At 27.5% G+C, this 230686-nt stretch carries 232 protein-coding genes, 4 tRNA genes and 1 other RNA gene (2 of these 237 only partly in view); 147 read left to right on the top strand and 90 right to left on the bottom strand.

The features are described from left to right. Positions 1-1277 carry the 5' portion of a Na/Pi cotransporter family protein gene (locus tag APAC_RS07580; RefSeq protein ID WP_130233538.1) on the bottom strand. The gene continues 505 nt to the left of window position 1, outside the view, so the window shows 1277 of its 1782 coding nt (coding positions 1-1277); it begins with the start codon at positions 1275-1277; the stop codon falls past the left edge of the window. Between the two features lie 71 nt (positions 1278-1348). Here APAC_RS07580 and APAC_RS07575 point away from each other — a divergent pair, with 71 nt between their 5' ends. The 9 genes from APAC_RS07575 (at position 1349) to APAC_RS07535 (ending at position 8535) form a co-directional block, all read left to right on the top strand. Further along, positions 1349-2008, top strand: coding sequence for a response regulator transcription factor (locus APAC_RS07575; RefSeq protein ID WP_130233537.1), 660 nt, complete (start codon positions 1349-1351; stop codon positions 2006-2008). Further along, positions 1998-2852, top strand: a complete 855-nt coding sequence (locus APAC_RS07570) for a sensor histidine kinase (protein ID WP_130233536.1) — start codon at positions 1998-2000, stop codon at positions 2850-2852. Before APAC_RS07575 ends, APAC_RS07570 begins: the two co-directional genes overlap by 11 nt. A gap of 179 nt (positions 2853-3031) precedes the next feature. Beyond that, positions 3032-4054 (top strand): TonB-dependent receptor plug domain-containing protein, encoded by a 1023-nt coding sequence (locus APAC_RS07565; protein ID WP_130233535.1) that lies wholly within the window; start codon positions 3032-3034, stop codon positions 4052-4054. A gap of 9 nt (positions 4055-4063) precedes the next feature. Continuing rightward, positions 4064-4906 (top strand): TonB-dependent receptor domain-containing protein, encoded by an 843-nt coding sequence (locus APAC_RS07560; protein WP_130233534.1) that lies wholly within the window; start codon positions 4064-4066, stop codon positions 4904-4906. Between the two features lie 9 nt (positions 4907-4915). Continuing rightward, a complete protein-coding gene (locus APAC_RS07555; protein WP_130233533.1) occupies positions 4916-6355 on the top strand; it encodes a 4Fe-4S binding protein in 1440 nt (479 codons plus the stop codon). A 54-nt stretch (positions 6356-6409) separates the two neighbouring features. Further along, positions 6410-6835 (top strand): TonB-system energizer ExbB, encoded by a 426-nt coding sequence (exbB, locus tag APAC_RS07550; protein WP_130233532.1) that lies wholly within the window; start codon positions 6410-6412, stop codon positions 6833-6835. After that, positions 6816-7193, top strand: coding sequence for a TonB system transport protein ExbD (exbD, locus tag APAC_RS07545; RefSeq protein ID WP_130233531.1), 378 nt, complete (start codon positions 6816-6818; stop codon positions 7191-7193). Before exbB ends, exbD begins: the two co-directional genes overlap by 20 nt. Continuing rightward, positions 7190-7891, top strand: coding sequence for an energy transducer TonB (locus tag APAC_RS07540; RefSeq protein ID WP_130233530.1), 702 nt, complete (start codon positions 7190-7192; stop codon positions 7889-7891). Before exbD ends, APAC_RS07540 begins: the two co-directional genes overlap by 4 nt. Before the next feature lie 26 nt (positions 7892-7917). Then, complete coding sequence (locus APAC_RS07535) at positions 7918-8535, top strand: SanA/YdcF family protein (RefSeq protein WP_130233529.1); 618 nt, start codon at positions 7918-7920, stop codon at positions 8533-8535. Positions 8536-8541: 6 nt separating this feature from the next. Here APAC_RS07535 and APAC_RS13540 read toward each other — a convergent pair whose 3' ends face one another. Together APAC_RS13540 and aat are read right to left on the bottom strand one after the other, a co-directional pair. Further along, on the bottom strand, positions 8542-9498 hold the full coding sequence (locus tag APAC_RS13540) for a methyl-accepting chemotaxis protein (RefSeq protein ID WP_420196403.1): 957 nt from the start codon (positions 9496-9498) through the stop codon (positions 8542-8544). A gap of 654 nt (positions 9499-10152) precedes the next feature. Further along, positions 10153-10824 carry a leucyl/phenylalanyl-tRNA--protein transferase gene (aat, locus tag APAC_RS07525; protein ID WP_130233527.1) on the bottom strand — a complete coding sequence of 224 codons (672 nt, stop codon included), beginning with the start codon at positions 10822-10824 and terminating at the stop codon, positions 10153-10155. 64 nt (positions 10825-10888) lie between these two features. Here aat and APAC_RS07520 point away from each other — a divergent pair, with 64 nt between their 5' ends. Next, positions 10889-11569: a pseudouridine synthase gene (locus APAC_RS07520; protein ID WP_130233526.1), complete on the top strand. Its 681-nt coding sequence runs from the start codon at positions 10889-10891 to the stop codon at positions 11567-11569. On the opposite strand, the gene APAC_RS13255 is transcribed toward APAC_RS07520, so the two are convergent. Together APAC_RS13255 and APAC_RS07515 are read right to left on the bottom strand one after the other, a co-directional pair. After that, the gene (locus APAC_RS13255) at positions 11566-11733 is read right to left on the bottom strand and encodes a hypothetical protein (protein ID WP_170170135.1); all 168 of its coding nucleotides are present in this window, start codon (positions 11731-11733) and stop codon (positions 11566-11568) included. The two genes, APAC_RS07520 and APAC_RS13255, sit on opposite strands and share 4 nt — an antisense overlap. An 8-nt stretch (positions 11734-11741) precedes the next feature. Then, complete coding sequence (locus APAC_RS07515) at positions 11742-12356, bottom strand: HAD family hydrolase (protein ID WP_228255897.1); 615 nt, start codon at positions 12354-12356, stop codon at positions 11742-11744. A gap of 318 nt (positions 12357-12674) precedes the next feature. On the opposite strand from APAC_RS07515, the gene APAC_RS07510 reads away from it, so the two are divergent. From APAC_RS07510 to APAC_RS07480, 7 genes are read left to right on the top strand one after another with little or no spacing between them, the layout of a single operon-like run. Continuing rightward, complete coding sequence (locus tag APAC_RS07510; protein ID WP_130233524.1) at positions 12675-13178, top strand: hypothetical protein; 504 nt, start codon at positions 12675-12677, stop codon at positions 13176-13178. After that, positions 13178-13888, top strand: coding sequence for a sulfite exporter TauE/SafE family protein (locus APAC_RS07505; protein ID WP_130233523.1), 711 nt, complete (start codon positions 13178-13180; stop codon positions 13886-13888). Before APAC_RS07510 ends, APAC_RS07505 begins: the two co-directional genes overlap by 1 nt. A 33-nt stretch (positions 13889-13921) precedes the next feature. Then, positions 13922-14107, top strand: coding sequence for a hypothetical protein (locus tag APAC_RS07500; protein WP_130233522.1), 186 nt, complete (start codon positions 13922-13924; stop codon positions 14105-14107). Between the two features lie 23 nt (positions 14108-14130). Next, the gene (locus APAC_RS07495; protein WP_130233521.1) at positions 14131-15948 is read left to right on the top strand and encodes a TonB-dependent receptor plug domain-containing protein; all 1818 of its coding nucleotides are present in this window, start codon (positions 14131-14133) and stop codon (positions 15946-15948) included. Further along, positions 15949-16782, top strand: coding sequence for an ABC transporter substrate-binding protein (locus APAC_RS07490; RefSeq protein WP_130233520.1), 834 nt, complete (start codon positions 15949-15951; stop codon positions 16780-16782). Continuing rightward, entirely contained in the window at positions 16757-17455 is a 699-nt protein-coding gene (locus APAC_RS07485; RefSeq protein WP_130233519.1) for an ATP-binding cassette domain-containing protein, read from the top strand. Before APAC_RS07490 ends, APAC_RS07485 begins: the two co-directional genes overlap by 26 nt. Then, entirely contained in the window at positions 17452-18411 is a 960-nt protein-coding gene (locus tag APAC_RS07480; protein ID WP_130233518.1) for a FecCD family ABC transporter permease, read from the top strand. The genes APAC_RS07485 and APAC_RS07480 overlap by 4 nt, the downstream gene beginning before the upstream one ends. Here the strand turns inward: APAC_RS07480 and APAC_RS07475 are convergent. Beyond that, a complete protein-coding gene (locus tag APAC_RS07475; RefSeq protein ID WP_130233517.1) occupies positions 18408-19052 on the bottom strand; it encodes a metallophosphoesterase family protein in 645 nt (214 codons plus the stop codon). The two genes, APAC_RS07480 and APAC_RS07475, sit on opposite strands and share 4 nt — an antisense overlap. Positions 19053-19128: 76 nt before the next feature. Next, positions 19129-19335: a malate dehydrogenase gene (locus tag APAC_RS07470; protein WP_130233516.1), complete on the bottom strand. Its 207-nt coding sequence runs from the start codon at positions 19333-19335 to the stop codon at positions 19129-19131. A gap of 54 nt (positions 19336-19389) precedes the next feature. Here APAC_RS07470 and APAC_RS07465 point away from each other — a divergent pair, with 54 nt between their 5' ends. The 3 genes from APAC_RS07465 (at position 19390) to APAC_RS07455 (ending at position 24120) form a co-directional block, all read left to right on the top strand. After that, positions 19390-20367 (top strand): SLAC1 anion channel family protein, encoded by a 978-nt coding sequence (locus tag APAC_RS07465; RefSeq protein WP_130233515.1) that lies wholly within the window; start codon positions 19390-19392, stop codon positions 20365-20367. Positions 20368-20437: 70 nt separating this feature from the next. Beyond that, entirely contained in the window at positions 20438-21457 is a 1020-nt protein-coding gene (locus APAC_RS07460) for an aldo/keto reductase (protein ID WP_130233514.1), read from the top strand. Positions 21458-21561: 104 nt separating this feature from the next. Next, positions 21562-24120, top strand: coding sequence for a methyl-accepting chemotaxis protein (locus APAC_RS07455; protein ID WP_130233513.1), 2559 nt, complete (start codon positions 21562-21564; stop codon positions 24118-24120). Between the two features lie 30 nt (positions 24121-24150). Here APAC_RS07455 and APAC_RS07450 read toward each other — a convergent pair whose 3' ends face one another. Further along, a complete protein-coding gene (locus APAC_RS07450; protein ID WP_130233512.1) occupies positions 24151-24543 on the bottom strand; it encodes a hypothetical protein in 393 nt (130 codons plus the stop codon). 120 nt (positions 24544-24663) lie between these two features. Here APAC_RS07450 and APAC_RS07445 point away from each other — a divergent pair, with 120 nt between their 5' ends. The 7 genes from APAC_RS07445 to APAC_RS07415 all read left to right on the top strand — a co-directional run bounded on the left by APAC_RS07445 (position 24664) and on the right by APAC_RS07415 (position 30621). After that, positions 24664-24855, top strand: coding sequence for a YwbE family protein (locus APAC_RS07445; protein ID WP_130233511.1), 192 nt, complete (start codon positions 24664-24666; stop codon positions 24853-24855). Between the two features lie 30 nt (positions 24856-24885). Continuing rightward, positions 24886-25248: a YbgC/FadM family acyl-CoA thioesterase gene (locus APAC_RS07440; RefSeq protein WP_130233510.1), complete on the top strand. Its 363-nt coding sequence runs from the start codon at positions 24886-24888 to the stop codon at positions 25246-25248. 9 nt (positions 25249-25257) lie between these two features. Continuing rightward, positions 25258-25746, top strand: coding sequence for a phospholipase D-like domain-containing protein (locus APAC_RS07435; RefSeq protein WP_130233509.1), 489 nt, complete (start codon positions 25258-25260; stop codon positions 25744-25746). Positions 25747-25813: 67 nt separating this feature from the next. After that, entirely contained in the window at positions 25814-26818 is a 1005-nt protein-coding gene (locus APAC_RS07430; protein WP_130233508.1) for a GGDEF domain-containing protein, read from the top strand. Between the two features lie 67 nt (positions 26819-26885). Next, on the top strand, positions 26886-28118 hold the full coding sequence (locus tag APAC_RS07425) for a M48 family metallopeptidase (protein ID WP_130233507.1): 1233 nt from the start codon (positions 26886-26888) through the stop codon (positions 28116-28118). A gap of 4 nt (positions 28119-28122) precedes the next feature. Continuing rightward, positions 28123-29547, top strand: coding sequence for a DNA recombination protein RmuC (locus tag APAC_RS07420; RefSeq protein WP_130233506.1), 1425 nt, complete (start codon positions 28123-28125; stop codon positions 29545-29547). Positions 29548-29556: 9 nt separating this feature from the next. After that, complete coding sequence (locus APAC_RS07415; RefSeq protein WP_130233505.1) at positions 29557-30621, top strand: SO_0444 family Cu/Zn efflux transporter; 1065 nt, start codon at positions 29557-29559, stop codon at positions 30619-30621. Here APAC_RS07415 and APAC_RS07410 read toward each other — a convergent pair. The 3 genes from APAC_RS07410 to APAC_RS07400 all read right to left on the bottom strand — a co-directional run bounded on the left by APAC_RS07410 (position 30596) and on the right by APAC_RS07400 (position 32988). Next, a complete protein-coding gene (locus APAC_RS07410; RefSeq protein WP_130233504.1) occupies positions 30596-31501 on the bottom strand; it encodes a DMT family transporter in 906 nt (301 codons plus the stop codon). The two genes, APAC_RS07415 and APAC_RS07410, sit on opposite strands and share 26 nt — an antisense overlap. Then, positions 31502-32722, bottom strand: a complete 1221-nt coding sequence (locus tag APAC_RS07405) for a molybdopterin molybdotransferase MoeA (RefSeq protein ID WP_130233503.1) — start codon at positions 32720-32722, stop codon at positions 31502-31504. A gap of 68 nt (positions 32723-32790) precedes the next feature. After that, positions 32791-32988 carry a hypothetical protein gene (locus tag APAC_RS07400; protein ID WP_130233502.1) on the bottom strand — a complete coding sequence of 66 codons (198 nt, stop codon included), beginning with the start codon at positions 32986-32988 and terminating at the stop codon, positions 32791-32793. A 144-nt stretch (positions 32989-33132) separates the two neighbouring features. Between APAC_RS07400 and APAC_RS07395 the strand changes: the two genes are divergently transcribed. The 4 genes from APAC_RS07395 to APAC_RS07380 all read left to right on the top strand — a co-directional run bounded on the left by APAC_RS07395 (position 33133) and on the right by APAC_RS07380 (position 36436). Further along, positions 33133-33552 carry a GNAT family N-acetyltransferase gene (locus APAC_RS07395; protein ID WP_130233501.1) on the top strand — a complete coding sequence of 140 codons (420 nt, stop codon included), beginning with the start codon at positions 33133-33135 and terminating at the stop codon, positions 33550-33552. Positions 33553-33615: 63 nt separating this feature from the next. Further along, positions 33616-34380 carry a PP-loop family protein gene (locus tag APAC_RS07390; protein WP_130233500.1) on the top strand — a complete coding sequence of 255 codons (765 nt, stop codon included), beginning with the start codon at positions 33616-33618 and terminating at the stop codon, positions 34378-34380. A gap of 2 nt (positions 34381-34382) precedes the next feature. After that, on the top strand, positions 34383-34892 hold the full coding sequence (locus APAC_RS07385) for a 2-thiouracil desulfurase family protein (protein WP_130233499.1): 510 nt from the start codon (positions 34383-34385) through the stop codon (positions 34890-34892). Positions 34893-35071: 179 nt separating this feature from the next. Beyond that, entirely contained in the window at positions 35072-36436 is a 1365-nt protein-coding gene (locus tag APAC_RS07380) for an IS4 family transposase (protein ID WP_130232179.1), read from the top strand. Positions 36437-36451: 15 nt separating this feature from the next. Here APAC_RS07380 and trxC read toward each other — a convergent pair whose 3' ends face one another. The 3 genes from trxC to APAC_RS07365 are packed head-to-tail and all read right to left on the bottom strand — an operon-like array spanning position 36452 to position 37610. Next, complete coding sequence (trxC, locus tag APAC_RS07375) at positions 36452-36883, bottom strand: thioredoxin TrxC (RefSeq protein WP_130233498.1); 432 nt, start codon at positions 36881-36883, stop codon at positions 36452-36454. 3 nt (positions 36884-36886) lie between these two features. Further along, positions 36887-37126, bottom strand: coding sequence for a hypothetical protein (locus APAC_RS07370; protein ID WP_130233497.1), 240 nt, complete (start codon positions 37124-37126; stop codon positions 36887-36889). After that, on the bottom strand, positions 37116-37610 hold the full coding sequence (locus APAC_RS07365; RefSeq protein WP_130233496.1) for a putative metalloprotease CJM1_0395 family protein: 495 nt from the start codon (positions 37608-37610) through the stop codon (positions 37116-37118). Before APAC_RS07365 ends, APAC_RS07370 begins: the two co-directional genes overlap by 11 nt. Positions 37611-37703: 93 nt before the next feature. On the opposite strand from APAC_RS07365, the gene APAC_RS07360 reads away from it, so the two are divergent. From APAC_RS07360 to APAC_RS07350, 3 genes are read left to right on the top strand one after another with little or no spacing between them, the layout of a single operon-like run. Continuing rightward, positions 37704-38816 (top strand): GGDEF domain-containing protein, encoded by a 1113-nt coding sequence (locus APAC_RS07360; protein WP_130233495.1) that lies wholly within the window; start codon positions 37704-37706, stop codon positions 38814-38816. Next, positions 38816-39373, top strand: coding sequence for a CDP-alcohol phosphatidyltransferase family protein (locus APAC_RS07355; protein WP_130234609.1), 558 nt, complete (start codon positions 38816-38818; stop codon positions 39371-39373). Before APAC_RS07360 ends, APAC_RS07355 begins: the two co-directional genes overlap by 1 nt. Position 39374: 1 nt before the next feature. After that, a complete protein-coding gene (locus tag APAC_RS07350; protein ID WP_130233494.1) occupies positions 39375-40295 on the top strand; it encodes a Ppx/GppA phosphatase family protein in 921 nt (306 codons plus the stop codon). On the opposite strand, the gene APAC_RS07345 is transcribed toward APAC_RS07350, so the two are convergent. Beyond that, positions 40292-41086, bottom strand: a complete 795-nt coding sequence (locus APAC_RS07345; RefSeq protein ID WP_130233493.1) for a hypothetical protein — start codon at positions 41084-41086, stop codon at positions 40292-40294. The two genes, APAC_RS07350 and APAC_RS07345, sit on opposite strands and share 4 nt — an antisense overlap. Positions 41087-41236: 150 nt before the next feature. Here APAC_RS07345 and APAC_RS07340 point away from each other — a divergent pair, with 150 nt between their 5' ends. From APAC_RS07340 to APAC_RS07245, 20 genes are all read left to right on the top strand, one after another. Continuing rightward, on the top strand, positions 41237-42934 hold the full coding sequence (locus tag APAC_RS07340) for an acetolactate synthase large subunit (RefSeq protein ID WP_130233492.1): 1698 nt from the start codon (positions 41237-41239) through the stop codon (positions 42932-42934). Next, the gene (gene ilvN, locus APAC_RS07335) at positions 42934-43431 is read left to right on the top strand and encodes an acetolactate synthase small subunit (protein ID WP_130233491.1); all 498 of its coding nucleotides are present in this window, start codon (positions 42934-42936) and stop codon (positions 43429-43431) included. The genes APAC_RS07340 and ilvN overlap by 1 nt, the downstream gene beginning before the upstream one ends. A 38-nt stretch (positions 43432-43469) precedes the next feature. After that, positions 43470-44417: a UDP-3-O-(3-hydroxymyristoyl)glucosamine N-acyltransferase gene (lpxD, locus tag APAC_RS07330; RefSeq protein ID WP_130233490.1), complete on the top strand. Its 948-nt coding sequence runs from the start codon at positions 43470-43472 to the stop codon at positions 44415-44417. Between the two features lie 10 nt (positions 44418-44427). Continuing rightward, positions 44428-46665 carry a DNA translocase FtsK gene (locus tag APAC_RS07325; RefSeq protein WP_371868580.1) on the top strand — a complete coding sequence of 746 codons (2238 nt, stop codon included), beginning with the start codon at positions 44428-44430 and terminating at the stop codon, positions 46663-46665. A 128-nt stretch (positions 46666-46793) separates the two neighbouring features. After that, the gene (hpf, locus tag APAC_RS07320) at positions 46794-47336 is read left to right on the top strand and encodes a ribosome hibernation-promoting factor, HPF/YfiA family (protein ID WP_130233488.1); all 543 of its coding nucleotides are present in this window, start codon (positions 46794-46796) and stop codon (positions 47334-47336) included. A 91-nt stretch (positions 47337-47427) separates the two neighbouring features. Then, positions 47428-48858: a ribosome biogenesis GTPase Der gene (der, locus tag APAC_RS07315; RefSeq protein ID WP_130233487.1), complete on the top strand. Its 1431-nt coding sequence runs from the start codon at positions 47428-47430 to the stop codon at positions 48856-48858. A gap of 20 nt (positions 48859-48878) precedes the next feature. After that, on the top strand, positions 48879-50456 hold the full coding sequence (locus APAC_RS07310; RefSeq protein ID WP_130233486.1) for a SulP family inorganic anion transporter: 1578 nt from the start codon (positions 48879-48881) through the stop codon (positions 50454-50456). Then, positions 50449-51075, top strand: coding sequence for a uroporphyrinogen-III synthase (locus tag APAC_RS07305; protein ID WP_130233485.1), 627 nt, complete (start codon positions 50449-50451; stop codon positions 51073-51075). Before APAC_RS07310 ends, APAC_RS07305 begins: the two co-directional genes overlap by 8 nt. A 255-nt stretch (positions 51076-51330) precedes the next feature. Next, positions 51331-52596, top strand: a complete 1266-nt coding sequence (purD, locus tag APAC_RS07300) for a phosphoribosylamine--glycine ligase (protein WP_130233484.1) — start codon at positions 51331-51333, stop codon at positions 52594-52596. 12 nt (positions 52597-52608) lie between these two features. Then, positions 52609-53049, top strand: a complete 441-nt coding sequence (locus APAC_RS07295) for an RDD family protein (protein ID WP_130233483.1) — start codon at positions 52609-52611, stop codon at positions 53047-53049. Then, the gene (locus APAC_RS07290; protein ID WP_130233482.1) at positions 53042-55135 is read left to right on the top strand and encodes an LPS-assembly protein LptD; all 2094 of its coding nucleotides are present in this window, start codon (positions 53042-53044) and stop codon (positions 55133-55135) included. Before APAC_RS07295 ends, APAC_RS07290 begins: the two co-directional genes overlap by 8 nt. Continuing rightward, positions 55135-55803 carry a phosphoribosyltransferase gene (locus APAC_RS07285; protein WP_130233481.1) on the top strand — a complete coding sequence of 223 codons (669 nt, stop codon included), beginning with the start codon at positions 55135-55137 and terminating at the stop codon, positions 55801-55803. Before APAC_RS07290 ends, APAC_RS07285 begins: the two co-directional genes overlap by 1 nt. Further along, positions 55787-57961 carry a polyribonucleotide nucleotidyltransferase gene (locus APAC_RS07280; RefSeq protein WP_130233480.1) on the top strand — a complete coding sequence of 725 codons (2175 nt, stop codon included), beginning with the start codon at positions 55787-55789 and terminating at the stop codon, positions 57959-57961. The genes APAC_RS07285 and APAC_RS07280 overlap by 17 nt, the downstream gene beginning before the upstream one ends. A 268-nt stretch (positions 57962-58229) precedes the next feature. Beyond that, positions 58230-58598 (top strand): response regulator, encoded by a 369-nt coding sequence (locus APAC_RS07275; RefSeq protein WP_130233479.1) that lies wholly within the window; start codon positions 58230-58232, stop codon positions 58596-58598. Between the two features lie 9 nt (positions 58599-58607). Beyond that, complete coding sequence (locus tag APAC_RS07270) at positions 58608-60701, top strand: chemotaxis protein CheA (RefSeq protein ID WP_130233478.1); 2094 nt, start codon at positions 58608-58610, stop codon at positions 60699-60701. Positions 60702-60706: 5 nt separating this feature from the next. Then, the gene (locus APAC_RS07265) at positions 60707-61549 is read left to right on the top strand and encodes a CheR family methyltransferase (RefSeq protein WP_130233477.1); all 843 of its coding nucleotides are present in this window, start codon (positions 60707-60709) and stop codon (positions 61547-61549) included. Next, a complete protein-coding gene (locus APAC_RS07260) occupies positions 61546-62220 on the top strand; it encodes a chemotaxis protein CheD (protein ID WP_130233476.1) in 675 nt (224 codons plus the stop codon). The genes APAC_RS07265 and APAC_RS07260 overlap by 4 nt, the downstream gene beginning before the upstream one ends. Before the next feature lie 26 nt (positions 62221-62246). After that, positions 62247-63326, top strand: a complete 1080-nt coding sequence (locus APAC_RS07255; RefSeq protein WP_130233475.1) for a protein-glutamate methylesterase/protein-glutamine glutaminase — start codon at positions 62247-62249, stop codon at positions 63324-63326. A gap of 90 nt (positions 63327-63416) precedes the next feature. Next, positions 63417-64469, top strand: coding sequence for a tyrosine-type recombinase/integrase (locus APAC_RS07250; RefSeq protein WP_130233474.1), 1053 nt, complete (start codon positions 63417-63419; stop codon positions 64467-64469). Positions 64470-64542: 73 nt separating this feature from the next. Then, positions 64543-64902 carry a sirohydrochlorin chelatase gene (locus tag APAC_RS07245; RefSeq protein ID WP_130233473.1) on the top strand — a complete coding sequence of 120 codons (360 nt, stop codon included), beginning with the start codon at positions 64543-64545 and terminating at the stop codon, positions 64900-64902. Between the two features lie 3 nt (positions 64903-64905). On the opposite strand, the gene APAC_RS07240 is transcribed toward APAC_RS07245, so the two are convergent. Genes APAC_RS07240 through hemW form a run of 5 tightly spaced genes read right to left on the bottom strand, consistent with a single transcriptional unit; the run spans position 64906 to position 69695 of the window. After that, the gene (locus APAC_RS07240; protein WP_130233472.1) at positions 64906-65175 is read right to left on the bottom strand and encodes a hypothetical protein; all 270 of its coding nucleotides are present in this window, start codon (positions 65173-65175) and stop codon (positions 64906-64908) included. A gap of 15 nt (positions 65176-65190) precedes the next feature. Next, positions 65191-65727, bottom strand: a complete 537-nt coding sequence (locus APAC_RS07235) for a V-type ATP synthase subunit I domain-containing protein (protein WP_130233471.1) — start codon at positions 65725-65727, stop codon at positions 65191-65193. A 53-nt stretch (positions 65728-65780) separates the two neighbouring features. Beyond that, positions 65781-67748, bottom strand: a complete 1968-nt coding sequence (locus APAC_RS07230) for a M3 family metallopeptidase (RefSeq protein ID WP_130233470.1) — start codon at positions 67746-67748, stop codon at positions 65781-65783. Positions 67749-67761: 13 nt separating this feature from the next. Beyond that, positions 67762-68586: a peptide chain release factor N(5)-glutamine methyltransferase gene (gene prmC / locus APAC_RS07225; RefSeq protein ID WP_130233469.1), complete on the bottom strand. Its 825-nt coding sequence runs from the start codon at positions 68584-68586 to the stop codon at positions 67762-67764. A 44-nt stretch (positions 68587-68630) separates the two neighbouring features. Continuing rightward, positions 68631-69695 carry a radical SAM family heme chaperone HemW gene (gene hemW, locus APAC_RS07220; RefSeq protein WP_130233468.1) on the bottom strand — a complete coding sequence of 355 codons (1065 nt, stop codon included), beginning with the start codon at positions 69693-69695 and terminating at the stop codon, positions 68631-68633. 55 nt (positions 69696-69750) lie between these two features. Between hemW and APAC_RS07215 the strand changes: the two genes are divergently transcribed. Genes APAC_RS07215 through folP form a run of 5 tightly spaced genes read left to right on the top strand, consistent with a single transcriptional unit; the run spans position 69751 to position 73478 of the window. Beyond that, positions 69751-70251 (top strand): RNA pyrophosphohydrolase, encoded by a 501-nt coding sequence (locus APAC_RS07215; RefSeq protein WP_130233467.1) that lies wholly within the window; start codon positions 69751-69753, stop codon positions 70249-70251. A 17-nt stretch (positions 70252-70268) separates the two neighbouring features. Beyond that, a complete protein-coding gene (locus APAC_RS07210; protein WP_130233466.1) occupies positions 70269-71480 on the top strand; it encodes an aspartate kinase in 1212 nt (403 codons plus the stop codon). Positions 71481-71482: 2 nt separating this feature from the next. Then, positions 71483-72034, top strand: coding sequence for a HobA family DNA replication regulator (locus APAC_RS07205; RefSeq protein ID WP_130233465.1), 552 nt, complete (start codon positions 71483-71485; stop codon positions 72032-72034). Position 72035: 1 nt separating this feature from the next. Continuing rightward, positions 72036-72659, top strand: coding sequence for a DNA polymerase III subunit delta' (locus APAC_RS07200; RefSeq protein WP_188353734.1), 624 nt, complete (start codon positions 72036-72038; stop codon positions 72657-72659). 18 nt (positions 72660-72677) lie between these two features. Further along, entirely contained in the window at positions 72678-73478 is an 801-nt protein-coding gene (gene folP, locus APAC_RS07195; protein WP_228255896.1) for a dihydropteroate synthase, read from the top strand. Positions 73479-73496: 18 nt separating this feature from the next. Here folP and APAC_RS07190 read toward each other — a convergent pair whose 3' ends face one another. Beyond that, the gene (locus APAC_RS07190; protein WP_130233463.1) at positions 73497-74327 is read right to left on the bottom strand and encodes a prephenate dehydrogenase; all 831 of its coding nucleotides are present in this window, start codon (positions 74325-74327) and stop codon (positions 73497-73499) included. Positions 74328-74428: 101 nt separating this feature from the next. Here APAC_RS07190 and bamA point away from each other — a divergent pair, with 101 nt between their 5' ends. The 6 genes from bamA to APAC_RS07160 are packed head-to-tail and all read left to right on the top strand — an operon-like array spanning position 74429 to position 82305. Further along, positions 74429-76699, top strand: a complete 2271-nt coding sequence (gene bamA, locus APAC_RS07185) for an outer membrane protein assembly factor BamA (RefSeq protein ID WP_130233462.1) — start codon at positions 74429-74431, stop codon at positions 76697-76699. Then, the gene (locus tag APAC_RS07180; protein ID WP_130233461.1) at positions 76699-77787 is read left to right on the top strand and encodes a dehypoxanthine futalosine cyclase; all 1089 of its coding nucleotides are present in this window, start codon (positions 76699-76701) and stop codon (positions 77785-77787) included. The genes bamA and APAC_RS07180 overlap by 1 nt, the downstream gene beginning before the upstream one ends. Positions 77788-77804: 17 nt before the next feature. Further along, complete coding sequence (locus tag APAC_RS07175) at positions 77805-79097, top strand: M16 family metallopeptidase (protein ID WP_130233460.1); 1293 nt, start codon at positions 77805-77807, stop codon at positions 79095-79097. Positions 79098-79099: 2 nt separating this feature from the next. Then, complete coding sequence (gltX, locus tag APAC_RS07170; RefSeq protein ID WP_130233459.1) at positions 79100-80365, top strand: glutamate--tRNA ligase; 1266 nt, start codon at positions 79100-79102, stop codon at positions 80363-80365. Beyond that, the gene (locus APAC_RS07165; protein WP_130233458.1) at positions 80362-80634 is read left to right on the top strand and encodes a YggT family protein; all 273 of its coding nucleotides are present in this window, start codon (positions 80362-80364) and stop codon (positions 80632-80634) included. Before gltX ends, APAC_RS07165 begins: the two co-directional genes overlap by 4 nt. Before the next feature lie 9 nt (positions 80635-80643). Then, positions 80644-82305, top strand: a complete 1662-nt coding sequence (locus tag APAC_RS07160; protein WP_130233457.1) for a lytic transglycosylase domain-containing protein — start codon at positions 80644-80646, stop codon at positions 82303-82305. On the opposite strand, the gene APAC_RS07155 is transcribed toward APAC_RS07160, so the two are convergent. After that, positions 82277-82753 carry a hypothetical protein gene (locus APAC_RS07155; RefSeq protein ID WP_130233456.1) on the bottom strand — a complete coding sequence of 159 codons (477 nt, stop codon included), beginning with the start codon at positions 82751-82753 and terminating at the stop codon, positions 82277-82279. The genes APAC_RS07160 and APAC_RS07155 overlap by 29 nt on opposite strands. A gap of 75 nt (positions 82754-82828) precedes the next feature. Here APAC_RS07155 and mobB point away from each other — a divergent pair, with 75 nt between their 5' ends. The 5 genes from mobB to APAC_RS07130 are packed head-to-tail and all read left to right on the top strand — an operon-like array spanning position 82829 to position 87328. Next, positions 82829-83326 (top strand): molybdopterin-guanine dinucleotide biosynthesis protein B, encoded by a 498-nt coding sequence (gene mobB, locus APAC_RS07150; RefSeq protein ID WP_130233455.1) that lies wholly within the window; start codon positions 82829-82831, stop codon positions 83324-83326. A 1-nt stretch (position 83327) separates the two neighbouring features. Next, positions 83328-84170, top strand: coding sequence for a class 1 fructose-bisphosphatase (locus APAC_RS07145; protein WP_130233454.1), 843 nt, complete (start codon positions 83328-83330; stop codon positions 84168-84170). Then, the gene (locus tag APAC_RS07140) at positions 84163-84363 is read left to right on the top strand and encodes a hypothetical protein (protein ID WP_130233453.1); all 201 of its coding nucleotides are present in this window, start codon (positions 84163-84165) and stop codon (positions 84361-84363) included. Before APAC_RS07145 ends, APAC_RS07140 begins: the two co-directional genes overlap by 8 nt. Positions 84364-84383: 20 nt before the next feature. Further along, a complete protein-coding gene (gene metG, locus APAC_RS07135; protein ID WP_130233452.1) occupies positions 84384-86336 on the top strand; it encodes a methionine--tRNA ligase in 1953 nt (650 codons plus the stop codon). Beyond that, the gene (locus APAC_RS07130; RefSeq protein ID WP_130233451.1) at positions 86336-87328 is read left to right on the top strand and encodes a peptidoglycan synthetase; all 993 of its coding nucleotides are present in this window, start codon (positions 86336-86338) and stop codon (positions 87326-87328) included. Before metG ends, APAC_RS07130 begins: the two co-directional genes overlap by 1 nt. A 1-nt stretch (position 87329) precedes the next feature. Here the strand turns inward: APAC_RS07130 and APAC_RS07125 are convergent, their stop codons facing one another. Beyond that, a complete protein-coding gene (locus APAC_RS07125) occupies positions 87330-87986 on the bottom strand; it encodes a S24 family peptidase (protein WP_130233450.1) in 657 nt (218 codons plus the stop codon). A 328-nt stretch (positions 87987-88314) separates the two neighbouring features. Between APAC_RS07125 and APAC_RS07120 the strand changes: the two genes are divergently transcribed. The 5 genes from APAC_RS07120 to APAC_RS07100 all read left to right on the top strand — a co-directional run bounded on the left by APAC_RS07120 (position 88315) and on the right by APAC_RS07100 (position 93898). After that, positions 88315-88557 (top strand): OadG family protein, encoded by a 243-nt coding sequence (locus tag APAC_RS07120; protein ID WP_130233449.1) that lies wholly within the window; start codon positions 88315-88317, stop codon positions 88555-88557. A gap of 5 nt (positions 88558-88562) precedes the next feature. Further along, on the top strand, positions 88563-90356 hold the full coding sequence (locus APAC_RS07115) for a biotin/lipoyl-containing protein (RefSeq protein WP_130233448.1): 1794 nt from the start codon (positions 88563-88565) through the stop codon (positions 90354-90356). A gap of 15 nt (positions 90357-90371) precedes the next feature. Continuing rightward, entirely contained in the window at positions 90372-91694 is a 1323-nt protein-coding gene (locus tag APAC_RS07110) for a sodium ion-translocating decarboxylase subunit beta (protein WP_130233447.1), read from the top strand. Positions 91695-91738: 44 nt separating this feature from the next. After that, positions 91739-93319, top strand: coding sequence for a phosphoenolpyruvate carboxykinase (ATP) (pckA, locus tag APAC_RS07105; protein ID WP_130233446.1), 1581 nt, complete (start codon positions 91739-91741; stop codon positions 93317-93319). A gap of 84 nt (positions 93320-93403) precedes the next feature. Further along, on the top strand, positions 93404-93898 hold the full coding sequence (locus tag APAC_RS07100; protein WP_130233445.1) for a hypothetical protein: 495 nt from the start codon (positions 93404-93406) through the stop codon (positions 93896-93898). A 26-nt stretch (positions 93899-93924) separates the two neighbouring features. Here APAC_RS07100 and APAC_RS07095 read toward each other — a convergent pair whose 3' ends face one another. Next, positions 93925-94956: a bifunctional 3,4-dihydroxy-2-butanone 4-phosphate synthase/GTP cyclohydrolase II gene (locus APAC_RS07095; RefSeq protein ID WP_130233444.1), complete on the bottom strand. Its 1032-nt coding sequence runs from the start codon at positions 94954-94956 to the stop codon at positions 93925-93927. 148 nt (positions 94957-95104) lie between these two features. On the opposite strand from APAC_RS07095, the gene APAC_RS07090 reads away from it, so the two are divergent. The 3 genes from APAC_RS07090 (at position 95105) to APAC_RS07080 (ending at position 95389) form a co-directional block, all read left to right on the top strand. Then, positions 95105-95181: transfer RNA gene (locus APAC_RS07090), tRNA-Met, on the top strand. A gap of 15 nt (positions 95182-95196) precedes the next feature. After that, positions 95197-95273, top strand: a tRNA-Met gene (locus APAC_RS07085). Positions 95274-95312: 39 nt separating this feature from the next. Beyond that, positions 95313-95389, top strand: a tRNA-Thr gene (locus tag APAC_RS07080). 109 nt (positions 95390-95498) lie between these two features. Here the strand turns inward: APAC_RS07080 and APAC_RS07075 are convergent. The 8 genes from APAC_RS07075 to ribA form a co-directional block, all read right to left on the bottom strand. Further along, positions 95499-95702, bottom strand: a complete 204-nt coding sequence (locus tag APAC_RS07075) for a hypothetical protein (RefSeq protein ID WP_130233443.1) — start codon at positions 95700-95702, stop codon at positions 95499-95501. 13 nt (positions 95703-95715) lie between these two features. Beyond that, positions 95716-96066, bottom strand: a complete 351-nt coding sequence (locus APAC_RS07070) for a hypothetical protein (RefSeq protein ID WP_130233442.1) — start codon at positions 96064-96066, stop codon at positions 95716-95718. Between the two features lie 10 nt (positions 96067-96076). Further along, entirely contained in the window at positions 96077-98092 is a 2016-nt protein-coding gene (glyS, locus tag APAC_RS07065) for a glycine--tRNA ligase subunit beta (protein ID WP_130233441.1), read from the bottom strand. After that, complete coding sequence (locus APAC_RS13250) at positions 98085-98240, bottom strand: hypothetical protein (RefSeq protein WP_170170134.1); 156 nt, start codon at positions 98238-98240, stop codon at positions 98085-98087. The genes glyS and APAC_RS13250 overlap by 8 nt, the downstream gene beginning before the upstream one ends. 70 nt (positions 98241-98310) lie before the next feature. Then, complete coding sequence (locus APAC_RS07060; RefSeq protein WP_130233440.1) at positions 98311-98679, bottom strand: hypothetical protein; 369 nt, start codon at positions 98677-98679, stop codon at positions 98311-98313. 9 nt (positions 98680-98688) lie between these two features. Beyond that, the gene (locus APAC_RS07055; RefSeq protein WP_130233439.1) at positions 98689-98907 is read right to left on the bottom strand and encodes a PP0621 family protein; all 219 of its coding nucleotides are present in this window, start codon (positions 98905-98907) and stop codon (positions 98689-98691) included. Next, positions 98907-99491 carry a 16S rRNA (guanine(527)-N(7))-methyltransferase RsmG gene (gene rsmG / locus APAC_RS07050; protein WP_130233438.1) on the bottom strand — a complete coding sequence of 195 codons (585 nt, stop codon included), beginning with the start codon at positions 99489-99491 and terminating at the stop codon, positions 98907-98909. Before rsmG ends, APAC_RS07055 begins: the two co-directional genes overlap by 1 nt. Continuing rightward, the gene (gene ribA / locus APAC_RS07045) at positions 99491-100066 is read right to left on the bottom strand and encodes a GTP cyclohydrolase II (RefSeq protein WP_130233437.1); all 576 of its coding nucleotides are present in this window, start codon (positions 100064-100066) and stop codon (positions 99491-99493) included. The genes rsmG and ribA overlap by 1 nt, the downstream gene beginning before the upstream one ends. 59 nt (positions 100067-100125) lie before the next feature. Between ribA and hemB the strand changes: the two genes are divergently transcribed. The 8 genes from hemB to APAC_RS07005 all read left to right on the top strand — a co-directional run bounded on the left by hemB (position 100126) and on the right by APAC_RS07005 (position 108456). Next, positions 100126-101097: a porphobilinogen synthase gene (gene hemB / locus APAC_RS07040; protein WP_130233436.1), complete on the top strand. Its 972-nt coding sequence runs from the start codon at positions 100126-100128 to the stop codon at positions 101095-101097. A gap of 71 nt (positions 101098-101168) precedes the next feature. Beyond that, positions 101169-102098 (top strand): ornithine carbamoyltransferase, encoded by a 930-nt coding sequence (argF, locus tag APAC_RS07035; RefSeq protein ID WP_130233435.1) that lies wholly within the window; start codon positions 101169-101171, stop codon positions 102096-102098. After that, the gene (hemN, locus tag APAC_RS07030) at positions 102099-103466 is read left to right on the top strand and encodes an oxygen-independent coproporphyrinogen III oxidase (RefSeq protein WP_130233434.1); all 1368 of its coding nucleotides are present in this window, start codon (positions 102099-102101) and stop codon (positions 103464-103466) included. A 114-nt stretch (positions 103467-103580) separates the two neighbouring features. Beyond that, positions 103581-103985, top strand: coding sequence for a methylaspartate mutase subunit S (gene glmS / locus APAC_RS07025; RefSeq protein WP_130233433.1), 405 nt, complete (start codon positions 103581-103583; stop codon positions 103983-103985). Next, entirely contained in the window at positions 103986-105353 is a 1368-nt protein-coding gene (locus tag APAC_RS07020) for a methylaspartate mutase (RefSeq protein WP_130233432.1), read from the top strand. Next, complete coding sequence (locus tag APAC_RS07015) at positions 105347-106534, top strand: glutamate mutase L (protein ID WP_130233431.1); 1188 nt, start codon at positions 105347-105349, stop codon at positions 106532-106534. The genes APAC_RS07020 and APAC_RS07015 overlap by 7 nt, the downstream gene beginning before the upstream one ends. 9 nt (positions 106535-106543) lie before the next feature. Next, positions 106544-108115: an AMP-binding protein gene (locus APAC_RS07010; protein ID WP_130233430.1), complete on the top strand. Its 1572-nt coding sequence runs from the start codon at positions 106544-106546 to the stop codon at positions 108113-108115. Positions 108116-108177: 62 nt separating this feature from the next. Further along, positions 108178-108456: a c-type cytochrome gene (locus APAC_RS07005; RefSeq protein ID WP_130233429.1), complete on the top strand. Its 279-nt coding sequence runs from the start codon at positions 108178-108180 to the stop codon at positions 108454-108456. A gap of 25 nt (positions 108457-108481) precedes the next feature. Here APAC_RS07005 and APAC_RS07000 read toward each other — a convergent pair whose 3' ends face one another. Next, positions 108482-109324 (bottom strand): GGDEF domain-containing protein, encoded by an 843-nt coding sequence (locus APAC_RS07000; RefSeq protein WP_130233428.1) that lies wholly within the window; start codon positions 109322-109324, stop codon positions 108482-108484. Between the two features lie 160 nt (positions 109325-109484). Here APAC_RS07000 and APAC_RS06995 point away from each other — a divergent pair, with 160 nt between their 5' ends. From APAC_RS06995 to APAC_RS06975, 6 genes are all read left to right on the top strand, one after another. Continuing rightward, positions 109485-110645 carry a TsoY family (seleno)protein gene (locus APAC_RS06995; protein WP_130233427.1) on the top strand — a complete coding sequence of 387 codons (1161 nt, stop codon included), beginning with the start codon at positions 109485-109487 and terminating at the stop codon, positions 110643-110645. A 59-nt stretch (positions 110646-110704) separates the two neighbouring features. Then, complete coding sequence (locus tag APAC_RS06990; protein ID WP_130233426.1) at positions 110705-111970, top strand: C40 family peptidase; 1266 nt, start codon at positions 110705-110707, stop codon at positions 111968-111970. Then, a complete protein-coding gene (locus tag APAC_RS06985) occupies positions 111967-112407 on the top strand; it encodes a hypothetical protein (RefSeq protein WP_130233425.1) in 441 nt (146 codons plus the stop codon). The genes APAC_RS06990 and APAC_RS06985 overlap by 4 nt, the downstream gene beginning before the upstream one ends. Before the next feature lie 44 nt (positions 112408-112451). Further along, positions 112452-112595 (top strand): hypothetical protein, encoded by a 144-nt coding sequence (locus APAC_RS13245; protein ID WP_170170133.1) that lies wholly within the window; start codon positions 112452-112454, stop codon positions 112593-112595. A 207-nt stretch (positions 112596-112802) separates the two neighbouring features. After that, complete coding sequence (locus tag APAC_RS06980) at positions 112803-114221, top strand: SDR family oxidoreductase (RefSeq protein WP_130233424.1); 1419 nt, start codon at positions 112803-112805, stop codon at positions 114219-114221. Positions 114222-114301: 80 nt separating this feature from the next. Beyond that, the gene (locus APAC_RS06975) at positions 114302-115516 is read left to right on the top strand and encodes a response regulator (RefSeq protein WP_130233423.1); all 1215 of its coding nucleotides are present in this window, start codon (positions 114302-114304) and stop codon (positions 115514-115516) included. Positions 115517-115518: 2 nt separating this feature from the next. Here the strand turns inward: APAC_RS06975 and APAC_RS06970 are convergent, their stop codons facing one another. The 3 genes from APAC_RS06970 to rsmH are packed head-to-tail and all read right to left on the bottom strand — an operon-like array spanning position 115519 to position 119753. Further along, a complete protein-coding gene (locus tag APAC_RS06970) occupies positions 115519-118602 on the bottom strand; it encodes an efflux RND transporter permease subunit (protein WP_130233422.1) in 3084 nt (1027 codons plus the stop codon). A 1-nt stretch (position 118603) separates the two neighbouring features. After that, on the bottom strand, positions 118604-118858 hold the full coding sequence (locus APAC_RS06965; protein WP_130233421.1) for a hypothetical protein: 255 nt from the start codon (positions 118856-118858) through the stop codon (positions 118604-118606). Then, positions 118851-119753, bottom strand: coding sequence for a 16S rRNA (cytosine(1402)-N(4))-methyltransferase RsmH (gene rsmH, locus APAC_RS06960; protein ID WP_130233420.1), 903 nt, complete (start codon positions 119751-119753; stop codon positions 118851-118853). The genes APAC_RS06965 and rsmH overlap by 8 nt, the downstream gene beginning before the upstream one ends. A 60-nt stretch (positions 119754-119813) precedes the next feature. On the opposite strand from rsmH, the gene APAC_RS06955 reads away from it, so the two are divergent. The 3 genes from APAC_RS06955 (at position 119814) to APAC_RS06945 (ending at position 121094) form a co-directional block, all read left to right on the top strand. After that, a complete protein-coding gene (locus APAC_RS06955; protein WP_130233419.1) occupies positions 119814-120392 on the top strand; it encodes a class II aldolase and adducin N-terminal domain-containing protein in 579 nt (192 codons plus the stop codon). Between the two features lie 120 nt (positions 120393-120512). Then, the gene (locus APAC_RS06950; RefSeq protein WP_130233418.1) at positions 120513-120788 is read left to right on the top strand and encodes an HU family DNA-binding protein; all 276 of its coding nucleotides are present in this window, start codon (positions 120513-120515) and stop codon (positions 120786-120788) included. A gap of 222 nt (positions 120789-121010) precedes the next feature. Continuing rightward, a tRNA-Leu gene (locus APAC_RS06945) sits at positions 121011-121094 on the top strand. A gap of 46 nt (positions 121095-121140) precedes the next feature. On the opposite strand, the gene APAC_RS06940 is transcribed toward APAC_RS06945, so the two are convergent. Next, on the bottom strand, positions 121141-121335 hold the full coding sequence (locus APAC_RS06940) for a helix-turn-helix domain-containing protein (RefSeq protein WP_130233417.1): 195 nt from the start codon (positions 121333-121335) through the stop codon (positions 121141-121143). 165 nt (positions 121336-121500) lie between these two features. Here APAC_RS06940 and APAC_RS06935 point away from each other — a divergent pair, with 165 nt between their 5' ends. From APAC_RS06935 to APAC_RS06910, 6 genes are all read left to right on the top strand, one after another. Then, positions 121501-122160: a hypothetical protein gene (locus tag APAC_RS06935; protein ID WP_130233416.1), complete on the top strand. Its 660-nt coding sequence runs from the start codon at positions 121501-121503 to the stop codon at positions 122158-122160. Next, the gene (locus tag APAC_RS06930) at positions 122157-122609 is read left to right on the top strand and encodes a hypothetical protein (RefSeq protein ID WP_130233415.1); all 453 of its coding nucleotides are present in this window, start codon (positions 122157-122159) and stop codon (positions 122607-122609) included. The genes APAC_RS06935 and APAC_RS06930 overlap by 4 nt, the downstream gene beginning before the upstream one ends. A gap of 16 nt (positions 122610-122625) precedes the next feature. Continuing rightward, the gene (locus APAC_RS06925; protein WP_130233414.1) at positions 122626-123099 is read left to right on the top strand and encodes a hypothetical protein; all 474 of its coding nucleotides are present in this window, start codon (positions 122626-122628) and stop codon (positions 123097-123099) included. Between the two features lie 5 nt (positions 123100-123104). Continuing rightward, positions 123105-123905, top strand: a complete 801-nt coding sequence (locus APAC_RS06920; RefSeq protein WP_130233413.1) for a hypothetical protein — start codon at positions 123105-123107, stop codon at positions 123903-123905. A 533-nt stretch (positions 123906-124438) separates the two neighbouring features. Beyond that, positions 124439-125359, top strand: coding sequence for a hypothetical protein (locus APAC_RS06915; protein WP_228255895.1), 921 nt, complete (start codon positions 124439-124441; stop codon positions 125357-125359). Positions 125360-125362: 3 nt separating this feature from the next. Further along, entirely contained in the window at positions 125363-125611 is a 249-nt protein-coding gene (locus APAC_RS06910) for a hypothetical protein (RefSeq protein ID WP_130233412.1), read from the top strand. An 800-nt stretch (positions 125612-126411) separates the two neighbouring features. Here APAC_RS06910 and APAC_RS06905 read toward each other — a convergent pair. From APAC_RS06905 to APAC_RS06845, 14 genes are all read right to left on the bottom strand, one after another. After that, positions 126412-127422 carry a virulence RhuM family protein gene (locus tag APAC_RS06905; RefSeq protein ID WP_130233411.1) on the bottom strand — a complete coding sequence of 337 codons (1011 nt, stop codon included), beginning with the start codon at positions 127420-127422 and terminating at the stop codon, positions 126412-126414. A 32-nt stretch (positions 127423-127454) separates the two neighbouring features. Beyond that, positions 127455-128825: an RNA-binding domain-containing protein gene (locus APAC_RS06900; protein ID WP_130233410.1), complete on the bottom strand. Its 1371-nt coding sequence runs from the start codon at positions 128823-128825 to the stop codon at positions 127455-127457. A gap of 1 nt (position 128826) precedes the next feature. Then, positions 128827-128994, bottom strand: a complete 168-nt coding sequence (locus tag APAC_RS13240; RefSeq protein WP_170170132.1) for a hypothetical protein — start codon at positions 128992-128994, stop codon at positions 128827-128829. A 117-nt stretch (positions 128995-129111) separates the two neighbouring features. Next, positions 129112-130104 carry a DUF3800 domain-containing protein gene (locus tag APAC_RS06895; RefSeq protein ID WP_130233409.1) on the bottom strand — a complete coding sequence of 331 codons (993 nt, stop codon included), beginning with the start codon at positions 130102-130104 and terminating at the stop codon, positions 129112-129114. A gap of 16 nt (positions 130105-130120) precedes the next feature. Next, complete coding sequence (locus APAC_RS06890; RefSeq protein WP_130233408.1) at positions 130121-131923, bottom strand: ATP-binding protein; 1803 nt, start codon at positions 131921-131923, stop codon at positions 130121-130123. A gap of 15 nt (positions 131924-131938) precedes the next feature. After that, positions 131939-133195, bottom strand: coding sequence for a hypothetical protein (locus tag APAC_RS06885; protein ID WP_130233407.1), 1257 nt, complete (start codon positions 133193-133195; stop codon positions 131939-131941). 5 nt (positions 133196-133200) lie between these two features. After that, positions 133201-136059, bottom strand: coding sequence for a type I restriction endonuclease subunit R (locus APAC_RS06880; protein ID WP_130233406.1), 2859 nt, complete (start codon positions 136057-136059; stop codon positions 133201-133203). Between the two features lie 13 nt (positions 136060-136072). Beyond that, positions 136073-137458, bottom strand: a complete 1386-nt coding sequence (locus tag APAC_RS06875; protein WP_130233405.1) for an FRG domain-containing protein — start codon at positions 137456-137458, stop codon at positions 136073-136075. Further along, positions 137455-138651, bottom strand: a complete 1197-nt coding sequence (locus tag APAC_RS06870; RefSeq protein WP_130233404.1) for a restriction endonuclease subunit S — start codon at positions 138649-138651, stop codon at positions 137455-137457. The genes APAC_RS06875 and APAC_RS06870 overlap by 4 nt, the downstream gene beginning before the upstream one ends. A 12-nt stretch (positions 138652-138663) precedes the next feature. Continuing rightward, a complete protein-coding gene (locus APAC_RS06865; protein WP_130233403.1) occupies positions 138664-140250 on the bottom strand; it encodes a type I restriction-modification system subunit M in 1587 nt (528 codons plus the stop codon). Positions 140251-140426: 176 nt separating this feature from the next. After that, positions 140427-140642: a hypothetical protein gene (locus APAC_RS06860; protein ID WP_128985720.1), complete on the bottom strand. Its 216-nt coding sequence runs from the start codon at positions 140640-140642 to the stop codon at positions 140427-140429. Between the two features lie 20 nt (positions 140643-140662). Then, a complete protein-coding gene (locus APAC_RS06855) occupies positions 140663-142201 on the bottom strand; it encodes a Fic family protein (RefSeq protein WP_130233402.1) in 1539 nt (512 codons plus the stop codon). A gap of 118 nt (positions 142202-142319) precedes the next feature. Next, positions 142320-143612 (bottom strand): tyrosine-type recombinase/integrase, encoded by a 1293-nt coding sequence (locus APAC_RS06850; RefSeq protein ID WP_130233401.1) that lies wholly within the window; start codon positions 143610-143612, stop codon positions 142320-142322. Beyond that, positions 143596-144168, bottom strand: a complete 573-nt coding sequence (locus APAC_RS06845; RefSeq protein ID WP_130233400.1) for an HNH endonuclease — start codon at positions 144166-144168, stop codon at positions 143596-143598. The genes APAC_RS06850 and APAC_RS06845 overlap by 17 nt, the downstream gene beginning before the upstream one ends. A gap of 377 nt (positions 144169-144545) precedes the next feature. Between APAC_RS06845 and APAC_RS06840 the strand changes: the two genes are divergently transcribed. Continuing rightward, positions 144546-146927 carry an AAA domain-containing protein gene (locus tag APAC_RS06840; RefSeq protein ID WP_130233399.1) on the top strand — a complete coding sequence of 794 codons (2382 nt, stop codon included), beginning with the start codon at positions 144546-144548 and terminating at the stop codon, positions 146925-146927. 434 nt (positions 146928-147361) lie between these two features. Here APAC_RS06840 and APAC_RS06835 read toward each other — a convergent pair whose 3' ends face one another. After that, complete coding sequence (locus tag APAC_RS06835) at positions 147362-149557, bottom strand: TonB-dependent receptor domain-containing protein (protein WP_130233398.1); 2196 nt, start codon at positions 149555-149557, stop codon at positions 147362-147364. An 81-nt stretch (positions 149558-149638) separates the two neighbouring features. Next, on the bottom strand, positions 149639-149770 hold the full coding sequence (hemP, locus tag APAC_RS06830; RefSeq protein ID WP_130233397.1) for a hemin uptake protein HemP: 132 nt from the start codon (positions 149768-149770) through the stop codon (positions 149639-149641). Positions 149771-150042: 272 nt separating this feature from the next. Between hemP and APAC_RS06825 the strand changes: the two genes are divergently transcribed. Further along, a complete protein-coding gene (locus tag APAC_RS06825; RefSeq protein WP_130233396.1) occupies positions 150043-150495 on the top strand; it encodes a Fur family transcriptional regulator in 453 nt (150 codons plus the stop codon). A gap of 12 nt (positions 150496-150507) precedes the next feature. Here APAC_RS06825 and APAC_RS06820 read toward each other — a convergent pair whose 3' ends face one another. Next, a complete protein-coding gene (locus APAC_RS06820) occupies positions 150508-151638 on the bottom strand; it encodes a PepSY-associated TM helix domain-containing protein (protein WP_130233395.1) in 1131 nt (376 codons plus the stop codon). 119 nt (positions 151639-151757) lie between these two features. On the opposite strand from APAC_RS06820, the gene APAC_RS06815 reads away from it, so the two are divergent. Further along, a complete protein-coding gene (locus APAC_RS06815) occupies positions 151758-152294 on the top strand; it encodes an ankyrin repeat domain-containing protein (protein ID WP_228255894.1) in 537 nt (178 codons plus the stop codon). A gap of 19 nt (positions 152295-152313) precedes the next feature. On the opposite strand, the gene APAC_RS06810 is transcribed toward APAC_RS06815, so the two are convergent. The 4 genes from APAC_RS06810 to APAC_RS06795 are packed head-to-tail and all read right to left on the bottom strand — an operon-like array spanning position 152314 to position 156683. After that, positions 152314-153525, bottom strand: a complete 1212-nt coding sequence (locus APAC_RS06810; RefSeq protein WP_130233394.1) for an ABC transporter permease — start codon at positions 153523-153525, stop codon at positions 152314-152316. Continuing rightward, the gene (locus APAC_RS06805; RefSeq protein ID WP_130233393.1) at positions 153525-154229 is read right to left on the bottom strand and encodes an ABC transporter ATP-binding protein; all 705 of its coding nucleotides are present in this window, start codon (positions 154227-154229) and stop codon (positions 153525-153527) included. The genes APAC_RS06810 and APAC_RS06805 overlap by 1 nt, the downstream gene beginning before the upstream one ends. Continuing rightward, positions 154222-155490, bottom strand: a complete 1269-nt coding sequence (locus APAC_RS06800; RefSeq protein ID WP_130233392.1) for an efflux RND transporter periplasmic adaptor subunit — start codon at positions 155488-155490, stop codon at positions 154222-154224. The genes APAC_RS06805 and APAC_RS06800 overlap by 8 nt, the downstream gene beginning before the upstream one ends. Next, the gene (locus APAC_RS06795) at positions 155490-156683 is read right to left on the bottom strand and encodes a TolC family protein (protein ID WP_130233391.1); all 1194 of its coding nucleotides are present in this window, start codon (positions 156681-156683) and stop codon (positions 155490-155492) included. Before APAC_RS06795 ends, APAC_RS06800 begins: the two co-directional genes overlap by 1 nt. 114 nt (positions 156684-156797) lie before the next feature. On the opposite strand from APAC_RS06795, the gene APAC_RS06790 reads away from it, so the two are divergent. From APAC_RS06790 to APAC_RS06760, 7 genes are all read left to right on the top strand, one after another. After that, positions 156798-157544, top strand: coding sequence for an energy transducer TonB (locus APAC_RS06790; RefSeq protein WP_130233390.1), 747 nt, complete (start codon positions 156798-156800; stop codon positions 157542-157544). 4 nt (positions 157545-157548) lie between these two features. Beyond that, complete coding sequence (locus APAC_RS06785) at positions 157549-158058, top strand: MotA/TolQ/ExbB proton channel family protein (RefSeq protein ID WP_188353736.1); 510 nt, start codon at positions 157549-157551, stop codon at positions 158056-158058. Beyond that, positions 158055-158441, top strand: a complete 387-nt coding sequence (locus APAC_RS06780) for an ExbD/TolR family protein (RefSeq protein WP_130233389.1) — start codon at positions 158055-158057, stop codon at positions 158439-158441. Before APAC_RS06785 ends, APAC_RS06780 begins: the two co-directional genes overlap by 4 nt. Before the next feature lie 94 nt (positions 158442-158535). Then, positions 158536-158787, top strand: a complete 252-nt coding sequence (locus tag APAC_RS06775; RefSeq protein WP_130233388.1) for a hypothetical protein — start codon at positions 158536-158538, stop codon at positions 158785-158787. A gap of 93 nt (positions 158788-158880) precedes the next feature. Continuing rightward, complete coding sequence (locus tag APAC_RS06770; protein WP_130232576.1) at positions 158881-160056, top strand: transposase; 1176 nt, start codon at positions 158881-158883, stop codon at positions 160054-160056. Between the two features lie 103 nt (positions 160057-160159). After that, on the top strand, positions 160160-163135 hold the full coding sequence (locus APAC_RS06765) for a PAS domain S-box protein (RefSeq protein ID WP_130233387.1): 2976 nt from the start codon (positions 160160-160162) through the stop codon (positions 163133-163135). A 63-nt stretch (positions 163136-163198) separates the two neighbouring features. After that, complete coding sequence (locus tag APAC_RS06760) at positions 163199-164473, top strand: DEAD/DEAH box helicase (RefSeq protein WP_337584621.1); 1275 nt, start codon at positions 163199-163201, stop codon at positions 164471-164473. Between the two features lie 30 nt (positions 164474-164503). Here APAC_RS06760 and APAC_RS06755 read toward each other — a convergent pair whose 3' ends face one another. Then, a complete protein-coding gene (locus APAC_RS06755; protein ID WP_130233385.1) occupies positions 164504-165418 on the bottom strand; it encodes an AraC family transcriptional regulator in 915 nt (304 codons plus the stop codon). A 200-nt stretch (positions 165419-165618) separates the two neighbouring features. Here APAC_RS06755 and APAC_RS06750 point away from each other — a divergent pair, with 200 nt between their 5' ends. The 4 genes from APAC_RS06750 to APAC_RS06735 all read left to right on the top strand — a co-directional run bounded on the left by APAC_RS06750 (position 165619) and on the right by APAC_RS06735 (position 168603). Further along, positions 165619-166116, top strand: a complete 498-nt coding sequence (locus APAC_RS06750) for a (R)-mandelonitrile lyase (protein WP_130233384.1) — start codon at positions 165619-165621, stop codon at positions 166114-166116. Positions 166117-166127: 11 nt separating this feature from the next. Then, positions 166128-167639, top strand: coding sequence for an MFS transporter (locus APAC_RS06745; RefSeq protein ID WP_188353793.1), 1512 nt, complete (start codon positions 166128-166130; stop codon positions 167637-167639). Positions 167640-167709: 70 nt separating this feature from the next. Further along, positions 167710-168054 carry a cyclophilin-like fold protein gene (locus tag APAC_RS06740; RefSeq protein ID WP_130233382.1) on the top strand — a complete coding sequence of 115 codons (345 nt, stop codon included), beginning with the start codon at positions 167710-167712 and terminating at the stop codon, positions 168052-168054. A 285-nt stretch (positions 168055-168339) separates the two neighbouring features. Beyond that, complete coding sequence (locus APAC_RS06735; protein WP_130233381.1) at positions 168340-168603, top strand: protein kinase family protein; 264 nt, start codon at positions 168340-168342, stop codon at positions 168601-168603. Here the strand turns inward: APAC_RS06735 and APAC_RS06730 are convergent. Next, positions 168587-169951, bottom strand: coding sequence for an IS4 family transposase (locus tag APAC_RS06730; RefSeq protein WP_130232179.1), 1365 nt, complete (start codon positions 169949-169951; stop codon positions 168587-168589). The two genes, APAC_RS06735 and APAC_RS06730, sit on opposite strands and share 17 nt — an antisense overlap. 184 nt (positions 169952-170135) lie before the next feature. Here APAC_RS06730 and APAC_RS06725 point away from each other — a divergent pair, with 184 nt between their 5' ends. The 4 genes from APAC_RS06725 (at position 170136) to APAC_RS06710 (ending at position 172390) form a co-directional block, all read left to right on the top strand. Continuing rightward, complete coding sequence (locus APAC_RS06725; RefSeq protein ID WP_266095884.1) at positions 170136-171032, top strand: protein kinase family protein; 897 nt, start codon at positions 170136-170138, stop codon at positions 171030-171032. A 104-nt stretch (positions 171033-171136) separates the two neighbouring features. Continuing rightward, complete coding sequence (locus APAC_RS06720) at positions 171137-171766, top strand: PIN domain-containing protein (RefSeq protein WP_196781799.1); 630 nt, start codon at positions 171137-171139, stop codon at positions 171764-171766. A 125-nt stretch (positions 171767-171891) separates the two neighbouring features. After that, entirely contained in the window at positions 171892-172128 is a 237-nt protein-coding gene (locus APAC_RS06715) for a CopG family transcriptional regulator (RefSeq protein ID WP_130233379.1), read from the top strand. Continuing rightward, entirely contained in the window at positions 172121-172390 is a 270-nt protein-coding gene (locus tag APAC_RS06710; RefSeq protein ID WP_130233378.1) for a type II toxin-antitoxin system RelE family toxin, read from the top strand. Before APAC_RS06715 ends, APAC_RS06710 begins: the two co-directional genes overlap by 8 nt. A 155-nt stretch (positions 172391-172545) precedes the next feature. Here the strand turns inward: APAC_RS06710 and APAC_RS06705 are convergent, their stop codons facing one another. Together APAC_RS06705 and APAC_RS06700 are read right to left on the bottom strand one after the other, a co-directional pair. Further along, positions 172546-172986 carry a MarR family winged helix-turn-helix transcriptional regulator gene (locus tag APAC_RS06705; RefSeq protein WP_130233377.1) on the bottom strand — a complete coding sequence of 147 codons (441 nt, stop codon included), beginning with the start codon at positions 172984-172986 and terminating at the stop codon, positions 172546-172548. A 3-nt stretch (positions 172987-172989) separates the two neighbouring features. Further along, positions 172990-173979: an LLM class flavin-dependent oxidoreductase gene (locus APAC_RS06700; RefSeq protein WP_130233376.1), complete on the bottom strand. Its 990-nt coding sequence runs from the start codon at positions 173977-173979 to the stop codon at positions 172990-172992. Positions 173980-174137: 158 nt separating this feature from the next. On the opposite strand from APAC_RS06700, the gene APAC_RS06695 reads away from it, so the two are divergent. Together APAC_RS06695 and APAC_RS06690 are read left to right on the top strand one after the other, a co-directional pair. Beyond that, the gene (locus tag APAC_RS06695) at positions 174138-174884 is read left to right on the top strand and encodes an SDR family oxidoreductase (protein ID WP_130233375.1); all 747 of its coding nucleotides are present in this window, start codon (positions 174138-174140) and stop codon (positions 174882-174884) included. A 121-nt stretch (positions 174885-175005) separates the two neighbouring features. Continuing rightward, positions 175006-175869 carry an AraC family transcriptional regulator gene (locus tag APAC_RS06690; RefSeq protein WP_130233374.1) on the top strand — a complete coding sequence of 288 codons (864 nt, stop codon included), beginning with the start codon at positions 175006-175008 and terminating at the stop codon, positions 175867-175869. An 18-nt stretch (positions 175870-175887) separates the two neighbouring features. On the opposite strand, the gene APAC_RS06685 is transcribed toward APAC_RS06690, so the two are convergent. After that, complete coding sequence (locus APAC_RS06685) at positions 175888-177027, bottom strand: iron-containing alcohol dehydrogenase (RefSeq protein WP_130233373.1); 1140 nt, start codon at positions 177025-177027, stop codon at positions 175888-175890. Between the two features lie 203 nt (positions 177028-177230). Between APAC_RS06685 and APAC_RS06680 the strand changes: the two genes are divergently transcribed. From APAC_RS06680 to APAC_RS06650, 7 genes are all read left to right on the top strand, one after another. After that, positions 177231-178274, top strand: a complete 1044-nt coding sequence (locus APAC_RS06680; RefSeq protein ID WP_130233372.1) for an NAD(P)-dependent alcohol dehydrogenase — start codon at positions 177231-177233, stop codon at positions 178272-178274. A gap of 16 nt (positions 178275-178290) precedes the next feature. Further along, positions 178291-179010 (top strand): SDR family NAD(P)-dependent oxidoreductase, encoded by a 720-nt coding sequence (locus tag APAC_RS06675; RefSeq protein ID WP_130233371.1) that lies wholly within the window; start codon positions 178291-178293, stop codon positions 179008-179010. A gap of 23 nt (positions 179011-179033) precedes the next feature. Continuing rightward, positions 179034-180092, top strand: a complete 1059-nt coding sequence (locus APAC_RS06670; protein ID WP_130233370.1) for an MBL fold metallo-hydrolase — start codon at positions 179034-179036, stop codon at positions 180090-180092. A 109-nt stretch (positions 180093-180201) separates the two neighbouring features. Then, entirely contained in the window at positions 180202-180654 is a 453-nt protein-coding gene (locus tag APAC_RS06665) for a (2Fe-2S)-binding protein (protein ID WP_130233369.1), read from the top strand. Between the two features lie 3 nt (positions 180655-180657). Beyond that, positions 180658-182799 (top strand): xanthine dehydrogenase family protein molybdopterin-binding subunit, encoded by a 2142-nt coding sequence (locus APAC_RS06660; RefSeq protein WP_130233368.1) that lies wholly within the window; start codon positions 180658-180660, stop codon positions 182797-182799. Positions 182800-182802: 3 nt separating this feature from the next. Beyond that, positions 182803-183585, top strand: a complete 783-nt coding sequence (locus APAC_RS06655) for an XdhC family protein (RefSeq protein ID WP_130233367.1) — start codon at positions 182803-182805, stop codon at positions 183583-183585. Continuing rightward, positions 183585-184169 carry a nucleotidyltransferase family protein gene (locus APAC_RS06650; RefSeq protein WP_130233366.1) on the top strand — a complete coding sequence of 195 codons (585 nt, stop codon included), beginning with the start codon at positions 183585-183587 and terminating at the stop codon, positions 184167-184169. The genes APAC_RS06655 and APAC_RS06650 overlap by 1 nt, the downstream gene beginning before the upstream one ends. Here the strand turns inward: APAC_RS06650 and hemH are convergent. The 4 genes from hemH to APAC_RS06630 all read right to left on the bottom strand — a co-directional run bounded on the left by hemH (position 184164) and on the right by APAC_RS06630 (position 187336). Continuing rightward, entirely contained in the window at positions 184164-185102 is a 939-nt protein-coding gene (gene hemH, locus APAC_RS06645) for a ferrochelatase (RefSeq protein WP_130233365.1), read from the bottom strand. The two genes, APAC_RS06650 and hemH, sit on opposite strands and share 6 nt — an antisense overlap. Continuing rightward, positions 185099-185551: an SRPBCC family protein gene (locus APAC_RS06640; RefSeq protein WP_130233364.1), complete on the bottom strand. Its 453-nt coding sequence runs from the start codon at positions 185549-185551 to the stop codon at positions 185099-185101. The genes hemH and APAC_RS06640 overlap by 4 nt, the downstream gene beginning before the upstream one ends. A gap of 79 nt (positions 185552-185630) precedes the next feature. Then, a complete protein-coding gene (locus tag APAC_RS06635) occupies positions 185631-186341 on the bottom strand; it encodes a LytR/AlgR family response regulator transcription factor (protein ID WP_130233363.1) in 711 nt (236 codons plus the stop codon). Continuing rightward, positions 186341-187336 (bottom strand): sensor histidine kinase, encoded by a 996-nt coding sequence (locus APAC_RS06630; RefSeq protein WP_130233362.1) that lies wholly within the window; start codon positions 187334-187336, stop codon positions 186341-186343. Before APAC_RS06630 ends, APAC_RS06635 begins: the two co-directional genes overlap by 1 nt. A 150-nt stretch (positions 187337-187486) precedes the next feature. Between APAC_RS06630 and APAC_RS06625 the strand changes: the two genes are divergently transcribed. Continuing rightward, complete coding sequence (locus APAC_RS06625) at positions 187487-187882, top strand: rhodanese-like domain-containing protein (RefSeq protein WP_130233361.1); 396 nt, start codon at positions 187487-187489, stop codon at positions 187880-187882. A 5-nt stretch (positions 187883-187887) separates the two neighbouring features. Here the strand turns inward: APAC_RS06625 and APAC_RS06620 are convergent, their stop codons facing one another. From APAC_RS06620 to APAC_RS06600, 5 genes are all read right to left on the bottom strand, one after another. Beyond that, on the bottom strand, positions 187888-189306 hold the full coding sequence (locus tag APAC_RS06620) for a phytoene desaturase family protein (protein ID WP_130233360.1): 1419 nt from the start codon (positions 189304-189306) through the stop codon (positions 187888-187890). A gap of 2 nt (positions 189307-189308) precedes the next feature. Next, on the bottom strand, positions 189309-190658 hold the full coding sequence (locus APAC_RS06615; RefSeq protein WP_130233359.1) for a cryptochrome/photolyase family protein: 1350 nt from the start codon (positions 190656-190658) through the stop codon (positions 189309-189311). 1 nt (position 190659) lies between these two features. Further along, positions 190660-191616, bottom strand: a complete 957-nt coding sequence (locus APAC_RS06610; protein WP_130233358.1) for a YbgA family protein — start codon at positions 191614-191616, stop codon at positions 190660-190662. A gap of 75 nt (positions 191617-191691) precedes the next feature. After that, complete coding sequence (locus APAC_RS06605) at positions 191692-192207, bottom strand: 3'-5' exonuclease (RefSeq protein ID WP_130233357.1); 516 nt, start codon at positions 192205-192207, stop codon at positions 191692-191694. Continuing rightward, entirely contained in the window at positions 192204-192530 is a 327-nt protein-coding gene (locus tag APAC_RS06600; protein ID WP_130233356.1) for a DUF309 domain-containing protein, read from the bottom strand. The genes APAC_RS06605 and APAC_RS06600 overlap by 4 nt, the downstream gene beginning before the upstream one ends. A gap of 103 nt (positions 192531-192633) precedes the next feature. Here APAC_RS06600 and APAC_RS06595 point away from each other — a divergent pair, with 103 nt between their 5' ends. Further along, complete coding sequence (locus APAC_RS06595; RefSeq protein ID WP_170170131.1) at positions 192634-193461, top strand: flagellin N-terminal helical domain-containing protein; 828 nt, start codon at positions 192634-192636, stop codon at positions 193459-193461. 26 nt (positions 193462-193487) lie between these two features. Here the strand turns inward: APAC_RS06595 and APAC_RS06590 are convergent, their stop codons facing one another. Genes APAC_RS06590 through APAC_RS06575 form a run of 4 tightly spaced genes read right to left on the bottom strand, consistent with a single transcriptional unit; the run spans position 193488 to position 195847 of the window. After that, positions 193488-193820 carry a hypothetical protein gene (locus APAC_RS06590; protein ID WP_130233354.1) on the bottom strand — a complete coding sequence of 111 codons (333 nt, stop codon included), beginning with the start codon at positions 193818-193820 and terminating at the stop codon, positions 193488-193490. Continuing rightward, positions 193814-195001 carry a sensor histidine kinase gene (locus tag APAC_RS06585; RefSeq protein WP_130233353.1) on the bottom strand — a complete coding sequence of 396 codons (1188 nt, stop codon included), beginning with the start codon at positions 194999-195001 and terminating at the stop codon, positions 193814-193816. Before APAC_RS06585 ends, APAC_RS06590 begins: the two co-directional genes overlap by 7 nt. After that, complete coding sequence (locus APAC_RS06580) at positions 194958-195629, bottom strand: response regulator transcription factor (RefSeq protein ID WP_130233352.1); 672 nt, start codon at positions 195627-195629, stop codon at positions 194958-194960. The genes APAC_RS06585 and APAC_RS06580 overlap by 44 nt, the downstream gene beginning before the upstream one ends. Further along, entirely contained in the window at positions 195629-195847 is a 219-nt protein-coding gene (locus APAC_RS06575) for a DUF1104 domain-containing protein (protein WP_130233351.1), read from the bottom strand. Before APAC_RS06575 ends, APAC_RS06580 begins: the two co-directional genes overlap by 1 nt. 157 nt (positions 195848-196004) lie before the next feature. Here APAC_RS06575 and APAC_RS13355 point away from each other — a divergent pair, with 157 nt between their 5' ends. The 5 genes from APAC_RS13355 to APAC_RS06550 all read left to right on the top strand — a co-directional run bounded on the left by APAC_RS13355 (position 196005) and on the right by APAC_RS06550 (position 200829). Then, the gene (locus tag APAC_RS13355; protein WP_228255966.1) at positions 196005-196772 is read left to right on the top strand and encodes a hypothetical protein; all 768 of its coding nucleotides are present in this window, start codon (positions 196005-196007) and stop codon (positions 196770-196772) included. A gap of 49 nt (positions 196773-196821) precedes the next feature. Further along, positions 196822-197121 carry a hypothetical protein gene (locus APAC_RS06565; protein ID WP_130233350.1) on the top strand — a complete coding sequence of 100 codons (300 nt, stop codon included), beginning with the start codon at positions 196822-196824 and terminating at the stop codon, positions 197119-197121. Positions 197122-197278: 157 nt separating this feature from the next. After that, the gene (locus tag APAC_RS06560) at positions 197279-197929 is read left to right on the top strand and encodes a winged helix-turn-helix domain-containing protein (RefSeq protein WP_170170130.1); all 651 of its coding nucleotides are present in this window, start codon (positions 197279-197281) and stop codon (positions 197927-197929) included. Positions 197930-198007: 78 nt separating this feature from the next. Beyond that, entirely contained in the window at positions 198008-199777 is a 1770-nt protein-coding gene (locus tag APAC_RS06555; RefSeq protein WP_130233348.1) for an ABC transporter ATP-binding protein, read from the top strand. Between the two features lie 11 nt (positions 199778-199788). Further along, positions 199789-200829 (top strand): AI-2E family transporter, encoded by a 1041-nt coding sequence (locus tag APAC_RS06550; RefSeq protein ID WP_130233347.1) that lies wholly within the window; start codon positions 199789-199791, stop codon positions 200827-200829. A 12-nt stretch (positions 200830-200841) separates the two neighbouring features. Here APAC_RS06550 and APAC_RS06545 read toward each other — a convergent pair whose 3' ends face one another. The 3 genes from APAC_RS06545 to rnpB form a co-directional block, all read right to left on the bottom strand. Next, positions 200842-203076 (bottom strand): methyl-accepting chemotaxis protein, encoded by a 2235-nt coding sequence (locus tag APAC_RS06545; RefSeq protein WP_130233346.1) that lies wholly within the window; start codon positions 203074-203076, stop codon positions 200842-200844. 11 nt (positions 203077-203087) lie between these two features. Further along, positions 203088-203474: a PAS domain-containing protein gene (locus APAC_RS06540; protein WP_130233345.1), complete on the bottom strand. Its 387-nt coding sequence runs from the start codon at positions 203472-203474 to the stop codon at positions 203088-203090. A gap of 151 nt (positions 203475-203625) precedes the next feature. Continuing rightward, positions 203626-203950: RNase P RNA component class A (gene rnpB / locus APAC_RS06535), an RNA gene on the bottom strand. Between the two features lie 134 nt (positions 203951-204084). Here rnpB and APAC_RS06530 point away from each other — a divergent pair. From APAC_RS06530 to APAC_RS06515, 4 genes are all read left to right on the top strand, one after another. Beyond that, entirely contained in the window at positions 204085-204966 is an 882-nt protein-coding gene (locus APAC_RS06530; protein ID WP_130233344.1) for a type 2 periplasmic-binding domain-containing protein, read from the top strand. Beyond that, entirely contained in the window at positions 204963-205418 is a 456-nt protein-coding gene (locus tag APAC_RS06525) for a hypothetical protein (RefSeq protein ID WP_130233343.1), read from the top strand. Before APAC_RS06530 ends, APAC_RS06525 begins: the two co-directional genes overlap by 4 nt. 174 nt (positions 205419-205592) lie before the next feature. Beyond that, positions 205593-206957: an IS4 family transposase gene (locus tag APAC_RS06520; protein ID WP_130232179.1), complete on the top strand. Its 1365-nt coding sequence runs from the start codon at positions 205593-205595 to the stop codon at positions 206955-206957. Beyond that, positions 206945-207493, top strand: a complete 549-nt coding sequence (locus APAC_RS06515; RefSeq protein ID WP_130233342.1) for a GGDEF domain-containing protein — start codon at positions 206945-206947, stop codon at positions 207491-207493. The genes APAC_RS06520 and APAC_RS06515 overlap by 13 nt, the downstream gene beginning before the upstream one ends. 28 nt (positions 207494-207521) lie before the next feature. Here the strand turns inward: APAC_RS06515 and APAC_RS06510 are convergent, their stop codons facing one another. Next, positions 207522-208403 (bottom strand): IS3 family transposase, encoded by an 882-nt coding sequence (locus APAC_RS06510; RefSeq protein WP_233750439.1) that lies wholly within the window; start codon positions 208401-208403, stop codon positions 207522-207524. Further along, positions 208400-208696, bottom strand: a complete 297-nt coding sequence (locus APAC_RS06505; protein ID WP_044416656.1) for a transposase — start codon at positions 208694-208696, stop codon at positions 208400-208402. Before APAC_RS06505 ends, APAC_RS06510 begins: the two co-directional genes overlap by 4 nt. A gap of 34 nt (positions 208697-208730) precedes the next feature. On the opposite strand from APAC_RS06505, the gene APAC_RS06500 reads away from it, so the two are divergent. Further along, a complete protein-coding gene (locus APAC_RS06500) occupies positions 208731-209804 on the top strand; it encodes a putative bifunctional diguanylate cyclase/phosphodiesterase (RefSeq protein ID WP_337584623.1) in 1074 nt (357 codons plus the stop codon). On the opposite strand, the gene lolA is transcribed toward APAC_RS06500, so the two are convergent. After that, on the bottom strand, positions 209783-210310 hold the full coding sequence (gene lolA / locus APAC_RS06495) for a LolA-like outer membrane lipoprotein chaperone (protein ID WP_130233340.1): 528 nt from the start codon (positions 210308-210310) through the stop codon (positions 209783-209785). The two genes, APAC_RS06500 and lolA, sit on opposite strands and share 22 nt — an antisense overlap. 57 nt (positions 210311-210367) lie before the next feature. On the opposite strand from lolA, the gene secA reads away from it, so the two are divergent. Further along, on the top strand, positions 210368-212986 hold the full coding sequence (gene secA / locus APAC_RS06490; protein WP_130233339.1) for a preprotein translocase subunit SecA: 2619 nt from the start codon (positions 210368-210370) through the stop codon (positions 212984-212986). 1 nt (position 212987) lies between these two features. Beyond that, the gene (locus tag APAC_RS06485; RefSeq protein WP_130233338.1) at positions 212988-214193 is read left to right on the top strand and encodes an ABC transporter permease; all 1206 of its coding nucleotides are present in this window, start codon (positions 212988-212990) and stop codon (positions 214191-214193) included. Between the two features lie 10 nt (positions 214194-214203). On the opposite strand, the gene APAC_RS06480 is transcribed toward APAC_RS06485, so the two are convergent. Then, a complete protein-coding gene (locus tag APAC_RS06480; protein WP_228255965.1) occupies positions 214204-217146 on the bottom strand; it encodes a YhdP family protein in 2943 nt (980 codons plus the stop codon). Between APAC_RS06480 and mltG the strand changes: the two genes are divergently transcribed. The 3 genes from mltG (at position 217058) to APAC_RS06465 (ending at position 220895) form a co-directional block, all read left to right on the top strand. Continuing rightward, on the top strand, positions 217058-218188 hold the full coding sequence (mltG, locus tag APAC_RS06475; protein WP_130233336.1) for an endolytic transglycosylase MltG: 1131 nt from the start codon (positions 217058-217060) through the stop codon (positions 218186-218188). The genes APAC_RS06480 and mltG overlap by 89 nt on opposite strands. Positions 218189-218308: 120 nt before the next feature. Further along, the gene (locus APAC_RS06470) at positions 218309-220501 is read left to right on the top strand and encodes an NADP-dependent isocitrate dehydrogenase (RefSeq protein WP_130233335.1); all 2193 of its coding nucleotides are present in this window, start codon (positions 218309-218311) and stop codon (positions 220499-220501) included. 115 nt (positions 220502-220616) lie between these two features. After that, positions 220617-220895 carry a heavy-metal-associated domain-containing protein gene (locus tag APAC_RS06465; RefSeq protein ID WP_130233334.1) on the top strand — a complete coding sequence of 93 codons (279 nt, stop codon included), beginning with the start codon at positions 220617-220619 and terminating at the stop codon, positions 220893-220895. Between the two features lie 11 nt (positions 220896-220906). Here APAC_RS06465 and APAC_RS06460 read toward each other — a convergent pair whose 3' ends face one another. Genes APAC_RS06460 through APAC_RS06450 form a run of 3 tightly spaced genes read right to left on the bottom strand, consistent with a single transcriptional unit; the run spans position 220907 to position 222981 of the window. Then, positions 220907-221479 (bottom strand): hypothetical protein, encoded by a 573-nt coding sequence (locus APAC_RS06460; protein ID WP_130233333.1) that lies wholly within the window; start codon positions 221477-221479, stop codon positions 220907-220909. A 10-nt stretch (positions 221480-221489) separates the two neighbouring features. Further along, positions 221490-222662 (bottom strand): FAD-dependent oxidoreductase, encoded by a 1173-nt coding sequence (locus APAC_RS06455; protein ID WP_130233332.1) that lies wholly within the window; start codon positions 222660-222662, stop codon positions 221490-221492. After that, positions 222655-222981, bottom strand: a complete 327-nt coding sequence (locus APAC_RS06450) for a hypothetical protein (protein ID WP_130233331.1) — start codon at positions 222979-222981, stop codon at positions 222655-222657. Before APAC_RS06450 ends, APAC_RS06455 begins: the two co-directional genes overlap by 8 nt. A gap of 132 nt (positions 222982-223113) precedes the next feature. Between APAC_RS06450 and APAC_RS06445 the strand changes: the two genes are divergently transcribed. Beyond that, positions 223114-223983 carry a DnaJ C-terminal domain-containing protein gene (locus APAC_RS06445; protein ID WP_130233330.1) on the top strand — a complete coding sequence of 290 codons (870 nt, stop codon included), beginning with the start codon at positions 223114-223116 and terminating at the stop codon, positions 223981-223983. A gap of 11 nt (positions 223984-223994) precedes the next feature. Beyond that, positions 223995-224390 carry a heat shock protein transcriptional repressor HspR gene (locus tag APAC_RS06440; RefSeq protein WP_130233329.1) on the top strand — a complete coding sequence of 132 codons (396 nt, stop codon included), beginning with the start codon at positions 223995-223997 and terminating at the stop codon, positions 224388-224390. Between the two features lie 7 nt (positions 224391-224397). Here the strand turns inward: APAC_RS06440 and ftsZ are convergent, their stop codons facing one another. The 4 genes from ftsZ to APAC_RS06420 form a co-directional block, all read right to left on the bottom strand. Further along, entirely contained in the window at positions 224398-225561 is a 1164-nt protein-coding gene (ftsZ, locus tag APAC_RS06435; protein ID WP_130233328.1) for a cell division protein FtsZ, read from the bottom strand. Continuing rightward, positions 225561-226958: a cell division protein FtsA gene (gene ftsA, locus APAC_RS06430; RefSeq protein ID WP_130233327.1), complete on the bottom strand. Its 1398-nt coding sequence runs from the start codon at positions 226956-226958 to the stop codon at positions 225561-225563. Before ftsA ends, ftsZ begins: the two co-directional genes overlap by 1 nt. Beyond that, complete coding sequence (locus tag APAC_RS06425) at positions 226959-228422, bottom strand: peptidylprolyl isomerase (RefSeq protein ID WP_130233326.1); 1464 nt, start codon at positions 228420-228422, stop codon at positions 226959-226961. Between the two features lie 73 nt (positions 228423-228495). Next, positions 228496-230686 carry the 3' portion of an AAA family ATPase gene (locus APAC_RS06420; RefSeq protein ID WP_130233325.1) on the bottom strand. The gene runs 113 nt beyond the window's last position, so the window shows 2191 of its 2304 coding nt (coding positions 114-2304); its start codon lies beyond the right edge, outside the window; the stop codon is at positions 228496-228498.

The following is a 230686-nucleotide window of genomic DNA, read 5'->3' as shown; positions in this document are numbered from 1 at the left end:
TCACTATATAACTCTTTTAAATTATTTTTATAAATTTCATCTAAATTTGTATCTATTTTCGAAGGTTTATTTTTTAAAATTTTATCAATATCTTCTCTTTTTACTAAATCTTTTGTATGTATACTAAGAGCATGTAGCAATGCTTTTTGAGCTTTATCATAAAGATTAATAACCTCTTTTTGTATAGAGATCATAGCATTATAAGGTAGTTTTAAATTTGCCATATCCAAATATAATGGTCTTGACTCTTTTCTCATTTTATCATCATTTATAATTTTTTCAGATAGTTTTACAATTAAGGCTATAAATGGAAATAAAACTACTATTCCTAGAAGATTAAAGATAGTATGAAATAGTGCTAATTTCATACTGTAATTTTCATCATCAATACCTATAAATAGAGAAATAATATCAACTAAATCTTTTAATTGATAAATTAAAACAAGGGCTAGAAGACCTGTTATCCCATTAAATATAAAGTGTACAAAAGCTAATCTCTTACCATTTTGGTTTGATGTTAATGCTCCCATCACAGCAGTTACAGTAGTACCAATGTTTGCTCCTATTGCTAAAGCTAAAGCATCAAGATATAAAATATTACCGCCTGCAAGAGCTGTAATAACAATAGCCATAGCAGCACTACTTGATTGAATAACAATAGTCATAATCATACCAATAATTATAAATAACATTAATCCAATAAAACCATCAACACTATAAGCAGCTAAATCAATAGAATCTTTTAATGTATCAAATCCTTCTTTCATATACGAAATACCAAGGAATATAAAACCTAACCCTAAAAACACATTTCCTATTCCTAAATATGTACTGTTTTTTGAAAATCTAAAAATTACACCAAATATAATTAAAGGCATTGCATATAGTGAAATTTTAATATTTAATCCAAATGAAGAGACAATCCATGCAGTTGTTGTACTTCCTAAGTTTGACCCAAAAACAACAGCAACAGCTTGAGTTAAAGATATTAATCCAACAGATAAAAATGATATGATAATTACAGATATTAAAGATGAACTTTGAACAATGGATGTTGAAATAAAACCAGTTAATAATGATTTATATTTATTACTTGTAAATCTTTCAAGCACTTCTTCTAAAGTTCCACCTGAAAATTGTTTAAAGCCATCTTCCATAAAATGCATACCAATCAAAAATATTGCAATACCTGAAAGTATTATTTTTATATTCTCTTGTGAGATTACAAAAAAGCCTAAAATCAAAAGCAAAAGTATAATAAACAGTTTTTTAGCCATAAAGAATTCCAATTAACATTTTTTTAACTATTAAATATTATAATAAATTAACTAATAAATGGGATTAAAGCTTGTATAAAATATTACTTTTAGAAGATGATGAACTTTTTGCTTCAACTATTGAAGACTTTTTAGATGATGAAGGTTTTAATGTTGATGTTGCAAATGATGGTGAAGAGTGTTTAACTTTAAACTACACTAACAATTATGACTTATATATTTTTGATATAAATGTACCAAAAATAAATGGTTTAGACTTGTTAAAACAACTTAGAGATTCTAGTGATGAGACGCCAACAATTTTTTTAACTTCATATAAGGATAAAGATACATTACATGATGCATTTTTAAAAGGGTGTGATGATTATTTAAAAAAACCTGTTGATTTAGATGAATTATTACTTAGAATAAAAGCTTTACTAAAGAGAAATAAAAAACAGTTTGATTGTATATCTCTCCCAAATAATCTAACATTTGAACCCAATTCAAAAAGAGTTTTAAATAATGGTATTGATTTAAATTTGCCAGTTAAGGTATTAGAACTAATTGAATTATTTATTGAAAATAGGGGAGAAATAGTAACTAAAGATATGATTATTTCAAAACTTTGGGCTACTCAAGAAGAGTATAGTGAAGGTTCTATTAGAGTTTATATTAATCATATAAAGAAAATCTTAGGTAAAGATTGTCTTTTGAATATAAAAGGAATAGGATATAAAGTTGAATTCTAAAAAAAGAGAGTTCTTAATCTCTATTTCTATTATTTTTACCTTTACACTAATTATTATTCTATACATAAATTATGTATTTATAGCAAGATTTGGATTAAATCAAGAAAATTTTATCTATGTAATTATGCCACTAGTAATTTTAGGTTTAGGAATATTTCTAAGTTTTACAAACTCTATTTTAAGACCCTTATTCAAAAGTGATGAAAAACTTCAACAAAGTCTAAAAGAAACAATACATGAATTAAATATACCAGTATCAACTATAAAAATGAATACTCAAATGCTTCAAAAAGCCCTTAGTGATGAAAAGAGTTTAAAAAGATTAAAAAGAATCGAACAGGCTAGTTCAAATTTACTAAAATTATATGAAAGTATGGAATATTCAATAAAAAAAGAGATAGATAAAATTGAAAACCAAGAGTTTTATTTAGATGAAGTTGTAAATAATTCGATTAATAAATTCGATGATATTAAAAAAGATACGCTTATTAAAACTAGTATTCCACACATACTTTTAAAATCTGATTTAAATGGTTTTGAAAAAACTATAGATAATCTTATTTCTAATGCAATTAAATATAATAAAAAAGAAGATCCTTTAATAATAATTAATTATAAAAATAATACATTGTCAATTTTTAATAAAGGTATAAATATTGATACAAAAAATCTTTTCATCGTTTTTGATAAATATTTTCAAGAAGACTCTTCTAAAGATGGTTTTGGTTTAGGACTTTCTATGGTAAAAGAGTATTGTGATAAAAATAAAATTCTAATTACAATTGATACTTTAGAAGATGGAAATCAATTTAACCTTAATATAAAATCTATAATCCATAAATAAATTAACAGTTAATTAACAAAATACTAATAGAATACTCATTCATAAAATATAAGTTCTCTATCCTAAAAGTTTGGCGACTAAAAAATAGAGAACTGGCGAATCAACACCATGTAAATTTTACAAGAAGTTTCCTTTTTTTAATATAAACATGGTGTATATATTTATCACATGGAGAGGAAATGACTATTCTAAAAAAATCACTTACCGTTGCATCTTTATTATTTGCTGTAAATAGTTTACAAGCTGTTGAGCTTGAAGCTATAAATGTTACAACAACTTCTTTAGGACAAGAAACTAATATTGATGATGTCCAAGCAAGTATAGAAGTATTTGATGATACTTTTATTAAAAAAACAAATGCTCAAACTGTTCCCCAATTATTAGATAATGCTTTAGGAGTTGATGTAAAAAATGCAGGAAGTACTTCAAGTATAAGTTTAAGAGGGTTTAATAGTTCTCATACTTTATTATTAATTGATGGTATGAGAAGAACTGGGAAATATGGTTCTTTTGATTTAACCTCAGTACAACTTTCAGACATTGAAAGAATTGAAATTGTAAGAGGTCCTATGTCTGCTTTATATGGAGCTGATGGTATAGCGGGGGTTATAAATATTATCACTAAGAAAAATTCTGTAAAAGATAGTTTAAAAGCTTCACTTATAACAGGAATGGCACAAAATCATGAAAGAAATAGTTATATTGCAAAAATATATGGGAATAAAAAAACAGATAATATTTCACATAACTATGGTATTGAAATTAGAAAAAAAGAAGACTTTAGAGAAAATAAAACAGAAATTGCAACTGATTTAAAAAATGAATCTAGAATTTTTTTAAGTTATGGCAATAGTATAAAATTGAATGAAAGTAATACTTTAAATACAAGATTAGAATATTCAAAACAAAATGATGATGGTAAAAATTACGCTAATGTAACAACTTATGAAAAAGAGAATAGATACCAACTAACTACTCAATACAATTATATTGGTGAAGAGTTTATTTTTGATTCTAATTTAGCTTATGGATATAGCGACACAGATGTAAATAGAGGAAGTGGTAGTGAAACTACTGATTATAAACAATTAGAACTTAATAATTATTTTAGACATTATACAAGTGATAATAGTACTAATATTATTGGTGCTGGCTATAAAAATGACAAAATTGATGTTTCAATGTATACAAAAAAAGCATAAAGAGATAATATAAATTTACTTTTTCAAAATGAGTATAATTTTACTGAAAATTTAGTTTCAAATGTTGGTGTTAGATATGATAACTTTAGTGATTTTGGTGATACACTAAATCCAAAAGTCTCTTTAATGTATAAATTATCTGATTTTAAATTTAGAACAAGTTATGGTACGTCATTTAAAGCTCCAAGTTTTACTAATATGTATAGCCATTTCACAAGATCTGCAGGACCTATTACTTATGATATTTCTGGAAATGAAAATTTAGAACCTGAAGAATCAAAAACTTATGAATTTGCAGTTGGTTATGTTAAAAATAATTTTGATTTAGAGATAATTTATCATAATTCTAAATTAAAAAATCTTATAAACTCATATACTGTAACTTATAATCCAATTACTAGAATAAATTATACTTCTTATGAAAATATTGATAGAGCAAGTATAGAAGGTATTGAATTGTCATCTAAATATAATCTAAATAAATCATTAAATATTGGTTTTGGATGGGAACATTTAAATACAAAAGACAAAACATCAGGTGATAGATTAACGGGAAGTGCAAAAGATACTATAAAACTAAATTTAATGTATTCTCATAATAAATTAGATACATATTTCAATATTAAAAGATACCAAAAATATTATGGGACAGATGAAAATAGAATAAATGTAAACAGTAATTACACGGTAGCTGATTTCAAGTTAAACTATAACTTTACAAATAATCTTGATCTATTCTTTGGAATAGATAATATCTTTAATAAACTAATACCATATAATATGACTTCAAGAGGAACACCAAATGATCCTGGTCAAAGATATTATTATACTGGTATTGAATATACGTTTTAGTGGTGCAAGATGAAAAACATAATTAATAAAAAAGGAAAAGATTTATTCTCTTTTTCTTTATTTAGATTTTTATTTAAAAATGAAATATTCTTACAAATGTTAAGATTACTGATAACATTTACATTTTTTTATGCAATATTTTTAGGATTCATTTATCCAGTAAAAGAAGAAAATGCATTTACTACAGCACTATTTTGGAGTCTTTTTTGGTCTTTTTTTATGGTTTTATCATTATCAACTTTAGGAAGGGTGTTTTGTGGTATTTGTCCACATGGATTTATTGGTAAATACATAACAAAAATTGGATTAAATAAAAAGATACCAAAAAAATTAGCTAATCCATTTATAGGTCTTAGCATTATACTTGGTGGATATTGGTTATTGATTTTTTTATTTCCAGGCATATATAGAAGCCCATTTAATACGTCACTATTTTTTTTAATATTAACTATTTTATCAATAGTTTTTTTCTTTATTTATAAAGATATGGCCTATTGTAAATATATTTGTCCTTTAGGTACAGTTACAAAAGTATTTTCAAAAATTAGTTTTATGAAATTAGAGACATATAAAGAAGGATGCTCTACTTGTAAGACATTTGATTGTGCAAAAGCATGTACTTATGATTTAAAACCATTTACTTTTAACAAAAAGAATTCTATGGAAGATTGTACTTTGTGTATGGATTGTGCTACTTCTTGTGAAAATGTAGCTTTTACAATAAATAAACCATCATCAAGTTTATTTAGTAAATTTAAAATTCAAAAAGTAGAAGTGTGGACTTTATTGATTCTAACAGCAATATTAGCATTTTCAATGACAATAAAACATGCTTTAAATAGGACAGCAATTGCAGATGAATTTATTTGGAATAAAATATCTACATATATAAAAAATATTACAGATATAACTTTTATTAGTATTGATGGATTTACAATCCTTTTTTTTAGTATATTCACTGTTATTGGATTGAACATTTTAGGAATGTTTGTTAGTTCAAAGATTTTAAAAATTGATTATGAAAAAACTTTTTATACTCTAAGTTATGCATTAATTCCTCTATTTATAATTGGTGGATTAGCACATATTCTTGAGTTCTTCTTTGTACATTATGCTTCAAATATTTTTAATGGATTCAATGAAGCTTTTCATGTTGGTTTAGACCCTATGGAGCCATTAGCAAAAAGAGGTGAGAGTTGGTTATTAATATTTAAAGTATTCCCTCATATTGCTTATATCTGGGCTTTTGTTTTAATGTTTTATAGATTAAAACTATTAACTGAGAAAATTAATTTACGATTATTAGCTTTTCCTTTTGCAAGTATTGTAATAATTTCATACATGAGTCTTAATTTTTATGTGGGTTATGTTTTTAAAACATATGGTGTGCAAAAAAGTGGACATAATAATGCTTCAATGCAACACAAAAACATTCATAAAATAAATTAACTCAAAATTAACACTCTTTTTATAGAATACTTAACTTTTAAAAGGGGTGTTAGTATGGATATTGAAGTTTTAAAGCATTTAGTTGACTATGGTGTTATTGCACTTTTAGTATTTATGAGTTTTTTATCATTTTGGTTCTTTATTGAAAGAATCATTTTTTACAAAAGAATGGATATAAACTCTTATAAAAATAAAAAAGCCTTAGATATTGCACTTACAAAACATCTTACAATCATAGGTACTATTGCTTCAAACTCACCATATATTGGTTTACTTGGTACTGTTATTGCTATTATGCTAACTTTTATGACAATGAGTAATGGAGATATTGAAGCTGCAAAAATTATGAGTTCCCTTGCCCTTGCACTTAAAGCAACAGCAGTTGGATTGGTAGTTGCAATTATGTCTCAAATTTTTTACAATATTTTAGGAAGATATGCTGAAGTAAAAGAGAGTGAATATGAAGCTAAAGAAGTATGATTCAATAAACGTAATTCCTTTTATTGATGTATTATTAGTTCTTTTAGCAATAGTTTTAATGACTACTACATTTATATCAAAAGGTATTATTCCTGTATCTTTACCTGAAGGTAAAAATGCTGAAAATATAAAACTAAACAAAGAAGTAATTATAACTATAAAAGAAGAGGGCAATTTACTTTGTAACAATAATATCCAAGGATTATATAACATTGAAAATCATGTTTTACAGTTTCCAAAAGATACTCCAATTCATATAAATAGTGACAAAAATGCAAAGTTTGAGCTTTTTGTTAGTGTCTTAGATATGTTAAAAAAGAACGAATACTCAAATATTTCTATTGTGACTAAAAAATGAAACGATATTTTGGCTCTTTTTTCTTAACTTTATTTATATACTTAAGTGCTGCTACAACACTATTTTATGTTTATAGTAACAGTGAATTTAATAAAGAAAAGATTGAAGAACCAGTTAAAAAGATATCCCTTAATCATGTTGAAATAAAACCTATTATTAAAAAAGAACTTCCAAAAAAAGAAGAAATAAAAAAAGTTCAAGAAAAAATTATAAAAAAAGAAGTAGTAAAAAAACAGATTAAACCAAAAGTAAAACCTAAGCCAAAAGCTAAGAAAGTAGTAAAAAAAACTATAAAAAAAGAGATTAGGAAACAAGAGGTTCAAAAGCCTGTTAAAAAAGTAGTTAAAGAAGAAACTATAACTACTCCTAAGCCAGTAATATCAAAAAAAGCTATTAATACTGTACCAAAAGTTAATGCAAAGCAAGAGTTTTTAAATAAACATTTATCACAAATAAGAAACCTTATAAATGAAAATATAAAATATCCAAAGCGAGCAAGAAAATTAAAAATTCAAGGTTTAGTAACAGTTAAATTTAAAATTTTAAAAGATGGAAAACTTGGAGAAATACAAATCATTGATGGAAATAAATTTTTAAGGAAGTCTACTATTGAAGCCATAAAAAGAGCAGCAAATAATTTCCCAAAAACTACTACTGATATAGAAATTAAAATACCTATTGCATATAAACTTATATAAAATATACAATTTGTTATAATCAGTTCATGATTAAAATTTTCAAAACCTTTCTTATCTTTTTCATAACAAATAGTTTATTTGCCAATGAAAACTATAAAATTTATTCAGATATAAATAAAATACCTTCTAAAAAAGCTGCTTTAGTATTAGGAACTGCAAAATATATAAAAAAAGGAAAGCAAAACTATTTTTATAAATATAGAATTGATGCAGCTTTTGAATTATGGAAATCAAATAAAATAAAAGCTATTGTTGTATCAGGTGATAAAAGTAAATATTATGATGAAGTTACAACTATGTACAAAGATTTAATTAAAAAAGGTGTACCTTCTAGATATATTACAAAAGATTTTCATGGACACAGAACTTTTGACTCAATTGTAAGGGCAAGGGAAATTTTTGATTTGGATGATTATATAATTGTAAGTCAAAAATTTCATTTAGAAAGAGCTTTATATATTGCTAAAGGAAAAGGACAAAAGGCCATAGGGTATGCGGCTAAAAGTTTAAAAGGTACGAAATCTTTAGAAAAAATGGAAGATAGAGAAAAACTTGCTATGATTAAAGCCTATTTGGATTTAAATATCTTAGATACTAAACCCAAAGTATTAGGCGATAAAATTAAAGTTATTTATAAAAAGTAGGGACTTTTAACAGTTCTCTTGCTTTGTAATTTGAAGTGATGAAAAGACTTCATTAATACATTTATCAATATTCATTGTCTCTTTTAACATATTTTCACTATTACCACTTGCATTATCATTAATAATACATTGAACACCACCATGAACTTTTAAATGAGCTTCTTTTAATCTTTCCCAATTACTTGTTTTTGTGAATGATTCACCATTAGACTCTTGTTCAATAATCCATTTACCAAGATTACACTCTTTTTCATTTTTTACAGTCCAAGTTTTCTTAGAATCTAAGTCTTTAAAATTAGTATCTTTAAAATTTATATGATCTAACTTTAATCTGTTTAAAGTTAACATCATTTCAACATCGCAAATCTGCTTTTCAGAACCATTTATATAACTTGTATTTTCAACAATATGAACAAGTTTCATAGCTAATTCATTAATGTGCTTACTTTGTTGACTAATTTGACTAGCTGCAGATGCATTTTGTTGTGTTGCTTGATCCAATTGCGTAACGGCATCATTAATTTGCTCAATTGCACTTCGTTGTTCTTTCGAAGCATTAGAAACTTCCTCAATAATATTCATTTGGCTTGAAATATTTTTATTTAACTGAGCATAACCATTAATCATATCTTGAGCAATATTTTTTCCTTCATTTGCTCTTTGTTTAGCTTTTTGAACAATATCATTTATCTCTTTAGCAGCATCAGCACTTCTTGTTGCTAAATTCCTTACTTCTTGTGCAACAACTGCGAAACCTTTACCTGCTTCACCAGCAGTTGCTGCTTCAACTGCAGCATTTAATGATAAAATATTAGTTTGGAATGCTATTTGATCAATTATTGTTGTAGCTTCTTCAATCAAAGAAACTTCATCATTAATACTATTCATAGAACCAACTGTATTTTTAGCTAACTCTTCACCTTTTTGAGCAGACAAATTAACTTCTTGCGAAAGCTGGGCCATCTTTTGAGTGTTTTCTGTGTTATTTACAATAGTACTTGTAACTTCTTCTAAAGCAGCAGCTGTTTCTTCTAAATTTGCAGCTTGTTGATTTGAAGCACTTGCTAAATTATTTGAAGCATTTGTTAAATCTTCAACTTCTTTATGTAATTCATCAGATGTAACATCCAATAAAGCTAAAATCTCAGATACTGTTTCACCCAAAGCTCTAACACCTAAAACTATAGATCCCATTTTACCGCTTAATTCATTTGTGTCAATTGGGTGACTAAAATTTGAGTTTCCATACTGGATTAAAGCTTGTATCCCTCTATCTGCTAATTCAGCATTTTTTATAAGAGCTGAATTTAATGTATTCTTTATTTGATTAATTTTTTCATTTTGACTATCTGACTTAACTGTTATTCCATAAAAACCTTTTTCAAATTTTTTTAATACATCATTAATTTCATTAATTATAATATCTTCATTGTTTTGTTTTGCTTCTAACTCTTCAATTTTTCTTTTTAATAAAACAATCTCTTCATCTTTCTTCTTACTTGAAAAAAACATTCTAACTCTCCTAATAAATACTGTAAATATTAGTTATTTTATAATTTTAAAGTAGCACAGATATAGCATTAAGTAATAACAAATTACTTTTAATAAACTATATAGTTAGTTTGTTATTAAATAGTCAAAATAGTTATTTCTTGTTATTTCATAAGCTCCTAAACTTGCTAGATGGTCATTGTAAACTTGGCAATCAATAAGTTCTATATTATTATCTTCACACCATTTACAAAGATAATAAAAGGCAACTTTTGAAGCATCACTTACTTTTGCAAACATACTTTCACCACAAAATATTTTATCATGAACTAAAATACCATATAATCCACCAACTAATTCTCCATCTAGATAACACTCAATACTGTGAGCATATCCCAAATGATGGAGATTTGTATAAGCTATAATAAAGTTATCATCTATCCATGTTTCATCTTCATGCTTTCTTTTTATTTGTCCACACTGTTTTATAACATCTGAAAATCTAGTATTTGATTTGATTTCAAAGCCTTTATTTTTGATAGATTTTTTTAAACTTTTAGATACTTTCATTTCATTTGGTTTTAAAACCATTCTTTTATTTGGACTAAACCAATGTATATGGTTATAATCATCAATAAACCAAGGGAAAATCCCATTTTCATAGGCATTTATAAGTCTTTGAGGATGAAAATCCCCTCCAATGGCAACTAAATCATCATCCATCATACTAAGTGTTGGAAAGTTATAGTTATCTAAATCTAGTAGATATATTTTGTGTTCTTCATCAAGTAATTCCATAAATGAAAAATACCCAAATTTAACTAAAAAAATGTTAGTATCACAAAAAATTTAAAGAGAATATATGCTAAAAAGAGTTGATGCACTTTTGTCACAATTAGGTTATTGTACAAGAAAAGATAGTAGAAGATTTTTAAGAAAAAATTCTTTAACAATTGGTGATGAAGAGATTAGAAATCCTGCACTAAAAGTAAAACATGCTGATTTAAAACTAAATGGTGAAGATTTAGACCCTTTAAAAATAGTAGTACTTATGAATAAACCACCTAGAACAATTTGCTCACATGATGATGCAGGAGCATTAATCTATGGCCTTTTACCTCAAAGATGGCAATATAGAAATCCAAAAGTTTCTACTGTAGGTAGATTAGATGCAGATACAACAGGTGCAATTATTCTAACAGATGATGGGGCATTAAATCATAAATTAACAAGCCCAAGAAGTAATATTCCAAAAGTTTATGAAGCAGTTTTAGCTCAAGAATTAAATGGAAATGAAAAAGAGATTTTTGCAAGTGGAACACTTATATTAAAAGGTGAAGATAAACCTTGCCTTCCTGCTGTTCTTGAAGTTATAGATGATACAAAAGTAAGACTAGAAATAGTTGAAGGAAAATATCATCAAGTAAAAAGAATGTTCGCAGCAGTTGGAAATAAAGTTATAAAGCTACATAGAGTAAGTTTTGGTGAGTTTGATGTTAAAGACTTAGAAGAGGGTGAGTATAAGTTTATTAACTTAGACTAACACTCCTCTTTTTTTTGAATAGTCCAATCTTTATATTTTGCATCATTTTTAATTTCATCAATTTGCTTCTGAGTTAAATCCATATATTTCATCATTTTCCCATCAAAAATTACACAAGAAAAAGTCTCTTCTTTTTTAAATATATTTTTTATTTTGTCAAACATTTATAGACCTATTTAAATTTATCAAAAATTCTTTTTTCTAACTCTTCTACTGTTTCTATAGCATTTTCTTCATGGTTAGAAAAACCCCAGTTTACAAGTACAGAATCAACTCCAGCATTAGTTGCAGCCATTATATCTTTGTGTGAGTCACCTATTAATTGTGCTTTTTCTTTTTTAATACTGTGTGTATCTAAAATTTTATTTACCATTTCAGGATGTGGCTTGGGATTTTTAACACTGTTGTAACCTAAGATTGTAGAAAAATATTCTCCTAAACCAACATGATTTAACATTTTGTGAGCATAATCAGAGTTTGCATTTGTAGCAACAGCTAAAGTAAAGTTATCACTTTTTAAATCATCAACCAATTTTGCAATTCCATCATAAACTACTAAATCTGTTAAACAGTGTTTATTGTAATACTCTTCAAAAAGTTTTGTTTGCTTTTGAGTAAACTCTTTTGTTCCATAAAAAAATTCTGCCGCATTTATATTTGGGTCATTTACTTTTTCTAAAATAAAATTCTTTTCTAGTCTTTCAAAACCTAAATTTTCTCTAACATAATTAATTGTATTTGTAATTGCATAGCCACTATCTATTAAAGTGCCGTCCATATCGAACATAATTAGACGCATTAAATTAATTCCTCATTTATTATTTAATGATGATTATATGATTAAATTGATAAAAATACATTAAATTTTACAAAATAAGACAAAAAGTGTCTCAATTTAAGAAAAGTTTAAAATATCAGTTATTATAATACTCCCATAGGATATCTACTTTTACATTCTCCTACTACTAAATACGAATTAGATACCTATGATGATTACTTTTTATGAAATAGAATTAAAAAATAGCTTCACTTTTAAGTGGGGCTTTTTTTATTTGTAATGAAAAATTTATAATCAAGAGAATATAATAACACTCTTGGAGTTTATATGAAAAAAATCTTACCTTTATTAACAGTTTTAACAATAATCATTATAATTATTATAATATTTTTATCAATGTCTAATCAAAAACAAATGGTCGTATTAAAAGAAGGAAATATAGAACAAAAACCTTTAGAAATAATACTTGGTAAATATCAAGATAGTGACTGTGGTATGATAATTGATAATATGACTTACGTATCTCAAGTAATTGCCCCAGATGGTAAAACTTGGTTTTTCCATGATCATGGAGGATTAGTAAATTGGATACAAAATAAATCTTTTAAAGATAGTGCAAAAATTTGGGTTATGACTAAAGATACTAAAAAATATATCGATGGAAGAACTGCTTGGTATAGTAGAAATGATATCACACCTATGGGATATGGTTTTGGAGCTTATGAAAATAAACAAGATGGTTTTATATCTTATGATGAAATGTCAATTAAAATGCTAAGAGGTGAAAACCTAAATAATCCATATATTAAAAAAGAGTTATTAGGTAAATAATGGAAACTATTAGTATTATCTCAATTATTACAATTGCATTTTTAGGTTCATTTGGACATTGTATTGGTATGTGTGGTGGAATAGTAGTTGCTTATTCAAGTACTAAAATAAAATCTCAATGGTCTAAACAAACTCAAGCAATAGCTCATCTTTTATACTCTTTTGGAAGAGTTACAACATATACAGTACTAGGAGCTCTTTTTGGGCTTGTTGGTGGAGTTGTTAGTTTTGATAATATGACAAGTGGTATTTTTCTAATTACTACTGGGGTATTGATGGTACTTGTTGGACTATCATTAACAGGAAAAATAAAATTTCTTACAAAAATAGAACACTCATGTTCTAAATCACCACTTTATCAAAATACATTTAAGGCACTTTTAGGTTCTCAATCACTTATGAGTTTTTATCTATTAGGTATGTTAAATGGTCTTTTACCTTGTGGTTTTGTATATGTTTTTGCAATAACAGCTGCAAGTACAGGTAGTATGTTTTGGGGTGCAGTTGTTATGTTTATATTTGGACTTAGTACAATACCAGCACTATTTTCAGTTGGATTTTTTGTTGGTTTATTTAAACAAACAAATTTAAGGGATTTATTTATTAAATTAGCCTCTATCCTTGTAATTTTATTTGGATTTTATATCGCTTATTTAGGTTATGAATATTTAGTTGATCCAACAAAAACAATATTAAACTGTCATATATAATTAAAATTAAATTTTAGAAAAGGAGGGTTAATTATGATTAGTAAATGTAAAAAATACTTCACATTTTTTGGTATTTTAGCTGCAACTGCAGATACAAAAATGCATTCATTTTTTAGTATGATTGAATCAATTATAACTAAAAATATACCAAAAATTACTAGACTTTTATTATCAAAAGTATTGAAACCAATCAAACTATATTCAACAAATAATATATAAATAAAATAGGAAAATAAATAAAAATGAATAAAAAATTATCTACAAGCTTAGTTGCAAGCTTTCTATTAGCAACAAACCTACTATCAAATGAGTTAGATCAAATTACAGTTACAAGTGCTACAAAATCAGAACAATCAATCAAAGATGTTACATCAAATGTAGAAGTTATTACAAAAGAAGATATTGAAGAGAGACACTTTGTTACTATTGCAGATGCATTAAACACACTTGCTGGTGTGTCATTTGTAAGTAATGGAAGTTTAGGAAATACAACTTCAGTATTTTTAAGAGGTATGGACACTCAAAGAATTTTAGTTTTAATTGATGGAGTTAGATATCAAGACCCTTCAAATACTTCAGGTGTAGCATTTTCTGATTTAATGATTAATGATATTGAAAAAATTGAAGTTATCAAAGGTGCACAATCAGGTATTTGGGGTGCTGATGCAGCAGCTGGTGTAATTAACATTATTACAAAAGATGCAAAAATAGGAACAAATATTTCTACAAATCTAGAAATAGGTAGTTTTATGACTAAAAAATATGGTTTGTCTGTATCAAATAAAACTAAACTATATGATGTGAAAGTTAGTGCAAATAGAGTTATAACTGATGGTTTTAGTGCACAAGCTGTATATGGAAAAGATTTAGGACAATATGAAGATGATGGTTATAGAAATACAACTATAAATGCAAAAGCTGGATTAAATATAAGTGATAATGATAGATTAACATTAAACGTAAATCACATAAACTCTTTTGTAGAATATGACAGTTTTTCAGCACCAGATTCTATTCAAAGAACAGATAATGAATCTGTTTTATACTCAGTTTCTTATAACAAAAATATAAGCAATCACTCAATTAAATTAAATCATGATATATCAGACTTTCAAAAAGAGAACTTAGATGCTACATTTGGTGTTAAAATATATAATGGAAAAACATATGTTACAGAATTAGTAGATAATATTTCGTATGCAAAAAATAGTAATTTGATAATTGGAGCTTCATATGAAGAGTATAAAGCAGATTATATAACAACAACTTCTACAACAAATGAAGAATCAAATAGCAATAAAGCTGTTTATTTAACAAACATAAACAATTTTGATAAATTCATTTTTACACAATCATTAAGAAGAGATGATTATTCTAATTTTGGTTCAAAAGTAACTGGTAAAATTGGAGCAAAATATTTTATTACAAATGATTTATCTGTAAATGGAAACTATGGTACAGCTTATAATGCACCAAATATTATTCAAATGTTGAACCCTTGGGGAGCTTCAAATCTTGATCTTAAACCAGAACAAACAAAAAGTTATGATTTAACATTAGAATATAAATCAATTTCACTTACTTATTTTAATAATGATGTTAAAGATTTAATTTCTTGGGATAGTACAATTAGTGGATATAATAATACTCCTGGAACTTCTAAAATAAAAGGTTATGAAGCAAAATACAGCAAGGATATTTTAAAAGACACTTTACTATCACTAAACTATACACATTTAAGTGCTAAAAATGCATCTGGACAAGATTTAGGAAGAAGACCAAAAAATCAAATTGGATTAAACTTAGATTATTATGGAATTAACAAACTTCATTTTAACACAAATGCAACCTATATTGGTACTAGGTATGATTTTAATAATAAAGGTGGAAGACAAACAGGTAAGTACACAGTATGGAATGCAGTTATAAACTATGATATAAACAAAGATTACAAAGTTTATTTTAAACTAGACAATATATTTAATAAAGATTACCAAACTATTGATGGATATGCAACAGCTCCAAGAAGTGCATATATAGGATTAAAGGCAACATTCTAGATGAAAAAACTAATACTATTATCAATATTTACAATATCACTATTTGCTTCACAAAGAATTGTAAATCTAGCACCATCAGTAAATGAAATAGTATTTGCCTTAGGCAAGGGTGAAAATGTGGTAGCTAATACTATGTTTTGTGATTACCCACAAGAGTCTAAAACTAAAGAGAAAATAGGGGGGTATTCCTCTATCTCTTTAGAAAAGATTCTCAAAAACAAACCCTCTATTGTAATAGCTCAAAACTATGATGAGAAGCTAAATTCAAATCTTAAAAAACTAGGAATTGAAACGAGAGTTTATAAAACTACAACACTAAATAATATCAAAGATACAATTTTAGATTTAGGTGAGTATTTTAATAAACAAAATAAGGCAAATAAGCTTATAGATAATATAAATAGTGAACTAAAAAGTCTTGATGGGATTATTGAAAATAAAAAGATTTTAATAGTAATTAGTCCAAAAAAAGATTTAAAAAATCAAATCTATGTTACAGGAAATTTTTTATATTTTGAAGACATAATAAAAGCTTCAAACAATAAAAATGCCTACCAATCAAACTCAACAATGCAACCTGTAGTAAATGCAGAAAAAATAATAAGTATGAATCCTGATATAATAATACTATTAGGAGCTTTTTTTGAAAATAAACCAAAAGAGTTAGAAGTTGTAAAAAATGCTTGGAGAAACCTTCCAATAAATGCAGCTAAACAAAACAATATATATGCAATAGACAAAGAGTATGCAGGAATCCCTTCCCATAGAGTTGTCTATTTCATAAAAGATTTTAGAAAGATATTAGAAGATGTTAGAAATAAAAGATTACAATAGTTCAATTTTACATGAAATTTCATTTTCATTAAAAGAGAATGAAAATCTTATCATACTTGGACAAAATGGAGCCGGGAAGTCAACCTTAGCAAAAGTACTTTCTAATCTAATTGAAAATGATAAGGTAAAATTATTTGATAATAATATCTCAATATTAAGTGATTCTAAAAGAGCCTCTTTTATAAACTACATTCCACCAAAACTAACAATATTTGATGAGTATATAACACTTAGAGAGTTTTTGGAATTATCTTTTATTTCAAGTGTTGATAATAAAAAACTTGATGAGATAATAAAACTGTTAAATCTAAAAAAATTAGAACATAAATATTGTAAATCTTTTAGTTCTGGAGAAAAACAATTATTGCTTCTAGCAAGTGCCATTTTACATAATGCAAAAATTACAATCTTTGATGAATTAACTGCAAATCTTGATATTAGTAGATTAAAAGAGGTTTTTGATATTTTTAACTCAAATTTACTTCAACAAAAAATCATTATAACACATAATCTTGATTTAGCTTATGCTTTAAAATTTAAAATACTCTTCTTAAACGATGGAATAATAGAGTTTTTTGGAAATCATGAAGAATTCTTTGAAAATAAAAATCTTAGTAAATTTTATAATGATTCAATACAAAAAATTAATAATCATTTGGTAGTAAATTTATGAAAAAATTTTTATATATAGTAACTCTTTTTTTTGTAATTATTGCACCATTTTTAGGTGAGATAAATTTAGCACTAAGTGATATATTTGATTCAGAATCTATGAGTTTTACTATATTTTGGGATTTAAGAGTTCCTAGAGTTTTATTAGCCTTTTTTGTGGGAGGAGTTTTAGCTCTTAGTGGTTTAGTTTTTCAAATCATATTCAAAAATGAACTAATAACACCATATACCCTTGGAATAGCAAGTGGAACGACTCTTTTTACAGCACTTGGAATAGTGTTTTTCCCATTTATGTATTTAACAATTTCATCTGTTTTTGGCTCTATTATTACTGTATTAATACTTTATTTTATTTCAAAAAAAATAAATAAAGACTCAATTGCAGTCTCTACAAACTCCATACTTCTTACAGGTATTGCCTTATCTTACTTTTATGCATCAGCTTTAATGCTTGTTTTTTATATGAGTAATTTACAGGAGAACTATTCTATTGTTAGATTTACCCTTGGAAGCTTAGATACAGTAGGTTTTTTTAATAGTTTTATAATGCTTATTGTTAGTGCAATATTTTACTTAGTAATTATGAAACATAAAGAAAATATAAAACTTATGTTAATTTGTAATGATACAGCTTTTTTAAAAGGTTTAAATGTAAATAGAGTTAATTTGATTTTATTAATAATTACTTCACTTTGTGTTGGAGTTAGTATTAGTTTTGTAGGACCAATTGGCTTTATTGGTTTAGTTATTCCACATATTATAAAATTAATTTATAAAAAAAGTGCTCATAATCTATTTTGGCCAGTATTTTATTATGGTGGAGTATTTTTAGTGATTTCAGATTTAATTTCAAGAAATTTAAACACTGATTCAACACTTCCTATTGGTGTTGTAACAGCATTTATTGGAGCTCCATTTTTTGTATATTTACTTATAAAAAGAACCAAAAAACCTTAGAGATTACTTTTAAAACCATTTAATAATATCTTTTCTTTAGCACTTTCATAATCATAATCAACGCTAATTTGCTCAACACTATATTTATCTTCTTCAACACTTAGTATTGAGTAACTAGCTTTTTTACTTATACCAACTGAACCTGGACAGATAACAATTTGACCAGAACTTAAAGTTTGTGTTTTAGGAATAGTTGAGTTCCCACAAAAGATAAATGTAGCCTCAATATTATCAGTTAATTCAATAATCTTTTTATCATCATTATTTTCTAATAAATATTGAGAATCATCAAAATAAGTTCCATGAATCATATAATAAATTCCACCAATAATCTTTTCAAAAGGTAAATCTTGAATCCAATACAAAACCTCTTCGCCTAAATCATTATAAACAAATTTTAGTAACACATCATTTTCTAATTGCTCCAAAGAAGCCTCTAAAATTTTTCTATCTTCATTTCCCATAATGTTTACAAATTGACTTTGTCTTATTAAATTATATGTCTCTTTAGGTGCTATTGGACCATATAAACTATCTCCAAGGTTTAGTGTTACATCAACACCTCTTTGTTTTGAATCTTCTAATACAGCTTTTAGTGCGTAAACATTTGATTTGATATCTGATATTATTGCTATTTTCATTTTTTTCCTAAAAATTGATAATATTTATTATAAGTAATATTTATTTAATATTAATAAGTTATAATTATAAAAATATTTAAAAAAGTGGATTTAACTTTGCCTTTAATTTCTTCGGCAAGTGTGCATAAACCATATTTGATTTTTTGATAAATTTATCTTTTTCATAGATTTCTATATCTAAACTCATTGAAGATGTTTTAAAAGTAATTAGTTTTATTGTTTCACCTCTATCTTCAAAAGATAAATTCATACTCTTTAAATCAATAATTGCTTTTTTTGCCATGTAAAATCCAATTTTTTAATTTATTATATAAAAATTTACATTATAGGAAAAAAAATGCAAGAACAAGAAAGCATAAAATCAATCCCTTCAAATAGATTACAATTTTTCCCAATCATGATGTTTGCTACAATCATGGGATTAGCAGGACTTACTTTGGTTTATGAAAGATTAAATGAAATCTTCTTTTTCCCTTCAATTATTGCAACACTTATGCTTAGTGGAACAACAATAGCTTACTTTTTAGTAGTATATTTTTATGTTTTAAAAATTATTAAACATAAAGATGAAGTTAAAAAAGAGTTAAAGCATCCAGTTAGAATAAACTTCTTTGCAGCAAGTTCAATAGCAACACTTCTTATGTCAATTATTTTTAGACACTATATAGTTGAATTATCTCAAATATTTTTCATAATCGGTGCTGTTTTACATATTTTCTTTACATTTTATACAATTAAATTTTGGATAAATAATAACTTAGAAATGCAACATTCAAATCCAGCTTGGTTTATTCCTATTGTTGGTAATTTAATTGTTCCAATTGCTGGAAAAGGTTTTATTGATGATTCAATTTTATATTTTTATTTTTCAATTGGAATTTTCTTTTGGATAATTCTTTTTGCAATTATTTTAAATAGAATTATATTTCATAATCAATTTGCACCAAAGTTTATGCCAACACTATTTATCTTAATTGCACCACCTGCTGTTGGTTTTTTATCATATATTAAATTAACTGGAAACTTAGATTTCTTTGCACAGATTTTATTTAATTTAGGGATATTCTTTACAGTTTTAGTATTTATTATGTATAAAAACTTTATAAAAATAAAATTCTTTATCTCTTGGTGGGCTTTTACATTCCCAATGGCAGCAGTTACATTAAGTTCTATTTTAATGTATGATTTAACAAATTTTTGGGTTTATGCAGTTTTATCTTATATTTTAGCAACTATTACAACTTTAGTAGTTCTATTAGTAGCTAAAGAGACAATAGTTCATATGAGAAAAAAAGAAATTTGTATAATGGAATAATCTTTAATTGTAATTACCTTTTATACTAGTTATAATAATTTTTTATTAAATATGAAAGGATTATATAATTATGGATTTTAGATATATAGGGAAAAGTGGATTAAGAGTTAGTTCTATTTGTATGGGAACTATGACTTTTGGTTCTACTACTTCAAAAGATGAAGCATTTAAAATTATGGATAAAGCTTATGAAAGAGGAATTAACTTTTATGATACAGCTGAGCTTTATCCAGTACCTCCAAAAGCTAATACTGCAGGAATTACTGAAGAGTGGGTAGGCCAGTGGCTAAAAACAAAATCAAGAGACTCTATTATTTTAGCTACTAAAGTAGCAGGGGCTGCTTCAGGTTGGTTTGTACCACCAATTAGACATGGACTTACTGTTATTGATTCATTTCATATAAAAAGAGCGGTTGAGGGAAGTTTAAAAAAACTTGATACAGATTATATAGACCTTTATCAAATGCACTGGCCAGATACTATTGTACCAATTGAAGAGTCATTAAAAGCCTTTGATGAACTTGTAAAAGAGGGAAAAGTAAGATACATAGGTACTTCAAATGATACGGCTTATGGACTAACAAAAGCAAATGAAGTATCAAAATACAACAACTTAGCAAGATTTGAATCTATTCAAAATAATTTTTCTCTTTTAAATCCAAGGTTTCATGATGAATTAGCAAATGTTTGTGAAAGAGAAAATATTTCACTCCTTCCTTACTCTCCAATAGCAGGTGGAGTTTTAAGTGGAAAATACAATAGTGGATTTTATCCTGAAGGTGCAAGATTTACAAGTTATATTCAAAATAAAAGTCCAAGAGTTCAAGCTATGGCTAATAGATTTGTAAATGATAAGACAAAGGAAGCTACAAATAGATATATACAATTAGCAAAAGAGTATGGAATTTCTCCTGTGACACTAGCAGTTGCTTATTCTAAGCATTTTAATTTTGTTGCATCTACAATAATTGGGGCAAGGGAATTATCTCAACTTGATGAATCATTAGCTGCCTTTGATTTTAAAATTGATGATGAATTAATGTCTAAAATAAAAAATATACAAGAAGAAATTTTATATCCAATGGGATGATTTTTCTATAAAAGTTATTACATAAGAAAAACTTATATAATAACTTTTAATAAATTTATAATTTTTATGCCAACATATACTTATAGAGTACCTAGGAGAAGTATATGAATAATATGAGCATTGCGAAAAAATTTTCATTAATAACGATTATTATAACGTTATTAATGTTAGTGATTGGTTACTTATTATTAAACAATAATAAAAATCAATTAATAGAAGAGTTGTACCAAGATGTAAAAACTGACCTAAATCAAACTACTTCAGATCAAATAATTGGTAAACTAAATGTTGGTATATCAAACGCTGTTTCAATTGCTAATGACCATATGGTTCAAAAAGCATTAGCTCAAAATGACAGAGATATGGCAATTTATGCATTAGAAAATCTTTCTAAAGCTATGAAAGAATCAACTCCATTTCAAAATATATCTGTGCACATTCACACAAAAGACAATAAATCATTTGTCAGATCATGGAAAACAGATAAATTTGGTGATGATTTAAGTTCATTTAGACATAGTGTAGTAAAAGTTAATTCAACAAAAAAAGCTGTTAACACATTTGAGGTTGGTAAAGCTGGTTTATCTATTAGATCAGTAGTTCCTATTTTTAATGATGGAGTTCATGTAGGTTCATTAGAGTTTATGCAAGGAATTAATTCTGTTGCAAAAGCCTTTAACAAAAATGGAAATGGTTTTTTATTGCTAATGGATGATAATGTTTCAGTTGCACAATTTGATGAAAAATTAAAACTGAAAAACTATATAATTTCTCAAAAGTTTATTGATGAGAATTTTTTAGAAGATTCTAAAAAATTAGATTTTAATTCACTAAAACAAAATGGTTTTACACTTAGTAATAAATATTTTTATACATATATTGATATTAAAGATTTCAACGATAATATTCTAGGTATTGCTTTAGTTGGAACGCCAATAAAAGTTATTAATAATGCTATTGAACACACATCTGCTATTATTTGGACAGCATTAATTATTCTTGTAGTTGCACTTTTTTTAAGTACCTTTACAACTTTAGTTTCTATGAAGAAAACAGTTTTAGCTCCTATATTTGATCTAAAAAATTCTATTAATAATATGACTAAAGGTTCTTTAGATAACAATGAAAACTCAAACGATAAAGCACATAGAATAAAAATTAAAAGTAATGACGAAATAGGAGATTTAGTAAAAAGCTTTAATTCTTACTTAGATTATATTGATCAAGGAATCGAAAAAGATAGAAAAGTAATTAGTGAAGCTAAAAATGTTATTCAAAAAACAAAAAAAGGTTTACTAAATGATAGAATTACGGGTCATGCCAATTCTCCTGAAGTTGAATCTTTAGTTATTGAAATAAATGGAATGATTGATTCGCTACAAGATATATTAACTCAATTAAGTACAGTACTAGTATCTATGGCAAATGCTAAATATGACAAAGAGGTACCTATTGTTCCTGGATTAGGTGGGACAGTAGCTTCTTTATTCTCAGGAGTTAATGTAACTAGATCTTCAATTAATGAAATTATTTGTTTAATTGATCAATCAAATAAAGAGTTAACAAGTAGTGCAACTGAATTATCAACTGCATCAAGAAATTTAAGCGATTCATCTAATCTTCAAGCAGCATCATTAGAAGAGACAGCTGCAGCCGTTGAGCAAATCGCAGCAACAGTTAAACAAAGCAGTGAAACAGCCGCTAAAATGGCACAGTATGCACATAATGTAACAAAATCAAATGATGCAGGTAAAGATTTAGCTTATAAAACTTCTAATTCTATGGATGAGTTAAATGATGAAGTAAGTACTATTGCTGATGCAATTACAATAATTGATCAAATTGCATTCCAAACAAATATTTTATCACTTAATGCAGCTGTTGAAGCTGCAACTGCTGGTGAAGCAGGTAAAGGTTTTGCTGTTGTTGCGCAAGAAGTAAGGAATCTAGCTTCAAGAAGTGCAGAAGCTGCAAATGAAATAAAAGCTATTGTTGAAAGCGCTACAAAAAAAGCACATGAAGGTAAAAATATTACTTCAAAAATGATTGAGGGATATAATGATTTACATGATAATATTGTTTCAACTATAAAACTAATTGATGATGTATCAAATGCAGCAAAAGAGCAAGAAGTTGCAATGGATCAAATTACAGATACAATAAATTCACTAGATAAATCAACACAACAAAATGCATCTTTGGCTACAACTATTAGTGATATGGCAGATAAAAATTCTCAATTGGCAATCCATTTACAAAATATTATTAATCAAACAACTTATGATCCTAGTGCAGAAAAAAGGGTTTGTGATACAACTATGATTATTGATATTAATAGATTAAAATCAGACCATATTAATTTTAAAAATACTAATTTTGTTCAATGTAAACCAGGAAATGAATTTACTGTTACAAATCATCATCAGTGTAATTTAGGAAAATGGATTGATTCAAATGAAGATAAACCTTTTGCTCAAACACAAGAATGGAAAGACTTAAAAGCTGCCCATGAAATTGTTCATAAAGGTGTTCAAAATACAGTTAATCTTTACTCTAAAGAAGCAAACAATGAAGTAATATTTGAAGAAACAGATTATATTGAGAAAAATATCAATATAGTATTTGAAAAACTAGATAAAATTAGAGAGATTAATTGTTCTTAAAATAGATAATAAGAAGTTTAAAACTTCTTATTATGAAACTCCAAAATTAATAAATGCGCCTTCAATACTAGGAATATTTTTATATCTAGTATTTGTTAATCTAACACTTTTTGTTTTTAAATCACATATAGCAATTCTAAAACTAGCACCCATTACAGGTTCAACAACACAAATAATTTGATTATCAATTTCTCTTGTGGCATAAATAGTACCTTGTAAAGAATTAAAAAAATATTTTGGATAACTTAATGGAGTTATTTCTACTATATCAATAGCTTCTTGATTTTCTAAAGTCTTGACAATATCCATTGCATCTTCATAACTATCAAATTGTATACACCAATCATCAAAATTTTTATTAAAATGTTCTAAATCTTCATCAAGGAATCCCCCAGCTAATGATTGTAAAGCAAATATTGACACTAATACACCTTAAAAATTTAAATATCTAATCTTAATACTAACATATTTAAATTTAAATCTTTTGTGTTAAAGATTTTTTAGATAAACTGTAAAATTAAATTTTAAGAAAAAGAAGAAAAATTGGATTCAAAAAAAAGAATAAATATAAAACAAGGGCTAAAAGTAAATATAGTCCTAAAAGCAGATCAAAGAACAAATAAATTAACTCAAGGTATTGTAAAAAATATTTTAACTAACTCTCCATTTCATCCTCATGGTATTAAAGTAAGATTAGAAGATGGACAAGTTGGAAGAGTTCAAGAAATATTATGATTTAGTTATTATTAAAAAAGGGGTTTATAGGTGAAAATAAGAATTTATTATGAAGATACAGATGTTGGAGGAGTTGTATATTATGCAAACTACCTAAAATTTTGTGAGAGAGCTAGAAGTGAGCTTTTCTTTCAAAAGGGTTTATCACCCCACAAGGAAAATGAATTTTTTGTAGTTAAAAGTGTTAAAGCAGACTATATTAAATCTGCTATTTTTGGTGACTTATTGGATGTATCAACAAAAATAATTCAAAAAAAATCAGCTTCGATTGTAATGTTACAAGAAGTTAAAAGAGATGGTGAACTATTATTTACGGGTGAGTTTAGACTTGCATATTTAAAAGAGTTTAAACCCTCAAAAATACCAAGTGAACTTTTTACAATATTTGAATAAGGATAAAAAATGAAAAAAATTCTTTTAATTTTACCATTACTTTTAATTTCTCTATACTCTAAAAACTTAACATCTACAATCAATAGTGAGATATATTTATTGCCATCACAAGCTAATATTGCAAAAGATGAGATTTTAGATTTAATTAAAAATTCAAATGATGAAATTATTATTGCTATTTATAATTTCTCATATAAAAAACTGCAAAAAGAGTTAATAAAAGCCGCAAAAAGAGGTGTAAATGTAACTATTATTTTAGATGAAGAGAAAAATTCTAAAAATAAAAAGTTTTCTAAAACACTTAAAAATAATAGTATAATAGTAAAAATCCCAAAAGAAAAAATGCATCTTAAATTAGCTTTATTTGACCAAAAATACGCAATTTTAGGTTCAGCAAATTGGACAAAAGAATCATTCTCTGAAAATATAGAGTTTATATTAAAAACAGATGAGAAAAAAATAATATTTAAAATTAGGAATGAGCTTTTAAAGCTATAAAAAGTTAAGAAACTTAAATAATAAATTAAAATATTTTAAGCTAAGATTCCGCAATGGAGTTAGGAAATTGAAGTATATAATTGTATGTATAAATGATAATGTTGAAATATTAGATTCACTATATAATAAAATTTCAAGAATCGTTGATAGTGACTATATAATAGAAAGCTATATAAATGCACAACAAGCATTAGTTGCTTGTTTAAACAATATAATTATAGGGAATGAAATATTAATTACTATAAATGGTAACAATACTTCTGATTTATCTTGTGAAAAACTTATTTTAGAACTTTATAAAAAATCACCGAATACAAAGAATATTTTTTTTAAAGAGTCTATTACTTTAGAATCTATTGAAGAAGTCATAAATAATGCATCAATCTATAAAATAATACCTAATCAACTAAAAAAAATAGATTTTGAATTGATTATTCTTGAGGCCATTAAATTAAATGCTCAAGAAAGAAGATTAAAAGAGTATCAAGATGTTCTTGAAGCTGCTGTTGATAAAAGAACAAAAGAATTAAATAATATAAATGTAAAACTAAATATTCTAGCTACAACTGATTCATTATGTGGTATTAAAAATAGAAGAAGTTTTTTTGAATCATGTGGTCCAATTATATCTTATAACAGAAGAGAAAGAAAACCTTTAGCAGTTCTTATGATGGATATTGATAGATTTAAATATATTAATGACACTTATGGCCATGCAGCAGGTGATGATATTTTAAGAATTATGGCTCAAAAAACAGAAAAAAATCTAAGAAAAAGTGATATTTTTGGGCGATTAGGAGGAGAAGAGTTTGGTGTAGTTTTACCAAATACTTCAGAACAAGGTGCCCTAAAAGCTGCTGAAAATATCAGACAAGAGATAGAAAACCTTGAGTATGTAAGCTCTAAAAATCAATCAATTAAATTTACTATTAGTATAGGTGTAGCAACACTTAACTCACAAGATATAAATCTTGATACACTTTTACATCGTGCAGATATAGCTTTATACAACGCAAAACACAGCGGTAGAAATAAAGTAGTTTTATTTGAAGAAGATTTTATCAACAGATAATTTTTATTACTGATGAAGTATCTTTTTAGTATCATATTACTTATTTATACTTCAAAGGAATAGAATTTTGTTAGAATTTTTTGTAATTGCATATTGTATTTATATTGCTATAAATATTTATACATCATTTATGCAAATTGGATATGTAAAAGAAGCAAAAGCATTAAAACCAATTATTTTAGACTCAAAGAAATATATTGAGGCAGCTAATTATTCAGTAGAAAAAGAGAAAATGGCTATTGCTTCTACATTTTATGATTTTGTACTGTTTATCTTATGGATTGGATTTGGTTTATCATTTTTAGATTCACTTTTAAATTTTGATTCATATTTAGTAAAAGCCATTGTTTTTATAGATTTATTCATAATTATTAATTGGTTTTTAGGTTTACCATTTGAGTTATACTCAACATTTGTTTTAAACAAAAAGTATGGATTCTCAAATATGACTCCAAAACTATTTATTCAAGATACTTTAAAAACTGGTGTTTTATTTTTAGTATTTGGTTCATTAGTAATTGCTGGTATTTCTTATATTATTAACTCTTTCCCAAATTGGTGGATATGGGGATTTGTATTTATTTTTGGGATTATTATTCTTATAAATATGCTTTATCCAGTTATTAGAGATAAGATGTTTGATAAGTTTGAAAAGCTAAAAGATAAAGAGTTAGAAGATAAAATTGAAAAACTTTTAGATGAAGTTGGTTTTAAAAGTTCAGGTATTTTTAGTGTTGATGCTAGTAAAAGAGACAATAGATTAAATGCTTATTTTGGAGGTCTTGGAAGTACCAAAAGAGTAGTTTTATTTGATACTTTAGTTGAAAAACTAACTCATAATGAACTTTTAGCTGTATTAGGACATGAACTAGGACACTTTAAAAATGGAGATATTTTAAAAAATATTGGTATCATGGGTGTTGTTATGTTTGTATTCTTTGCAATTTTTGGGAACTTACCCGAAGAGTTGTTTTTAGGGTTATCAATAAATTCTGAACCATATGCAATAATTGCTGTATTTATGATTTTTTCACCTATATTCTCATTTTTCTTAATGCCTTTAATCTCATTAATTTCAAGACACAATGAGTATGCAGCAGATGAATTTGGTTCAAATTTACAGTCAAAAGAAGATTTAGTAAACGCATTATTAAAACTTGCAAATGAGAATAAATCATTTCCCTTATCTCATCCTTTATATATTTTCTTTTACTATTCTCATCCTCCTTTAGTTGAGAGATTCAAAGAATTAGGGTTTGATGTATCAAACAATAGTGATAGTTTGATTAATAAAGAGTAGCTATATGCTAATAGATTCTGTAATTGAAGTGAGTTACTTAACTTTGTTACTTGCTTCTATTTCTATTTTTGCTGGAATATTGATTGTTTTTCAATTTTCCAGACAAAAATATGAAACTCAATTAAAAAACTTACAAGATGAAGCTATGCTAAAATTGAAGTCTTTAAATGAAAAAATTGAATTAAATAATAGCTCTTATAATAGTCAAATAAATATACTAACAAGTACTTCTAGAAGACTAGAAGAAGAAAAAAAACTAATCAAAGAAAATTTAGAAGATAAATTAAAACTTTTAGAAAAACATCATTTAGAAACACAAGAAAATATTAAAAATTCATATGAATATAAACTCGTATCTTTATCAAAAGAGTTCAAACTAAAAGAGAATAATTTAAATGAAAAAATACAGCTTTTAGAAGAATCAAAAGTTCAAATGAAATTAGAGTTTGAAAATTTAGCAAATAAACTATTTGAAGAGAATCAAAAAAAATCAAATGTTAATTTAACTCAGGTTTTAGCTTCATTTAAAGATCAATTAGAGTCATTTGGAAAAAGAGTAAATGATATTTACAATGATGAAACAAAACAAAGAACTTCTCTTCTTACAGAGATAAAAAACCTAAAAGAATTAAACAATAAAATATCAGAAGATGCTATTAATTTAACAAAAGCCTTAAAAGGTGAAAATAAAACCCAAGGTGATTGGGGAGAGATGATTTTATCATCTATTTTAGAACAAACTGGTCTAAAAGAGGGTAGAGAATATTCTATTCAAGGCTCTTTTAGTGATAATAATGGTAAAAGACTTAGACCTGATGTTATAGTACACTTACCAAATAAAAAAGATATTATCATTGATTCAAAAGTATCATTAAACTCATATTTAGCTTATAATAAAACAGAAGATAAAAACAAAAAAGAGCTTGCAGCAAAAGAGCTAGTAAAATCAATAACTGCTCATATAAAAGGTTTAAGCAATAAAAAATATGAAGATTTAGAAGGTATTGAGACTTTAGATTTTGTTTTAATGTTTATTCCAATAGAAGGTGCATTTATTTTAGCAACTTCACAAGATGATAATCTATTTAAAATGGCATTTGAAAATAATATTATGTTAGTTTCACCTTCAACACTTTATGTTACATTAAGAACAATAGAAAATATTTGGAGAAATGAACACCAAAGTGAAAATGCTCAATTAATTTCTAAAAAAGCAGCTGATTTATATGATAAATTTACAGGGTTTGTAAGTGATTTAGAAGATGTAGGAACAAATATCGCAAGAGCAAATAAATCATATGATAATGCAATGAATAAGTTATCAACAGGAAAAGGTAATCTACTAAGACGTTCACAGGAGTTTTTAGACTTAGGAGTTAAGCCTAAGAAAGTATTAAATAGTACAAAACTATTACAAAGTGATGAATAGGAGTTAAATATGGAATATATGACAGCTATAGCTAATAATCTTTTAGTATTGCTTGATGCAATGGCCATATATATTCTAATTGGCCTTTTAATAGCTGGTATTTTAAAACAGCTTATTCCTGATGATTTTATTATAAAGCATTTAGGGAAAGGTTCAATTTCATTAGTTATAAAATCAACTATTTTAGGTATTCCACTACCTGTTTGCTCATGTTCAGTTATACCATTAGCTCAAGGTTTACGAAAAGAGGGTGCTTCAAAAGGTTCTGTTCAAAGTTTTTTAATCTCAAGTCCTATTACAGGAGTTGATTCTATTTTAGCTACATTCTCATTTTTTGGCTTAGTTTTTACACTATTTAGATTAATTTCATCAATAATTATAGCAATATTGGTTGGAGTTATTCAAAATTTTATTGAAAAAGAGGATAATACAAAACTAAAGAATATTGAAAGTTCTTGCTCAACTGGATGTTGTAGTTCAGGTTGTAGTAATGAAAAACCTAAAAAAAGCTTCTCAATCAAATCTGCATTCTCATATGCCTATGTTACTTTATTTAAAGATATGGTTAAACCTCTATTTATAGGACTTATTTTCGGTGCTTTATTTACAACTTTAGCCCCTAAAGAGTATACATCTTTGCTTTTTGAAAACCAAATACTAACATATTTTGTAATTATTCTTTTTGCCATGCCTTTATATATTTGTGCCACAGCTTCACTGCCAATTGCAGCAGCTTTAATAATTGAAGGCATGAGTCCAGGTGCAGCTTTTATTTTCTTAACAGCAGGACCTGCTACAAGTATGATTACAATGAGTGTAGTTTATAAAACACTAGGGAAAACATCGTTAGTGATTTATTTATCTACTATATTATTTCTTTCGCTAGTTTTTGGATATTTATTTGATACAATGTTTAGCGAAATAAACATAATTAATTTTGATTTAGAAAGTGAACATAGTTCTATTATATCTCAAATAGCAAGTTTAATTATGCTTTTAATGTTAGCTTACTATCTAATCAAACCTTGGCTTACTAGAAAATCTAAAGCTAAAGACTCTTGTTCTTCTTCTTAAATAACCTAAAAATACTTAGGTTATTTAAAATATAAATTGCAGTTATTGTACAAATCGTTCCTAAAACCACATTAAAAGTTATCTCTTCTCCTAAAAACAGTGCACTTAAAATCAAAGCACTAGAAGGAACTAAAAATATAAAACTACTAACTTCATTTGCTCCAAGTTTTTGAATACCTACAAAATATACTGAAGTTGCAAAAGTTGTTGATAAAATAGTAATTACAAACATATTTAAATAAAAGTATAAATCAAAACTAGCAATTTTTGCTTCCAAAGAAGAATCTATATAAAAAATATAGATAAATATTGTTGATATTACATATACATAAAAAGTAACTACCAATGGATTTACTTTTGTTACTTTTGAACTAAGTATTGTTAAAACTGGCCAAAGTAGTGATGCTATAATAAAATAGATATTATCTTTAGAAAAAATCTCACTTGGATTAAATGCCCAAACATTAAGCATAGTTAAAACTCCAAATCCACCAAGAATTAATGCAAATGAGTGTTTTAAACTAATAGTCTTTTTATTTAATAGTGCAATAATTATAAAGGTATTTATTGGAATTAAAGTAGTTACAAGTGCTCCTCCAAAGCCAGCATTTCCATGTTCTACTCCTAGAAAAAAGAAAATAGAATAAAGTACTAAAACGATAGAAGATAATATAATAAAAAATAGTGTTCTAAAATCAATTTTATATGATAGTTTCATAAAATATAAAATAGGAATCATACTTAAAAGTGAGATTCCCATTCTAAAAAAAACTAATTCATATTCATTTATATAAGATGATAATACTTTTACATTTACCCATGAAGCACCCCAGAACACCATGGAAAATACCATTAAAACATAAAATAGATTTTTATTCATCTATTTTATATTGTTTAATAGTAAGATATCTACTAAATCTCCAGCTTTGATATTTTCACTATCTTCACTTTGAATTAAAAGAGCAGGGCTTTCAAGCATATTTGTTAAAATAGCACTTGTTCCTTTTTTCTTTCCTTCAAAATTAATATGATAATTTCCATTTTTATACTCAACATTACACGCTGTAAAAATAGTTTTCTTCATAAATTTTGGGAAATCTTGGTCAATAGTAGCTTTTACTATTGGAAGTGATTCATTTGTCCCTCTAAATTTGTAAATAAGAGGTAAAACATAAAGTATCGCACATACAGTTGAAGAGTATGCAAATCCTGGAAGTGCAATTATGATTTTTCCATTTTTAACAGCAGCTAATAAATGCATACCAGGTTTTATAGTAACCCCATGAAATAGTACATCAGCTTTTAATCTATCTTTAATAACATCTTGTACAAAATCATAATCTCCAACACTAACTCCACCAGTTGTAATTACAATATCTGCTTTACTAAGTGCTGTTTCAAACATATCAGTAATTGAATCAATATCATCTTTTACAATACCTAATTGAATTGTATTTGCTCCATTGCTTTTGCATAAAGCTTCAAGTGTTAAGTGATTCGAACTTCTAATTTGTGAAGCATTTGTTTGAGTTTCACCTAAATCTAAAACTTCACTTCCAGTACTAGCAATTGCAACTGTTGGATTTATAATTACTTCAATTTGAGAAATATTAAGTGATGCTAAAACTCCAACTTCAGCAAAACTAATTACAGTTCCAGCTTTTATTAAAACTTCATCTTTTGCATAATTTTCACCAATTGCTCTAACAGCAAAACCTTTTGGTACTTCTTTTATTATTTTGATTTTATTATCAATTACTTCTACATTTTCAATAGGAACTAATGTATCACTACCTTTAGGCATAAGAGAACCTGTAAATGTTTTAATACATACGCCATTTGATACTTCTGATTCTACTACTGTTCCTGCTGGATTTTTATCTATTATTTCTATAAATTCATTTTTTATATCATCATGTTTTATTGCATATCCATCCATTCCAGATGTCGGAATTTCTGGGCTATTATGATCTGCAATAACATCTTTTGCTACTACTCTTCCTAGTGCATTTGTTATAAAAAGTTTTTCTGTTGTATTTTTTGATAACTCTATATTATTTATTAATTCTAAAGATTTTTCGTAACTTATAAAATTTCTCATATCTACCTTTCTGTTTAAAAGTATGACATGTTATCAAAAGTTAAAAAAAGAATAGTTAAATTTAGTTATTATAATTTATTATTTTTGTACTTTTGTATCATTATTTGTTCAAAAAGCATCGAACCGAATCCCTTAGGAATATCTTTATTTTCAGATTCAACTACTTTAATAATATTTTTAATCTGATCTTCAGTCATATTTATAGCTAAAGGGATAATAGTTTCAATTATTTTTTCTTTAAACTCTTTTTGTTCTTCAACTGTCATAAAATTTAAATCCCTGTTATTTTTTATTGAAATTATATACTAAATAGTTAAAACTTTAGTAAAATTTATATTATTTCTAATTTTTTTGTTTAATTATGTGAAAATTTTGTTATCATTATTTATTAAAAATAAAAGGATTATTTTTTGGAAATAAAAATAGCATCAGAAGAAGAGATAAAATATTGTTATAATCTTTTACATCAAATTCGAACTGATATGTCTGAAAATGATTTTTTAACTACAATATCTGAACAATTAAAAAATGGATACAAAGTTGCATACGTAATAAATAATAATCAAATAATTTGTGTTGTTGGTTTTACAATCTCTAAAAATCTTTCTAGAGGAAAACACATACAAATTGAAGATTTTGTAACAACAAAAAATAAAGAAGCAGAAACAGCTGCAAAAGCACTATTAGATTTTATTAAAATATTTGCAAAACAACAAGAGTGTAAATCTATTCATATCGATTCAAATGTAGATAGACATTCAGCTCATAAATTTTACTTATCACAAGACTTTCAAATAGAATCTCACCATTTTAGTTTTAAATTAAATTAGTAATCAATTTAGTTTTGAGAACTTTTTTGTTATAATCCGCAAAAAATTAATAGGAACAATATTTTGGTTGAACTTAGTAAAAAAATATCAAAACTTGTTGGAAAGACAAATGCACACTACTCACTTATAAAAGAAGGAGATAGAGTATTAGTTGGATTTTCAGGAGGAAAAGATTCATTAACACTACTACACTCTTTAAATCATTTAAAAAGAGTCGCTCCATTTAACTTTGAATTTAAAGCCGTAACTGTAACGTATGGAATGGGTGAACAAATAGAATTTTTAGCAAATCACTGTAAAGAGCATGGAATTGAACATGAAATAGTAGACACTCAAATTTTTGACTTAGCAGGAGAAAAAATTAGAAAGAACTCTTCATTTTGTTCATTTTTCTCAAGAATGAGAAGAGGGTATTTATATACTGCTGCTTTAGAGCAAGGCTACAATAAACTTGCGCTTGGGCATCACTTAGATGATGCTATGGAATCATTTTTTATGAACTTCTTTTATAATGGAACAATGAGATCAATGCCTCCAATTTATAAAGCAGAAAATGGTCTTGAAGTAATTCGACCTTTAATTTTTTGTAGAGAAAGACAGTTAAGAGCATTTGCTGATACAAACGAAATTAGAGTGATTGGGGATGAAGCTTGTCCAGGTTTAAGATTTGATATTAAAATGCCCCATGCAAGACAATCTACAAAAGAGTTATTAGCAAAACTAGAAGAAGAAAACCCAAGAATATTTGTTTCTATGAAATCGGCATTTTCAAACATGCAACCATCAACTTTTTTTAACAAAGATTTTTTAGATAGGATAGAAGATTAAATATGAAAATATTAGTCTCTTCTTGTTTATTAGGTGAAGATGTTAGGTATGATGGGGCTAACTCATCAGTTGCATATGACCCAAAATTTAGCTTTAGTATAAAAGAGTTATTTATGGATATTTTATGTGAGAATGAAATATACTCTTTTTGTCCAGAAGTTGCTGGAGGATTAAGTGTTCCTAGAGATCCAGCTGAAATAACTAGTCATGAAAAACCATTTAAAATACAAAAAGAAAATGGAGAAGATGTAACTATAAACTTTTTATTAGGTGCTAAAAAAGCTTTAGATATTTGCCAAGAAGAAAATATAAAAGTTGCTCTTTTAAAATCAAACTCACCCTCTTGTGGAAATATTCAAACTTATGATGGAACTTTTAGTGGAAAACTAATTGAATCTTCAGGAATGACTGCAAGACTTTTAAATGAAAATGGAATTACTGTGTTTAATGAAAATCAATTAAAAGAGTTAAATAAATTTATAAAAACTAATAACTTAACTTTCGCACGTTAAATTGATTAAAATTGTAGCTAAATCTCCCTAAAACATTACTCCTTTAGTTAATAATCTTATCCTTGTTGACATAAAAATAATTTAGTTGTTTTTCTATGATATTTTTCTATTTTGAACTCTCAATAAAGCCCTTAAATAGGCACTTTTAGCTATAATATCTATTATATTAAAGGGTAAGAATGCAGATAGAATCCAAGATCATCGGTATTATAAACGATAAGTTAAAAAATCCAATCTATGAAACATTACGTTTGTTAAATATGAAAACTATTTTAACCAAGAGCAATTTTTCTAAAAAAGAGGGAGTTGCTGTTCATATGGTTGTATTACATTTTGTATATATGCTGGTTATGAATAAAAAAATATCAACCTTTATGGATCAAAGTAATGATAGTTTCAAAAAAGATGTATATTATCGATTACTTTCCAATACTTCTTATAATTGGAGAAAACTATTATCTCTTAGTTCTTTAAAGATCTTATCACTACTTCATAAAGTGCAAGATTCAAAGCTAGTAAGAGTTCTTATACTTGATGATACTGTTGAAGATAAAGTTGGTAAAAATATAGAGGGAAGTTGTGACAACCTTTGGAGCAATAAAGCAAAGAGAAAAATCAGAGGTGTAAATGTTGTATCACTAAACTATAGTGATGGTTATTCAAATTTTATGTTGGACTTTGCAATTGCTATGAACAGTTATGCAAGGGTAAAGATAGAAGAGTTTACAAATATTATTGATCATCGAACCAATGCACATAAGCGAAGATTGGAAAGCTTAAAAGGGAAATCACAAATTGCTATAGAGATGATTAAAAGAGCAGTAGCTAGTGGTATATATGCAGATTATCTGCTTGTAGATAGCTGGTATTCTAAACCTGTATTTATAGAAACTATGAATGAACTTGGATTGCAAGTCATTTCAAGAATGGTAAACAATGACAGGATATGGAATTTTACAGGAGAGAAAAAGACCCTTGATGGCATCTATAACAAATTTAAAAAGCTTAAATCTATCAAGATGGGTCAATATGGCAAAAAGATAAAGTTTGAGTATTTTTCAACCATAGTTGAACATAAAAAAGCTGGTAAATTAAAAATTGTTTTTATAAAAACAAAAGAGAATTTAATACCAATCGTATCAACCAATCTTATACTTAGTGATGAAGAGATTATAGATATTTATAAAAGACGATGGGATATAGAACAAGGGTATAAAGAACTTCGTGAACACTTTGGATTCGGAAAAGAAGAGAATCGAATCTATGAAGCTTTGATAGCCAGAATTACACTATCTTTTTTTACATACAATGTTGTTAGCTATATAAATCGTATCAGCAATGAACCTAAAACAATTGGTGGATTGTTTAAAGATTTAGAATGTGAACTTCATACTCTAGCAATAGCTATGCAAGCATTTTTAGCTATTTTAGATGAGATTGCAAAAATTGAAGAAGTTGTCAATAGAAATGAGGATTTTACAGCTATCATTGATCTATTAAGAGATGTGACTGGAAAATTGCTTGGTTTTAGGTGCGAAAGTTAAGCTAATAAATAGTTTTTATAAATTTTCGTTTATTAAATTTGATAATCTTAATGGATCTAAAGCTCCACTAACTCTTTTTACTTCAACTCCATTTTTATAAATTATTAGTGTAGGAATTGAACGTATTCCAAATTTAGCTCCTAAATTTTGCTCTGCTTCGGTGTTCACTTTTGTAAAAAGTGCTTTTAATGGGTATTTTTGAGAAACTTCATTATAAATTGGAGCAAACATTTTACACGGTCCACACCAAGGTGCCCAAAAATCTACAATTACAGGAATATCAGAGTTTACAATTACATGGTCAAAATTTGATTCATCTAATTCTATTGGCGTTGTATCTAACAAGGAGTTTTTACAGCTACCACAATTTGCTTTAGAATAACTATCTTTTTTTGGAATAGAATTTACTTTTTTACAATGGGGACAAACAATATTTAATTTTGACATTTATTAAGCCTTTAAATTTAAAAATGTATCTGAAACTGCATTTTGAGTTTGAATACCTTTTGCATTTGCTTCATATGAAATTACTTCAGGAATTTGACCAACGATAGAATCAATCAATTCTTGTGAAACTTCTTGTAGTTCACTGCTTCCAACAGCAGCCCCAACACTTGCAATATTTTGTGCATTTTGGTTAACTTGCATTTGTGCAGCAACCATAGCATTTAGGTTATTATCAATAGTCATAACTAAATCCTTCTCTTAAACTATCTATTAGCATTTTATTTAAATTTGCAGTTTGTGCTATTTGAGCATCTGCTGAACTTAGACTACCTGGTGCATTCGCTGCTTTTTTTAACTCTTCTAGTTTTGTACTAGCAGCTTCTTTATCCTGTGGTATTGAAGTATCAAATCTAACACTTCCTCCCATAGCATAAAGTTTACCATCTGGACCTAATTGATAATTATAGTTCATAGCACTTGTGGTAGTTGTACTTGATGCATGAACTTGCTCATGAGTTTTAACTTCTTGATCTCTATTTTGAAATCTATCTAAAACTCTTTGATAGTCATTTTCATCATAATTTCCATCACTAAGTAATACACTATCATTTCTTTCAAAAGTAGACTTTGATAATTCATCTTTATCTATTTGTGCAAGTTGCGATTGCTTTTGTGCTAATTCTTGATATATATTTGATATATTTTGATAACTATCATATATTTCCATTATTAACTCTCATTTTCAATTATTTAAATATTATAACATATTTTAAATTATTATAAAAGATAGATTTTTATCTTTTTTTGTTAAAATAACACAATGAAAAATAGGATATTTAAATCAACAACTTTTAAATTAATAGTTCTTGTTATTGTTGTTGTTTTATCACTAATAAGCTCTACATTATTATTTAACAATCAAATAGATAAATTAAAAAATCAAATAGATAAATTATATTTTGGAAATTTTGTTCCAATTGTAAAACTAAGAATAATATCTGATAACTATCAAAAAATTATTACATGCCGAACATTAAAATATTTTTGTGACTTTAAATCAGAACAAGATATTATTACACAAGAATGGGATTACTATTTTAATACATATAAAACTGATGATGAAAGAATTGTTGTTGAAGCAATAAATGAACAAATAATCGATGCTTTCAAATCAAATAAGCTTCATAAATTTAAAAATGTAAGAAAAAGAATAGAATTTTTAGTTGATTATGAAACAAAAGTTGCTTTTAAGCAAAGAAAAGTGTTTATAGAAGAGTATAAACAAATGAAAAACTCTTTATTTTATAGTAATGTTTTAATTTTAGTTTTAGCATTTGTATTAATTGCATATATTATTATTCAAGTAATTAAAAAAGATAATCAATTAAGAATTTTAAATAAAAAATATAAAATTGATTCTATTACAGATGGATTAACTAAACTTTATAACAGAAAATATTTTGACAATATCTTTGATAATATGCCTTTCATTGCAAATGCAAATAATTGGCAATGTGCATTTATAATGATTGATATTGATTTCTTCAAACAATATAATGATACTTATGGTCATGATAAAGGTGATGAAACACTTATCAAAGTTGCTAATATTTTAAAAAGCTATTTTGATAGACAATATGAATTCGTATTTAGACTTGGTGGTGAAGAGTTTGGAGTAGTATTATTTGATATAAATGATAAAATTGTAGAAGATTGCTTAAAAGATATAAATAAAAAAGTAACTGATGCTAAAATTGAGCATAAAAATAGTAAAATACTAGACATTGTTTCAATCTCTATTGGTGCAGTTATCTATGAGCCAAATACTTACATTTCAGCTAATAAACTATATAAGAAAGCTGATGAGTGTTTATATGCATCAAAACAAAATGGAAGAAACCAATACAATTTAATTAAAGGAACCTTTAAATGATCAGTTTTTTGTTTAACAAAAACAGCCACTTTAACTTAGCAAATATTGCAACATTTTTTAATATTGCTGCAGGTATTTTTGCAATATATTTTTTAACTCACAATGATTTTTTTGCAGCAGCACTTTTTGCATGGTTAGCAGGAGCATTTGATATTGTTGATGGTAAAATCGCTAGAAAGTATAACCTTTCAACTCAATTTGGAATTCAATTAGATTCATATGCTGACTTTTTGTCATTTGTAATTGTTCCTACAATGTTTATATATTTTGCAGTAATTGATGGACAAGAATTAACTCTATCAACACCATTAATTATATTTGCATTTATCTACTATGTAATATCAGGTCTTAGAAGATTAATTCAATTTAATATTAACTCAAACGAGGGTGAAGTAGAAAAATATTTTGTAGGAGTTCCTACACCACTTGGAGCTATTTTATTATGGCTTGTTTATTTAATATTTTTAACTGGAATTATCTCTGAAACTTTTGTATTAATTGCAATGATTGTAATTGGATACTTACTAAATTCAAAAATAAAAATCAAACACTTATAATATGACAGAAAAAGTTGTAAGTATAGATTTAGGCTCTAATTCTTTTAGAGTTTTAAAATATGATTGTGTAAATCATAGAATATTAGCTGAACACAATGAAGTTGTTGGAATGGCCGATGGATTAATAGATACAGGACTTATATCAAAAGAGGCTCAAAATAGAGTAATAACTGCTATAAAAAAATCAGTTGAAAAAATAGTTTATGAACCAAGTGAAGCAGTAGCAGTTACAACCGCAGCCATGAGAAAAGCTACTAATTCAGCTGAAGTTTTAAAACATTTTAAAAGCCAGACAGGGGTAACATTTAATATTATTGATGGTGTAGAAGAAGCAAGACTTACACTACTTGCAGTTAAATATGCGCTAAAAAGAGAAAAAATTGATTCATCAAAATTTATTTTACTTGATATTGGTGGGGGTTCAACTGAAATTATTCTAAATGATGAGGAGAAACACATTTCAAATAGTTTTGATTTTGGAATAGTTACATTAACTCAAAAATATTTAAAAAGTCATGATTTAAAAGCTGATTTAAAAAAGAAAAAAGAGGATATTAAATCATATATAAACTCTTTAAATATCAATACAGATGAATTTACATTTGTGGCAACAGCAGGAACTCCCACAACAATTGCTGCTATTAAACTAGGACAAGATTTTTTTTCATATGACAAAGAAGTAATCAATGGAACAACTGTTGATTTAAATGATTTAGAAAATTGTTTAAAAATATTTAAAAATTCAAATGAAGAAGAGATTATGAAACTTGTTGGTCGAGGTAGAGTAGAGTTTATTGAAGTTGGTATATTGATTTATCAAATGATTTTTGAAGCTTTAAATAAAAAAGAGTCAATTGTACTTGATGATGGACTAAGAGAAGGGGTTGCAATAAATTATTGCTTAGAAAACTGTAAGAATTAAGAAAGTAATCTTACAGTTTGATCTTGAACTATATTTGATTGAGAAGCTGCTAAATAACCAGCATTTGAGCTAACATTTGTTTTGGAAAAATCACTTGATTCTTTTCCAAAATCTCTTAATTTATTAGCTACATTATTATTGTATAGTTCTCTTTGCTCACTTATAGTCTCTTTTGCACTTGTTTCTAGCGCATTTCCTAATTCTGTGAATTGTTCATAAGTATTTTGTAATTGATTATATGAACTTTGTATTTTTGTTACGGAAGCATTCAAATTTTCACTTTTGTTTAAATCATAATTATTTACAGATTCAAAAATGTCATTTGCTATTTGAGCAGTATTTGCTTTTTCTATAGTAAAATTTCCTTTTGACGTATTAACTTCAAAAGTAGGATTTTCATCAAATTCATTAGTTACTAACAAATTTTGATTCTTAAATTTTGTTTCATATGCAATTTGATTAAAATTTCTTAACTCTTGATTTACTTCAGCTTTTATGTCATTTTTGTCTTGATAATTTTCTACATTTGATAATTTATCTTGAATATTATTCAAGAATTCTTTTTGTTTATCAATTGCATTTTGAGAGATTTTTGTTATGGCTAAGCCATCATTTAAGGATTGAACATCAATAGAAAGCTCATCTCTTTGCTTATTATATTCATTAATAGTTAAATTTAATTCACTATTATCTTTCTTTTCTATTTGATTAGATTGACCAACCCTATCCAATTGTAAAGAAGATGAATTATTCAAAGTATTAATATTGTTATTTATACTATTAACATCCATGATACTCTCCTTTTTAGTAAATTATTTAAATTATAATTAACTTAAACTAAATCTATCCTAAAATCCCTAAATTAGCAATACTGCGTTAATATTATATTAATTATATTTTTAGTAAAATATCTGCTTATTTTATATTAACGGAGTTTTATTATGAGAATAACTGGCGCACAAATGGTTGTAGAATCATTACATCAAGAAGGGGTTGAAGTAGTATTTGGATACCCTGGAGGCGCTATTATGAACGTCTATGATGAAATATATAAACAAAACTATTTTCAACACATTCTAAATAGACACGAACAAGCTTCAATTGTTGCAGCAGAAGGTTATGCAAGATCAACAGGAAAGACAGGAGTTGCAATTGTAACTTCTGGACCTGGATTTACAAATGCAGTTACAGGATTAGCAGATGCATATATGGATTCAATTCCTTTAGTTGTAATTTCTGGTCAAGTACCAACTACAATTATAGGAACTGATGGTTTCCAAGAAATTGATGCAGTTGGTATTTCAAGACCTTGTACAAAGCATAACTATTTAGTTAATAAAATTGAAGATTTACCAAGAATTATTAAAGAGGCGTTTCATATAGCAAGTACAGGAAGACCAGGTCCTGTTCACGTAGATATCCCAAAAGATATCACAGCAGAGTTGGCAGATTTCGAATATCCAAAAGAGATTAATCTACCAACTTATAAACCAACAATTAACTACAATAAAAGACAGCTAAAAAAAGCAATGCAAGCGATTTCTAAAGCTAAAAAACCTCTTTTATATATTGGTGGTGGAGCAATTTTATCTAACTGTGGTTATGAAATTAGAGAATTAGCTAAAAAGTTAAATATTCCTGCAGTTGAAACACTGATGGCTAGAGGTGTAATGGGACATGAAAATCCATTATTATTTGGTATGCTAGGAATGCATGGAGAGTTTGCTGCTAATATGGCAGCTTATGAAACTGATTTATTAATCTCACTTGGTGCTAGATTTGATGATAGGGTAACAGGAAGACTTGATGAGTTTGCTTCAAAAGCAAAAGTAATTCATGTTGATATTGACCCAACTTCAATTGGTAAATTAGTATCTCCAGATTATCCAATTGTTGGAGATTTAAAAGTTACTGTTGAAGCTATGTTAGCTTCAGTTGGAGATTATGAATTTAATGATTATACAAACTGGGTTGAATTATTAACTGATTATAGAGAAAAAGAACCATTAAGATATATTGATTCAAATGAAGTTATTAAACCACAATGGCCAATTGAAAGAGTTGGACAAATTTTAGGAAATAGAGCAGTTATATCAACAGACGTTGGTCAACACCAAATGTGGACTGCACAATTTTATCCATTTAACTATCCAAGACAATGGATTACAAGTGGTGGTTTAGGAACTATGGGATTTGGACTTCCAGCAGCTATGGGAGTTGCAAGAGCACTTAAAGATACAAATAAAGTTTCAATTAACTTTACAGGGGATGGTTCAATTTTAATGAATATCCAAGAGTTAATGACATGTGTTGAATATGAATTACCAGTAATTAATATCATTTTAAATAACAACTATCTTGGAATGGTTAGACAATGGCAAACAATGTTCTATGATAACAGATTATCTGAAACTGATTTAACAGCGCAACCAGATTTTAAAATGTTAGTTGAAGCATTTGGTGGTTTAGGTTATAGAGTTACAACAAAAGAAGAATTCGATGCAGCTTTAAAAGATGCAGTTGAGAAGAAAAAACCTGCAATGATTGAAGTAATTGTTGCAAGAAATGAAGAGGTATTACCAATGGTACCAAATGGTCATGCATTAAATGAAATGACACTTATTGAAGGAGGTAACTAATGAATAATTTTAATCACTATTATGATTCAGAAACAACAAGACAGGTTATCTCTGTAATTGTATTAAATGAGCACAATGTTTTATCTAGAATTGTTGGATTATTTTCAGCACGTGGATATAACATTGATTCATTAACAGTAGCTCCAGTTGAAGGTACACAGTATTCAAGAATGACTATTGTTACAACTGGGGATAAAAGAGTAATTGACCAAATTGTAAAACAATTAAATAAATTAATTCCTGTTTTAAAAGTAAATGAGCATAGAAATGTAATTGAAAAAGACACTGTATTAATGAAATTTTCAATTGATAATAATTTATCAGACATTGATGTAATAGCAAGAGCATATCATGGTTCTATTCAAAATGTTACTGATGATTCTATTATCGTTTCAGCTACTGATTCTAGTGCTAGAATCATGAACTTTATTAAAGTTATGCAAAAATTCAATCCACTTGAAGTTGTAAGAAGTGGTATTGTAGCAATGGAAAGATAAGAAAATTCTCTTATCTTCTCCTTATTAAAGGATGAATAATGACTCTTAAAGAGATCGCAAAATCAATTAATATTGAACTTGATAGTGATATTGAAATCACTGGACTAAACACGCTAACAGATTCAAACGAAAACGAACTAACATTTTTAGAAAATAAAAAATACTTAAAAGATTTAGAAAACACAAAAGCAGCTGCTATTTTAGTTTCAAAAGATAATGAATCTAAAGTTCCAAGTGGAACTATCGCAATTGTTTGTGATGAACCATATTTAAATTTAGCAAAAATTTCTAAATTATTTGCTCCAAATGTTATTGAACTTGATGGTGAAAAACCATTAATTGGTAATGGAACAAAAGTTATGCCAAATGTTTATATTGGAAAAGGTAGTGTTATTGGGCAAGATTGTACTATTATGTCTGGTGCTTATATTGGGGATAATGTAACTATTGGAAATAATACTATTATCTATCCAAATGTAACAATTTACAGAGATTGTAAAGTTGGAAGTGATTGTATCATTCACGCTGGAACTGTTATTGGAAGTGATGGATTTGGATTTGCAAACACTAAAGATGGTAAATATATAAAAATTTATCAAAATGGTAATGTAACTATTGGTGATGATGTAGAGATTGGTGCAAATAGTGCAATTGATAGAGCAGTATTTAAATCAACTATAATTGAAAGTGGTGTTAGAATTGATAACTTAGTTCATATTGGTCATAACTGTATTTTAAGAACTGGTTGTATTTTAACTGGACAAGTTGGATTATCGGGTTCTACAATTTTAAATCAATATGTAATTATGGGTGGTCAAAGTGCTACAGCAGGGCATCTTGAAATTGCTCCATTCACTACAATTGCAGCACGTGGTGGAGTTACTAAATCAATTGAAGAACCTAAAAAACAATGGGCAGGTTTTCCTTTATTTGAGCATAGACAATGGCTTAAATTACAAGGAAGAATTGCAAAACTTCTAAAATAAGGAATTTAAAATAGCTAAAAAAATTTTATCACTAATTTTACTATTTATTATAGTTTATTTTGAATTTTCTACTTTTGAAAGTAGTAAAGATATAGTTGGAAATGTAGGAAATTCTTTCTCTGCCTTTTCACATAAATATTTTGGATACTTATCATATGTATATTTATTACTGTTTTTATACCCTTTATATATATACAACTTTAAGAAAAATATTGAAATTAAAGATTTATTAGTAAATATTTGTATTGTATTATTAGTACTTTTTGTTTCTTTAATTTTACAAGCATTACTTATTTCAAACCCTTATGATGCAGGAGAAATAGGTTTAATATTAGTTGATAGTTTAGCCCCTATAATTGGTACAGCTGGACTATATATCTTTGTATTAATCGGTTTTATTATTTCTGGAATTGTTTTATATGAAAACTCTGATTTTGATGTGTCAAATATGAAAACAAATTTAAAAAATAAAATTAAATTAAAAAATAGTATTGATATTAAAAAACTAGAAAATAAACCAACAAACAAAAGAAGAGAAAAGAGAAGCGATCTAGTAGATAAAGAAACTGAAACTACTGATTCAATAATGCAAAGTATTAATGAAAAACTTGATACTTCTATAAAAACAGAACAAGCATCATTACTTGACGATACTAATGAATATAATATTGAACCAGTTAAAGAAAATATAAAAACTGAAACAATTAATGAAATAAAAGAAGAAGTTGTAGAAATTATAGAAGAAAAAATACCTGACTCTCATAGTGTAATTGTTGATGAACTTGAAGAGAATAGAAAGCTTCTTGAGGATATTGAATTAGGTAAAACTGAAAAGCCAAAAAATTTCGAACTTCCACCTAGTTCTTTTTTTCAACCAGCACCAAAAGAGAAAAAATCAAAAGTTTCTGAAAACTTTATTGACCAAAAAATTGCTGATTTATTAGATAAACTATCAATGTTTAAAATTGAAGGTGATGTTGTTAGAACATATACTGGACCTGTTGTTACAACTTTTGAGTTTAAACCAGCACCTAATGTTAAAGTATCTAAAATATTAAATCTTCAAGATGATTTAGCAATGGCACTTAAAGCTCAAACTATTAGAATTCAAGCACCAATTCCAGGTAAGGATGTAGTGGGTATTGAAGTTCCAAATGATGACACTCAAACTATTTATTTAAGAGAGATGTTAGATAGTGAACTTTTCCAAAACTCTAAATCACCTTTAACAATGATTTTAGGAAAAGATATTGTAGGTAAACCTTTTGTAACTGATTTAAAGAAGCTTCCACACTTGCTTATAGCTGGAACAACAGGTTCAGGAAAATCAGTTGGTATTAACTCAATGATTTTATCGCTACTATATAAAAATTCACCTGATAATTTAAGACTTGTGATGATTGACCCCAAAATGCTTGAGTTTTCTATGTATAATGATATTCCTCATTTACTAACTCCTGTTATTACAAAAGCAGGTGATGCTATTAATGCTTTATCAAATATGGTTTCAGAAATGGAGCGAAGATATACTTTAATGTCTCAAACAAAAACGAAAAATATTGAGAACTATAATGAAAAAGCAAAAAGAGAAGGGTATGATAAATTCCCTTATATTGTAGTAGTTATTGATGAGTTAGCTGATTTAATGATGACAAGTGGTAAAGATGTTGAATACTCTATTGCAAGACTTGCACAAATGGCAAGAGCTTCAGGGATTCACTTAATTGTTGCAACACAAAGACCATCTGTTGATGTTGTAACAGGACTTATTAAAGCAAACTTACCAAGTAGGCTTTCATATAAAGTAGGGCAAAAAGTTGACTCTAAAATTATTTTAGATTCAATGGGTGCAGAATCACTTCTAGGACGTGGAGATATGCTATTTACACCTCCTGGAATGTCAGGACTTGTTAGAATTCACGCACCTTGGTCAACAGAAGAAGAAATAGAAAAAGTAGTTGATTTCTTAAAAGCTCAAAGGGATGTTGAATATGATATGAACTTTATAAAAGACTCAAATTCAACAAGCTCTTCTTCTACTTCAAGTGATGCTGAACTTGGAGATTTAGATGAACTATATAATGATGCTAGAGAAGTTGTTTTAACTGATAAAAAAACTTCTATTTCATATATTCAAAGAAAACTAAGAATTGGATATAACAGAGCTGCAACTATTGTAGAGCAGTTAGAACAAACTGGTGTTTTATCTGAAGCAAATGCTAAAGGTAATAGAGAGATTTTAATTTAGAATATAACTATAATTTTAAAACTTTTGGTTATTTACTAGTTTTTATATGGGTTATTTTTACACACTTAATAATTAATTTAATATTAGATGTGATACAATATTTTAAATATATATAGAAGGAGTTGGTCATGAATACAAGTATTGTAGGAAGACATATAGATTTAACAGATGCAATTAAAGAGTATATTAACAGTTCAATTGAGGCTTTTAAAAAATATAATCTAGATATTATTTCTGTAAACTCAATTATTTCTCAAGATGAAAAACATGGGAAAAAAGCATTCTCTTTTGAGTTCACATTAAATGTTGCTCATTTAGATACAATTGTAGTAAAACAAAAAGATAAAGATTTATATTCAGCGATTGATATTGCAGTTGATAGAGTTTGTAAAGTTTTAAGAAGACACCATGATAAAATTTCAGGACACAAAGCTACAAAACTTACTGAAGTTGTTGCAGCTGAAGTTGAAGATCAAATAGCTTTAGAATTAGAAAAATTTGAGGAAGAGATTACTCCTGTAAGATTAAGCTCTTATAAACCAATTGATATTGAAGAAGCATTAGAAGAATTAAAAGCTTCAGATGCAGTATTTAAAGTTTTCTATGATAAAGATGATAATATGAGAGTTTTATATAAAAGCTCTATAGAAGGTAAATTTGGATTATACTAATTCATAATTTTTGCTTCTTAAAAAGGTATTAGCTATAATATGGCTAATACCTTTTTTAATTTATACTTACTTTATAGGATTTTAAACACAAATGAATAACTCACTTAAAAAAATTGCACTTGTTGGTCAACCAAATGTTGGTAAATCATCACTATTTAATAGAATTGCGCAAAAGAGAATTGCTATTGTTTCAGATTTGGCTGGAACTACGAGAGATATAAAAAAACATGAAGTTCAAATTATTGATAGACCTGCACTTATGTTAGATACAGGTGGAATTGATGAAACTAATGATGAAATATTTTCTCATGTAAAAAGAAAAGCTATTGAAACAGCAAAAGAGGCTGATATAATACTTTTTATGGTTGATGGTAAAAAAATGCCAGATGAAAAAGATAAAGAACTATTTTATGAGCTTCAAAGATTAGGAAAAGAGTTAGCATTAGTTGTAAATAAAATCGATAATGATAAAGAGAAAGAGAGACTTTGGGAATTTTTTGAGTTTGGTGTAGGGGATGAAAACCTATTTGGTATTTCTGTTTCCCACAATAGAGGAACTAAAACTCTATTTGACTGGATTTATGAACATCTTCCACCTAATATAGAGATTGAAAACTTAGAAAACTCAGAAGTCCTTGATAATGAAGATCTTGATATTTTAGATGATGAAGATGAAGTAAAAGAAGATTTTGTAGATGATACAAACATCAAAGTTGCAATTATCGGAAAAGTAAATGTTGGAAAATCTTCAATATTAAATGCTATTGTAGGGCAAGAGCGTTCAGTAGTTTCTCCAATTGCTGGAACTACTATTGACCCGGTTGATGAATCATTTGAATATGCTGATAAAAATATTACTTTTGTTGACACAGCGGGCTTAAGAAGAAAAGGTAAAATTGAAGGTATTGAAAAATATGCTTTAATGAGAACTAAAGAGATGCTAGAAAAAGCAAATTTAGCTTTAGTAGTACTTGATGCTTCAAAAGAGTTATCTGACCAAGATGAAAAAATTGCTGGATTAGTTGATCAATATGGACTTGGAACAATTATTGTTTTAAATAAATGGGATGAGAACATGGAAACATTTGAAAAAATGGAAAAAGCTGTTAGAGGAAGATTTAAATTCTTATATTATGCTCCTATAATTGCTGTTTCTGCAAAAACAGGAAGAAGTATTGAAAGACTTAAAAATAAACTAATAGAAATTTTTGAAAACTACTCACAGAGAATACCAACTTCTCAATTAAATAAAACAGTTGAAGAAGCTGTAATTAGACATGCTCTTCCAAGTCCAAATGGAGCATACTTAAGAATCTATTACGCTACACAATTTAGTAATAGACCTCCAAAAATTGCTTTAATTATGAACAAACCTAGTCTTTTACACTTTTCATATAAAAGATACTTAATTAATTTCTTTAGAAGTAAATTTAACTTTGAAGGAACTCCAATTCACATTATTGCAAGGGGAAGAAAAGATAATGTTGTAGATGAAGAGGAATATATAGACTTACTAAATTAAAACTTTCTTAGGAGGCACACTTGAGTAGTGCAAGTATAAAAAATGATATTTTCGCTGGAATTACAGCTGCTGTTGTTGCACTACCTTTAGCACTTGCTTTTGGTGTTGCAAGTGGAGCTGGAGCTATTGCAGGTTTATATGGTGCTATTATTTTAGGTTTTTTTGCTGCACTATTTGGTGGAACTTCTACTCAAATTTCCGGACCAACTGGTCCTATGACGGTTATAACTGCAACTGCAGTTGCAGCATTCCCAAATGACTTTTCTACTGTAATGACTGTTATATTTTTATCAGGTTTAATTCAAATATCATTTGCTTTGGTAAAAATAGGGAAATGGATACAATATATTCCATATCCAGTAATTTCAGGTTTTATGAGTGGAGTTGGAGTTATTATTATAATCTTACAAATAAACCCATTTTTAGGTGTAGAGTCCCAACCTTCAATAGTTTTAACTCTAATTAATTTTTTAGAAACAATAAAACAGATAAATTATGAAGCATTAGTTGTAGCATCAATTACTTTAGCAATTATGTTTTTAACTCCTAAAAAAGTCTCAAAAGTTGTACCATCAGCATTAATTGCTTTAATATTTGTTACATATTTTTCATATTATATGAATTATGATATTTCAAAAATTGGTGAAATTCCTATGGGATTACCTGAATTTATTTTGCCATTGTCTATTGATTTTATTAATTTAAGCCAGATCATAACTTTAGCAATAACACTAGCTCTTTTAGGTTCTATTGATTCACTTTTAACATCTATAGTTGCTGATAATATGACAAAAACTAAGCATAAACCAAATCAAGAATTAATAGGTCAAGGTATTGGAAATGCAGTTTGTTCATTCTTTGGTGCAATTCCAGGAGCAGGGGCTACAATGAGAACTGTAATAAATATAAATAGTGGTGGTACTACAAAACTTTCAGGAATGGTTCACTCAATTACACTATTAATTATTGTTTTATTTTTAGCTCCTCTTGCCTCAGAAATTCCACTTGCAGTACTAGCTGGAATCTTAATAAAAGTAGGCTTTGATATTTTAGATTATAAATTTATTAAGATAGTAAATAAAGTAAATAAAAGAGACCTTTTAGTTATGGTAACTGTATTTTTACTAACTATTTTTGTTGATTTAATTATGGCTGTTGGTGTTGGTATAACAATTGCTTCAATTTTAGCAGTATATAAAGTTTCAAAAGGAACTCAAATTAAAACAGTTAGGTCAAAAACCTCTTTTGATATTGATTTAGAAAATAAAGATACACAAATTATAAAAATTACTGGAGAGCTATTCTTTGGTACAGCTTCAGTTTTAGATGATAAAATTGATAAAATAAATAACGCAAAAACTATTATAATAGATTGTAAAAATGCTCAGTCGTTAGATTTATCTGCTATATTTACAATAGAAAATATTATTGAAAAATTAAAAGAAAAAGACTTAAGTGTTATACTTATTTTAAAATACAGACATAAAAGAGCTATTTTAGATATCGATTCAAATGGATTATTTAAAAAAACTAAAATATTTCATACAATTGATGATGCAACAAATTATATACAAAAAAGAGAATTAGACTATGCATAAGATATACCTTCTATCAAGTCAAAAATTTAAAGATGTTGAAAATTTAGAGGTTTTTAATATCCAATATATTAAGCCTAATATTAATATAGAAGATTATGATGCATTAGTATTTACTTCAAAAAATGCTATTTATTCTTTAAATCATTTTAATATAAATTGGCAAGATATTCCTTCTTATGTTATTGCTCCTAAAACAGCACAAGTCGTAAAACAATTAGGTGGTAATTTAGCTTTTACTGGTACAAATGGTCATGGTAATGAATTTGCAAATGAATTAATTCCCTATTTGCAAAATAAAAAAGTTTTATATGTAAAAGCTGAAAAAACTGTTTCAAATTTAGTTGAGATTTTAAAAAATAATTCAATTAATTTAGATAAAGCTATAGCCTATAAAACAGTATGTAATAGTTCTAAAACAAATTTAGAAAAAAATTCCATATTTATATTTACTTCTCCCTCTAGTATAGAATGCTTTTTTAATCAATACACATGGGATAAAAGTTACAAAGCTATAACTATTGGGAAAACAACAGCTGAATACTTGCCAAAAGATATTGATTATTTAATTAGTCCTCAAACTTCAATGCAAGAGTGCATTAAACTAGCTAAGTCTTTATAGTTTTAAACTCAAATTTAATCATAATTAGATAAAATATAAACAATCTAAGTGGTTCGGGATTTCCATTGTTGTGGGTCCGAATAATTAATTTTTGTGGGTAATTGTCGTCAAATGGTGTGCAGCGATTCATTATGTTTTCGCTCCTAATATTTGCACGTGCCTGCTATTGGTGGCTTATGTGGGCCGTTTTGATGGTTAACGGCCACTTGGATTAAATTAATTATTATACTAATAAAACTTATATAAGGAATTATCGTGAACATATTGATACTAGGAAGTGGGGGTAGAGAATACTCTATTGGATTAGCAATATATAAAGAAAATGCTCATAACTTATTTTTCATGCCAGGAAATGGTGCAACTAATAAACTTGGAACTAATATAAATATTAAAGATTATAATGAGTTAGCAGTTTGGGCAAAAGATAATTCTATTGATTTAACAATTGTAGGACCAGAAGCTCCTTTAGTAGATGGTGTTGTTGATATATTTAAAGAAAATGATTTAACAATTTTTGGACCAAGTGCAGCTGCAGCGCAGTTAGAGGGTTCTAAAGTATATATGAAAAATATACTTAAAAAATATAACATACCAACAGCAGCGTTTATAGAAACTACAAATGAAAAAGAGGCTCATGACTTTATTGATACTATGAGTGAACCAATTGTTGTTAAAGCGGATGGTTTATGTGCAGGTAAAGGTGTAATTATTGCTCAAAGTAAAGATGAAGCAAAACAAGCAGCATCTGATATGTTAAGTGGTTCATCTTTTGGTGATGCAGGAACTTCAATCGTAGTTGAAGAGTATTTAGATGGATACGAATTATCAATTTTCGCTATTTGTGATGGAGAAAACTACAAAGTTTTACCTGCTGCGCAAGATCATAAAAGAATAGGTGATGGAGATACAGGACCAAATACTGGTGGTATGGGTGCGTATGCTCCAACTCCACTTGTAAATGATGATATTTACCGAAAAGTTGAAGATAGAGTTATCAAACCAACACTAGAAGGTATGAAAAAAGAGGGTGCACCTTTTGAAGGTGTGTTATTTATTGGAGTAATGGTAGTAAAAGGTGAGCCTATTATCTTAGAATACAACGTAAGATTTGGAGATCCTGAGTGTGAAATTTTAATGCCTTTATTAGAAACTCCTGTTTCTGAATTATTCTATAAAGGTGCTACAAAACAACTTGATAAGTTAGACATTAAAATTAAAAATGAATTTGGTGTTGGTGTTGTAATGGCAAGTGAAAACTATCCTTACTCTTCTTCAAAACCTGCTGAAATTATTGTTGATGAAATTGTTGATAAAGAACTTGCAGCCAATTCTCATATCTCATATGCTGGGGTTGAACTTGAGGATGGAAAACTAATGGCAACTGGTGGAAGAGTTTTAGTTTGTGTTGGATTTGGTAAATCTATAAAAGAGGCTAGAGATAGAGCTTATGAACTATGTGGACAAGTTCATTTTGCTGGTAAGAAATGTAGATCAGATATTGCTTATCAAGCATTAAAATAACAAAGACTTTATATGCAAGAAAACAATAGTAGTGATTTACAATTAGCAAGTTTAAGATCAAGAGCAATGGCTTTTGTGATTGATGATTTAATTGTTACAGTTATTATTTTAGTTATTTTTTGGGAAAATATTGTTGCTGCAAGTAATGATATGAATATGATGATGCAATTAGTAAAAGTTGATTTGGTGATGCCTTTAATCTCTTTAAAAGTAATTTATCATACTTTCTTTGTTTGGTACTATGGAGCAACTATTGGTAAACTTGTTGCAAAAATTAGAATTATTGATGCTAATCATTGGGGTAGAGTATCTATATTTTCATCTTTTTTAAGAGCCGTTGGAAGAATTATTTCTGAAATGTTCTTTTATGTTGGATTTGCTATAGGATTCTTTAATGAAGGTAGAAAAACATTCCATGATATTACTGGAAGAACATTGGTTGTAAATGCATAAAAAAATATTACTTTCACTAGCCCTTGCTTCAACTTTAGCTTTTTGTAAAGAATTAAAGAATGAACAATTTGAATTAATTGCAGAGAATATCAATACTCAAAATAATACTTTAACAGCAAAAGGTAATGTTATTGTTTATTCTTCAACTTACTATTTAAGTGCTGATAAAATAATTTATGATAAGCAGAGTGAAAGTTTTGAATTATTTAATAATGTAGTAATTATTAAAGATAATAATATACAAACACAAAGTGATTATGCATATTTAAATCTAAAAGATGAATCATATAAACAATCACCAATTTTAATTCATCAATCTGATAATAATTTATGGTTAAGTTCAAAAGCTTCTAATAAAATCAATAATGATATAAACCTAGACAATACTACAATTTCATCTTGTAATTGTATCAACCCTGCATGGAGTTTAAAAGTATCTTCTGCAACTTATGATACAAAAAGCAAATGGATACATGCATATAATCCAAGATTATATCTAGGTAGTGTTCCTATCTTGTATAGTCCTTATTTTGGTTTTCCAACAGATACTACTAGAAGAACAGGACTTTTAATTCCAACTTTAGGTTATTCAAATAATGAAGGTTTATACTACTCTCAACCAATTTATTTTGCACCTGCTGATAATTATGATATTGAATTTATTCCTCAATACAGATCACAAAGAGGGTATGGGGCATATACATACTTAAGATATGTAGATTCACCTTATTCAATTTTAAAAATGAAAACGGGTGGTTTTATTGAGAATAGTAGTTATAAAAATGATTATGAACTTGAAAATAAAAAACACTATGGTTGGAATGCTGAATATGAAAGAACTAAATTATTTTCTAATGAAGATACTCAAGATGGATTTTATGCATCTATAAATTATATGAATGATATTGAGTATAGAACTCTTGAAAATGATGATGATGAAATTTCAACGGATAAAAAAGTAGAATCAAAAATAAACTATTTTTATAATACTCCAAAATATTATGGTGGAGCATATGCAAGGTACTATATAGATACATCTAAAGATAATAATGATGATACATTACAGGAATTACCACAATTACAATTTCATAAATATAATGACTCAATTCTTTTAAATAATTTACAATATTCAGTTGATACAAAATTCTATAACTACACTAGAAAAAGTGGAATAACTGCAAATATCTATGAATTAAGTTTACCAATATCATATACACACTATTTATTAGATGACTATTTATATATTACACTTCAAAATAAAACAACTTTAAGTAGATATAATTATGGTAATACAAATAGTAGTTATGAAAATGGTACTTTAATTCAAAATGAGTCTTCTATTTCTTTAGGAAGTGATTTAATTAAACCATACGAAGACTATTTGCATACAATAAATTTAAATGCAAATTATTCAGACCCTAGAAACTTAAAAGAAGATGGGGATTTATATAAAATAACTAATGATAATACAGAGCTTGAGAGTTTTCCTATTACTCAAGGTGATAAAAACATAAAACTATCTATAAATCAATCTTTATACAAAAAAGATAGTTTAAAACAATTTATTAATCATAAAATATCTCAATCAATTCTTTATGAAAATAATAATCCAAAATTCCAAGATCTTGAAAACTATATTAAAATCAATCATGATTTTGGAGATATTTCAAACAAAACAGTTTATAATATTGAAGATAAACAATTTATAGAAAATGATTCTCAAATTAATTTAAAGTATAAAGACTTAACCCTAAATGCAGGCTACTATAAATCTAAAGAAAGTCCAAATTCAGATAAAGAGGACTTAGAATCATATAACTTTGGAGTTAATTATAATATCTCAAGAGATTATAAAATTGGTTATTATGAAAACTACAATTTACTTGAAAAAGTTAGAAATAAGCAGGGTGTTAGTTTTAATATAAATGATAATTGTTGGAATTTAGATTTAAAATATGAAAGAGAGGTTGTTCCATCAACTGCTCAGAACTCTACTTCAATTGATCAAGAAGTTGTTTTTATTAACTTAGAATTAAAACCTCTTGGTGGGTTAAAACAAAAATATAAAATAAATGAGAATAAATAGTGAGTCCAGATAAAATTTATTTTAAAAATAGAGAAGTTGCTGCATTTAGATTATTAGATATACTTCCAATTGATAGTATGAAACTAGAAGATTGGACTGTAATTGCAAGTTCTTATGGTGGTTATGAGATTGCAAAAATTATTGCAGATGAATTAAATTCTAAGTATGATATCATGTTTTCAGCAAAAATCACTGCTCCAAATAATGATGAATGTGAAATTGCTGTTGTAACAGAACATGAAGAAGTATTGATTCATGAAGAATTAATCAAATCATTTGATATTAGTTTAGATAAAATATATGATAAATCTAATAAAGTTTATGAAGAGATATTACAAAATGAAGTTAATAGATTTAGACATGGAAATAAAATTGAAAAATTTGAAAATAAAAATGTTTTAATTGTAGATGAAGGTATAAATACTGGCCTTACAATGATGGCTTGTATAAAAACTGCTATTAATCTTAAAGCAAAATCTATTTCAGTAGCAACACCAATACTTCCAACAGCAAGTATCCCAACAATTGAATCAATTGCAGATGATTTATATTTTATAAAAAATTTAGATCATTTTATTTCAATTGATTTTTATTACGACTCACTTAAAGAAGTAAGTTTTGAAGATTTAGAAAATTTAAAAAAGGAAAATAATGTCAACAGTTTGTGAATTTGAGTTAAATAATAAACAAGAAATATATGAGTTTGGTAAAGTAGCCAAACAAGCTAATGGATCAGTATTAGCAAAATTAGGAAATGCAGTAGTTTTAGCTACAGTTGTTAGTGAATTTGATAATCCAGTAGAAGAGGATTTTACACCCTTAACTGTTCAATATATAGAAAAAACATACGCAGCAGCTAAATTGCCAGGTGGATTTATAAAAAGAGAAGGGAAACCTAGTGATTTTGAAACATTAACTTCAAGAGTAATAGATAGAAGTTTAAGACCACTATTTCCAAAAGGATATGTTTATCCAACAACAATTACTGTTATGGTTTTAAGTGCTGATAAAGATGTTGACTTACAAACTTTGGCCCTAAACGCTGCAAATGCTGCACTATATACTTCAAATTTACCAATTAAAAAATCTGTATGTGGTGTTAGAGTTGGGAAAATTGATGGAGAGTATATAATTAATCCAAGTGAAGAACAATTAGAAGGATCTTCATTAGATTTATATGTAGCAGGTTCTAAAGATGAATTATTAATGATTGAAATGAAAACTATTTCAAGTAGTGAATTAGTTGAAGTTGATATTGAAGCATTCACAAAAATCCATAATGCTAATGAAATGAATGAAGATAGTTTAGTTGAAGCAATTTCTGTTGCACAAGAAGCTTTAAAAGAAGCAAATGAGACATATGAAAAAGGTTTTGCAGAAGCTTCAAAAAAGATGGCTAATGTAGAATTAGTTCAATTTACTATTGAAGAATCTGTTATAAACTATGTTAGAGATAATTTTAGTGAAGAAATTAAAAATGCAATTAAAAAACTTGCAAAAAGTGAAAGAGCAACAGAACTTAAAGATGTAGCAAAAGTAATTGCTGCAAATGATTATTGTTCTTCAAATGAAATTGAATTCTCGACAATTTATGAAGCTGTTTCTATTGTAAAAAGAGAATTAGTTAGAGCTATGATTGTAAATGAAAAAGTTAGAGCAGATGGAAGAGGTTTAAAAGATGTAAGACCTATTTCAATAGAAACTAACATTTTACCTTCAACTCACTCTTCTTGTCTATTTACAAGAGGTGAAACTCAAGCTTTAGTAATTGGTACAATTGCTGGTCCAAAAGATGGTCAAATGTATGAAACATTAACTGAAAAATCGACTTCTGTTGAGAACTTTATGGTTCATTATAATTTCCCAGGATTTTCTGTAGGTGAAGCAAAACCAATGTTTGGAGTTGGTAGAAGAGAATTAGGTCATGGTAACTTAGCTAAAAAAGCACTTGAAGCTACTATTGATGATGATTATACTGAAACAGTAAGATTAGTATCTGAAATCTTAGAATCAAATGGTTCTTCTTCTATGGCAACTGTTTGTGGTGGTTCTTTAGCTCTTAAAGCTGCTGGTGTGCCTGTTTCAAATCTAGTTGCTGGTGTTGCTATGGGTATGGTTGTTGAAGGTGATAACTACTCAGTTTTAACAGATATTATGGGATTAGAAGACCATGATGGAGATATGGATTTTAAAGTAGCTGGTACTAAAAATGGTATTACTGCTCTTCAAATGGACATTAAACTTGGTGGTATAGAGTTATCAGTATTAAAAGAAGCTTTACTTCAAGCAAAAGAGGGAAGAGATCATATTTTAGGCTTAATGGAAGAAGCTGCAAGTGAAATAGTTCCAAGTGAAGCTTTACCATTAGTTGAACAATTTGCTATTGATCCAGGAAAAGTAATGGTTGTTATTGGAAAAGCAGGAGCAACAATAAAAGAAATAATTGAAAAATTCTCAGTATCAATTGACCTAGATAGAAATAGTGGAAATGTAAAAGTAAGTGGAGAAAATAAACAAAATGTTTTAGATGCTTGTGAACATATTAAAACTATTTCAAATAATGCAACTTCAAGAAAAGAATCAAAAGAAATAAATTTTGAAAAACTTTATGAATTAGAAGAAGAATTAACAGGAAAAGTTGAAAGAATTGTTGATTTTGGTGCATTTATCTCGCTACCAAAAGGTGGAGAGGGATTACTACATATTTCTAAAATCTCAAAACAAAGAGTAAATAATGTAGCTGATGTTTTATCAGTTGGTCAAGAGATTCAAATAAAAGTTCTTAAAGTAAAAAAAGATAGAATAGAACTATCAGCGGCAAACTAATTTTATAACTCCTTTTGGAGTTGTAAATCTAAAATATCAATAAACTATTTAAGTATTATCTTTCTTTCTAAATAAATTAAAACAACTTTATGTTATCATATATTGTCAAGATTAATAGCAATAAAATAGCTATAATTCAAAACTTTAAATAAAATTAATAATTTTACTGATTTTATAATGTATTTACCATATCTTCTAATATTAAATTAATATATGTTACGTTAGTATGGTTAAAATAATTTTTTAACAAAACTTAAGGGGTTCTAAAATGGCTAAGCTTTTAATCGTAGATGATTCTACAATGCTAAGAGATATGCTTAACTATGCACTAAATGAAGGAGGTTACTCAGATGTAACTGAAGCTATTGATGGTGTTGATGGTTTGGCTAAAGCAAAAGCTAATGATTTTGATTTAATTATCACAGATGTTAACATGCCAAATATGGATGGTTTAACACTTATTGGAGAACTTAGAAAAGTGCCTCAATATTCTAAAAAACCTATTTTAGTATTAACAACTGAAAGAAGTGATGAAATGAAAGCTAAAGGAAAAGCAGCAGGAGCTACTGGATGGATTGTAAAACCATTTGTTCCAGATCAGTTATTAAAAGCTGTAAATATTGTTTTAAGCAGATAAGGAGTTATCATGTCATTTGATATTTCTAAATATAGAGAAATGTTTCTTGAAGAAGCTGAAGAGCTTTTTGAATCAGCAGATAATGTACTATTAGAAGCTGAAAACAATGGGACACTAACTGATGAAGAAATGGGTCAATTGTTTAGAGATGTTCATACCCTAAAAGGTAGTGGAGCATCTGTTGAATTGGCTTTATTCGCGGAATTTACCCATGATGTAGAAAACTTAATGGATAAATTAAGAAACCACCAAATTGAATTCATTCCAGAAATGGTAGAAACATTGATTGATGGTTTAGATGTAATGAAAGAGATTCTTAATCTAGAAGTTGCTGAAGAGCTTACTAGAGAAACTTTTGAAGAAATGACAAGTGACTTATTAAAAGATATTAGAGCTTATTCTAGTGGAGAAACTCCTTTAAAAAAAGAAGAAGTACCTGTTGTTAAAGACTCTGCAGTTACAAAAGAAGCAGTAGAAGAGGTTGAAGAAGAGATTAATGACAATTTTGGGTTCTTTGATGATGATTTAGAAGAACAAAAAGAATCAACTACTAAAGCGTATGGAATATTTGCAGATGATGATTTAGAAGATGAACAAAAACCTTATGGTTTTTATGATGATGATTTAGAAGAAATTTCTAAAAATACTGAAGATGTAAAAAATATTGAGCATACAGAAGATGAAAACTTTGGATTCTTTGATGATATGCCTTCTATTTCACCTGAGTCAGTTATGGAAATTGAAGATAAACCAGCTAAAGAAGAATCAATAAAACAGACTGCTAAAGTAAAAGAAGAAGCTTCTAGTCAAGAAGTTAAAAAACCTGTAGCAAATTCTGAGAAAAGGGCAGCAAGGCCAACAAAAGAAGATAGTGTTAAAAAAGCATCTGCGAGTAACAATATTAGAGTTAATCTTGATAAAATTGATTTATTAATGAACAATGTAGGTGACTTAGTAATTACAAATGCAATGTTAACTCAATTTAGTTCAACTATTGAAGAAACAAAAACTAGAAACTCAGTTTTAGAGAGACTTGAATTACTTGAAAGACATATTAGAGATATGCAAGATTCAATTATGAGTATTAGAATGGTACCAATGGAATCTATTTATTCTAAATTCCCTAAAGTTGTAAGAGATATTTCTAAAAAACTTGGTAAAAAAGTAGAATTTAAACACTATGGAGATGGTGTTGAAATTGATAAAGCTATGATTGAAGGATTAACAGATCCTTTAATGCATATTATTAGAAACTCTTTAGACCATGGTTTAGAAACACCTGCTGAAAGAGAACAAACAGGAAAACCAGAAGTTGGTTCGATCTCTATATCTGCAGAACAAGCAAATGGTCAAATGATTATTACAATTGATGATGATGGAAAAGGTATTGATGCAGAGAAAGTTGCATTAAAAGCACTAGACCAAGGACAAATTGATGAAAATCAATATAACACTATGAGTCTTAATGAAAAAGCTGAACTAATCTTTGGAGCAGGGGTTTCAACTGCAGATCAGATTACTGATATTTCTGGACGTGGTGTAGGAATGGATGTTGTTAAAACAAATATTCATAAATTAGGTGGTGCTATTAAACTTGATACTAAATTAGGTGAGGGTACTACAATTACAATTATGTTACCTCTTACACTTGCTATTTTAGATGGTTTAGATATTAGAGTTGGTACTCACAAATATATTTTACCTTTAAGTTCAATTGTAGAGTCACTTCAACCAACCTCTGATATGATTAAAAAAATTGGAGATGGAACTCAAGACTTACTAATGCTAAGAGAAGAGTTTATTCCTGTTGTTAGATTACACCAACTATTTGGATTAGAAAAAAGTTTTGAAAAACTTGAAGATGGTATGTTAATTGTAGTTAAATCAGGTAATACAAAAGTTGCATTATCTATTGATGAATTCCTAAATCAACACCAAGTTGTTGTAAAACCACTTGATAAAAACTTTAGAAGTGTTGAAGGAATAGGTGCTGCAACGGTAAGAGGAGATGGTAGTATTGGATTAATTTTAGATGTAGTTGGAATTATCAATGCTCAAATAAAAATTGAAAAAGATATGAATGAACACAGAAAAGTATCTTAAAACATATGAAAAATGTAAAAGAAATTCATGATAAAATAAAAAAACTTCTTTATTCTCACACAGGTATTACCTTAACTGAGAATAAAGACATTATGATTTCAAATAGAATTGAAAAACTAAAAAGAAATTGTAAATACTCAGGGGAAATCGAAGAGCTTCTAAAACTTATCGAAAATGGCCAATATGTAACTGAATTCATAAACTCATTTACCACAAATAAAACTCATTTCTTTAGGGAAGATTTCCATTTTATAGATTTAAGAGATAGAGTTTTACCTGAATTTGCAAAAAATAATCAAACAATCAATATGTATTGTTCAGCATCTTCAACAGGAGAAGAACCTTACTCAATGGCAATGACAGTTGAAAAAGTAAGAGAAGATCTTAATTCAAGATTTAATGCCACTATTATTGCTACAGACATTGATACTAATGTTTTACAATATGCAGCAAATGGCATCTATAGATATTCAAAATCTTCAAAAGAGTTCCCAGAGTGGATAAAACCACAAAAATATTTTAAAAGAAGAATAGAAAAAAATTTAGCTGGTGAAGATATTTTAATAAAAGCTAATGATAACTTAAAAAGGATGATTTCTTTTCAAGTAATGAACTTAAATAATCCTTCTTATCCTTTTCAAAAGAATCAATTTGATGTAATATTTTGTAGAAATGTTTTAATCTATTTTTCAACAGAAGATCAAAATGCAATATTAAAAAAGCTATTTAAACATTTGAAAATTGGTGGTACATTATATTTAGGACACTCTGAGAACCCTCAAGATTTAATCAACTATGTAAAAAGAATTGGTCAAAATATCTTTATTAAAGAAAAGGAAATCGTTTGATAGTTATTGGTCATAAAGATGGAAGTATTGAGAAAGCATCTGCAGTTAGATTTACTCAAAAAACAAAGGGACTAAATACTCATACTGTAATAGGCGGTGAATTTGCAGTTGGAAGTGATTTAGAACATGTTGCATTTAAAACACTTTTAGGTTCTTGTGTTGCTATTATGTTTTATGATAAGGTTAAACATATTAAAGGAATGAATCATTTCTTATTACCAACAACTAACAATAACAATGATGATATGAAATATGGCTTATATTCAGTTGAAGCTATGCTAAATGAGATGTATAAACTTGGATGTAATAAATCAGATATAGTTGCAAAGATATCTGGAGGTGCAGACATTATGCGACTAAATATAGGTTCTTCTATTGGTCAAAGAAATGTAGAGTTTGCAAAAGATTTTTGTAAGGCAGAAGGCTTTAAACTAGTTAGTGAACATACACGTGGTGAACATGGTAGACTAATTTTACTTGCAAATGATTTTGAAACATTTATAAAAGTAACGCAAAAAACTGAAACAGATAATAAAATTCTTAATGAAGAAAAAGATCTTCAAAAAGAGATTACAAAAGCACCAGTTATCAAAGAATACGTTGGAGGTGTTGATTTATTTGGTGTTGATGATAAGAAAAGTGAACCTGAAATGGAAATCGAACTTTTCTAAAATTTTAAGAAATAGGGTGGTTAGACTTGTATACAGTTCTAGTTATTGATGATTCTCCTTCTATGAGAAGAATCATTAAAGATATGATTGATTCTATTGATGAATTTGAAGTAGTTACTACAGCATATGATGCCTATGATGCTAGAGAAAAAATCAAAGAGTATGAACCAGATTTAGTTACAATTGATATTAATATGCCCAAAATGAATGGTGTAGTATTTTTAAGAAATCTTATGAGATTACATCCTATGCCTGCAGTTGTTATATCAGGTGAAAGTGTTAGAGGAAATGACATTTTTGATGATGGTGCAGTTGGATTTATTCCAAAACCAGAATCGGGTGAGCCAATGCCAGTATTTGCAGAGAGGATTAAAGACACTTTATTAAATTTAACATTTTTATTAAAAAGATATACATTAAAAAAACCTCAAGCAAAAAATAAACCTAAAAACACAACTAAAAATCTTAAAATTGAGTATAAAATTCATCCTGATGAAGTAATTCCATTGAAAAAAGCTCTTATGCCTGGAATGAAACTAATAGCAATTGGTTCATCAACAGGTGGAGTTGAATCTTTATTAAAAGTATTTAGAAAATTACCTTCTAATTTACCTCCAATATTAATTACTCAACACATTCCTTATGGTTTTTCAAATTCATTTGCACATAGATTAAACGATAATTCAGATGTAATAGTCGCAGAAGCAAAAGATGGAATGATTTTAGAAAAAGGTCATGCATATTTAGCTCCTGGGAACATGCATTTAACAATAGAAAAAAGTGGAAATGAGTATAAAACAAAACTATTAGACACATCAAAAGTAAGCCAGCATAAACCTAGTGTTGATGTTCTATTTAGGTCTGTAAATAATAGTGTTGGAAGTGCAGCTATGGCTGTGATGATGACAGGAATGGGTGATGATGGAACAATTGCTATGAAAGAACTACATGACAATGGAGCATATACTATAGCACAAAATGAAGAGAGTTGTGTTGTATTTGGAATGCCTATGAAAGCTATTAAAGCAGGTGCAGTTAAAGATATTGTACATTTAGATGATATTGCGCAATATATAATTGAGTTTTCATCAGGGAAAAGGAGATAATTCCTTTTTTCTATAGCTTCTTAAGTCTTTATATAATATAATTTGGAAATTATAGTTTCCAAAAGTAAAATAAATTTAAAAGGCTTTTTATTGAAATATCCACTAGACTTTGAATCTACATTTAACAAAACTTATCTATTTTGGCTTTCAAGATTTATTAGAAATAAAATAACATCACTATCTAATAGACAAGTAAATGATAAAGAACGATTAGCACAAATTTTACAAGAGTTAGTTAAAGGTTATGACTCTATTGAGGATTTAAAATCAGTTGTAAAAGAAGTTCGAAATATTGGAATAAATAGTATTCATGTTTATTTTATACCCTTATCAAAACTATACACTTTTATGACTAATTATGGAGCTTCTTCGATGAAAGAAATCGATGAAGAACTTCTAAGTGACTTTTTAGCAACCGAAACAAGTACATTATCTGACGCAACTAAAAAAAATTATAGAATTGCATTAATTACTTTTTTTGGTTATATTGATAAACAAAATGAAGAAAAAAATGCTTACGTTTATAGGTATGGCATTGAATTAAAAAACTGGGGTGGATTAGCAGGTAAAAGCGGTACTAAACTACCCTCTTTTATGCATAAAGATGAAGTACAAAGGTTTATTGAAGGTATAAATAATTATCCATTTAGCGCAAAAATTGCCGCTAGAAATAGACTAATAATCAAAACTATACTTTATACAGGTATCAGGGTTAGTGAAGCTATAAATATTGATTTAAAAGATTTTAACAAAGATGATGATGCATATATTATCCAAGTTAGCGGGAAAGGAAATAAACCAAGGGTTGTAATGATAAAAGAGTCCATTATCAAAAATGATTTATCATCTTGGTTAGATGTTAAATGTTGTGACAATAATCTACTTTTTTGTAATCAAAAAGGTAAACCTTTAAGTCAGGCATATATAAGTAGTATTGTAGAAAAAATTCTTTTAAGTGTAGGTATTAGAAAAGAAAAAAATGGTGCACATATGTTACGGCATACTTTTGCTACCCTACTTTATCAAAAAAATAAAGACTTGATACTAGTTCAAGAATCTTTAGGTCATGCAGATATAAATACTTCTCGTATTTATACCCACTTTGATAAAGATAAATTAAAAAAGACTACTGATATTTTTTAGTATCAATTGACAAAAAATAGATATCTATTTATAATTTATTCTGATAAAATAAATTAAAATAAAAGGAATAAGTATGGAAGCCTTAATTATTGTTGCACATGGAAGTAAACTTGAGTCATCAAACCAAGAAATTATAAATATAGCTAATAAGATTAAAGAGCAAGCAAATGATAACTTATTAGTTGAATATGCATTTTTAGAACTAACTGAGCCCTCTATTTTTCACTCTTTAACAAAAGCTGTTGGAAAAAAATGTACTCATATTAAGATATTTCCATATTTTCTAGCTGCAGGTAAACATGTAAAGATAGATATACCTACAGAAGTTAAAAAATTCCAAAAATTAAACCCTGAAATTAAGTTTACTTTATTACCACATATAGGAATGTGTAAAGGTATTGAAGAGATGATTATAGAAAACTCTTTAACATAAAACTCACCAAAGAGAGTCAGTTTCTTGCTCTATAGTGTTAATCTCTAAATATATATTACTATTATAATCTTTGTATAAATTATATTCCCCTAAAGAAATACTATTTTCAATCTCTCTTTTATTAAAGTATATATCTTCTGCATACTCACAAAGACTTGATAAATAGTACTCTACAAGGGACGGTGCCATAGACTCTATAGCTAATTCTAAATTTATAAATTTATCTACACCAAAAGAGTTATACAAAGATTCTTTATTAATTAAAGTAATCATTAAATAAAATCTTTTCTATCTATTAAACCCATTTAACAATGAAGCCATTCTGTTTAAGTCTATTTTATTATCCTTACTCTCATCATCTTTCTTTTCTGTAATTTCCTCTACTTTTTCATATAAAGAACTTTTTACATCATCAATTTTATTCTCATTAGATTCCTCAACAATTGAATCTAATAAACTCTCTTCTTCTTTTATCTCTAAAACATTAGATTCATCTTGTTTTTTAAATTCACTTGTAGAACTTCCATCAACTTTTTTATTTAATAATGACTCTATTTTTCCTAACATAGAATTAATATTTGAATTATCCTCTTCTTTATGAGATTCAAATTCATTTAAGTTTTTCTCTAAATTCTCTTTAGTTGATGTTAATTCCTCAACATGTACTTCTAAGTCATGTTTTGCAGACTTTAATTCAGAAACTTCATTCTCTAAATTTTTTATTTTATTTTCTAAACTACTATTATCTTCTTGAAGTTCTTCATAAGCTTTAATTAATGTATTTAAAGCTTCATTTAATTTTGTAATTGTTTCTGCATTTGTCATGATTATTAAATCCTCGTTGTTATAATAAATTAAGTTTTGTATTATTACAAAATTTAGCTAATAATTCCATCAATTTTTAATAAAGAATCAACACTTGGTTCTCTTTGGGCAAAATCAAAAAATAATTTGTCCATATCCACTGAACCACCTTTGCTTAAAATACAATCTCTATATTTGATACCTAACTCCTTATTAAAGATATTTCCAGAATCAATAAACATATAAAATGCATCTGCACTTAATACTTCAGCCCACTTGTATGAATAGTACCCAGCAGCGTATCCACCGGCAAAGATATGAGAAAAACCATTTTGAAATTTATTATAAGAAGGTGGTTTCATAGCTGAAAATTCATCTCTAACTGTATCAAGTAAATCTTGTATTTCATTTTCTGTTTTGTATAATTTTTGATGTAGTTTAAAATCAAACAGTGCAAATTCAACTTGTCTAACCGTTCCCATTGAAGATTGGAAATTTTTTGCTTTGATTATTTTATCAATCGCTTCATCATCTAATACTTCTCCTGTCTCATAATGCTTAGCAAACATTTTTAATACTTCTTTATCATAAGAGAAATACTCTAAAAACTGAGAAGGGAATTCAACAGTATCCCAAGCAACACCAGAAATACCACTTACAAATGGCTCTTCAACCTTACTTAACAAGTGATGTAAAGCATGACCCATTTCATGGAATAGTGTAACTACATCACTATGTCTTAATAAAGAAGGAGTTGTTTCACTTGATTGAGGAAAATTACCAACAATAAACGCTGTAGGAAATTTAATATCTCCATCACTGTTTTTATAATGAGAGTGCCAATTATTCATCCATGCACCCCCTCTTTTTTCTTTTCTTGCTTCTAAATCAATATAAATTCTTGCAATAACTTTTCCATCTTCACTTAAATCATATACTTTAACTTTATCGTCCCAAGAAGGAGTATCTGATTTTATGAATTTGATATTAAACATTTGCTCTAAAAAGTCAAAGAAACCATTTAATACTGACTGTTGTTCAAAATATGGTCTAAAATACTCTTCATCAAAGTCATATTGAGCTTTTTTTAATTTTTCTGAGTAATATGATGCATCATAAGAGTTAAAGTCCTCTATTCCATCTTTTAAAGCTAACTGTTTTAATTCTTCTAATTCTTCTTTTGCTTTTGGTAATGCTTTATGTCCAAGTTCACTTAAAAAAGAAACAACCTCTTCCTCTTTTGAAGCCATTTTAGTTGCAAGGGAATATTGTGAATAGTTATCAAAACCTAGTAATTTAACTTTTTCATCTTTTAAAGCTAATATTTCTTCAATAATTTTTCCATTCTCAGGTGCTCTTGTACAATATGCTTTATAAATCTCTTCTCTTTTAGCTCTGTTAGTCCCATAAGTAATATATGCTAAATATGATGGCATTTGTAAAGTGAACTTATATTTTGTTTTGCCATCTTCTTCAAATGAAGCTAATTCTAAATCTGATTTTGGGATCTCTTTTACATCTTCAAAATCTTCACAAATCATTTCAAAAGCATTTGTTGCATTTAAAAGATTTAATGAGAACTTATGAGACAGTTCACTAAGTCTTAAACTAATTTCTTCAAGTCTTTTTTTATCATTATTTTCTAAGTGACAACCTGATAGTTTAAAGTCTCTAATTTCATTTTTTAGAACTTTTTTTTGTATATTGTTTAAAGTACTTTTTTCATTAGACTGTATATCTTTTAAAGCTAAATAAATATTTTCATTTTGAGAAATCTCAGTTTCATATTTTGATAAAACTGGAAGACATTCTTCGTACACTTTTGTCGTTATTTCTGAGTTTTTTACTGAGTCAATATGAAAAATTGGTGTAACAAATTCTCCGATACTCTCCCCTATTTCTTGAAACGGTAAAACAAAATTTGCGTATGTTTTGTTTTCAATACTTAACAACTCTTCTATTTTTTTTCTATTATCGTTTAATAACTCTTCTAATAAATTTTTCGATTCTTCTAAATTTTCTAAATTAAATTCTGTAAACATTTATATTCCTTTTCTAATATTTAAATTTTAGTGTAAAACCTCTATCAAAGTTTTCATAATCTTTATAAAAACTATACATCTCAACATCAAAGTTTTTAAAATACTCTTCTAAAGGCTTTTTTTGATCATAACCCATCTCACAAAGCAAATAAGGTATTTTTTTCTTATTTGTACTATCAATTATCTTTTTTAGTAATTCATCCCCTACTTTTCCACCAAAAAGTGCATTTGTAGGTTCATACTTTACATTTTCAGGCAGTTTATAATCATCTGCAATATAAGGAGGATTAGAGATAACCATATCAAAATCATCTTCACTAACATTTTTAAATGTATCACTAAGCCTAAACTCAATTGCTTCATCAACTTCAAATTTCTTTGCATTATCACTAGCTAATTCAATTGCCTTCTCATTTATATCAACTGCAATTACTTTTAAATTTGGAAGCATAGTAGCTAACATTACAGATATTATTCCACTACCTATTCCTATTTCTAATATTTTTGGATTTTTAATATCTTTTAATATTTCATAGGCATTTTCAACCAAAATTTCAGTTTCTGGTCTAGGAATTAAAACACCATCTCTTACGATAAATGTCTCACCATAAAATGTTGCCTTATTAATAATGTATTCAAGTGGATAGTTTGTGGCTCTTTTTTTAACTAACTTTTCAAGCTCTTTTTCCATGGTAAACTCTTGAGTATAGTTCAAGTGTAACCATATTGTATTTTTATTTAGTAAATGTAACATTAATATCTCAACTTCTTTAGCTGGAATATGTGTTACATTTTTTAAATCTTTTGTATATTTTCTAACAGTATCTTTTATTGTCATTAATTTTTTAGTCCTTTAAAAAATGCATTATATTATTTATATGATTAACTTAATATATATAAAGCTAATTCATCTGAAAGTAAGAAGTTTTTATTATAAACCCTTTCGTTATTTAAATATAGTTTATCATGTTCTATTAAATCATTTACTTTTATCATTTCATCTTCAGTAAATATTGATTTTTCAACTCCATTTGAACACCTAAACCCAAGTAAGATTTTTTCTGTTTTAATATCATCATTACTTAACTCTTCATACTCATAATTTGTAGGGTTTGAAATATACTCTTCTATACTTTTATTGGGATAATATCTTCTACTATTCATACAACCAACAGCTCCTGCTCCAATTCCTAGATAATTCTTATATTCCCAATAGCCATAGTTATGTTTTGATTCATATTTTTTATCTCTTGCAAAATTTGAGATTTCATATTGTTTAAAACAATTTTTATCAATATAATCAAATATTTCATAAGATAAATCTTCATCATCAATTTTCACACTACTTCTATCAAAGAACTTAGTACCTTCTTCAATAGTAAGTGAATATGCACTTAAATGTGTAATAGGCAATGAAAAAGCCATATCTAAATCAGATTTTATAGATTGAATACTATCTCCTTGAACTCCATAAATTATATCACAATTAATACCATTAAAACCTATACTATTAGCTCTTTGTATAGCATTTATTGCACTATTTACATTATGTGCTCGTCCTAAAAATTTAAGTTTATCGTTATTAAAACTTTGAACTCCGAAGCTTACTCTATTTACTCCATATTTATTCATGTTTTCTAACCAGACTTGACTAGCAGAGTTTGGATTGGCTTCAGTTGTAATTTCAGCACCTTCAACTAAATAAGGTTTTATTATTTCAAAAACCTCTTCATACTCATAATGTTTTATTGTTGAAGGTGTTCCTCCACCAATAAAGACCGTTTCAATACTATTATGTTTTATGTCATATTTATTTAAATCAAATTTTAATTGCTTTTTTAAAGCTTTCATATACTCACTTTTTAAATGAAACCTATCAGTATATGAATTAAATGCGCAGTAAAAACATTTACTATCACAAAATGGAATATGTATATATAAAAGCAATTTTTAATCCTAGTTTTTGTATAATATTTGGCTAATTATAAGGGAAAATATATTTATGACTGATAAAAATGACACAACGACTGAAAATAAAACAAAAAAAAATTATAGACCTAATGTAGCAGCAATTGTACTATCAGCAAAATACCCTCATACTTGCGAAATATTTATAGCTTCAAGAACTGATGTTGAAAATGCTTGGCAATTTCCTCAAGGTGGAATTGATGAAGGGGAATCAGCAAAAGAGGCACTATTTAGAGAGCTTGAAGAGGAAATAGGAACAAGAGATGTAGAAATCATTGCAGAGTATCCAAAATGGGTTTCCTATGAATTCCCAGCAGCAATTGCTAAAAAAATGCATCCATACGATGGTCAAATACAAAAATACTATTTAGTAAAACTAAAAAAAGGTGCAAAAATAAATATTGAAACTGAAATTCCAGAATTCAGTGAATATAAGTTTGTACCAACAAAAAATATTTATGACTATATAACTTTCTTTAAAAGAACAGTTTATAAACAAGTTTTAAAATATTTTAAATCAGAAGGTTATATTTAAAAAGGATTAGAGTTTAAATGTTAAAAGTACTTAAATTTGGTGGAACAAGTGTAGGAACACTTGAAAGAATACAAAATGTTGCCAATATTATTAAAAATATAAAAGATGAAGGTCATGATGTAATTGCAGTAGTTTCAGCTATGAGTGGTGAAACTAATAAATTAATAGAGTATGCAGAAAACTTTTCAAAAAAGCCAAAAGCAGATGAAATAGATATGTTATTAAGTTCAGGAGAGAGAGTTACTTCTGCACTTTTATCAATTGCCTTAAATGAGCAAGGATACAAAGCAACTTCTATGAGTGGTAGACAAGCAGGTATTGTTACAGATAATGCACACACGAAAGCTAGAATTGAATCTATTGATACAACTGGTATGAAAGAAGCAATTGCACAAGGTAATATTATCATTGTTGCAGGTTTCCAAGGAGTTGCACAAAATACTAATAGAGTTTCAACGCTAGGTAGAGGCGGTAGTGATTTAACAGCTGTTGCAATTGCTGGGGCTATCCAAGCTGACGTTTGTGAAATCTACACTGATGTAGATGGTATATATACAACAGATCCTAGAATTGAACCAAAAGCTAAAAAGCTAGATAAAATTTCATATGACGAAATGTTAGAATTAGCAAGTTTAGGTGCAAAAGTACTACAAAATAGATCTGTAGAAATGGCGAAAAAATTAAATGTAAATTTAGTATCAAGAAGCAGCTTTACGCCAGAAGTTGAAGGTACATTAATAACAAAGGAAGAAAACATTATGGAACAACCAGTTGTAAGTGGTATTGCTTTAGATAGAAATCAAGTAAGAGTTGGAATGTATGGTGTAAATGATAGACCTGGCATTGCTTCAGCAATTTTTACTGCCCTTGCAGATGCAAATATAAATGTTGATATGATAGTACAAACTGTTGGTGTAGATGGAAAAACTGACTTAGACTTTACAATTCCTACAACTGATTGGGAAATCTGTAAAACAGTTATGGAAAAGTTTAAAGATGAGACTGAGAATATTGATTACAATGATAAAATTTGTAAGGTTTCAATTGTTGGTGTTGGTATGAAATCTCATACAGGTGTTGCTTCAAAAGCATTTACAGCACTTGCAAATGAAAATATCAATATAAGAATAATTTCAACAAGTGAAATTAAAATTTCAATGATTATAGAAGAGAAATATGCAGAATTAGCTGTTAGATCACTACATGATGCATACGAACTGGATAAGTAAAAGTGCAAGAGTTTTTAAACTGGACTGTTGATACAATCAGGGATGATAGACTTCTATCTCCTTGGCTGGAAGAAAAAAAATATGAATGGACTCCTTTAGTATCAAAAAACATATATAATCTTTTAGAAAAAGGTTGCTCTATAATTGTTATTACAGATAAAGATAGAGAATGGTTTTTAGAGTATATTTTAACAAATATTAACTCTACAAAATTAAATAGACCATTTTTACCATTTTATGATTTTAAATCATTTTCTAAAAATATAGATTTAATTAAATCTGATGAAGATATATCATGTATTAAAGATATGCTAAAGATTTCTTTCCCAAATGGATACTGTTTTTGGTACATTGGTAAAAGTCAAGATATTAGAGCAACAATTCCAAAAGTTTCTAAAAACTCTTTTTTATGGTTATTTGATGAAGATAAACAAGATGCTTTTAATCTAAAAAGCAGTGATGAAGCCTTAGATATGAAACTTCTTCAAATGTTTAGACTATATAATAAAACTATAAGTGCATCACTTTTTGCTGAAATTAATGTAGAAAATTAATATGTTAACTTTTATAGATGATTCTTGTATTTTAATTGTTAATGATATAACAGAGACTTTAAATAAGCTATCACCTTTATATCCAACTCATTATACAAGAGTAATTAAAAATGAAGAGAAAGATGAATTTCAAATTGCCCAAGCAAATTTAACTATAAAAGAGGCATATATAGCTTCAAATGAAAAAAAATATATCTTTTTATGTGGAACTACATTTAGAAGAGAAGCACAAAACTCTTTATTAAAAATATTAGAAGAACCACCTAAAAATGTTGTTTTTATAATAGTTACAAATTCAAAATCATCAATTTTACCTACAATTTATTCAAGAATCCCCTATAAATATTTAAAAACTTCTATTTCTAAAGAGCCTTGTAAATTAGATATTGCAAAACTTGATCTAAAAGATATGTACTCTTTTTTAAAAGATAATCAAAGAGTTTCTAAAAATGAAGCAAAAGAATTAGTTGAATCAATTTTATTGAAAGCAAAACTTCAAAACCTAGAATTATCACAAAACCAATTAGAAATATTCTCAAAATCTATAAAACTAATTGATTTAAACTCAAAACCAATTAATGTTTTAACTACCCTACTTTTAACTTTAGCAAATAAACAAAATTAATAAATAAGGTATTATATAATGAATACATACAATAATAAAATCATGGGTGTATTAAATGCCAATGAAGATTCATTTTTTTCACAAAGTAGATTTGATAATTCTCAAGCCTCTAAGAAAATAGAACAAATGATTGAAGATGGTGCTGATATTATTGATATTGGAGCTGTTTCAAGTAGACCTGGAAGTATTGCCATTAGTGAAGATGCTGAACTAGAAAGAATTAAAGATATTGTTAATACAATTTATACAAATAAGTATTATAAAAAAGTAGATTTTTCAATTGACTCTTATGCTCCAAAAGTTATTGATTATGTTTTAAATAAAGGCTTTAAAATTGTAAATGATATTACAGGTTTACAAAATGATGAAGTTTGTAAGATTGCAGCAAAATATAATGCTCAAGTTGTAATTATGCATATGCAAAATGACCCTACAAATATGCAAAATAATCCAAATTATGAAAATGTAGTTTTAGAAATAGATGAATACTTTAAAAATCAAATTTCAAAGGCAAAAAGTTTTGGAATAAATGATATTGTTTTAGATGTTGGTATTGGTTTTGGTAAAAATTTAGAACATAACTTAACACTATTAAATAAATTATCGCACTTCAAACACTTTGGATATGAACTTTTAATTGGGGCTAGTAGAAAATCAATGATAGATAAAATTGTTCCAAGTTCAATTGAGCAAAGACTTCCTGGAACATTAGCAATTCATTTAAAATCAATACAAAATGGTGCTAGTATAATTAGATGCCATGACGTAAAAGAACACTATCAAGCAATAAAAGTTTTTGAAGCAATTGAAAATATATAAAAAAAGATGAGATACTAATTAAAGTATCTCATGTAAACTTGTTGCTTTATGCATCCACTCTTTTAATTTTTCATAATCTTCGTCTTCAACCATTTTTTTAACATCACTCATTTGCTTATTAAAAAGCTCAATTGAATCTAAAAGATTATCTCTATTTTGTCTAAAAATATCAGTCCACATATCAGGACTAGATTTTGCAATTCTACTCATATCTCTAAATCCACCAGCAGCAAGTGCTATAATAGATTTTGGATCTTCATGTCCCATTACAGTATTTGCTAATGAGTATGAAATAGCATGAGGTAAATGAGACATATAACAAGCATGAACATCATGGTCATGGGCATTCATCATTACAAGTCTCATTCCAATTTCTTGGAAAAGAGTTATTACCCTATTTTTATGTAAATCATCATTTGCTTCTAAATCACATAAAACTATTGTTTTACCTTCATATAGATTATCCATTGCAGCTTTTGGACCAAACTTTTCATTTCCACACATTGGATGAGCTGCTACAAAATTTGTTCTAATAGTATGGGGAATATTTTTTATAATAAACTCTTTTGTTGAACCTAAATCCATTATTGTAGTATCATCTTTTATATCTAATAAATTTGGAAAAAAAGCAATAATATTATCAACTGGCATTGCTAATACAATTAAATCACATTTTTCTTTTATAGTATCAATAGTAGCAATCTCATCAACTAAATTTAATTCTAAAATCTCTTTTTTAGTCTTTTCACTTCTTGCATATCCATAAATTTTAGTTGCTAATGCATATTTTTTTAAGGCTTTAGCTAATGACCCACCCATTAAACCTAAACCTATAATTCCTACGTTCAAATCATAATCCTTTAATAAATTAAATATCTATTATATCTTAATTATCATATAAAGTTAATTTAGTTATATTATCAACCTATTAATATATATTAAGGATAGTTGTGAAAAATAAAGTAATACTATTTTCCCTTGCTTGTGCAACAGTATTAAGTGCTCAAACAATTAAATCGATTGATTTTGTTAATCTTAATAAAATCTCACCAAAAATCATTAATGAAACTTTAGATTTAAAAGTTGGTGATCAATTAGACTTTCAAAAACTAAATAATGCTATAAAGACCTTTTATAGCTATGGCTATTTTACTGATATTCTTGCAGAAGAAGAGAATGGAAATTTAAGAATTTTATTTGAAGAGAAACCTTCCATTGCAAAAGTTGATATCAAAGGATATAAAACAAGAGCTGAAGATATTGATGCTTTAAAAACAATGATAAACCTTAAAAAAGGTGCTATGTATACTAATAAAAGAGTTGAAGATGCTAAGAAAACTCTTTTAGATATGTTAGAAAATGAAGGATTTATCAATTCAGTTGTTGAAATAGAAGTTGAAGAGCTAAACAAACACTCAGTATCATTAACTTTTAATGTAAATAAAGGTGATGAGATAATAATTAAAAAAGCTAACTATTATGGCGCAGACAAACTAGACCAAGATGATTTTGATCACGTAACAGCAAACAAAGAAAAAGAGTTTGCCTCATGGTGGTTTGGGCAAAATGATGGAGAAGTAAAAGCTGATCAGTTAAAATATGATGCAAGAAGAATAAATGAACTTTATTTTGAAAAGGGATATTTAGATGCTAAAGTAAAAGAACCTTATTTAGATATTGACTTTGCATCAAATCAAGCAAAACTTGACTTTTTCATTGAAGAAGGGACTAAATACACAACTAATGACATAAAAATATATGTGGATGAATCAATTGTAAAAGCTGATGATTTATACCCTGAATTAAAACTTATCGTTGGTAATACTTTTAATATTAAAAAACTAAGACAAGACCAAGATTATATTAAAACACAAGTAGCTAATAAAGGTTACGCTTTTGCTGATGTAAGATTTGATATTAAAAAAGAAAAAGACGATTCTAAAGTTGATGTTATATTTAATGTAATTCCAGGAAAACAAGTTTATATAAATGATGTAAAAATTTCTGGCAATAGTAGAACTTTAGATAGAGTAATTAGAAGAAATGTATACTTAGCCCCAGGTGATTTATATAATTTAACAGATTTTAAAGATTCAAAAAACAAATTAAAAAGATCTGGTTTCTTTGAAGATGTAATTATTGAAGAAAAAAGAGTTAGTGAAGATAAAGTAGATATCTTAGTTAAAGTAACTGAGGCAGCTACTGGTTCACTTATGCTTGGTGGAGGATATGGATCTTATGATAAACTAATGGTTAATGCTGCAATTTCAGATAAGAATGTATTTGGTTCAGGAATAGGTGCATCATTAAGTACAGAACTATCAGCCCACCAAAGTGATTTTTCATTACAATTAACTAATCCAGCTATATTTGATAGTAAATATAATGCTACAATAGATATTCACAGTAATGAAAGTGAAATTGATAGAGACAACTATGAATCAACTAAAACTGTAAAAGGTTTTACAGTTGGAGTTGGAAGAGAAATAGTTAGAAACTTATATGCAGGAGCTAAGTATAGACTTGACTTTATAAAAGAGGATTATACTTGGGATAGTGATTTTGCTAAACCAGCAATTGATGGGGATGGAAATCCATTAACATATTTAGAAGATGCTGACTATACAACTAGCTCAATAACTCCTTATATTAACTTTGATAATACGGATGATTTTTATATTCCAAGAGAAGGTTTTAAAATTGGTACTTCTTTAGAGTATGCAGGAATTGGTGGTGATTCAAAATATGTAAAATCTAGTTCATACTTAAAATATTTCTACTCAATTGAAGATTTAACAGAATTAGATTGGATTTTTAGATTTAAAACACAAGTAAAAGTTTTAGTTGATAATGGACAAATTAATCAAGGGGATTCTTTATACTTAGGTGGTACTAGAAGTTTAAGAGGATTTAAATCTTATGCATTTGGACCAAATAATGAAGATGGTGAAGTTGAAGAGCCATACAAATATATGTTTGCAAACTCAGTTGAAATGAGTTTCCCACTTATTCCAACAGCTAACATGAGATGGGCAATATTTGCTGATTATGGTTCTATTGGAGTTGATGACTTTTCTAAAGACTCAAGAGTTAGTACAGGTGCATTACTAGAATGGATTTCACCATTTGGACCATTACAACTTATTTTTGCAAGACCTTTAAATGATAAACCAGGTGATGAAACTTCATCATTTGAATTCTCACTAGGAGCAGCATTCTAATGGTAAAAAAAATAGAAAATAAAATAGATAAAGATATTATAAATAGAAGAATTACAAATGAAGAAGCATTAGATTTAATAAAAAATGCTTCTTTATTAGAGTTAGGGGAATTAGCAAGTGCAAAAAAAGCACAACTACACCCTGAAAAAATTACATCATTTATCGTTGATAGAAATATCAACTACACAAATGTATGTTGGGTTGATTGTAAATTCTGTGCTTTTTATAGACACGGTAGAGATGAAGATTCATATGTTTTAAAATTTGAAGAGATTGATAAAAAGATTGATGAATTACTTGAAATTGGTGGAACACAAATCCTATTCCAAGGTGGAGTTCATCCAAAATTAAAAATTGATTACTATGAAGAGTTAGTAGATCATATTCATACAAAATATCCACAAATTACAATTCATGGTTTTTCAGCTATTGAAATAGAGTTTATTGCAAGAGTTTCAAAAATCTCTAAACTTGAAGTTTTAAAAAGACTACAAGCTAAAGGATTAAGTTCTATTCCAGGAGCAGGAGCTGAAATTTTATCTGATAGAGTAAGAGATATTATTGCTCCAAAGAAAATGGATACAAGTGAATGGCTAGAAGTTCACAGACTTGCACACTCAATTGGTATGAAAACAACTGCAACTATGATGTTTGGTACAGTTGAAACTGATGAAGAGATAATTGAGCATTGGGAACACTTAAGAAAACTACAAGATGAAACAGGCGGTTTTAGAGCATTTATTATGTGGTCTTTCCAAGGTCAAAATACAAAACTTATGGAAGAACATCCCCAAATAAAACCACAATCTTCAAATAGATACTTAAGACTACTTGCCGTTTCAAGACTATATTTAGATAACTTTAAAAATATGCAAAGTTCGTGGGTAACTCAAGGCTCATATGTAGGTCAATTAGCACTTAAATTTGGTGCAAATGATTTAGGAAGTACTATGATGGAAGAAAATGTAGTAAAAGCAGCAGGTGCTGCTAATAGAATGAATCAAGATGAGATGATTAGACTTATCAAAGATGTTGGAGAGAACCCAGCAAAAAGAAATACAGCTTACGAGATTTTAGAAAAATTCTAAGAGGAGTTAAAGCTATCATGAAAATAAAATTACAAATTTTATTAATATTAGCAATTATACAAGGAAGTTTAATGGGTGCACAAATCAAGTACATAAAAATAGATAATATTGAAGTTCCAGTTATTTTTGAGGAACAAAAAAGTTTACCAATATTAAATTTACAAATGGTTTTTCAAAACTCTGGCTATATCCAAGATGGCAAAAAAAGTGGTTTAGCAAATATATCTTCAAAAGTTTTAAACGAAGGAACAAAAGAGTTAGGTTCAGTTAAGTTTGCACAAAAACTTGAAGAAAATGCTATATCTTTAAGCGCGTCAAATGGTTTTGAAACATTTGTAATAGAGTTATCAAATTTAAAAGATGTATCTAATAAAGCTATAAAACTTTTAAATGACTTATTAAAATCACCAAATTATTCTAAAGATACATTAGAGAAAATTAAAACAATCCAAACAGGTGCATTAAAAAGAAAAGAGAATGATTACGACTATGTTTCAAAAAACCTTCTAAAATCAATGTTATTTAAAGACACTCCTTTAGAAAACTCTAGTTCTGGAACTATTGAATCAATTTCAAAAATAAAAATAGATGATGTTAAAAAGTTTCTTGATAAAACTTTAGTTTTAAACAATCTAATTTTAGTTGCAGGTGGAGATTATACATTTGAAGAGTTTGAAGAATTAGTAACACCTATATTAAAAACTTTAAAAACTGGTGAAAAAGCAAAATTAAAACTAATAGATATCAACTCTAAGAAAGAAGAAAAAACATTAATTAAAGATACTCAACAAGCATACATATACTTTGGTAGTTCTTTTAATGTAGATCCTAAAGATGAAAACAATTATAAAGCAAAGGTAGCCTCATTTATTTTAGGTGGTTCTGGTTTTGGTTCAAGACTAATGGAAGAAATTAGAGTAAAAAGAGGTTTAGCTTATAGTGCATATGGTTATATAACTATAAATAAATCTCACTCTTATTTCAATGGATACTTACAAACAAAAAATGAAAATGCACAAGAAGCTCAAAAAATAGTAAATGATTTAGTAAATGATTTTGTAGAAAATGGTGTTACACAAGAAGAATTAATAGCAGCTAAAAACTTTTTAAGTGGAAGTGAACCATTAAGAAATGAAACTCTTTCTCAAAGACTGCATAGAGCATATATGCTTTATTATAAAGGTTTAGGTTTAGATTATTCAGCAAAAGAATTAGAAAAAATCCAAAATTTATCATTAGAAGATTTAAACTCTTATATTAAATCACATAATGAAATAAAAAATTTAACATTTGCAATAGTAAGGAAATAGATTTGTTAAGATTTGCACCAAGTCAAACAGAAGATTTAAGTATAAATAAACTAAGAGTTGCTATTTATAACTACATATTATCAAAACAATTAAATGAAGATTTAGTAATTAGAATAGATGATTATAAAAAAGAAAAAGTTATTGAAGGTATGGATAAAAAGATTTTAGAACTAATAAATCTTTTTTCAATTGAGTATAAAGGTGTAGTTTATCAAAGTGAATCACTAAAATATCATCAAAAACTTGCCATGCAACTTATGGGACAGAAAAAGGCTTTCTCATGTTTTTGTAGTGATGAAAAACTTCAAGAATTAAAAGAAAAAGCTGAAAATAAAGGTAAAGTATTTAGTTATGATGATTTTTGTGAAAAATTATCTGATGAAACAGTATTAAATACAAATGCTCCATTTACTGTAAGAATGTCTAAACCAAAAGAAGATATAAAGTTTACGGACGCATTAAATGGTGAAATTTCTTATAAACCTTATGAAGTAGATGCTTTTCATATATTAACTCATGATAAAACACCAACTTATAACTATTCATGTGCTGCTGATGATATGATAATGAATATCTCTACTATTTTAAGAGATGAAGAGCATCTATTAAATACTGCTAGACAGATTCATATTAGAAACTCACTAGGATATGACAAAGAGATAAACTATATACATTTACCATCATTAAATACTAATCTTACAGTTCAAGAGTTAATTGATGATGGATTTTTACCAAGTGCTATTGCAAACTATTTAGTATTACTTGCAAATAATACACCAAAAGAAATTTTTACACTAGAAGAAGCTATTGAATGGTTTAAAATAGAAAACCTTTCAAAAGAGTCAGTAGATTTTGATATTGAGAAGCTAAAAGAGATAAATAGAAAACATTTAGAAACAATTGAAGATATGAGATTATCTAAAATTTTAGGTTTTGCTGATAGTGATATTGGGAAACTTGCAAAATTGTATTTAAATGAGTGTTCTACTATTAAAGAGATCAAAAATAAGATAGATACAATTTTTAGTGAGAAAACTCCTTTAAATGGTTTTGAAGATGAATATAATAAAATAAAAGAGGCATTTAAAGATGCTCCTTTTTTTAATGATTACAATGATTTAGAAAAATATTTAAGTGAAAAAACAAAGCTACAAGAAGATAAACTTTTAAAACCTTTAGCTTATATTTTAACAGGAAATGAAGATACTTTAAGACTTAATGAAGTTTATTCTTTAATTAAAAATTATATAGGAGAAATTGTAAAATGATAGATGCACTACTCTCTTCAATTTTAACAGTTGTATTGGGAATTATATTTTTATATAAATGGGTGATTATAATATCAGCTATTTTAACTTGGGTTAGACCTGATCCTTATAATCCAATAGTGCAAATGCTTTATAGATTAACAGAGCCTGCTTATGCTTTTGTTAGAAGATATATCCCAACAACATTTGGTGGTATGGATTTAGCACCAATTATTTTAATTTTTGCATTAATATTTTTAGAAACATTCTTAAAAAACTTATTTTACTAGCAATTAATTATGAAAAAAACACTTATTGCACTTTCTAGTGCAGTTATATTTACTTTATCTTCAGCAAATACTGAAATAAAAAGTGAAATTTTACAAGATAATTTTCAAGTCACTTTAGAGTGGCTTGAACAAAAACCCAAAAGCTACTCAAGAGACTTCTTTATTATTCAATATTTAAATCAAAATGATATTTCATTAGAAGAAGCGAAAAAAGCTTATGACTTGGCTCATAAGAAAACTCGATATATAAAGGATGCCTATAAAAAGTATAATAAAATCAAAGCTTCAAATTTAGAGTGTTATCAAGCAAGTATAAATGAATTATTAAAAATGAATAATGAAAAATGTATTGCTTTAGGTCTAAGTTTAAAAGAAGCAACTCAAATTCCAAAAGCTAAACTTGCAAAATTTATAGAAAAGATAGAAAACTACCCTACTTTAAAAAAAGATTTAAATATCATATATAATAAAGATATTGGAAGTGAATCTTTAAATTATGGATATGACAATTTTTTCAAGTTTTTCTTTAAACTTGGGACTTCTTATCGATATAAAAATTTTGATAATAATTATTCTGAAGAGTTTATAAATAAACTAGCAACTCAAAAACAGTTTGAGATGCTAGTAAGATATACAATATACAAAAAAAATAGATTACAAAATCTACAGAAATCTTTACTAAATACAAAAAATAATAAAGATTTAACGCCAAATGTATTGTTTTTACTTGGAATTAATGCTGTAAATCATAATAATGATGAAAAAGCTTATTACTTTTTTGAGAATGCATTTAAAAAGTCTTATTTACGAAGTGACAAAGACAAAGCTCTTTTTTGGCTATATCTAGTAACTGATAATAAAACTTTTTTACATGAGCTATCAAAAAGCTTCCATATTAATTTATATTCTGCTTACGCAAAAGAACTACTTGAAGTACCTTTAGAGAATATTTATTATGATATTGAAATTCCAAATACTCCTACAAAATATGACATTTATGATCAATTTTTATGGATGAAAGTTTTAGATGATACAAAAAAGAATTTAGATGAAAATAAATTAAAAAAATATGAAACTATTTTTACAAATGAAAACACTAAACCTCACTTAGCCTTTGTATTAACAAGATTTCATAAATATAGAAATCATTATTTTATAACTCCATTTAAAGATATTGTAAAAGATTATTCTACATATAAGAAAGTATTGTTATATTCAATTGCCAAGCAAGAGAGTTTATTTATTCCTTCATCAATCTCATTTTCAACAGCACAAGGTGTTATGCAAATAATGCCATTTTTATCAGAAACTATTGCAAATAAATTAAATGAAAATTATAATATTTATGATCAATTTAATCCAGAAGTTAATATCAAATATGGGAGTTATCATTTAGAAACATTAATGAAACAATTCAACAACAACCCTTTATTTATAGCATATGCTTATAATGGGGGAGCTGGATATACTAAAAGTCAATTTAAACAAGGTTTATTCAAAAGAATTGATAAAAAATATGAACCTTTTTTAAGTATGGAAATGATTTCATATCCAGAGACTAAAGAGTATGGGAAAAAAGTATTAACTAATTATTATGTTTATAATAACTATTTAAACCCTAAAAATAAAGTAAGGCTATCAACTATTTTTCAAACTTTAGTTGCGCCTTAGAAGTGTTATTTTTAATTATAAGATTTAACTCATACTGTTCTTTAATAATTTCATCAAATGTAACTAAATACTTGCTAGCCCATTTATTTTTAATAAACAACTCTTTATAAATACTATCTTCTGATAGTTTTTGTAAAGCTTGGCTTTTCTTATCATTTAAAAATAATTCATATCCATTTGTTTCAATACCATTGCTTTCTTGATTTGTAAAATAAGTAGTAACTAAAAATGTCTCATTTTTTAAATCTTTATATTTTTCTAAACCGTTTAAATAAGTTGCCCAAATTAAAACTTTTGGTTGATTATCTATCTTTATATCAGTTTTTTTTGTAAATTGAATTATTTGGGTATTTATAGTAGAGTTCTTAAAATATTCTGATGCACTATTTTTACTACTACAAGAAGTAAAAAAAATTGTTAAAAATATTGGTACTAAAATTTTATACATATCTTCTCCAAGCTTTGATTAGATGGCATTTTACATTAAATTTACTTTAACAATCATTTAGATAAAATCCCCTTTATGAAATCAAAAAGATTAGTAGTAGCTTTCTCAGGACCTTCAAATAGTGGAAAAACTTCTACTATTGTTAATGTCTCAAACATCTTAAAAGATAGAGGTTTTAATGTTTGTATCATAAAACATGACCCTAGAGATAAAGCAGTATTTGATACAGTAGGTAAAGACTCACATAAGTTTTCACAAACTGGAGCAAATGTGGCAATAGTAAGTCCTACAAGGACTACACTATTTAAAAGACAAAGCTCTACTATAGATGAAATAATTGATTTATTTAAAGATTTTGACTATTTATTAGTTGAAGGATTAAAAACTTTAGATTTACCAAGAATTTCTATATTTAGGAATCAACTTGATCAAAGCTATTTTGATGTTACAGATGCTATTGCAACTGATAAAACAATAGATAGTAATTTAATTCCTAACTCTATTGAGAAACTTGATTTAAATAACCCAGAAGAGATAATCAACTGGATAGATAAAAATGGGAAAAGAGTATAACATGCAAGAAATTATAAAAGCTATCGAAGAAGCATCAATAAAAATCAAACACCTAATTGAAACTGGTGATACAGGCAAAAGTGAACAAGAAAACTCAACTGGTGACACACAACTCAAACTTGATATTGCAAGTGATGAAATTATCGAAGATATTTTCAAAACTATACCAAGTATTAAAGCAATTGTTAGTGAAGAACAAGAGTCAATTGTACCTTTAAATGAAGATGGAGAGTACTTAATCGCTTATGATCCATTAGATGGTTCTTCTCTAGTTGATGTAAACTTATCTGTTGGTTCTATTTATGGAATTTATAAAAATGAGTTTAATGCTCAAAATATTATAGCTTCTGTTTATGTTGTATTTGGTCCAAGAGTTGAAATGGTTGTAACAACAGATGATGTTAAAATGTATAGACTTTTAAATGGTAAATTTGAGTTTATACAAAACTTAGAGCTTCAAGAAAAAGGTAAATTAAATGCACCTGGTTCAACACAAAACTGTTGGGCACCTTTCCATAAACAACTAATTGATGATATTTTCAATGATGGTTATAGATTAAGATACTCAGGTGGTATGGTTCCAGATTTACACCAAATTTTATTAAAAGGTGGAGGATTATTTTCTTATCCAGGAACTACTGATAGACCAAAAGGAAAATTAAGACAGTTATTTGAAGTATTCCCTTTTGCACTTACTTATGAAAAAGCAAATGGTGGCGCAGTTGATGGATTTAAAAGAGCACTAGAAGTTGAAACTACTCATATACATGATACAACACCTTGTTTCTTTGGTTCAAAAACAGAAATTAATAGAGTATTAGAAGTTTACGCTAAAAATGTCTAACGAAATTGTTATTGATGAATGGCAAATAAAACTTGATAAAGTTTTAGATGAATTAAAAAAATGTCAAGAATCAAATAATCTAAATTCATGCACACCTTGTGATAAGTTTTTTGAGTGTGAATTAAGAAAAAAATATGTATTAGCTGCTTATGAATCTATGAACAAAGGTTCTGGCGGTGGATTTGAATTTTAATTAAATAAAAGAGGTAAAGAATGCAAGAATCTTGTAAAAATGTTTATATTACTACTCCAATTTACTATGTAAATGATGTGGCTCATATTGGTCATGCATATACTACAATTATTGCAGATATGCTAGCTAGATACTCTAGACTAACTGGTCAAAATACTTATTTCCTTACAGGAACTGATGAGCATGGACAAAAAATCGCTCAAAGTGCAGAACAAAGAGGAAAAACTGCAAAAGAGTATGCAGATGAAGTATCTGGAAAATTTAGAGCCTTATGGGATGATTTTAATATAACTTATGACAAGTTTATTAGAACAACTGATGAAGAACACAAAATTGGTGTTCAACAAGCTTTTGAAAGGATGCATGCAAAGGGTGATATTTATAAGGGTGAATATGAAGGTTATTACTGTGTACCTTGTGAGACATTCTTTACTGAAAAACAACTTGTAGATGAACAATTTTGTCCAGAGTGTGGAAGACCAACTCAAATTGTAAAAGAAGAGAGCTATTTCTTTAAATTATCAGCTTATGAAGATAAGCTAATTAAATGGTATGAAGAGAATCCAGACTGTATTTTACCAAGAAGTAAGAAAAATGAAATTGTTAACTTTGTAAAAGGTGGATTGAAAGATTTATCAATTTCAAGAACTTCATTTGATTGGGGTGTAAAATTACCAGAATCAATGAATGAACCAAAACATGTTATGTATGTATGGTTAGATGCACTAATGAACTATATCACTGCACTTGGATATGGTGGTAAAGAAGAGAATATGGATTTCTGGCCAGCAAATGTTCAATTAGTAGGAAAAGACATCTTAAGATTCCATGCTATTTATTGGCCAGCATTCTTAATGTCTTTAGATTTACCATTGCCAAAACATATTGCAGCACATGGTTGGTGGACAAGAGATGGTGAAAAAATGTCTAAATCAAAAGGAAATGTTGTAAATCCTAAAGAAGTAGCTGATGCTTACGGATTAGATGCATTTAGATACTTTATGTTAAGAGAAGTACCTTTTGGTCAAGATGGTGATTTTTCACAAAAAGCATTAATGGATAGAATTAACTCTGATTTAGGAAATGATTTAGGAAATTTATTGAATAGAATTTCTGGTATGAGTGGAAAATATTTTGACTTTAAAATTGATTCTAAAGATGTTATTAAATTCCATCAAAAAGAGTTAGATGAAGTTAATACAATTTTAGATGGATTAGAGCCATTACTTTATAATATGCAAATTAATAGATATCTAGAAGAGATTTGGAAGATATTAACTATTGCAAATAAAGCAATTGGTGATTATGAACCATGGGCTAAAATGAAAGACGGGAAAGTTGATGAAGCTATGGCTTTAGTTGCACTTATTACGAATATTATGGCTAAAGTTGCCTTACTTTTAGATTCAGTTATGCCAGAAAAGATTGCTAAAATTTCTCAATCTTTAGGAATAAAAATTGATACAGATACTTACAACTCATTAATCAATAATAAAGAACTATTAACTACAACTACTATTACAAAAGTAGACCAACTATTTCCTAGAATTGAAGAACTACTTTTAGCTCAACCTGATGTTGCAGATGAAACAAAAGCAGAATGTGAGAAAAAAGTAGAAACAAAAGAAGAAGTAGTTGAAGAAGATAACTTAATCACTATTGATAAATTCTTTGAAACAACTTTAAAAATTGGAACAATAGTTGAGGCCGAAGAAGTACCTAAATCTAAAAAACTTTTAAAGCTACAAGTTGATTTAGGAGAAGGAAGAAATAGACAAATTTTAGCAGGAATCAAAGAGTTCTATAGTGCTGAAGAATTAGTTGGAACTCAAGCTTGTGTTGTTGCAAACCTTAAGCCTGCAAAACTAATGGGAATGCTTAGTGAAGGCATGTTAATGGCTGCTAAAGATGAAAATGGTTTATCTTTGATTAGACCAGAAACTCCTAAAAAATCTGGAACTAAAATAAGCTAGTGCAAATCTCATCTATTGTTGATATTATAAATGGAGAGCTTTTAAACTCTCCATTTATCTCATTTATTTATGCTTTTAAAACTAATGTAAAAAAAGTCAAAGAAGGTGACTTATTTATTGCTAAAAATCATGAAGATATAAAAACTGCTGTTAAAAATGGTGCATTTGCAATATTAATAGATAAAGATTATCCTGTAATAGATGAAGAAATAGCTTGGATAAAAGTTGAAAATATAGAAACTGCTATTATAAAACTAATTAGATATAAACTAGCAATATCTAATCTTGAAGCATATCATTGTGATAAAGCAACATATGATTTACTAAAAATCTATGCTCCAAATTCAAAAAAAAATATAGTTTTAATACCTAATGACTTAAATAAATTTTTTAAAATATTAAATGACATTACCCATGATGATATACTAATCTATCATCATAAAGAGGTTTTAGATAAAATTTATCCCAATAATAAGAACTTAAATGGATTAGAAGAGTATAAAGTTGAAAACCTTATAGAACATTCATTATTTGAAACATCATTTTCATATAATGAACAATTTTATTCTAAATTGAAAATACCAAGTATTTATATAAAACAACTAATTACTGTATTGAATTATTTAAACTACGAATTAGATATGAGTAAATTAAAACAATTCTATAACTTCAAACCTCTTTTTCTGGATAAAAATTTAAATTTAGTTGACTTTGGAAAGAGTGATAAATTTGTATTATGTCAAAATAGTGATTCTTTAGTAAAAAAAGAGTTTCAATTTTTAGAAAAAAAATATAAATATGCAAAAATACTTTTTATAACATCTCATAAGTTAGACTTTATAAAAAAGAACCAGTTAGTACTTAAAAATATAGAAGATTTAAAATCAACTTTAAAAAAAGTTGACTTTAATGCTGTTTATTTAATAGGTTTTGAATATAAAGATATACATGATAGTCTTACAAAACAGGAAAAAGAGTTAACTCTTTTTTAATTTAATAAACCATTCCAAATGAACTTACAACTTTCCCTAAAATAGATAAATCATTTTTACTTAAAATTTGAGATGGATAATCCTTATTATCAGATATGATATCAAGATTTCCATCAACTCTCCTTTGAATTCTTTTTACAAAAAGACCATGAGTAGTTGTAAAAGCATATATACCATCTCTAGCAACATCACTTTTTGTTTTATCAATAAAAATTATATTATCACTATTTAATGTTGGTTCCATTGAATCACCTACTACATTGATTGCATCAATATTTTTTAGATTCTCTTTTCCTCCAAGTGCTTTTATAAAATATGGAGGAACTTCTAAAGATTCATAAGCATCTTCATTTTCATAAGCACCACCACCAGCACTTACATTTACTTCAGGATAGTATTTAATCCAATATTTATCTGTAGTATCTACGAGTGATCCTGGATTTTGATTATATAGTAACCAATTAATAGAAATCTTCTTTTTTGCACAAAAATCTAAAATATTTGAATATGGAATCTTACCTCTATTTTTCATAGTTGCAAAATTTGCTTGTGATAAGTCTAAAGAACTTGCAACATCTTTATCAAAAACCTTACCATTTTTTCCATCTGCACTTAATATATCTTTTAACTTTTCAATAATTTCATCAACAATTAACATAAAAGTCCTTTTACATATGATTTACATAATTATATTACAAAATGACATATTTTTCAAGAGTAAGTTAAAAAAAGTATAAAATTTGATATATTTTTAACATAAGGATTCAAAATGGCAAAAAAAATTATTAAAACTAAAAACAATGTAATGATTTTTTTTCAGAAGATTGATTCATTAATATATGAATTTGGTAATAAAGTTTTATAAAATAAAAATATTAATTTTAAATTTTAAAATTTAATAAAAAATAGCATTAGTATAACAATTAATAAAGCAAGTTTAATATATCATAGCACTAATATTTTAGGTGGTAACCACGGAGAGTATTATGGAAATAAACTTAATTACAGAAGCACTAAAGTTTATGATGCTAGGAATGGGAGTTGTATTCTCTTTTTTAGTAATATTAATTTTTGTGTTAAAAGCGCAAGGCGCATTATTAACGAAGTATTTTCCTGAAAAGGAAAAAGAAACTACTAGGAAGCCGCAGAATTCTTCTGCATCTAATCAAACTGCTAAAGTAGCTGCAATTGTAGCTGCTGTACAACATCATAAAAATCTTAAAGGTTAATTGTTATGGCTAAAAAGTATATCGATGTCATGGATACTACTTTTAGGGATGGATTTCAATCTGTCTTTGGAGGTAGAGTTTTAATGGACGACTTCTTTCCAGCTGTTGAAGCTGCGAAAGATGCTGGGATAACACACTTTGAATTTGGTGGAGGAGCAAGATTCCAATCTTTATTCTTCTACTTACAAGAAAACGCATTTGAAATGATGGACAAATTCAGAGAAATTGTTGGTCCAGATGCAAACTTACAAACACTAGCAAGAGGTATCAACACAGTTATGCTTGATACTGGTTCTAGAGAATTAATTGACTTACATGCTAAAATGTTCGCAAAACATGGAACAACTACAATTAGAAACTTTGATGCTTTAAATGATGTTCAAAATCTTGAATATTCTGCTGAATGTATCAAAAAGTATGGTTTAAATCATGAAGTTGTTGTAACACTTATGGATTTACCTCCTGGATGTGTTGGAGCTCATGATGTAGCATTTTATGAAAAAACATTAAGACAAATTCTAGATAGTGGTATTCCACATGATTCAATTTGTTTCAAAGATGCATCAGGAACATCTTCACCTCAAAAAGTATATGAAACTATCCAAATGGCTAGAAAACTAGTTGGAGAAGATACTCATATTAGATTACATACACATGAAACTGCGGGAGTTTCTGTTGCTTGTTATCTAGCTGCTTTAGAAGCAGGTGCTGATGGTATTGACTTAGCTGCAAGTCCAGTTTCTGGAGGAACTAGCCAACCTGATATTTTAACTATGATGCATGCTGTTAAAGGTAAAAACTATGATTTAGGTGGTTTAGATATTGAGAAAATCTTAAAATATCAAGAAGTATTAAATGATTGTTTAAAAGACTACTTTATGCCACCTGAAGCTACACAAGTTTCACCATTAATTCCTTTCTCACCAATGCCAGGTGGAGCATTAACTGCTAATACTCAAATGATGAGAGACAATGGTACACTAGACAAATTTCCAGAAGTTATTAAAGCTATGAGAGAAGTTGTTGAAAAAGGTGGTTATGGTACATCAGTTACTCCTGTTTCACAATTCTACTGGCAACAAGCATACGCAAATGTAATGTTTGGACCATGGAAACAAATTGCTCCAGGTTATGGAAAAATGGTTCTAGGATACTTTGGTAAAACTCCAGTTGAGCCAGATCCTGAAGTTGTAGCATTAGCAGCTGAGAAATTAAAATTAGAACCAACAAAAGAGAATCCTTTAGATATTGCAGATAGAGATGATAAGAAAAAAATCTCTGTATGGAAAGAGAGATTAGAGCACGAAGGTATTGAAACAACTGAAGAGAATATCTTTATTGCTGCAGCTTGTGATGAAAAAGGAATTGCATTCTTAAAAGGTGAATCACCATTAAATGTAAGAAAAGGTAATAACAATAATACTCAAGGAGAAAATACTAATATGGCAAATGCAAATGGAAACTACACAGTTGTAGTAGATGGACAAAAATTCAATGTAACAGTAGCTGAAGGAAATGCAGATATTCAAGTAACTCCAGTGGCTTCAAATGATTCAACTCCTACACCAGCAGCTCCAAGTGGAGATGCTTCTGAAATTCCTGCAGCTGTAAATGGTAATGTATGGAAAATTTTAGTAAAAGAAGGTGATAAAGTTGAAGAAGGTCAACAAATTATGATCTTAGAAGCTATGAAAATGGAAATTGATATAACATCTCCAAGTGCTGGTACGATAACAAAAATATTAGTGGAACAAAACCAAGCAGTTGATGAAGGTCAACCTTTAGCAGTAATTGCTTAATTTATGGATTTAAAAATGAAGAAAAGTTTATTTTTAGTTTTATTTACTCTTTTTACAGTCTTTTCTGTGAATTCTTTTGCAGCATCAACACCAGTTGAAGTTACAGAAGAAAAAAAAGAGTATGAATCAAAATCATTAGGACAACTATTTGATTCTTTTTATAGTACTACTGGTTTAAAAGCAATTTTAGAACCACATGAGGGCTTAAAGGGTCCTCACGGTGAAGAATTAACGCCTTTTGCTCAAAGCTTCGGTAGAATTATTATGTTTGGAATTTGTTTTATGCTATTTTATTTAGCTATTGCTAAAGGTTTTGAACCATTACTACTTATTCCTATAGGGTTTGGTGGTATTTTAGCAAATATTCCAGTTGCAGAGATTGCTGGTGAAAATGGAATGTTAGGTATTATTTATAATATGGGTATTTCTAATGGTTTCTTCCCTTTAATGATCTTTATGGGTGTTGGAGCTATGACGGACTTTGGTCCATTATTATCTAATCCTAAAACTGCATTACTTGGTGGAGCAGCTCAATTTGGTATTTTTGGATCATTAGTAGGTGCAATAGTATTATCTCAATACGTTCCAGGAATTGAGTTCTCATTAGAACAAGCTGCTGCAATTTCTATTATTGGTGGAGCTGATGGACCAACTTCAATATTTATTGCCACTGCACTTGCACCTGAATTACTTGGAGCTATTGCTGTTGCTGCTTATTCATATATGGCACTAGTACCAGTTATTCAACCTCCAATTATGAGAGCTTTAACAACTATGGAAGAAAGAAAAATTAAAATGAAAGTTGCTAGAAAAGTAACTAAATTAGAAAAAATTACTTTCCCTATACTTGTTGTTGTTTTAGCAATGTTAATTTTACCTGATGCTGCCCCACTAATTGGTGCTTTCTGTTTTGGTAACTTTGCAAAAGAGTCAGGAGTTGTAGATAGACTTTCTGATACAATGCAAAATGCTTTAATTAATATTGTAACTATTTTCTTAGGATTAGGTGTTGGTTCAAAACTAGCAGCAGAACAGTTCTTAGTTGGTGAAACATTAGGTATTATGGCAATTGGTCTATTAGCATTTGCAGCAGGTACTGCGACAGGTGTATTAATGGCAAAACTTATGAATTTATTTATGTCGAAAGAAAACAAAATCAATCCTTTAATTGGAGCAGCAGGAGTATCAGCTGTACCAATGGCAGCGAGAGTTGTAAGTAAAGAAGGACAAAGATATGACTCATCAAATATTTTATTAATGCATGCTATGGGTCCAAATGTTGCGGGAGTTATTGGATCTGCAGTTGCTGCTGGAGTTCTTATATCTATTTTTAAGTAGATTTGTATATAATTACAAAAAAATTTAAGTAGGAAAGTTAAATTATGTCTGAAATCAAAGACACGTTAGGTTTAGAAAACGTAGGTGAAATTAGGAGAAATGCAGATGTTGACATATTAATTCAACATGCTGTTGAAAATGAAGGGGCGAAAGTCTCTTCAACTGGTGCTTTAATGATTGATACGGGAATTTTTACAGGAAGAAGTCCTAAGGATAAATTTTTTGTAAACCAAGATCCTTCAAATAAATATATTGCATGGGGTGATATAAATCAAAAAGTATCAAAAAATGTTTATGAAGATTTATTAAAAAACTCTAAAAAACAATTAAGCAACAAAGATATATATGTTACTGATGTTTACTGTGGAGCTTCATTAGATTCTAGAAAATCAGTTAGATTTATCACTGAAGTTGCTTGGCAAGCACACTTTATTCAAAATATGTTTATTGTTCCTCAAACTCAAGAGGAATTAGACAATTTTGAACCAGAATTTACAATTTATAACTCTTGTAAAACAGTAGATATGGCTTATGCAAGTCATGGTTTACATTCTGAAGTTTATGTAATTTTTAATGTTGAAGAAAACACAGCAATCATTGGTGGTACTTGGTATGCTGGTGAAATGAAAAAAGGTGTATTCTCAATGATGAATTACTGGTTACCATTAGAAGGTAAACTTCCTATGCACTGTTCAGCTAATATCGGTAAAGATGGGGATACTGCACTATTCTTCGGACTTTCTGGAACTGGTAAAACGACATTATCAACTGATCCAAATAGAGCATTAATTGGTGATGATGAGCATGGATGGGATGATGAAGGTATTTTCAACTTTGAAGGTGGATGTTACGCAAAAGTAATTAACCTTGATGGAGAAAGTGAACCAGAAATTTTCAATGCTATTAAAAAAGGTGCAATTTTAGAAAATGTTGTTTATGATGAAAATGGTGTTGTTGATTATACTGATGGTTCTAAAACAGAAAATACAAGAGTTTCATATCCATTAGATCATATTCCAAATCATACTCCTGATATGAAAGGTGGTCACCCTAACAATATTATCTTCTTATGTGCAGATGCATTTGGTGTATTACCTCCTGTTGCAAAATTAGATAAACAACAAGCTATGTACTACTTCCTAAGTGGATATACAGCAAAAGTAGCTGGAACTGAAAGAGGTATTACTGAACCAGTTGCTACATTCTCATCTTGTTTTGGTGAAGCATTTCTACCTCTTAACCCAACGGTATATGCTGAGTTATTAGGTCAAAAAATTGACAAACACAACGTAAATGTTTATTTAGTAAATACAGGATGGACAGGAGGTCCATATGGTATTGGTTCAAGAATGAGTATTAAAAATACAAGAGCTTGTATCAATGGAATTTTAGATGGTTCAATTGAATCTTCAGAATTTGAAACATTGCCAATATTTAATTTACAAATACCAAAAACATTAAATGGTGTTGATACTAATGTTCTAAACCCTAGAAATACATGGGCAGATAAAGCTGCATATGATGAAACTAGAGAAAAACTTGCAGCAATGTATATTGATAACTTTAAAAAATACTTAACTTTAGAAAGTGAGTATGATTTTACAGCTGCAGGGCCACAAATTTAAGATATAATATTCCTATAAAAATTTAACATAAAGGGAGTGATTTAATCGCTCCCTTTTTTTTGAATATATAAATAGGAGAACTACATGAAAATCTCTAACTTTTTAGAAGATATTAAAAATAATCAAGAAGAAGTTGTTTATTATTGTTGTAAACATTTATTATCAAAAAAATTTGATGTAGAAAATGATTCTATTGAAGACTCAGAATTAAAAGAACTTTTTATTAATTATGATAATTTTACAAAATCATTAAATGATAGTACAGGAATTATTTATAGAAAATATAAATCAGAGCTAAATGATATATATAAAATTATTTGTGAGATTTTAAATGAAGACCCTGATAATGAATATTTATTTAACTATAGGTTAGCTAGAGTTAAAAATCAAGAACCAAAACAATTTTTAGATATTGAAGATAAAGATACTCAAGAAACTGTAGTTCAGAAATTTGAAGATAAAATTAATACTATATTAGAATCTAAATATTATAAAAAAAATGAGGATAAATTATTTAATGAAATGATTATTCCTCAAAAAACACTAGATCTAATTAAATCAGCTATTGGTTTATCATAATTCTAAATAAATAGAGCGTTAATATTTTAACACTCTATTTGTATTTCCTCAACAATCTCTAATCCGAAGCCATTTAAACCAACAAAAGAGTGCTTCCCTCCACTTGTCATAAGTTTTATTTTCTTTATATCAAGTGAGTTTAGTATTTGAGCCCCTACTCCATAATCTTTTTGACTATCTTTCATTTTTTCATCGCCACTTAAAAATATTAAAATCCCACCTTTTGATTGTAAGAAATTAATAGTTTTTAACATTGAATGTAATTTATTATCATTTAAAAATAGGTCAATATCTGGAATAACTGAATGAAATTTAACATGAGTAATTTCTTCAAATTCTTTAAAAACAATTGCAGTGTGAATATTTCCCAAATGGTCTTTAAACTCTTTCTTTTTAACATCACTATTAAAAAACTTAGTATCAACAGAGCTAATCTCTTCCACAAGTTTTTCATGGGACAATCTATATTCTACTAAATCAGAAATATAAATTTGTTTCATATTATGTTTTTCAGCAAAGATATCTAAATCATCACGTCTTGCCATTGTTCCATCTTCTTTCATAATTTCACAAATAACAGCTTCACCATTTAATCCTGCTAATTTACATAAATCGACACTTCCCTCGGTATGTCCAGTCCTAACTAGTACTCCACCATCTTTAGCAATTAAAGGAAATATATGTCCTGGTTTTACTAATTCACACTCTTTTGAAATAGGATTAGCTAAGATTTTAATTGTATCATCTCTTTCCCCTGCACTAATACCAGTTGCTGCATTAGCAGCATCAACAGAAACTGTAAATGCAGTTTCATATGAAGATGTATTAGAGCTAACCATAGGATTCAATTCTAATCTATTTGCAGTCTCTTTTGTAACTGATACACAAATTAGACCTTTAGCATGGGTTGCCATAAAATTCACTTTTTCAGGAGTACTTAAAGGTGCAGCATAAACTAAATCACCTTCATTCTCTCTATCCTCATCATCAAGCATGATAACCATGTTACCTTTTTGAATCTCTTCTATTGCTTCTTTTACTCTTTGTATTGCATTCATTTATACTTCTTTATCATATTTATTTATATATTTTAAATTATATCGAAATTTCTAAAATTTAATATAAAAAGCCCTTGACATAGTAAACTTTTTTCACTATAATTCCACCACTTAAAAGATAGAATATATTTTAAGTCACTTTTTTAGTCGCGGAATAGAGCAGCCAGGTAGCTCGTCGGGCTCATAACCCGAAGGTCGATAGTTCAAATCTATCTTCCGCAACCAATTATTAGTCAAGAAGTCAAGGTAGCTCAGCTGGCTAGAGCGCTGGTCTCATAAGCCGGAGGTCGAGAGTTCAAGTCTCTCTCTTGACACCACTTTATTTATTCATTGAATAAATACTTATATTTTTGGATGCTGATGTAGCTCAGTTGGCTAGAGCAGCTGATTTGTAATCAGCAGGTCGGGGGTTCGACTCCCTTCATCAGCTCCACGAATTTTTCTAAATTTTTATTAAAAAAAATCAAACAATTATTATATAATAGCTATAACTTTTAAAAATGCGCGAATATTAAATTATTGTGTTATAGCTATTTAAATTATTATTTTGTAGCCTCATTTATTTTATCTTTTGTATCATCATAAACTTCTGAGCTTTTTTCTTTAGTAGCATCCCATGCATCAGCACTTTTATTTGATATCACTTCCCATGCAGATGCAGCATCTTTTTTCACACCTTCCCATGTAGCACATCCTGTAAATAAAAAAACTAAAAAAACTGTTAAAAATAAATTTCTAAATTTCATAGGAATAAACCTTCTAATTTTTTACATTTGGGTTTTCAAAGAAAATATAACTAGTAGAGTAATCTGAAAACTCAAAATATACTTTTTTTTCATTTGAATCAGCTTGAAAGTTAAGATTTTCATCTAAAATACCATAACCATATCTATATGGTCTACTAAAGTTTCCTTCAGTTGCATTTGCAGTTGAAAGCTTGTCAATTTTTATAAATCTCTTAACTAGCTTATCCCCTGCATAAACCTCTAAAACACCATTAACACCTGTCCAGTTTTGGATATATCTATTAATTTTATTCTGTTTTTCTTCACAACCTGTAATTAAAAACGTTAATACAACCAATGATGAAATTAATAGTGTTTTTTTCATAAGAATCCTTTTATATTGTAATTTCTTTAATATCAGCAATTTTTCTAAATGCTTGATATACTAAACCAATAAGATTTTTTCTATTTGTTTTTATAGCTTCGTCTTCATGATTTACATATACATTATCAAAGAAATCATCAAGTTGTACTTTCATACTAAATAATGCATCTAATTCAACTTCATAATCATCATAAGACTTAGAAGTTACTTCACTATATTTTGCAAACAATGCTTTTTCTTGTTCATCTTCAAATAATGATTCATCAATTGATAATTGTGAATTAGTATCAAGATCTTTGATAATATTTGCAACTCTTTTAAATGTTGCAGTGTACTCTTTAAAATTATCACTCAATACAATTGGATTAAGTGCACAAAGTTTTTGTGATATTTCATAAACATTTGTTTCACCACTTCCTAAAACTGCTTTAAGAACTGTTGGATTAACATCAAAGATTTTAAATAATCTTTCATTGAAAAACTCTACTAAAACTTTTTTATCTAAACCTGGATAATTAGAGATTAATGCATCAATGATTTTTTCTAAATCAATTGGAAGTTTATGCTCCATTGCAATTTTTACAATACCAGCTGCTGCTCTTCTTAATCCAAATGGATCTTTAGAACCAGTTGGAATCTTACCAACACTAAATAATCCCATTAAACTATCTAATTTGAAAGATAATGCAACAATTGAAGAGAACTTATTTGAAGGAAGTTCTGAATCTTCACCATCTGGTAAATACTGCTCTTTTAGTGCAGTATAAACTAATTCATCTTCACCTGCAAGTTTTGCATAGTAATACCCCATTAAACCTTGTAGTTCAGTGAACTCAAATACCATTTCAGACATTAAATCAGATTTTGCCATCATTACAGCTTTTTGTAATAGCTCTTTTTGCTCAACTCCAAATTCATCTGCAAGATAATTAGCTATTTTAGCTTCTCTCTGCGATTTTTCATACATTGAACCTAAACCTTCAACAAATGTTAATTTTTTAAGTCCTTCATTTGATAAGCCATTTTTGATATCATTTTTCCAAAAGAACATACCATCAGCAAGTCTTGGTCGTAGAACCTTTTCATTACCTTGAATAATGTATCCAAAGTCATCAGTTTTAGAGTTTGATACAACAATAAAATTATTTGTTAATTTTCCATCTTTATAAACAGCAAAATATCTTTGGTGTTCTTTCATAGAAGTTACAATAACCTCTTCAGGTAACTCTAAGAACTCTTCATCAAATTTACCAATTAAAGCCGTTGGATACTCAGTAATTGCTACAACTTCTTCTAGTAACTCTGCATCAATTTCAATAGATACATTTTCTCTTTGTTCGATCGTTTTCATTTGATCTAAGATGATTTTTCTTCTTTCATCTGGATATAATATTACACCATTTTTATCAAGTTTACAGAAATAATCACCTGCAAAAGAGTAAGTAAATGGTTCATAAGAAACCATTCTATGTGCAAATGAGAAGTTTGAAGATTTAACACCAAATAATTCACCCTCAACTATTTGCTCACCTAAGATAATAGATAAGTTTCTAATTGGTCTAATAAAACTATCTGTTCTACTTCCCCATCTCATAGATTTACCAAAATTAAGTGATGAGATAAATTCATTAACCATATCATTTAATAAATCTTTTGCATCTGTTCCTACTACTTCTTGCTTGAAGTAAAGAACTTCACCTTTACCTTGATCAATTCTTTCTAATTCATCAACACTTACACCACATTTTTTAGCAAAACCAAGTGCAGCTCCAGTTGGTTCACCATCTTTGTAAGCTATTTTAACAGGAGCCCCAAATTGTTCAACAACTGAATCTTCTTGCTTTACTTGGAACTCTCTGTGCCATAATACTAATCTTCTTGGTGTATAGAAAAATTCAAAATCACATAGTAATCTATTTTTTTCTAAAATATCTGCCCATTTTTTTTCAATATTTGGTAACTCTTTTAAAAATGGAATTGCTGGTAATTCTTCAACACCAATCTCAATTAATAATGGTTTATTCATCTACTGTATCCTTGCTTGAATTCTTTTTTTCGTTATCTTGAAGTTTATCTTTGTATTTGTCTATTTGTTGTCTATTAAAGTTGATAATAAATAATGCAACCATTATAACAAACATTACTAAGATTATAATATCTAATATTTCTTTCACAATTTTCCTATTAGTGTGTTATTAAAGGCAATTATCCTATCTAAAAATTACTTACTTTTAAGTAAAAAGCCTAAAGCAAATCCTTGTAAATTGCTCCATCAATTTCATTTAAAGCTACAGATTCTATCTCATCTGAGTTTTCTATTATTGCTAAAACTCTAGTATCAAACATATAGTTATCTGCTATTTTTTGAATTTTAATAGCAAGATTTTCTTTACAAATAATATATTTTGCATTTAAGCTGTTAGCATATACTGCCTCTTTTATATTTGAAACTATAACCGCACTTGATAATTCATTTTCAAAACAATATTTTAAAATCTCTTCTTGAAAATAAAAAATAATTGTACTATTAGAGTTTGTGTGCTTTATATCATCAATAATTGATATTTTGGATATATTTTCAAAGGGAATTAACTTATCACCTATTAATATCATTTTAAATTCCTATTTATTTAGTAAACACTCTTTAGAGCAATAGTATTTACCATTACTTAAAATTGATTCTTTACTTGAAACATATGTTTTACAAGTTGGACATTCAACCAATTCATCTTCTATCTCATGTTTTTTGTTACCTGTAATTTCACTTTCTCTACTTTTTTTGAAAAAGAAGATATAAACCAAAATTAGCACAACAACAATTGCTAAAACTTTTAATACCATTACATACCTTTTATATATAGATAATTTCTATCTTTTCTATTAACTATCTTGTAGTTATTCACTTTTGCTTCATTTAATTCAGTATCTAGCATACTTCCTTTATAAAAAAGGTACGAACTATTCTCTTTTTTGATATTTTGTGTAATATCAAGTAATAAAGAGGTATTAGTAACTGCTCTTGAAGTAATTAAATCAACTTCAACATCTTTTACTTTTTCCACTCTATCACAAATGATAGTTAAATTTTCAAGTTTTAAACTAGCTTTCACAAAATTTAAAAAAGAAACCCTTTTTATTCGTGGTTCTATTAAATATGACTTTACATCTCTAAGAGCAATTGCAAGTATCAAGCCAGGATACCCAGCACCTGTTCCAATATCTGCAAAAGAGTCATAATTATCAATAAAAGATAAAGGATAAAGTGAGTCTAAAATATTTTCATAAATATCTTCACTGCTTAATCTTCCACTTAAATTGTGAATTTTCCCCCACTGTTGAAGAAGTTCTACAAAAACATTACAATCTTCATAAAACTTATCTTCAAATTTTAAACCATTTAATTCAAGTAAACTTTTTAAATTCATTAAAGTAAATGCCCCATTTGATCTTTTTTTGTTGCTAAATAATCTTTGTTATGAATATTAGCTTCAATAATAGCTGGCATTCTTTCAACTATATTTACACCTAAACTTTCTACATATTTGATTTTTTCAGGATTATTTGTAATTAATTTTATTTTTTTAACACCTAAATCTTCAAATATACACCCTACAACTGAATAATCTCTTTCATCTTGAGCAAAACCAAGTTCTACGTTTGCTTCAATTGTATTTCTACCCTTATCTTGTAATGCATACGCATTAACTTTATTGAAAAGACCTATGTTTCTTCCCTCTTGTTTATGATAAACAACCATTCCACCATTTTGTGCTATAAAATCTAGTGCTAAGTTTAATTGCGCTTGACAATCACATTTTAGGCTTCCTAATGCATCTCCAGTTAAACATTCTGAGTGAATTCTTACATAAGGTGCTTCAATTTTTTCAAAATTTTCACTCATTATTGCTAAATGTTCTTGGTCATTATATTTGTACGCTTTTATAAAAAATTGACCATGTTTAGTAGGTAACTTAGCAATATTTGATTTCTCAATATTCATTTGTATTTAAACCTTAAATTGTTAGAATTCTGCGATTATAACCAAAAGAGGTAAATATTATGTTTAAACGAAATAGAAGATTAAGAATAAATAAAACATTAAGAAACTTAGTACAAGAGACTACATTAACTAGCAATGATTTTATATATCCATTATTTGTAAAAGAAGGTGTTGGAATAAAAACTGAAGTTTCATCAATGCCTGGTGTTTTTCAAATGAGTATTGATGAAATAGTAAAAGAGTGTGAATATCTATGTAGTATTGATTTAAAATCTATTATTCTTTTTGCAATTCCTGATGTTAAAGATTCAGTTGGAAGTGAATGTTTATGTGATGAGAGTATTATAGCAAGAACAATAAAAGCAATTAAAGCAAAATTTCCTGATATGTTTGTAGTAACAGACCTATGTTTTTGTGAATATACAGATCATGGACATTGTGGAATATTAGATCCTAAAACTGAGACTGTGGATAATGATAAAACATTAGAAATTTCTGCTCAACAAGCAATAGTACATGCAAAAGCAGGTGCTGATATGATTGCTCCAAGTGGAATGATGGATGGAATTATTGAAACATTAAGAACAGCATTAGACAAAAATGGCTATGAAAATCTACCAATTATGGCATACTCAACAAAATTTGCAAGTGCATATTATGGACCTTTTAGAGATGTTGCTGAATCAACACCATCTTTTGGAGATAGAAGAAGCTATCAAATGAATCCAGCTAATAGATTAGAAGCTATTGAAGAATCACTTGAAGATGAGAGACAAGGTGCTGATATTTTAATGGTTAAACCTGCATTATCATTTTTAGATGTAATTAGAGATATTAGAAATAATACAAATTTACCTTTATGTGCATACAATGTTAGTGGTGAATACGCTATGTTAAAACATGCAGGAGCAGCTGGACTAATTGATTATGAAAAAGTAATGATGGAAACTTTAATGAGCTTTAAAAGAGCTGGTGCAGATATAATAATTACCTATCATGCAAAAGAAGCTTGTGAACTTTTAAGAAAATAGGTTATTTTAAGTTATTTCAAAGCTTAATTAACTAGAATATTTGTTTTTTATAAATTTACAGAGGAAATAAAATGAGACATTTCTTAACATTAGCAGACTATTCTAAAGAAGAGATTTTAGAAATTTTAGAATTAGCTAAACAAATCAAACAAGAGACTAAGCAAAAAAACTTCAAAGACTACATGCCTAATCAAACATTAGGAATGATTTTTGAAAAAAGTTCAACAAGAACTAGAGTTTCTTTTGAAACTGGTATCTATCAGCTTGGTGGAATTGGTTTATTTTTATCATCTAATGATATTCAACTAGGACGAGGTGAACCAATGAGTGACACGTCTAGAGTAATATCTAGAATGGTAGACATGGTAATGATAAGAACTTTCGAACAATCAAAATTAGAAGAGTTCGCAAAATACTCAAAAGTTCCTGTAATAAATGGTTTAACAAATGAATATCATCCTGTTCAATTAATGGCTGATTATATGACTATCCAAGAAGCAGGACTAGATAAAGATTTAGTTGCTGCTTATGTAGGTGATGGTAATAATATGGCACATTCATGGCTGAATATGGCAGCTAAATTAGGGTTTGAGCTTAGAATTGCAACTCCAAAAGGTTATGAAGTTGATGCTGAGATTTTAGCCAATGCTCAAAAAATAGCAAAAGAATCTGGTGCAAAAATCATTGTAGGAAATGACCCTCGAGAAGCTGTTAAAGGTGCAACTGTTGTTACAACTGATACTTGGGTTTCTATGGGACAAGAAGAAGAGAAAGAGAAAAGAGTTAAAGAGTTTGCTGGGTATATGGTAGACTCATCAATGATGAAACTCGCTCAAGATAAAGCCATTTTCTTACATTGTTTACCAGCTTATAGAGGTTATGAAGTATCTGAAGAGGTATTTGAAAGTGAACAAAGTCTTGTTTTTGAAGAAGCAGAAAATAGATTACATGCACAAAAAGGTGTAATGGTTTGGCTAGATCGAAAAAGAGATGAAAAATAGATGATAGATTTTGCCAAGTTTGTAAAATATTCTAAACCAGGACCAAGATATACTTCATATCCAACTGCCCCTGAGTTTAGTGTAGAGTTCACTCAAGAAGATTTAAAACAATATTACAAAAATCAAAGTGATGATAGAGCATTATCACTTTATATTCATATGCCTTTTTGTAGAAGCGCATGTTATTTTTGTGGGTGTAATACTATTTTTACATCAAAAGAAGATAAAAAAGTAAGATATATTGAATACTTAAAAAAAGAGTTAAATATATTAAAACAACACCTAAATACAAAAAGAGTTGTAACTCAAATGCATTTTGGTGGAGGAACACCAACTTTTTTCTCACCTGAACAATTAAATGAAGTAATAACAGCAATTAAAGAAATATTTCCAAATTTCAGTGATGATGCTGAAATCTCTTGTGAAGTAGATCCTAGATTTTTCACAAAAGAGCATATGGATGTTCTTAAAAATGGTGGATGTAATAGATTAAGTTTTGGGGTACAAGATTTAGATGAAACTGTACAAAAAACAATTCATAGAATTCAACCATTTGAATTAACTCAAAATGTTATTAAAATTGCACGTGAAGCTGGAATTCATTCAATAAACACAGATTTAATTTATGGATTACCACATCAAACTAGAGAGTCATTTAAAAAGACTTTAGAAAAAATGATTACACTTGATACTGATAGATTTGCAGTATTTAATTATGCTCATGTTCCATGGCTTATGAAAACAATGAGAAAATTTGATGAAACAACATTTCCAAAACCACAAGAAAAACTTGAGATGTTAAAAGATACAATTGATTTCTTTACATCAAATGGTTATAAAATGGTTGGAATGGATCACTTTGCAAAACCTGAAGATGAATTATTCAAAGCAATTGAAAAAGGTGAATTACATAGAAACTTCCAAGGATATACTACTAAAGGAGGAGCAGATTTAATTGGAATTGGTCTTACTTCTATTGGTAATGGAGTTGATTACTATGCACAAAACTTTAAAGATTTAAAACCTTATGAAGAGGCTATTGATAATGGGGATTTACCTACATTTAAAGGTTATGCCTTAAGTGATGATGACCAATTAAGACAATTTGTTATTATGGAACTTATGAGTAACTTCTCATTAAATATTACTAGAGTTGAAAATGAATTTAATATAAACTTTGGTGAATATTTTGCTGATGCACTAAGTGCACTTAAAGAGTTTGAGGAAGCAGAATTACTAACTTTAAGTAATGAAAAAATTGAAGTTAATCAAACAGGTGCTATGCTTATTAGAAATATTTGTATGCCATTTGATGCATATTTAAACAAAATTCCCGAAGAAAAAAGAAGATTCTCTAAGACTATTTAGTCTTAGAGCTTCAAAACTTGCTAAAACACCCTACCCTAATCTATTTCTAACCAAAGATTAGATATTATCGCAAACTTTTGAATAAAACAAATAATAAATATTTAGGTATAAGATATGAAAGTAGTTACTGGAGTAGTTGGTAATGATATTCACGTTGTTGCAAATAGACTGATTGATATATCATTACAAGCAAGAGGATTTGAAGTATTTAATTTAGGTGTTAACACTTATCTTGAAGAGTTTATTGATGCAGTTATTGAAACAAATGCAGATGTATTATTAATCTCATCATTAAACGGCGAAGCTGAAGGTTGGTGTAGAGAACTAAAGATTTTGAAATCAAAATATAAAAATTTAAAAGATGTTGTATTTATGATTGGTGGTAACCTTGCTGTTGGTGAGGGAGATGCTGATGTATTAGTTCCAAAATTCAAGGATTATGGATTTGATTTAGTATTCCATCAAACAGATTTAAATACTGGACTTGACGAATTACAAAAATACTTGGAGGAGAGATAATTGAGTTTACTTCAAGAAGAACGAAATATAATCGTTCAAAATAAATATGCAGATAATTTTGACTTTGCAGAAATTGAAGAGTTTGTAAAAGGTGCATCAAAGGACCTATTTATATCTCACAATTTTAAAACTAAAAATAAAATGTTGGTTCAACCAAGAGGTGGATTCCCAACTTACAAAAAAATGTTTTCACTTTATGAATTCTTTGTTGATGCAGATGTAGATGTATTACCTTGTACGATTGATTCAAATACAAGATTAAATGATTACGCTAGTTCTGCTAAGATGTTAAAACTTAGTGAAGAAAATGAAGTTGATATGTTAAATGGTTACCCATTAGTTAATCATGGATATAGAACTACTAGAAAAATGATGACTCATTTTAATAAACCGATTTCATTAAGACATGGTACACCTGATGCAAGACTATTAGTTGAAACTGCAATTGCTTCTGGTATCTTTGAAATTGAAGGTGGACCGATTACATATCTTTTACCTTACTCTAAAAACTTTCCTTTAGATAAAGCATTTTTATACTGGAAATATGTAGAAAGAGTTTGTGCAAACTACTCAAAATTAAATGAACCAATAAATAGAGAATCATTTGGACCTTTAACTGCAACATTAGTTCCACCTTGTGTAACTATTGTTATTCAACTTTGTGAAATGCTTTTATCACTTGAAGAGGGTGTAAAATCATTCTCTGTATCATTCTCACAAACTGGGTCTATGATTCAAGATATTGTAACAGCTAAAGTATTAAGAAAATTAGCAAAACACTACGCAGAACAAATTAACTGTGGAGATGCTGATATTCACTTAGTATATCATCAATGGATGGGTGCATTCCCTGCAAATAAAGATTTCTCTGAATCATTAATTAATACTGCAACAATTATTGCTATGATGGTAAAAGCAGATAAGATTATTACAAAAACTAGAGATGAAGCATTTGGTATTCCTACACGTGAATCAAATGCCAAAACCGTTGCAAATACTCAATATACTTTAAGAATGTTAAATGGAATTCCTGATATTACTGATGAAATGGAAGAAGAAATATTAACTGAAGAAGTTATGAGTATTATGAGTGCAGTGTTCAACGATAAAGCAGATACATTATGGAGAAAAGTATTTAACTCTATTAAATCTGGAATTATCGATTGTCCATACTCACCACACATCATTAACCACAATGAAGTTGTAACAGTTAGAGATAAAAACAAAAACATTAGAATCATCAAAAAAGGTAATTTACCAATTTCTGATAGATGTTTTGAGTACGAAAAATCTCAATGTGACTTAAATAAAGATGCTTCATCAATCGTAAATGATATTATTCATGATATAGGGATTATGCAATGGTAGAAAATAAACTATTAGTAGATGTAGGAAGTACATATTTTAAAGTTTGTGCAAATGGAAATGTAGAACAACACTTTAGAGATTTTAATAAAGATATATTTGATGATTTAACTAGTAAATGTGGTGATACTATCTCAAAATTTGCAAAAGAAGATGTTTATATTTGTTCTTCTGCAAATGGAGGATTAACAACACTTATTATTGGAGTTACTAACTCATTTTCATTAAAATATGCCACAAATATTGCTTATAACTCTGGAATTAATATTATTAATACTGTTTTATATCAAGATATTGAAAGTGCATCAATTCCTAGTGATTTAATTGATGTTGTTATTATTGCAGGTGGAATTGATAGTGTTAAAGATGTATTTGATGAAAAACTGTTTAATTTCTTAGAAAATTTAAACTACTCAAATATTGTATTTGCAGGTTCAAGTTTAGATGAAGATTATATAAAAGAAAATATTGATAATGTAGTTGTTGTTGATAATATTATTGATAATAAACTTCATGTGGTTGAAGAGCCTTTAAAAGATTATTTAACAAATCTTTATCAAGCTGATATTATGGGTAAAGAAGACATTAAACACCTATATGAATTAACTTCAAATCAAATTTACTCAACACCATATATTGTAAATAAAACATTACCACTTATTGATAGTAAGTTTGCAGCTGTAAATCCATTTATCTTAATTGATATTGGTGGAGCAACTACTGATATTCACTATTCTAAAGATTTAGCAATTGATAATAATATGGTAACTGAAAATGAATATGATAGATTAGTATTTAAAAAACTAGGGGTTTTTAAATCAAAAGAATCATTAATTTTTGCAGCAAAAAACAATGAGTTTGTATATGAATTATTAGCTCATTTAAAAGTAACAGAAAATATCTTTAATGAAGAATCTGAAAAAGCAACAAGAATATTAATGCAACTTGCAATCTTCTTAGTACTATATAAAGTTAGTGAAGCCCATCCTTTATATATAAAATTAAAGTTAAATCTACTAAAATCTATAGTATTAACAGGTGGGATTACTAAAGTTCTTAGTTTTGAAGAAGCTGAAGATATTATTTCATTTTTCTACAAAAAGATTTTAACTTCTGAAATTTATCCATCAATTATCCTAGATTCAAATTATGATATTTGGACTTTAGGTATAACACAACAATAAGGAGAAACTATGTCAATAAACTGTATTAGAACATTAATCGAAGATGCAAATGTATCACACCCAGACAAAGTTGCCTTAGTATTTGGGAATGAAAAATTAACTTATAGTGAATTATTTACAAAAGTAAATCAAATTGCTTACTATTTAGCAGAACTTGACTTACCTAAAGGTAGTAGAGTTGGTATTTATTCAAATAAATGTGTTGACCAAGTAATTGCAATACTTGCAATTTTATCAACAGATTATGTTTTGGTTCCACTAACAAAACTATTAAAATCAGAACAAGTTGAGTATATCATTGAAGATTGTGATATTAAATGTATTATTACTGATAAAATTAAAATTGAATCAATTGAAGAGATTAAATTTGATGGTCATATTATTTCATACGAAACAACTCATAAAGATTTACCATCATTTGAAGAGATTTATAAATACTATAATAAGCCATATAATTGTGAAATAAGTGGTCATGATAATGCAGTTATTACTTACTCTTTTGGTTTAAGTGGTAAACCAAATGGTATTGTAATTTCCCATAGAAATTTAATTGATAGTGCAAGAGTTGTATCTCAATATTTACAATTACATGAAGATGATGTAATCTCTAGTATCTTAATATTTAATTTAGATTATGGATTAAATCAACTTTTCTGTTCATTATATAAAAGAGCAACATTGGCACTTCATAGATTTGTATTGCCAAATGATTTCTTTAATCATATTATCAATGATAAAGTTACAGTTTTACCTGTAATGCCTATAAATATCACTGAGATGTTTGATGAAGATGAACACAGACTTCCAAGTGGTGAATTACTAAAAAATGTAAGAATTATTACTAGTTCTGGTGGAAATGTTACAGATAAAATGATTAATGATGTTGAAAAGCACTTTATTGGTGCTAAGTTTTACTCAATGCATGGATTAACAGAAGCATTTAGATCAACATATTTAGACCCAAGTCAATTAAAAATAAGACCAAAATCAATTGGTAAAGCAATTCCAGATGTTGAATTATATGTAATCAATGAAAAAGGTGAAGAGTGTGCTCCAAGAGTTGTTGGTGAATTAATTCATAGAGGTGGATATATTTACAAAGGATTTTGGAATGCACCTGAAGTAACAGCGCAAAGATTTAAATCAATTGATATTCTAAAAAATGTAATTAATCTTGAAGGACAACTTAGAGATGAAGTTGTAGTAAAAACAGGAGATTATGTTTATAAAGATGAAGAAGGTTACTTCTACTTTGTATCAAGACATGATGACATGATTAAAACAAGAGGATTTAGAGTAAATCCTTATGAAATTGAAGAAGTAGTTCATTCAAATATTGCAGAAATTGAAAGATGTGCAGTTTTTTCAATCCAAAATGATGAGATTGAAGAAGAGATTGTTTTAGTTTATACTGCACTTGCAGAATTAAACTCTAGTGAGATTTTATTTGAACTAAAAAAACATCTAGCTTCTTATATGATTCCTTCAAAAATTGTATATAAAAAATCACTTCCATTGGTTCCTTCTGACAAAAATAAAATCAATAAAGAAGAACTAAAAAAAGAAATTCTTACAAAATAAAGAGAAAATAAATTCTCTTTATTATAAAATAATATATTCTATTTCATAAAAAGGATATATTCATGAAAAAAATAATCTTAGCTACAACTATATTAACTGCATGTGTTGCATTTGCTGACCCATATGCAAAATGTGTTACTTGTCATGGAGCTTCGGGAGAAAAAGTTGCATTAGGTAAATCAAAAGTTATAAAAGATATGACTAAAGCTGACTTTATAGCTGCAATGAAAGGTTATAAAGACGGAACATATGGTGGGCCTCAAAAGATTCTTATGGTAAATCAAGTTAAAGATTTATCAGATGCTGATATTGAAGCAATTGCTAATAAAATAGCAAAATAAAAAATTAAAGCTAGTAAATCTAGCTTTAATTTGCAAACTCTATTCTATCTCTACCATTTTTTTTAGCTTCATATACAGCTAAGTCAGCTTTTTTAATAAACAATTTTTTGTCTTTATAATCATCATAAAATGATATTCCCATACTAATACTAATAAAAATATCTCTCTTTGGATGATACATTTTATTTGATTTTACTTCATTTTTTAGTTCATTTAAAATAGTTATTATTCTATCTTTTGCAATAAAAGAAAAAATCACAAACTCTTCTCCACCAAATCTGTAAACTTCTCCATTTAACTTTTTAGCATAGACCCTTAGTATTTTTGAGATATGTTCTAAAACCTTATCTCCAATATCATGCCCAAAATTATCATTGATCTCTTTAAACCTATCAATATCTATAAAAATTGCGGTTAGCATAAAAGCATTTTTTTGATTTATAAAAATATTTAAATCATCTTCCATTTTTCTTCTATTATATACTTGTGTTAAATGATCTTTATTTAAACTATTTTGTAGCTCTAATTTTTCTTTAATAAGTCTTTCAATTAAAATATCTTTATAATTTTCTTCAATTTGTGTATTTTTTTGCTCTAGAACTTTTCCTAAATAAAATTCAAAACACTCTTTTGATGGAGAATAAACTATATCTAAACACTCTACTTTCATATATGGCTTATCATTTCCTAAACCATTTGTGATGATTAACTTATCAATACTTTTTATTGAATATGATAATTTATCATTTAATATTTTTACTTCTAGTAATTCTTTTTTCCAATATTTAGTATTCTCTTTTTTTAGTATATTTGTTTTTTTTAATAATATTTCTTCGAATAAATCTTTTGAGACTGATATTTTATACATTTTAGTTCCAGATAATAAGACGTACTATATCAATAAATAACTTAGCAGTTAATATGATAATTATTTCTAATTTATTTATATAAGTAAAAATTATAATATATTTATAAGTATTTAAAATAATTAACTATATAATAGCAGTCATATTTAAAAGGAGATTTTAATGACTTATAGAAAAAACTTTTCACCTATGTGCTTTTTAGCTTCACTTGGAGCAGGAGGACTTAGTGTATCATTTTTTATGTATTTAATGTTTTTAGTACCACATCCAAAGGTACCTTTAGCAACATTTGATTTTGTTATGCCAGCACTTTTAAAAGGGGATTGGCTATCTATTGTAGTAGGTATTTCACTTGTATTTATTTTAGTTTTTGCATTTTTTCACTTTAAACTACTAATTTTTAATGTAAAACAATTTAATTTATATAAAAAAAGTGAATCATATAATAAATTAATCAACTCAAATTCACAAGTAACGCTTATGGCAATTCCTTTAACTTTTGCAATGACGATAAATGTATGTTTTGTACTAGGGGCTGTTTTTGTTCCTGGACTTTGGGAAATTGTTGAATATATGTTTCCATTTGCTATTTTAGGCTTTGTAATAGCTGGATACTTTGCATTGAAGATTTTCTTTGATTATTTTTCAAGACTTATTATCAAAGGTAACTTTGATTTTGCAACAAATAACAATCTTTCACAAATGATTTCTATTTTTGCATTTGCAATGGTTGGAGTTGGATTCGCTGCACCTGCAGCAATGAGTCATAATATAGTTATTAATGCAATTGCATTTTTTGGTTCAATATTTTTTGCTTCACTTGCTATTTTATTGATTTTTATTAAATTAACAATTGGTATTAAAAATATTTTTGAAAGTGGAATATCTATGGAAGCGGCACCATCATTGTGGATTATAATTCCTATTTTAACACTTCTTGGTATTACATTTGTTAGATTAACTTTTGGATTAGACCATAATTTCCAAGCACCAATGGAGAAAACTAGTCTATTTATTTTATTATCAATTGTATTATCATTACAAATATTATTTGGATTATTAGGGTATAAAGTTATGAAAAGTATTGGTTATTTTGATAAATATATACACTCAGAAGATAAATCAGCTGTATCATTTGCCCTAATTTGTCCAGGTGTTGCGTTCATGGTTTTAGGTATGTTTTTTATCAATTTTGGATTAACTTTAAATGGTATAATTGATAAATATTCGGTTGCTTATTTTATACTTATGATTCCATTTATTTTTGTTCAATACAAAACAATAGCTTATTTCTTTAAATTAAATAAAAAATTTCAATTTTAATTATTTAAAAGATTATATTTAGATACAATCTCCTAAAAATTTTAGAAGGTTGTATTTATATGAAACTTAACTTCAAACTAATAGCTTTAGCTTTATCTTCAACAATATTTTTTTCTGCTTGTTCACAAAAAAGTTCAATAGATTTTAATAAAAAAGACTTAACAACTATTAATCAAAATGATATTTCAAATATAAATGAAAATATAGAAGCACAAAAATATTTTAAAAAGTATTTTGCACCTTGGGAGCTTGATAAATTATCTACACCTTTAAAAGATGCAAAATGGGGACATGGATATAGATTAAAAAAAATCTATTTAGAAAATCATATTTTAGCTACTCCAGAGTGGTTTGATAAACAAATTGATAACTCAAATTTTGAAGAGTATAATACTACTATAAAAAAAGCGATTACTCTTAAAAATACAAATGTTAGAGTTTTACCAACATCTTCAGTAATGTTTTACAATCCAAATAAGCCAGGTGAAGGTTTTCCCTTTGATTATAACCAAAACTCACTATTAAAAATAAATACACCTGTTATAGTTTCACATTTTTCAAAAGATAGAGCATGGGCTTATATTCAAGCTTCAATTGTTGGGGGTTGGGTAAAAGTAGAAGATATTGCTTTTGTTGATGATGAATTTATAAACAAATTTAAAAATGATAATTATTATGTTGCAGTTAAAGAGAAGTTCCCAATATATGATATTATCTTTAGAGAGTATGTAAAGGTTGGTACAATTTTCCCAAAAGATGAAAATGGTTATATAATTGCAAAGCCTGACTTTAACCAAAATGCAAAATTAGTACATATAGAACTTACTAATGAAGTTGAAAAAATGCCAATTGCATTTAATAAAGAGAATAAAGTAAAGATTGCAAAAGAGATGATGGATGAACCTTATGGATGGGGTGGATTACTGAATAATAGAGATTGTTCAAGTTTTACTCAAGATTTTTTTACTCCATTTGGAAAATATTTACATAGAAACTCAAAAGCCCAAACTAAAAATGGCGAATATTTAGATGTATCAAAATTAAGTAAAAATGAAAAAAAAGAGTTTATAAAAAAACATGGTATTCCATTCTCAACTTTAGTGTATCTAAAAGGTCATATCATGCTTTATATTGGAATAAAAGAAGATGAACCTCTTGTTATGCATAATATGTGGAGTGTAAGATTAAAAGATAAATGGGGTAAAAAGTATAGACATATTGTAGGTAAAGCTACTATTACAACACTAGAACCAGGGAAAGATTTAAAAGATTTTGATGAAAATAATAATATGATTAATAGGATTTTAGGAATAGTTGTTTTATGATAATTGAAGATAATTTAAATAAAAAAAATAAATCTAATAAAAATAAAAACCTAACTATGGGTTATAAAATAAAGTTCATTGCCATATATATTATATTTCTTATACCAATACTTTTTTATAAATTATTTACAGAAGGTTTTGAACCTATGATAATTTTCTTTATCTGGACAATTGTAATTACCATTGTATTTCTTATTCATTTAACTGCTCCAATAATATCAATAGATAAAATTATTATAAACAGTAATTCAAATAAAGTATATAGTCAATGGATAATTTGGTTAATAATTACCTCTATTCCTTTTTTACTTTTTATTTATATGATTTATTTATTTTATGATTGTGGTTCTATGGGTTGTGTAAGTGGTATCTTTTTTTTAATAACTTTAATTCCAGCTTTAATAGTAGGTTTTGTCAGCTTATTTTTTGTGAAATAATAATAAATAAAAATCTAATGTTTTAATTATACAAAGGATTTATTATGGTTGAATCATCGAATCTAATAACAATTATCACAGCTTGTGGTGGTCTTGGTATTTTTCTTCTTAGATTAACTACAATGACAAATTCACTTCATACAGTTGCAGGTAATAAACTTCGTTCAATCATGCTTTCATTTACATAGAGCTGCTTCTGCTTCAGTTTTGTTGGAATTTCAACGATGCAAGAGGCTATTAGATGGCTACGTAGAGTTAGTATTCACATAAGTAGAATTTCATATCATCTTGAAAAAGCTGTGATTTGTATAGCCAAATAATTTATATAAACCTATTTTAAAAATATATCAAATAATACTATTAAATGTTAAAATTGAATTAATAAAGGATATATCATGAAAGTTTTATTAACAGGTTCAAATGGATATATAGGACGAAGACTAAAACAAAAACTCCTTGAAATTGAAAATATCAACTTACGACTTTTTGTAAGAAATAAAAAAACATTATCTTCAAATATTGATAAAAATATTGAAATATTTGAAGGTAATAGTTTTGATAAAGATAGCTTAAAAAAAGCTCTTGGTGGTGTACATACAGCGTATTATTTAATTCACTCACTAAATAGTGACGACTATAAAAATTTAGATAAAATCTCTGCTCAAAACTTTATCGATGTTGCACAAGAGTGTGGTGTAAAAAGAGTAATATACCTAGGTGGACTGGGTGTAAAAGATGAAAATACAAGTAAACACTTATTAAGTAGAATTGAAACGGGAGAGATACTTTCTTCTTCAAATGAAGTTCAAACTATATGGATAAGAGCTGGTGTTATTATTGGTTCTGGTAGTACTAGTTTTGAAATTATTAGACATTTAACAGAAAAACTTCCTATTATGACAACTCCAAAATGGGTAAATACAAAAGCTCAACCAATTGGTGTTGATAATGTGTTAGAATACTTAGTTGACAGTTTATATTTAGATTATGATAAGAATTTAACAGTTGATATTGGAAGTGAGCAGTTAACGTATAAAGATATGATGCTTCAAACTGCAAAGGCACTTGAATTAAAAAGAGTTCTCATTCCCCTTCCCTTTTTATCCATAAATCTTTCATCTTATTGGTTAAATCTTTTTACGCCTGTTCCTTTTAGCGTTGCAAAAGCTTTGATTGAAGGATTAAAATCTGAAGTTATAAAACAAAACGATAATGCAAAAAAGTACTTTCCTCAAATACAACCAATATCTTTTTTTGACAGTGTGAAAAAAGCGATAAAGGAGATTGAAGAAAATCAAGTGATAAGTAGATGGAGTGACAATAGTGGTGTTATATGGGATAAAGACCACTCTAAAGAGATAAATAGTGCAATATTTTTTGATAGAAAAGAGCTTGATATTTCAAATATTTCTAAAGAGAAAGTATATAAAAGCTTTATGAGTATTGGTGGAAATAATGGTTGGTTTGATTTTGATTTTCTTTGGGAAATAAGAGGTTTTATTGATAAAATTATTGGTGGAGTTGGATTAAAAAGAGGAAGAAGAGATCAACATAAACTCAGAATTGGGGAGAGTCTAGATTTTTGGAAAGTAGTTGATATAAAGAAAAATGAAAGACTACTTTTATACGCTCAAATGAAAGTTCCAGGAACTGCTTGGTTGGAGTTTAAAATAGAGAATAATAAGCTTATTCAATCAGCATATTTCTATCCAAAAGGATTATTTGGACGAATTTATTGGTACAGTTTAATACCAATACACTATTTAGTTTTTAACAATATGATAAAAAGTATTGTAAAGAATGCTAAAAAATAACTACTGATATAAAATATTATTTTTAACATTACAATGCTATAATTCGAATTTATTAAAATTATTAAATAAGAAGGCACTTAATGAGTATATCAGTAAATATTTTTGATAAGTTTAAATTTAATCCTAAAAACTACAATATATTAATAATAGAAGACTCAAAATCTTTAGTTAATATTATAAAAAACAAATTTACAGATTTAAATTATAACTGTTATTATTCATATAACTTAACTGATGCACATAAAATACTCAAAGAGAATAATATTAACTTTATTTTTTTAGATATGAATCTTCCCGATGGTAATGGATATGAAATTATTAAAAAATATGCTTCAAGTGGAATAAAAATATTTGTTTTAACTAGTCAAGATGATGAACAATTAAGAGAAATATCTTTCCAAAATGGAGTTATAGACTATATTGTAAAAGATAAAGACTTTTTTTTGAAACTTGATAATATTTCAAAAATTATAGAAAAAATAGAAAAAAACAAACAATCATCAATTTTGATTGTTGAAGATTCATATGTTATTCAAGAACAACTAACTGAGATTTTATCAAATAGAAACTATCAAACATTTAGTTGTGACTGCATTGAGAGAATAATGGAAATGATTGAAGTAAATGATATTGATTTAATGCTTCTAGATGTAAATTTAAAAGATAAAAATGGTATTGATTTTCTTAATAAAAAAAGAAATATAATTATTGATAAATTAAATATTCCTGTAATTATAGTATCAGGAAGTAAAGATACTGATATTATTAGAGAAGGCTTAAAAGCTGGGGCAAAAGATGTTTTAAGAAAACCATATATTGTAGAAGAATTGGTACTCAAAGTAGATTTAAATATTGATTATAAAAGAAAAGAAAAAGAGAATAAATATTTTCAATTTTTACTAGAACAATATAAAGATGTATTAGAAGATAGTTTTAATATATTGACTTGTGATAAACATGGTTTTATTAAAAATGTAAATAAGTGTTTATGTGAGTTAACTGGGTTTGAAAAAAATGAGTTAATTCATAAATCACACAATATTTTTAATCCTTCAGATAATTCTGAAAAGTTTTATTTATCTTTATGGAATAAAATAAAAAATGATAATAAAATTTGGAAAGGTAAAATAAAAAGTCAGAAGAAAAATGGTAAATTTTTTTGGAGTGAACTTACTATAAAGCCTGTTATAAACAATAAAGGTCATATTGAAGAGTATATTTTTATATTTAAAGATATATCAAAAGAAAAGCTTCTTGAAAACTATGTTAAACATATAAATAAAATAAACTCTTAGAGCTATTTATCTCTTAAATAAATAACTCTATAAATCATAGGTACAAAATATAGATTTAAAATTGTTGCCCATAAAATACCAAATCCTAATGATATAGCCATAGGTTGTAAAATAAGTGCTTGACCAGAAGCAAAGAATATTAAACTAGCTAATCCTAAAACAGTAGTAACAGAAGTTAGTAATATTGGTCTTAATCTCATTTTTGCAAGTTCAATCATCTCTTCTAGGTTTTTCGCTTTTTTAATAAAATCCATCATAATAATTCCATCATTTACAATAACTCCTGCAAGTCCAACCATACCTATTAAACTTGGCATTGATACATTTATTCCCATAATAACATGCCCTATTAAAACTCCTAAAATAGATAAAGGAATCGTACTAATAATTATTAGAGGTTTAACAATTGAATCAAACATCCAAACTAAAGACATAAAAATTAAAACAATTGCTATAAGTGCAGCTTGAGCCATCTCTTTTTGAACTTTTTCATTCTCTTCTTGCTCACCTTTTATTTGTAAAGTTACTGTTTTTCTAAGTTCATCTATCACTGGATTAATTTTTTCAAAAACCTCAGTTGATGTAACTTTATTTAGTGATGCTGTTACACTTATGATTTGTTGATTATTCTCTTTAAATATTTGAGAATAAGCTGGGATTTTTACAAACTCTACTACATCTTTTAGAAGTACTTTTTGATTAGCTTCAGTAACTATTTCAAAGCTATTTAAACTACTTAAAACATCTTTTTGATTACTTTCAAAAACAACATCAACAATACCTTTATCATCAAACATTTTAGAGTAAGTTCCTTTTAAGTAAAAAGGTCTTAACTGATTTAATACACTCTCTTCAGTTATCCCTAAATCATTTCCATAAGGGTTTACTTTAAACTTAAGTTCATAGTTTCCAATTAAAGAATCATCAGCTATATTTGATACACCTTTTGTATCTCCTAAAATCTCTTTTAATGTTTTAACAGCATTTGCAACCTCTTTTTTATCTCCACTAATAGCTATTTCAACGTCATTTTTAACTATTCCTGTTTGAGGAACGAAAATTTTTAACTCATCAAAATCACTTGAAGCAACTTCATCTTTTAATATCTCTTTTAATTTCTCTTCCATTTGTTGAGCACTAATAGTTCTTATCATATTTGTATCATCATATTTTGGAGATAAATATGGATTTATATACTCTTCAAAAACATTAGTTGGGGCTCTTTCATAAAGATTTACAAATATCTGAAAATAGAACTCTTCATTGTGGGGTTGATTTTTCCCATCAAGTTTCATACCAATAACTGAACTAACTGAATCAACAACATTTTCTAAATCTACATTATTTAAAATTTTATTTTCTAGATGTGATACTAATTTTTCTGTTTGCTCAATCTTTTTTCCAACTCCAACAGAACCATTTATATAAATCTGCGTTGAATCAAAAGAAGGCATAAATTTGAATTTTTGGGTAGTTATAATAAAATATGATAAACTGCAAATAAGAGCTATCATAATAGCAATTGCAATATATTTACCCTTTAATAAAAACTCTAAAATATTTCCATAAAGTCTAAAATTAAAATCCCAAACCTTATGAGATTTTCTTTCATCTTTACTAACTTTTAAAATCTCTTGGGCATGTAAAGGCAGAAAGAAAAATGCTTCAACAAGGGAACTTAAAAGTAAAATTGTAATCATAATAGGGAGTATTTGCATAAATTTTCCTACTTCCCCAGTCATCATTAAAATAGGTAAAAATGCAAAGATAGTAGTTGCAGTTGCTGTTAAAACAGCTGGATACATCTCAAGTGCCCCATCCCTTGCAGCAGTAAATCTATCTTTTCCCATCTCTAAGTGACGATATATATTCTCCCCTACTACAATAGCTTCATCAACTAACATTCCAAGGGCTATTAAGGCTCCTAAAAGTGATAACATATTTAAACTATAACCTAAATAATCAGCCCCAATAAGTCCTATCATAAATGATGTTGGAATTCCAATTGCAATTACAATTGCAATTCTTATATTTATAAAGAAAAATAGTGCAATAAATAGTAAAATAAGTCCAAATATAATATTAGATGTAACAGTATTTAGTCTATTTTTAATCCAAACAGAAGTATCAATATATGTATCAAACTCTAAATTTTGATACTTAAGTGCGAACTCTTTGGTGATTTGTTTAATCTCTTTTACTAACTCAATTGAATCACCATTTTCACCCTTATTTATACCAACAGAAATATTTGTTTTTCCATCAAAATGAGAGATATTTGCAACATCTCCTAAAGTAAAGCTAACATCAGCAATATCTTTTAAATATAGAGTTTGACCATTTACCCTAATTTTTGTATTTTTAATATTATCAATATTTTTTTCACCATTAAAAGTAGATAAATAATAGTGTCTTGTTGTATCTTTTATCATTCCAATTGGAAAAATTGTACTTATACTTGAAACAGCGTTTATAACAGAAAGTTTACTAAGTCCATAAGCATCTATTTTTTCATCATTAAATCTGATTAATAGTTCTTTATCACTTTTCCCAAAAACAGAAACTTGGGATAAATCTTTTAATTGCATAACTCTTGATTTTACTTCATCGGCAACTTCAATTAAATACTCTTTTGAAACATTTTGTTTTGAAGTAACAGATATATTTATTAGAGGAAATGCATGTTCAAGAGCTTTTACAGTTGGTTCATCCATATCACTTGGAAGATTTGTTTTGATTTTTGTAACAATATCTTTTACATCATCTACTACAATATTTGATTCGTAGCCTTCTTTTAAATCTGCTCTTATAGAAAAACTTCCATTTTTAATAGTTGATGAAATTGTATCAATACTACTTAAACCTAAAAGTTCATCTTCAATATCAGCAACTGCAATCTTATCAAGTAACTCAGAACTTGCTCCACTATAAAAACCATTTATTGCAACAGCATCTAAAGTTGAGGGAGGAAAAATCTCTTTTGGAATTTTAAAATATGCAAAAAGTGCAAGTAAAAAAACAAAAAGTAAAATAAAGTGAATTAAAATTGGTTTTCGTAAACTAAATTCAATAATTGATTTAATCATATCAATCTTCCTGATTTAAAGGATTAAAAAGTAATGAATCTATAATTTGATTTTTAAATTTCATATCTTCTAATTGTTGGGCTAAAAACTTATTCTCTTCTTGTAAAGAGATATAGTGCGCATATAGTTTATTAATATCTTTGCTTACATAATAGATATTATTTCTTAGATAAATTTTTGGTATAAATAAAACTAAAGCAAATATTAAAATAGTTAAGACAAGTAATAATGCAGTTTTAGGTCCAATACTAGTCAAATTTAAATATCCTTAATTTTGAGCTTCTACTTCTTGGGTTTTGTTTTATCTCTTCTTTTGTTGGAATTATTGGTTTTTTTGTAATTATTTTTCCTAAAGCGTGATTGTTTCCACATTCACATCTAAAAACTTCTTTTGGACAAATACATGATTTTGTCCATTTTTTAAAATAGTTTTTTACAATTCTATCTTCTAAAGAATGAAAAGAGATAATAGCAACCGTACAATCTTTTAATTTTGCTTTTTCTAATGAGTCAAATAATCTAGTTAAAACACCTAATTCATCATTTACTTCTATTCTTATTCCTTGAAAAGGAAGAGTAGCTGGATGAATTTTTCCTTTTGACATTTTACTTGCAATAAAAGAGGACAACTCTTTTGCAGATGAAAATGGTCTATTATTTACGATAAGTGAAGCTAGTTTTTTATACTCTCTAACTTCTCCATACTCTTTAAAAACTCTTTCTAAATCTGTTTGAGAATAAGTATTAACTACAACAGAAGCATCCAAAGGATTATCTTGATTCATTCTCATATCTAAAACTTCACTTTCAAAACCAAAACCTCTCTCTAATTTGTCAAGTTGAAGTGAAGATACTCCAATATCAGCTAAAACACCTTTTATATCATAATCTTTAAAAGTATCAATTACTGTTTCAAAGTTTCCTTTATTGAAAGTTACCCTTGAAGAGTATTTTTCTAATCTATTTTTTGAAAAAGCCAAAGCTTCATCATCTTGGTCATTACAAATTAAATTTATATTTTGATTTTGTTCTAATATTCCATTACTGTGTCCACCAAAACCTGTAGTACAATCAATGATATAACCGCCATTTATATCTTTAAAAGCATCAATTGTTTCTTGATATAATACTGGTATATGAGGTATGTGCATTAAAATAGTCCTTATAAAAATTAATATATAATACCAAAAATAAGATTTAAGGCTTTTAAAATGATTGATAAAGCTACCGTTGATTTATTAACAAAACTTTCTCTTACTATGTTTAGAAAAAACTTCTTTGGTATTTACCATGGAGCAATCTCTTCAAAGTTAGATCAAAATCACTTTTTAATTAATACTTCAGATGCAATTTTTGATGAGATGACTGAGAAATCTTTTTGTACACTTAATATGAATAAAAAAGATTATAGATGGAATATGGCAAGTATTGAATCTCATATTCATCAAACGATTTATTCAAATATTCATGAAGCAAAATATATTGCGTTTGGAATGCCAATTTATACTACTGCCTACACTTTTGAACATGACAATATTCAATTTGAAGATTTCTTTGGAAAAACAACATTTGGGAACTTAAAAGTATATGATCCTGGAGATTTTTCCACTTGGTATCAAAGAAATGCTTTAGAAGTTACAAAGTATTTAAAAGAGTCATCAAATAATGTTATGATAGTAAAAGGTGTTGGTACCTATGTCTATGATAGAGACGTTCATCAACTAGTCAAAAAAATAGCTATTTTAGAGAATTCTTGCAGACTTTTAAGTATAAAAGCTTCATTTGATTAAAAAGTTATAATTTTTATTATATTTTTTATTATTTTTTAGCGCAAACCCCCTAGTTTTAGCTATTCTAAAGGTTAAATACTATAAAGTTTATAAATTTTAATTTTAAATAAGGAGTTCTTAATGAACAAAGCGGAATTTATTGATGCAGTAGCAGCTAAAGCTGGTTTATCTAAAAAAGATGCAAAAGGTGCAGTTGACGCTGTATTAGATACAATTACTGAGACTTTAGTAAAAAAAGAATCTGTAAGTTTTATCGGATTTGGTACATTTACTACTGCTGATAGAGCTGCAAGAACTGCTAAAGTTCCAGGAACAGACAAAACTGTTGAAGTACCTGCTACTACTGTTGCAAAATTCAAAGTTGGTAAAGCTTTAAAAGAAGCTGTAGCTAAGTAATTTTTTCTTTATTGAGAAACTTTATTAGGTCTATCTTTATAGATAGGCCTTTTTTTATATCATAAATTAATAATTGCCTCCATGGCGGAACTGGTAGACGCGTGCGATTCAAAATCTATCGTGCAAGTGGTTTAAAAGCCCTAAATAAAGGTTTTTTTAGATGTTGGGTACATAAAAAAGGTACACAACTTATATAAAATTTACTGTTAAAACAACAAAAATGGCTCCGTGGCGGAATTGGTAGACGCGTGTGATTCAAAATCATATTCCAATGGAGTGCCGGTTCGATTCCGGCCGGGGCTACCACTTTTTTATTCATTACAAAATCCCTATTTTACGAAGTTCTAAACAATCAAAGCGACACACAACTATTTTCATCAATATATCTAAGAACCTCTTCTCTTAAAATAAAATGCTTCACTCCAACTTTAAAAGATTTTAGTTTATTTTCTTTAATAAGCTTCTTTGCAGTTGAAACTTTCATAAATCCTAAACTTTCTAACTCTTTGAGTGAAAATGATATTCTTTTTGGTATTAGTTCTTCCATTTTTTTATCTCCATAATTTTCTTTTTTGAAATCATAGTTAAAAAAATTCATTTTGTGATTATTTGACACAGATAATCACAAAACCGTTTTTTCATTATAAAATTCCACATCCATGGAAAAAAATTTATAAGCTTATAAAGAAAAAAAGGAGCAAGGAATGAGATTATGAAAGTTAATCTTCAACAAAAAAAGAAAAACTTCACAATGGTGAGTAATATTATTGCTAAAGATAACACCATAAGTTTAAAAGCTAAAGGTATGTGCTTGATATTGGTTCATTTTCCACAAGATTGGCATTTTTATGAAGAAAAACTTCAAGATTATGCAAGTGATGGAAAAACAGCAATATCAAATGCACTCAAAGAGCTTGAAGTAAGCGGTTATCTTTTTAGAAAACAGCTAAGAGACAAAGGAAGATTTTCAAATAAGCTTTGGATGTTTAGTGATGAGAAATTAAGTAGTGAAGATTTAAAAGATTTTACCGAGATTGGAAAAACTGATGTCGGTAAAAACGATAGCGGAAAACCATTGACTACTAATACTCACTCTAACCAAACTAAAGAGAGTAATAAAAAAAATACTCAAAAAAAGGGAAGAAAAAAAGCCTATTATGAGTTCGTCAATGTTTTAAAATCAAATGCAATGGAATATCCAAATCTAAAAGTTGTGTTTGAAAATATCACATATTCATTTATCAATAAAAATGGACTAATGCTTTTAAAAGATGAAGCAAGTGATATTGTACTTTCAAAAGTGCATGCAAGCAAACTGTATCAAAAGATGGCAAATTCACTTAATGTGCAAATCATAAGAGGACAAAGATGAGTTCAAATGATGAAAAAAGCATAGAAACCATCACAAAATTTTCAATTGAGATACAAAATCAAAACTTGCGACTTTTTGCAAGGGTTGATTTAAAAATGAAGTTACAAATATTGCAGCTTCAAAAGCAACTGTTTCACAAACTAAAAAGTGCTTATAGTGATGTAGATAATACAATTTTGACTCTATCATCACTTGTTTTAGCAATAGATACAGTTGCAAAAGAGCTTGATGAAATCAATCTCAATGCAATAAAACTTCGAGGCAAAAATAATAAAGCCAAAATAAAACGACAAAAGGTGCTTGGATATTGGGCGATAGTAAGAACTTTAAAGTTAGAACAAAACATGAGCTTTAGAGATATTGCAACTTACTTTGCCAAATATCATAAGCTTGAGGTTTCTTATTCCACGATTTATGAACTTTGGAATGAGCTAGAAAATAAAATATAAACAAAGGATAATTTAAATGGCATACGATCAAATATTTACACTTAGAGATGATTTTGGGGTTGAACTTAAAATCATACCTGTAGCACTTAATCATGATAAAGAGATATATCTTCTTCATGTATTTGAAGAAGACAACAGTGCAAAGAAAAAGTTTATTAGAAATGAATTAGTTTTGGTAGGTAATCAAATACTAACTTCAACATTTAGTGATACAGTTCATTTCATGGAAGAGTTAAACCTCTTTGATATTGGCAATAATCAAAACAAATACCTTGATGTAACTGAATATCAAAGTACAAAAAATTTAAAACTAAAACACAACGGTGATGAAAATATTTTTATCTCACGATCTGAAGCAAAAGCGATGTATAAAATTTATAATTTAGCTTTTTTGGGCTATTCGATCGCCACTGTACTTGAAAAGGAGTTTCGCTTTACACCGCAACTTCTTGCTAAAATCCTTCATGACAATCAATTATTGCTAAGGTAATTTCAATGAAGCTCTTTAGCAATACTCTTATCATAGTTGGTACTATCTTTTTATTTTATTACTTGTATAAAATATATAAGCTTTATCAAGAAGAAGTTGCAAAAGAAAAAGAAGAAGCACAAAAACCAAGCCTTCTACAAATAGCTATTCAAGAAGCCCTTGAAGAGGATCTACTTTATGAGTTAAATACTCATAAAGTAAGATATTCACTCTATAACCCTAATTTTCAAGGTTTACATGAATTTAATTCAATATATAAGCTAGTAGTTCATGATAATCTTTGGATAAATGAACCTTTTCATAGTAAATTTTATGAATTTTTGCTGCTTATTAATGATAATGATTTTATGATTATCGATCCATACTCAAAAGTTATCACCATGAATGTAAGAGATAAATATAACAAAGTGCAAACCTCAAAGTCTTATCAGGTCTATAGCACTAAAGATATTATCAAACATATGATATCTTACTGTATGGATGATATAACAAGATTCAATAAAAAAGATGCACAAAATCTTTTAATATCAATATTTATAGTAGCATTAAAGCAATCAGTACATTATTTATCAAAAGATGTACCACAAAACATCATTGATAAAATGTTAAAAGATTATAAAGAAGCTCTAGCCATAAAAAATATAGTTCATATGGTTGAAACAGAAAAAGAGAAAGTCTATTTCATTCAAGAGGCATTATATGATGCTTTTTCAGTAGTTGAAACTTTACCATATAATGACAGTGAAGTTTCAAAAGCACTTGAAGTAAGAAAAGAATTACCACAAAAACTTCTTCAATCAATCTAAACAGGTGTTTATATACCTGTTTAGAATCTGTTTATTTTTCTGTTTTTTAACCATATTTTTAAAACCATCACAAAATACCATTGTAAAAGCACTTTTGTGTTTGATTATCCAAAAAAAGGAAACTGAAAAAAATATTTGTCACTACCTCTTTTTTGGGTATGAAAATATCAAACAATTTTTCATGTTAAAATCACTTTAGTTTTTTTATTTCAAAAGACAAATTACCTTATAGGTGGAGCTCAGATACATTTACGAATGAATCATCCCATCTCAAACAAAAGAGCGTCAAAAGATTTTGATTTCCTTTGATTTAGAAATTTTTTGTACTACCAACAATCAAAGAAGAGTAGCAAGCTTTGACCTGCTAGTACAAGTTTTAAAATATATTATAAGTTTTTACTTCTAACTGGTATTGTACGAAATGTTAGCGATTTAGATGCAAAAATCGAAAAATAAATGTAGATTGACTAAACAATTTTTTGCCTATGATAGAGGCTGAAACTATCAAAAACCAAACTACAAAGGATACTTTTTTGAGAGGAAGTGTTTACTATCAAAGTTCACAACTAGCTAAACAAATCTTTGAAGCTAGAGCTAAAAAAGAGGATAGAATCAATCCAAACCATGAGCATTTTCAAAAAGTAGCAAGCTATAAAACTATGGAGAGTTATAGAAGTATTTGGAACAACTTTTTTAACTATTTAAAAGAGCATTGGGGTATAAAAGATTTTGAAAAAATAGAATCTCAACATATCCAAGCCTATATGGATTATAAAATAGAATACTATCCTTCAAAACAATATCTCGAAAAGATAAGTGCTGCACTTGGAAAACTTGAAATTGCTCTAAAACTCTTTGCAAAAAATATTTATAATGAAGATAGAAATTATGATTTTTCAATCCGTCAAACTCCTTTAGATGAAGCACGAGATTTAAAATATGTTGCTAACAACTATCACAATAGAGCTTACAATAATCCAAAAGTTTTAATATCAAATCTTCAAAATTCACTTCATAAATTAGCTGCTTCTATTCAATATGAAGGAGGTGCTAGAATTGAAGGTGTGGCACTTATTAAGCCTGAACAACTTCTTGGAACTCAAATAGATACTATTACAAATACTCAAAAAGGAATAATTTTTACTAAAGAGAAAGGTGGCAAAGAGGGAGAAGTTTTAGTATCACTTGATACTTATAATGAACTTGTAGCTCACTTTGAAAAGTATAAAACTTTCAAAATCAATCGCCAAGCTTATTATGAAGATATCAAACAATCAGCACTTTTATCAGATGAAACATCAGAAGCTAGCCACGGCTTGAGATGGAATTTTGCAAAAAGAAGAATGCTTGAATATGCAAAAGCTGGTTACTCTTATGCCCAGTCACTTCAAGAAGTTAGTTATGAGATGAAGCATAATCGTGCAAGTATTACAGAGCATTATTTAGGTGGTTAAATCTTGACAAAAACTCATATTTTTGTAAAATATATTCAAAAAAAGGAAACAAAAATGCTTATTGTTAAAGAATATTTAACAGCCATAAAATTGGATGAAGAAAACAAACTGCTATTTGCTTATGATATCAAAAATAACTTCATCGATGAGCAAAGCGAAGGGATTTTAAGTGAAGTAAATGAACTGATGTATCAAAAAATAGCATCACATTTTCATATCAAGCCAGAGGATTTTGGAGTGCAAATGGTTTGATATTCAAGAGAAATTTTGGTAAAATTTCTCTTGAATATCAAGCCCTAAGACGGGAGCGACTCTGCTAGTTCTTGAGGGCTGAGAAATAAAATTAGCAACTAACTTTTGTATATTCTTTGCTGTAACTTATGAACTTGATCCTTACTTAGTCCCAACATAGTCCCTCATCACTGTAATCTTCTTTTTATTTTATTATTTTTTTGTCTAAAATACACTATTAATATTTTTTTGGTTCCGACAGTGGTATAAAAAAATGGCTAAGTTTTTTTGTTTAGCTATTTTTATTTATTCCATTTTATGCTCAAATATCCCAAAAACACTAGTTTTTAGTCCTTATCAGCCAGTAGTTTAGGGATAAAAACGGCTAAAAAAATGGCTAAAATATTTTTTTATCCTAATTTTTAGCCATTTCCCAATATTTTCCACTATTTACTATTAAGCCATCTTTCTTAAGTTCTTGTAAATAGTTTTTGATTTAATATCTGAAAATGGCATTCTTGAATTCACTTTTTCTTTATTTTACTCTTTTCGTCTAGCTTCGTCTAAAAATTTGTCTAACTTCGTCTAAACTTTTTTTGTTTTAGACAAATGCCAAATTCGCCTATAAGGCTCTATTTTACTGCTTTTTCTCAATGATTGAAGGTTGTTTTTTACCTTATTTTTCTTTTGCTCTTCGTCTAAAATATCACTCATTTGTCTAAAAAACTATTAGTGTTTTTTTGGTTCCGACGGCTTCCGACGGTTGTACCGCCGGTGACTGATTAAGATTTGTATTTCTTCAACAAATAGATGAAATTTATTCAATCCTCATCATTTTTTATATTCAAAAGTAATTTATCAAAATCACTCATAAAAAGTCTATCTTGTACTATTCGATATTTTTCAAATTCACTAAAAGCTTTTTCATCTGCTATTTTTTTAGTGATTTTACCATTGTCTTGCAATATCTCTCTATCATCAAACTCTAAAAATGCATCAAGTCGTTTTGCCCAATCTTCCATAGTCATAGGGATGTTTCTTTTAGCTCTACTTTCTGCAAGGTCTAAAAAGGCATTCACGATTCTTCCAAGTGAGTCAAGTTCATCTTTTGATAGATAATTTTTAGCGATAGTTACATCTGTTCGCAGTATTTTTCCATCTGGAGCATTATCCCAAGTTGTTAGTCCCATATGTTCTTTTTGACTATCTGCACGATTATAAATAAGCTCTGCTGCTGTGTGTCCATGTATAGCAAAGTGAAGTTTGTTCTGAACTTTTGCAAAAAACTTTTTAGTTGTCTCATCTTCTTTGTTATAATCGACACTTGTGGCATAAATATCGGTTATCTTTTGATAAAACATCCGCTCGCTTAGACGAATCTCTCTTATCTCTTCTAAGAGTTTATCAAAATAGTTTTTCCCTAAAAATGAGCCGTTTTCAAGTCGTTTTTTATCTAGCACAAATCCTTTAATGGCAAACTCTTTTAGTACACTTGTAGCCCATTGTCGAAACTGTGTAGCTTTTTTTGAGTTTACCCTGTATCCCACAGAGATGATTGCATCAAGGTTATAGTATTTTGTATTGTAAGTTTTGCCATCATTTGCAGTGTGTTCCAAAATGGAACATACTCTTTCTTCATCTAATTCATTGCTTTCAAATATATTTTTCAAGTGTTTAGTTATGGCTGGTCGTTGCACTTCAAAAAGCTCTGCAATCATAGCTTGAGTAAGCCAAACAGATTCATCAAAAACTTTCACTTCGATACTATTTTCACCACTTTGGGAAGTAAATATCAAAAATTCTGCTGTTGAGTTTCGTATAAGTTTATCCATTTATAACCTTTAAATATATTTTCTATTTAATCTCATGAAATAATCTTCCAACTTCCAGATCTAGTTGAACCAATTCTTGTAATTATATTTTCATCTTTTAATTTTTTTATTTGCCACTCCACACCTTTTACAGTAATGTCTAAGGTATCTGCTATCTCTTGATTTGTTATGGTTGGATTTTTTTCTATCAATTCTAATATTTTTACCCTAGTTTTTACCCTAGTTTTTACCCTAGTTTTATCGTTATCACCCAACTTTTCATCTCTTTTGATGATACATTTAAATTGTTCCATCTCCAAATCATTGATTAGCTCTATTGTTGGATCAAGTTCTACTGCTCTTTTGATACCACTTCCATAGCCTGTATATGGCAAAAGATTTTTACAAATTGAATTAAGTATTGGATTTCTATGTACGGCAATGCCATTTTTTATCTTCTCAACTGTAAGAGAATTTGTAAGTTTTCCAGGGCTTATAATCTCCACTCTGTTATGAAACATAAATATCTTTATAGATGAGTTGATATAATAATCCCTATGCACCAAGGCATTGATAATAAGCTCTGTGAGAATCTCTCTGGCAATCTCAAGTTTTGGATTTGAGTTAAAATCATCCTCTACTTGATAGCTTCTAAGCTGACTTGTGACAAACCTCATACTATCATCATAAAGCTCGTCAAATGTACCTTTAAACACTTGTTTTGAGATAAATTTCGTCACACTCACATCATACCCATCAAAATAACAACAATCTACATAAAAAGATGGGCAAAACCTTTGTGGATTTTCTCCAAATAGTAGATTTCCAGCCAAAGTCAAATGACCATCTTTGAAAAGCTCCAGATTTGTAAGGATATTTTCAAGCTCTAGTTGATTTTTATTCAGTTTTTCTAGTATATTTGGATTGTCAACTTTGAGCCATTTTTTGAGTTTTATCACATCGATATCTTCTATAGTAGTTTTATGAAGAGGCTCTTCATCTGGATAAATGCTTTTAGATTCTGCAAAAAGTCTTCTAAGCTCTTGTGGAGAGATTTTTCGTTTATCACTTCCTGCTTTTGTGAGGTATAGTCCACCGTTTGTAGAGTATGGTTTATTGCTTCCCTCATCTATCTCAACAACAATTATTTTTTTATCATCAATATTTTCAATCTTCACAAGTGGATAGATTGGCGGTGTTATATGTGTATTTATCACATTTCCTATGAGTTGATTGATTCGTTGTATATCTTTTGTATCAACCCCAATTATACTTCCATCATCATCCACACCAATTATAAGCAATCCACCTCTTGCATTTGAAAAAGCCACAAACTCTTGTGCTAATTTATCTGCGTTTGATACATCTACTTTATACTGTGTATAGCTATCTTCACCATTTGATATTCTTTTGATGATATCCATACTAAACCTCAAACATTTGATTTTTAAATTTTTCTTCAATCCTAACTATGATGTATTCACCGCCAAGATTGTCAAAATCGTACTGATTTTTAGCTTCTTTGTACTCTAAAATCTCATTTTCATCATTTGTACTTAAAAATTGTTGGAGTTTTTTATCAATATCTATCATTTTTTTGGCTCCTTTAGACTTAAACTTTTATTAATCAAACTCAGTGTATAATTGTCTTCAAAGTTCCCAGCTACTGATAAGATTCCAAGGGAAGCTTCGTAAGATAGGTAGCATGGGTCATTTTTCATAGTGTAAAATTTTCCTACCTTTTGTCATCTCATCTATTTTTATCAAATATTTTTCTATTTTTTTATAAAAAATATCCTCATCTCTTTCATATTTTCTAAAAATTGCCCAACTTATATAATCAACGATTTGAAGATTAACACTAGATGCACTACAGTGATGAAAAATATCATATCTGATATTTAACTTTTTAGTTTTGATATATTCTTTAATACCTTTTTTTAAAGCTGCTACTTGACGATTTTTATTTTTATGAACGGGGAGTCTATCCGTAATGATGATAAAATCTTTTTGTATTTCAAGTTCATCTAATAATTTATGAATAGCAAAATTCAAATTATCCACATAAAACTTATCTTTTTCATCTCTTTTAGAGGGATCAACTTTTGGTTTTTCAAGGATATAAGAATATGACTTAACACTATTTTTATCAAATGTTGAGATAAGATTAAACATTTCATCTCTTATGTATTTATTATCTTCGCAAGCATGAAAAGCTTCAATATCAAGTCTTTTTCCACTAAGTGGGTCTAAATTTCTCTCTAATAGTGAATATCGATAATTTGCAATAATTTCATGAAGATTGAATGGTCTATTTTTTATCAAAAAATTAAACATGTAATATTTTGAACCATTTGAAGAAAAATCCATATCGCCAGCTTCATCTACAAAAATATAAACTGCATCATTTACATGCTCTATTGCAATATCTGTATTTATAGAAAAGGTAAGAGAGTTTATTTCGTAGTATTCGTGTGGCAACCCATCAAAAAGTTTAATAAGAATACTTTTTTCGTTCTCTTCTAATCTACTTAATTGAAGATAGTTATTTGGATGCACAAAAATATTAACTTCGCCAATTCCACCATTCCAGCCATCAATAATATAATCTTCAAAATAAGCATTTTCTAGCAATATGGCTATATCGTATCTATTTTCTTTTTTTAAGATATTTTGGATTATTTTAATTTTTTCTTTGCTCATTATTTTTTATATACCTTTAATCTAACAACTTATTTTTACTAAAAGTAGAACCTTTTAGTATTTTCATAAAAGTTTTATTTCTTGTATCTGCATCAAAAGCTAAAGATTTATAATCTATAAAATTAATAATTGTATTTGGCTTCTCGTGATATTTGTAATAAATTGGAAAACCACCTTGAGTAGGTATTTTGTTATATGATTTATTGTCCAAATCAAACTCTGTTTCAGTATTAAAATTTAAAAATGCATAAGTCCAAATTCTAATTTTATTATTTTCTCTTGAGTCATTTATATATCTAGCATATCTTAAAAGTTGTTCTTCTGCACCTGCTGGTGTTATATCTTCATTTGGTCTCTTAAGTTCTATAATTACAACATCTGTAAGGTCATCTTCTTCATATGTATTAGAAATAATGCTTAAAATATCAGGTCGCTTAGCAATATCTGGTAAGTTTGGAAAAATTTTATTAAGTTGTGCTTCACTAAAGATTTTGTCATAAGTCATGAATCTATCGTCAAAAAGCCATAAACTATTTTTTCTATAATCTTCCTTGTCATCCTCTGTATGTTGTTTCATAAAAAGATTATGTATCTCTTGCTCTATAGCATTTGTATCGGTAAGTTGTTTTAATTTATCAATTTTCTTTTGTCTATCAAAAATATACTCTGCTAATTCTGCTTGTGTAACAATGTTGATGATTTTATCAAAATCCTCTAAAGCTTGTTTATTATTAGTTCTCAAAGCTTCTTTATCATCTTCAAATTGTTTTTTTGCCTTACTAAGCAAACTATCAGCATCTAATCCGTTCTCATTGTCTGTTAAATAATAAGCTAAATAAGGTGCTTCCTCTCTAGCTTTTGATAAACTTATTCTAGCTTCTTCATCTATATCAATTTCATGTTTTTTAGCTATCTCTTTTATCTGATTTGCTAGCTCATAATGTATATCTCTCCACGATAAATCATGAAATAAACCTTCGCTTGTTCTTACAGGCATGATAGTTAAATCATCTCTTGTTTCATTTACATTGTTATCAAAATACGAAGATGATAAAAGAAAAAGAATATTGATATTTTTAAAAGAATTGAATTTCTTTTTTCCTTCTAAATGTGAATTTCTTACAACAACTCTACCACCTGCACAGTAAAAACCATCATAATTCTTTATATTTTCATCATTAAAAACATAATCAAGTGTAAATTTATGAGTATGAATCTTAAATGGATGAGTTTCAAACTTCGGTATATCTGTACTCTTTATTGTTTTTTGAAGTGTATTATTTTCAAAAATATTGATACTAACTTCTTTTTGTCCCAAAATTAATCTAAAATAAGCGATAAAATGATCTTTTAAATCTTGTTCTAACTTATCATAGTTAACCGTAAATTGTTTTTTAGGATTATTGAAAAAGACTTTTGTTGTTTGATCTTTTGAGGCTAGACTTGATACTTGAATATCTTTGTTTATAACAAAATCAATCTTTTTATCTAAACTTTCAATTTGAACTTTTTCAAAAATTTTAAGATATAAAAATCTTCCAATACCTTTACATCCTAAATCTCTTTTTAACTGTGAACGATAATTTTGAAATGATTGGATATTATCATCTATAAATCCTTCTCCATTATCTTCAACTATAAGTTGATCTATATATTTTTTATCAGTGATTTCCAAAGAAGATGAATTAAATCTAACATTTATCTCTGTTGCATTTGCCTGTAATGAATTAGTAACAGCTTCAAATACAACTTGTTCCCAAGAGACATCTTGTAAATCATTAACTATAGTTTCTATGCTTGCTGGTACTGTTCCACTCATTTTATTTTCTCCACTTTATTCTTTTGTGTTTCTTCTGATTGCTGTTAAAAATTGATAATACAAGTAACCCAGTAAAACTTTATTGAAAGTCATAGCTATATAAGAATTATCAAAATCATCTTTACTTGTTAAAATATTTAGATATTTAAAAATACATTCCCAATTTATTTGTTTATTCAAATATAGCTCATGCTCTAAACATAAATTTGTTCCTATACTAACTATCACAATCCAAATTAAAGTTAAAAACCAGTTTTTTGAGTAATTTGAAGTGATAAGATGAAAAAATGAAACCAACCAATCAAGAATATTTTGTAAAGGTATCCTACAATCTAAAAAAGCATCAAGTATTTTTATATTCTTTCTATGTGTACTCAATTCTAATGAGTGATATTGATTTGCTTCAATAGTATTATTTAACTTTTTAAAATTATGCTTAATAATTCTGTATGTCTCTTGAGATGTATTTTTTCTTGAATTTAACTTTTCAAGTCCTTTGCATCCGAAAAAATTCATTTCATGTTGAATATTTGCATAATCTAAGTCTAAACCTTCTTCAAATATTGCATTTCTAAAATGACTATAGCCTTCAATCGTGACATATTGTAAATGAAATTTTTTGTAGAAATAAACATCACCAAATAGTACTAACCCTCTAAAATTTAAAGCATGAAAATAAATTTCGATTTGTTGCTTGTCTTGTTTTTCTCCACTTAAAAATTTACTTTTGAAAAAATCTGCATTTCTTTCAAAATCACAATCTTTTATATGTATTTCTTCAATTTTGCATTTATGAAGTTTAAAATTATCATAAAAAATTGAATTTTCAATTAATAATTTAAAGATACTAAATTCTTCTTTGTATCCATCATACTGTTTATTAATATAAAACTTACCATGAAATTTTGAAGTACTTATTCTTATAAAATTCATTTGTAAATTTTTAACTTTTTCATCATTTATATCAAATTCTATAAAAATATCATCTCGAATAATTTGTTCATTAACAGTAATGTTTGCAAATTTACAGTTTTTAAATACTATTTCTATTTTTTCATAAGTTTCATTATGAGAAGAAAGTTCAAGTAAACTAAAATTTTGTCGTTCTTGATTTACGGCTTTTCTACACTGATTTATAAAATGAGCATCTAAAGAAAAATTTGTATTATTAAAATCTACACAAGATATTTCAATGCCATCTTTTTTAAACCTAATGTGTTCAGAATAACTAGATGTAAAATTTTGTATGTCAAAAGTTTTTAAATTTTCCATAATTTTTAATGCACACCATCAATAAAAATCTCTATAAAATCACCGATTTTCTTTTTCAATCTTTCAACTATTACCTTTCTTTCACGGTAAGATGGTTTTTTTTCTAAAAGATTTATTATTTCCGTACTTCTTGCATCATCTCCCTTAGATAAATAAGTCTCAATTAGTTTATAAAATCCCTCTTTATTGAGGCTCTCTTCTTCACAAAGGAAATCAATAGCTTTTTCTCTTTCAGTATCTAAATAGCTCATAAAAACTTGTTCGATATTATCTTCTTCCCCAAGCTTCATCAAATGGTCATCAATAAACTTTTCAATAAGCTCTTTTTTACTTCTTAGTTTTGATTCACCGACAATCATTTTTATTACAGCATCTTTTTGTTTTTGATAGTCATCGCCTTTTTCTCGTCTTACTCTTGCTAAAAGCTCTAAAATATACGCTACATTTATATCATCTTTGTGCAGTAGCTCAAGCTCAAAATCTATTTCATCTAAAATAGATTCTTTTTCACTATTTTGATTTCTTTTTACTTTATCGTTTAAATCAAGATATTTACCTACATAATCTTCAAACTCTTGTTCACTTAAGCCCAAATCATCCCAAGTAAAATCAGAGAATGAAGTCATAGCATTTTTTAATCTCATGATTTGTCTAAATGCTTTTATAAATTTCAATTCCTCTTTTTCGTCTTTTAAGTCATCAACACTTGAAACAGTTGGTGCAACATCTTTTAAACTATTTAGAGCATCTTTAAATTTTTCAAGGTATTCCTCATAAGTTTCGATAAACACATCATTATGTTTTACAAACTCGTTTGCTTCTTCATCATTAAAAAGTGCGATTGCTTCATCTGTTTGATCTTTTAAATTTCTAAAGCACACTATATTACCCTGACTTTTTAATTCACTATCAATTCTATTTGTTCTTGAATATGCTTGAATAAGTCCATGATATTTTAAGTTTTTATCCACATAAAGTGTATTTAGTTTTTTACTATCAAACCCTGTTAAAAACATATTTACCACTACTAAAATATCTATTTTTTTCTCTTTTACTTTTTTTGCTATATCGTTGTAGTATGTATAGTAGCTTTGGGTATCTTTTAGAGAATGATTTGTCTCAAATTTGTTATTAAAATCTTCAATATACGATTCCAACTTAGACTTGTATGTTTCATTTACCTGAGAAGCATTTACCTCAAGTTTTTCCTCTTCTATAATTCCATAAGATTCTTTTGCTTCCTCATTTTGTCCATAAGAAAATATAGTTGCTATATTTAGGTTGTGTTGTTGATTCTCTTTTTTCTTTCTAAATAGTTCATAGTACTTTATAGCACCCTCGACGCTACCTACACAAAGCATTGCAGTAAAATTTCTTTGATGTGTTTTTTTACCATGTACAGCGATAATATAATTTACAATCTTTTCGATTCTATCTTCAGACTCCATTACCTCTTTTTTATCAATATCCGCTACAGATATATCTATCTTTGTTTTTGAGTCCTCTTTTTGTTTATATTTACCTATATATTCAACTGAAAACTTCAATACATTTTCATCTTTAATAGCATCTTTGATCACATAAGTGTGTAATCTTTCTCCAAATAAATCTTTTGTAGTTCTTTTACCTTTGCTATTTGCCACAGCATTATCGTTAAAGATAGGTGTCCCAGTAAATCCAAACATTTGATTGTTTTGAAAAAACTCTTTTATTTTTCCATGTGTTTCACCAAATTGGCTTCGATGGCACTCATCAAAAATAAATACGATCTTCTCATTTTGCAAATGCTCAATTTGCTTTTTAAAGCTCTCTTTTGAGATAGCATTATTAAGCTTTTGGATAGTGGTAACTATAAGCTTTGTATCTTCCGTATTTGATATAAGTTGCTCTATAAGTTTTGATGTATTATCGGTACTATCTACACTACCTTTTTTAAAACTGTTAAACTCTTGTGCTGTTTGATAATCCAAATCTTTTCTATCAACCACAAAAAGCACTTTTTTTACATTTGAGTTATCTTTGATGATTTGAGAAGTTTTAAATGAAGTTAGTGTTTTTCCACTTCCTGTAGTATGCCAAATATACCCACCATCTATAGAGTCTTTGACTTGTTTTACTATTTTTTCAACTGCATAGTACTGATAAGGTCTTAATACCATAAGTCTTTTTTGAGTCTCATTGATAACCGTATATTTGCCTATCATAATAGACAAGTGACAAGGCTCTAAAAATACTTTTGTAAAATCTTTTAATTCTGATATAGGATTGTTTTTTTCATCTGTCCAAGAAAATGTTTGTTTAAAAGTTTGTTCTGGATCATTCGCAAAATATTTTGTATTTACACGATTACTTATAACAAACATCTGCACATATTGAAAAAGTCCATGACTTGCCCAAAAGCTATCTTTTTGGTATCTATTTATTTGATTAAATGCTTCTTTAAGGGCTACTCCACTTCTTTTAAGCTCTATTTGTACAAGAGGTAAACCATTTATGAGAATCGTTACATCATATCTATTTGTATATGCACCCTCTATTGTTATTTGATTTGTTACTTGGTACTCATTTTCACACCATTTTTCCATATTGAAAAATCGTATCCTTTTAGTTGTACCATCATCCCTTTGCAACGGAAATCTATCTCTAAGTATAAATGCCCTTTGAACTATCCCACCATCATTCAGATAATTTAGTATCTTTTTAAATTCATCCATAGATAATTCAATATTATTATGTCGTTCAAGTTGTTTCTTTAGGTTTGATAGTAGATCGTTTTCATCTTTTATTGAAACTCTTCTATAGCCTAAATTTTCAAGCTGTCTTATCAGCTCTTTTTCCATAAAATATTCTGATTGTTTAGCCACTTAAAACCCCTAATTATTTGTACTTATGATGGAGATAGTTACTCATATTACCAAGCTCTGGATATACTGAACCACCATGTATATTCATCACTTCAAGATTATCAAGTAAAGATTTTTTTACTCCATAATCTATCACCAAATAACTTGAAACCAATTTTTCTACATCTCTATTTTCTTTTGATTTTTCACTTATACCCACAAAAATAAAATCACCACTTTGGTTATCTATTCTTTTGTTTTTTGCGATACCTCTGATAAAATGATTATTTTTTAGATACTCTTTATTTGTAGTATCGATTTTATTGTGTTCAGATTTTACTATGTTTGTCAAATGCTTTACTTTTTCATCATCAGGATTTAAAAATACATTTTGATCATTCTCTTCAAAGATAAAAACTAAACCGTCTTCATCTTTTCTAAGCAAATTACTACATGCAAAATAAAGACCAACCAAAGGATTTCTTGTCACATCCAAAAGTCTTGTTGGTAGTCCATAATGTTGCATGGTTATAAGTCGTTCATAATCAGTTTGATCATTTTTAAAGTCATTTGGTTTAAGAGCTAAAATCTTGTGAAAAAGGTCATTTTCATTTTTCAAAAGCTGTTCTGTCCTTGCTATACTTGGTCGCAATAACCAGTTAGAATATGCTTGACCTCTAAAATACAACTCTTTCTTTTTGATTTTATCTTTTGTCAAATGTTGCAGTGCAAATCTTAGCTCTTCTTTATCGTCATTATCTGAAAAACTAAATACAAAGTTCATCACTCTCTCAAACTTTTTATTAAGCCATAGATTATCAATTCTCTCTTTTAATTTATCATCTATTTTATTTTCAAAATCTATTAGAAAATCTTTGTGTGTTCCAAATGTACCAAACTTATTAAACCCTTCAAAATAGATAGGTTCATCTTCTTCTATATAGTATTTTAAACATGTAAAAATAAAGTTGTTTTTTTGAAGTTTTAAAATCTCTTGCCATTTCTCAAGCTCAACACTATATGTTTTTTTCAACTCTTCATCTGACTCGCCACTTATATCAAGTTCAAGCTCTTCAACTATCGAAGATAAAATCTTGTACAAAGTATATTCAAGGATAAACTCTACAGGTTTTTGTGCTTTAGTAATTTTTGTAATATTTTTTATGCTTAGTTCATTTCGTATAGAGCTATTTTTAACCGAAAAAACCACACCCTTATCTAGAAACAGATCTTTTGCCACTTCATTGATTTGCTCTTTTTGTGATGGTGTTAGAGTATAATGTCCAAATGAGATATACTCCATTCTCTCAAAGTACTCTAAAGTCCAATAAAAATATTTTTTATCCTTGATAATTGCATTTATAAACTCTTCAAAGTCTTCTTGAGCATTATTTACAACTTCTGTTTCTTCTATAGTCATACAAACATCCTTTGTAATAACCCTTTTTTAAACTCTTTAGTTAGTTGTAATTGATTTTGGACTTTCTCTATTTTAGAGTCAATAGAGGATAAAAAGTCTGCTATTTTTATTTGCTCGTCTTTGTGTGGGCATGTCAATTTTATTTTAGCTAATTGTGGATACTTCAAATTCCAAGTGTCAGAAGTTAAGCCTTGGGAATTTCTTTGAAAAATATGTATATTTTTTTGTATTTTAAAATAGTATGCAAAAAATAAAGATGAATTTTCGTCATTTCCTTTTAAAACTGTATAAGCTGGACTTACAATCCCATTATAGTGTGAAACACCACTGGCACCCTGCCACATTCTCATAGAATTATAGACAATATCGTTTTTATAAACTCTCAAGTAATTATTTTTATTTTCACTAGAATTATTTTTTGTGGAAATATCCTCTCTTTTTTTTACTCCATCACGCATAGTTACAGATAAAAGTTCTAAATTTTCTGCATTTTTTTCTATTCTTTGCTTGAAAACTTCACCTATAGATTTTTTTTGCCACTCTGGAAATTCACTTCCATCATCCTTTTTAAATCTAATTTTTTGATTAAATATTTTTTGCATTACACCTTTTTTGTACTGCTGTAGAAGTTCCTCTTTTTTTGTGAACTGTTTTATCTTTGTCTCGATTATTGTTAAAAATGAAGCAACTTTTTCCTGTTCATTTTTCAATGGTACAAATATTTTAGCACTTAAGATATACTTTGAATCAGCTGTAATATATCTATCTCCAACCAAGACAAGTTTTTTCAAAAAATTATTAGCTCTATTTTGATGACTGAAATATTTATCAAGATATGTTGGAGAAACATTTTCTGAGGTTTTAAAAGTAAAGTAAAGCGATGATAGTAAACCATCTCGAAAATTATTTACTTTAAATAGACCATATGGGTAATTTGTACTTATACTTTTCCCAAAGATAAAATCATTAAATCTGGTTTTAATATAGTTCTTGTGGTTAACTTTGCTATATGTATCTTCAAGTAGCTCTTTTCTATCAACTATTCCATGTTCATATGATAAAGATAATATATCATCAATACCATACTCTTCATCTTTATTATTTTCAGAATATCTACTAAGTAATTCTGATAACTTATGTTCCTTATATGCATCTTGAAATTCTGGAAATCGTAATTGTGGTACATTAATCATATCTATACCTTCTCAAAACGGTGTAGCAATACCAAGTTCATCACAAAACTTCGCTATTGTTTCATCTGTCGTATTCATCCCAACTTCAAGAGCCTTTAATTCACTGCTTACTACATCTAGATCAACTTCTTCTTCCTCTTCAAAAGTATCTACATATCGTGGAATATTTAGGTTATAGTCATTTTCTCTTATTTCTTCAATTGTAGCCCTATAAGAATATTTGTCTATTTTTTGTTCTCTATCTTTGTATGTTTTTACTATTTTTTCTATATCTTCTGGTCTTAGTTTATTTTGATTTTTAACTTTATCAAAATTATCTTCGCCACTTGCATCGATAAATAATATATCATTTGGGTTTTCTCTACATTTTTTAAGCACCAAAATACATGTAGGAATACCTGTACCAAAGAAGATATTTGCAGGTAGTCCTATCACGGCATCGATGTAGTTTCTATCTTCTATCATATATTTTCGTATATGCCCCTCTGCAGCTCCACGAAATAGCACCCCATGAGGTAGTACAACAGCCATAGTTCCATTTTCTGCTAAGTGAGAGATCATATGTTGTACAAATGCAAAATCCGCTTTTGTCTTAGGTGCTAGTTTCCCATAGTGAGAAAATCTATCATCACTTAAAAATAACTCTCTAGCCGACCAATGAGCTGAAAATGGAGGATTAGCAACAATTGCATCAAACTCCATCCCACGGTGTTGTGGATGCTCTAAAGTATCTTCATTTTTTATATCAAAATCACGATAATGTACACCGTGAAGTATCATATTCATACGAGCAAGGTTATATGTAGTTCTTGTAAGCTCTTGACCGTAAAACTTTGGATGTTCATCTTTTGGCAATGCTTTTGCAACTCTAAGAAGAAGTGATCCCGAACCACAAGTTGGATCATAGATAGTTGCTGGTTTTCTTTTGCTTGTAACTATTTGGGCTAAAAGAGTTGATACTTCTTGTGGAGTATAAAACTCTCCAGCTTTTTTACCTGCACCACTTGCAAATTCACCTATAAGGAACTCATAAGCATCACCCAAAATATCTGCATTTGTATCGTGAAGCTTGAAGTCTATCTCATCAAGTTTTGCCAGTACTTTGGCGATGAGTTCATTTTTTGCTTTTTCGCTTTTACCAAGTTTTGAAGAGGTAAGGTCTAAATCTTCAAAAAGGTTTTCATAGTCCTCTTGCGACTCTGTACCCATTGTAGATGATTCTATATTTTTTAAGATTGTTTCTAAATCATCTAAGATGAAGTTTGATTCACCCTCTGATTCATTGTTTCCTTTTTTTGCTATGTATGAAAAAAGCTCATTTGGTTTTAAAAAATATCCAAGCTCTTCAACTGTATCTTTTTGCAAATCTTTGAGTAACTCTTCATAATCTTCCATCGATTCATTAATGTCGGCAAATTCAAAATCATCTTCACTTAAAAGTTCTGTGTTGATAAAAAGTTCTATTTTTTCAGAAAGGTATTTGTAAAATATAAAGCCAAGTATATAATCTTTGTAATCATCAGCTGTCATTTTCCCTCTAAGGATATTTGCTATAGCCCAAAGTTTTTCTTGTAATATTCTCTTTTGTTCGTCGCTCATTGTATCTTATATCCTAAATAGTAAATTGTCTTGATTTTATCCAAAAATACTATAAATACTGGTTAAGATATTTTTAATTTTAGCTTTAATTGTATGAAAAATAATTATTTTAAACGAATGATGAAACAGTAATTTTAGAAGATTAAAACAAGCTATCAGGAGATTTTACTACTCACCTATTGCCAAAAATAAACATTTACCCCAATTACAATCAGCATAATTACAACATCAATTTTCCAGCTCCAGTAGTTAGCAATATTATTGAAACCATCATAGCTTGAATTGCTAGTTTCACCATCAAAACTATCTGGGCTACTACCATAAGGTGTGCCTCCTATATCAATTCCACCACCTGACATCGGTAAGCCTGTAGTTGGATTAAAATCATTCATAGTCAAGTTCTCCTATTCTTTTACGCATCAGTTTTTTTTATCGAATCTAAAACAAACTTAGCAAATGGCTCTATATTTTCATTTACACTTGCACTTTCAAGTGCATTCATATACTCATCTCTTCGTTCAACTCTAATAACAGTCCAGTTTATGCCACCAAGGATTAAAAAAGCATTCATAATAAATCTTGCCATTCTTCCATTTCCATCCATATATGGATGTATATATCCAAAAAGATGATGTCCTAAAACTGCTTTTACAAATGGGTCTTTTTCATTTGCTAATAATTCAAAATATGTTTCCATAGCATCTAATAATTCACACTCTTCAAGTGGCACATGTTGGGAGTTTCTTATAAATACTTGATGTCTTCTATATCCCACCAGGTCACTAGCTTTTAAAAGTCCAGATTGAACACTTGGAGTAAATAATTTAATAAACCATTTTGAGTGAAGCTTTTCGACAAATTTATTACCATATTTTTCTGTTGTCACTTCTTCTTTTAAATCATTTTTTATTTCATTAAAAGCTTCAAAATAGCCTTTAGCTGCAAGTGCATCTTTTGTTTTTTTATCACTGTCATCAAGCTCTGGGTTCCAGTTGCCTTTCATTACTTTTTCTATTAAATCATCTGTGATTTTATACCCTTCTATAGATAGTGAGTGATACATATCTTGCTCTTTTACAATTTCAAGCATAGATTCGATTTTTTGGGCTGTAAAAGTGGTTTTTGGTATACTTTGTCCAATCTTTTCTACCACATCTCTATAATTATTCCACATTGCTTCAAGTTTTAGTGATGTTACTGATCTTGGTTTATTTGATGATAAAAACCTTACGGCATCTTTGTTAAATGGATTTGTTGAACTAAGTGAGCCTCCAAATGTAGCATCATAGAGTGATTTTAAAATTCCAGCTTCTTCATTTCTATCAAAAAACAAAAGTGCCCCATGGATTCTACTTGCTGCTGTTGTCATTTTAGATTTTGAGTCGGTTAAAATTTCAATAGTTTTTTGAAAATCCCATTTTGAAGTCATAAGTATCTCTACTTCTTTTTGTTTATCTCTGTAGTATGTAGGTCCTGCTTTGCAAAGAGCATATTCTACACTCATCACATTTATACCTCGCAAGCTTGTAATATACTCTTTTTTAGGGAAGTTATTAGCATCTGGATAAGTTAAAAGCGATGTACCAAAAGGAAGTTTGATATTTGATACTGCTCCTGTTTTTGTGATGATTGAGATTTGTTTTGGAATATATCTATCATTGTTATGAAGTAAAAGTGAAGCTTCAGGGTTTAAGCAATAAGCGGATTTGAATCTTTTTTTGAGGTATTTATTTATAAATTCCCAATAATTTATATACCAAGATGTTGTTTCAAACTCCATCTCAGCAGGGCTTGATAAATAAACCCAACCGTTTATAATCTCTTTTAAAAATCCAGCTTTTTTAAGCTCTGTAACTTCAAGTGGTTCAAACTCTTTTGTTTCAAACACTTGTGATTTGTTTTGTAGTTTTTTTATTCTTTTAAGTCCAGAACTTAGTGCTTGATTTTTCATATTTTCCCTTTTTTTGTCTTAAAATCATTATATCATATTACTTTTGTTTTTGATATAAAATTACTTTGTTTTTTAAAATAAATTTACTTTTGTTTTTACTTATAGATTACTTTGCTAATCATTTTAAAATATTCAAAACTTCGATAAGTTGCTTTTCTGTTTTATCTGGAAATAAAAGTTTTAATTGGCTTAATTTTTCACTATCAACAGGAGTTACTGTTTTCTCGCCAAAAATCTCATCCAACATATCATCAATAACTTTACCAAATGAATAATAATTGATTTTTCCATATCTACTTGTAATAGTTTTATTTTGTTTATGCCCTAAAATCGCACCTGCAACATCATCTCCAATACCCATTCCATTTTTCAAATATGTAGCGATACAATTTCTTATTTGGTGGATTACTATTGGTTTATCTTTCCAATGACTTCTAATAGCTCCTTTACTATAAGGTTCATTTTTATTATTAATCTTTGTAAAAATATATCCACTTTGTTTAATACCAATAGACTCTAAAGTCTCTTTTAATCTATGGGATAAATGATAAATCATATCAACCCTTGCTTTGTTATTTAAAGCTCTTACGGTATAAATACTCTCTTCAAAATTTATATCACTCCACTCTAAAGTTACCACTTCACCAAATCTTCTTCCATGCATCAAAAACATAAAAATCTCTCTCACAGGAGTTAAAGGATAGTTTTTTAGCTCATTAAAAAGCTCTTTTATCTCTTCTAAAGATAGTTCCAAACCTCTTTCATTATTTAATGGTGGTAAATCTCTTTGAAGGGCTGGAGATGGGATATTTATACCAAATTTTGCCGCTTTCATATTAAAATATTTAAAAATTGGATTTACAGACTGATAAACACCTCTTGATGTTCTCTCTGCCATTCCTGCTTTTTTCATAGTTGATACAACTTTATGAATATCCTCTTCATCAATCATACCGATTGGTTTGTTCATAATTGATTTTAACCATTTATTATGAAATTGTTCAAACTTTTTTCGTGGAAACTCTTTTTTATCATCCCTTGCTTCATACTGAGCAACTTTATATTCTAAATATAACTCATAAACCTTACTATAAGGCATATCTGTTGTAAACTCTTGTTTTGTATATGCTTCAACACTTATTTCATCCATCAGGTTTTCATAAACTTTTGAAGCTTTTTTGATTGCATCAAGGAGTGTGGTATTTGGATCAAAAGGTATTGTTTTTTTAGTTTGTATCCTTTTTCCATTTATCATTTTAGAAGCTCTTACTAATAATTTATAAGGCTTTGTAAATATTATATTTGAATTTATAATTTTATTATCTTTGATTTTGCTAGATGGGATTTGCCCATCATCTTTGTAGCTCAAACCGCTAGTATTTATTTTTTTTAGATCAAATGTTAGAATCATTTATTTTTCCATTAATATAATCATTGGCTTTTTTAATTGTATCTTCAAGATTAGAAATAAAAAAAGTTTTTTTATATTCCTTTCTTTCACCATAAATTGTAATAGCTTTTCTTGCTTTCACTCTTGCTTCATCTGGTAATTTTAATCCATCAAATTTGCAAATCTTTCCATCATAATTTAAAAACTCATCATCGATAGTCACAGGTGTTGTCACAGAGATATTGTTATATCCAACAACAAAGTATTTGTTTAATTGTTTTTTTGTACAAACATTTTCATCTATTTTGTATTTATTAAATAACTTTTCTACTTTGGGAGTATAAACCAAAGAATTAAACATAATTATTTGTTTCGTTGTATTTTCATTGAATATATTTGCTTTTTGTTTTTTAGCTCTACTGCAACAGGGAACTAAATTATTAAGTTCATCATTCCCACCCTTTGATAAAGGCTGAATATAATCAATGTGCATATCAAACATAGTGATTGGTATTCCTGTGTAAAAACACAAACCATCATGAGCTTCCCATAGTGATCTTTTTAATTCTTGATTCATAACTAAATCCTTTAAATATGTACCGAATCGGGCACAAAAAAGTACACAATTTACTATATATATTTGAATCTAATTATATTTATTTATAGTTTAAAAGAATTTTAAAAGCCCTTAAATAAAGGCTTATACTGTGTCGTTTGTATGTAGGTGTGTCTTTATTTAAAGGCGATTCAAAATCGCATTCCACTGGAGTGCCGGTTCGATTCCGGCTGGAGGTACCATCTAATATTTTATTCAAAAACTAAAAAATAATAAAAACGAATCTATCTTTAAATATTAAAACTTTTTGGAAGCGCTGAAGATAAAATCAAATAATTAAGAACACTTCTGTATAATCTATCTAATTATAAAGTTATGGGAAGAGAATATATTATTTAATGAATAATCTGAAAATTAGAGAACTTTGTCTCAGCCAATGCAATATATATTATGAATACATAAAACAATTTACTGAGCATCATGGTAAAACTGTAACATCTGTTCATTCAATAAATCAATTAGATGACACTTTATATGAAATTAAACTTGAAAAACCCATTTTCAATTTTGATACTACATATTTTAAAAATAATATTAGTGGTGAATATTATTTTAATAATAAAGATTTACTAGTAAAAGAATATGACCATAAAAATAAACTTTTATATCTCAAAATTATTAAAGAAGATTTAAATTTTAGTGAATTGCAAGCACATCAATTTTTTGTTATAAATGATTTACTTTTTTTAATCACAAATTTAATTGAATGGTATGATAAGCATGGAAAAACATTAGGTTTTACAAATACTATACCTCTAATTGAAAATTATACATTAGATAATCTTTATGATACCACACTAAACGATAATCAAAGAGAAGCAATCAATACAATTTTTAATAATACTTATTCTTATATATGGGGTCCTCCTGGAACTGGGAAGACGAGAGCTGTATTATCTTGTTCTATAATAAACTATATAAAAAGTGATAAAAAAGTTTTAATTGTTGCTCCAACAAATGTTGCTTTAGAACAGATTTTATATGGAATTATTGAAAATACAGAAAAATTGGGAATATCAAAAAATAAATTTTTAAGAGTAGGTGTTCCTTCTAAAAAATTTGTAGAAAAACATTCTGAAATTTGTGAAGTTAGAGGTTTAGAACATGAAATATCTTTAATAGAAAATGAATTGAAAATTTTAAATAAAGTAATTAAATTTAGAGAAGGGAAAGAAATAACATCTGATTTGGAAAACATAAATTATTTATTAGCAGATATTATCGATTTCAAAGAGAACATAAAAAACTATGAAGCGAAGAAAGAAGATCTTCAACCTCTTTTAAATTTAATTACTCAACCACTTAAAAAATATCATTTTTCTAATAATTCAAAGATAATTAAAGATGCTATATTTAAAAGGAAAGATAATAGTTGTGTAAATTACAATGAAAAACTTATAGAAGAAAATAAACTTCATGAAGTTGTCAATATCAATTGCCTAAGAAATGAAATTAAAAGGATAGATAATAAGATCAATGAAATTTCAAAACAAATATTAGACATACTAAATAAAGCAAAAAGTTTTACAAAAAGTCAAAAAATCTATAATGAGATTTTTAAAGATTTAGATGATGATAATATCCAAGACAAAAGAAACCTTATTATTAAGAAAATAAATGATTTAAACAATTGGTCTATCAAATGGAAAAATAATATAGAAAATATTGCTAAATTATATAATGATGACCTAATCAATGAAGCGTTAGATGAACATCATAAAAATTTTGAAATGAATAGACTTATAAAGAGAATCAAAGAAATTGAGTTTAAAAGAAATGCACTTCTAGAACAGACTACTAAACTGAGAATTCAAGGTTCTCAAATTATTGCTATGACAATTGATGCATATATTCAATACACACTGAAAGATTCAATAACAGCAGACCACATATTTTGTGATGAAGCTGGATATATGTCAAATATTAAAGCCATCACATTATTTAGAAATAAATGTCCTATAACTTTTTTAGGTGACCATATGCAACTACCTCCTGTTTCGGAAGTAAGGAATGATGACTTAAATAGTATACAAAAAACATTTTTATGGAGTCAATCTTCTATTTTTTTTGAATCAATTTTTATACAAGAATATGAAAAAGATTTATTAGATGAATATTTAAATAAAATTACTCCAACATATAAAATAGCACAACAAACTAACTTAAATTTTACGCATAGGTTTGGAAATAATTTAGCACAAGTATTAGATAAATTTGTTTATAAATTTGGATTTAAGTCTGCTTCACAAAATTCTACTGAAATTATTTCAATACATACATCAAGCAACCCTATTGAAGTCTATGAGAGAAGTAATCAATGGGAAGTTGATTTAATAAAAAATTTTATACTAAATGAAGATATTAAGGATTTTGCTGTTTTAACTCCCTACAATAAACAAGTTCAATTACTCAAAAAAAATCTTGATAGAAAATATTATGAAAACATTATGACTATTCATAAAAGTCAAGGTAGTGAATGGGATACTGTTATTTTTAGTGTAGTAGATGATTCTCCTGCTGGTTCAGGTAAAAGAGGTGCATTTTTTACAAACTCTTTAAATCATAAATTCAATTCATTAAACTTAATAAATACGGTTGTAAGTAGAGCTAAAAAAAGGTTAATAATTGTATCTAATGAAAATTTTTGGCTTAGAGATGTTGAAAAACAACTCATTGGAAATTTAATAAAAATATCAAATAATAAATACATAAGAGAATAAGGACTTTTCTTTGCATTTAAAAAATTTTGCATATATTGTTTGTTCTTTTATAGTTGCATCATGGTAATCATTTTTAGAAAAGGCTTTTTTTACATCTTCAAATGAAAATTTTGATTCATCATATACGATATTCGTATTTTATCAACAATCAATTTTTCAAGAACATCATTAATTATTCAACTTTATTTTCATCCAACAATCCATTTAAAGCTGAATCAACAATTGGACCCACAGTTGTATTTTTAATTGTTGCATATCTTGAAGCAATACCACTTGGAATATGACCTAAAACAGTATCAACAATATTTTCACCTAGTAATTTTCTAATATCATTAGGTGCAATTTTATTTAATGGTTTTTTATAAATTATGTTGAGTTTTATAGTGACGATAAAGCTATAAAAAAGCTTTATTCAATCACTATTTTAAATTTAATTAGAATTTAACATTCATGCTTACCCAAAACTCTCTTCTTTTTTGAGCTAAATTATAACTATAAGCTGTTGCTGCATCACCGTTTTCATCAGTATAATCAGTTGTTCCACTAAAATCTTTATCAAACAAGTTATTTACTCTTCCATTTAAAGTAACATCATTTGATACTTTATATGAAGACCCTAAATTAAACACTTGATAATCTTCATAATAATCTAAACCTTCAACTCCTCTCCATCTATCTTTTTCTGCATTCATATTAATATATGTATTCCATTTTTTATTTATTTGCCAATCTAAAGTAAGATTATATAAATGTTTTGCAGTTGAAGATAATGGATTACCTGTATCTTCCCTTTGTGAATCTGTGTATGTGTAGTTTGCTTTAAAAGTTACATCTTTAGTGATTTTATATTTACCTGCTAATTCAATACCTTTAATTTGGGCTTCACCAACATTTTGTTTTTGTCTAGCACTTGTTGCTATTCCATCCCACTCAGAAGGTAATTGATTTTGAGTTAAAGTAACATTTTCAATTTTATCTTCAAAATCATTATTAAATATTGTAATATTAAAATTATGTCCAGCTTCATGAGTATAATAAGCTGCAATTTCACTACTTACACTTTTTTCAGGGTTTAAGTTAGGATTACCAACCCAAGGAGAAGTTCCTTGTCCTCCAAAACCAGTAATACCATCAAATAAATCTGTAGTTTTTGGAGTTTTATATCCTGTTGCAACACCACCTTTAAATGTCCAATTGTCATTTAAATTATAAATTGCATATCCTCTTGGGCTTAAATTACTTCCAAAAGACTCATGATTATCATATCTAAGACCTGTTGTAAATGATAAATTATCAGTAATAGCCCACGTATCTTCTGCAAATAAAGCCCACTGTTTATAATCTTCTACTACACCTGATTTTGTTTGAGCAGCATCTGTCATACCAAATACTCCATCTTCTAACTCAGCATCAACATATTGTGCTCCAATGATTAAAAAATGTTCTTCTAATGGCAGTTCATATTTTGCATCATAAGTCATAGTACTTGATTCTAAAGTTCTTGTTGGTCTTGGTAAAAGTGCTTCAAACTCAGCAATTTCTGCTGCTGTTCCATTTGCTCTAAAATCTTCTAAATCTGTATAGTTAGAATATAAACTATTCATAAATACTCTTTGTGTAGCATTTAAAGGTAGACTTCTTCCTAAATTACCTGTTTTAATGTAATGTGCTGAAATAGTACTTTTTCCAACTTCCCATTGTGCTTCATGCGAAATTGAGTATTGTTCCCTTTCCATTCTTTGTACAGGTGCATAACCAACTCTTGGAGAATATGCTCCTCTTCTTTCATACCATAAGTTTTCATAACTATCAACTGTTCCTACAAAACTTCCAGTGTTATCATATTTTTGTTTTGAAATATCATAATCTGCTTTTATTGTATGGTTTTCATTTGGTGTAAATGTTAAACTTGTACCAAAATTCCAATTTTGATTATCTACAGTTTTTCCTGCACCTCCAAATGTTGAACCATTTGATGTAATAGGAGTTGAAGCCTCTTTATCATAATAACTACCTCTTAAACTTAATCCTAGTTTATCTTTTACTAATGGCCCCATTAAAGCAAAATCTGTAGTTGTATCATTTCCAAATTGGCTATCACTTTGAAAAGTTTTACCATGTGTTATAGATCCAGTCCATTCACTAGTGATTTTTTTAGTTATGATATTTACAACACCACCCATAGCATCAGCACCATAAAGTGTAGACATAGGTCCTCTAACAACTTCTATTCTTTCTATCATTTCAAGTGGTGGTAAATTAGCGTTTTGAAATCCTCCAAAGTTATTTGGATATATATCACCATTATTATTTTGTTTTTTACCATCAATCATAATTAAAGTATAGTCACCACCCATACCTCTAATACTAATACTTCCCTGACCTGATTTATCTCTTGTTTCACCAATATCAATACCTTCAATATCTTTTAGGGCATCTAATAAATTAGTAAAAGGTTTTTTCGATAACTCTTCTTTAGAAATCACTGAAATACTAGCAGGTGCATCTGCTAATTTTTGTTCATAACCTGAAGCTGTTGTTACTGTTACATCATCTAGTAATGTTTCATTTGCTAATAAACTTTGACTAGTTAATAATATAGCCACACTACTTGCAATTTTTAATTTCAATTTTTATCCTTAGTAAATTGTTTTTATATTTTTTGCTGGCTACTTTTAGGAGATAATATTTGCTGGCTAATTAATATTCTTTTATTTAGTTAAAATTAACTTATCTGATTTTGTTATTCTTAATTGATACTCTTGTCCTTGGTGAATAATAGTTATTATATTTGATTCACTAAATATCTCTTTTGTGTCAATTTTTTCTTTTTTTTCTTTCATAGTTTTCCTACTTTATGAATTGTTAACAAAATGTAAATGGAATATTAATAAGTTAATACTTAAATAAACATTAATATTGATAACGACTATCATTAATATTATTTTAAGTGCTAAACTGATAATATATTAATAATGATTATTAATTTAGGATAAAAAATGAAAAAGCTTAGTCTAATCGAAAAAAATATGAAAATACATAACAACTTATGGAAAATCTACTCATCAACACTTTTTGTAGGAGTACTGCTAGTATTTTTTCAAGGTTATAATTAATGAGTGCAGTTGATAATAAAATGGATTTTGATAGATTTTTAAAAAACTTCAAAAAACATATTTCAAATCTAAAACTTAAAAACTCTTTGCAAAAAGATTATATTTTAAAAGCGTTATATTTTGAAGATGAACACTTAAATGCTGAAGAAATTACAGCAAAGGTGAAAAATGATTACAATATTGATATAGGTATTGCAACTGTTTATAGAGCATTAAAGTTCTTTGAGGACATAAATATTATTACATCACTTGATATTGGAGATGGTGCAAAAAAATATGAACTAAATTTATCAACTCATCATGACCACATGATTTGTACAAACTGTCATAAAATCATAGAATTCAATGATGATTTTATTGAAGATTCACAAGTTAGAATTGCTAAGGAAAATGGTTTTTTATTAAAAGACCATACTATGATTATATATGGTATTTGTGAAGAGTGTCAATAATAAGAAAAGAGCCTAAACTCTTTTCTTTTTCTTATTTTTTCTATTAAAATATAACATAAAACCTGTTATTGTAAATAGTGACATTAAAGCTGCTGCTATAAACATAGCTGTTTGACCAATAACACCAAAGTATTCACCTGTATGTAAAGGCAATATACTTCCCATTAATTTCTCATTTAATGGCTTATCCTCATATTTTTCTACTTTTATAATTTTTTGTGTATTTATATCTAACTCTAATAAGTTTGATGCTCTGTAGTGAGCTGGTTCTTTATCAAAATATCTAAAAGAGTAAAAAGAGCCTCCGTTAGGAAATCTAAATGATGCACTTGAATAATCATCTTTAACATAGTCTTTAAAAATAGTTATAGCTTTAGCATGTGAATCAAAACCTAATTGAGCTTGGCCACTAACTTTTTGCATAGGTACTTTTTTTCTTTCTTTTTTTTCAACTCCAGATATTGCATATAAACCATCTCTATACCAATCATATGACCAATATAAACCTGTCAATGAAGCTAATAAGTATAATGGAATAACCCACATACCAATAGCACTGTGCATAGTTGATAAAAAAGCTCTTCCTTTATGCTTAAATTTAAAAGTAAAACTTTTAAAGAATGCATGTTTTATTCTTCCCCAATAGATTATTATTGCACTTATAATTAAAATAATAAGTGAAATAGTAGAAATCGCAACTGTTTGCTTACCAATTTCTCTAGCATCACCAGGTAAAGCAAGCCATCTATGTAATCTAAGAACAAAACCAAAAAAATCTTTTCCTACAATTCCTGGTAAAATCTCTCCATTATAAGGATTAACAAAATAATCAATTCCCTTTCTAGCTGCTCTTCCATTTCCAGCACCTTGTACATTTATAATAACACTTGCACTTTCATCATTAAAAAAAGTAATACCTTGTATTTTATTTCCTGGCATTTTTGTTTGAAATTTTTCTAATAATTCTTCATTTGAAAGTCTGTTTTCACCCGTTACTTGAACAACATAACTATCACTATTTATAGTTTTTAATATCTCTTTCTCAAATGATAAAATAGCTCCAGTTGTTCCTACAATAAGTAGTATTATACCAGCTGTTATTCCTAAGAACCAGTGAATCTTAAACCATATTTTCTTATGCATTAAATATATGCTCCTTTTATTTTTTGAGAATTTTATCTTATTAATTTTAACCATTTATTAACAATTATAATAATGGTTATTAATATCTATTTTAAACTATTTATAAGCTTATTTTATTTATGATAATAATTATTAATATTAAAAGGTGGAAAATATCAAATAATCACTTCATTCAAAATGATATTATGAAAAAACTATTTTTTTCATTAATAAATAACCAAAAATGGAATACTGTAATAGAACTAATTGAAGAACAACAATTAAATATTAATTATAGAGATAACAAAGGAAGAAATGCTCTTTTTTGGGCAATTCATTCTTCTAATATACAAGCAATAGAAAAGCTTATTAAATTAGGGATAAATCAAAATGTAACTACAAACTTAACTGCTATTAATTATGCTGTTTATAAAGACAATGTGAAGATAATTAAATGTTTGAGAAATTGTGGCTTAGATATTAATCAAACAGATGATATTCACTCAACAGCATTAATTTATGCTGTTTTATATAATAAACTTAATAGTATAAATTATTTAGTTGATAATGGTGCGAATATATATCATGAAGATTTTTTAGGTAATAGTGCTTTTTCGCTTGCCTTTGATTTAAAAATCAAATATTTAATGGATAAATTCTCAAATTTATCTAAATAATAGAACTATATTAGTTCTATTATTCATATCTTAAAGCATCTATTGGATTTAGTCTTGCAGCTTTTCTTGCAGGAAAATATCCAAAAACAACCCCAATTAAAGTTGAAAATACAAAGGCAATTATTATAATCTCATGATTTATAATAAAGGGTAATTGCATCATAGAAACTGCCCCAAAACCAATACCTAAACCTAAAGCAATTCCAATTAATCCTCCTAGAGTTGATAAAACAACTGCTTCAACTAAAAATTGCAATAACACTTCATTCTCCATTGCTCCAATTGCAAGTCTTGTACCAATCTCTCTTGTCCTTTCTGTCACTGAAACTAGCATAATATTCATAATTCCAATTCCACCAACTAAAAGTGAAATAGCTGCAATAGAACCTAAAAGGTATGTTAAAGTCTCAGTAGTTGAAGTCATAGTTGAAAGTAAATCTTGCATATCTCTAATATGGAAGTTATCATCTTCATCTATTCCTATATTTCTTCTTTCTCTCATTAATGCTGTTATATCTTTTTTTGCTTTTTCAATATTTTTACTATTATTTATAGATAAAATAATTGTTCTAATATTTTTATTTCCTTTTACTTTTCTTTGATACATTCCAAGTGGTGCAACAATAATATCATCTTGGTCTCTACCAAAAGCTGCTGCTCCTTTTGATTTTAAAGTACCAATAACAGTACAAGAGAAACTTTTTAGTCTTATTTTTTCACCAATAGGATTAGCTCCTTCAAAAATCTGTTTTATTACAGTAGTTCCTAAAATACAAACTGATTTTCCTGCATTTAACTCAGATTCTTCAAATAATCGTCCCTTATCTAACTCCCAATTTTTAACTTGAAAAAAATCATTATTTGCTCCAACAACTTCACTTGCATAACTTTTATTTCCATAAATTACATTAATATTTGTATCATCTTCAGCAGAAACTCCTGATACATTTTGTATCTCATATTTTAAAGCCTCCATATCAGCTTCATCAAAATATCTAGCAGTGTTATCACTTCTAGGTGGTCCTCTTCTTTCTTGCCCAACACGAAGAGTTAACATATTTGTTCCAAGCTTTTTAATACCCTCTGTTACATTTGCAGTTGTTCCATCTCCAATCATTACCATTCCAATAACAGAAGCAACTCCAATTACAATTCCAAGAATTGTTAGGATTGACCTTAAAATGTTTCTTCTTATCTCTTTTATAGCTATTAAAAAAGCATTACTAAGCATTACTTATATCCTTTTTTTAAACTATCATCTATATGACCATCTCTAAAATAGATTGTTCTACTTGCATAAGAAGCCATCTCTTCTTCGTGCGTTACCATGATAATTGTAATACCAGATTCTTCATTTAATTTTTTTAATAAATTCATAATTTCAACACTTTTTATACTATCAAGATTTCCAGTTGGTTCATCTGCAAGTAAAATCAAAGGGTTTGTCACAATTGCTCTTGCAATTGCAACACGTTGTTGCTGCCCTCCTGATAATTGAGAAGGTGCATTATTTACAACACTTTCTAATCCCACTTTTTTTAATGCTTCATAAGCTAAAACTCTTCTTTGTTTAGCTGGGATTTTTCTATAAACCAGTGGTAACTCTACATTTTCTAAAGCACTTGTACGTCCTAACAGGTTAAAACTTTGAAATACAAAACCAATATAATTTCTTCTAATCAATGCCATTTGATTTCTATTTAAGTTTTCCACATGAATATCATTAAATAAATACTCTCCACTAGTAGGACTATCTAAACAACCTATCATATTCATAGAAGTAGATTTACCACTACCACTTGCACCCATAATAGCTACAAACTCACCTTGTTTTATGGATAGATTCACACCATTTAAAGCATAAGTTTTTGCTTCACCTTTACCATAAGTTTTAACAATATTTTTAAATTCAATTATTGTTTTATCACTACTCATTTATACTACTTTGTGAAACAATAACTTCATCATCTAAATTAAGTTTATCAGTTTTTATTGCTGTGAATTTACCATCAGTATCAATTACTTTTACTCTAATTTTTTTAGGAGTATTATTTTCTAAAACATAAATAGTTTTCATATCACTTGATTTATTAATCTCTTTTGAATTACTAGTTCTTCTTGGGAATTTGGGTCCAGACATTACATCTTTCATACTTTTATTTTTTACTTCATTATTTTTTGGTTTAAATCTAAAAGCAGCATTAGGAACTAACATTTGATTTCTTAATTGCTTAGTAAAAATTTGGGCAGTTGCTGTCATACCAGGTCTTAAAAGTAATTTATCATTATTTAATAAAACAACTGTTTCATATGTAATTACTCCACTTGATTCTATTGGGTTATATCTTACTTGTTTGATTTTTCCTTTAAATTTTTCATTTGGATATGCATCAACTGTAAATTCAACATCCAAATCTTTTTTAATATTTGCAACATCTGCTTCATCAATATTTACTATTAATTCCATTTTTGATAAATCTTTTGCAATTGTAAAAAGAAGTGGTGTAGAGTTAGTTGCAGCAACCGTTTGTCCAACTTCTACAGCTCTATGTAAAACTATTCCATTTATTGAAGATTTTACAACTGCTTTTTGTAGATTTTCTTCATCTGTTTTTAGATTATATTGAGCTTGCATAACTTTTGCTTGTGCACTCTCATAGGAAGCAAGGACACTTTCGTAATAAAATTTTGCATCATCAACTTCATTTTTTGAAGGATATTTACCGTTTGATTGTTTGTACATCTTCATAGTTCTGTCATAGTTTAGTTTTTTGTTATTTACATTTACTAAACTCTCTTTTTGATTTGCTTTTGCAATAGTTAGTGAAGCTTTAGAACTATTTACTTGAGATTGTAACTTTGTTGTATCAAGTTTTGCTAAAACCTGCCCTACTTTTACTTCATCATTATAATCAACATAAATCTCTTTTAATGTTCCTGATACTTCAATACCAATATCAACACTATTAGTTGGTTCTAAATTTCCTGTTGCTGTTACACTAACTATTACATTTCCATTTGTAACTTTTTTTGTATTATATGTGATTTTGTTTGATTGATTTTGATTATAAATAAAAGAATAGTAATAATAAATAGCTCCAAATACAATTAATAAAATTGCAAAAATCCATATATATTTTTTTGAAGATTTATTACTTGAATAATTTTCTAATTCACTTTGTAAATTTGTTTCCATTAACTTTTAGCCTTTGTCATAAAATATAGTTTTGAGTATTGTAGTTTGATATTTATATCATTGATTTTTAAATCAAATTCATTGATTTGCTTAGTATTTTTTAGTATTTCTAAATCATAATCAGAAGTCATTCCTGCACTATTTGATGTTGCATTTACAGAAATCAAGTCATTATATAACTCTAAATTTTCACTGATAGTTTTTCTATATTGTTCATAAGTATCAATTTGATTTATGATTTGTTCATAAGTGTAATCAAGCTCATTTTTTGTGTCATTTAAAGATACTTTTTGTTTAAGTACTTCAAGTTTTGATTTTTCTATTTTTGTATCTTTTGTAATATCAAAAATAGGCATTGATAGCTTTAAAGATATACTACCTGATGAGCTATCATCATTTGTATTATTTGTCAAATCATCATTATTTGAATATGATGCATTAGTTGAAATACTAACTTGAGGACCATAAGAGCTTTTTAATTCTTTATATGTAGTATTTAAAACATCAATTTTTGATTTCTCATACTTTAAATCTAAACTATTTTTAATAAACTTCTCTTTGTTTATATGTTTAAAATCTAAAATCTCTATTTCATCATATCTTAATGATGTATATTTAGATAATTCGTGTTCTAAATCTTTTAAAGAGTTTTTTAAAGAAATTGTATTTTTAAATTGAGTGTTTTTAGACATAATTGCATTATTTAGTTCTACAATATCTACCTTCCCAGCTTCATATTGTATTTTCTTTAAAATCAACTCTATGTGTTTATTTTTTAAATTATAATCACTTTGAGCTATCTGTATTTTTACTTTTTTCATATTTAACAAAGTTTCATATATTGTTTGAAGTATTGCTATATTTTCATTTTCCCATGAAATTAAATCTTGATTATATGTATCTTTCGCATTTTGAATTGAAAACTCTATACCACCCGATTGATATATGTTTTGAGAAAAACCAATTGAAATACTTTTTGATAAATTATCATTTTCACTAGAAAAAGAGTGAGTTCTATTTATAGTAGAGCTTAAATCAATTCTCCCAATCCATTCATCTTTTGAAGATTTATATTTTTCTTCTATTATTTGTTTTTCTAAAGTTCTTATTTCCTGTTTATCTTTTTGTAGTAGTTCTAGTTCATTAGAAAATAGTGAACTACACAAAAAAGGAAGAATTATTATTCTCTTCAAGAAAACTCCTTTTTTTTGAAATAGTAGTTAAACTTTTTTAACAAAATTTTAACAAAACTATTAATATTTTATTAATTAAGATAATTATTATCAATATTATATTAAGATTCCAAAATGGAAAGAAAAAAAAGTTTTTTAATCATATTAATTTTAATAGTATCAGCTCATGTATATCTATTTGCTCAACTTAAAGTTGAAGAGCCTAAAACAATTGTTGCACCAAAACCGAGTAGTAGCGCTGCTATAAAACTAAATAATGTAGTAATCAAAAAACAAGAAGTTAAGCCAAAACCTAAAAAAGTTGAGAAAGTAGTAGTTAAGAAAAAACCTATTATAAAAAAGAAACTTCCAAAAACAAAAAGTAAAAATATTGTTAAAGAAGTTAAGAAAAAAGTTAAGAAAAAGAAAATTGTTAAGAAAAAAATAGAGAAAAAAGTTGAAAAACCTGTTGAGAAACCTGTAAAAAAACCTGAACCTAAAAAAGTTTTTGAAAAAGAGCAAGTTCCCCAAGAGGTTTCTCAAAAAGCCCAAAAAAGTGAAAAAATCAATCCTAAGGTTTTAAAAGCTGTTGAAAATGAGTATCTATTAAAATTAAAAAGATTAATTGATAAAAATAAAAAGTATCCAAAAGCAGCAAAAAGACTTAATCAAACGGGAAAAGTTTATTTAAGTTTTACAATAGGCAAAAATGGAGAAATTAAAAATGTAAGAATTTCAAAAAATAGCATATACTCAAGATTAAATAAAGCGGCTATAGAAATTTTGACAAAAATTAAAAAGTTTGAGCCTATTCCAAAAGAATTAAATAAAAATAGTTGGGATATTACAGTTCCAGTAGCATATCAAATAGTTAGGAGTTAAATAGATGGAAATTGATTTATTAAGTTATATCAATAGAGGTGGAATAATAGTTTATGTACTAATATTTTTAAATATTATTGGTTTTACAATTATGTTTTGGAAGATAATTGTTCTATCTTTTTCAAAAGTTAAAAGTCAAAAAAATATTGATGAAATTGTAGAATTTGTAAAAAACAATAATATTGATTTAAAAAAAGAATCATTAGAAAATATTATTAGCAGAAAAGTTAAAAAATTAGAATTTGGACTAAATACTATCAAAATCATTGCTTCAATTGCACCACTAATTGGTTTATTAGGTACAGTTGTTGGGGTTTTAAACTCATTTGATTCTATAACAAAAAGTGGTTTAGGTGATCCAAGTATTTTCTCAAATGGTATTTCAATTGCACTTATCACAACAGTTGCAGGTCTAATCGTTGCTATTCCTCACTATATTGGATATAACTATATTACAGGTGTTTTAGATAGTTTAGAGTTAAAACTTCAAAAAGAGGTATTAAAAAACCTATGAGAAAAAGAGAAATATTAACACCAGATATCACGCCACTTGTTGATGTTGTTTTTATTTTATTAATTTTCTTTATAGTATCTTCAGTATTTAAAAAAGATGAATTAGCTCTTGTATTAAATCTTCCAACTTCAAGTGCAAAAGAGATTGAATTAAAACAAAAAGAGGTAATAATCGAATTAAGTGTTGATAAACTTGCAATTTATGGTAAAGAATTAACACTAGATGAACTTCATGAAAAACTAATTGAAATAGAAGATAAAACAAGAAATATTATATTTAGAATTGACAAAGAAGTTAAATACGAAAAAGTTGTAAAAGTCTTAGATGTAATTCAAAAAAACCAATTATTTAATATCTCATTAATTACAGAAACAAAAGAGTAAAATAAAATTTGCCTAAAATAAAATTATTTTATTATAATTGTATTTTAATATAATGTTGTTATAATAAATTATTACTAATTTTAGGCTGCTGTTTATGAAACTTATTTACTTATTATTATTTTCAATTATTTTTTCATATGCAAATAATTTAAATCCACATAAACTATCAAAAGATGAAATAACTTATCTACAATATTCACCTTTAAATATTTATTATAATGACTGGAAACCTTTTACTAGTTATGAAAATGGTATTATAGAAGGTTTATCTGCTGATATTATAAAGAATTTAGCTTCAAATTCAAATTTAAAGAGCCACTTGCAGATTATAAAAAACAACCCGTAATTTAAGCTGATTTAAATTTTAAAAAGTTGAATCAAACTTCAGATAAGTTATAATTTTTTACTACAAAAATTTAACAGAAGAGCGATTCAACTTATGGAAATTATTCTACCAAAAATATCTTCAAGTCTATCTAAAATGTGGACTAAGGTTTTAAATCTTGAAAATTCACTTTTTCCTTCTTTGAAAAGAGAGCTTCAATTAGAAGAGTTGTCAAATAAAGAGCAAAAGCTTATTAAGATATTAGACTTTGCTGCGATTGAAAAAAATATCACTGTCGTATCTATTACAAACACTCCAAAGCATAGAGAAGAGATTGCACGAGCATTTATTGCAAAGAGTGTTTACAATATCCAAACAACCAGAGACCTTATCGATAGACTTCATAGTGATAGAACGCTGAGGATCTTGTGTGGGTGGAGATATAAAAACGATATTCCAAGTGAGTCTAAATTTAGTAGAGTCTTTAAGGAGCTCAGTGAGCTTAAAATTGCACAAAAGACGCATGAGCAGTTTGTGAAGGAGTATCTAAGGGATACACTCTTTTTTTATAATGCAAGTGATGCAACAAAAATACCACTGAGAGAAAAACCTGTAAAAGTTGAAAAAGAAAAGTTTAAACCAAAAAGAAGAGGACGACCTAAAAAAGGTGAAACAAGAGAGCCTAAAACACCCAGTATCTTGCAGCAACAAGAAGATATGAAAACCACAAAGCAGATGCTATCTTTGGTATCAACGCAGTGTGGAGTTGGAAGAAAACAGAATTCCAAAGGCAACTTTGAAACATGGATAGGAGGGAAACTCCATATCAGTGTAGTAGATGGAGATATCCCTATTACTGCTATTTATTCAGGGGCAAATGTTCATGATAGCTCAGTAGCACTTCCTCTTATAAACGAGACAAGCAAAAAAGTATCATATCTTTATGACTTACAAGATGCAGGATACGACAGCAATATTATCAGAGATTTTTCCAAAAAACTAAATCATAGACCGCTTATTGATATCAATCCGAAGAACTCCAAAGAGTTAAAAGGAAAAATTCAACTTATAAAAGATGAAAAAAAGAAATTTAAAATTCTAAACCTTACTCAAAGTTTAGATACCCATCACTATAACCAAAGAAGTATGGTTGAGAGAGTCAATAAATACCTCAAAGAAGACTTTGGATGCAGTAATATTTATTATAAAGGAGCTACAAAAGTAGCTTCTGTTTTAGCATTTGGTATTTTATCAGTTTGTATTCATCAGAGTTTGAAACTGGTAACATAACTTTTAGCTAAAAACACTAAAAATTAGCCATTTTTAAAACTCAACCATCAAGCACGCACCCAATAATAGTTTTTTATCTAAAATTGACCCATAAAGCGGTAAAATGATTAAAAGTTTAAAAGATCTGCTTGATAAGCTTAGTAGGTTTACAAATTCACTAGTTTATGATGGTGGAATTTGCAAGCGGCTCTTAAAATTAAATTTTATAAAAGTTGATAGTTTTTCAAATGCATTGTATAAAGTAAATGAAGATAAATTTGGAGCAATTATATCAACATCAGCAACAAAAGACAGAGAAAAATATGCTCTATTTTCTAAACCTTATATATCTTTTCCAATATCAATTGCAACAAAATTAAATACAGAAAATATTTTAGATTTAAATGAACTAAATGGTAAAAAAATAGCAGTAGGAAAAAATTTTACTGCCTACAAACTATTAGAAAGAAACTACCCAAATATTCAGCTTATTCCTGTAAAAAATACGATTGAAGCTTTATATTTATTATCTAAAGATAAAGTTGATGCAGCAGCTGATATTAACCCTGTTTTAGTATATTACATAACTCAAAATAATTACAATGAAATAAAAATAACTGCAAATAGTAAATTCAATGTTGATTTACAAATTATGGTAAATAAAGAAAATAGAGAAATAATACCAATTTTAAATAAACTTATTGAAGATATTAATCCTAAAACAAAGCAAAATATAACAAATAAATGGATTTATACTAAACAAGTTACAAAAATAGATTACTCAACAATAATTCTTATTATTTTTATATCGATTATCATAATAAGTTTTTTAATTTACAGACAGTTTTTATTGGAAAAATATCAAAACAAATTAGAAGATAGTGAATTTAGATGGAAGTTTGCTATTGAAGGTAGTGGAGATGGACTTTGGGATTGGAATTTAGAAACAAATAATGTTTTTTACTCTAAACAATGGAAAAAATTATTTGGTTTTAGAGAAGATGAAATCACTTCTGATTTAAAAGAATGGCACAACAGAATAAACCCTAATCAATTAGAATATGTCTTAAAAAAAATGGAAGAACATATTCATGGTATAACAAAAGAGTATGAGTGTGAATATCAAATTTTATGCAAAAACAATACATTTAAATGGATATTAGATAGAGGGGTTATTGTAAAGAGAGACTCAAGTAATAATCCAACTAGAATAATTGGGACACACAAAGATATTACTAAAAGAAAAGAGCTTTTAGAAGAGATTCAATTAGTAAAAAATCAGTTTGAAAATATGTTTAAAACACATGATTCAGTAATGCTTTTAATATCTCCAGATACTGGTGCAATATTAGATGCTAATCTAAGTGCTACAAATTTTTATGGCTATAGCTATACTGAGTTTACCACTATGAATATTTCTCAAATAAACGTATCATCTAAAGATGAAATACAAAATAGTATTAATAGTGCAAAAAGTTTTAAAAATAATAAATTTGTATTTCCACATAAATTAAAAAATGGTCAAATAAAAAATGTTGAAGTCTACTCTTCACCTATTGAAACACAAAAAGGAATAATTCTTTTTTCAATTATTAAAGATGTTACAAATGAAAAAGAGTTAGAGAAAGAGATTGTTAAACAAATAAATTTCACATCAACATTAATTGACAATGCAAATGCAATTATTGCTGTTATAGATGCAACTGGTACTATGTTTAAAATAAATAAATATGGTCAAGAATATGTTGGTTACTCTCAAGAAGAAATTGCAAGTGCTCCATATTTTTGGGACAAATTTTTACCAGAAAATAAAAGAAATAACGTAATTGAAATTATAAAAAAAGCACAAAAAGGAGAAATTGTAAAATCATTTAAAAATAGTTGGTTATCAAAAACAGGTGAAGAAAAAATATTTGAGTGGTCAAATACTTTGATAAAAAAACCCGATGGCACTATGGATTATTTAGCAACTATTGGTATTGATATTACACAAAAAGAAAAAACGCAAGAATTAATTCTAGCACAAAAAATGGAATTTGAATCAATATTTAAATTTAGTAGTGATGGTATTGCAATAACTGATTTAGAGACAAATTTTTTAGAATTTAATGAAGCTTATTTAAATATAACTGGATTTACAAGGGATGAGCTGCTTCAAAAATCAAGTTTAGAATTAACTGTTCCTGAACTTAGAAAACATATGAAAAGTTTGATAAAAAAAGCTATTACTTATGGACACATTAAAAATTTCCAAAAAGAATCAATCGTAGCAAATAATAGAAGAATTGCATTAAATATGAGTATTACACTTCTTCCAAATCAAGAAAAGCTTTTAATCATTATAAAAGATGTAACAACAATCAAAATTTTAGAAGAACAAGCTAGATTAGCTTCAATGGGTGAAATGATTGGAAATATTGCTCACCAATGGAGACAACCTTTAAGTATTATCAGCACAGTTGCAAGTGGTATCAAATTAAGCGTTGAAATAGATAAAAAAGATGATGAAGAATTAGTAAAATCAAGTAATAAAATCATTGAACAAACACTGTATTTATCAAAAACAATTGATGATTTTAGGAATTTTATAAAAGAAGACAAAGAGTTTAAATTAATATTTATAAATGATATTATTATGGAATCTTTAAAATTATTAGATTCATCTATTAAAAATAACTACATTAAAATAGAAAAAGAGATTTTTGACAATATAGAAGTTAATGGTAATAAAAACGAACTACAACAAGCAATAATAAATATATTAAATAATGCAATTGACTTTTTAAAAGAAAAAATAGAAGATCAAAACAACCGATATATTTTTATAAAAACAAAAAAAATAGACACAAATTCTTTAGAGTTAACTATCTTAGATTCAGCAGGTGGAATTAATAAAAAAATCATAGATAGAATCTTTGAACCATATTTCACTACAAAACATCAATCAATTGGAACGGGACTTGGTCTTTCTATGGTTGATAAAATATTAAGAGAAAAACATCATTTTGAAATTGCTGCTTATAATGAAGAATTTACATATAATAGTAAGAAATATAAAGGTGCATGTTTTAAAGTTCTATTTAAAAAACAAGATAGTTAGTTTTTCTTTTCATTAATATTTAGATATTATACGAAAAAAATAAAAGTATAAAAGGAATAGCTCATCAAAACTTTCAACGAAAACAAACTAGATTCAAATATTATTAAAGCAATAGATGAATTAGGATTTGATAAGCCTACACAAATACAACAAAAAGCAATTCCAATTGCAATGAAAGGTAAAGACCTGCTAGGAACTGCACAAAGTGGTTCTGGTAAAACAGCAGCTTTTTTATTACCAATATTAAATAATTTAGCACAAACAAGAATTGAAGTTCCAGTTTTAAGAGCTTTAATTATAGCTCCAACAAGAGAATTAGCAAAACAAATATCTCAAGCAGTTGATGATTTAGGAAAATATTTAGATATTAAAAATACTACTATTTTTGGTGGTGTATCATTAAAAGATCAAGAAAAGAAAATTGCAAACGGTCTTGATATAGTTGTAGCAACAACAGGCAGACTAATGGAACATCTTAGAAATAATACTATTGATTTATCAAGTATTACTCATGTTGTAATTGATGAAGTTGATACAATTTTAGCTATGGGATTTTTAGAAGATTTAGAAGCAATTTTGCCAAATGTTGGGCCAAATAGACAAATCATGATGTTTTCAGCAACTCTAAATCAAAATGTTAAAAAACTAGCAAAAGAGTTTTTAAATGACCCTGCTGTTGTTGAAGTAGTAAATCAAAGAAGTAGTGTTGATATTATTGAGCAAAGGGTTATTGAAGTAGATCCAAATCAAAAAGCTCCCCTGCTTTCATATCTAATTGGTTCTCAAAACTATCCACAAGTTTTAGTATTTGTAAATACTAAAAAAATAGCAGATGCCTTAGTGCGACACTTTGAGCTTGATGGTCTTCCAAGTGCTTGTATTCATGGAGATGTAAGACAATCAGCTCGTGCTAAAGCTTTAAGAAAGTTCAAAGAAGGAGAAATCAGAGTATTAGTTGCTACTGATATTGCAGCACGTGGAATTGATATAGAAATGCTTCCTGTTGTAGTAAACTTTGAATTACCAGAAACAATTGCTGATTATACACATAGAATTGGAAGAACAGGAAGAGCTGGAAATCCTGGAACTGCAATTACACTATTAAGTGTAAAAGATTATAGAATGATGATGGATATTGAAAAAGAGTTGATTTTAGATTTAGGTAGACAAACTGTTGAAGATTTTGAACCAACAGAAAAAAAACCAAGACTTGTAAAACCAAAACCTAAAAAACTTAGTGAAAAAAAAGCTGGGAATAGAGAAAAAGTAGCTAAAAGAGGTCCAAAAAAATCAAAAAAAACAACAAAAAGAGATGAAGGTAGAAGTTTTAGAAGATAATTTTCCTATGCCTAATCCTACAAAAGTAGATTAGGCACTAACTTGTCCTTTTAAAATATCACTATGGGCTTTGGGAGAGATTCCAAACATTCTAGAATACTCTCTACTAAATTGAGATGGTGATTCATACCCTACTGCAAAAGCCACCTCACTAACTTCAATATTTCTAACAGATAATATTTGCTTAGCTTCTTGGAGTCTAAGATTTTTTTGAAACTGTATTGGTGTCATTGAAGTAATTGTTTTAAAATTTTGATATAAAGATGATTCACTCATTTCAACAAGGTTTGCTAATTCTTTAATATTTAATTTTTCATTAAATTTATTTTTAATCTCAGTAATAGCCTTAACAACCTTATTTGATGTTGTACCTTCCATTACAAATTTATTTAAGAAGTATCCACTTTTATCATTTATTAGCTTATATAAAATCTCTTTTATAATAAAAGGAGCTAAATACTCAATATCTTCTTTGGGCTTTTCAAGTAACTTAACTAATCTAGTCATTGGTTCATATAAAGAGTAGTTTAAATCATCAAAGAAAAGTCCTTTTTCTGATTTTTTTTGAAACTCTAATTTTGATGGATTAGTATTTTTTAATACTTCGTAAATATCTTCTAATCCAAATCTAATTCTAAAAGATAAATAAGGAGTATCTTCACTTGCTTCTAATATCCTAATATTTGCAGGTACATGTGTTGATGAAAGTAAATACTCACTTGGACTATATTGGTAAAGTTTTTCTCCAAAACCAACGGCTTTTGACCCTTGTAATATAACGCAAAGTGATGGCTCATACATTATTGCATCGAACTCTGTAGTTGATGTAGAATAGAAAAAATCTAAACACTCAATTTCACTTTGTAATAATCCATTTTCTAAACTATATTTTTTATTTATAAATTCTATTAAATCTTCTCTTGCTTGTACTAAATAATCTTCCATAATAATCCTTTTAAGCAATATAATCCATTTTAATTATATTAAATATTTATAGATTAAACAAGAAAAATTCTGTATATTTCTTGCCCAATTCTCCATTTTTTAAATATTTGTAGTATTGTGCAAGAAATTTACAAAATCATTCTAGTGATTATTTTATTGTTAATATATACTTTAAATATATCAATTTAAAGGACTTAAATATGAAATTAATTACAACTACGGCAGTTTTAGCCTTATTATCGATTAGTCAAACTCAAGCAAGTGAAATTAAAAATGAACAAACTATTACAAGACTTGAAGATAGAAAATCTATTGTTGTAAACAAAACAGATTTTAAAAAGTATTTTAGTGGTGGAGAAGTTAGAATCGACCCTGTCTATCCAAAAGGAAATACAAAAACTCACTCAGGAGCATATGTAACTTTTGAACCAGGAGCAAGATCAAACTGGCACACTCATCCAGCAGGTCAGCATATCATAGTTACAAAAGGTGTTGGATATACACAAACTTGGGATGGTAAAAAAGAGACAGTAAAAGAAGGTGATGTTGTTTGGTGTCCAATTGGTGTAAAACACTGGCATGGAGCATCAAAAGATATTGCAATGACTCACTTAGTAATTACTGGTGCAGTTGAAAAAACAGGTAAAAATGTAAACTGGATGGAACCAGTAACTGATGAACAATATAATTCAAAATAAAAGGATTTATGATGAAACAAATATTAAAACTATTTTTATTTTTACCACTATTTGTATTTGCAAATGAAACTGGTGGAACAAAATTTGAAGAACTAGATAAAAAAGAGATAGCAACTATAGAAATCTCTGCTTTTAGTGCTAGTGGAGATTTAGAGAGTTTAAGAAAATCACTAATAAAAGGTTTAAAAGCAGGACTTACTCAAAATGAAATCAAAGAAATTTTTGCACATTTATATGCTTATGTTGGATTTCCAAGAAGTTTAAATGCACAAAATATATTTATGAACTTAATAAATGAAAGAAAAAAAACTGGAATAGATGATATTGAAGGAAAAGTTGCAAGTTTAAATATCAGCTTTATAGCAGCAAGTATCTCATTTCTTATGGTATTTGCTGCTTCTGCTACACCAATACCTTTATATGACATTTATAGAATTGAAGAGCACTTAACATATAATGACTTAGCATTAACTGCAGTTGTTTACTTTATAGGTGCTATTACAGCCCTACTTTTCTTTGGAAGAATCTCAAACCACTTAGGAAGAAAACCAGTAGCTTTTATCATCTTTGCCTTAACTACAATTGCTACAATTATGCTTCTTGATGTAAACAGTGCTGAAATACTGATTTTTGCAAGACTTTTACTTGGACTTGCTTGTGGTTTAGCATCTAGTTCAATTACATCATATATCGTTGATAATGGAACTTCTTTACCCCAGTGGGTTCCTGCAGCAATAGTGAGTAACTCTCCAATGATTGGTCTAACAATTGGTGCTTTAATTTCTGGGTCATTAGTACAGTTTGCACCTTATCAAAGAGTTTTATGTTATGTTTTCATATTAGTAGTTTTAGCAATTTGTACTATTTTAATAGCTTACAGTGATGAAACAGTACAAAAAACTCCAGGATTATTAAAATCACTAAAACCAAAATTTTCACTACCTATAAAAGGCAAAAAGTTTTTTCCAATAGCAGCAGTTACTTTTGTATCAACTTGGGCTATGGGAGCATTTTATCAAGCATTTGGTCCATCAATAGCAGTTGACCAACTTGGAACTCACAATACACTTATAATAGCAATTTTATTTGGTTCATACCTTTTACCTAGTGCCATTGGAGGACCTATTAGTGCAAAATTAGAGCCTGCTGATGCTCAAAGAGTTGCTATGTTTTGTTTTAGTATTGGCGTTATGGGGATTATCTTTTCACTAAAGATATCTAGTTTATGGTTGTTTATACTTTCAAGTGCAGTTGCAGGAGCATCTCAAGGAGCAGTACTAACAGGAAGTATAAGATCAGTTATGAAAGATGTAACAATTCAAGAGAGAGCAGGAATATTATCACTTATTTATGCAACATCATACGCAGGTGCTGCGATTCCTAGTTTTATAGCAGGTCAAATGTCACATTATATGGATTTATTTCATGTATCGATATTTTATGGTGTTTTAGCAATAAGTGCATGTATACTAACTCTTATATTTGCTAGAAAACCAAAATTAGTAGAGGTTAATCATGAGTAAAAAAATTTTAAATATATTACTTTGCTTAATAACTCCAATTATATTATTAGCAAATGAAAAAGGAAACAAAATGAAAATAAGTGTAGAATCAAATGGTAAAATAATAGTTTTTGAACTAAATAATTCAGATGCTTCAAAAGAGCTTCTAAATCAATTACCATTAAAAATCAAAGTTGAAGATTATGCTTCAATGGAAAAGATATTTTATCCACCAAATAAACTATCAACTTCAAACACACCACTTGCAAATGCAAAAAAAGGAATACTAGCTTATTATGCACCTTGGGGTGATGTAGTTATGTTTTATAAAGATTTTGGAAGTGCTGGTGGTTTATATGAATTAGGTTTTGTAACTTCAGGTATTGATGATATTAAAACTTTAAGTGGAACTATTGAAATAACAAAGGTAGACTAAAAACTCAGTTTTTGTGGATATTGAATAATTTTTATAAGATATTAAGGATATTAGTTAATAGTCTAACAAAAATAATTATATCAAATATCAAAGAATAAGATAAAAAATATTATATATTGTAATCTATTATTTTATATTTTATTAAAATAAGCCTATTTATAGGACTTTGTCTAACTTGATATCATAACATTAAAAATGTATTACTATTAAGTAATTTTATGGGTAATTAATATATAATGTATTACTAATAAATAGTTAAGTGCAATCATATTATAGGATGGATTTATGTCAGAAGATGTTATAGAGTTTACTAGAAAAAAACCATTTAAAAAAATTAAAAATATAGGTGAAAGTGCATTTGGTAAAACAATTTTACTCAGAGATGAAACTATTGATGAAGATTTTGTATGTAAAAAATACTCCCCTTTTTCCGCTAAACTAAAAGAAGAATATTATAAAAACTTTAAGGATGAAATAAAACTCCTTCATATGCTTTATCATAAAAATGTAGTTAGAATATTCAATTATTATCTTAACTTTCGCACCTAAAACCAAGCAATTTTCCAGTCACATCTCTTAATAGATCAATGATAGCTGTAAAATCCTCATTTCTATTGACAACTTCTTCAATTTTTGCAATCTCATCTAAAATAGCTAAAAATGCTTGCATAGCTATTGCTAGAGTATGAAGTTCACATTCTAAATCTTTAAACAATCCACCAATTGTTTTAGGTTCATTGCTGATACGATTTATATAGCTAACAACATTGTATGTAAAAAAAGATAGTGTAATTCTGGCTATCAAAGCTTCATAGATTCGATTCTCTTCTTTTCCGAATCCAAAGTGTTCACGAAGTTCTTTATACCCTTGTTCTATATCCCATCGTCTTTTATAAATATCTATAATCTCTTCATCACTAAGTATAAGATTGGTTGATACGATTGGTATTAAATTCTCTTTTGTTTTTATAAAAACAATTTTTAATTTACCAGCTTTTTTATGTTCAACTATGGTTGAAAAATACTCAAACTTTATCTTTTTGCCATATTGACCCATCTTGATAGATTTAAGCTTTTTAAATTTGTTATAGATGCCATCAAGGGTCTTTTTCTCTCCTGTAAAATTCCATATCCTGTCATTGTTTACCATTCTTGAAATGACTTGCAATCCAAGTTCATTCATAGTTTCTATAAATACAGGTTTAGAATACCAGCTATCTACAAGCAGATAATCTGCATATATACCACTAGCTACTGCTCTTTTAATCATCTCTATAGCAATTTGTGATTTCCCTTTTAAGCTTTCCAATCTTCGCTTATGTGCATTGGTTCGATGATCAATAATATTTGTAAACTCTTCTATCTTTACCCTTGCATAACTGTTCATAGCAATTGCAAAGTCCAACATAAAATTTGAATAACCATCACTATAGTTTAGTGATACAACATTTACACCTCTGATTTTTCTCTTTGCTTTATTGCTCCAAAGGTTGTCACAACTTCCCTCTATATTTTTACCAACTTTATCTTCAACAGTATCATCAAGTATAAGAACTCTTACTAGCTTTGAATCTTGCACTTTATGAAGTAGTGATAAGATCTTTAAAGAACTAAGAGATAATAGTTTTCTCCAATTATAAGAAGTATTGGAAAGTAATCGATAATATACATCTTTTTTGAAACTATCATTACTTTGATCCATAAAGGTTGATATTTTTTTATTCATAACCAGCATATATACAAAATGTAATACAACCATATGAACAGCAACTCCCTCTTTTTTAGAAAAATTGCTCTTGGTTAAAATAGTTTTCATATTTAACAAACGTAATGTTTCATAGATTGGATTTTTTAACTTATCGTTTATAATACCGATGATCTTGGATTCTATCTGCATTCTTACCCTTTAATATAATAGATATTATAGCTAAAAGTGCCTATTTAAGGGCTTTATTGAGAGTTCAAAATAGAAAAATATCATAGAAAAACAACTAAATTATTTTTATGTCAACAAGGATAAGATTATTAACTAAAGGAGTAATGTTTTAGGGAGATTTAGCTACAATTTTAATCAATTTAACGTGCGAAAGTTAAGTTATTATCTTTATCCTGAATATTTTACAGGATATATTTTGATGGAATATATTCAAGGTGAAGATATTGAAAAATATATAGAGAAATCACCTGAACAAATTAATGATATTTTTCTTCAACTTATTAATGGTTTTAAATATTTGGAAGAACATAATATTTTACATAGAGATATGAGACCATACAATATAATGGTTGACAATAGTGGGTTGGTTAAAATTATAGATTTTGGATTTGGTAAAAAAGTTCATTTTGAAAAAGATTTTGACAAAAGTATAACTTTAAATTGGTGGTGTGAAACACCAAATGATTTTTTGAACAAAATATACAATTTTAAAACTGAAGTGTATTTCATTGGCAAATTAATTGAAAAAATTATATTAGAACAAAATATACAAGAATTTAAATTTAAAGAATTACTATCTGCTATGACATATAAAAATCCAGTTAATAGAATAGAGTCATTTAATAACTGTTATAAAAAAATATTGAATGAAAAAGCTTTAGATATAAATTTTAACGAATTTGAGATTCAACTTTACAGAGAGTTTTCAAATACCTTGTATAGTATTTTATCAACAATAGAATCTTCAACAAAATTTATTAATGATAATGACAAAATTTTAAGAAAGTTAGAACAATTATATAAGAATACAATGCTTGAGGAGTTTTTACCATCGCCTGTATTATTAAGTAGATGTTTTTTAGATGGAGAGTACACTTATAATAAACATTACAGCATAAAAGTAAATTTAATAAAAGATTTTATTAATCTTTTCAAAAGTTTATCAAAAAGTAAAAAAAATATTATTATAAATAACTTGGAAACTAAGTTAGAAGTTGTAGAACGTTATGATGGATTTGATGCTGATGATATTCCATTTTAATAGCAACACTTAACAAATCAGAGGAGCCAATAAATTACCCTGCGGGAAATTTATTGGCTCATTTTAAACGTTATCTTACATAAAAATATTTAGAAGGAAAAGAATTGAGTAATACAAAAAAAATGAGAAATAATTATATTTTTATAGATTTTGAAAATGTTCAACCTACATCTTTTGAGTTTCCAGAAGATTATCCTTTTAAAGTTATTGTTTTTATTGGAGCAAATCAAACAAAGATTCCTATTGAACTTGCTACATCAATGCAAAGTTTAGGAGATAAAGCTGAATATGTAGTAATAAGTGGTAATGGCAAAAATGCTTTAGACTTTCACATTACGTTTTACCTTGGTAAACTATATGAAAAAGACCCTAAAGGGTATTTTCATATAATCACTAAAGATACTGGTTTTGATGTACTAATTAAACATCTTAGAGAAAAAAAGACTTTAATAAATCGCTATGATGAGATTAGTGAAATTCCAGCTTTGAAACAATCAAACTGTGAAACATTATCTATTGATGAAAAAATAAAATTAATTGTTGACTATTTAATTAAAAGAGGAAATGCAAAGCCTAGAAAAGTTGAAACCCTATCAAATACTATAAACTCAATATGTGCAAGAAGTTTAAATAGTAATCAACTTGATGCTATCATTAAGGCAATGGTTAAAGAAAAGCTTATTGTCATTGATGGTGCTAAGATAACATATACACTAAAAGATAACAAGTACTAGGAGAGAAATAAGTTACCCTGCGGGCAAACTTATTTCTCAACTCAACCGTTATGTGAAACATACACAATTGACAAAATGAATAAATTTGAATACAATAGTATTTATAAATATTCAAAGGATATATTATGAAAACAGTAACTATGAGAATAGATGATTCAATTTACGATATGATAAAACTTGCAGCTGATGGTCAAAAAAGAAATCTTTCAAATTTTATAGAGTTTGCAACAATGCAATACTTGACATCTTCACAATTTGTAGAAAATGATGAAATGGCTGAAATAATGAATGATAAAGAGCTAGTAAAAAACCTTATGGATGGACTAGAAGATTTCAAAAAAGGTGACTATACAATTGTCTAAGTATCAAATTGCAGAAACTAAAACTTTTGAAAAAATTAAAAAAAAGATAGATAAAAAGCTCTATTCAAAAATTAAAAACTTTGTTTATCCCCAACTTAGAGAAAACCCTTTTTATGGAACAAACATTAAAAAGCTAAAAGATAATCTTGAAGGCTATTATAGATATAGAATTGGAAATTATAGACTTTTTTACCTTATCGAAGAGAATAAGCTTATTATTGCTGTTGTTGATTTTAAACACAGACAAAAAGCTTATGATTAACACATAACAAATTAGTGGAGCCCATAAATTACCCTGCGGGCAATTCATCGGCTCATTTTAAACGTTAAGTTGCTAAACCTCCCACTTTTAGAACACAAAATATTAAAACAAATTTTCTTAGTTCCACAAAGTGTTCAAAAATTATGAACAGTCTCTCAACTCTCATGAAAAGATGAATAGACTTTTTTAAGCAGTTTTAATAAAACTCTAGCTTCATCTTTTTCTAAATCTTTTGTAAGTTCTTTATTCATCTCTTTTGCACAAGATATTGCTTCATCAATTAGCTTTATTCCCTCACTTGTCAAAACCAAATGCTTTTTTCTTTTATCAGTGGGACTTGGAACTCTATTTAATAATCCCTTTCCTTCAAGTCTATCTATAAGTCTAGTAATACTTGCTTCATCACCATTTGTGTATCTTAAAATCTCTTTTTGAGTTGTTACATCATTTTTATATAAATTGATTAAAATACTAAATTGTAAATGAGTTAAATCATACTGTTTTAACTTCTCTTCCATACTTCTTTTCATATCTACAAAAATAGTATTAAAATAAAATCCTAAAGATTGGTATATATTAAATTTACTATTTTCCATATCTTACACCCACACTTTTGATATAAGTTCATAGGAATGTATTCTTTTTTTAGGGTCGTGAATCCAACAATTCATCATAATTTCATTTGCTCCAGTTCTCTCAATCAATAATTCTAATTTTTCTTTTACCATTTCAGGAGTTCCATATATAGACTCTCTTGTTTTATTTCTAATAGCTCTTTCTTCCCAAGGCTCCCAAATACTATCTATATCTTCAACTGGTTTTGAAATCAATCTTTCATCACCCCTTTGCATGTATAAAAATTTTAATAGCTCTGATGTTCTTAAAAACTCTGCTTCTTCTAAAGTTTGGGCACATATAGCATTTATACAAACTATCACATAAGGCTTTTCAAACTGTTTTGAAGGAACAAAATTACTTCTATATTCTTCAATTGCTGCACTCATAGCATCAGGTGCAAAATGTGAAGCAAAAGCAAATGGTAATCCTTTTTGTGCTGCTAAACTTGCACTAAAAGTACTAGAACCAAGTAACCAAATTGGTATTTCCATTCCATATCCAGGAACTGCTTTTATGGCATTTGGTCCACCTTCATTTGATAAATAATATTGTAAATGATTTAACATAACTGGAAAATCAGAACCATCATTTTTATCTCTTCGCAAGGCCATCATAGTTCTCTGGTCAGTTCCTGGAGCACGTCCAAGTCCTAAATCTATTCTATTTGGATATAAAGCTTCTAAAGTACCAAATTGCTCAGCTATGATTAGGGGTGCGTGATTTGGAAGCATGATTCCACCTGAACCTATTCTAATCTTTTTTGTATTTGCTCCAATATGACTTAAAACAACTGAAGTAGCTGCACTTGCAATACTTTTGAAGTTGTGATGTTCAGCTATCCAATATCTTTCATATCCGAAATCTTCAACTGCTTGAGCCAATTTTGTACTATTATTCATAGCATCACTAATTGAAAAGCCCTCACCTATTGGGACTAAATCAAGTACTGATAAAGGTATTCTTTCTTTCATATTATTAACCTTTTTTCTTTCTATTTGAAATTATACACAAAAATATTTTTATAAAAGTTAAACTACTTGTCTTTAACAAGTATTTAAGTTTAGAGTAATTATACTTGCATTTAACAAGTATTTTAACAATTAATATAAAAATAAAAAAAGGAATTAATATGTCAAAGAAAAATGTTCTAATCACAGGTGGAGCAAGAGGTATTGGTGCAGCAGTTGCAAAGAAGTTTCAATCTAAAAACTATAGAGTTTTTATAAATTATGTAAATAGTACAGAAGTTGCTGAAAATTTAGCAAAAGAGATAAACTTTGAAGGTGGTGAAGCTCATACTATTCAAGCAGATGTTAGAGATGAGTCACAAATTGAAGCTATGTTTGATAAAATTAAATCAGAGTTTGGAGGAGTTGATATTTTAGTATCAAATGCAAATATGAACTTCACTCCAAAACCATTTGTACAGCAAACTTGGGATGAGTTTTCTCAAAAATTAAATGATGAGATGAGAGCAGCTTATTTATGTGCTCAATATGCTGTAAACACTTCAATGATTGAGAAAAAATTTGGTAGATTAGTATTTATTTCAAGTACATTATCTGAAAGTCCACTTCCTAGTTTTATAGCTCATGGTAGTGCAAAAGGTGCAGTTGATTCATTTAATAAATACTTAGCACAAGAATTAGGAGCATATGGAATCACATCAAATGTTGTAGCTCCTGGACTTGTTTTAACAGATGCAACTGCACAGGCTCCTGATGAGTTCAAAGAGTTTATAAAATCAGTTACTCCAACTGGAAATATCTCAATGCCTCAAGATGTAGCAAATGCAGTATATATGTTAACACAAAATGAAAGTTCTCAACTTACAGGAACTTACTTACCAGTATGTGGAGGAGCATATTTAGCTTAATTCCTAAAATAGAATTTATCAAGATAACTTTTTGATAAATTCTATTTAAATATTTGTATAAATCAATAAATTAATCTTTAATTTCTACATTAAATTAAAAAAAATTACTCTATAATTATTCATGAAAAAAAGTATTATAGAAAATAGAGAAATTTTAAACTTAGAAGATGGAGTTCATGACACAAATCTAAAAAATATAAAAGTATTTAAAACTACAAAATATGAACCTAAAACCCCACTTATTTATGATGTATGTCTAATTCTTGTTTTACAAGGGAAAAAAATAGCAAATCTTTCAACTAATAGCTTTACATATGATTGTGATAATTATTTAGTAGTTCCTACTACTTTACCTTTAGAATGTGAAACCTATGCTTCAAAAGATGAACCATTTATTAGTTTACTTATATCTTTAGATAGAAAAATTATGTACGATATTATAGAAAAGCTTGATAGTAGAAATTTTAAACATAAACACAGTTCATTTGGTATATTCTCAGATAAAGTAACTCAAGATATTGAAGATACAACTGCAAAACTACTTGATATACTTGAATCAAAAGAAAAATCTATGATTTTATCAAATGGAATTTTAACTGAACTTTTTTATAAAATTGCAATTGGAGAAAATGCAAAGATTCTTCATAAAATGTTTTTAGAAGAAAATAATGAATCAAAAATTGCCAATGCACTTAAAATGATTCATGACAATTATAAAGAAAATCATGATATGGAAACATTATCAAGAACATGTGGTATGAGTGTATCATCTTTTCATACACATTTTAAAAAAATCACTACCTTTACTCCTTTACAATATATTAAAAAAATTAGATTAACTAAAGCAAAAGAACTATTAACAAAACATGATTATAGAGTTGTGGATGTTGTTGAAGAATTAGGTTATGATAACCCTTCACATTTTAGTAGAGATTTTAAAAGTTATTTTGGATTTTCACCAAAAGAGGCAAAAGCCTCTTGTTAGTGTAGTGTAAGTTAAAACTTACGCTGCAATAGATCTGTTAATAATTTTTTCAACCTTATCTAATGTAACAGTTCCATTTTCTCCAATTTCTAAATAACCGTGAGATTTAAATGCATTATGTACATTTTCAACAACTTTATCATCAATTTCATAAGCAGTTAATTTAGTTGGTACACCAACAGATTCAAATACTTCTTCAATTTTCTTGATAATAGCTTCGTTATCATTTTCAATTCCGAATACATTTTTACCAAATTGTGCTAATTTGTCTTGTTTCTCATCAATCATTTCTCTGATTAAGTGAGGTAAAATTACTGCTAAAGATCTAGCATGGTCTAATCCGTAGAATGCAGTTAATTCATGTCCAATAATATGAGTTGACCAGTCTTGACAAACACCATTTGCTAATTGGAAATTAAGTGCTTGATTACAAATGTGCATTAAGTTTTCTTGCCACCATAATGTTCTTCTTTCATCCCATTTCTGAGCTAAGATTACTAAACCTTTATATAAAGTTTCAGCATAACCATCATTTACAAGTAAATCATTAGTTTTTGTTAAGTATTGCTCTGAAATATGAACAAAGGCATCTACTAAACCATTTCCTAGTTGTCTATCAGATAAAGTTCCCATAAATGACGGGTCTAATACTGCAAATTGAGGGTAAGAGTGGTCTGAGAAATACATTCTTTTTTCATCAGTTGATTTTCTTGATACAACTGTTAAGTTATTTGATTCTGAACCAGTTGCTGCTAAAGTTAATACAACTGCTAATGGAAGTGCTTCTTGAACTTCAGCTGTTCCATCTAAGAAATCCCATCCGTCACCATCATATAAAGATGCTGCTGCAAGGTATTTTGAACCATCAATAACAGAACCATCACCAACTGCAAGAATATAGTTTACACCTTGAGCTTTTACAAGTTCAACTGCTTTGTTCATAGTTTCAACTGTTGGATTTGCTTCAACTCCACCAAACTCTAACCATTCGTGATCTTTTAAAGCTTCTGTAACTTGGTCATAAGCTCCATTGTTTTTAACTGAACCACCACCATAAACTACTAATACTTTTTTGTCTTTAGGGATTAGGTTTGAAATCTCTTTGATTTTACCTTTTCCAAATTCTATACCTGTTGGATTATGAAAAGAAAATTCCATTTGCGTCCTTTTTAAATTAAATTTGTGAAGGTATTATAAAGATAATCAAAAAATCTTTGAATACCAATTTCTACAAATTTTATACCAAATACTACAAATGAATAAAATTAATATTTTAGAGAATTATGCAAAAGATACAGAGTATCTTTCTAACACTTTTTTTCAAACTAATTTATAATAAAAATTAAAATAAAGGATTAAAAATGAATAATACAATAAAAACAAAAGCTTATGCAGCGTTTGACGAATCAGGAGAAATTAAACCTTGGGAATTTGAAAGAAGACCTGTTGGAGATGATGATGTTTTAATTGAAATCAAAGCAGCAAGTATTTGTCACTCAGATATTCACCAAGAAAAAGGGCATTGGGGTAAACAACAATATCCTCAAGTTCCAGGTCATGAAATAGCAGGAATTGTAACACAAGTTGGAAAAAACGTTACAAAATTTAAAGTTGGTGATAAAGCCGGAGTTGGGTGTATGGTAAATGGTTGTACAACTTGTGAAAATGAAGAACAATATCATCCTGATACAAAATTTACTTATGGTTATGCAGAAGAAAAAGAACCAACGGGGATTACTCAAGGTGGATACTCAACACATATTGTTGTAAGAGATCACTTTGCAGTTCATTTACCTGATGGTGTAAGTTTTGAAAAAGCAGCACCCCTACTTTGTGCAGGAATTACAACTTATTCTCCACTTATAAAAGCAGATATTAAAAAAGGTGACAAAGTTGGTGTTGCTGGAATTGGTGGTTTAGGTCATATGGCTGTTAAAATTGCTGTATCAAAAGGTGCTGAAGTTTATGCCTTTACTACAAGTGCTGAAAAGAAAGAAGATATCAAAGGTTTTGGTGCAAAAGAAGTTATTGTAGTTGAAGATCCAAAAGCTTTATATGCTCATTCACAAACTTTAGATTATATGATTAGTACAATTCCTTATCAATTTGAAATTGCACCTTATGTTGCTACTGTTAAACCTGATGGTTATTTTACATTTGTTGGTATGCCAGTAGGATTTGAAATCACATTAAGCAATATAGGATTAGCAGCAAGTAGAGTTAACTTTAATGCTTCATTGATTGGTGGTATGAAAGAGACTCAAGAGATGGTTGATTATTGTGTTGCAAATGATGTATTACCAGAAATTCAAATGATTAAGGCAAGCGAGATTACTGAAGCTTGGAAAAAAGTTGAAGAGAAAAAAGCAAGATATAGATATGTTATTGATACATCAACAATATAAAGGTTTATAAAATAATATGTCAAAAATATTTATAACTGGTTCATCTGATGGTATTGGATTACAAACAGCTAAAGAGTTAATTAAATTAGGGCATGAAGTTGTACTTCATGCTAGAAATGAAAAAAAAGTAATAGAGTTAAAATCATATTTAAAAAATACAAATAAAATATTAGTTGGTGATTTAACAAGTATCTATGAAACAAAACAATTAGCAAATGAAATTAACTCTTTAGGTATCTTTGATACGATAATTCATAATGCAGGTGTATTTAAAAATGATAAATCAGAGATATTTAAAGTAAATGTATTAGCACCATATATTTTGACAGCTTGTGTAAAAAAACCAAAAAAAATCATCTATATTGGTTCAAATATGCACCCACAAGGCGTAGTTGATTTAGATAACCTATCAATAGAAAATGGAGTTGATTATTCAACTTCTAAACTTCTATTATCTATTTTTAGTTTAGCCCTATCAAAAAAGTGGAAAAATGTGTTAGTTAACACTGTAGATCCAGGATGGGTAAAAACTAAAATGGCAAATTATGAAGCACCAGATAGTTTAGAAGATGGTAGTAATACACAAGTTTGGCTAACTTCTCATAAGAGTTTTAAAGATACAGGAAAATATTTTCATCACTTAAAAGAGATAAGATATTGTGATATAGTATATGATGAAGAGATACAAAAAAGTTTAATTGAAAAAATTGAAAAAATTACAAACATATATATTTAAATTAAACAAAAAAAGAGTTTGATATGAAAAAGATTTTAGTTTTAATAACATTGATTGGAGTAGTGATGATTGGGTGTTCTTATAAAAATGAAAAAAAATATAATAGTGACTACTTTCAAGATGGAAAATTTAAAAATCCTGAAGCAAATATGGATTCTAGTTTTAGTGGTTTTCTTTCAAATGTTTGGAAATTTGTTAGTGAAAAAGTAGATGACCAAGTACCTAGTGAAAATGAAATTCCTATTAAAAAATTAACAAAAGATGATATAGCAAGTATGCCCAATAATAGTGTAACAAGACTTGGTCACTCTACACTTCTTTTAAAAATAGATGATAAACTAATTCTTACAGACCCAGTATTATCAGCTCAAATTACACCCTTCCCTATTTTTGCACCAAAAAGTTTTCATAAATATCCAATAGATACAGATGATTTACCTTTTATTGATGCAGTAATAATCTCTCACAATCACTATGACCACTTAGATGAGCCAACACTTTTAAAGCTAAAAGATAAAGTTGGAACTTTTTATACAACAATTGGAATAAAAGAACATCTAATCTCTTTAGGTATTGATACTATGAAAATCTATGAATTAGACTGGTATCAATCAATAACTAATAAAACTATAAAACTAACAGCAACTCCTGCTCAACACTTCTCAGGTCGTGGGCTTTTTGATAAAAATAAAACCTTATGGTCATCTTGGGTTATAAAAGGTTCTAATATAAATCTATATTTTAGTGGTGACACTGGATATTTTTCTGGCTTTAAAGAAATTTCAAAAAGATATGGACCTTTTGATATGACTTTTTTAGAAGCTGGTGCTTATAATAAAAGTTGGAAAGAGATTCATATGATGCCCTCTCAAACTATTCAAGCACATATTGATTTAAATGGGAAACTTCTATTTCCTATACATAATAGTACATTCAAGCTTTCAATGCACCCTTGGTATGAACCTTTAGAAAAGGTGACTACACTTGCCCAAGAAAAGGGGCTAAATGTAATTCATCCTATCATGGGAGAAATAATTCCTTTGGATAGATTTTATCCAACTTCTAGATGGTGGAAAGAATAAAAAATATAAATTTGGAGTATTAGGCAAGTCAAATAGATAAACATGCTATTCATATTTATTTAAAACTAGTATACTTATAATGAATATAATTTTCATTATAGGAGCAAATATGAATACGATTTTTATAGATAATAAGAAATATGAATTAAAAGAAATTCCAGAAGACACACCTGTTTTATGGGTTTTAAGAGACTACTTAGACCTAACTGGAACAAAATTTGGATGTGGTGTTGGTATGTGCGGGGCATGTACTGTTTTACTTGATAATAGTGCAATTAGAAGTTGTTCTACTCCAATTAGCCAAGCTTATGGCAAAAAAATCACTACAATTGAAAACAAAGAAGATAAAGAGTTAAACTCACTTAGAGTTGCATGGAAAACTCACGATGTTGCCCAATGTGGATACTGTCAACCAGGTCAACTTATGAATGCTACAAGCTTATTAAAATCAAATGCAAAACCATCAAAAGAAGAAATTATCACTTCAATGGATGGAAATGTTTGTAGATGTGGTACTTACAACAAAATACTTACAGCAATCTCAGCAGTAGCGAAAGGATAAAAAATGAGTTTAAATAGAAGAGAATTTATAAAGAACACTTCATTAGTTAGTTCAGCTTTTATCATAGGATTTAACCTTCCTACAAAAGGTATGGCTGCAAAAGTAGAAAAGAAAAGTGAAGTAATTGAACCAAATGCTTTTATCAAAATTGATAAAGATAATACTGTTACATTTATCCTTGGACAAGTAGAGATGGGACAAGGAACTTATTCAACTATGGCTATGTGTATAGCTGATGAATTAGATGCTAAATGGGATGAAATCATTTTTGAACCAGCACCAATTAAAGCTGTGTATAATATCCCTGGAATGCCTATGATGTTAACGGGTGGTTCTATGAGTATTAAAACTCAACAGCAAAGAGTTAGAACTGTTGGTGCATCATTAAAACTAATGCTTAAAAAAGCAGCAGCTAAAAAATGGCAAGTAAGAGTTTATGATTTAGAAACAAAAGATTCTTATGTAATCAATAAAAGAACAAAAGAGAAACTTTCTTATGGTAGTTTAGTTGATGATATTAAAAAAATACAAATACCAACTGATGTAACTTTAAAAAAACCAAGTGAGTATACTTTAATTGGTAAGCCAATGAAAAGACATCCTATTGAAGTTGAAGAAAAACTTACTGGTAAAGGTATATTTGGTATTGATGTTAGACTTCCAGATATGAAATATGCAGCACTTATTCACCCAAAAGTATTTGGTGCAACAATCAAAAGCTATGATGACAGCGAAGCTAAAAAAATGCCAGGTATTGTAAAAATCAAACAACTACCAAACAATAAAATCGCAATTATCGCTGATAAATGGTACCAAGCAAAACAAGCTATAGAAAAAGTAAAAGTTGATTGGGATTTAGGTGAGTTTGCAAAAGTTAGTAGTGCTGATTTAGAAAAAGAATACATCGCCCAATATGACAAAGATATGAAAGTTATGAGAAGTGATGGAGATACTAAAAAAGCATTTGATAGTGCATATAAAATCGAAGAAGCAAACTATTACTTCCCATTTTTAGCTCACTCTCCAATGGAACCTGAAAACTGTACAATCTTCCATAAAGGTGATAAAGCTTATATGAGTGTTGGTGGTCAACTACAAACTTTATATAGAGGAACTTGTGCACAAATTTTAGGAGTGGATCCAGAAAATATTGAGTACTACACAAACTACTTAGGTGGAAGTTTTGGTAGAAGATCAACTCCAAACTCTGATTTTATCATCGATGCAGCATATATTGCAAAAGATGAGGGTTATCCAATTATGATGTTATGGACAAGAGAAGATGATGTAAAAGGTGGAAGTTATAGACCTCTTACAATTAGTAATGCAAAAATTGCCGTTGATAAAGAAGGTAATATAACAGCACTTAAAACAAATCTAGTAAACCAATCTTTAACTCAAGGAACTCCTTTTGAAGCATTTATGTTCAAAGATGGAATTGATGCACTTCAAAGAGAAGGATTAGATAATCATCCTTATACTATTGGAAGTCACGACTTAAAATCTTTTTGTCCTCAAAGTCCAGTTACAGTTGACTGGTTAAGATCTGTTGGTCATACAACTTCTGCTCCTATTGTAGAAAATATTATTGACCAAGCTGCAGTTGCAGTTGGTATGGACCCACTTGATTTTAGAATCAAAAACTTAGAAAACCCAAGATTTGTAAATCTACTTAAAAATGTAGCAAAACAATCTAACTGGTATAAAAGAGAAAAAAATAGTGGTTATGGTGTAGCAATTGCTGAATCATTTGGAAGTATTGTAGCAATGGTTGTAAAAGTAAAAGTTACTGATAATGACTACAAAGTTGAACATGTTTGGTCTGCTGTTGATTGTGGATATGCATTTAACCCATTAAATGTAGAAAACCAAATCGAAAGTGCAGTTAACTTTACAATTGGATATACAAAATACAGTGAAATTACATTTACAAATGGTGCAGTTGATCAAAACAATTTCTATGACTATACAGTAAATAGAATCTCTGATGCGCCTGAAAGTATAAATGTAGAAATCATAAATTCTGGCGAAAAACTAGGTGGTATTGGTGAAGTTGGTGTTCCTCCAATGTTTGCAGGTATCATGAATGCACTTTATGATGCAACAGGAAAAAGGCACACAAGATTTCCTATTAAACTTGGATAATAAATGTTTAGAAATAAACAGTATCAAAAGTTTTTAGAAAAATCTAAAAATGAAAAGCTTGATATTGTAGTGACAAGTGTTATTGAAACACTTGGCTCTACATTTACCAAGTCAGGAAATATAATGCTGGTAAATTCAAAAGGTGAATTTACTGGTGTTTTAGGTAGTAATTTTTTACAAAATAAGGTATTAGAAAGTTCAAAACTTGCACTAAAAACTAGAACAATTCAAAAGTTTAATTCAATAGCAAAAGATCCAACTAGTGGTCATGGTAATAGTAAATATCAAAGCAAACCGTTTTTTTATAGAGACAATTATAAAGAAATTGAAGATTATATTATAGCTCCATATTCACTTTTAATTTTTGGAAGTGGTGCACATGTAAGTCCATTAATTTCTATGGCTAATATGATGGGTTGGAAAACTACTGTAATCGATTTGAAGCTAAAAGATGAGTATACTATTAATGCAGATGAAACTATTGAGTTAGAGAGTTTAGATGATATTTTATCAATGGATTTAAGTTCTTATGATAGTTCAGTAATATTAAGTCATAACCCAAAAACAGATGATACATATTTAAAAGCATTACTTCAAACAAAAATGCACTATATAGGACTTATGGGAAATAAGAAAAATATGCAAAGAAAAAAAGAACAATTTGGTTTAGAAAATAGTGATAGATTTTTTGCACCAGTTGGCTTAAATATAGGGAGTTACACTCCACAATCAATAGCACTATCAATTTGTGCACAAATTGAGTCAAGGAAAAATGGTAAGATTTAATGGAAAATAAAAAAGAGTTAGCAATCATTATTTTAGCAGCTGGTAAGTCTTCAAGACTTGGTTTAATCACAAAACAACTTCTAAAATACAACGGTGTTACTCTTTTAAAAAGAGCTTGTAAAAAAGCTCTACAAATTACAAATGATGTCTTTGTAGTTCTTGGTCATGAAAAAGAAAAGTGCGAAAAAGAGATAAAAGATTTAGATTTAAATATCCTTTTTAATAAAGATTATGGAAAAGGAATTGGTAGTTCCATTTCATATGGAATAAAACATACAAACGATTATAAAAATACTCTTATTATGCTTTGTGACCAACCATTTATCAATAAAAAGCACTTAATAAATCTAAAAAACAATATTGATAATCAAACTATAATAGCTACAAAATATGAAAATGCTAGTAGTTCAACAGTTCCAGCAATATTTCCTAAAAAATATTATAAAAAACTATCAAAACTAAATGAAGATAAAGGTGCAAAATCTATGATGAAAAATGAAGTATGTATCAATATCAAACTTGAAAAAAGTAGATCAATTGATATTGATACACGTGAAGATATTAAAACTTATTTAGATTTATAAATCTTTCATTTCTTCATAAATATCTTTTAAAGCTGCCAAAAAATATGGATGATGATTTGGAGTTTTCGCAACTCTATAATCTTCTATTCCTAACTCATCTGCTACTTCTTTATACTCAATATCAAGTTCAAACTCTGTTTCTGAATTATCAACAGTAAATGAGATTGGATAGATAATAACTTTGTCTTTAATCTCTTTTAACTTATCTTCCATGTATGGTCTTAACCACTCCAATGGTCCAAGTCTTGATTGATAAGCTACATGAATTTTTTTAAATTTTATCCCCTGCTCTTCAAGCTCTTTTTTTGCACACTCAACATTTGCCAAAATGTGTTTTTGGTACAAGTCACCTTTATCAATAGTTCTTTGTGTCAATCCATGAGCTGAAAAAACTAACTCAAACTCTTTTGAATCATCACCTTGTAAAGCCTCTTTTATTCGCTCAACTATTGTTTTATTGTAAAGTTTATTATCATAATATTTATCAATAGTTTTTATCTTATTAGTATCTATTCCCATTTTCTTAGCATTCTTTATTAAATCTTCCCATGAAGATTTTGTAGTTGTACTTGAGTAGTGGGGATACATAGGAATAGCGTAAATTTCATCATAGTCTTTTACTTTTTGTAATACCTCAGAAGCAAAAGGTGGTGTATATCTCATCTCATGGAAAACATCTGCATCAACTATTTTATTTAATCTTCTAACCAATCTTTTTGTATGTCCAACAATAGGAGACATTCCTCCTAGCTCTTTATAATTACCCTTTGCTTCATCAATTCTTTTAAAAATAATAAATTTAGCAATCATAGCTCTAATTGGTTGTGGTGCACCTATAATATATTTATCATTAAACATATTATGTAAAAATACTTTCACTTCGTCCAAATTATTAGGTCCACCCATATTCATAAGTATTATTGCTCTTTTCAATTTAATCCTTTTTCTAATATCTCTTTTGTTATTTTATGCCTAAAATCAAACATTTTTTGTAAATCTTTTGCAATAAATGGATTAAACAATTTACCAAAATTGCCAAAAGGTAATTCATAAGTTATTACATCTTTTAGTTCACATCTATCTTTGTGTTGTATAAATATATGTTTATGTTCCCAATATTTAAAAGGGGACTTTAAAGCGATGTCAACTAAAAGGTTAGGTTCATCAATTTTTTCTATTTTTACTTTCCAATACATTGGTATAAAATATTTCGTGCTTTTTATCTCTAAAGTTTCTGACTGCTTAGGTTTGAAATCTTTGGTGATTAGGGTTACTTTTGTGTCGTTAGGAGTTATATGCTTAAGATTATTCACATCCAAATGAAAATCAAAAAGGGTTTGTATATTGCATTTTATATATGAACTTTTTATAAATGTTTGCATCTTATCCTCGCACGAAATATTCTATACTGAATGTATCTTACGAGAATAATTGTTTTTTTAATAGTGCTTTTTTGTAGGTTTATAAACTTCTTCTTTCTAAATACTCTCTAAACTCTTTAGCTCCATCTTTAGAACTAGTTACAATTTCACTAATCCCGTCAAAAGAGATTTGAAGTTTTGATTGTTCAACACTTTTCATAGATTTGATTTTATCTACATTTACTATATATGATCTATGAACTCTAAAGAAATTTTTATTTTGTAAAAGGGTTTCTAAATCCCCTATTTTTCGTCTTACATAAGCATCAGCATCTTTTATTTTTATAATAACTTCATCCAAATCTGCTTTTATATAAAAAATATCATCTAAATCAATTAAGTATAATTTATCACCTCTTTTACCTAATATTTTTTTAGTTTCAGCTTCATCACTAGCTTGATAATTTTTGATTTTTTCTAAAACTGCTTTTAAATCATCACTTTCAAATGGTTTTACTAAATATCCAATACCACCTTTTTTAAATGCTTCCAATGCATACTGTTCGTAAGCTGTCTGAAAAACTATGAAAGTTTTAGGTTCAAGTTGCATTATAGAATCAGCTAGTTCAAGTCCAGTCATATCAGGCATAGAAATATCTAAAAAAACAGCATCGTATTTTGATTTTGTTAACTCTTTTAATGCAATTAAAGGATTATCAAATGAAGTAATATCTTTAACACCTAAATCATTTAAAAGCCTTGTCAATCTACTTATTGCTAAACTCTCATCATCTACTATTAATACTTTCATTATTTGCCTTTTTTTAATTTGATTATAAACTTCATTCTATCATCTTTTACATCATAAGTAAGTCTTCCAATACTTTGAATATCTAATCTTTTGTCCAAATTTGATAAACCTGTACCATAATTAATATTGTGACTTATCTTACCATCATTACTAACTTCAATTATTTCATCATAGGCTTTTATATCTATATTTAAATCAACTGTTTTATAACCATGTTTAATGGCATTTTCCACAAGTAATTGAATAGAAAATTTTGGGATTAAAACTGCTTTCATATTCTCTTCAACAGTTGTCGTCAATTTTATTCTATTATTGAACCTTATATTTTCAATATTTACGTATGTATTAACCATAGAGAGTTCTGTTTCAATAGATACAAGACTATCTTTATTTATAGCATTTCTTAAAAATTTAGATATATGTAAGACTGCTTTTTCTGCTTTTTCTTGATCTACATATATTAATTCACTAACAGAGTTTAATGCATTAAATAAAAAATGAGGATTTAATTCATTTTCCAAAGCTTTTAATTTTGTTTCTAAAATTTCTGTTTTAATTGATTCATTTTTATATTTCATTGAAATAAATTGATGTAAAATCAATCCAACTAAAAAAGTTAAAAATCCTATAGTTACAGCAATATAAAACCAATAATTATTTATATATTTTACAATTACAAAATCTGTATAAGAAAAAATTGCAAATGAAAATAAAAAACCAAAAAATCCTGATGAAAATGAAAATATAAAGCTAACTATATACCAAAATTTTTGATTAACTTTTGGAAGAATCATATTATTTGAAAGTGATATTAGTAAAGATGCAAACAAAGAGATGGTTACAGCTGTAGAAATACTAAAAATAATTGTACTTGACTCTTGTAAATCTTTATTTAAAAAATAAAAAAACAGTGATATAAAAAAACCAAAAAAAGCTCCAATAATAATTATATATAACCAATCTTTTATTGTGACTTTTAGTTCAACACTTTGCATATAGTTCCTTGTTTTCATATTTTATTATATAAAACTTTAAAATATCTTCGTATCAATTATATGTTAACTAATATATTATCTCATCTAGTATGAAATATTGATTTAATCTATTTTCTAGTAGTATTAAATACTTGATAAAAAAGGTTTACAATGAAAAAAATATTTTTATTACTATTGAGTTCCATTTTCGCATTTGCAGATTTAAAAGGAATAAATCCAACACAATTACAAGAGATGATAGATAAAAACATAACAGTAATAGATATCAGAACTCCACCTGAATGGAATGGGATAGGTACGATTCCAACAAGTAAAAAAATCATGTTTTTTGATATAAAAGGTAATTACGATATTCAAAAATGGCTAAATGATTTTTCAACTTATGTAAAAGATAAAGACCAAGCTTTTGTACTAGTATGTAGATCAGGAAATCGAACTGGTACAGTTGGAAATTTTTTATCTAAAAAATTAGGCTATAAAAATGTTTATCACCTACAAGATGGTATAAAATCATGGATTAAAGAAGGCAAAGAAGTAATTAAGTAGTAGAACTACTTAGAATTTAGTTCTTTGTTTAAAACATCAACACCTAAAGCAACACCAGGCCAACCTTGGCCTGCAAATACAGTATCACCTACGTTATATAGACCTTCAAAAGGTGTTTTACAACTAGGTAAACTAAATGCACTTTTTATATTTATTGGTTTTCCACCACAGTTTGAACGACTTATATACCTATAAAAAGTCTTTGAAGTAGCACTAAAACACTCTATTATATTTTCACTTTTTATATCATCAAAATATTTTAAAAACTCATCCATAATATACTGTTGAGTTTGAAGCTTTTTATTTTCATATTCATCTTTAGATAAACCTTCCCAATATACAGCTTTAGTATGCGTTGAAATAGTTAAACTTAAACCATCTTTTGATAAAACTTCATCATCTTCATGACTAAAAGATATAAAAAAAGAGTTTGAAATACAGTTTGGTAAATCTTTTTTTAAAACCATTTGATAGTGATGAACAAACTCTTTTTTGATATTTAGTTTTACATAGACTACAAAAGCACTTTGGTCACCAAATTTAAACTGTTGAAAATATGATTTTATATCATCATTTAAAAACAGTCTACTACTATCAAATATAGTTGAATTTAATATGACTTTATTAGCTAAATATTCGCCTTTTGAAGTTATAAGATGATATTTATTTGAGTTTTTTTCTATTGAGATTATCTCTTCATTTTTTCTTACTTCTACATCTTTTAGAATATCTTCTATTAGCTTTCCCATGCCACCATTTGCATAAAATACTTTATGAAAAGGGTAAGCAAGCCCTAAACTCATAGATAATAAAGTTGCATTTTTAGAAGTTGTTTGTAAAGTAATAAGTAATTGCGAATCTATAAAAGCCTTATACTCTTTAGAAATATTTGGTAAAGTTGATTTGATAAAACCCTCAGCACTTATAAATAAATCAGTATTAAACTCTTTTAAAAGCTCAGCTATGAAAACTGCTGATTTTGCAAAAGATTTAAAAGAATACTTAGCAAAATATAAGTGTTTTAAAGACCAAAACTTTTCATCAATCTCTTTTATTCTTCTCCAAAATACTCTATTATTTGGGTGGTAATAGTTTTCATTTATCTGTTTTAAAAACATTTCAAAGTTTTGGATTCTATCAACTTTCTTGCTTCCTTGAATATTTCTAATAGCAATATCACTTTGAACAATATCCGGTTTTAATCCTATTTTATCAAACATTTTTTTGATTAAATGATTATCTTCATATCCTACAAAAGTAGTAGCTCCTGTATTAAATCTATGTCCAAATCTTTTGAAAGTACTTGCACAACCTCCAAGATTATGATCTTTTTCAAAAAGAATTAAATCTTTATCTTTATTTAGTGCTGATATTAGGCTTCCACCTATTCCACTTCCAACTACTGCTATATCAACTTTTCTCATAACTACTCTTTTGAATTTGCTCTTTTAAACTCTTTTATTGCTCTATCTCTTGAGTAGGAAATAGAAACTATACTTAAAGGGTAATCTACAAATAAGTTAGATTGAACTCCTCCTTCAGTATGAATAAGTTTATTTTCAATATCTTTTAACTGTGGTATAACTTTTTTGATAAATATTGCTTCTTTATCAAATTTTGCTGATTGTAAATATGGATTAAAAATCCTAAAATAAGGCACACTATCTGCACCAGTACTAGCTGCCCACTGCCAAGAACCTATATTTGAACTTGCTTCATAATCAAGTAATTTAGAAGCAAAATACCTCTCACCCCATTTCCAATCTATAAGTAAGTTTTTCGTTAGATATGAAGATACAATCATTCTTAATCTATTATGCATAGTTCCTGTTTGATTAAAGTATCTCATAGAAGCATCAATTATAGGAACACCCGTATTTCCTTCACACCAAGCTTTAAATTCATTCTCATCATTTCGCCAATTTATTTTTATACCATTGAAATTTTGAGTTTCACTTTTTGGGAAATGAAATAAAATATAGTTATAAAATTCTCTCCAAAATAACTCTCTAATGTAGAAATCTTTTTGACCTTGAGGTGCTCTTAATTTTTTTATTTTATTAAAAACTTGTCTTGGACTAATAAGTCCAAATCTTAAGTGCACTGCTAAATTTGATGTTCCATCTTTATAAAAAACATCTCTTGCTTCTTGATAATCACTAATTTTTTGTGAAAAATCAAAAATAAGCTCATCAGCACTTTTGTTTAAAAACTCAGGTAATCCCTGTTTTTCAAATCCCATCTCTTCTAAAGTAGGAATAGTTTCATAATCAAACTCTATCTTCTTTAAATTCTTTGGAGTTTCAAACTCTTGCAAGGCTTCACTTTCCCAAATATAATTAAGTGATTTGTAAAATGGAGTAAAAACCTTATATGGTGTTTTATCTTTTTTTGTATGAGTATGAGGCTTTAAAATAAACGAATCTAAAAATCTTCTCATAGATACAATTTGTTCTATTTGATTATCTCTTCTAATACTATATTGCTCATAATCAATACTTGCTAATACCTCATCAAATCCATCTTTTTGCAAACTTTTAAATACTTCAACTGGAGTTGAATAAAAAATCGCTAAATCAAGACCAATATCTTTTAATTCTTTTTTTAGTTTTAAAACACTTTGATAAATAAAAGTTACTCTTTTATCATCTTTTGATAGTTTTTCTAAGATATCCTTATCAAAAATAAATATAGGCAATACCTCATCTTTGGCATTTGCCAATATTTCACTATCATTAACTCTTAAGTCTCTTCTAAACCAAAGTATCTGTTTCATTTTATTTGTACGCTCTTACATCACTTCTAAGTGCTAATTCTTTTGGATAAGGATTTAAAAACTTTTGAGCTTTTAAATACTGTACATCAAATCTCTTAGCATATAAGTTAATTATCTTCATAACAGCAATAAGAGGTATGATTTTCTGTTTATACTCTTCAAGAGTTGATAATACATGCTCTTTTTCATCAGGTGTAATATCTCTTTTAAAGTATCCATATATATGTAAAAGTACATTATATGTCTTTTTAACACTACCTTTTAGATTTATAGCTTTTAAAAACTCTTCTTTATAGTTTTTTAATACTAACTCTAAACTCTTTTTATCATGGTTAGCAACAATATTTCCTAATGTCTTATAAGCACTCTCTGCTTTTGCATAAATTAAATACTTATAAGATGTATGAAACACTACTAAATCATTAAAAGTTGGATTTGATTTTAAAAATTTTTGTAAGTCACCATATGCAAAAGTTTGCATTAAAAAGTTTTCTCTAAGCCAAGGGTCATTTAATCTACCCTCTTCTTCCATTGGTAAATATGGATATCTCTTTTTTAATTCAGCTGCAAATAATCCTACACCTTTTTTCTCACTTGGTGCATTTAAAGGTTTATATACCTTAACTCTTTCTAATCCACAAGTAGGAGATGCTGATTTAAGTATAAATCCACATAACTCATCTTCACCTGCTTCTTGTGCAGTTTGTGAAGATATATCTTTTAACTCATCAGTTACTACCTTTGCTTCTTTATTAGAAGTAACAACTTTTACAACACCCTGCTCATCTTCAACTAATCTTATAGCCTCTCTTGGACTTCCCCAAATAGTTGTTTCAGGACAATAAGGGATTAGTTCAAAATATTTTGACAGAATATTTGCAATAAACTTATCATTTGCATTCATTCCGTCATATCTAACTTTATTTCCTATTAGACACGAAGATACTCCTATTCTCATAATAAACCCTTTTTTCTTTTATTTTATGACAAAAAAGCTTTTATTTGTAGGAAAAAATTATCAGTTGATATAAGTTTAAAACTTGATATTCATTCTTTTTAGTATTTCATATGTCTTTGTTACATCATATGTAGCACTATGATATTTGTCTGCTTCAAACTCTATTCCATAGTATGCACAAGTTTCATCTAGTTTTGGATTTTTTACTCTTCCATTCTTACCATATACATTTACTTTTACTCTATTCTCTTTCATTGTACATATATGATTTTGAAACTTAACACGATTATTTATATGTCTTAATTCAAAATTTATATTATGAGCAACTAAAGTTTTAGCTTTATAACAAAACTCTTCGAAATCTTCATCTTCAGTAAAATATGAAACATAATCTTTATCTTTTCTATAATCTAATATCAACTCAGGTGTTAATCTATGTACTGCATATGAGTAATAATTAACTGGATATCTTGATAAGTAGTATCTATGAAATTTATCTAATATATTAAAATCACTATCAATCTTTACAGCTGCTACTTCTAATACATCACCTATATTTCCACTATTTGTCTCAAAATCTAATATTATCACTTATCTAACTCTTCTTTATATTTATATATCAATTCTTTTAATTCTATGTATTGGCTTTTATTTACACTATCTAATTTATCTATTAAATATTCATATTTTTTATATGTATTCCATACATTTTTACTGTGTTGTATTCTATTCATATTTTCTAATTCAAAAACAACTACTGCATTTGTAAAAGCCTTTAGTATAAATGATTCTTTTCTAGTAGATTCATCATTTTTGTACTCTCGCCATAAATGCTCTAATTCATCATGGCATTTTACAAACTCTTTGTCTTTAAATAGTTTAATAATATCTTCTAATTGTAATTTAATATCCATAAACTCACTTTTTTGGCATTATAACAAAGGTAAAATAAAATATCTAATTGTTTAATAATATTTTAATTTTACTAGGAATATAATGTATTCAAAGGAGTCTATCATGCAAATTAATGGTAATAACCCTATTATAAACAATGATATCTATTTAAATGCTAATCAAGCATTAAATAGAATTGCGACTGGGATAGAGATAAATCAAGCTAGTGATGATGCTTCTAGTTTAGCTATTGCAGATAATTTATTAGCTCAAAGTAATGGTTACTCACAAGCTATTGAAAATACAAACTCTGCGATTGCTGCATCTCAAATAACAGATGGTGCTTTAAATTCACAATCTAATATTTTAGATGATATAAAACAAAAACTAACTCAAGCAGCAACTGATACTACTAGCGATGAAGGTAGAGAAGCAATACTTAAAGATATTCAAGGGCAACTAAAAGCATTTGATAATATTGCACAAAGTACAAACTACAATGGTCAAAATCTACTTCAAGCAAGTAGTGAAGACTCATCTGCTAGTTCTGATTTACAATATCAATCAGGAATCGAAGGTCAAGACTTAATTGAACAATCAGGAATTCAATCAAATACTGAAGGTTTAGGATTAAGTGATTTATTAAATCAAGATATCTCTAGCTTTTCAAGTGCTGATGCTAGAGCATACCTTGAAGATATTGACAATGCAATTGATGGTCTAAATGATTTTAGAGGAGAAGTTGGTTCAACAGTAAACCAATTACAAAGTGCTAATAATACTTTATTAACACAAGAAGCAAGTACTCTTCAAGCAGCTTCTGTTTTCAATACAGATTATGCAGCAGAGTCAGCTAATTTTTCTAAACAAAATATATTAAGTCAAATTGGTGCATTTGTACAAGCACAAGGAAATCCTAATCAAGATGTAGTAACTAGATTACTAAGTTAGATAAAACTCAAGTTTAAACTTGAGTTTTATTTTAGTTTTCCAAAAACTTTATACTTTTCCCAATAAATATCAATAGCATCTTTTAATTTATCATCTTTTAGTTTACTTCTCTTTTTTACACCAAATCTATTTATAAAAGCTTCAGGCATAATAGTTTTGTCTTTTGATGGATTCTTTAAATATTCAAACATAGATGTTTTAACAGCTTTTTCACCACTATATTTTAAAAGATATCTATAAAAATATTTATCAATACTTACAGGTAGTTTTTTATGACATTTAACACAGTTTATTTCATATATATCTTTGGCATATGAAATATTTACTATTAAAAGTATAAACAAAAGTTTTTTTACCATTTTATCTCTACTTTCGTTCCAACATTAAGTTTTGAAGAAACATTAATTTTTAAATTATACTCTTTTGCAATAAGTGAAACAATATTTAAACCTATACCAAAACCACCAATACTTTTATCAAATCTTGCATATCTTTCAAACAAATTATCAAGGTTTTCTTTACTAATACCTTTTCCAGTGTCTTCAATAGATAAATAGCCCTCTTTTAAAACAATACTTATAGTTCCTGCAATCTTATTATATTTTATTGCATTAGATAAAATATTATCAATCAGTTTTGAAATCTTCTTTTCATCACAAAAGAGTTTTATATCTTCATCTATTTGTATTTTAAAACCAACTTTTTTCATAGCTGCAAGTGCTTTAAAATACTCTACTCTTTGTTTAAGAATTTTTGTTAAATCTAAATCTTTATTTTCTGAAATAATTTTATTATTTAAAGTGATAAAAGTTAAATCTTCATATATATTAGATACTGTTTTAGCACCAATTTCGATTCTATTAATTTTTTTATATAATTTTTCATCTAAACTTTGTTTATCAATCATCTCAATATTAGTTAAAATGGCTGATATTGGAGTATTTAATTCATGTGTTGTGTCTTTAATAAATCTATCTAATAAATTAAGCGCATCTTTCATTGGCTTTAAAAAAATATTAGCTAAAAAATAACCTATAAGCATCATTATAAAAAATGCAATTAAAGAGATTAAAATAATCTCATTATTAACCTTTATAAGCCACTGTTTATCATCTTTAATCTCTATGATTACATATTTCGCACCTAAGTAGTATGATTCAGGTTCTTTAATAAAATGTATATAATCACCACTTAGATAAATACCTTTACTTAGATTTATATTTTGTGAGTTTAATAAAGAGAAAATCTGTTTATATTCAGAATCTAAAATAGCTGATTGATATTCATCAACTCTAGGATAAAACTTATATTTATCAAAATTAATATGTAAATCTTTTAATCTAGTTACAAAATCATTTGAATGTTCTTGAAGTATCTCTCTTTTATTTTGAAGCATTAAATCTTTTTGAAAGGTATAATATAAAAAAGCGAAACTACCTATAATAATAGCTACTAATAAAGAATAAACAAGACCGAAACCTAAAAGTGTTCTAGCCTCACTCTTGGTTAAATCTATATCCAAGTTTTTTAAGACTAACAATTTTCTCTTTTCCTACAATCTTTCTTAGATTTTTAATATAAGTTCTTAAAGAGTTATCACTGTACTCTTCGTCATAGTTCCAAACAAAATCATAAATTCTATCATGGGATAAAAGTTCATTTGGATGTTGTAAAAATAGCTTTAAAAGTTTTAACTCTTTTAAATTTAGTTTTATTTCAATATCATCTTTTTTTAACTCACTTGAAATTAAATTAAATACTAAGCCATCCCCTAGTTTAATAATCTCTTCTTTGCTATTTGCAAACTCTCTTTTTAATATAGTTTGCACTCTAAGTAAAAGCTCTTTTAACTCAAAAGGCTTTCTAATATAATTATCACAACCACTTTGAAACCCTTCTTCTAAAGACTCCATTGAGTTCAAAGAAGTTATAAAAATTGCTGGAGTTTTATTACCCTCAGATCTAATCTCTTTTAAAACTTCAAAACCATTTTTATTTGGAACATTAACATCAAGTAAAAGTAAATCATAATTTTTTTCATATATAAATGAGAGTGCTTCTTCTCCATCATATACAAAATCAATATCAAAGCCTTGGTCTTGAAAATATTCAACTACTGTTTCACTAAGTGTTAAATCATCTTCTAATAGTAAAATTGTTGCTTTCATTATCTATTTAATTTCTCTTTATTTTTTTTATACATTTCATACTCTTTTGTATTCATTAAAGGAACTCTAGAATTCAACTCTTTATTAAATGCTTTTTTATTTTCACTCTTTACATATCCCATAATAGCAATAAGCTCTTGAGTACTCATTTCACTATAATCAACTTTAGCCATTAATGAAGTAAAAACAAATATTATAGAAACTACTATTTTTCTCATTGTGTCACTTTTGTATTTTTTTTGATTATAACATAGTAAATGTATAATAATTGTAAAACAAAAATTTGTAATTTCTTTTTATAAAAGGTAAATTGAGTCATTTCTGAGACATTTGTATAATATAATAGGTTAATTTAAACATTTGCAGGGAAGCGGAATGATACAAGTTGGGAAGTTATACAATAAAATTCCTTATTTAGTTAGAGATAAAGATAATAACTATAAGGATTTAAACTACATAGAGACAGTAATAAATGAACTATCTAAAAAAGGTATAAATAAAAAAGACATAATTAATATTTTTTCTAATAATAGAGATAATTTATTGCATTTTCATTTGGTAATAAAATCCCATATACCAAAGGAGAGTCTTCAAATAAATTTTAAAAATGAGTTAGTAGAGTTTACTTTTGAGGAGTATAAAGAGTCTAAAACTAAAACAAAATATATAAATTCATTTATGTTTATTGAGACTTTTAAGCACTTAGATGAAGAATCATTAGTGAATGCTTTTGAAAAAATCATAGGATGTAATGGGAAAAATCTTTTTATTTCAATTAAAAAAGATAATTTAAAACTATTTGACCCGTCAAATAAACAATATTTATATAGAAAAACTCTTTTAGAAAAAAGAGAAATAATAGAAGATGTTGCACAATCATTTGACATAGATACTGCTCAACTATTTGAAGACTTAAACCCAAATTTAATAAAAAGCGTTTGTAAAGATCTTAATTCAACATACAAGATATTAGCTTTTGAACTTGGATATAAACCTGATACTATAAATAAAGCAGCTTCAACAGGTAAAATTAGTGAGCAATTAAAAAAAGCAATTGAGCTATATTTAGAAAATTTAAGACTAAAAGAAGAACTTAAAAACTTTAATCTAATAAAAGAGAGCTTGCAAAATATTTCAGTTTAAGACTTATTAATCTTATTTTAATTACAATCCTTATTAAAAAGAGAGATTTATGTTAAAAAACTTATTAATATTAGCTACAGCTTCAGTTCTTTTCTCAGGATGTTTTGGAGAGAAAGAAGAAGAAAATTGGACTGCATTTATCTACCCAGATAAAGAAAATACAAAAAGAAGTGTAAAAAGTCCTGTAACTTTTAAAACTTTACAAGAGTGTAAAGATGAATCTATCAAACAGATAAATAATCAAAACCTACAAAAATCTGCGATTTTTAAATGTGGTCTTAATTGTGGATGGCACGAAGGAATGCAAGTAGAAATTTGTCAAAAAATGTTCTCTTCTGTAGAAAAATAACTATACATAGTTTTTTTCTACATTAACGTTATACAAAATTATTTAAAATCTATTTAAATTATCTTTTATTTTTACTATGATATAAATACCTATTCAATTCATTTTTTTATCATATTTTATTGATAAAATACAATAAATGAGAAGTTTGAGGAAATTTATGAGAGAACTAAAATTTTTAAATATAGGTTATTATGATAATCTATTAGATAATGAAATCAATGACTATCTAATTTCAAATACTAAAAATCTATCAAGATTTAATAATGAAGATGAGTTAGTTAATTTAGTAAATGAAAAAAAAATTAATCTATTAATAACTACATATAATTATGAGTCATTAAAAAAAGTTAGAAAAATAAATGATAATATTCAAGTTGTTGCAATCTTAGATGAATTAAAAAAAGAATATTTAAAACAAAGTGTTGAGTTAGAACATATTAAGTTTCTTCAAAACTTGAATTGCAAAGAAGAATTCAAAAATGTTTTAAAAGACTGTATAAAACAATTAGATTCAAATAAATCAAATATTATAAAATTAAAAAATGATTTTATATATGATTTATACAACAAAACATTAATAAAAAAAGATGAAATAGTTTCACTATCAAATAAAGAGGCACTATTTTTAGACTTATTACTTAGAAATCCTAATAGAGCATTAAATTATGAAGAGATTCAAAATGAAGTTTGGGATGAAAATATGAGTCAAGATGCTTTAAGATCTGTTGTAAAAGAACTTAGAAAAAAAGTATATAAAGAGCTTATAAAAAATGTTTCTGGAGTTGGTTATAGAGCAGACTTTATATAAGTTTTAAAATACTCTTTTAATTTAATAGTTTATTTACATATTTTATAGTAAAAGTATGTAAAAAATTAAAAGAGTGTTATGGAAGATAAAATCTCTGCTAAATATATATTTAAGCTATTACTACACAATAAAAAAGCCCTTTTTTGGGGGCAAATAATTACGATTATTGCTATATTAATTAGTGTACCAATTCCCCTACTATTGCCAATGCTAGTTGATGAGGTATTACTAAATAAACCTGGTTTTTTTGTAAACAATATTAATGACTTCTTTAGTTCTGGAACCGCCTTTTACTATATTGCTATTGTTACCTTCATCGTTGTATTTTTAAGAATTCTTTACTTTGCAGTCGGAGTTATTATTACTAAAATATTTACTAGAATTTCTAAATATGTAACTTATAAAATAAGAATAAAATTACTAAATCATTTAGAACAAGTTAATATGAATGAATATGAAAGTCTAGGTTCAGGTTCAATTGCAGCTAATTTAATCACAGATGTAAATACATTAGATAACTTTATAGTATCAATTGCTAGTAAATTTGTATCTTCAGTTTTAACTTTAATTGCAGTTGCTGTTGTAATTATAGCTATTGACCCAATATTGGGTTTTATGATTTTATTTATTCAACCAATTATTATGATTCTTTCAAAAAAAATATCAAAGAAAACTGGTGTTTTGAAGAAAAAAGAGAATAATGCAATTGAGGGGTTTCAAAATAATATTAGTGAAACATTAGAGCTTTTTGGTCAAATAAAAGCAAGTAATAAAGAAAAGTTCTTTTTTGAGCAATCTAAACAAAAAGCAAATACTATAAAAGATACATCAAATGAGTTCAACTACAAAAGTGTAGCCTATGAGAGATTTTCTTTTACAATATTTCTAATTACATTTGAAATATTTAGAGCTACGGGTTTAGTTTTAGTTGCATATAGTGATTTAACTATTGGTATGATGTTTGCAATGTTTGGCTATATTTGGTTTATTATGTCTCCTGTTCAAGATATATTAACAATTCAGTACTCATGGGCAAGTGCAAATGCAGCAATTGAGAGAATAAATAAAATTTTAGATTTAAAAGTGGAAAAAAATTCACATCTTCAAATACCAAATAAAAATGATGAATTAATAATAAAAATAGAAAATCTATCTTTTTCATATAATCAAGAGAAAAAAGTTATTGATAATATAAGTTTAGAAATAAAAGCTAAGGAAAAAGTTGCGTTAATTGGTGCAAGTGGAAGTGGAAAAACTACACTAGCACAACTTATATCAGGTTTTTATGAAAAAGATAGTGGTAATATTACATATAATAGTATAGAAATTGATAAATTAGATAAGCACTCTATTAGAGAAAATATTTTTTTAGTTTTACAAATGCCTATATTATTTAATAATACACTTAGATTTAATATAACTATGGGTAAAGAAATTAGTGATGAGAAAATTTTTGAGGCTTTAAAAATAGCTCAACTAAAAGATGTAGTTTTAAAAATGTCTGATGGTTTAGATACAATTGTAGGTAAGCATGGTATTAGATTAAGTGGTGGACAAAGACAAAGATTATCTATTGCTAGAATGGTAATAAATAATCCTAAAGTTGTAATCTTTGATGAGTCAACTTCAGCTTTAGATGTTCACACGGAAGCAAAATTATTTAATGACCTAGAAGATTTTTTAAAGAACAAAACAGTAATTACTATAGCTCATAGATTAAGTACAGTAAAAAATGCTAATATAATATATGTACTAAATGATGGTAAACTTGTTCAAAAAGGAACTCATAAAGAGCTTGAAGAACAAGAAGGACATTATTTAGAATTTGTAAAAAAACAATTGATTTAAAGGATTTATATTTGAATGACAACAACTTAATTAGATATTTCTTTTTTCTAGCTACGTCTATAGTAATAATTGCTGGATTAAAAATAGCTAGTGAGATTTTAGTAATATTATTTTTAGCCATATTTATAGCTTCAATTTTATCTTCATTACTTACTTTTTTAAAAAATAAGAATATTCCAATATTTTTTGCATATATAGTTTCCTTATCTATTTTAATTCTTCTAAGTTTGCTTTTAGCATATGTTATAAATATATCTCTAAAAGATTTTATAGAAAATCTTCCAAGTTATGAAACTAGAATCAATGAACTTATTGTAGATAGTATTATATATATTGAACAAACAGGATATAAAGTTAATAAAGATGAGATACTTCAAGCTCTTAATTTTAGTTCTTTTGTAGGATTTACAACTAATATTATTGGTAGTATTGGAACATTTTTATCTAAATTTGTATTAGTAATTATTGGGGTTGCTTTTATACTTGCAGAAGCAAAATCAATTCAAACAAAATTAAAAATCATTTTTCAAAATAATGCACAAAAACTACAACATGTAAATCTATTTTCTAAAAATATCCAAAAATACTTTTTAGTTAAAACTTTTACAAGTTTTTTAACTGGTTTTATAATTACTTTAATTCTAATGTACTTTAATGTTGATTATCCAATATTATGGGGTGTAATTGCAGCACTATTTAATTTTGTGCCAGTAGTTGGGTCTATCATAGCATCAGTTCCTGCAATAGTTTTAGCACTAATGAATTTAGATATAAACTCAACTATATATATTACAGTTTTATATGTAATTATAAATATCTCTATTAGTAATATTTTAGAACCTAAACTTATGGGAAAAGAGCTAGGATTATCACCTTTAGTAATCTTTTTCTCACTAATATTATGGGGATGGATTTTAGGAATAGTTGGAATGTTTTTAGCAGTTCCTATAACTATGACTTTAAAAATTGCCTTTGATTCAAATAGTGAAACAAAATGGATTGGAATTATGATGTCTAATTTAGCAAAGAAACAAGAGAAGAAAAGAAGCTAAACTTCTTTTCTTTTATTTACCTTTAAACTCTTTTTGATTAACAGCATTTACAACATCATCTGCTAATTTTGATGTACTTACAGCTACTTGGTTTGCTTCACTTGCAATACTTGCGTTTATTTGTGTTTGTTTATCTAAAGAACTTATTGCATCACTAATCTGCTCAATTCCGATTTTTTGCTCTTTTGAAGCATTATCTACTTCATTAATTAATGATAAAGTATTATTAATATTTTCATTTAGTTTGTTATAACCTTCAATCATCTGTGAAGCTATATTTTTACCTTGATTAGACTTTTCATTTGCACTTTCAACTAATGATTTAATCTCATTTGCAGCTTCTGCACTTCTTGCTGCTAGATTTCTAACCTCTTGAGCAACAACAGCAAAACCTTTTCCTGCTTCACCTGCAGTTGCTGCTTCAACTGCTGCATTTAGTGATAAAATATTTGTTTGGAATGCTATTTGATCAATTACTGTAATTGCTTCATTTATTGCACTTACTTGTGTATTTATATCATCCATAGAACTAACAGTTTCATTTGCTAAACCTTGACCTGTTGAAGCTGCTTGATTTAACTCATTTGCATAACTAGCCATTTTAGATACGTTTTGAGTATTAGCATTTACATTACTTGCTATTTCTTCAACAGCTGCCGAAGTCTCTTCTAATCTTGCTGCTGCATCATTTGAAGCTTTATTTAACTCATCAACATTTTTTAATAAAGAAGATGAACTCTCTTGCAAAGTTTGTCCATTTGATTTATTTTCAATAAGCATAGAAGTAATAGCTTCACCTAAAGCATTAATTCCATCAACCATCTGTTTTGATTCACCATAAATAGGACTATCAAGTTGAATACTATTCATATAGTTGTAGTTTGTATAATCTTTTAATGTAGTTAAAATACCATTTATAACTTTTTGTTGATTATCTAACATTCTATTAATTGTTTGAGCTAAAACTTGAACTTGTGGATTTTCAGCTTGTGATTTTACTCTACATCCATAGTAACCTTTTTCAACTTTATCAAGTGTAATAGTTGCTTCACCAACACAAAGTAAATCTTTTTCTAAAGCACCATTGATTCTATCAATATTTTTATTAACAAGTTTTGCTAAATCGCCTAATTCACCTTTTGTATTTAACTCAATATAGTTTATTTCATTTATTTCTTTATTTAAATAATCCATAAACTGTTCAATACCTTTTGAAATTTTGTCTATTCCTCTATTTATACTTCCAATAAATAAATTTAATAGATAAATAATAACAAATAAAGAAATAATCATAATAAGTAAAATTGTTGAGAAAAAGTTGTTTTCAGATGAAATTTCTTCATCAATCTCTTTTAAAATATTACTTGATAAATAATCATCAATCTCTTTTAAAACATTAATTTTTTTTGTTATAGAAGAAAACCAATAAGTAGAATCTATATTTAACTCTATACTATTATTAGCACCATGGGCTAATAATAAATCTCTCATTTTTTGAACTTCTTCGATAATTGGAGCATTTAACTTTTCATTAACAAAATCAGCATATTCAGAACCATAAATAAAGAAGTCATTTAAATACATCTCTTGTTGATTAACTAAAATTAAAAATTTTTGATACATTCCTTTACCAAATGTTTTTTGTGCAAAAGTATTCGAACCAACTGCTCTTTCAATACCTGCTCTTTCCTTTGCCATTAAAAAATTATAATATCCTGTTAAATCAGTAATAATATGCTCATCAAATCCATTTTTAGATGTAATTGCAATAAAATCTAATAAGTTTTTATTTATATTTGTATAATAACTAATCGCTTTTGAGGCAGATACACTTAAATCATCAATTGAATTTCTTAAAGAATCTAATTTTTTAAATTCATCTAAAACATAAATTATTTTTTCATTTAATCCATAAATAAGAAGTGACTTATCCATTAAATTTAGATATTTTTTTAGCTCTTCTAATCTATTGTTAGTTAAATCTCTTTGATTTTCCAATATATCTTTAAACTTATTACCTTTACTACCTAAATATCCAGCACTTGCACCTCTTTCTTTTTGTGTTTCATGAAGTAATAATGATATTTTAGAATCAATAACTATTAACTCTTTTACACTTTCTAAAGAACTTATTTTACTGTGTGTATAAGATAAATATAAAGCACCTAAAATAAATAAACCTATCAATGGTATAAAACTTAGAAGCTTAATTTTATTTTTTATAGATAATCTTTTTAAATATAACATCTCAAAACCCCTTACTTCATTGTTTTATATATTGCTTCGTATTTTTCAATCTCTTTTTTTGAAGCCATTCTTCTACAAGAGATATATCCCTTGCTTCCATCACAAGAAGTAAAAGGAAAAACTGTAGCAAAAACCCAATAGTATTTTCCACTTTTTGTTCTATTCTTAACAAAACCTTTCCATGGTTTACCACTTTTTACAGTGTTCCATAAATCTTCAAATGCAGCTTTTGGCATATCTGGATGTCTAACTAAATTATGAGGCTTTCCTATTAACTCTTCTAGTTTATACTCTGCATATTCACAAAACTCTTCATTAGCATATTTAATAATACCTTTTTCATCTGTTTCAGATAATAAAAATGAATTTCTATCTAATACTAATTCATCTGAATTCATAATTTTCTCCTTATAAAGCAAATATTAATAACCTTCTAAATTACTATAGTAACAATGAAGCATTGAATAATAACGATTATATAACATTGAAACTTTATTTAAAATTCAAAAAAAGAAGTATTGGATTATGAAACTGTATAGAAAATAGTACTGAAGAGGTAAACCCATAAGCCGAGTTCTGTTATTGTGACAATAATTTATCTAGTTAGCAAATTACTTAGCTAATCTTGCAAAGACCAAAAGTGTGAAGCTTAATACCAGGTCTTCTTGCTGCGAGTTGGGTTTACAAAGCACTTAAGATTACTCAAAAGTCTGGTGAGCTCTTACCTCACCGTTTCACCATCACCAAAAAATTGGCTGTTTACTCTCTGTTGCACTATCCCTTAGGTTACCCTAGCCATTCTTTAAATGGAACTCTGCTTCACTGCAGCCCGGACTTTCCTCTTGTTAAAACAAGCTATTGTCAGGTTTACCTGTGGTATTTTATCTATATTTTGCTTTAGAAACAAAAACTTTTTAGTTAGATACTTTATAAGAACATCAAATAGTTATTTTATAGATTTATAATCATTTTACTTGTATAATTAGCCATTATTTTTAAAAGGCTTATTTGTTAAAAAAGATATTAATACCATTTTTAATCATAATCTTCTTTAGCTCATGTACATACAAAGAAGAAAAAAAATTAAAAATTTCAATATCAAATTGGATTGGTTATACACCCTTAATTTATGCAAAAGAGAAAAAATGGTTAGACGACTTAAATATTAAAATATTACAAGTATCTTCACTAACTGAAAACTTATATTTATATGAAGCAGGAAATAGCGATGCATTTGTTGGAACTCAATATGAATATAATTTAGCAAAAAAAAGCCAGAACTCACTAATTCCCTTAATACTTTTAAACCGTTCAAATGGTGGAGATATGATAATGTCTAATTTAACAATAGAGGAATTAAAGAATAGTTCAAAACTAGATGTTTATTTAGAAATTGATTCAGTAAACTCTATCCTTTTAGAAGATTTTTTAGTGACTAATAATTTAAAAAACTTAAAAATCAACTACATAAATAAAGACCAACAATATATTTCAACTCTTAAAAAAAAGAATCTAAAGGAACCAACTCTAATTGTTACTTACTCACCATATTATAAAGTTTTAGAAGAGAATGGCATTAATATTATAGCCTCAACGGCAGATAAATTAAGACTTTTAATTGTTGATGCACTTTTTGTTTCAAAAGAGGTTTACACTGAAAATGAAAAAAAATTTCAAAAATTAAAAATATTGATAGATAAAGCAATAGAAAACTTACAGGAAAATCCTAAAGAATATTTTGAAACGGTAAAAACACATAACCTAAATATGACCTATGATGAATTCTTATCAACTGTTGAAAAAATTGTTTGGATTAATAAAAAAATTGAGCAAGTTTATATAGATAAATTAAACTATCAAAATTTTCCAGTTAGAGATATTTTAAAATGAAATTAAATATTCAAAATTTTTTCTTTATATATATTTTCACCTTTTTAGCTTATACTTTTTCTATTTTTAGCTATTCTTTTTTTCAACAAGAGGAAAAAAGAGCAGAAGTAATCTACAAAAATTTAAATACTAGTATTAAAGAACTATCATATAATCTATCAAAAACACTTACTAACAAAGATGAACTTTTAAAAAAGAGGGCTTTATTTGAAAGATTGGTAGCAAATGATGACTTTTTAAAAGGTATTTTAATTTTTAATGATAACAAACTTTTAGTATCAACTATAGCTTATACTAATAAAATAGATACATCAAAAAAGATAAAATATGATTCATATTATGAAAAAATAAAAAATATAGACTATTTGTCCACAAATATTAGATTTTTTGAAAATAATAAACCTAATAACTTACTATTAATTTATTTACTTAACTTTCGCACGTTAAATTGATTAAAATTGTAGCTAAATCTCCCTAAAACATTACTCCTTTAGTTAATAATCTTATCCTTGTTGACATAAAAATAATTTAGTTGTTTTTCTATGATATTTTTCTATTTTGAACTCTCAATAAAGCCCTTAAATAGGCACTTTTAGCTATAATATCTATTATATTAAAGGGTAAGAATGCAGATAGAATCCAAGATCATCGGTATTATAAACGATAAGTTAAAAAATCCAATCTATGAAACATTACGTTTGTTAAATATGAAAACTATTTTAACCAAGAGCAATTTTTCTAAAAAAGAGGGAGTTGCTGTTCATATGGTTGTATTACATTTTGTATATATGCTGGTTATGAATAAAAAAATATCAACCTTTATGGATCAAAGTAATGATAGTTTCAAAAAAGATGTATATTATCGATTACTTTCCAATACTTCTTATAATTGGAGAAAACTATTATCTCTTAGTTCTTTAAAGATCTTATCACTACTTCATAAAGTGCAAGATTCAAAGCTAGTAAGAGTTCTTATACTTGATGATACTGTTGAAGATAAAGTTGGTAAAAATATAGAGGGAAGTTGTGACAACCTTTGGAGCAATAAAGCAAAGAGAAAAATCAGAGGTGTAAATGTTGTATCACTAAACTATAGTGATGGTTATTCAAATTTTATGTTGGACTTTGCAATTGCTATGAACAGTTATGCAAGGGTAAAGATAGAAGAGTTTACAAATATTATTGATCATCGAACCAATGCACATAAGCGAAGATTGGAAAGCTTAAAAGGGAAATCACAAATTGCTATAGAGATGATTAAAAGAGCAGTAGCTAGTGGTATATATGCAGATTATCTGCTTGTAGATAGCTGGTATTCTAAACCTGTATTTATAGAAACTATGAATGAACTTGGATTGCAAGTCATTTCAAGAATGGTAAACAATGACAGGATATGGAATTTTACAGGAGAGAAAAAGACCCTTGATGGCATCTATAACAAATTTAAAAAGCTTAAATCTATCAAGATGGGTCAATATGGCAAAAAGATAAAGTTTGAGTATTTTTCAACCATAGTTGAACATAAAAAAGCTGGTAAATTAAAAATTGTTTTTATAAAAACAAAAGAGAATTTAATACCAATCGTATCAACCAATCTTATACTTAGTGATGAAGAGATTATAGATATTTATAAAAGACGATGGGATATAGAACAAGGGTATAAAGAACTTCGTGAACACTTTGGATTCGGAAAAGAAGAGAATCGAATCTATGAAGCTTTGATAGCCAGAATTACACTATCTTTTTTTACATACAATGTTGTTAGCTATATAAATCGTATCAGCAATGAACCTAAAACAATTGGTGGATTGTTTAAAGATTTAGAATGTGAACTTCATACTCTAGCAATAGCTATGCAAGCATTTTTAGCTATTTTAGATGAGATTGCAAAAATTGAAGAAGTTGTCAATAGAAATGAGGATTTTACAGCTATCATTGATCTATTAAGAGATGTGACTGGAAAATTGCTTGGTTTTAGGTGCGAAAGTTAAGTTATTTATTAGAAAAAAAAGAAATCAATACACATTTTGAAGAAATTTTAATTAACTTTTTAATTAACTTTGTACTGTTTATTACTATTGCATTATTAATTAAATTATATTTTTTAAAAACTTATATCTCTTCTCCTCTTGAGAAACTAAGACAATATGCTTATTATCATAGTTTTATTCCAAAAGCTTTTAAAATCAAAGAACTAGAAGCAATTAGACACTCTATGGTTGATAGTTTTACAAGACTTGAAGAAGAAAAAGAGACTTTATATCACATGGCAAGAACTGATTCTTTAAGTGGCTTAGCAAATAGGAATTCATTAGATGAATTCCTAGATAGAAATATTCCTATTGCAAAACGTTCAAAAGAAGAGTTTGCATATTTGTTTATTGATATTGATCACTTTAAAGAAGTTAATGATTCTTTAGGACATAATGTTGGGGATGAACTGCTAAAAACTATTTCAGATAAAATTAAAAATATAATAAGACCCACTGATTTTATTGCAAGAGTTGGAGGAGATGTGGAGTGGTAACTTAAAATAAGACACTTTTTTTATAATTCTATGCAGCTATTTCATTTTGTAACATCAAATTGATTTCTTCAAATCTAACAGGTGATAAATTTCCAAGATAACTATGTGATCTTGTTCTATTATAATAAAACTCAATATACTCAAAAATCTCTTGTTTTGCTTGTTTTTTAGTATAGAAATATTTCTGATAAATTAACTCATTTTTTAATGATTTAAAAAAACTCTCTGCTACTGCATTATCCCAACAATTTCCTTTCCTACTCATACTTTGAATTATTCCATATTTTTGCAATAAATCTTTATGACTATAAGAAGCATATTGACTTCCTCGATCTGTATGCCAAATAAGTCCTTTAGGTGGATTTCTATGTTTAATTGCCATATCTAAAGCATCATTTACAAGTGATACTTTCATACTATCATCAATAGACCATCCAACAACTTTTCTTGAATATAAATCAATTACAGTTGCAAGATACAACCATCCCTCTCCAGTAGGAATATAAGTAATATCACCAACATATTTCTCATTAGGATTTGAAGCATAAAAATCTCTATTTAAAATATTTGGTGCTATTGGTAGATTATGATTTGAATCTGTAGTATTTTTATATCTTCTTTTAATATTCACTTTTAGATTCAAATCTTTCATAATAGTAGAAATACGTCTTCTTGATACAATAAGCCCATAGAGTTCTTTTAGTTTATCTTGAATTCTTCTACTGCCATAATTATTTCTACCAAAAACAAATATAGATTTTACAAGTTCATTAAGTTGAATATCTACTTTTTTTACAATACAACCAGCTTTTACCCAATGATAATATGAAGCTCTATTTACTTTTAGAATTTTACACATTTTATTGATATTGAAACTCTTTGTATGTTTTTGTATCCAGGCATACTTTATAGAGTTTCTTTTGCGAAGTATGCTGTTGCTTTTTTTAATATATCCCTTTCTTGCTTTAAAATCTTATTCTCTTTACGTAAGCGTTTAAGCTCTTCAGCTTCACTCTCTTTGAGTGTACTTTTTATTTCAATATTCCTCATTGGAATATTATGTTCTTTTTTATATGCAGTAACCCATGCATATAATGTTTTTGGATTTAAATCTAAATCTTTTGCTATATCTTTTACATTTTCATTATTGTTAATAATTAATTGTACTGTTGAGTCTTTAAACTCTTGACTATATTTTCTCATGGTAACCCTTATTCATTTTTTATTTTAACGCAGAATCTCTAAAATTCTTTGTCTGAATTTATGTTACCACTCCAATGAGTTTGTAATAATTATTAGAGATTATAAAAATTATTCTGAATTAATATCTATAATTTCAAGAGTTCATAAATATATTTCAACACCATGGCTAGTTCATAATAATCCGATTTCTATAAATTGTAGTACGGGAATTGCAATTTATCCAAAAGATGGAAAAACTTCAATTCAATTAATGAAAAATGCTGATATTGCAATGTATGAAGCTAAAAAACTAGGAAGAAATCAATATCACTTCTTTACAGAAAAATTAAATAAAAAAGTGCAAGATATTATTTCATTAACTAAAGATATGACAGAGGCATTAAAAGATAATGAGTATGAACTATATTATCAACCAAAGGTTTCTATAAAAAATTCAAAAATTTGTGGCGTTGAAGCATTAATTAGATGGAATTCAAAAAATGGATTAGTTCCACCAAATAAATTTATCCCCTTAGCTGAAGAGAATAATTTCATTTTACAATTAGGCGATTGGATTGTAGATGAAGCATTGAATCAATATATATTATGGAAAAAAAATGGAATAGATTTAGTTATGTCTATAAATATCTCAGCTAAACAAATTAGTCAAAAAAACTTTGCAAAAGAACTAATAAAAAAAATTGACTATTATGAAATTAATTATTCTAAAATTGATTTAGAAATAACTGAATATATGTTTTTAGAAAATAGAGAGTTTACAAATGAAAACTTAGAAAAACTATTAGAAAAAAATATAAGTATATCTTTAGATGATTTTGGTACTGGTTATTCTTCTTTATCTTATCTTAAAAAATTCCCTATAAATAATCTAAAAATAGATAAAACATTTGTAGATGATTACAGTACAAAAGAGGGTTCGATTTTCTTAGAAACAATTGTTAAAATGGCACAAGCTTTAAATATGAGAGTTATTGCTGAAGGAATTGAAGAAGAAGCACAACTAGAATATCTCAAGAAAATATCTTGTGATCAGTATCAAGGATATTACTTCTCTAAACCTTTAAAGGCTAAAGATTTAGAAGAGCTTTATTTTCGAATAATATCGTAATAATCTGGTGCAGAGAATTTAAAAATTTCTTCACTTAGATTAGTGTTTTCAATACTATCATTAAAAGTTATTATAACTTTATTATCTAACTTATCTTTATACTTTATAGTATGAATTTTGTTATTTTCTAAACCTATTAAATAATCAACATCTTCAATTTTTGAAACATAAGTTTTTTCATCAATTTTATTTGATTTATTTAATAATTCAATAATATTTATTTCACTCTCTAAGTTTGTAATGATTGCTTGCTCAAGTTCTGGTTCATCTACAATTGCATAATCTTTTAAAATATATACATTTTTAATAATAGGCGTTTTATATTTCCATAGAATTTTCCCATCATCTTTTATATATACTTCTCCTGTGTAATTAATTTCATTTCCATTTGAAGAGTCAATTACTTGTGAAAAGTCTGCTTTGAAACTTCTTAAGTTTTTAATATCTTCTATTGCATTTAAACTACTAAAAATTGCTAGAAATATAAACAATAATTTATAAAACATTCTTTAACCTTTTTTTCTATATAATCTAAGCGATTATAACAAAAAGGAAATTATTTTATGTTAAATGTTTTTTCAAAGATTTTTGGTACGAAAAATGACAGAGAAGTAAAGAAATATCTAAAAAGAGCTCAAGTTATAAACTCACTTGAGAGCAAATATGAAAAATTATCAGATGAAGAATTAAAAAGTGAATTCAATACACTAAAAGAGCTTGTACAAAATGAAGGAAAATCATTAGATGAAGTTTTAAATGACTCATTTGCAATAACAAGAGAAGCAGCAAAAAGAGCTTTAAATATGAGGCCTTATGATGTCCAATTAATTGGTGCAATGGTTTTAAATGAAGGTCGAATTGCAGAAATGAAAACAGGGGAAGGAAAAACTTTAGTTGGATCTCTTGCAGTTTCATTAAATGCACTTTCAGGTAAAGGTGTTCATGTTGTAACAGTAAATGATTACTTAGCATCAAGGGATGCAGCTGAATTAGAACCTTTATACAATTTCCTTGGATACAGTGTTGGCGCAATTGTTGGTGGATTAAGAGATGATGAACAAAGAAGAGCTCAATATGCAGCTGATATAACTTATGGAACAAATAATGAATTTGGATTTGATTATTTAAGAGATAATATGAATTATGATATCAATGAAAAAGTTCAAAGGGGCCATAATTTTGTAATAGTTGATGAAGTTGACTCAATTTTAATTGATGAAGCAAGAACTCCTTTAATTATCTCTGGACCAACAAATCACAAAAATTCAAATTATATTGCCGCTCATCAAATTGCAATGCAATTAGAAAGAGGTGAATTAATTGAACCAAAAAGAGCTGATGAAAAACCTAAAACAACAGGTGATTTTGTTGTTGATGAAAAAAATAAATCTGTAATATTAACAGAACAAGGGCATGAAAATGCAGAAAAACTATTTGGTGTAGATAATCTATACTCTATAGAAAATGCAATGCTTTCTCACTCACTTGATCAAGCACTTAAAGCAAACTATATCTTTGAAAAAGATGTTGATTATGTTGTAAAAGACAATGAGATTATTATTGTTGATGAATTTACAGGAAGATTAAGCGAAGGAAGAAGATTTAGTGAAGGACTTCACCAAGCGCTTGAAGCAAAAGAAGGTGTACAAATTCAAGATGAATCACAAACACTAGCAGATATCACTTTCCAAAATTACTTTAGAATGTATGACAAACTTGCAGGTATGACAGGAACTGCCCAAACTGAAGCAACAGAGTTTGCAGAAATTTATAAACTTGATGTTGTATCAATTCCTACAAATGTTCCTATCAAAAGAAATGACAAAAATGACTTAATCTTCAAAAGTGAAAGAGAAAAATTCAACGCTGTTTGTGATAGAATTAAAGAACTTCATGAAAAAGGTCAACCAGTTCTTGTTGGTACTGCTTCTATTGAAAAATCTGAAAAATTACATAAAATATTAAGTGAAAAGAAAATCCCACACACAGTTTTAAATGCAAAACAACATGAAAAAGAGGGTAAAATTATTGCTGATGCTGGACAAAAAGGTGCTGTAACAATTGCTACTAATATGGCAGGACGGGGAGTTGATATTAAATTAACTCAAGAAATTTTAGATCTTGGTGGATTAGCAATTATAGGAACTGAAAGACACGAATCAAGAAGAATTGATAACCAATTAAGAGGACGTGCTGGAAGACAAGGTGATGTTGGTGAGTCTCAATTTTATCTATCATTAGAAGATAATCTTTTAAGAATCTTTGGAAGTGATAAAATCAAAGGAATCATGGAGAGATTAGGTATTGAAGAAGGTGAACATATCGAATCTAAAATGGTTACTAGAGCAGTTGAAAATGCACAGAAAAAAGTTGAAGCTATGCACTTTGAGTCAAGAAAACATTTACTTGAATATGATGATGTTGCAAATGAACAAAGAAAAGTAGTTTATAACTTCAGAAATGATCTATTAAAACCTGATTATGACATTACTTCAAAGTTAGATGAAAATAGAAATGAATATATTGCTAACTTACTTGCAAATGCAGAAATTATCAATGGTATGCCAAGTGAAGACTTCAACTTTGATTATGTTAGAGCTAAACTTCAAGAAGAGTTACATTTAGTAGTTACTCAAGAAGATATTCAAAGTGAAACATATGAAGAGTTAGAAACAAAACTATTTAATATCATAAAAGAAGTATATGAACAAAAAATGAGTGTAGCAGCACCAGATCAAAAAAGTGAAATTGAAAGAATTCTTTATTTACAAATTTTAGATAAAGCTTGGAGAGACCACTTATATGCAATGGACACTTTAAAAGCTGGTATTGGACTTAGAGGTTATAATCAAAAAGACCCACTTGTTGAGTATAAAAAAGAGTCATATAACATGTTCATAGAGTTTATTACTAATATTAAACATGAAATTATTAAAGTTTTATTTACAATCCAACTTCAAAGTCAAGAAGATGCAGCAAAAGAGCAAGAAGCCTTAGAAAAAATGAAAGAAGAAATGGAAAGTTCAACTGAAAACAGTGTAACAAATGTTGATAAAGAAGCAGTAATGTCAAGTGATAAAAAAATAGCAAGAAACGATCCTTGTCCTTGTGGAAGTGGAAAAAAATATAAACAATGTTGTGGAAAAAGTGGACCTAAAAGAGGTTTAGCAGTAGGAAACTAATTTGAATAAAAAATTAGTAAATTTTATTGTAAAAAAATATCTTAGGTTTGATAAAAAAAATCCTTTTATCTCTATTAGTGCTATTTTAGCATTTTTAGGGGTAAGTATAGGGGTTATGGTACTTATTTTATCTATGTCTATTATGAATGGTACTGCTAAAGAGTTTGAGAAAAAACTTTTTACTATGAACTATCCATTAACAATCTATCCAAAATTCCAAAATAGTTTAAATGAAGAGCTTTTAGCTAAACTTCAAAACGAATATAAAGATTTAAAATTTTCTCCTTTTATTTCATCTCAAGCAATAGTTCAAAGTGGTGATGCTATGAGTGGGGGTATGATTTTTGGTGTAGACTCACAAAAAGAAGCCCAAATAAACTCAATTTATGCCCAAGCTATAAAAGAGCAAGAATTAAACAAATATGATATTATCACTGGTGCTGGAATATCTGATAAACTATACTTAAATAGTGGGATGAAGGCAACTTTATATTTTACGGAACTAAACCCAACTGGTTTTTCAATGATGCCTAAAATGAAAAGATTTACATATAAAAACTCTTTTACTTCAGGACTAAATGCCTATGATAAAGCATATATGTATACTTCATTAGAGGCTTTACAAACACTTCTAAAAAAACCTGTAGGAACTTATGATGGAATACATGTTTACTCAGATGATGCTTTTAAAGATATAGAAAAATTAAAAGTGAGTTTAAAAGATTTTGATGCAGCAGTTATTGGCTGGTGGCAACAAAATGGTAACTTCTTTGCTGCAATGAAAATGGAAAAAACTGCCCTATTTATAGTATTAATGTTAATTATTTTAGTTGCATCTTTAAATATTATCTCATCACTTCTTATGACTGTTATGAGTAGAAGAAAAGAAATAGCCCTACTTTTATCAATGGGTGCTACTACAAAAGAGATTAAATCAATATTTTTAAGAGTTGGAACAATAATTGGTTTTTCTGGGATTCTAACAGGTATTGCACTTGGATTCTTTGGATATTGGTTATTAGACACATTTGAGATTGTATCTCTTCCTGCTGATGTTTATGGTACTGCTAAATTACCCCTTGACTTAGCATTAAGTGATTTTATATCAATTGTAATTGGAGCTATTATTATAGTTGTAGTATCTTCATACTATCCAGCTAAAAAAGCAACAAAAATTGATGTTATTGATGTTTTAAGAAATGAATAATAAATAAGCCCTACTCTTTGGGCTTATTTATTGGTTCTTGATTATCAATATTATCTTGACCATTCAAAAAATCTAATAATTTTGCTGGACTTTGAAGCAGTCTTTTTGCAATATTAACAGGTACACTAAATGTATCTTTTGTTAAATTTGTAGATATTTTAGGATTATTTAAAGGTCCAAAAACATCAACTTGCGTTTCAACTCTATTATTATCACCTAGTAGTACATAGTTAACTATTGGTATTGCGCCAACAATTTTTGAATAATCTTTTAAGAAAATCATTTTTATTTTTGATTGTAAAGTCATTTTTGATAAATCAATATCACCTTGTCCATCAAAATCAATTCCATTTCCAACTGTTACAAGTTTTTTAATCTTTAAATTCTCTTTTTCTTTACTGTAGTTAAACTCTATATTGCCATTTATTATTTTATACCCACTTAGATTAAACCCACCATTAGTAGCCATTCCTACAACAGAAGGAACTGCTAGTAAAGGATTAATTAAAGCTGGACTAGTGTGAATAAACAATAATAAATTATTTAAAATAGCTAAATCTTCTACCTTACTATTTTCTATAATTACTTTTCCATCAAGATTATTTATATCTCCTTTTGCTAAAAGCATATAATTACCATCATTTAATATTTTTTTATCAAAAATTGCATTTATAAATTCACTTTTAACATCACTAGCAAAAATATCAATACCATTTTCACTATTTTCTTTAAATGTTATATCACTTTGTTTATATTGAAGATGTAAAAACTTAGATTTTTCTCTTAATCTTATTTCTAAGGCATCTGATAAAAATTTATATTTATCATTCATTATGATTCTTGATTTCTTTGCAGTTAAATTAAAATTTTTGTAACTATTAGTTCCTTCATTTAAATCAGTATTATATAAAATATCATAACCATTTAAATCAACAGAAATATCATCATCTTTTAAAATCAAATTTAAATCATTGTTATATGTATAAATTTCTGTTTTCTCTTTAGTATAACTACCTTTTAGCTCTAATTCTTCAACTAACTTCCCATCTTTTTTCAAAGGTAAGTCAAGATTTTTTACACTTGCATCAAAATATATTATTTTAGGATTTAATTTAACTTTTGCATTTTTTAAACTATATGTATCATCTTTTAAAATTAAGTTTGAATTTTCTAAATCTATATCAATTTTTGGAAACTCATTTAAAGAAGATGAACCTTCATCTTTCAAATTAATATCAATATTCTTTAATTTGATTTTGATTGTTTGATTCTTTGATTTTTCAATTTTTATTAAATTATCACTTGAAGATATTTCAAAATCCCCATTTTTTATAAATCCATTTAATGATAAAGATGTAATAGATTTTGAGTCATTAGAGATTGGATAGTTTAACCCTGATACCTTACCTTTAAAAGTTAAGTTATTTTCATCTTTTATACTTAAATTTAAAGCTCCACCTTTTAATGAATTATCTTTTAATAATTTTGAATAAGGATAAAGCAGTGATAAATCATCTATGTTTATATAAACTAAATCTTTTACTAAGACATTCGTTTTTAACTTATCAAGTTTTACTGAAACTGTATTATTAAAATCAAGCTTTAGAGGAGTTTCTATATTTTTTATATTTAATATCTCATCTTCACTTGATATATACAATGACTTAATTTTTGCATTACCATTGGCTTGTAAAGTTTTAGTATTTAATTTCAAATTAACAATAGCATCTATCATTTTTTGATACTTAAAACCTGTGTTTTTTATGTTAACAATATTATTATCAACTAATATTTTTCCTTCTTTTGAAGTAAATTCAAAATCATTTATGGCAATTAATGCATTTTTTATTTCAAATTCACCTTTTGTAATCATTTTTTTTGAACTTAGATATGGAACTATTAATTTTAAATTTGCATTCGTTATTCCACTTTTTTGAGTTATTGGAATATTTAATTTGAAAGCTTTTAAAATTTGATGGATATCTTTGTTTAGTGTAGTTTTAGCTTTAATATTAATTTCAACTTCACCTTTGTTTAGACTAGTTAGATTATGAATAATTACATTACTTCCATCCATAGCTGTTTTTTTATATTTTGGTTCAATTAAATTAAAAGAGAGCTCATCATTATCATAATTTATATCAACTTGTTTCACATCTAATGCTTCTACATCTTTATGAAAACTAATTTTTGCATTAGAAATTGAAGCTTTACCATTAAGAGTTTTCATTAAAACTTTATTGTTTTTTAAATCATAACTTCCATAAAACTCTTTTAAAGTGATATCTCCTTTAACATTGTCATACATCCATGCTTCTGCATCTTTATCTAAATCTATATAATCTTTTATAAATTTTAAACTTTTGAAAGATTCACTATCTAAATAAAAATTCATTAAACTTTTTGTTGCGTCAATTTTAAGATTTCCTGTTATATCATCTTTTTTGTACTTACCAAAATAATTGACTTTTTCATTAAAATAATCAATTTTAACCTTACCTAATAATAAAAGGTTTATATCTTTTAGATAAATTGAATATAAATCTAAAACTACTTGATTTGAAACAATATCAATTTTTGAAGATATATTTACAAATTTATTATCTAAGTAAACCATTTCATCATTTAACTGAATAGTAAATTCATTTCCATCTATTAAAAATCTTTCGATATTTATTCTTTCAAATATTTTTAATGCTTTTGGTAAAAGTTCAATATCCTTCTTTATATCCTCAAAAGAGTTAATTGTTTGTGATTTTTTTGAAGTATAAGTTATTTTTTCAATATTTACAATAAGCTTTTTATTCAATTTTATATAAAATTGCGAAACTGAAAAATCACCAAAAGAGAAAGAGTTAATTTTTATGCCTGCTAACAACAATGAATATAATGAAATTGAAGAGATTGTAACAAAAAGAAAGAAACCTATTAGAAGTTTATTTATCTTCGACATTATAGAGTTTGTCCTTGTTTGTAGTATTGTTATACTGTTTTATATTACCATGACTGTAAACACTACAAAAGTATTGTTTATTCCTAAAGGTAGTACTAATAATATCATATCTTACTTGAATAAAAACGGCTATGAAATGAATATTGTTGATAATATTGTTTTAAGAGGTCTAGGATATATTCAAAGTGGTTGGATAAATATAGATGAGAATGAGCTTACAAAAATGGACTTTTTGTATAAACTTACAACTTCAAAAGCTGCCCTAAAAACAGTTACTTTAATACCAGGTGAAACATCATACATATTTTTAAAAAAATTAGCAAAAGAGTTTAATTTATCAGAAGAAAAACTAAATAAAATTTATGAAAAATATGCTTATAAAGCAGATGGAAATATATTAGCTGATACATACTCTTTACCATATGGTATGAATGAAGATCATATGCTATTTTATCTATTTTCTCAATCAAATAAAAGATATGAAGAGTTTTCTAAAAAAATCTTTGGTTATTATGATAAGAAGAAGTGGTATTATTATTTAAGTCTAGCTTCAGTTATTCAAAAAGAAGCTGCAAATGAAGATGAGATGCCAATAGTTTCAAGTGTAGTGCATAATAGATTAAGAAAGGGTATGAAACTTCAAATGGATGGTACTTTAAACTATGGTAAATATTCTAATCAAAGAGTTACAGCTCAAAGAATAGATGAAGACACTAGCTCTTATAATACTTATAAATTCAAAGGTTTACCTGAGAACCCTGTTTGTGCAGTTAGCTTAAATGCTATTAAAGCAGCAATTTTTCCAGTAAAAAGTAAATACCTATATTTTGTAAGAGATAATAAAACAGGTCTTCATAAATTTTCAACTAATTATAACACTCATGTGAATAATATTAATGCCAATAGAGGTGTTCCTAAAAACTACACAAAAGAGAAAAAAGAAGAAAATGATATTGATATTGAAGCAAAAAAAATTATGAAAACAGATGTTTCAGAGCAAAAACCAGCTAGTATCAAAGATTTATTCAAAAGTATCAATTAAACTACTGTGAAATTTTGAAACAACAAAATTTCACAATAAAAAAACACCCCCTTTTTCATCAAGCTTAAAATCAAAACTAGATAACATACTCTATCTTTAAATCAAAACTTAGGAAATAACATGTCAAAAATTGTTTACACAAAAGTTGATGAAGCTCCAGCTTTAGCAACGTATTCGTTCTTACCAATTATCCAAGCTTTTACAAAAAGTTCTGGAATTGAAATGGTACAAAAAGATATCTCATTAGCAGGAAGAATCTTAGCAAACTTCCCAGAGAACTTAACAGAAGACCAAAAAATTGGTGATGCATTAGCAGAACTTGGGGAAATGACTCAAGACCCAAATGCAAACATTGTTAAATTACCTAATATTTCTGCTTCAATTCCACAATTAAAAGCAGCAATTGCAGAATTACAATCAAAAGGTTACAATGTACCTAACTATGATGAATCTGAAGAAATTTCTGCAAGATATGCAAAAATCTTAGGATCTGCAGTTAACCCAGTACTAAGAGAAGGTAACTCAGATAGAAGAGCACCAGGTGCTGTTAAAAATTACGCAAAAAATAACCCTCACAGAATGGGAGAGTGGACAAAAGATTCTAAAACTGATGTTGCTCACATGACTGAAAATGATTTCTATGGTGCAGAATTATCTACTACTTTAGATAAAGAAGATAACTTCAAAATCTCTTTTGTTAATAAAGCAGGAGAGGAAACTGTATTAAAAGATTCTTTACCATTAGAAGCTGGTGAAATTGTTGATGCTACTTGTATGAGTGCTAAATCTTTACAAGAGTTCTACCAAGATGCAATTGATGAAGCTAAAAAAAGAGATGTATTATTATCACTTCACTTAAAAGCTACTATGATGAAAGTTTCTGATCCAATTATGTTTGGATTTGCTGTTAAAGTATACTTCAAAGATTTAATTGCTAAACATGGTCAATTATTTGATGAAATGGGTGTAAACTTCAACAATGGTTTAGGTGACTTATACTCTAAATTAGATTCTATTGATGCAGACAAAAAAGCTGAAATCTTAGCTGATATTGATGCAGTTTATGCAGAACAACCAAGACTTGCAATGGTAAACTCTACAAAAGGAATTACTAACTTACACGTACCATCTGATGTTATTATTGATGCTTCTATGCCTGCTATGATTAGAGGTGGTGGTAAAATGTGGAATGCTGATGATAAAGAAGAAGATACTTTAGCAGTTATTCCTGATAGATGTTATGCAAGATCTTTCCAAGCAGTTATTGAAGATTGTAAAGAAAATGGTAAATTAGACCCAACAACTATGGGAACAGTTCCAAATGTTGGTTTAATGGCTAAAAAAGCTGAAGAATATGGATCTCACGATAAAACTTTCCAAGCTAAAGAAGATGGACAATTTGTTGTTTCTAATAGTGCTGGTGAAGCTGTATTTACATTTGATGCTGGTGAAGGTGATATCTTCAGAATGTGTCAAGCTAAAGACGCACCAATCCAAGATTGGATTAAATTAGCAGTTACTAGAGCTAGATTATCAAATACTCCTGCAATCTTCTGGTTAGATGAAAACAGAGCACATGACGCTGAGATGATTAAAAAAGTTAACAAATACCTACCAGAGCACGATACTACTGGTTTAGATATTTCTATTATGTCTCCTGTTGATGCTACTAAAAAATCATTAGAGAGAATGAGAGCTGGCTTAGATACTATTTCTGTAACTGGTAACGTATTAAGAGATTACAACACTGACTTATTCCCAATCTTAGAGCTTGGAACAAGTGCTAAAATGTTATCAATCGTTCCATTAATGAAAGGTGGAGGATTATTTGAAACAGGTGCAGGTGGTTCAGCTCCTAAACACGTACAACAATTCCAAGAAGAAGATTACTTAAGATGGGATTCTTTAGGTGAATTTATGGCTTTAGCTGCTTCATTTGAACACTTAGCAAATACACAAGGAAACAAAAAAGCTCAAGTTTTAGCTGATACTTTAGATAAAGCTACTGGAACATTCCTATTAAATGATAAATCACCAGCTAGAAAATTAGGTTCTATTGATAATAGAGGTTCGCACTTCTACTTAGCAATGTACTGGGCTCAAGAATTAGCTACACAAACAACTGATGCTGATTTAGCTGCAGAGTTTGCTCCAATTGCAAAAGCTATGACTGAAAACGAAGATAAAATCGTTGCAGAATTAGTTGCTGATCATGGAAAACCAGTTGATATGGGTGGTTACTACTTACCAGATGATGCTAAAACATCAGCTGCTATGAGACCATCAGCAACTTTAAACTCAATTATTGGATAATATTTACCAATTATTTTTTAAAGGCAAGGCTTTGGCTTTGCCTTTTTTTATGCCTAAGATTTCTCAACACTTCTTACACAAAAAAAGAATATAATAAAATAAAAAGGTTCATATCATGAAACAAACATTTGAGGTATTAAATGTAAAATGTGGAGGATGTGCAAATACATTAATAACATCACTTGAAAAAGATTTTGGTAAAGTTGAAGTTAATTTAAATGTAACTCCAAGAAAAATAACATTAGATATAGAAGAAAATCAATTAGATGATTTAAAAACTAAATTAAGAGGTTTAGGTTATCCATTAACAACAGATGAATTAAGTGGTCTTCAAAAAGCTACAACTACAGCTAAAAGTTTTGTATCTTGTGCTATAGGAAAAATGAACTCATGATTTTGAGTTCATTATAACTTTTCTAAAAACTCTTCAATAGAGTTTTTTATCTCTTCTTGAGTAACTCCATCTTGTAAAGCATTTAATTTTACTTTAGAAGTAAATAGTTTATTTATGTTTTTATCATTTATTTCATATACAATATAACTATTTTGATTTCTATCTTTTATATCTAAAATATTTGCAATTAGACCTTTACTATCGTTTATAAGTGGGATTTTTGAGTCTTTAAATAACTCTTCTAATTTTCCATCAACTGCAAGCTTTTGAATTAACCAAGGTGTATTAACAATATTAGCAACTAAAATAATATCTTTATTTGTATATTTATGTAAATCTTTAAAAACTGCTAATCCATCATGATTTAAAACAACTAAATATTGTTTTCCACCAGTAAATAAGTCTTGAAATTTAGTATATTCACCTTTTGATACTACATCAAAAAATCTAGGAAATGAGTCTAAAGTAATATCACCTTTAGAATAATTTTTCTTAACTGGATTTGGATTCTTTGGTGCAGTAAAATATACTAGCAAACCAAAACCAACTACTCCTAAAAATACTATTTTTAATATGTTCTTCATCTAATCTCCATCAATTGTTATTCTTTACTCTTTTTGCCCATCTTTTAAAAAGTCGAAACGTAGTTATATTTGAATCAATTTCTTTATCATTATATAAATTTTCTACTAAATTATTTGCAAGATAAGGAGATAAAACAAAACCTCTTCCCCCTACTCCATTAATAATAAACAAATTATCAATTGTTTGAAGTTTATCATCTTTAATAAATGAGCCATTTATTAAATGAGGGAACATTTCAAAAGATTTTTTAGAATCAACCAATCTGCCAACTATTGGAAAATAATCAGCACTAGATGCCCTTGCTCCAATTTTAATATCAATTATTTTTACTTCACCTAAAGGTTTAATATCATTTGCTAATTTTAATAACTTGTTACAGTCATTGTTCATAATTTTTAAAGTTTTTTCATTGTGTTTTATATTATTTATATTTTTTAACTTTAAGTTATAGCTAGTATCACTCATATCTTCATTAAATCTATTATGAGTAGCTCCAATTGAAACTATATTTTTATCTTCATAAACTTTTGAAATAGATAAAGAGCACTCTTTATGATAATTAATATTTGTAGAAGTATTAGTTAAAACATCAATCTTTTGCCCCCAAACAGGACGAATATTTAGATACTTCTCTTCTATAAGTGATATATCAGCACCCGTACATAAAAAAAGATTCTTTGTTTTTAATTCATCATTAATAATCCAAGAGTTATTCTCTTTTTTTATTTTCATTACTTCATAATTTAATAGCTTATCAACATCTTTAGTTAATTTTTTACAAATATTATATGGATCTACTACACTACCTATTTCAAAAAAATAACCATCTTCTAACTCTTTATACTCAAAATCCATATAAGGTTTATATGATTGAAACTTTTCATCATCTTTTTCATCTTTTGGAATTCTACAAGTTCCACAACTTGTAATATCTTCACTAAAGTTTTTTCTATAAAAATCTACAGAAAACTGTAAAGAGTTTGTAATTAAATCTTTGAAATTATTAGGTTTACCTAGTAATGGAGATAAAAAAGCACCAGCAGCTCCACTTGCACCAAAAGCTACATCTTCATTTTTATCAATTAAAAGAGTCTCTTTAGAGTAGTTATTTAAAAAATATGCTAAAGAACAACCTGCAATACCAGCCCCTATAATTATATTTTCATACTCTTTTTTATACATTTTTACCTATCTCTTCATTTAATTGATAGTTTGGTCTCCAATAGCCTCTGCCACCTTTTAAACTAATACATTTATATTCTGGAAATTTATTTTTATAAAAGTTTAATCTCTCTTTAGTAGTTTTACCTGTATCACAATAAAATACAAAAACAGAACCTTTTGGATAATTAATCATTTCATAAGGATTGTATGTGATAGTATCAATATTATCTAATGGTTTTAAAATTGTATCAATTAAAACCACTTTAACATTATCTTTTTCTAACTCTTTTGCATACTTATATAGCTCTTGTTGAGTCCATTCATCTTTACTAAACATTTAAATCCTATTTATTGTTAAAGTATTATACTAAATGCTAGATAAATTACTAACCTTGATTGACTTAGACTCAAGTTTGTGCTATAATTTTATTTGTAAATTTGAATAAATTATTTGAGGTAGGAATAATAAATGGCAAAAAGTTTATATGAAACATTAGAAGTAAATGAAAATGCTTCAATGGATGAAATTAAAAAAGCTTATAGAAAATTAGCTAGAAAATATCATCCAGATGTAAATAAAGATAAAGATGCAGAAGAAAAATTTAAAGAGATAAACGCTGCATACGAAGTTTTAAGTGATAAAGAGAAAAAACAACAGTATGACCAATTTGGTGATTCTATGTTTGGTGGTCAAAATTTCCACGACTTTGCAAGAGGTCAAGGACAAGGTGTTGACTTAGATGAAATTTTAAGACAAATGTTCGGTGGTGGTGCCGGATTTGGTGGAGGAGGTTTCAACCAAAGTGGATTTGGAGGTTTTGGAGGGTTTAGTGAACCTGACTTAGATATGAATGCTCAAATAACAATTCCATTTACAACTGCAATATTAGGTGGTAAACAACATATTAATATAAATAATGAATCATTTGATATTAAAATTCCAGAAGGAATTAGAGATGGTCAAAAAATTAGAGCAAAAGGAAAGGGTAAATCATATAATGGTCAAAGAGGTGATTTAATTATCAAAATAAATGTCTCTTCTAGTCCTGAGTATGAGTTAGATGGTGATACACTAATCAAAACTTTTGATGTACCTTTAAAAACAGCACTGTTTGGTGGTAAAATTTTAATTAATACAATTCATAAAGATATTACTTTAAAAATTCCACAAAATACAAAACAAAACCAAAAATTTAGAGTAAAAGAGCTTGGAGTTTTAAATAGAAAAGCTGGAGTAAAAGGTGACTTATATTTAAAAGTAAATATAGTTTTACCTAAAGTTGAAAATTTAGATGAAGATCTTGTAAAAATTCTTGAAGAGAAATTACCTGAAAATTAAAAAGGTTTATCATGGAAAAGAATAGCTATAAAGAGCCTGTATATCTTATCTCTGCAGTTGCTGAGATACTTGATATTCATCCACAAACATTAAGACAATATGAAAGGGAGGGTTTAATAAAACCTTCTCGAACAAACGGCAAAATAAGATTATATTCTCAAAAAGATATCGATCATATAAAGTATGTATTAACTCTAACTAGAGAACTTGGAGTAAATCTAGCAGGTGTTGATATCATCTTACAATTAAATAATAAAATAAAAGAGCTAGAAACTCATATAGAAATTTATAAAACTAAAATTCAAAAGATAAATAATATGTCAGTAGTTCCAGATACAAAGGCTTTAGTAGTTAAAAAAACTTCCTTTGATATGGTTATTATTGATAGTAAGAAAAAAGAGAGTTAATTCTCTTTTATTCTTCTATTTTAGGCGATACATGTTGTTGAGTTTGTACAATATGGTATTGTACAACATAATCTCTCATTAAAGGTGGAACATCTAAATGATTTTCATCATTAACTCTAACTGATGCTTTCTCTTCATTTTCCTCACCTTCTTGTTCAAACTCTTCATTTTTAGACTCGAAACCAGTTGCAACAATAGTGATTTTAACTTCATCTTTTTCAAGTGTACTATCTGAAGTCGTACCAAAGATAATCTCAGCATTTGAATCCATTCTATCATTAATAGTTCCCATAACACTATTAATAGCAAATAATGAAACTTGAGGGTGAATATTAAAATGAATTAAAATACCTTTTGCTCCATTTAGTGATACTTTATCAAGTAGTGGAGAATCAATAGCATCTTCTAAAGCTCTTTGAGCAGCTTCTTCACCTTTTGCTCTACCAATACCCATTAATGCCATACCTCTATGCTGCATAATAGTTTTAACATCAGCAAAGTCAGTATTAATATCTGAATTACCTGGATTTAAAATAACTTCAGACATTCCATTTACTGCTTGATATAAAATATTATCAATGATTTTAAAGGCATCTTTCATACCAACATTTTCATCAATAATCTCTAATAATCTATCATTTGGAACAACAATGATTGAATCACTTACTTTTTTAAGTTCTTCTAATCCTAAGTTTGCAAGCCCTGCTCTTTTCTTACCTTCCCAAGTAAATGGTTTAGTAACAACAGAAACTGTTAAAGCTCCAATCTCTTTTGCAGCTTTTGCAATAATAGCAGCAGCCCCAGTTCCAGTTCCTCCACCAAGACCAGCAGCAATAAATACAATATCAGCACCTTTTAAAATGCCTTTAATCTCTTCAAATGATTCAACAGCAGAGTCTCTACCAATTTCTGGCTTCATTCCTGCACCTAAACCTTTAGTAAGTTTAACTCCAAGTTGAATCTTTTTTGGTGCCTTTGAAATATTTAAAACCTGTAAATCTGTATTAGCAGCGATTAAATCGATTTTATGAGAACCTTCATTAATCATGTGGTTAATCATATTACAACCACCACCACCAACTCCAATTACAGAGATTTTGGCTACATTATCAGATAAAACCTTATTTGGCATATCAACTTTTATATCATCTACATTAAATAAATCTTCCATTAAAACCACTCCGATACTTTATTCCAAAATCTAGAAACACCTTTTTTCTTCTCTTTATTTAAAGGAGTTAATACAGTTGAATTATCTTTAATCTGATACTCTTCTTTTTGAGAATTTGATAAATGTTGCTTATCAGCTTGAGTTGGATTCCCAATATGAACACTTTCTAGTTTTTGTTCTTTATAAACCTCTTTTTTTATTGGCTTAACAAGTTTTTTACTAGAATCTAATTGATAATTTCTATTTGTACCAAGAGAGTATTGTAATAATCCCATAATAGTTGATAATGTAGGTTCATCAAAATTAATAAACCCATTTTTGATATTTTTAGGCATAGAAAGACTAATTGGAATACCATCAAAAACTTTTTCTGCAAGTTTTTTTATTCCATCTAAGTTACTTAATCCACCAGTAATTACTATACCTGAACCAATATTATCTAAAATACCACTTTTCTTTAGTTGATTTTTAACTAAAACTAAATCCTCTTCAACTCTTGCATGAATTATTGTTTGAATATAATCTAAAGCAACTTCAGAAGTAGTATCTTCATCACCAATTCTTGGGATCTTAACTTTTGTAATTCCAAGTTCATTATTTGGAGTATAATCTTTTGTAATAGAACCATACTCTAATTTAATTTTTTCAGCTGCCCCAGGAGGTGTATGAAGCATAACTGATAAGTCATTAGTAATATGATTAGATCCAACTGGAATAAATCCATTATGAACTAAAGAGTTTGCTTTATAAGTGATAAATTCTGTTGTAGTAGCACCCATATTAATAACAGTTGAACCAAACTTTTTTTGTTGTTCATCTAAAACTGCAATCGCTGAAGCATAACCATCTAAAACAAATTTAACCATATCAAATCCTGCTACATTAAGTGCAGATTTAATATTTGTTAAAGCTGTTCTTTTAGCAGTTACAATAAATACTGAAACTTCAAGTCTTGAACCATTCATATTTAAAGGATTATCAACTTCAACTGAATCATCAACTTTAAAATAAATTGGAATAACATGAACTACTTCATATTCAGGAACGATAGTTGCATTATATAAAGCCATTTGCATAACTTGATTAATTTCTGTTTCAGTTATAAGCCCATTTGGTACATTTACAGAACCAGAACTTCTAAGACTTTTTGAGTAGCTACCTGAAATTGAAACTACACAATTATCAACAGGTTCTGTTGTACTTTTTTTTGCTAGGTTAACAGCATTTTTTATAGTTTTTGAAGCCTCTTCAATATCAACTATTAAACCTTTATTAACCCCTGCACTTTTTTGGGTACCAGTACCTAGAATATTTATATTATTTTCTAAATCATGCTTTGCTATTACTGCATGAATAAAGGCTGAACCTATGTCAATTGCTAATAAAGTATTATTCAATTATTGATCCTTTGTCTGAATTGATGATTGTATTTCAAATTTAGTTTCTAGGCTTTTAATTAAATTAGTCATTAATTCTTGGTCTTGCATTTGTACTAAAGTTTGTTTAACTAATTCATCTTTTGATGCATCATGTTTTCCAAGTCTTGAGTCTAAAACTCTGTATAAAACAATACTGTCATCAAATTTTACAACACCCTCTTTCGAAGTTGATGCAAATAATTGTGATAAAAACTGTGCTGATTTTGATTCATCTAAATCAATCTTGTCTAAAGACTCTCTTGTTATTCCTTTAGCAACAGTACCTTGGAAAGTTTTTAATTGCTCATTTGCTAATTCATTTAATTTTTCTTCTTTTAATGTTGCTGAATAATCTTTTGATGCTAAAGCTTTTGCATCAGCATATTCTAAAGGTTTTGGCTCATTAATTTTAGTTACTTTTACAATTACATACTCATCATTTTCTAAGAAAGGTTTGATTAACTCACCTACTTTAGCTTGTGAAATTTTCGTATTATTTTCAGAAGAATAAGGTAATTGAGACTCTTTAAAACTAACTTGAGTCTCTAAAGTAGAATCACCTTTTTTATAATTTAAATACTCTTTTAATGCTTTTGTTTTAGTAGCTTTTGAGTCTAAAGCTTTAATAATTTCAGTTTTAGCCTCTTCTAAACTTTTGATTTTTCCATCTTCTTTTTTATAATCTAATTTAAATTTGTCATAGTGAGACTGAATATCTTCATCTGTAGGATTAGAAGACTCTAATGGAATTTTTGCTGTTAATAATTCGTATGAAACTTCAGATAGATATCTATTTTTATTCTCTTCCCAGTATTTTTTCAACTCTTCTTCATTTATTTCAACATTAATTTCATTTGATGAAATCACTTTATATTCAATATCATCTTCAATAAATAAAATTTTACTTAAATTTTGAACTTCAATATTTGTGGGTTGAATTTCAAATAAGGCTTGAACTTTCTGAAGTAAAATACCTCTTTTTAAACTATCTTCAAATTTTGCTGGAGTAGTTCTGTTTTGTGCTAAAACTTTGATATAAGTATCTTTATCAAACTTACCATCTTTTACAAATGCATTATATTTTACTAGCTCTTTTGCAATATCTTCATTTGTTACATCAAGTCCTAATGAATCTGCGTAAGACAAAATCAAATTCTTTTGTATAGTTTGGTTATATGCAATATCTTTTAAGTTTAATTTGTCAGCCATTTCTTGATTGAACATAGACCCAAATGTTCTTGCATATTGGTCATATAGTCTTGAATACTCTTCTTGATACTCTTCAACAGATACTTCTCTATCTCCAACTACAGCAACAACTCCACCTTGTTTTCCATAATCGTAAGATCCCCAACCTACAAATCCAGCTCCAACAAATGCTATTGTACTTATCCAAATTGTTATTACTAGCCACTTTTTGTGTCTTTGCATCCAGCTTATCATAAAATATTACCCTCTTAAAAATTTTAGATATATTACTGAAGAGTTGCTTTTAACTTAGTTAAATGAACTATAATTAAATAATATTAGTATTAACTTTAGTCATTAAGTCATTTATAACTGACTCTCGAATTGTTATTTCTAGTTTTTTACATGCACTTTTAAAAGCTTCATCTTCCCCAACAATAAAACACATACTTTTAGCCCTTGTGATTGCAGTATATAAAAGTTTAGTATTATGCATAATATAGTGAGAAAAACTCATTGGGATTAGTGCATTATCATACTCCATTCCTTGAGTTTTATGAATTGTTAAACAGTAAGCAAGTGAGAGTAGATTTGATAAACCATCAAAGTCATAAAATACTACCATATCATCATTTGGGTATAAAACAATACATTTATCTTCTTCAAAATCTAGTTTTATAATAAGTCCTAATTGACCATTATAAACACGTCTTTCTAAGAAGTCTGATGAGCCACTTTTATACATACTCATTGTTTGAGCTTTCATATTTTCATTTTTTATATGAATAACTTTATCAGAAATTTTATACTCATAAAGTTTTGTTTTATGGGCTTTTCCTTTTGTATGATTGAAAAGCTTTTGAAGTTGCATATTTAAATTATCAACTCCTAATAATCCACCTTTCATAGGTGTAATTACTTGAAAAAGAGTTAGTGCTTTTGAGATATTTTTCTTCTTAATAAAATCATAATATTCTTGAATATAACCAGCTGAAATATTTAGTATATTATTCAAAATAAGCTCACTATTTTCACTTCTAATATCAGAAAATTCTGTAGGTGCTATTGAGTTTTTTTGTGCATAATAGTTTGAAATTGAGACATCAATAAATTTAAAATCTTCATACTCTTCTTTGTACTCAGGAACTTCTCCTTTTCTAATATCATTTGCAATAACAGCAATTGCTTGATTTTCATTTTGTCTATAAATTTTAGTTAATTTACAAATTGGAGCTAATTCAAATTTAATTGAATCAGCTAAAATATTACCTGCACCAATAGCAGGTAATTGACCATCATCTCCAACAATTATAAATACTGTATCATCATCAATTTTTGAGATAATTTGATAAAAAGTAACTGAATTTACCATAGAAGCTTCATCTAATAAAATCACTTTATAAGGAAAAAAATCTTTCTCTTTATGTTTTACCAGTAATGATTGTATTGTTGAAGAGTTATATCCTGTAGTATCAGCAATTCTTTGACTAGCAATACCACTTAATGCAATAGTCATAATGTCATCATAAGATACAACTTCTTCAAGTAGTTCTAAGATTGCCCTACTTGAAGTTGATTTACCAGTTCCTGCATAACCAATTAAAAATAATGTTTTATCTCCACCATTTATAAGTTCAACTGCACTTTTTTGTTCATCACTTAACTCAAAACCTAAGGTTTTCTCTTTTTTTACAATATAATCTTCAAAGTTTGATGTTATAACTCTATTTTTTTCATTTGCCCTTCTAGTAAAAAAATCTAAAATATTTTTTTCTGCATAATAAAGCATTGAAAGAGCATATCTATTTTCACTTGTTACAAAAAGCTCTTCATCAACAAGCATTTTTGATATAGCTTGTTCATAAAGTGCTTCTTCATTATTAAATCTAAGTGATTCATCTAAAAGTTTATATAAATGATATTTATCAATTGAAGAGTTTCCATTATTGTCACAAAACTCTTTTAAAGTATAATTTAAACAAGCCATAATTCTAAATTCACTTCGAGGGTCTATTCCTAAAGCTTTTGCTATTTCATCTGCTTTTTTAAATCCTATTCCTCTTATGTTTATTAAAATATATGGATTGTCTTTAATTTTTTCTATTAAATTATCAACTTCACCAAGTGATGAATAAATTTTAGTAATTAAGTTTGAAGTAACTCCATATTTAGCTAAAAAAGAGCCTAGTTCTCTTAAGTGTTTAAACTTTTGCCAAGAAGCTACAATTTTTTCTAATTTCTTCTCTTTAATACCTTTAAAATCTAATAATTTATTTGGGTTATTATTTAAAATATCAATTAGTTCTTCTTCACTATATTTTTCTAAAAGTTCATGGGCAAACTTATGTCCTATCCCTTTTACTATTTTTGTTAAAAAGAAAAATAGTTCTGCTTCTTTTAACTCTAAAGTATCAAACTCAAATTGCACACCATATTTTTTGTGAGTTGTCCAATTTCCAGTTAAAATAACTTCTTCACCAACTATTTTTTCAATATCAGTGTCAAAATATGTTCCACAG

Source organism: Malaciobacter pacificus, assembly GCF_004214795.1.
GTDB lineage: Bacteria > Campylobacterota > Campylobacteria > Campylobacterales > Arcobacteraceae > Malaciobacter_A > Malaciobacter_A pacificus.
This window is presented reverse-complemented; position numbering and strand designations above follow the sequence as displayed.

Excerpts from the sequence above, each read along its gene's own strand:
- APAC_RS07565 (WP_130233535.1), top strand. The coding sequence starts at position 3,032 with ATGACTATTCTAAAAAAATCACTTACCGTTGCATCTTTATTATTTGCT.
- APAC_RS07555 (WP_130233533.1), top strand. The coding sequence starts at position 4,916 with ATGAAAAACATAATTAATAAAAAAGGAAAAGATTTATTCTCTTTTTCT.
- exbB (WP_130233532.1), top strand. The coding sequence starts at position 6,410 with ATGGATATTGAAGTTTTAAAGCATTTAGTTGACTATGGTGTTATTGCA.
- exbD (WP_130233531.1), top strand. The coding sequence starts at position 6,816 with ATGAAGCTAAAGAAGTATGATTCAATAAACGTAATTCCTTTTATTGAT.
- APAC_RS07540 (WP_130233530.1), top strand. The coding sequence starts at position 7,190 with ATGAAACGATATTTTGGCTCTTTTTTCTTAACTTTATTTATATACTTA.
- APAC_RS07535 (WP_130233529.1), top strand. The coding sequence starts at position 7,918 with ATGATTAAAATTTTCAAAACCTTTCTTATCTTTTTCATAACAAATAGT.
- APAC_RS13540 (WP_420196403.1), bottom strand. The coding sequence starts at position 9,498 with ATGGCCCAGCTTTCGCAAGAAGTTAATTTGTCTGCTCAAAAAGGTGAA.
- aat (WP_130233527.1), bottom strand. The coding sequence starts at position 10,824 with ATGGAATTACTTGATGAAGAACACAAAATATATCTACTAGATTTAGAT.
- APAC_RS07520 (WP_130233526.1), top strand. The coding sequence starts at position 10,889 with ATGCTAAAAAGAGTTGATGCACTTTTGTCACAATTAGGTTATTGTACA.
- APAC_RS13255 (WP_170170135.1), bottom strand. The coding sequence starts at position 11,733 with ATGTTTGACAAAATAAAAAATATATTTAAAAAAGAAGAGACTTTTTCT.
- APAC_RS07515 (WP_228255897.1), bottom strand. The coding sequence starts at position 12,356 with ATGTTCGATATGGACGGCACTTTAATAGATAGTGGCTATGCAATTACA.
- APAC_RS07510 (WP_130233524.1), top strand. The coding sequence starts at position 12,675 with ATGAAAAAAATCTTACCTTTATTAACAGTTTTAACAATAATCATTATA.
- APAC_RS07505 (WP_130233523.1), top strand. The coding sequence starts at position 13,178 with ATGGAAACTATTAGTATTATCTCAATTATTACAATTGCATTTTTAGGT.
- APAC_RS07500 (WP_130233522.1), top strand. The coding sequence starts at position 13,922 with ATGATTAGTAAATGTAAAAAATACTTCACATTTTTTGGTATTTTAGCT.
- APAC_RS07495 (WP_130233521.1), top strand. The coding sequence starts at position 14,131 with ATGAATAAAAAATTATCTACAAGCTTAGTTGCAAGCTTTCTATTAGCA.
- APAC_RS07490 (WP_130233520.1), top strand. The coding sequence starts at position 15,949 with ATGAAAAAACTAATACTATTATCAATATTTACAATATCACTATTTGCT.
- APAC_RS07485 (WP_130233519.1), top strand. The coding sequence starts at position 16,757 with ATGTTAGAAATAAAAGATTACAATAGTTCAATTTTACATGAAATTTCA.
- APAC_RS07480 (WP_130233518.1), top strand. The coding sequence starts at position 17,452 with ATGAAAAAATTTTTATATATAGTAACTCTTTTTTTTGTAATTATTGCA.
- APAC_RS07475 (WP_130233517.1), bottom strand. The coding sequence starts at position 19,052 with ATGAAAATAGCAATAATATCAGATATCAAATCAAATGTTTACGCACTA.
- APAC_RS07470 (WP_130233516.1), bottom strand. The coding sequence starts at position 19,335 with ATGGCAAAAAAAGCAATTATTGATTTAAAGAGTATGAATTTATCTTTT.
- APAC_RS07465 (WP_130233515.1), top strand. The coding sequence starts at position 19,390 with ATGCAAGAACAAGAAAGCATAAAATCAATCCCTTCAAATAGATTACAA.
- APAC_RS07460 (WP_130233514.1), top strand. The coding sequence starts at position 20,438 with ATGGATTTTAGATATATAGGGAAAAGTGGATTAAGAGTTAGTTCTATT.
- APAC_RS07455 (WP_130233513.1), top strand. The coding sequence starts at position 21,562 with ATGAATAATATGAGCATTGCGAAAAAATTTTCATTAATAACGATTATT.
- APAC_RS07435 (WP_130233509.1), top strand. The coding sequence starts at position 25,258 with ATGAAAAAAATTCTTTTAATTTTACCATTACTTTTAATTTCTCTATAC.
- APAC_RS07420 (WP_130233506.1), top strand. The coding sequence starts at position 28,123 with ATGCTAATAGATTCTGTAATTGAAGTGAGTTACTTAACTTTGTTACTT.
- APAC_RS07415 (WP_130233505.1), top strand. The coding sequence starts at position 29,557 with ATGGAATATATGACAGCTATAGCTAATAATCTTTTAGTATTGCTTGAT.
- APAC_RS07410 (WP_130233504.1), bottom strand. The coding sequence starts at position 31,501 with ATGAATAAAAATCTATTTTATGTTTTAATGGTATTTTCCATGGTGTTC.
- APAC_RS07405 (WP_130233503.1), bottom strand. The coding sequence starts at position 32,722 with ATGAGAAATTTTATAAGTTACGAAAAATCTTTAGAATTAATAAATAAT.
- APAC_RS07400 (WP_130233502.1), bottom strand. The coding sequence starts at position 32,988 with ATGACAGTTGAAGAACAAAAAGAGTTTAAAGAAAAAATAATTGAAACT.
- APAC_RS07385 (WP_130233499.1), top strand. The coding sequence starts at position 34,383 with ATGAAAATATTAGTCTCTTCTTGTTTATTAGGTGAAGATGTTAGGTAT.
- APAC_RS07380 (WP_130232179.1), top strand. The coding sequence starts at position 35,072 with ATGCAGATAGAATCCAAGATCATCGGTATTATAAACGATAAGTTAAAA.
- trxC (WP_130233498.1), bottom strand. The coding sequence starts at position 36,883 with ATGTCAAAATTAAATATTGTTTGTCCCCATTGTAAAAAAGTAAATTCT.
- APAC_RS07370 (WP_130233497.1), bottom strand. The coding sequence starts at position 37,126 with ATGACTATTGATAATAACCTAAATGCTATGGTTGCTGCACAAATGCAA.
- APAC_RS07365 (WP_130233496.1), bottom strand. The coding sequence starts at position 37,610 with ATGGAAATATATGATAGTTATCAAAATATATCAAATATATATCAAGAA.
- APAC_RS07360 (WP_130233495.1), top strand. The coding sequence starts at position 37,704 with ATGAAAAATAGGATATTTAAATCAACAACTTTTAAATTAATAGTTCTT.
- APAC_RS07350 (WP_130233494.1), top strand. The coding sequence starts at position 39,375 with ATGACAGAAAAAGTTGTAAGTATAGATTTAGGCTCTAATTCTTTTAGA.
- APAC_RS07345 (WP_130233493.1), bottom strand. The coding sequence starts at position 41,086 with ATGGATGTTAATAGTATAAATAACAATATTAATACTTTGAATAATTCA.
- APAC_RS07340 (WP_130233492.1), top strand. The coding sequence starts at position 41,237 with ATGAGAATAACTGGCGCACAAATGGTTGTAGAATCATTACATCAAGAA.
- ilvN (WP_130233491.1), top strand. The coding sequence starts at position 42,934 with ATGAATAATTTTAATCACTATTATGATTCAGAAACAACAAGACAGGTT.
- lpxD (WP_130233490.1), top strand. The coding sequence starts at position 43,470 with ATGACTCTTAAAGAGATCGCAAAATCAATTAATATTGAACTTGATAGT.
- hpf (WP_130233488.1), top strand. The coding sequence starts at position 46,794 with ATGAATACAAGTATTGTAGGAAGACATATAGATTTAACAGATGCAATT.
- der (WP_130233487.1), top strand. The coding sequence starts at position 47,428 with ATGAATAACTCACTTAAAAAAATTGCACTTGTTGGTCAACCAAATGTT.
- APAC_RS07305 (WP_130233485.1), top strand. The coding sequence starts at position 50,449 with ATGCATAAGATATACCTTCTATCAAGTCAAAAATTTAAAGATGTTGAA.
- APAC_RS07295 (WP_130233483.1), top strand. The coding sequence starts at position 52,609 with ATGCAAGAAAACAATAGTAGTGATTTACAATTAGCAAGTTTAAGATCA.
- APAC_RS07290 (WP_130233482.1), top strand. The coding sequence starts at position 53,042 with ATGCATAAAAAAATATTACTTTCACTAGCCCTTGCTTCAACTTTAGCT.
- APAC_RS07280 (WP_130233480.1), top strand. The coding sequence starts at position 55,787 with ATGTCAACAGTTTGTGAATTTGAGTTAAATAATAAACAAGAAATATAT.
- APAC_RS07275 (WP_130233479.1), top strand. The coding sequence starts at position 58,230 with ATGGCTAAGCTTTTAATCGTAGATGATTCTACAATGCTAAGAGATATG.
- APAC_RS07270 (WP_130233478.1), top strand. The coding sequence starts at position 58,608 with ATGTCATTTGATATTTCTAAATATAGAGAAATGTTTCTTGAAGAAGCT.
- APAC_RS07265 (WP_130233477.1), top strand. The coding sequence starts at position 60,707 with ATGAAAAATGTAAAAGAAATTCATGATAAAATAAAAAAACTTCTTTAT.
- APAC_RS07245 (WP_130233473.1), top strand. The coding sequence starts at position 64,543 with ATGGAAGCCTTAATTATTGTTGCACATGGAAGTAAACTTGAGTCATCA.
- APAC_RS07240 (WP_130233472.1), bottom strand. The coding sequence starts at position 65,175 with ATGATTACTTTAATTAATAAAGAATCTTTGTATAACTCTTTTGGTGTA.
- APAC_RS07235 (WP_130233471.1), bottom strand. The coding sequence starts at position 65,727 with ATGACAAATGCAGAAACAATTACAAAATTAAATGAAGCTTTAAATACA.
- APAC_RS07230 (WP_130233470.1), bottom strand. The coding sequence starts at position 67,748 with ATGTTTACAGAATTTAATTTAGAAAATTTAGAAGAATCGAAAAATTTA.
- prmC (WP_130233469.1), bottom strand. The coding sequence starts at position 68,586 with ATGACAATAAAAGATACTGTTAGAAAATATACAAAAGATTTAAAAAAT.
- APAC_RS07215 (WP_130233467.1), top strand. The coding sequence starts at position 69,751 with ATGACTGATAAAAATGACACAACGACTGAAAATAAAACAAAAAAAAAT.
- APAC_RS07210 (WP_130233466.1), top strand. The coding sequence starts at position 70,269 with ATGTTAAAAGTACTTAAATTTGGTGGAACAAGTGTAGGAACACTTGAA.
- APAC_RS07200 (WP_188353734.1), top strand. The coding sequence starts at position 72,036 with ATGTTAACTTTTATAGATGATTCTTGTATTTTAATTGTTAATGATATA.
- folP (WP_228255896.1), top strand. The coding sequence starts at position 72,678 with ATGAATACATACAATAATAAAATCATGGGTGTATTAAATGCCAATGAA.
- APAC_RS07180 (WP_130233461.1), top strand. The coding sequence starts at position 76,699 with ATGGTAAAAAAAATAGAAAATAAAATAGATAAAGATATTATAAATAGA.
- APAC_RS07175 (WP_130233460.1), top strand. The coding sequence starts at position 77,805 with ATGAAAATAAAATTACAAATTTTATTAATATTAGCAATTATACAAGGA.
- APAC_RS07165 (WP_130233458.1), top strand. The coding sequence starts at position 80,362 with ATGATAGATGCACTACTCTCTTCAATTTTAACAGTTGTATTGGGAATT.
- APAC_RS07160 (WP_130233457.1), top strand. The coding sequence starts at position 80,644 with ATGAAAAAAACACTTATTGCACTTTCTAGTGCAGTTATATTTACTTTA.
- APAC_RS07155 (WP_130233456.1), bottom strand. The coding sequence starts at position 82,753 with ATGTATAAAATTTTAGTACCAATATTTTTAACAATTTTTTTTACTTCT.
- mobB (WP_130233455.1), top strand. The coding sequence starts at position 82,829 with ATGAAATCAAAAAGATTAGTAGTAGCTTTCTCAGGACCTTCAAATAGT.
- APAC_RS07145 (WP_130233454.1), top strand. The coding sequence starts at position 83,328 with ATGCAAGAAATTATAAAAGCTATCGAAGAAGCATCAATAAAAATCAAA.
- APAC_RS07140 (WP_130233453.1), top strand. The coding sequence starts at position 84,163 with ATGTCTAACGAAATTGTTATTGATGAATGGCAAATAAAACTTGATAAA.
- metG (WP_130233452.1), top strand. The coding sequence starts at position 84,384 with ATGCAAGAATCTTGTAAAAATGTTTATATTACTACTCCAATTTACTAT.
- APAC_RS07125 (WP_130233450.1), bottom strand. The coding sequence starts at position 87,986 with ATGTTAATTGTTGATGAAATTATTGAAAAGTTAAAAGATATATTAAGT.
- APAC_RS07120 (WP_130233449.1), top strand. The coding sequence starts at position 88,315 with ATGGAAATAAACTTAATTACAGAAGCACTAAAGTTTATGATGCTAGGA.
- APAC_RS07115 (WP_130233448.1), top strand. The coding sequence starts at position 88,563 with ATGGCTAAAAAGTATATCGATGTCATGGATACTACTTTTAGGGATGGA.
- APAC_RS07110 (WP_130233447.1), top strand. The coding sequence starts at position 90,372 with ATGAAGAAAAGTTTATTTTTAGTTTTATTTACTCTTTTTACAGTCTTT.
- pckA (WP_130233446.1), top strand. The coding sequence starts at position 91,739 with ATGTCTGAAATCAAAGACACGTTAGGTTTAGAAAACGTAGGTGAAATT.
- APAC_RS07100 (WP_130233445.1), top strand. The coding sequence starts at position 93,404 with ATGAAAATCTCTAACTTTTTAGAAGATATTAAAAATAATCAAGAAGAA.
- APAC_RS07095 (WP_130233444.1), bottom strand. The coding sequence starts at position 94,956 with ATGAATGCAATACAAAGAGTAAAAGAAGCAATAGAAGAGATTCAAAAA.
- APAC_RS07075 (WP_130233443.1), bottom strand. The coding sequence starts at position 95,702 with ATGAAATTTAGAAATTTATTTTTAACAGTTTTTTTAGTTTTTTTATTT.
- APAC_RS07070 (WP_130233442.1), bottom strand. The coding sequence starts at position 96,066 with ATGAAAAAAACACTATTAATTTCATCATTGGTTGTATTAACGTTTTTA.
- glyS (WP_130233441.1), bottom strand. The coding sequence starts at position 98,092 with ATGAATAAACCATTATTAATTGAGATTGGTGTTGAAGAATTACCAGCA.
- APAC_RS07060 (WP_130233440.1), bottom strand. The coding sequence starts at position 98,679 with ATGATATTAATAGGTGATAAGTTAATTCCCTTTGAAAATATATCCAAA.
- APAC_RS07055 (WP_130233439.1), bottom strand. The coding sequence starts at position 98,907 with ATGGTATTAAAAGTTTTAGCAATTGTTGTTGTGCTAATTTTGGTTTAT.
- rsmG (WP_130233438.1), bottom strand. The coding sequence starts at position 99,491 with ATGAATTTAAAAAGTTTACTTGAATTAAATGGTTTAAAATTTGAAGAT.
- ribA (WP_130233437.1), bottom strand. The coding sequence starts at position 100,066 with ATGAATATTGAGAAATCAAATATTGCTAAGTTACCTACTAAACATGGT.
- hemB (WP_130233436.1), top strand. The coding sequence starts at position 100,126 with ATGTTTAAACGAAATAGAAGATTAAGAATAAATAAAACATTAAGAAAC.
- argF (WP_130233435.1), top strand. The coding sequence starts at position 101,169 with ATGAGACATTTCTTAACATTAGCAGACTATTCTAAAGAAGAGATTTTA.
- hemN (WP_130233434.1), top strand. The coding sequence starts at position 102,099 with ATGATAGATTTTGCCAAGTTTGTAAAATATTCTAAACCAGGACCAAGA.
- glmS (WP_130233433.1), top strand. The coding sequence starts at position 103,581 with ATGAAAGTAGTTACTGGAGTAGTTGGTAATGATATTCACGTTGTTGCA.
- APAC_RS07015 (WP_130233431.1), top strand. The coding sequence starts at position 105,347 with ATGGTAGAAAATAAACTATTAGTAGATGTAGGAAGTACATATTTTAAA.
- APAC_RS07010 (WP_130233430.1), top strand. The coding sequence starts at position 106,544 with ATGTCAATAAACTGTATTAGAACATTAATCGAAGATGCAAATGTATCA.
- APAC_RS07005 (WP_130233429.1), top strand. The coding sequence starts at position 108,178 with ATGAAAAAAATAATCTTAGCTACAACTATATTAACTGCATGTGTTGCA.
- APAC_RS07000 (WP_130233428.1), bottom strand. The coding sequence starts at position 109,324 with ATGTATAAAATATCAGTCTCAAAAGATTTATTCGAAGAAATATTATTA.
- APAC_RS06995 (WP_130233427.1), top strand. The coding sequence starts at position 109,485 with ATGACTTATAGAAAAAACTTTTCACCTATGTGCTTTTTAGCTTCACTT.
- APAC_RS06990 (WP_130233426.1), top strand. The coding sequence starts at position 110,705 with ATGAAACTTAACTTCAAACTAATAGCTTTAGCTTTATCTTCAACAATA.
- APAC_RS06985 (WP_130233425.1), top strand. The coding sequence starts at position 111,967 with ATGATAATTGAAGATAATTTAAATAAAAAAAATAAATCTAATAAAAAT.
- APAC_RS13245 (WP_170170133.1), top strand. The coding sequence starts at position 112,452 with ATGGTTGAATCATCGAATCTAATAACAATTATCACAGCTTGTGGTGGT.
- APAC_RS06980 (WP_130233424.1), top strand. The coding sequence starts at position 112,803 with ATGAAAGTTTTATTAACAGGTTCAAATGGATATATAGGACGAAGACTA.
- APAC_RS06975 (WP_130233423.1), top strand. The coding sequence starts at position 114,302 with ATGAGTATATCAGTAAATATTTTTGATAAGTTTAAATTTAATCCTAAA.
- APAC_RS06970 (WP_130233422.1), bottom strand. The coding sequence starts at position 118,602 with ATGATTAAATCAATTATTGAATTTAGTTTACGAAAACCAATTTTAATT.
- rsmH (WP_130233420.1), bottom strand. The coding sequence starts at position 119,753 with ATGCACATACCTCATATACCAGTATTATATCAAGAAACAATTGATGCT.
- APAC_RS06955 (WP_130233419.1), top strand. The coding sequence starts at position 119,814 with ATGATTGATAAAGCTACCGTTGATTTATTAACAAAACTTTCTCTTACT.
- APAC_RS06950 (WP_130233418.1), top strand. The coding sequence starts at position 120,513 with ATGAACAAAGCGGAATTTATTGATGCAGTAGCAGCTAAAGCTGGTTTA.
- APAC_RS06940 (WP_130233417.1), bottom strand. The coding sequence starts at position 121,335 with ATGGAAGAACTAATACCAAAAAGAATATCATTTTCACTCAAAGAGTTA.
- APAC_RS06935 (WP_130233416.1), top strand. The coding sequence starts at position 121,501 with ATGAAAGTTAATCTTCAACAAAAAAAGAAAAACTTCACAATGGTGAGT.
- APAC_RS06930 (WP_130233415.1), top strand. The coding sequence starts at position 122,157 with ATGAGTTCAAATGATGAAAAAAGCATAGAAACCATCACAAAATTTTCA.
- APAC_RS06925 (WP_130233414.1), top strand. The coding sequence starts at position 122,626 with ATGGCATACGATCAAATATTTACACTTAGAGATGATTTTGGGGTTGAA.
- APAC_RS06920 (WP_130233413.1), top strand. The coding sequence starts at position 123,105 with ATGAAGCTCTTTAGCAATACTCTTATCATAGTTGGTACTATCTTTTTA.
- APAC_RS06905 (WP_130233411.1), bottom strand. The coding sequence starts at position 127,422 with ATGGATAAACTTATACGAAACTCAACAGCAGAATTTTTGATATTTACT.
- APAC_RS06900 (WP_130233410.1), bottom strand. The coding sequence starts at position 128,825 with ATGGATATCATCAAAAGAATATCAAATGGTGAAGATAGCTATACACAG.
- APAC_RS13240 (WP_170170132.1), bottom strand. The coding sequence starts at position 128,994 with ATGATAGATATTGATAAAAAACTCCAACAATTTTTAAGTACAAATGAT.
- APAC_RS06895 (WP_130233409.1), bottom strand. The coding sequence starts at position 130,104 with ATGAGCAAAGAAAAAATTAAAATAATCCAAAATATCTTAAAAAAAGAA.
- APAC_RS06890 (WP_130233408.1), bottom strand. The coding sequence starts at position 131,923 with ATGAGTGGAACAGTACCAGCAAGCATAGAAACTATAGTTAATGATTTA.
- APAC_RS06885 (WP_130233407.1), bottom strand. The coding sequence starts at position 133,195 with ATGGAAAATTTAAAAACTTTTGACATACAAAATTTTACATCTAGTTAT.
- APAC_RS06875 (WP_130233405.1), bottom strand. The coding sequence starts at position 137,458 with ATGACTATAGAAGAAACAGAAGTTGTAAATAATGCTCAAGAAGACTTT.
- APAC_RS06870 (WP_130233404.1), bottom strand. The coding sequence starts at position 138,651 with ATGATTAATGTACCACAATTACGATTTCCAGAATTTCAAGATGCATAT.
- APAC_RS06865 (WP_130233403.1), bottom strand. The coding sequence starts at position 140,250 with ATGAGCGACGAACAAAAGAGAATATTACAAGAAAAACTTTGGGCTATA.
- APAC_RS06860 (WP_128985720.1), bottom strand. The coding sequence starts at position 140,642 with ATGAATGATTTTAATCCAACTACAGGCTTACCGATGTCAGGTGGTGGA.
- APAC_RS06855 (WP_130233402.1), bottom strand. The coding sequence starts at position 142,201 with ATGAAAAATCAAGCACTAAGTTCTGGACTTAAAAGAATAAAAAAACTA.
- APAC_RS06850 (WP_130233401.1), bottom strand. The coding sequence starts at position 143,612 with ATGATTCTAACATTTGATCTAAAAAAAATAAATACTAGCGGTTTGAGC.
- APAC_RS06845 (WP_130233400.1), bottom strand. The coding sequence starts at position 144,168 with ATGAATCAAGAATTAAAAAGATCACTATGGGAAGCTCATGATGGTTTG.
- APAC_RS06840 (WP_130233399.1), top strand. The coding sequence starts at position 144,546 with ATGAATAATCTGAAAATTAGAGAACTTTGTCTCAGCCAATGCAATATA.
- hemP (WP_130233397.1), bottom strand. The coding sequence starts at position 149,770 with ATGAAAGAAAAAAAAGAAAAAATTGACACAAAAGAGATATTTAGTGAA.
- APAC_RS06825 (WP_130233396.1), top strand. The coding sequence starts at position 150,043 with ATGAGTGCAGTTGATAATAAAATGGATTTTGATAGATTTTTAAAAAAC.
- APAC_RS06820 (WP_130233395.1), bottom strand. The coding sequence starts at position 151,638 with ATGCATAAGAAAATATGGTTTAAGATTCACTGGTTCTTAGGAATAACA.
- APAC_RS06815 (WP_228255894.1), top strand. The coding sequence starts at position 151,758 with ATGATAATAATTATTAATATTAAAAGGTGGAAAATATCAAATAATCAC.
- APAC_RS06810 (WP_130233394.1), bottom strand. The coding sequence starts at position 153,525 with ATGCTTAGTAATGCTTTTTTAATAGCTATAAAAGAGATAAGAAGAAAC.
- APAC_RS06805 (WP_130233393.1), bottom strand. The coding sequence starts at position 154,229 with ATGAGTAGTGATAAAACAATAATTGAATTTAAAAATATTGTTAAAACT.
- APAC_RS06800 (WP_130233392.1), bottom strand. The coding sequence starts at position 155,490 with ATGGAAACAAATTTACAAAGTGAATTAGAAAATTATTCAAGTAATAAA.
- APAC_RS06790 (WP_130233390.1), top strand. The coding sequence starts at position 156,798 with ATGGAAAGAAAAAAAAGTTTTTTAATCATATTAATTTTAATAGTATCA.
- APAC_RS06785 (WP_188353736.1), top strand. The coding sequence starts at position 157,549 with ATGGAAATTGATTTATTAAGTTATATCAATAGAGGTGGAATAATAGTT.
- APAC_RS06780 (WP_130233389.1), top strand. The coding sequence starts at position 158,055 with ATGAGAAAAAGAGAAATATTAACACCAGATATCACGCCACTTGTTGAT.
- APAC_RS06775 (WP_130233388.1), top strand. The coding sequence starts at position 158,536 with ATGAAACTTATTTACTTATTATTATTTTCAATTATTTTTTCATATGCA.
- APAC_RS06770 (WP_130232576.1), top strand. The coding sequence starts at position 158,881 with ATGGAAATTATTCTACCAAAAATATCTTCAAGTCTATCTAAAATGTGG.
- APAC_RS06765 (WP_130233387.1), top strand. The coding sequence starts at position 160,160 with ATGATTAAAAGTTTAAAAGATCTGCTTGATAAGCTTAGTAGGTTTACA.
- APAC_RS06755 (WP_130233385.1), bottom strand. The coding sequence starts at position 165,418 with ATGGAAGATTATTTAGTACAAGCAAGAGAAGATTTAATAGAATTTATA.
- APAC_RS06750 (WP_130233384.1), top strand. The coding sequence starts at position 165,619 with ATGAAATTAATTACAACTACGGCAGTTTTAGCCTTATTATCGATTAGT.
- APAC_RS06745 (WP_188353793.1), top strand. The coding sequence starts at position 166,128 with ATGAAACAAATATTAAAACTATTTTTATTTTTACCACTATTTGTATTT.
- APAC_RS06740 (WP_130233382.1), top strand. The coding sequence starts at position 167,710 with ATGAAAATAAGTGTAGAATCAAATGGTAAAATAATAGTTTTTGAACTA.
- APAC_RS06735 (WP_130233381.1), top strand. The coding sequence starts at position 168,340 with ATGTCAGAAGATGTTATAGAGTTTACTAGAAAAAAACCATTTAAAAAA.
- APAC_RS06730 (WP_130232179.1), bottom strand. The coding sequence starts at position 169,951 with ATGCAGATAGAATCCAAGATCATCGGTATTATAAACGATAAGTTAAAA.
- APAC_RS06715 (WP_130233379.1), top strand. The coding sequence starts at position 171,892 with ATGAAAACAGTAACTATGAGAATAGATGATTCAATTTACGATATGATA.
- APAC_RS06705 (WP_130233377.1), bottom strand. The coding sequence starts at position 172,986 with ATGGAAAATAGTAAATTTAATATATACCAATCTTTAGGATTTTATTTT.
- APAC_RS06700 (WP_130233376.1), bottom strand. The coding sequence starts at position 173,979 with ATGAAAGAAAGAATACCTTTATCAGTACTTGATTTAGTCCCAATAGGT.
- APAC_RS06695 (WP_130233375.1), top strand. The coding sequence starts at position 174,138 with ATGTCAAAGAAAAATGTTCTAATCACAGGTGGAGCAAGAGGTATTGGT.
- APAC_RS06690 (WP_130233374.1), top strand. The coding sequence starts at position 175,006 with ATGAAAAAAAGTATTATAGAAAATAGAGAAATTTTAAACTTAGAAGAT.
- APAC_RS06685 (WP_130233373.1), bottom strand. The coding sequence starts at position 177,027 with ATGGAATTTTCTTTTCATAATCCAACAGGTATAGAATTTGGAAAAGGT.
- APAC_RS06680 (WP_130233372.1), top strand. The coding sequence starts at position 177,231 with ATGAATAATACAATAAAAACAAAAGCTTATGCAGCGTTTGACGAATCA.
- APAC_RS06675 (WP_130233371.1), top strand. The coding sequence starts at position 178,291 with ATGTCAAAAATATTTATAACTGGTTCATCTGATGGTATTGGATTACAA.
- APAC_RS06670 (WP_130233370.1), top strand. The coding sequence starts at position 179,034 with ATGAAAAAGATTTTAGTTTTAATAACATTGATTGGAGTAGTGATGATT.
- APAC_RS06665 (WP_130233369.1), top strand. The coding sequence starts at position 180,202 with ATGAATACGATTTTTATAGATAATAAGAAATATGAATTAAAAGAAATT.
- APAC_RS06660 (WP_130233368.1), top strand. The coding sequence starts at position 180,658 with ATGAGTTTAAATAGAAGAGAATTTATAAAGAACACTTCATTAGTTAGT.
- APAC_RS06655 (WP_130233367.1), top strand. The coding sequence starts at position 182,803 with ATGTTTAGAAATAAACAGTATCAAAAGTTTTTAGAAAAATCTAAAAAT.
- APAC_RS06650 (WP_130233366.1), top strand. The coding sequence starts at position 183,585 with ATGGAAAATAAAAAAGAGTTAGCAATCATTATTTTAGCAGCTGGTAAG.
- APAC_RS06640 (WP_130233364.1), bottom strand. The coding sequence starts at position 185,551 with ATGCAAACATTTATAAAAAGTTCATATATAAAATGCAATATACAAACC.
- APAC_RS06635 (WP_130233363.1), bottom strand. The coding sequence starts at position 186,341 with ATGAAAGTATTAATAGTAGATGATGAGAGTTTAGCAATAAGTAGATTG.
- APAC_RS06630 (WP_130233362.1), bottom strand. The coding sequence starts at position 187,336 with ATGCAAAGTGTTGAACTAAAAGTCACAATAAAAGATTGGTTATATATA.
- APAC_RS06625 (WP_130233361.1), top strand. The coding sequence starts at position 187,487 with ATGAAAAAAATATTTTTATTACTATTGAGTTCCATTTTCGCATTTGCA.
- APAC_RS06620 (WP_130233360.1), bottom strand. The coding sequence starts at position 189,306 with ATGAGAAAAGTTGATATAGCAGTAGTTGGAAGTGGAATAGGTGGAAGC.
- APAC_RS06615 (WP_130233359.1), bottom strand. The coding sequence starts at position 190,658 with ATGAAACAGATACTTTGGTTTAGAAGAGACTTAAGAGTTAATGATAGT.
- APAC_RS06610 (WP_130233358.1), bottom strand. The coding sequence starts at position 191,616 with ATGAGAATAGGAGTATCTTCGTGTCTAATAGGAAATAAAGTTAGATAT.
- APAC_RS06600 (WP_130233356.1), bottom strand. The coding sequence starts at position 192,530 with ATGGATATTAAATTACAATTAGAAGATATTATTAAACTATTTAAAGAC.
- APAC_RS06595 (WP_170170131.1), top strand. The coding sequence starts at position 192,634 with ATGCAAATTAATGGTAATAACCCTATTATAAACAATGATATCTATTTA.
- APAC_RS06590 (WP_130233354.1), bottom strand. The coding sequence starts at position 193,820 with ATGGTAAAAAAACTTTTGTTTATACTTTTAATAGTAAATATTTCATAT.
- APAC_RS06580 (WP_130233352.1), bottom strand. The coding sequence starts at position 195,629 with ATGAAAGCAACAATTTTACTATTAGAAGATGATTTAACACTTAGTGAA.
- APAC_RS06575 (WP_130233351.1), bottom strand. The coding sequence starts at position 195,847 with ATGAGAAAAATAGTAGTTTCTATAATATTTGTTTTTACTTCATTAATG.
- APAC_RS13355 (WP_228255966.1), top strand. The coding sequence starts at position 196,005 with ATGATACAAGTTGGGAAGTTATACAATAAAATTCCTTATTTAGTTAGA.
- APAC_RS06565 (WP_130233350.1), top strand. The coding sequence starts at position 196,822 with ATGTTAAAAAACTTATTAATATTAGCTACAGCTTCAGTTCTTTTCTCA.
- APAC_RS06560 (WP_170170130.1), top strand. The coding sequence starts at position 197,279 with ATGAGAGAACTAAAATTTTTAAATATAGGTTATTATGATAATCTATTA.
- APAC_RS06555 (WP_130233348.1), top strand. The coding sequence starts at position 198,008 with ATGGAAGATAAAATCTCTGCTAAATATATATTTAAGCTATTACTACAC.
- APAC_RS06545 (WP_130233346.1), bottom strand. The coding sequence starts at position 203,076 with ATGTTATATTTAAAAAGATTATCTATAAAAAATAAAATTAAGCTTCTA.
- APAC_RS06540 (WP_130233345.1), bottom strand. The coding sequence starts at position 203,474 with ATGAATTCAGATGAATTAGTATTAGATAGAAATTCATTTTTATTATCT.
- APAC_RS06525 (WP_130233343.1), top strand. The coding sequence starts at position 204,963 with ATGAAATTAAATATTCAAAATTTTTTCTTTATATATATTTTCACCTTT.
- APAC_RS06520 (WP_130232179.1), top strand. The coding sequence starts at position 205,593 with ATGCAGATAGAATCCAAGATCATCGGTATTATAAACGATAAGTTAAAA.
- APAC_RS06505 (WP_044416656.1), bottom strand. The coding sequence starts at position 208,696 with ATGAGAAAATATAGTCAAGAGTTTAAAGACTCAACAGTACAATTAATT.
- lolA (WP_130233340.1), bottom strand. The coding sequence starts at position 210,310 with ATGTTTTATAAATTATTGTTTATATTTCTAGCAATTTTTAGTAGTTTA.
- secA (WP_130233339.1), top strand. The coding sequence starts at position 210,368 with ATGTTAAATGTTTTTTCAAAGATTTTTGGTACGAAAAATGACAGAGAA.
- mltG (WP_130233336.1), top strand. The coding sequence starts at position 217,058 with ATGCCTGCTAACAACAATGAATATAATGAAATTGAAGAGATTGTAACA.
- APAC_RS06480 (WP_228255965.1), bottom strand. The coding sequence starts at position 217,146 with ATGTCGAAGATAAATAAACTTCTAATAGGTTTCTTTCTTTTTGTTACA.
- APAC_RS06470 (WP_130233335.1), top strand. The coding sequence starts at position 218,309 with ATGTCAAAAATTGTTTACACAAAAGTTGATGAAGCTCCAGCTTTAGCA.
- APAC_RS06465 (WP_130233334.1), top strand. The coding sequence starts at position 220,617 with ATGAAACAAACATTTGAGGTATTAAATGTAAAATGTGGAGGATGTGCA.
- APAC_RS06460 (WP_130233333.1), bottom strand. The coding sequence starts at position 221,479 with ATGAAGAACATATTAAAAATAGTATTTTTAGGAGTAGTTGGTTTTGGT.
- APAC_RS06455 (WP_130233332.1), bottom strand. The coding sequence starts at position 222,662 with ATGTATAAAAAAGAGTATGAAAATATAATTATAGGGGCTGGTATTGCA.
- APAC_RS06450 (WP_130233331.1), bottom strand. The coding sequence starts at position 222,981 with ATGTTTAGTAAAGATGAATGGACTCAACAAGAGCTATATAAGTATGCA.
- APAC_RS06445 (WP_130233330.1), top strand. The coding sequence starts at position 223,114 with ATGGCAAAAAGTTTATATGAAACATTAGAAGTAAATGAAAATGCTTCA.
- APAC_RS06440 (WP_130233329.1), top strand. The coding sequence starts at position 223,995 with ATGGAAAAGAATAGCTATAAAGAGCCTGTATATCTTATCTCTGCAGTT.
- ftsZ (WP_130233328.1), bottom strand. The coding sequence starts at position 225,561 with ATGGAAGATTTATTTAATGTAGATGATATAAAAGTTGATATGCCAAAT.
- APAC_RS06425 (WP_130233326.1), bottom strand. The coding sequence starts at position 228,422 with ATGATAAGCTGGATGCAAAGACACAAAAAGTGGCTAGTAATAACAATT.